This is a genomic window from Streptomyces dangxiongensis, from assembly GCF_003675325.1.
Taxonomy (GTDB): Bacteria; Actinomycetota; Actinomycetes; order Streptomycetales; family Streptomycetaceae; genus Streptomyces; species Streptomyces dangxiongensis.
Genome location: NZ_CP033073.1, coordinates 7,683,112 through 7,913,797, shown reverse-complemented (window position 1 = coordinate 7,913,797; position 230,686 = coordinate 7,683,112). Strand labels below are relative to the sequence as shown.

The 230,686-nt window shown below is 72.7% G+C and carries 141 protein-coding genes and 8 pseudogenes (2 of these 149 running past the window's edge); 63 read left to right on the top strand and 86 right to left on the bottom strand.

Annotation, left to right across the window (positions count from 1 at the left end):
* Both D9753_RS35340 and D9753_RS39560 read right to left on the bottom strand, forming a co-directional pair.
* Positions 1-238, bottom strand: partial view of a class I SAM-dependent methyltransferase gene (locus D9753_RS35340; protein WP_121790704.1) — the beginning only. Its footprint begins 554 nt before the window's first position; 238 of the gene's 792 nt are visible here — the first part of the coding sequence; it begins with the start codon at positions 236-238; the stop codon falls past the left edge of the window.
* Between the two features lie 93 nt (positions 239-331).
* Complete coding sequence (locus tag D9753_RS39560) at positions 332-502, bottom strand: transposase (RefSeq protein WP_394346822.1); 171 nt, start codon at positions 500-502, stop codon at positions 332-334.
* A 41-nt stretch (positions 503-543) separates the two neighbouring features.
* Here D9753_RS39560 and D9753_RS35330 point away from each other — a divergent pair, with 41 nt between their 5' ends.
* Entirely contained in the window at positions 544-813 is a 270-nt protein-coding gene (locus tag D9753_RS35330; RefSeq protein WP_121790703.1) for an SH3 domain-containing protein, read from the top strand.
* 197 nt (positions 814-1,010) lie between these two features.
* On the top strand, positions 1,011-2,123 hold the full coding sequence (locus D9753_RS35325; RefSeq protein WP_163010885.1) for a PD40 domain-containing protein: 1,113 nt from the start codon (positions 1,011-1,013) through the stop codon (positions 2,121-2,123).
* Positions 2,124-2,273: 150 nt separating this feature from the next.
* On the opposite strand, the gene D9753_RS37270 is transcribed toward D9753_RS35325, so the two are convergent.
* On the bottom strand, positions 2,274-2,696 hold the full coding sequence (locus D9753_RS37270; protein ID WP_205614340.1) for a hypothetical protein: 423 nt from the start codon (positions 2,694-2,696) through the stop codon (positions 2,274-2,276).
* Positions 2,697-2,753: 57 nt separating this feature from the next.
* The gene (locus tag D9753_RS35320) at positions 2,754-2,972 is read right to left on the bottom strand and encodes a winged helix domain-containing protein (RefSeq protein ID WP_205614339.1); all 219 of its coding nucleotides are present in this window, start codon (positions 2,970-2,972) and stop codon (positions 2,754-2,756) included.
* Positions 2,973-2,989: 17 nt separating this feature from the next.
* Between D9753_RS35320 and D9753_RS35315 the strand changes: the two genes are divergently transcribed.
* Positions 2,990-3,235, top strand: a complete 246-nt coding sequence (locus D9753_RS35315; RefSeq protein WP_163010884.1) for a hypothetical protein — start codon at positions 2,990-2,992, stop codon at positions 3,233-3,235.
* A gap of 186 nt (positions 3,236-3,421) precedes the next feature.
* On the opposite strand, the gene D9753_RS35310 is transcribed toward D9753_RS35315, so the two are convergent.
* A complete protein-coding gene (locus D9753_RS35310) occupies positions 3,422-4,255 on the bottom strand; it encodes a PIG-L family deacetylase (RefSeq protein ID WP_121790700.1) in 834 nt (277 codons plus the stop codon).
* Positions 4,256-4,826: 571 nt separating this feature from the next.
* Positions 4,827-5,297 (bottom strand): DIP1984 family protein, encoded by a 471-nt coding sequence (locus tag D9753_RS35305; protein WP_121790699.1) that lies wholly within the window; start codon positions 5,295-5,297, stop codon positions 4,827-4,829.
* A 525-nt stretch (positions 5,298-5,822) separates the two neighbouring features.
* Between D9753_RS35305 and D9753_RS35295 the strand changes: the two are divergent.
* The 3 genes and pseudogenes from D9753_RS35295 to D9753_RS35285 form a co-directional block, all read left to right on the top strand.
* Positions 5,823-6,457, top strand: a pseudogene (locus D9753_RS35295) (SDR family NAD(P)-dependent oxidoreductase); the annotation flags it as partial.
* 154 nt (positions 6,458-6,611) lie between these two features.
* Positions 6,612-7,226, top strand: coding sequence for a DUF1326 domain-containing protein (locus D9753_RS35290; protein WP_121790697.1), 615 nt, complete (start codon positions 6,612-6,614; stop codon positions 7,224-7,226).
* Positions 7,223-7,981, top strand: a complete 759-nt coding sequence (locus D9753_RS35285; protein ID WP_121790696.1) for a DUF2182 domain-containing protein — start codon at positions 7,223-7,225, stop codon at positions 7,979-7,981. The genes D9753_RS35290 and D9753_RS35285 overlap by 4 nt, the downstream gene beginning before the upstream one ends.
* Positions 7,982-8,318: 337 nt before the next feature.
* Here D9753_RS35285 and D9753_RS35280 read toward each other — a convergent pair whose 3' ends face one another.
* Entirely contained in the window at positions 8,319-8,513 is a 195-nt protein-coding gene (locus tag D9753_RS35280; protein WP_121790695.1) for a hypothetical protein, read from the bottom strand.
* A gap of 960 nt (positions 8,514-9,473) precedes the next feature.
* On the opposite strand from D9753_RS35280, the gene D9753_RS35275 reads away from it, so the two are divergent.
* The 5 genes from D9753_RS35275 (at position 9,474) to D9753_RS35250 (ending at position 17,876) form a co-directional block, all read left to right on the top strand.
* Positions 9,474-10,292: a maleylpyruvate isomerase family mycothiol-dependent enzyme gene (locus tag D9753_RS35275; RefSeq protein WP_121790694.1), complete on the top strand. Its 819-nt coding sequence runs from the start codon at positions 9,474-9,476 to the stop codon at positions 10,290-10,292.
* A 731-nt stretch (positions 10,293-11,023) separates the two neighbouring features.
* Entirely contained in the window at positions 11,024-11,419 is a 396-nt protein-coding gene (locus D9753_RS35265; RefSeq protein ID WP_121790692.1) for a CU044_2847 family protein, read from the top strand.
* Between the two features lie 3 nt (positions 11,420-11,422).
* On the top strand, positions 11,423-13,573 hold the full coding sequence (locus D9753_RS35260; protein WP_121790691.1) for a VMAP-C domain-containing protein: 2,151 nt from the start codon (positions 11,423-11,425) through the stop codon (positions 13,571-13,573).
* Positions 13,570-14,520: an AAA family ATPase gene (locus tag D9753_RS35255; protein ID WP_121790690.1), complete on the top strand. Its 951-nt coding sequence runs from the start codon at positions 13,570-13,572 to the stop codon at positions 14,518-14,520. The genes D9753_RS35260 and D9753_RS35255 overlap by 4 nt, the downstream gene beginning before the upstream one ends.
* Positions 14,517-17,876 carry an SAV_2336 N-terminal domain-related protein gene (locus tag D9753_RS35250; RefSeq protein WP_121790689.1) on the top strand — a complete coding sequence of 1,120 codons (3,360 nt, stop codon included), beginning with the start codon at positions 14,517-14,519 and terminating at the stop codon, positions 17,874-17,876. The genes D9753_RS35255 and D9753_RS35250 overlap by 4 nt, the downstream gene beginning before the upstream one ends.
* Positions 17,877-18,352: 476 nt before the next feature.
* On the opposite strand, the gene D9753_RS39130 is transcribed toward D9753_RS35250, so the two are convergent.
* Positions 18,353-18,562 carry a hypothetical protein gene (locus tag D9753_RS39130; RefSeq protein WP_121790688.1) on the bottom strand — a complete coding sequence of 70 codons (210 nt, stop codon included), beginning with the start codon at positions 18,560-18,562 and terminating at the stop codon, positions 18,353-18,355.
* A gap of 492 nt (positions 18,563-19,054) precedes the next feature.
* Here D9753_RS39130 and D9753_RS35235 point away from each other — a divergent pair, with 492 nt between their 5' ends.
* Positions 19,055-19,327: a hypothetical protein gene (locus D9753_RS35235; protein WP_240468384.1), complete on the top strand. Its 273-nt coding sequence runs from the start codon at positions 19,055-19,057 to the stop codon at positions 19,325-19,327.
* On the opposite strand, the gene D9753_RS35230 is transcribed toward D9753_RS35235, so the two are convergent.
* The 4 genes and pseudogenes from D9753_RS35230 to D9753_RS36830 all read right to left on the bottom strand — a co-directional run bounded on the left by D9753_RS35230 (position 19,296) and on the right by D9753_RS36830 (position 20,973).
* Complete coding sequence (locus tag D9753_RS35230) at positions 19,296-19,643, bottom strand: STAS domain-containing protein (RefSeq protein WP_163010883.1); 348 nt, start codon at positions 19,641-19,643, stop codon at positions 19,296-19,298. The genes D9753_RS35235 and D9753_RS35230 overlap by 32 nt on opposite strands.
* A 478-nt stretch (positions 19,644-20,121) precedes the next feature.
* A pseudogene (locus tag D9753_RS35225) lies at positions 20,122-20,342 on the bottom strand (YnfA family protein); the annotation flags it as partial.
* Between the two features lie 8 nt (positions 20,343-20,350).
* Positions 20,351-20,722, bottom strand: a complete 372-nt coding sequence (locus D9753_RS38490) for a MerR family DNA-binding transcriptional regulator (protein ID WP_121790685.1) — start codon at positions 20,720-20,722, stop codon at positions 20,351-20,353.
* Complete coding sequence (locus D9753_RS36830; RefSeq protein WP_163010555.1) at positions 20,719-20,973, bottom strand: hypothetical protein; 255 nt, start codon at positions 20,971-20,973, stop codon at positions 20,719-20,721. Before D9753_RS36830 ends, D9753_RS38490 begins: the two co-directional genes overlap by 4 nt.
* A gap of 576 nt (positions 20,974-21,549) precedes the next feature.
* Between D9753_RS36830 and D9753_RS35210 the strand changes: the two are divergent.
* Positions 21,550-22,581 (top strand): annotated as a pseudogene (locus D9753_RS35210) (fatty acid desaturase family protein); the annotation flags it as partial.
* A 190-nt stretch (positions 22,582-22,771) separates the two neighbouring features.
* Here the strand turns inward: D9753_RS35210 and D9753_RS35205 are convergent.
* The gene (locus D9753_RS35205; RefSeq protein WP_121790683.1) at positions 22,772-23,353 is read right to left on the bottom strand and encodes a hypothetical protein; all 582 of its coding nucleotides are present in this window, start codon (positions 23,351-23,353) and stop codon (positions 22,772-22,774) included.
* Positions 23,354-23,819: 466 nt separating this feature from the next.
* The gene (locus D9753_RS35200; protein WP_121790682.1) at positions 23,820-24,698 is read right to left on the bottom strand and encodes a helix-turn-helix transcriptional regulator; all 879 of its coding nucleotides are present in this window, start codon (positions 24,696-24,698) and stop codon (positions 23,820-23,822) included.
* A 159-nt stretch (positions 24,699-24,857) separates the two neighbouring features.
* Here D9753_RS35200 and D9753_RS35195 point away from each other — a divergent pair, with 159 nt between their 5' ends.
* A complete protein-coding gene (locus tag D9753_RS35195) occupies positions 24,858-25,823 on the top strand; it encodes an aldo/keto reductase (protein ID WP_121790681.1) in 966 nt (321 codons plus the stop codon).
* A gap of 82 nt (positions 25,824-25,905) precedes the next feature.
* Here D9753_RS35195 and D9753_RS35190 read toward each other — a convergent pair whose 3' ends face one another.
* Complete coding sequence (locus D9753_RS35190) at positions 25,906-26,805, bottom strand: helix-turn-helix domain-containing protein (RefSeq protein WP_121790680.1); 900 nt, start codon at positions 26,803-26,805, stop codon at positions 25,906-25,908.
* A 293-nt stretch (positions 26,806-27,098) separates the two neighbouring features.
* On the opposite strand from D9753_RS35190, the gene D9753_RS35185 reads away from it, so the two are divergent.
* Together D9753_RS35185 and D9753_RS35180 are read left to right on the top strand one after the other, a co-directional pair.
* Positions 27,099-28,349 (top strand): MFS transporter, encoded by a 1,251-nt coding sequence (locus D9753_RS35185; RefSeq protein ID WP_205614338.1) that lies wholly within the window; start codon positions 27,099-27,101, stop codon positions 28,347-28,349.
* A gap of 70 nt (positions 28,350-28,419) precedes the next feature.
* Positions 28,420-29,178: an NADPH-dependent F420 reductase gene (locus tag D9753_RS35180; protein WP_338058002.1), complete on the top strand. Its 759-nt coding sequence runs from the start codon at positions 28,420-28,422 to the stop codon at positions 29,176-29,178.
* On the opposite strand, the gene D9753_RS35175 is transcribed toward D9753_RS35180, so the two are convergent.
* Positions 29,161-29,289, bottom strand: coding sequence for a ribosomal protein L7/L12 (locus D9753_RS35175; protein ID WP_276209454.1), 129 nt, complete (start codon positions 29,287-29,289; stop codon positions 29,161-29,163). The genes D9753_RS35180 and D9753_RS35175 overlap by 18 nt on opposite strands.
* Before the next feature lie 704 nt (positions 29,290-29,993).
* A complete protein-coding gene (locus tag D9753_RS35170; protein WP_121791458.1) occupies positions 29,994-30,473 on the bottom strand; it encodes an ATP-binding protein in 480 nt (159 codons plus the stop codon).
* 163 nt (positions 30,474-30,636) lie between these two features.
* Here D9753_RS35170 and D9753_RS35165 point away from each other — a divergent pair, with 163 nt between their 5' ends.
* A complete protein-coding gene (locus D9753_RS35165) occupies positions 30,637-31,014 on the top strand; it encodes an STAS domain-containing protein (protein WP_240468382.1) in 378 nt (125 codons plus the stop codon).
* 205 nt (positions 31,015-31,219) lie between these two features.
* Positions 31,220-32,134, top strand: a complete 915-nt coding sequence (locus D9753_RS35160) for a hypothetical protein (RefSeq protein WP_338058001.1) — start codon at positions 31,220-31,222, stop codon at positions 32,132-32,134.
* A gap of 467 nt (positions 32,135-32,601) precedes the next feature.
* Here D9753_RS35160 and D9753_RS35155 read toward each other — a convergent pair whose 3' ends face one another.
* Positions 32,602-33,111 carry a GNAT family N-acetyltransferase gene (locus D9753_RS35155; RefSeq protein WP_121790677.1) on the bottom strand — a complete coding sequence of 170 codons (510 nt, stop codon included), beginning with the start codon at positions 33,109-33,111 and terminating at the stop codon, positions 32,602-32,604.
* Between the two features lie 288 nt (positions 33,112-33,399).
* Positions 33,400-33,741 (bottom strand): annotated as a pseudogene (locus D9753_RS35150) (TetR/AcrR family transcriptional regulator); the annotation flags it as partial.
* A gap of 467 nt (positions 33,742-34,208) precedes the next feature.
* On the opposite strand from D9753_RS35150, the gene D9753_RS35140 reads away from it, so the two are divergent.
* Positions 34,209-34,514 (top strand): hypothetical protein, encoded by a 306-nt coding sequence (locus D9753_RS35140; protein WP_121790676.1) that lies wholly within the window; start codon positions 34,209-34,211, stop codon positions 34,512-34,514.
* Positions 34,515-35,745: 1,231 nt separating this feature from the next.
* Entirely contained in the window at positions 35,746-36,024 is a 279-nt protein-coding gene (locus D9753_RS35130) for a hypothetical protein (protein ID WP_121790675.1), read from the top strand.
* A gap of 37 nt (positions 36,025-36,061) precedes the next feature.
* Here D9753_RS35130 and D9753_RS35125 read toward each other — a convergent pair whose 3' ends face one another.
* Positions 36,062-36,874 carry an inositol monophosphatase family protein gene (locus D9753_RS35125; protein WP_121790674.1) on the bottom strand — a complete coding sequence of 271 codons (813 nt, stop codon included), beginning with the start codon at positions 36,872-36,874 and terminating at the stop codon, positions 36,062-36,064.
* Positions 36,875-37,130: 256 nt separating this feature from the next.
* Complete coding sequence (locus D9753_RS35120) at positions 37,131-37,574, bottom strand: MarR family winged helix-turn-helix transcriptional regulator (RefSeq protein WP_121790673.1); 444 nt, start codon at positions 37,572-37,574, stop codon at positions 37,131-37,133.
* Positions 37,575-37,670: 96 nt separating this feature from the next.
* Between D9753_RS35120 and D9753_RS35115 the strand changes: the two genes are divergently transcribed.
* Together D9753_RS35115 and D9753_RS39760 are read left to right on the top strand one after the other, a co-directional pair.
* Positions 37,671-38,210 (top strand): phenolic acid decarboxylase, encoded by a 540-nt coding sequence (locus D9753_RS35115; protein ID WP_121790672.1) that lies wholly within the window; start codon positions 37,671-37,673, stop codon positions 38,208-38,210.
* 530 nt (positions 38,211-38,740) lie between these two features.
* Positions 38,741-38,869 (top strand): annotated as a pseudogene (locus tag D9753_RS39760) (IS5 family transposase); the annotation flags it as partial.
* Positions 38,870-38,947: 78 nt separating this feature from the next.
* Here D9753_RS39760 and D9753_RS35100 read toward each other — a convergent pair.
* Positions 38,948-40,360: an FAD-dependent monooxygenase gene (locus D9753_RS35100; protein WP_121790671.1), complete on the bottom strand. Its 1,413-nt coding sequence runs from the start codon at positions 40,358-40,360 to the stop codon at positions 38,948-38,950.
* 80 nt (positions 40,361-40,440) lie between these two features.
* On the opposite strand from D9753_RS35100, the gene D9753_RS35095 reads away from it, so the two are divergent.
* From D9753_RS35095 to D9753_RS35055, 8 genes are all read left to right on the top strand, one after another.
* On the top strand, positions 40,441-41,091 hold the full coding sequence (locus tag D9753_RS35095; protein ID WP_121790670.1) for a TetR/AcrR family transcriptional regulator C-terminal domain-containing protein: 651 nt from the start codon (positions 40,441-40,443) through the stop codon (positions 41,089-41,091).
* A gap of 256 nt (positions 41,092-41,347) precedes the next feature.
* A complete protein-coding gene (locus D9753_RS35090) occupies positions 41,348-43,090 on the top strand; it encodes a pyruvate dehydrogenase (RefSeq protein WP_121790669.1) in 1,743 nt (580 codons plus the stop codon).
* Positions 43,091-43,268: 178 nt separating this feature from the next.
* Entirely contained in the window at positions 43,269-43,640 is a 372-nt protein-coding gene (locus D9753_RS38485; RefSeq protein ID WP_240468381.1) for an alpha/beta fold hydrolase, read from the top strand.
* Positions 43,641-43,775: 135 nt separating this feature from the next.
* Positions 43,776-44,501 carry an alpha/beta fold hydrolase gene (locus D9753_RS35080; RefSeq protein ID WP_121790668.1) on the top strand — a complete coding sequence of 242 codons (726 nt, stop codon included), beginning with the start codon at positions 43,776-43,778 and terminating at the stop codon, positions 44,499-44,501.
* Positions 44,502-44,575: 74 nt separating this feature from the next.
* Positions 44,576-45,433: an alpha/beta fold hydrolase gene (locus tag D9753_RS35075; protein ID WP_163010882.1), complete on the top strand. Its 858-nt coding sequence runs from the start codon at positions 44,576-44,578 to the stop codon at positions 45,431-45,433.
* Positions 45,434-45,496: 63 nt separating this feature from the next.
* Entirely contained in the window at positions 45,497-45,715 is a 219-nt protein-coding gene (locus D9753_RS38480) for a fumarylacetoacetate hydrolase family protein (protein WP_240468380.1), read from the top strand.
* Positions 45,716-46,021: 306 nt separating this feature from the next.
* Positions 46,022-46,996 (top strand): SMP-30/gluconolactonase/LRE family protein, encoded by a 975-nt coding sequence (locus tag D9753_RS35060; RefSeq protein WP_121790667.1) that lies wholly within the window; start codon positions 46,022-46,024, stop codon positions 46,994-46,996.
* A 59-nt stretch (positions 46,997-47,055) separates the two neighbouring features.
* Positions 47,056-47,556: a MaoC family dehydratase gene (locus tag D9753_RS35055; protein WP_240468379.1), complete on the top strand. Its 501-nt coding sequence runs from the start codon at positions 47,056-47,058 to the stop codon at positions 47,554-47,556.
* Positions 47,557-47,763: 207 nt separating this feature from the next.
* Here the strand turns inward: D9753_RS35055 and D9753_RS35050 are convergent, their stop codons facing one another.
* Entirely contained in the window at positions 47,764-47,955 is a 192-nt protein-coding gene (locus D9753_RS35050; protein ID WP_121790666.1) for a hypothetical protein, read from the bottom strand.
* A gap of 455 nt (positions 47,956-48,410) precedes the next feature.
* Between D9753_RS35050 and D9753_RS35045 the strand changes: the two genes are divergently transcribed.
* The 4 genes from D9753_RS35045 to D9753_RS35025 all read left to right on the top strand — a co-directional run bounded on the left by D9753_RS35045 (position 48,411) and on the right by D9753_RS35025 (position 55,319).
* Positions 48,411-50,075 carry a glycosyltransferase family 2 protein gene (locus D9753_RS35045; RefSeq protein WP_121790665.1) on the top strand — a complete coding sequence of 555 codons (1,665 nt, stop codon included), beginning with the start codon at positions 48,411-48,413 and terminating at the stop codon, positions 50,073-50,075.
* Positions 50,072-51,067, top strand: a complete 996-nt coding sequence (locus tag D9753_RS35040) for a glycoside hydrolase family 26 protein (protein WP_121790664.1) — start codon at positions 50,072-50,074, stop codon at positions 51,065-51,067. Before D9753_RS35045 ends, D9753_RS35040 begins: the two co-directional genes overlap by 4 nt.
* Positions 51,064-52,821 carry an ArnT family glycosyltransferase gene (locus D9753_RS35035; protein ID WP_121790663.1) on the top strand — a complete coding sequence of 586 codons (1,758 nt, stop codon included), beginning with the start codon at positions 51,064-51,066 and terminating at the stop codon, positions 52,819-52,821. The genes D9753_RS35040 and D9753_RS35035 overlap by 4 nt, the downstream gene beginning before the upstream one ends.
* Positions 52,822-53,123: 302 nt before the next feature.
* Positions 53,124-55,319, top strand: a complete 2,196-nt coding sequence (locus D9753_RS35025; RefSeq protein WP_121790661.1) for a hypothetical protein — start codon at positions 53,124-53,126, stop codon at positions 55,317-55,319.
* Here the strand turns inward: D9753_RS35025 and D9753_RS35020 are convergent.
* Positions 55,300-56,724 (bottom strand): hypothetical protein, encoded by a 1,425-nt coding sequence (locus tag D9753_RS35020; RefSeq protein ID WP_163010881.1) that lies wholly within the window; start codon positions 56,722-56,724, stop codon positions 55,300-55,302. The two genes, D9753_RS35025 and D9753_RS35020, sit on opposite strands and share 20 nt — an antisense overlap.
* Before the next feature lie 58 nt (positions 56,725-56,782).
* Positions 56,783-59,410, bottom strand: a complete 2,628-nt coding sequence (locus D9753_RS35015) for a hypothetical protein (RefSeq protein WP_121790659.1) — start codon at positions 59,408-59,410, stop codon at positions 56,783-56,785.
* 570 nt (positions 59,411-59,980) lie between these two features.
* On the opposite strand from D9753_RS35015, the gene D9753_RS37250 reads away from it, so the two are divergent.
* A complete protein-coding gene (locus D9753_RS37250; RefSeq protein WP_240468378.1) occupies positions 59,981-62,062 on the top strand; it encodes a cysteine/serine endopeptidase inhibitor in 2,082 nt (693 codons plus the stop codon).
* A gap of 77 nt (positions 62,063-62,139) precedes the next feature.
* On the opposite strand, the pseudogene D9753_RS35000 reads toward D9753_RS37250, so the two are convergent.
* The 4 genes and pseudogenes from D9753_RS35000 to D9753_RS34985 form a co-directional block, all read right to left on the bottom strand.
* Positions 62,140-62,851 (bottom strand): annotated as a pseudogene (locus tag D9753_RS35000) (polysaccharide lyase family 7 protein).
* Between the two features lie 271 nt (positions 62,852-63,122).
* Positions 63,123-63,302: a hypothetical protein gene (locus D9753_RS34995; protein ID WP_163010879.1), complete on the bottom strand. Its 180-nt coding sequence runs from the start codon at positions 63,300-63,302 to the stop codon at positions 63,123-63,125.
* 620 nt (positions 63,303-63,922) lie between these two features.
* Positions 63,923-65,056: pseudogene (locus D9753_RS34990) on the bottom strand (alginate lyase family protein); the annotation flags it as partial.
* Between the two features lie 419 nt (positions 65,057-65,475).
* Entirely contained in the window at positions 65,476-67,725 is a 2,250-nt protein-coding gene (locus tag D9753_RS34985; protein ID WP_121790656.1) for a hypothetical protein, read from the bottom strand.
* Positions 67,726-68,020: 295 nt separating this feature from the next.
* On the opposite strand from D9753_RS34985, the gene D9753_RS34980 reads away from it, so the two are divergent.
* Positions 68,021-68,836: a SpcZ gene (locus D9753_RS34980; protein ID WP_121790655.1), complete on the top strand. Its 816-nt coding sequence runs from the start codon at positions 68,021-68,023 to the stop codon at positions 68,834-68,836.
* 55 nt (positions 68,837-68,891) lie between these two features.
* Here D9753_RS34980 and D9753_RS34975 read toward each other — a convergent pair whose 3' ends face one another.
* The 5 genes from D9753_RS34975 to D9753_RS34950 all read right to left on the bottom strand — a co-directional run bounded on the left by D9753_RS34975 (position 68,892) and on the right by D9753_RS34950 (position 84,791).
* Complete coding sequence (locus D9753_RS34975) at positions 68,892-69,767, bottom strand: TauD/TfdA dioxygenase family protein (protein WP_121790654.1); 876 nt, start codon at positions 69,765-69,767, stop codon at positions 68,892-68,894.
* 49 nt (positions 69,768-69,816) lie between these two features.
* Positions 69,817-70,506 carry a hypothetical protein gene (locus D9753_RS34970; protein WP_205614337.1) on the bottom strand — a complete coding sequence of 230 codons (690 nt, stop codon included), beginning with the start codon at positions 70,504-70,506 and terminating at the stop codon, positions 69,817-69,819.
* Positions 70,472-80,776, bottom strand: a complete 10,305-nt coding sequence (locus D9753_RS34960; RefSeq protein WP_338058000.1) for a GSCFA domain-containing protein — start codon at positions 80,774-80,776, stop codon at positions 70,472-70,474. The genes D9753_RS34970 and D9753_RS34960 overlap by 35 nt, the downstream gene beginning before the upstream one ends.
* Positions 80,777-80,883: 107 nt before the next feature.
* A complete protein-coding gene (locus D9753_RS38475; RefSeq protein WP_240468520.1) occupies positions 80,884-81,507 on the bottom strand; it encodes a thioesterase domain-containing protein in 624 nt (207 codons plus the stop codon).
* Positions 81,450-84,791, bottom strand: coding sequence for a non-ribosomal peptide synthetase (locus tag D9753_RS34950; protein ID WP_240468377.1), 3,342 nt, complete (start codon positions 84,789-84,791; stop codon positions 81,450-81,452). Before D9753_RS34950 ends, D9753_RS38475 begins: the two co-directional genes overlap by 58 nt.
* A gap of 409 nt (positions 84,792-85,200) precedes the next feature.
* Here D9753_RS34950 and D9753_RS34945 point away from each other — a divergent pair, with 409 nt between their 5' ends.
* Positions 85,201-87,750, top strand: coding sequence for an AMP-binding protein (locus D9753_RS34945; protein ID WP_338057999.1), 2,550 nt, complete (start codon positions 85,201-85,203; stop codon positions 87,748-87,750).
* Complete coding sequence (locus tag D9753_RS38465) at positions 87,672-88,130, top strand: phosphopantetheine-binding protein (protein ID WP_240468519.1); 459 nt, start codon at positions 87,672-87,674, stop codon at positions 88,128-88,130. The genes D9753_RS34945 and D9753_RS38465 overlap by 79 nt, the downstream gene beginning before the upstream one ends.
* A gap of 57 nt (positions 88,131-88,187) precedes the next feature.
* Here D9753_RS38465 and D9753_RS34940 read toward each other — a convergent pair whose 3' ends face one another.
* The 21 genes from D9753_RS34940 to D9753_RS34840 form a co-directional block, all read right to left on the bottom strand.
* On the bottom strand, positions 88,188-88,400 hold the full coding sequence (locus tag D9753_RS34940; RefSeq protein ID WP_121790652.1) for an MbtH family protein: 213 nt from the start codon (positions 88,398-88,400) through the stop codon (positions 88,188-88,190).
* A gap of 39 nt (positions 88,401-88,439) precedes the next feature.
* Positions 88,440-90,005, bottom strand: a complete 1,566-nt coding sequence (locus D9753_RS34935; RefSeq protein WP_121790651.1) for an ABC transporter substrate-binding protein — start codon at positions 90,003-90,005, stop codon at positions 88,440-88,442.
* A gap of 299 nt (positions 90,006-90,304) precedes the next feature.
* Positions 90,305-91,504, bottom strand: a complete 1,200-nt coding sequence (locus D9753_RS34930; RefSeq protein WP_121790650.1) for a cytochrome P450 family protein — start codon at positions 91,502-91,504, stop codon at positions 90,305-90,307.
* A 43-nt stretch (positions 91,505-91,547) separates the two neighbouring features.
* Complete coding sequence (locus D9753_RS34925; protein ID WP_121790649.1) at positions 91,548-92,750, bottom strand: IS110 family RNA-guided transposase; 1,203 nt, start codon at positions 92,748-92,750, stop codon at positions 91,548-91,550.
* A gap of 488 nt (positions 92,751-93,238) precedes the next feature.
* The gene (locus D9753_RS34920) at positions 93,239-94,723 is read right to left on the bottom strand and encodes an amino acid permease (protein WP_121790648.1); all 1,485 of its coding nucleotides are present in this window, start codon (positions 94,721-94,723) and stop codon (positions 93,239-93,241) included.
* A 367-nt stretch (positions 94,724-95,090) separates the two neighbouring features.
* Positions 95,091-95,732, bottom strand: a complete 642-nt coding sequence (locus tag D9753_RS34915; protein WP_121790647.1) for a type VII secretion system-associated protein — start codon at positions 95,730-95,732, stop codon at positions 95,091-95,093.
* A 5,796-nt stretch (positions 95,733-101,528) separates the two neighbouring features.
* Entirely contained in the window at positions 101,529-137,675 is a 36,147-nt protein-coding gene (locus D9753_RS34910) for a glycosyltransferase (protein WP_163010877.1), read from the bottom strand.
* A gap of 8,574 nt (positions 137,676-146,249) precedes the next feature.
* Positions 146,250-146,630: a hypothetical protein gene (locus tag D9753_RS34905; protein ID WP_121790645.1), complete on the bottom strand. Its 381-nt coding sequence runs from the start codon at positions 146,628-146,630 to the stop codon at positions 146,250-146,252.
* Between the two features lie 124 nt (positions 146,631-146,754).
* The gene (locus tag D9753_RS34900) at positions 146,755-147,210 is read right to left on the bottom strand and encodes a YbaB/EbfC family nucleoid-associated protein (RefSeq protein ID WP_163010876.1); all 456 of its coding nucleotides are present in this window, start codon (positions 147,208-147,210) and stop codon (positions 146,755-146,757) included.
* A gap of 204 nt (positions 147,211-147,414) precedes the next feature.
* Positions 147,415-148,014, bottom strand: a complete 600-nt coding sequence (locus D9753_RS34895) for a type VII secretion system-associated protein (protein WP_121790643.1) — start codon at positions 148,012-148,014, stop codon at positions 147,415-147,417.
* Between the two features lie 117 nt (positions 148,015-148,131).
* Positions 148,132-151,395 carry a WXG100 family type VII secretion target gene (locus tag D9753_RS34890; RefSeq protein WP_121790642.1) on the bottom strand — a complete coding sequence of 1,088 codons (3,264 nt, stop codon included), beginning with the start codon at positions 151,393-151,395 and terminating at the stop codon, positions 148,132-148,134.
* 143 nt (positions 151,396-151,538) lie between these two features.
* Positions 151,539-152,162: a hypothetical protein gene (locus tag D9753_RS34885; RefSeq protein ID WP_121790641.1), complete on the bottom strand. Its 624-nt coding sequence runs from the start codon at positions 152,160-152,162 to the stop codon at positions 151,539-151,541.
* Between the two features lie 2 nt (positions 152,163-152,164).
* Complete coding sequence (locus D9753_RS34880) at positions 152,165-152,458, bottom strand: hypothetical protein (protein ID WP_121790640.1); 294 nt, start codon at positions 152,456-152,458, stop codon at positions 152,165-152,167.
* A 79-nt stretch (positions 152,459-152,537) separates the two neighbouring features.
* On the bottom strand, positions 152,538-152,777 hold the full coding sequence (locus D9753_RS34875) for a hypothetical protein (protein ID WP_163010875.1): 240 nt from the start codon (positions 152,775-152,777) through the stop codon (positions 152,538-152,540).
* A gap of 274 nt (positions 152,778-153,051) precedes the next feature.
* Positions 153,052-156,381: a right-handed parallel beta-helix repeat-containing protein gene (locus D9753_RS34870; RefSeq protein WP_121790638.1), complete on the bottom strand. Its 3,330-nt coding sequence runs from the start codon at positions 156,379-156,381 to the stop codon at positions 153,052-153,054.
* Positions 156,378-159,260 carry a hypothetical protein gene (locus tag D9753_RS38830; RefSeq protein ID WP_121790637.1) on the bottom strand — a complete coding sequence of 961 codons (2,883 nt, stop codon included), beginning with the start codon at positions 159,258-159,260 and terminating at the stop codon, positions 156,378-156,380. Before D9753_RS38830 ends, D9753_RS34870 begins: the two co-directional genes overlap by 4 nt.
* On the bottom strand, positions 159,260-160,663 hold the full coding sequence (eccB, locus tag D9753_RS34860; RefSeq protein ID WP_121790636.1) for a type VII secretion protein EccB: 1,404 nt from the start codon (positions 160,661-160,663) through the stop codon (positions 159,260-159,262). Before eccB ends, D9753_RS38830 begins: the two co-directional genes overlap by 1 nt.
* A gap of 9 nt (positions 160,664-160,672) precedes the next feature.
* A complete protein-coding gene (gene eccD, locus D9753_RS34855) occupies positions 160,673-162,064 on the bottom strand; it encodes a type VII secretion integral membrane protein EccD (RefSeq protein ID WP_121790635.1) in 1,392 nt (463 codons plus the stop codon).
* 72 nt (positions 162,065-162,136) lie between these two features.
* Positions 162,137-166,087, bottom strand: a complete 3,951-nt coding sequence (eccCa, locus tag D9753_RS34850; protein WP_121790634.1) for a type VII secretion protein EccCa — start codon at positions 166,085-166,087, stop codon at positions 162,137-162,139.
* Positions 166,088-166,290: 203 nt separating this feature from the next.
* Positions 166,291-167,328, bottom strand: coding sequence for a hypothetical protein (locus D9753_RS34845; protein WP_163010874.1), 1,038 nt, complete (start codon positions 167,326-167,328; stop codon positions 166,291-166,293).
* A gap of 255 nt (positions 167,329-167,583) precedes the next feature.
* Positions 167,584-168,204 carry a response regulator transcription factor gene (locus D9753_RS34840; RefSeq protein WP_163010873.1) on the bottom strand — a complete coding sequence of 207 codons (621 nt, stop codon included), beginning with the start codon at positions 168,202-168,204 and terminating at the stop codon, positions 167,584-167,586.
* 1,514 nt (positions 168,205-169,718) lie between these two features.
* Between D9753_RS34840 and D9753_RS34835 the strand changes: the two genes are divergently transcribed.
* A complete protein-coding gene (locus tag D9753_RS34835) occupies positions 169,719-170,225 on the top strand; it encodes a carboxymuconolactone decarboxylase family protein (RefSeq protein WP_121790631.1) in 507 nt (168 codons plus the stop codon).
* Positions 170,226-170,362: 137 nt separating this feature from the next.
* Positions 170,363-172,042, top strand: coding sequence for an AMP-binding protein (locus D9753_RS34830; protein WP_121790630.1), 1,680 nt, complete (start codon positions 170,363-170,365; stop codon positions 172,040-172,042).
* 35 nt (positions 172,043-172,077) lie between these two features.
* Here D9753_RS34830 and D9753_RS34825 read toward each other — a convergent pair whose 3' ends face one another.
* Positions 172,078-173,139: an alpha/beta hydrolase gene (locus tag D9753_RS34825; RefSeq protein ID WP_449455865.1), complete on the bottom strand. Its 1,062-nt coding sequence runs from the start codon at positions 173,137-173,139 to the stop codon at positions 172,078-172,080.
* Between the two features lie 109 nt (positions 173,140-173,248).
* On the opposite strand from D9753_RS34825, the gene D9753_RS34820 reads away from it, so the two are divergent.
* The gene (locus tag D9753_RS34820; RefSeq protein WP_121790629.1) at positions 173,249-173,884 is read left to right on the top strand and encodes a TetR/AcrR family transcriptional regulator; all 636 of its coding nucleotides are present in this window, start codon (positions 173,249-173,251) and stop codon (positions 173,882-173,884) included.
* Here D9753_RS34820 and D9753_RS34815 read toward each other — a convergent pair.
* Positions 173,869-174,126, bottom strand: a complete 258-nt coding sequence (locus tag D9753_RS34815) for a hypothetical protein (RefSeq protein ID WP_240468518.1) — start codon at positions 174,124-174,126, stop codon at positions 173,869-173,871. The two genes, D9753_RS34820 and D9753_RS34815, sit on opposite strands and share 16 nt — an antisense overlap.
* 436 nt (positions 174,127-174,562) lie before the next feature.
* Between D9753_RS34815 and D9753_RS34810 the strand changes: the two genes are divergently transcribed.
* The gene (locus D9753_RS34810; RefSeq protein WP_163010872.1) at positions 174,563-175,165 is read left to right on the top strand and encodes a DUF998 domain-containing protein; all 603 of its coding nucleotides are present in this window, start codon (positions 174,563-174,565) and stop codon (positions 175,163-175,165) included.
* Between the two features lie 175 nt (positions 175,166-175,340).
* On the opposite strand, the gene D9753_RS34805 is transcribed toward D9753_RS34810, so the two are convergent.
* The 6 genes from D9753_RS34805 to D9753_RS34780 form a co-directional block, all read right to left on the bottom strand.
* The gene (locus tag D9753_RS34805; protein ID WP_240468376.1) at positions 175,341-176,288 is read right to left on the bottom strand and encodes a PfkB family carbohydrate kinase; all 948 of its coding nucleotides are present in this window, start codon (positions 176,286-176,288) and stop codon (positions 175,341-175,343) included.
* 80 nt (positions 176,289-176,368) lie between these two features.
* Complete coding sequence (locus tag D9753_RS34800) at positions 176,369-177,370, bottom strand: SIS domain-containing protein (protein WP_121790626.1); 1,002 nt, start codon at positions 177,368-177,370, stop codon at positions 176,369-176,371.
* 86 nt (positions 177,371-177,456) lie between these two features.
* The gene (locus D9753_RS34795; protein ID WP_240468375.1) at positions 177,457-178,305 is read right to left on the bottom strand and encodes an ABC transporter permease; all 849 of its coding nucleotides are present in this window, start codon (positions 178,303-178,305) and stop codon (positions 177,457-177,459) included.
* Positions 178,302-179,210 carry an ABC transporter permease gene (locus D9753_RS34790; protein WP_240468374.1) on the bottom strand — a complete coding sequence of 303 codons (909 nt, stop codon included), beginning with the start codon at positions 179,208-179,210 and terminating at the stop codon, positions 178,302-178,304. The genes D9753_RS34795 and D9753_RS34790 overlap by 4 nt, the downstream gene beginning before the upstream one ends.
* Positions 179,174-180,445: a polyamine ABC transporter substrate-binding protein gene (locus D9753_RS34785; protein ID WP_121790624.1), complete on the bottom strand. Its 1,272-nt coding sequence runs from the start codon at positions 180,443-180,445 to the stop codon at positions 179,174-179,176. The genes D9753_RS34790 and D9753_RS34785 overlap by 37 nt, the downstream gene beginning before the upstream one ends.
* Before the next feature lie 16 nt (positions 180,446-180,461).
* Positions 180,462-181,640 carry an ABC transporter ATP-binding protein gene (locus D9753_RS34780; protein WP_163010871.1) on the bottom strand — a complete coding sequence of 393 codons (1,179 nt, stop codon included), beginning with the start codon at positions 181,638-181,640 and terminating at the stop codon, positions 180,462-180,464.
* 235 nt (positions 181,641-181,875) lie between these two features.
* Here D9753_RS34780 and D9753_RS34775 point away from each other — a divergent pair, with 235 nt between their 5' ends.
* The 3 genes from D9753_RS34775 to D9753_RS34765 all read left to right on the top strand — a co-directional run bounded on the left by D9753_RS34775 (position 181,876) and on the right by D9753_RS34765 (position 184,809).
* Positions 181,876-182,973, top strand: a complete 1,098-nt coding sequence (locus tag D9753_RS34775) for a LacI family DNA-binding transcriptional regulator (protein ID WP_121790623.1) — start codon at positions 181,876-181,878, stop codon at positions 182,971-182,973.
* A 1,109-nt stretch (positions 182,974-184,082) separates the two neighbouring features.
* Positions 184,083-184,316: a hypothetical protein gene (locus tag D9753_RS34770; protein ID WP_121790622.1), complete on the top strand. Its 234-nt coding sequence runs from the start codon at positions 184,083-184,085 to the stop codon at positions 184,314-184,316.
* Positions 184,317-184,533: 217 nt separating this feature from the next.
* On the top strand, positions 184,534-184,809 hold the full coding sequence (locus D9753_RS34765) for a hypothetical protein (protein WP_121790621.1): 276 nt from the start codon (positions 184,534-184,536) through the stop codon (positions 184,807-184,809).
* A gap of 341 nt (positions 184,810-185,150) precedes the next feature.
* Here D9753_RS34765 and D9753_RS34760 read toward each other — a convergent pair whose 3' ends face one another.
* On the bottom strand, positions 185,151-185,960 hold the full coding sequence (locus tag D9753_RS34760) for a formate/nitrite transporter family protein (RefSeq protein ID WP_121790620.1): 810 nt from the start codon (positions 185,958-185,960) through the stop codon (positions 185,151-185,153).
* 773 nt (positions 185,961-186,733) lie between these two features.
* On the opposite strand from D9753_RS34760, the gene D9753_RS34755 reads away from it, so the two are divergent.
* Complete coding sequence (locus D9753_RS34755) at positions 186,734-187,816, top strand: protein kinase family protein (protein ID WP_121790619.1); 1,083 nt, start codon at positions 186,734-186,736, stop codon at positions 187,814-187,816.
* 471 nt (positions 187,817-188,287) lie between these two features.
* On the opposite strand, the gene D9753_RS34750 is transcribed toward D9753_RS34755, so the two are convergent.
* Together D9753_RS34750 and D9753_RS38825 are read right to left on the bottom strand one after the other, a co-directional pair.
* Positions 188,288-188,962 carry a hypothetical protein gene (locus D9753_RS34750; protein ID WP_240468373.1) on the bottom strand — a complete coding sequence of 225 codons (675 nt, stop codon included), beginning with the start codon at positions 188,960-188,962 and terminating at the stop codon, positions 188,288-188,290.
* Between the two features lie 117 nt (positions 188,963-189,079).
* Positions 189,080-189,211, bottom strand: a complete 132-nt coding sequence (locus D9753_RS38825) for a hypothetical protein (protein WP_276209453.1) — start codon at positions 189,209-189,211, stop codon at positions 189,080-189,082.
* 507 nt (positions 189,212-189,718) lie between these two features.
* On the opposite strand from D9753_RS38825, the gene D9753_RS34740 reads away from it, so the two are divergent.
* Positions 189,719-190,939: a Cmx/CmrA family chloramphenicol efflux MFS transporter gene (locus tag D9753_RS34740; RefSeq protein WP_163010870.1), complete on the top strand. Its 1,221-nt coding sequence runs from the start codon at positions 189,719-189,721 to the stop codon at positions 190,937-190,939.
* 134 nt (positions 190,940-191,073) lie between these two features.
* Here D9753_RS34740 and D9753_RS34735 read toward each other — a convergent pair whose 3' ends face one another.
* The gene (locus D9753_RS34735) at positions 191,074-191,607 is read right to left on the bottom strand and encodes a 2'-5' RNA ligase family protein (RefSeq protein ID WP_121790616.1); all 534 of its coding nucleotides are present in this window, start codon (positions 191,605-191,607) and stop codon (positions 191,074-191,076) included.
* Between the two features lie 103 nt (positions 191,608-191,710).
* On the opposite strand from D9753_RS34735, the gene D9753_RS36820 reads away from it, so the two are divergent.
* Entirely contained in the window at positions 191,711-191,893 is a 183-nt protein-coding gene (locus D9753_RS36820; protein ID WP_163010869.1) for a hypothetical protein, read from the top strand.
* A gap of 416 nt (positions 191,894-192,309) precedes the next feature.
* Positions 192,310-192,873, top strand: a complete 564-nt coding sequence (locus D9753_RS34730; protein WP_163010868.1) for a hypothetical protein — start codon at positions 192,310-192,312, stop codon at positions 192,871-192,873.
* Between the two features lie 622 nt (positions 192,874-193,495).
* Here D9753_RS34730 and D9753_RS34720 read toward each other — a convergent pair.
* The 4 genes from D9753_RS34720 to D9753_RS34705 are packed head-to-tail and all read right to left on the bottom strand — an operon-like array spanning position 193,496 to position 198,336.
* Positions 193,496-194,638 (bottom strand): XdhC family protein, encoded by a 1,143-nt coding sequence (locus tag D9753_RS34720; RefSeq protein ID WP_121790613.1) that lies wholly within the window; start codon positions 194,636-194,638, stop codon positions 193,496-193,498.
* Positions 194,631-196,769, bottom strand: coding sequence for a xanthine dehydrogenase family protein molybdopterin-binding subunit (locus D9753_RS34715; protein WP_121790612.1), 2,139 nt, complete (start codon positions 196,767-196,769; stop codon positions 194,631-194,633). The genes D9753_RS34720 and D9753_RS34715 overlap by 8 nt, the downstream gene beginning before the upstream one ends.
* Complete coding sequence (locus D9753_RS34710; protein WP_121790611.1) at positions 196,766-197,758, bottom strand: FAD binding domain-containing protein; 993 nt, start codon at positions 197,756-197,758, stop codon at positions 196,766-196,768. The genes D9753_RS34715 and D9753_RS34710 overlap by 4 nt, the downstream gene beginning before the upstream one ends.
* Positions 197,755-198,336 carry a (2Fe-2S)-binding protein gene (locus D9753_RS34705; protein WP_121791450.1) on the bottom strand — a complete coding sequence of 194 codons (582 nt, stop codon included), beginning with the start codon at positions 198,334-198,336 and terminating at the stop codon, positions 197,755-197,757. Before D9753_RS34705 ends, D9753_RS34710 begins: the two co-directional genes overlap by 4 nt.
* Positions 198,337-198,603: 267 nt before the next feature.
* Between D9753_RS34705 and D9753_RS34700 the strand changes: the two genes are divergently transcribed.
* From D9753_RS34700 to D9753_RS34690, 3 genes are all read left to right on the top strand, one after another.
* Positions 198,604-199,182 (top strand): TetR/AcrR family transcriptional regulator, encoded by a 579-nt coding sequence (locus D9753_RS34700; protein WP_121790610.1) that lies wholly within the window; start codon positions 198,604-198,606, stop codon positions 199,180-199,182.
* Positions 199,183-199,606: 424 nt separating this feature from the next.
* On the top strand, positions 199,607-199,912 hold the full coding sequence (locus tag D9753_RS34695) for a hypothetical protein (RefSeq protein ID WP_121790609.1): 306 nt from the start codon (positions 199,607-199,609) through the stop codon (positions 199,910-199,912).
* A gap of 558 nt (positions 199,913-200,470) precedes the next feature.
* A complete protein-coding gene (locus D9753_RS34690; RefSeq protein WP_121790608.1) occupies positions 200,471-200,653 on the top strand; it encodes a hypothetical protein in 183 nt (60 codons plus the stop codon).
* Between the two features lie 7 nt (positions 200,654-200,660).
* On the opposite strand, the gene D9753_RS34685 is transcribed toward D9753_RS34690, so the two are convergent.
* The gene (locus D9753_RS34685) at positions 200,661-201,422 is read right to left on the bottom strand and encodes a DeoR/GlpR family DNA-binding transcription regulator (RefSeq protein WP_121790607.1); all 762 of its coding nucleotides are present in this window, start codon (positions 201,420-201,422) and stop codon (positions 200,661-200,663) included.
* 77 nt (positions 201,423-201,499) lie between these two features.
* Here D9753_RS34685 and D9753_RS34680 point away from each other — a divergent pair, with 77 nt between their 5' ends.
* The 3 genes from D9753_RS34680 to D9753_RS34670 all read left to right on the top strand — a co-directional run bounded on the left by D9753_RS34680 (position 201,500) and on the right by D9753_RS34670 (position 203,640).
* Entirely contained in the window at positions 201,500-202,714 is a 1,215-nt protein-coding gene (locus D9753_RS34680; protein WP_394346788.1) for an MFS transporter, read from the top strand.
* Positions 202,715-202,747: 33 nt separating this feature from the next.
* Complete coding sequence (locus tag D9753_RS34675) at positions 202,748-203,380, top strand: HAD-IA family hydrolase (RefSeq protein ID WP_121790606.1); 633 nt, start codon at positions 202,748-202,750, stop codon at positions 203,378-203,380.
* Between the two features lie 116 nt (positions 203,381-203,496).
* Complete coding sequence (locus D9753_RS34670; protein WP_394346787.1) at positions 203,497-203,640, top strand: hypothetical protein; 144 nt, start codon at positions 203,497-203,499, stop codon at positions 203,638-203,640.
* A 149-nt stretch (positions 203,641-203,789) separates the two neighbouring features.
* Here the strand turns inward: D9753_RS34670 and D9753_RS34665 are convergent, their stop codons facing one another.
* Positions 203,790-204,500: an HAD family hydrolase gene (locus D9753_RS34665; protein ID WP_121790605.1), complete on the bottom strand. Its 711-nt coding sequence runs from the start codon at positions 204,498-204,500 to the stop codon at positions 203,790-203,792.
* A 398-nt stretch (positions 204,501-204,898) separates the two neighbouring features.
* Here D9753_RS34665 and D9753_RS34660 point away from each other — a divergent pair, with 398 nt between their 5' ends.
* Both D9753_RS34660 and D9753_RS34655 read left to right on the top strand, forming a co-directional pair.
* A complete protein-coding gene (locus D9753_RS34660; RefSeq protein WP_121790604.1) occupies positions 204,899-205,510 on the top strand; it encodes a ScbR family autoregulator-binding transcription factor in 612 nt (203 codons plus the stop codon).
* A 582-nt stretch (positions 205,511-206,092) separates the two neighbouring features.
* On the top strand, positions 206,093-208,309 hold the full coding sequence (locus tag D9753_RS34655) for a glycoside hydrolase family 9 protein (protein WP_394346821.1): 2,217 nt from the start codon (positions 206,093-206,095) through the stop codon (positions 208,307-208,309).
* A 381-nt stretch (positions 208,310-208,690) separates the two neighbouring features.
* Here D9753_RS34655 and D9753_RS34650 read toward each other — a convergent pair whose 3' ends face one another.
* On the bottom strand, positions 208,691-209,863 hold the full coding sequence (locus D9753_RS34650; RefSeq protein ID WP_121790602.1) for a S1 family peptidase: 1,173 nt from the start codon (positions 209,861-209,863) through the stop codon (positions 208,691-208,693).
* A 350-nt stretch (positions 209,864-210,213) separates the two neighbouring features.
* Here D9753_RS34650 and D9753_RS34645 point away from each other — a divergent pair, with 350 nt between their 5' ends.
* Positions 210,214-211,023, top strand: a complete 810-nt coding sequence (locus tag D9753_RS34645) for an SGNH/GDSL hydrolase family protein (RefSeq protein ID WP_121790601.1) — start codon at positions 210,214-210,216, stop codon at positions 211,021-211,023.
* A gap of 19 nt (positions 211,024-211,042) precedes the next feature.
* Here the strand turns inward: D9753_RS34645 and D9753_RS34640 are convergent, their stop codons facing one another.
* From D9753_RS34640 to D9753_RS38450, 3 genes and pseudogenes are all read right to left on the bottom strand, one after another.
* Positions 211,043-211,999, bottom strand: a complete 957-nt coding sequence (locus tag D9753_RS34640; RefSeq protein WP_121790600.1) for a hypothetical protein — start codon at positions 211,997-211,999, stop codon at positions 211,043-211,045.
* 244 nt (positions 212,000-212,243) lie between these two features.
* Positions 212,244-212,618, bottom strand: a complete 375-nt coding sequence (locus tag D9753_RS38455) for an alpha/beta fold hydrolase (protein WP_338058017.1) — start codon at positions 212,616-212,618, stop codon at positions 212,244-212,246.
* A 16-nt stretch (positions 212,619-212,634) separates the two neighbouring features.
* A pseudogene (locus tag D9753_RS38450) lies at positions 212,635-212,910 on the bottom strand (alpha/beta fold hydrolase); the annotation flags it as partial.
* Positions 212,911-213,108: 198 nt separating this feature from the next.
* On the opposite strand from D9753_RS38450, the gene D9753_RS34630 reads away from it, so the two are divergent.
* Positions 213,109-213,528, top strand: a complete 420-nt coding sequence (locus tag D9753_RS34630) for a MarR family winged helix-turn-helix transcriptional regulator (protein ID WP_121790599.1) — start codon at positions 213,109-213,111, stop codon at positions 213,526-213,528.
* 685 nt (positions 213,529-214,213) lie between these two features.
* Here D9753_RS34630 and D9753_RS34620 read toward each other — a convergent pair.
* A complete protein-coding gene (locus D9753_RS34620) occupies positions 214,214-215,158 on the bottom strand; it encodes an NADP-dependent oxidoreductase (protein ID WP_240468371.1) in 945 nt (314 codons plus the stop codon).
* 77 nt (positions 215,159-215,235) lie between these two features.
* Here D9753_RS34620 and D9753_RS34615 point away from each other — a divergent pair, with 77 nt between their 5' ends.
* A complete protein-coding gene (locus tag D9753_RS34615) occupies positions 215,236-215,634 on the top strand; it encodes a winged helix-turn-helix transcriptional regulator (RefSeq protein WP_121790598.1) in 399 nt (132 codons plus the stop codon).
* A gap of 107 nt (positions 215,635-215,741) precedes the next feature.
* On the opposite strand, the gene D9753_RS34610 is transcribed toward D9753_RS34615, so the two are convergent.
* From D9753_RS34610 to D9753_RS34595, 4 genes are all read right to left on the bottom strand, one after another.
* Entirely contained in the window at positions 215,742-216,392 is a 651-nt protein-coding gene (locus tag D9753_RS34610) for a response regulator (RefSeq protein WP_121790597.1), read from the bottom strand.
* Positions 216,389-217,255: a sensor histidine kinase gene (locus D9753_RS34605; protein WP_240468370.1), complete on the bottom strand. Its 867-nt coding sequence runs from the start codon at positions 217,253-217,255 to the stop codon at positions 216,389-216,391. Before D9753_RS34605 ends, D9753_RS34610 begins: the two co-directional genes overlap by 4 nt.
* A gap of 272 nt (positions 217,256-217,527) precedes the next feature.
* Positions 217,528-217,722, bottom strand: a complete 195-nt coding sequence (locus D9753_RS34600; RefSeq protein ID WP_121790595.1) for an antitoxin — start codon at positions 217,720-217,722, stop codon at positions 217,528-217,530.
* 174 nt (positions 217,723-217,896) lie between these two features.
* Entirely contained in the window at positions 217,897-218,613 is a 717-nt protein-coding gene (locus D9753_RS34595; RefSeq protein ID WP_240468369.1) for a S1 family peptidase, read from the bottom strand.
* 326 nt (positions 218,614-218,939) lie between these two features.
* Here D9753_RS34595 and D9753_RS34590 point away from each other — a divergent pair, with 326 nt between their 5' ends.
* Genes D9753_RS34590 through D9753_RS34580 form a run of 3 tightly spaced genes read left to right on the top strand, consistent with a single transcriptional unit; the run spans position 218,940 to position 224,099 of the window.
* Complete coding sequence (locus D9753_RS34590) at positions 218,940-219,902, top strand: ABC transporter ATP-binding protein (protein ID WP_121790593.1); 963 nt, start codon at positions 218,940-218,942, stop codon at positions 219,900-219,902.
* Positions 219,899-221,293, top strand: coding sequence for an ABC transporter permease (locus tag D9753_RS34585; RefSeq protein WP_121790592.1), 1,395 nt, complete (start codon positions 219,899-219,901; stop codon positions 221,291-221,293). The genes D9753_RS34590 and D9753_RS34585 overlap by 4 nt, the downstream gene beginning before the upstream one ends.
* 55 nt (positions 221,294-221,348) lie before the next feature.
* Positions 221,349-224,099, top strand: a complete 2,751-nt coding sequence (locus D9753_RS34580) for a bifunctional YncE family protein/alkaline phosphatase family protein (protein WP_121790591.1) — start codon at positions 221,349-221,351, stop codon at positions 224,097-224,099.
* Positions 224,100-224,199: 100 nt separating this feature from the next.
* On the opposite strand, the gene D9753_RS34575 is transcribed toward D9753_RS34580, so the two are convergent.
* The 4 genes from D9753_RS34575 to D9753_RS34560 all read right to left on the bottom strand — a co-directional run.
* Positions 224,200-224,916 carry a hypothetical protein gene (locus D9753_RS34575; RefSeq protein ID WP_121790590.1) on the bottom strand — a complete coding sequence of 239 codons (717 nt, stop codon included), beginning with the start codon at positions 224,914-224,916 and terminating at the stop codon, positions 224,200-224,202.
* Between the two features lie 191 nt (positions 224,917-225,107).
* Complete coding sequence (locus tag D9753_RS34570; RefSeq protein WP_121790589.1) at positions 225,108-228,014, bottom strand: helix-turn-helix transcriptional regulator; 2,907 nt, start codon at positions 228,012-228,014, stop codon at positions 225,108-225,110.
* 72 nt (positions 228,015-228,086) lie between these two features.
* Positions 228,087-228,293: a hypothetical protein gene (locus tag D9753_RS34565; protein ID WP_121790588.1), complete on the bottom strand. Its 207-nt coding sequence runs from the start codon at positions 228,291-228,293 to the stop codon at positions 228,087-228,089.
* A gap of 131 nt (positions 228,294-228,424) precedes the next feature.
* On the bottom strand, positions 228,425-230,686 hold the 3' portion of the coding sequence (locus tag D9753_RS34560) for a type 2 lanthipeptide synthetase LanM family protein (RefSeq protein ID WP_240468368.1). Its footprint extends 888 nt past the window's final position; the window shows 2,262 of its 3,150 coding nt (coding positions 889-3,150); its start codon lies off the right edge, out of view; its stop codon occupies positions 228,425-228,427.

Here is a 230,686-nt window from a genome sequence, read left to right as displayed (position 1 = left end):
TCGGACCCTGCTGGCCACCGCCGGAGGCCAGGCACAACACGTCCTTGCCGGTCAGGTCCGTCGGCAGCCAGGAGCGGTCGACTGGCTCACGCCCGATGAGAACAATCGACCAGTCGCCCATGCGGGCGCGCTCGACATCCTCAGCACTCACCGGCCTCGACCACTCGTTGCCCTCTTGGACACACTTGTCCCAGGCTGCCCGATTGTGGGCAACGGGGTCGACAACAATGTCCTGCACGTTCAACTCCCTGCTACAGCCAAGCGGACACCTGCGGTACTGACGGTTCGGTGCCGCTAGCCAACACGATCACAGGGTGCGGGCTCAACGAAATTAGCGGGCACCGAGGTGTCCACGGGCTCGACGGGTGGTCGCGCAGCGGGTGCGTAAGCGCTGGTTGCCGGGGTTGCGGAAGCCGTAGGCGTCGCGGGCGATGGTCTCGATGACCCGGTTGGTGCCTTCGGAGGCGGCGTTGGTGATCCCAGTGTGCAGGAACGCGAGGATCTCTGGCCACCAGGTCTCGACGGTTGCGGCTAGGCGCTGCAGTGAAGGCCGGAGCGAGCCGGCCGACCACGCGCTCGGGCGCTCCCGCGGCCGTCGTCGGCACTTCGGCCCGCGAGAAGACGTACGTCAAGGGCTACCAGGTTCGGACGGGCCCGGGTACGAAGTACGGTTCCCTCGGCCTCATCCTCAAGTACGACGGTGTAGAGGTGCGGTGCAAGGCCAGGACGGCCGGCTGGATGCGGGTGTACGTACTGAACGGCCAGAGGGAGGGGCGGACGGGCTGGACGGCCGGCAAGTACATCCACGATTGACGCACCGGCAACCCGCTGTGTACTGATCTCTCCTCGAAGCTGGGCCTCCGACCGCCGGTGAGAGGGGCGCTCTGCCCCGTGTGCCCTTCGTGCGCTGTTCGGACCTGATTAAATGATCATCTTTTGCTGAACGAAACGAACGGGGAACCAGGATGAGGCGCCTATTCCATGCCGGAGTCGCGGCAGGGGCTGCGCTGGTGCTTACCGCGTGCGGTGGTGGCGCGGCAGACGGAGGAAGCGGAGCGAGGGCCGAGGGAAGCGGGGACGGCAAGAAGACCGCAGACGTCAAGTCGGCGTCGCTGGCCCAGTCGGGCAGCCTGACGGTGGCCTACTGCCACGAGATACCCAACGGGAACAGCGATCCCGTGTACGGGCTCACGCTGCGCTCGTACTCCGCGAAGAACGGCGCTGTGGTCGGGGAGCGGAGCGTCGTGCTGCCGAGCGATGTCGAGCCGGAGACGGTGTGTGAAGAAGGCAGTTTTCGCAGCCTGGCCACCTTCGCCTTCAACAAGGACATGAGCCTGATCGCCGGCATCACGGATGCGGGCGAGACTGCCCGGGCTGGGGCCTACGACCTCACCACCGGGAAAGAAGTCTCCCCGCCAGACCCGGACGCCTTCACCGAACGGGCGACGAACAAGGGAGTTGCCTTCCACCCCACCACCGGGCTCCTTTGGTACGACGAGAGCGACCACGAGAGTGACGACGAGGGTTTCGGCTCGCGCGACGCGCGAGCCGGTTACTCGACCGAGAAGCACCTGAATGTCTCTCAGGCCGCCGCCGTCGTCACTCAGGACGCCGCCACCACCTCCACGGCTCTTGCGGCGAACGCCTGGCCGCAGGCAGTTACCCCCAGCGGCGATGTCGCCGCCGACCTGTCGGACACCCCGGCCTACGGCCCGATGCTTGCGCTGTACCGCGTGACATCGGACGGCGGGTCCAGCGGCGGCTACAAGCTGACCGATCTCACCACCAAGGGCCTGGACGGTCGGGAGACTTGCGCGCCGACTTTCTGGCGGGATGCCACCACCCTGGTCTGCGGCATGCAGCAGATCACCCTCGCGTCCGACTACTCCAGAGTCGTGAAGAACGAGGACCTGGTCCCCGCCAACGACCGCGACAACCGCACGCCGGTCCCGTCGCCGGACGGCAAGAGCTTTGCCTTCCTCTCCAGTGGCGAGGGCGAGAAGCTCACGCTCTACCGGGGTGACCTCTCCTCCATCGGCGCTCAGCCCGTCAAGGTCGCAGACCTGGAACCGCCCCTGGACGGCTCTGACGACCACCTGGCAACGCTGGTCCGCTGGAACTGACTCCTCGCGCCGACGGGCCGCCCGCCAATCGGTGGGCCGCCCCTTTCTGTTCACATCCCCGTCGGCGCGGCGTCCGGCTGTAGGCGGCGATGAGGACGTCCGTCGCTCCTGGGCATGACGCGACCGCCAGGACGCACGCCTGTGCGGGGGTCAGGCACGGCCGGATGAGGTCGGCGGGCTCCTGGCCGGCCGTGCCAGGGAGCTCGCCGCCGTGCAGCGGCGCGGAGGCCATCCCCCGCAGCTCCACGTCGGCTTCGTCCGGGAGCGGGCCACGGCCGTGAAGGGCACGCGCCCGGCCCCCACTTCCTCCTCCACAAGCGTCCCGGATCGCACAGTGCAGGGCAGGACGGTCGCCGGATGGGCCCGCTCGGGGTTGTGCGGCAGGACCAGGTCCAGCCACTCGCGCGCGAGCTGCTCACGGTTGCGGCGTATCCGCCGGCGCACGTGCTCCGGGACGAGGCTGTGCCCGGCACGGGTCTGGTCCTCGGTGAGGACACCGGCGTTCGCGGCGTCGATGCCGAGGGCCGTAGTCGGGGGCGGTGTCGATCCACCGCACGGCGGAGGCGGCCGCACGGACGGCCGCCTCCGGGATCGCCCAACACCGGTAGGTGCCCAGACCGAGCTCCGCTGTCACAGCAGGCTCCCCACCGTCGGGGCCTGCCCGGCGACGAGCTCCTGGAGCAGCACGGCGACGTCCTCGACATCCAGGCCGGCTGTTTCCGCGAGTCCGGCGAGGTCCACGGTGCGGCCGGCGACCAGCGGGCGCAGCACTGCCTCCGCTGCGAGGGCGAACTCGAACATGCTCGCGGCGGCGGACAGCGTCACCACGTCCTCGCCGACGTCCACCACCGCGCGGGCGGTGGTGAATGTCCGGACGTGACAGGCAAGAGGAACAGCTTCTCGCCGCCGTTGTCGAGCACTTGACCGAGTGGGAGATCAACCCCGCCGGTGTGCCGCGCGCCCGGCACGGGACAGGCCGGCGCTTCCGTCAGCGCACGCTCGCGCTCTCCGAGCACCCGGCGTTCCTGTGCCGGCTCGGCGGCCCCTTCTTCCTCTTCCAGTGCAAGGTCACCGCTCTGGGAGCGCTCCGGGACCCCAACGAGCCCTTGTGAGGGAGCCAGGTGTTTTTGGGGTTGAGCGCGGTGTCGGGTCGGAAGTGCGGGCACGCGTCGACGCCGCCGGCGAGGGCCTGGAAGCGGGCTGCGGAGCGCAACTCGCTTGGACAGGCCTCCGGGTGTGTGACCCGCTCGATCGCGCCGGGCGGTCGATGAGCTTTCCCGGCCGGTCGGACGGGCGGATCAGCGCAGCCCGGCGAAGAGATCGTTCTCGGGTACGGCCGCACCGGTGGCGTCCTGGACGCGTACGAAGGTCTCCATGCCCATCAACTCGCCGAACCTCTCCTTGCCCATCTTGAGGAAGAAGATGTTCTCGCCCTGACTGGCGTGCGCGGCCAACGCGTCGAACTTCTGACCGCTGAACGCGATGGTGTCCACCCACGTGGTGATCTCATCGTCGGGGAGGCCGATCTCGGCCATCGCGGCGGCCTCGGCAGGATCCGGCTCCGGCATGTCCTCATGAAACTCGCGCATGATCTCGCCGAACCGCCGCATCATCGAGCGGGGCATCGTGGTCCAGTACACCTTCGGTGCCAGCGCGGTCATCTCCAGCGCCGCCATCGTGATGCGATGGGCCTGAATGTGGTCGGGGTGACCGTAGAAACCGTTCTCGTCGTAGGTGACGACCACATCAGGTCGGTAGTACCGCATGAGTTCCGCCAGTCGGGTCGCGCCTTCCTGCACGGGGGTCTGCCAGAAGGACCCGGGGGCGTCGTTGCTCGGCCAGCCCACCATCCCGGAGTCGGCATAGTCCAGCATCTCCAGATCGCTGACCTTCAGCACGTCACAGCTCGCCTCGAGTTCTTTACGACGCATCAACGCGACCGCCGCCGGATCGTGCCCGGGATCACCCGGCTTGACACCCCCCGGTCCGTCACCACAACCGCCGTCGGTACACGTCACGAGTACCGTGCGGATGCCTTCCGCCGCGTACCGCGCGAGAACCCCTCCGGTTCCGGTGGCCTCGTCATCGGGGTGGGCGTGTACTGCCATGAGCGTCAAGGGCCGGTCAGCCATGAAAGAGTCCTCCTGCAGAAATACGTGTTGATCCGAGTGTGCGGCGGGCGTGCCGCGATCCTGGGGCCCGGATCCTGGCGGAGCGGGCGGCCACTTGGCCTTCCAGGCGTCGGCGTTTCAACGCGAACGAGATACAGGCGCGACCTGCTGTCCTGTCGCACTGCGTTCGGCGTGTGGTGGGTTGCTGACCAGCGTGGTTGCCAGATCGTTCGACACCACCTGTGGCCAGCGTTCTCATATGACTCGGCTCGCGGAAGTCTCGTTCGACGATAGATGACAGGAGCGCCACCGAATCGCCAACAGTATCCGCCGAAGATCGCCGTTCTCCATGGTGCTGCGATGTGGAAAGCCCCGGACCCGCCCTCGCCGCCTCGGATCTGCACGTGGTGATGTGCTGTGCGATGTGCACCTTTACCTGTACGCGGTGCTGAGCTGCACTGTTGATGGGGAGTCGAACCCCCGCGTTGCTCTTCACGCGCCAGGAGTGGGCTGGAAAACCGCCAGCCCTCGGTGTGTGTGCACGCCTCCGAAGCTGCTACCTGCTCCACATCGTCCCAGCCTACTGGACTGCTCAGTCCAGCAGATCGACCTCCCAGTTCGTACGCTGGATCCGTACATCGACCTCGCGGATCTCTCGGGCAAGTGCATCCGCCTGACCGCGCAGTTCCGCGACCGGAAGCGCGGAAAGCATCATCAACTCGGACCGAAGCTGCCGGCCGTATCCCCGCTCGCCCTGACCGGCCGCCGCGTCCGCCGCTGCGGTGACCACGGAGTGACGCGACCGCAGGACGTCCCGGCGTGCGAGGGCATCGGTGAGCGGGCCGTCCGGACCCATCTCCACGGTGGCATTGGTCCGGTTGATTCGCCGGATCAGCGTTTCCAGAGCGTTCAGCACCTCACCAGCCTCGGCCAATAGCTGAGCTGCATCCTCGGCGGGTGTCTCCCCCTCCTGGTAGCGCGCACTGCTGACGACGCGTGCTCGCAGCTGTTCTACACGGCGTGTCGCCTCCGCGCGTTCTGCCAGTGCCTCAGCAAGCTTCACTGTCCCCACCCCCCCTCCATGAGTTCGCACGAGTATACGAGTGCGAACCAGCTCGTACGCACCCGACTTCCGATCCGCGGGAGCCTTGATCAGCCACTGGAGTGCGAGCGGGCAGCCGTTCAGAGGTCACGAAAGAGCATCGGACAGCACGGACGAGAACGAGTGGGAATCCGACAGTAGCGGCGCCCTGGAAGCTGGCCTCGATCGTGGCGGTGGGGCCGTTGCGGTGCTGGGCCACGATCAGGTCGGCCTCCCCTGCGCGAGGGGGCCTGGCCGTGAGGACGATGAGTTCGGTGGCGCATCACTGATCTACGGCTGGCATGCATCAATTCCGGGACCGCGCTCGGAAGGAATGCCGCCCGGCACGCCCAGGAGGACAGGTCCCCCGAGGCGGCGGCGAAGGACGGAGCGGTCCGGGACCAGTGAAGCGGCACGGCGGGCCTCGGCGCCCCGGTCGAAACAAGGTCGCGCGCCGCGTCGTACTCCGGTGGTCGATCGCGTCATCCCGGAGGGAAGCTCCGCCCCATGGCGACAACCTTGATCACCGGGGCCGACAAGGGCCTCGGTCACGAGACCGCTCGCCGCCTGATCGCCATGGGTCACACCCGTCTACCTGGGTTCGCGCAGCATCGAGCGGGGCTCGGTCGCCGCGCCCGAGCTCGGCGCCCGGTTCGTTCAGGCCGACGGAGGCCTGGACGTCCTCATCGACAACGCCGGTATCGGGGCGCGGTCCCCGGGGGGCGACATCATCGGCGCCGCGGAGTTGACCGCCGACGTGATGCGGAGGTGTTCAAGACCAACGTCTTCGGCCTGGTCCGGGTGACCCACGCCTTCCTGCCGCTGCTGGAACGCTCCGCCGCCCCGGTCATGGTCAATGTCAGCAGCGGCCTGGCCTCGTTCGCCCGGGCCGGCAGCGGGTATCTCGGAGTCGCCCACCCGGCCTCCGAAACCGCGGTGAACATGCTCACCGTGCAGTTCGCCAAGGCGTTCCCGCGGATGCGGATCAACGCCGTGGAGCCCGGCTACACCGCGACGGCCCTGAACCGGCACCAGGGCGTGCCGACCGTCGAGCAGGGCGCCGAGATCATCGTTCGGTGGCTCGACTGGGACCGGACGGCCCGACCGGCGGCCACTTGGACTCGACAGGCCCACTGCCCTGGCAGGCGTCGACGTTCGCCGGCCCACGCCCATCACCGGCAGCCATCTGCGCCCCCGGCGCGTCAGGAATAGCCTGGAGAAGAGCGGATCCGGGACCGAACGGACCCTCCCGATGCATCGGTTTCCCCGAAGGGGTGAAGAGGGAGACGAAGAGCCATGCCCTGGAACATGAACGGCACGTACCTGGAGAGCTGCAACTGCGACGCGGTGTGCCCCTGCACCACCTCGGGCCTGACCGCACCGGCCGACCACGAGCGCTGCCAGGTGACCTTGGCGTTCCACGTGGAGAGCGGGAACGTGGACGGCGTGGACGTCTCCGACCGCAGCGTCGCCGTCTTCATCGACGCGCCCCGGGTGATGGCCGAGGGCGACTGGCAGGTGGCTCTCTACCTCGACGCCTCGGCCGACGACGGCCAGGCGGAGTCCCTGGGCAAGGTCTTCTCCGGCCGAGCCGGCGGGCCGATGGCGGCGCTCACTCCGCTCATCGGCGATGTCCTCGGCGTGGAGCGGGTTCCCATCACCTACCGCGACGACGGCCGCCGTCACGCCGCGCAGGTGGGCGACGCCATCGACATCGAGATCGAAGACCAGGTCGCCCCGCAGTTCGGCGAGGACGGTCCGGTCATGAGCCTCACCGGCATGTTCCACCCGGCGAACAGCACGCTGACCATTGCCCGGTCCACCCGGGCGACGGGCGACGGCGTGTACGGCCGGACCTGGGACTTCTCCGGCGGCAACGGGCACTCCGCGCCTTTTAGCTGGTCCGCGTGACCGGTCGGCTGATCACTGTCCGCCGCAAGGCGGCCCCCGCCGGACTGCTGCTGGTCGCGTCGGCTGCCGCCTGGGTCTGGGTGGTGACGCGTCAAGGCGGTATGCAGATGGTTCCGGGCACCATGGGCCTGGGGCTGCCCGCCTTTCTGGCTGTGTGGACGCTGATGATGGCGGCGATGATGCTGCCCGCCACGGCCCTCGTCGCCGCGCTGTACGCACGCACCATGACCGTGCGCCGGGCGCCGCGCATGGCGGCTTTCACGGTGGCCTATCTGCTCGTCTGGGCTGCGGCCGGGTTGCCGGCGTACGGGCTGGCCGTCGGCCTGGGCCGGGCCGGGCACCTTCCCGCCGGAGCGGGGACCGTGGTGGCCGCGGCCGTGTTCGCGATCAACGGCGCCTACCAACTCACGCCACTCAAAGACCGCTGCCTGGCCCGATGCCGCTCGCCGATCTGGCTGGTGCTGCGCTACACCTCGTATCCGGGGCGCTCGCGTGATGTGCGTGCCGGAGGCCATCACGGAGCCTTCTGCCTGGGCTGCTGCTGGTCGCTGATGGTGCTCCTGGCCGTGTTCGGTGTAATGAACCTGTGGGCCATGGTGGTCCTGACGGGCGTGATCACCACGGAGAAGCTGGCTCCGGGCGGCCGTCTCGTGGCCCGCGCCGTGGGCATCGCCTCGATCGCCCTGGCTGCCGTCGTCTTCTGGGTCCCGGCGGTGGCACCGGGCCTCACCGGTAGCGGTATGACCAGGATGTGAGAACGCGGGCCCGGTGTCCGGGATCCGATCACCGTGACGGCCGCGACGAGGACCACGCCCCTCACTCACCGGAGTCGTCCCGTTCCAACGCCGCGCGCAGCCAGTCGTCCGCCGAGCCGGGGGTCGGCTCCGGCCGGCGGCCCGGCGGGGTGAGCGCCACGGCCGTCAGCTCCGACCGCAAGCTGTGGCGGCCCGGCTATCCGGCGCCCCGGCGATGTGCGCATGAGCCAAAGCGCGATAGTCGTATCCGGAGGGTGAGCCCTCAAGAGGTCCAGACCGGATCAGCCGGAGCAGGCCGCCCGGAGAAGCGCTGAAGCGGATCTCCGGCCAGCGACAGCTAGCGGCGTGCCACGGTGATGAAGTCGTTCTGCGCTGCTACCACGCGCCCGCGCAGAACGAGCCAGTTGTCCTCTGGAGTCAGGCCCCGTCTGACGAGGATGTGGAAGCGCCATATCTGCTCGTCAAGGGCGTGTGCGGCTTCTGCGATGTCCCTATCGGCGACGAGGTTCACCATGCTCAGGGCCTCGTCCAAGGCCGCCAGTCGATGGTCGTTGGGAGTACCACGCTTTGCGGGAGGGGTCGGGGCGACCGACATCCATCTCGCTGAGATCCACGAGGACACCCGAGGACTCCCGCAGGACTCGCGCGCATGTCGCTACCACCTGATCTCGGGCCCAGTGCCTGTCCTGTGTCCTCCTGCTGACCGACCCGCATGCCGCCGGCATGAACCACAGCTCAGAAAGAGTCCTCCCCGCCGACACGGGGGTGTTCCGCCCGTCGCCCGTAGGCGCCCCACGTCACCTGGGCCGCCGAACTCATGGCCCTCCCGGGCGCCGACGTACGCCGCACAACCGCCACAGCCACGACCGCCGCCCGGGACACCTCCCTCAGCCACAGCACCTCAGCACGAGCCGGCGGAGCAGCCCTCGCCGCACCACCGGGCTTCCGCACCGGCGACGCCCTCGCCTTCGCCGTCCTCACCGCAGCCGCACCGGACCGCATGGCCATCTACGACCGACGAGCCCACAGCGCACTGCACACCCTCGGCATCACCCTCACCCACGCGCCCGGTCGCTACAGCCGCTACAGCCGCTACAGCCGCTACAGCCGCTACAGCCGCTACAGCCGCTACAGCCGCTACAGCCGAACGATCGACCAGCTCCTGGCCGCAGCCCCGCCCCGATCCGCGACTGGACCCCACGAGAGATGGACACCGCCCTGTGTACTGGCTCAACACCACCACCTGCCAGCGCTCAACGAGCCTGCCCCACGTCTCAACCTCCCTATCGTTCCAGGGAACCCAGTCGGCCGCCCCGTGACACCGCCAAGGGGAGCCGGTGAGCACGGCAAGCACCGGCACATTCACGGCCGGGCCAACGCACCCAGCCGCGCGCCGGCCGGGGCGCGGCCTGCGCTCGGTGATGCACCCGAGGCCGACTTGCCTTGGAGTGCACTCCAGCCGCCACACTGGTCGTCACCCGAATCCGTACCCGTGACAGAACGGCGGCAGCAGATGGCGACGACGAGCAACGCGGGACATCCCCTGCCGTACGACACCTACCGTGAGGAGATCGAGCGGGAGACCCGCCGGTTCGCCGACGCGGTGCGCGGCGCCGACCCCGCGGGTGCCGTGCCCTCCTGCCCCGACTGGACACTGGCTGAGCTCGCCCGGCACGTGGGCTCGCTGCAGCGCTGGTTCTGCACCCTGCTGTCCCGGCGCGTGCAGGAGTTTCCCCGCAGCCGGGACGTGGAGCTGGGGCTGCCCGACGACCCGCGGGACTACCCCGACTGGGTGACGGCTGGGGTGCCCGACGTGGCGGCCGTGCTGCGGGACACAGCCCCCGACGCGCCGATGTGGACATGGGGCGAGGACCGGCATGCGCGGTTCTGGGCGCGCCGGATGCTGTTCGAGACGCTGGTGCACCGGGTGGACGCGGAGCGTGCCGTCGGCCGGGAGACGGCCGTCGACCCGGTGTTGGCGGCGGACGGAGTGGACGAGTTCTTGGCGAACCTGCCGTACGCGGGGCTTTTCGCGCCTGCGGTGACGAAGCTGCGCGGCGACGGCGAGACGATCGCGTTCCGGTGCACGGGTGCGGCCGGTGAGGAATGGCGGGTGCGGCTGGAGCCGGTCGGTATCCGGCTGCTGTCCGGCGGGGTTGCCGAGTCCGGGCCGGACACGGCGGCGGTGCGGGGGCAGGCGGCGGACCTTCTGCTGCTGCTCTACGGCCGACGGTCGTACCAGGAGACGGTCTTCGACGTCTCGGGGGACGCCACGGTCCTCGACCGCTGGTTCGACCACACGGCCTTCTGATCCGGACGGCCTGCCGGAGCACCGTACGGGTGCCCTGCGCGGTCACCGCCCGGCGGTGCTCATCCGGCCGGTGACGGGGCGGTACCGGCGACACGCAGACGGTGAGCGCCGCGATGTCGTCCTCCAGCCGATCGCCGCTGAAGGTCAGCAGGTCGTCGTCGAGGCGTCCCAGGAAGTCGCAGGGCGGCAGGGAGCACCAGAAGCACACCAGATGAGGCGCGGTACGCGCCGCCCCGGCTGCGCGGGGAGCACTGCAGCCCCGGGAGGGTGAACATGTGGTCGTCCACGCTGAGCTGACGCGACCTGGCCAGTGCGCGAAGCTCGTCCTGACCATGGGGACGCGGCGCCGACTCGGGGCCCGGGCCAGGGCCCCGGGCGTGCCGACGAACCGCGGCGTCGTACCAGGGGGTTGAGGACGGGGGCGGGTGAGCAGGTACCCGGCCAGGAGCAGGGCGCCAGGGCCGCTCGAGTGGCCGGCGGCGCGTCCGGCGACGAGGTGGTCCTCGGCTGCCGGCCGGGTGATCGGCCTGGGGTCGGGCGGGGGCGGCCGGATCGTGGCGGCCGACCCGCCGGAGCGGGTGGCCCGGGCGGCGGGGCAGGGCGGCGGCGCCCTGCTCGGCCCGGGTCGCGCTTTGAGTCGGGCGTGACTCCCGAGGTCCCAAAGCATCGTTTGGGTAACCGAGTCAGGCAAAGCTCGCGTTCCGTGTGAGGTTCGGGCCGATACTGATGACGTGTCGACTTCACCCGATCTCGCGCTCTCCGACGGCACTCCGGTCCGTTTCCTGCTGACGTCTGTCGCGGGTGCGGTGCCTTCCGCCGTGGACGATGACCTTCCCGAAGGGATGGGCCGGGCCGTGCCGGTCGGGGCCGGCAGCCGAGCGGTCGCGAACTTCGCGGCCGACGCGCTGCGCGCCGCCCTGCGCCCCATCGGGCCGCTGTTGCAGGAGGTCCACAACGTGGCGACGGCGGTGCCCGAGCCACCCACCGAGCTGAGCGTCACCTTCGGCGTGCAGGTCGGGCACGACCTCAAGTTCGGGATCGTCGGCGCGGCCGGGCAGGCGCATCTCACCGTCACGGCCAGCTGGAAGCCGGGCGCGGACGCCGGCGCGACGCCCGGCGCGGAGTGACGCGTGGGGTGGTTCCGTAACCGGTGGGACAGCTCCGACGATCCCTCCCGCCATGTCGTGACCGTCCGGCGGACCGAGGACGGCAAGCCCGCCGGGGCGGGCTTCGTCCTGGGCCCCGACACGGTGCTGACCTGCGCGCATGTCGTCAACGTCGCTCTGGGCAGGGACATGTTCGACACACGGCCGCCGGGTGTCGGCGAGGTTCCGGTGGAGGTGCGCGACGACGACATGGTGCGGGGCCGGCGGCTCTCCTCCCGCGTGGCCCACTGGATCCCGCCCCGCGCCCGGGGCGGCGGGCCGGTGACGGCAGGCGCCGACGAGTGGCTCGGCGACCTCGCGGTACTGCGCGTGGATGCCCCGGCCGGCGGGTTACCGCCCCCGCCCCGCCAGGCCGCCATGACGGCCGGCCAGAAGGCGGAGGCCTGGCACGGCGGGGGCCGTGCCTCCACCATCGCCCGGCTCACCGTCTCCGGGCTGCACGGCCGCCTGGCCTACCTGGACGGCGCCTCCACCGGCATGGCGGTCGGCCCCGGTTACAGCGGCAGCCCCTTGTGGTGCCGGGAGGAGCAGGCCGTGGTCGGGCTGGTCGTCGGGCACTTCATGCCCGTGGACGACGCCGGAGCGCCACTCGAACTGGGTTTCCAGGGCGTCATCCGGCGTAGCTGGGCCGTGCCCTGGCAGGCCGTCGAGGCCGAACTGGGCTCTCTCGGGGTGTTGGACGGCATCCGGCCCTCGCCGGTCGAGCCGGACGATCCCGCTTTCGAGGTGCTGCTCGGAGTGATCGAGGACCTGCTGCCCTCGCCGAGCGGACGGGGTGACTGCGCCCGTCGGCTGGCCCGGCTGTGCGGGGTGGAGCCCGGCAGTGACGTCGTGCCACCCACGCCGGAGGAGTTCACCGCCTTCGTGCTGACGCGTCCGCGCGCCATGCCCGCGCTCACCGCCATTCTGCGCCGGGACGATCCACGGGGCGCCGAACGGGTCCTGGCCGCCGGTGCCCTGTCCCGCACACCACGGCTGCTGACCTCGGCCGAGTACAAGGAGTTGTGCGGACACCTGCGCGCTCTCTCCCCGACTGTGCTGGAGCGGTTCCCCGAGGTGGTCCGCGCCGCGTTGCCGCACCTGGCGGCCCGGCCCGGCGGCGAGACCGTGGACGCGCTGCTCGATCATCTGGAGACCCTCCCGGGGGACGGTCACGCGAACGCCGACGAGCGCCGGGTGCCCGCTCTGCTGCGGGTGGTGGAGTACGTCGGTGCCCTGTGCCCCGACACCCGGCGGGCGCAGCTACGGTTGTGGGCGGACGGGGTGGCCCGACGGCTGGGCATCGAGCGGTCGGCCCTCGGTGAACGGCGCTTCGACGCCCAGGAGTGGGCGCGGTCGGCGCGCGTGCGGGCCACACGCGTGCGGGTCCTGGTCCAGGTGGCCAACGCCGGGCGCGACCGGCACCGGCTGCGGATCTGGTGTGACGAGGGGGCCGGGCCCCGGCAGGTCTCCACAGAGAGCGTGAAGCCGTACTCGACCTCGGAGGCGGCACGCCAGGTGCTGGGCGTGCTGGACTCGCTCACCCCTCCGGCCGAGGACGAGCGGCCACCCCTGGTGGAGGTGCTCGTGGACCGCGGCGGCCTCAACCTGCCCGTCGACGAGTGGACGGCCGGGGACCATCCGGCCGAGCTGGTGCCCGGCGTGCTCGGGGTGGAGTTCCCGCTGGTCGTACACTGCCCCGAACTGCTGCGCCGCAATGGGCGCTTCGTCTCCCGCTGGCGCAGCAGATGGAGCCGCCTGGACTCGGGCAGGGCGCTCGTGGTCTCCGAACCCACGGACCGGGACACGCTGTACTCCCGGCTCGTCAACCAACTCGACACGGTACGCGTCTCCGTGGACGTACCACCCGGCCCTCCCCGAGACCGCATCGTGCAGACGTGCCTGGCGCTGGGCATACCTGTGGTGATGTGGGACCGGCGCGAGGACGGCCCGTCGCACAGCGTCCGGCACATGTCCCGGGTTGCCACCCGGGAGTTGCCCGACGGAGTTCACGACTACCGGGCCAACGCCCAGGCCAATCCGCCCGAGTTCCCCGGCCGGCCGGTCCTCGCCTGGGCCGACGCCGACCGCAGCGTCCCCCGCCTGCACCTGTCCGAACCTCAGGAGGGCCCATGACATCCGCCGCCGGCGCCGACTGGCGTCTGTTCCGGGGCGACGGCGTTCCGCGGGCCGTCAGCCTCCCCGCCGCCCCGCCCTGGCGGCGGTTCACCCCGGCGCGCGTGACGTGTCCGAAGCTGCCGTACATCATCGATCCGCGGCACGCCGACATCGTCAACGCGGCCCTGCATCTGCGCCGTCCGCTGCTGGTGACCGGGCCCGCCGGAACCGGCAAGTCATCCCTGGCCCGGGCCATCGCGCACGAACTGTGCCTGGGCGATCTGCTGCGCTGGTCCGTCACCAGCCGCTCCTCCGTGCCGGACGCCCTGTACGTGTACGACGCCATCGGCCGGCTGCGGGAGACCACGCTCAGCCGGAACCGCAGTGAGGGCGAGCCGTCCATCGGCCAGTTCATCCGGCTCGGGCCGCTCGGTACGGCGCTGGTGGCGTCCGCCGCCCCGCGCTGCCTGCTCGTGGACGAGATGGACAAAGGTGACGTCGACCTGCCCAACGACCTGCTCACCGTGTTCGAGGAGGGCTACTTCGAGATCAAGGAGCTGGTCCGGTTGCCGGAGGGCACGGCCGACGTGGAGGTGCAGACCTCCGACCACCGGGGCACCGTGCAGGTGCACCAAGGGCTCGTGCAGTGCGCCGAGTTCCCTGTGGTGATCATCACCAGCAACGGGGAGCGGGAGTTCCCGCCCGCGTTCCTGCGCCGCTGTCTCCGGCTGGAACTGCCGGTGCCCGACGAGGAGCGGCTGCGCACCATCGTCACCGCGCACCTCGGCGAGGAGGCGTTACAGGAGGCGGATGACCTGATCGAAGCCTTCCTGCGCCGCCGTGCGCTGGGTGAACTGGCCACCGACCAGTTGCTGAACGCCGTGTTCCTGCGCACCGGAGGTGTCGACCTGGAAGCGGACGGCCTGCTGGACGCCGTACTGCACCAGCTCACCGGAGCCATGTGACCGTGGCGGGCGGCGGCGAGCGGCTGACCGAGGTGCTGCGGGTCCTGGCGGCCTGCGGCCATGACCTGGACGCGGACCAGGTCCTCGACGTGCTCTGGCTCGCCCGCCGGCTGCCCGCGGGCACGGACGCCCCGCTGCTGCGCGAGCCGCCGCCTCCCGCGGGCCGCCCGGCACCGGACCCCGTCCCGGAGCCCGGCCGGGCCGCCCCGCAGGAGGCGGCACCGCAACCCGACGATCCGGACCTGCCCGACCTCACCGCCCCCTCCCTGTACGCGTCGGCCCGGCAGACACCGGTACCGGAAGTGCGGCTCGCCCCGCCCGCGCCCGAGCCGCGGCGGGCGCTGCCGGTGCGGGTGCCCGAGGGCAAGGCCTTGGCCGACGAGCTGGCAGTGGGGCGCGCCCTCCGGCCGTTGCGGCGCCGGCTCGACAGCCGCCACCGCACGGAGATCGACGAGGAGCGCACCGCGGCCCTGCTCGCCGAGACCGACCTGCCCGACGTGGTGGAGCGGCCGTTGCGGGAGCGCTGGCTGAATCTGGCGCTGCTCGTCGACGACGGTGTGTCGATGCTGCTGTGGCACCGGCTCGGCGTCGAACTGCGCACACTGCTGGAGCGGTTGGGCGCCTTCGCCGGCACCCGCGTGCTCGGCCTCGACACGCGCGGTGCCCGCGATCCCACTCTGCGCGCCAGGCCGTTCCGGCCCGAGAGCGGTGTACTGCCGCTGAGCACCGTGAACGACCCTTCCGGGCGCACCCTCGCCCTCGTCGTCAGTGACGGTATGGGCGCCGCCTGGCGGTCCGGCGCGATGCACCGGCTGCTGGCGGAGTGGGCTTCCCGCGGTCCGGTAGCGGTGGTGCAGACGCTGCCGCCGGACATGTGGGAGGCATCCGGCATCGCCGCGGAGCGCTGGCAGGTCACCACCCGGCGGATCGGCGGCGCCAACGTGGCCTGGGAGGTCAGCGATCCGGTGCTGCCGTGGGAGCTGTCCGCTTTCGAGGGGGTGCCGGTGCCCGTGCTGGAGCCGACGCCCGAGCCGCTGCGAGCGTGGGCTCGGCTGCTGGCCTCGCCCGGCGCCACCGTGGAGCTGCCGCTACTGGCCCGCCCGGACCCCTACGGCAGTGTGACCGCCGCCCGGGACCTGACCAGCGCCCAGCATTTCCGGGACGCGGCCACCCCGGAGGCGTACCGGCTGGCGGCGCATCTGGCGGCGGTCTCCCCGCTGTCGGTGCCGGTGATGCGGCTGGTGCAGTCGGCGGTGCCGTGGCAGGCCACGACTTCGCACCTGGCGGAGGTGTTCCTGGGCGGTCTGGTCCGGCCGCACCCGGCGCCGGTGCCCGGCCCGCTTCCCGCCAAGCACCGGGTGTTCGACTTCACCGAGGAGTCCAAGGCGGCGCTGTTGGACTCGGTCCCACAGGCCGAACTCCTGCACACCGGTCGGCGCATCGGCCGGTACCTGGAGGAACTCGCGGGCAACTCGCCGGACTTCCCGGCCTGGCTGGCCCACCCGGACGGCTCCGCTCACCTGCCGGGCTCACAGCAGCCGTTCACCAGCGTCGAGCGTCGGCTGCTCGCCCGGTTCGGGGTGTCCTTCGAGCGTGTGCCCGGCCTGTCCGGCCCGGAGCCGGAGCGTGCCTCCGTGGCCACCGACGGCTGGGAGCCGCTGACCGACGCGGACCCGGCGCGGCTCGGCGCGTACACCCTGCGCGGCCGGCGCCGGGGCCGTCGTACGGTGCTGTACCGGGGAGTGGACGCGCAGGGCACGGAGGCGGTGCTGCGTACGCCCCGGCCCGATCTGCCCGCGGCCAACGCTCAGTTGATCGCCGTGGAGGCGGAGGTGCTGGGCCGTCTCCAAGGGCAGTACGCGCCCACGCTGCTCGCCACCGGACTGGACGACTCCCCGCCGTGGCTGGCGATGACACCGGTCCGCGACCAGGACACCCCGGACGGGCAGCCGCCGCGGCTGTCGGAGGTGTTCGCCCGGTCCCTTCAGCAACGCACCGCCCCCGTCGACCTGGTACGCGGGCTGCTGGTGTCCTGGCATCTGGCGAACGCGCTCGCCCTGTGCCACGCCAGTGGTCTGGTGCCCGCCGACTTCGGCTTGGACGGCGTGTACGTGCTGCGCCGCACCATCGTGCTCGGCGACCTCTCCGACTTCGCCGTCGACGGCCGGTACCTGGGGGCCGGACCTGCGCCGACCGTCGCGGACAGCATGCGCGCGCTGGGGGCGATGCTCCAGCTCATCAGCAGCAAGTCGGGCGTGGAGCTGCCCAATCTGCCGGAAGGCATGCACCTGTGGCAGGGCGACGGCTGGGAGAAGCTGCGGCGCCTGGTGCTGCGCTGTCTGGACGACGACCCGGCCCGCCGTCCCACCGCCAGTGAGGTCGCTGACGCCCTGGCCAAGTACATCGCGCTGACCCGGCTGCGGTACGACGAGGACACCCGATCGCCGGCCCCGCCGGTGACCGGCCGGTCACCGCAACCCGTGCCGCTCGCCCCGCCGGGCAGGCCCGGTCCGCCCCCCGCGGCCGACCGGCTGCTGCCCGTGCCCCGGTTCGGTCCGGCCCGCGTCGAACTGCACAGGCGCCTGGACCGGCTGCGTACCCCGATACAGCACAGCAGGCGGGTGACGCTCGTCAGCGCCTACCACTACAGCGGCCGGGCCACCACCACGGTCGCCCTGGGCTCGCTGCTGGCCGCCGCCCGGTCCGAGCCCGTGCTCGCGCTCGACGGAGCGGCCACCCAGGGCACACTCGGCTTCTTCCTGCCGCCCGACCGCAACGGGGCCGTCCCCCGGGACCTGGCCGCGCTGCCGCTCGGCCCCTCGTACGAGGAGGTCGCAGCGCACACCACTCGCCTCCCCTCGGGCCTGGAAGTGGTCGCACACCGCCTGGGCCACTACGGGCCCAGCTCCACGCACGCCCAGGAGTACCTGCGGGTACTGGCCCACACCGCGCCGTACTACGCGTTCCTCCTCACCGACTGGGCGCCGGTCACGCTGGACACGTCCACGGACGTGGTCCTGGACCACACCGATCAGTTGGTCGTGTGCTGCGGCACCGCCGACTGGTTCCTCGACGCCGCGGCGCGCATGCTCGACCGGATCCGGGACGGCGGCCGGGGCCACCTGGCGGATCAGGCGGTCGCCGTGGCCACCCGGACCGACGGCCCGCACCGCCGTGGCCTCCCCGGCGACCTGCACCGGACTCTGCGCATCCAGGCCGATCAGGTGATACAGGTGCCGTTCGACCCCGCGTTGCAGTCAGCGCACTGGCAGCTGAGGGACCTCCGAGCGGCCACCGTGGACGCCTATCTGCGGCTGGCAGAGCTGGTCGTACGACCCCTGACCGGACACTCGTGACCAGGACCGCGCGCATCCGCGCGGGCTCGGGGACGACCGGCCGGACCGCGGGGGCGAGGGCGTGACGGTCCGGGTGGGCTCCCGGCCTGAGCCCGGCCGGACCCCGCTGCGGTCTTGTTCGCCGGGGAAGCGCGGATCCGGCCCAGCGCGGCCTCCCGTTCCCGTTCGCCTTCCGGTCGGCCGTGTCCGGCTCGCGCACTGGGTCGCCCCTGGGCGGCAGGAAGGCGGGCAGGTACTGCGCGGACGGGCAGCGACGGACAGAGCCCGGGCACCGGCGTGGTGACGGTGTCGGAGGCGCGGGCGGGCGAAGCGGTCCGGCCGGGGCACGGTGCCGCGCGGGTGCGTCGGCGGACTGCCCTCCGGCTGACAGGCGGCAGCCGCCTGCAATCGGCGGCAGTCCTCGGCAGCGTATGCCGGGCCGCGACTGCGGCCTGCCGCTCGTGCTCCGCCCGCCGGCCTTGCCCGTGAGCCGGGGTCTACGGCTCGGGGATGAGCCGTACGACGGTGACGGTGAGGATGCTGTTGGAGACGATGTAGCGCACGATGGCGTGGCCGACGGTGGCCTCGCGGCGGTCGCGGTCCCCGCCCACGCTCGTTGAGCCGTGGCCGTAGGGATCGGCATAAACGAGACCTGCCAGTGCGAAACGGCAGAACCGAACCGGACCGGCTGAGACAGCCCCCGGCATGCGAGCGCTGGACCAGATCAGCGGTGGTTCCCGGCGGCCGGGCGTTTCAACCGATCTGGTGGCTGCAGGTCAGGGGTCTGCCCGCAGGCCCGAGCGCTGAGATGGGGCACAGGGACCTAAAATCGAACTTGCGGCCGATCCAGTGCTTACCGCATCACACAGCTCCGCTGCAGGACCGGGATCTCACACGCACCCGCAGGTGGATCGCGGACGAAGAGCACCGCCAGGCCGAGTGGCGCCAGGGCGAGCGGCACCGGCCCCCGCCGCCGGACTGGCTGGCGCGGTCACCAGCCCTCTCTTCGAATGGCTCTGCTGGCCCACAGAGCCACTCGCTCGACTGATCTCACACCGAGGTTGGGCGGCAAGCTCAACGCCGCCGGCTCCGCGAGGACACGCGCCAGCATGACTGGATGGGATCGCCCGGACCCTGAAGTCACTGATCGCGATGACTCACCCAGACCGGCGGTGGACCTTCCTGACCAACCACGAAGGGTGCTGCGGATCATCGCGCAGGATCCGGATGCACGGCTGCTCACCATCGCCACCGCCTGGGAGATCACCGAACGCACGGTCCAGGCCATCCTTACCGTCCTGGAACAGGCCGGCTATCTGCGCCGGCGACGGGACGGACGGCGCAACCGTACATCGTCGACCTCGACCAGCCGCTCCGGCACCCTGCGGAAGCCGGCCTCCACGTTCGCGCACTCGTGGAACTCGCCGTCGATGAGGTGTCTCAGCCGCCGAAGTCGGCTTCTGCATCGGTGACGGTGTCATAGACCTTCAATACCTGATCCGCACCGGTCATCTGGAGGATCCGCCGCAACGGTTCGGGCACATGCGCCAGCACCACCACAGTCCCGCCCTCATCCGCCTGTCGCCACACTCCGAGCAGTACGTTCAGCCCGGCGGAGTCGGAGAACGAGACGCCGGACAGGTCCAGCACAATGAAGCGGTCACCCCGCGCGATCAGTTCCGTGAACTGCGCGCGGAACACGGGCTCGGTCACGTAATCCATCTCGCCGACGACCCTCGCGACCAGGCAGCGCCCGGAGGCAATCGCCTCGATCTGCGGATCAGCCACACCGTGCTCCCAACCGTCTCGCCGGGAGACCACGGTGGAATCTCGACAAGAGCCCAACGCTCCCCTGCCCCGCTCTGAGCGTCCTACTCAGCCCTTCACCGACCTTGGTTCCGGGGTGAACCGCGAAGGGGCCATGATCTTGCTCGACTTTAGTGCTCAGCAGCGAACTCGGCGAGTTCGCTGAGCACTACGGTGGTCGTCGGCTGGGCCGTGGGGTGCGGTTTTCGTGGGCAGTGCCGTCCGGGTGGGCGGCCGTGCGTGGGCCGGTGGGCAGGACCAGGGCCCGCAGTAACACGGGGTCCGACGGCCGCAGGGCCGTGGGGAGATCCGGTGGTCGGCGGATCGACCCGGTGTCCTGCCATCCCCACGACAGGAAGGCGTCACAGGCCGCGGTCGGTCTGGGCGATGAGCGTCGCCCGAGCGAGGCATGGTGGTCGGCGACAAGCCGTTCCTGGAGCCTGCGGGTGAGGCCCTGGGCGGACCCGGCCACGAAGATCCCGCCGTACGCGGAGAGATTCGCCCGAAGTCGTCGTCCGACTGCCAGGTGGCCACCACGCCATGGACACCGAGGGCGATGACGCCGGCACCGATCCAGATCCAGCCCTTGTGCTCCCGGATGCCCTGCCAGACCAGCCACGCGCCGCCGATCTCGAAGAGGGCGGCGACGAACAGGGCAGCGGAACGAGCGACAATCGTGATCGGTGAGCCTAGCGACGGCCCGTGCCTCCGATCTCCAGCAGGTCGGCGGACGTCTTGCAGCCGCATCCGCTCTCACCTGCGGCCTTCGGCGCACAGGAGCAGGAGCGGCGGCGCTGGCCGAGCCACCAGGTTCCAGCGGCGAGCCGCGGCCAGGACGACGGCGAGGGCGGGCAGCCAGCCCACCACCGCCCCGGCGCCGGCACCGACGACCCCGGCTTGATCGCTCTCAGCGCGGTGACCGCGTCCTCGCCATAGAGGCGGTGACCGTTGTTGGTGCGTTCCGGCTCGGCCAGCAGGCCGCGCCGCTCGTAGTAGCGCAGGGTCTGGATGTTCACCCCGGCCGCTTCGGCGACCTGCCCGCTGCGCAGGCCCGTACTCACCGCTGCTCCCCGGCAGCGGCCGTCCGGGCGGCCAGGGCGTCCAGGACCGCCTCGTGCGCCTGGTCCAATGAGCTGCCCAGACGGAGCAGGTCCTGGTCGGGGGTGGTGGTGAAGGTGAAGAACGAGCAGCAGCCGCTCTCGCGCTCCACCAGGTCCCGCACCCGGTCTTCCACACCCTCTCCGCCGACCAGGTCAAGGCGCAGACGGAGCGGCTGGGGCCGGAACAGCGAGGTCAGACGCTCGGAGAACAACGCATCCCACTCCGCGACCCATAGGGGGCCGCTCCTCGGTGGGCAACGTGCAGGACTGCGGCACCCACGCCAGGCCGTTCATCGCACTCACTCCCGTCATCACGTCCCCTAGGGGGTGACACCACCGACGGTAGACCTGTACCTAGGTACCGGTTGCAAGCTCGTGAGCACCGCCTGGTCATTCGTGTCGGGCGCGCTTGGCCGCGGATCGAGCGGTGCCTCCAGTGTGGGCGCTGGAGTCCGGACAGGACGAGGGCGTCTGGGAGACGAGCAGGACCACGGCCAGCGCGGTCATGAGGGTCAGGTCTGAGAGCAGACCGAGGAGCAGCCCGCCCAGCAAGCACCGAGGACGATCGTTCGGCTGAAGCCTCGCAGAGCCCTTCGCCGCGTAGGCGACCGCCCTCACGACCGCAGAAGCCCTGCGCTCCGCGACTGTCTGAGACCTGCCTGGCAGGGAACCCGCCTCCATAAGAGGGCCTTTGCCACCGGTCGAGGAAGCGCGCCGCCCAGACCGGTCTCAGCGGCTCCCAGGGCGGCTACAAGTCACCTGCCCACTTAGCAGAGAGCCTTACCTTCATGACGAGTACCACGGTGCGACCCCCGCGCTCGGAAACCTCCGGCAGTGATTTCGCCCGGTTGTCGAGGAAGATCGCGGACGCCGGGCTGCTGGGCCGTCGGCCTGGCTATTACGCGCTTCGGATCACAACGGTGGCCGGGCTCTATGCCGGCGGGTGGGCCGCCTTCGCACTCGTCGGCGACAGTTGGTGGACCCTGGCGGTCGCGGCCTTCCTGGCCGTTGTCTTCGGCCAGGTCGCCCTGGTCGCTCACGATGTGGCCCACCGGCAGGTGTTCCGCCGGCGCCGGGTCAGCGAGGTGTCCGGGCGGATAGCCGCAGCGGGTATCGGTATGGGGTACGGCTGGTGGCAGGACAAGCACACCCGTCACCACGCCAACCCCAACAACGAAGAACTCGACCCCGACCTCGACCCCGACCTGCTGGTCTGGACCCAGGACCAGGCCCGGGCCGCCACCGGACTGCCCCGCCTGATCGGCCGCTGGCAGGCCTTTCTGTTCTTCCCGCTCCTCACACTGGAGGGCTTCAACCTGCACGTGTCGAGCGGGAAGGCGCTGACCAACCGCTCGCTCAAGCACCGGACGCTCGACGGCACCCTGCTGTTCGTGCACTGCGCGGTCTACCTGACCGTCCTTTTCTGGTTCCTGCCGCCCGACATGGCAATCGCCTTTCTCGGCGTTCACCAGTGCCTGTTCGGCCTCTACCTCGGCTCCCTCTTCGCTCCCAACCACAAGGGCATGCCGATTCTGAAGGGCGACAACCGCCCGGACTTCCTCCGCCGCCAGGTACTCACCTCACGCAACGTGAATGGCGGCTGGTTCACCGACATCGCCCTGGGCGGGCTGAACCACCAGATCGAACATCACCTGTTCCCCAGCATGCCCAGCCCCAACCTACGCAAGGCCCGGACCATCGTCCGCCGCTACTGCGGGGAACTGGGCGTGGACTACCTGGAGACCGGACTGATCGCCTCCTACCGGCAGGCACTCACCAGCCTCCACCAGGCCGGGGCACCCCTCAGGCGCGCCCGCGTCCACGCCCAGGGGCTGCGGGGGGGACAAGGCCGGCGACGCGTAGTGGCTACTGCCAGTCCGCCGGCCCCGGGGCTTCAGTCCTCGCCCACCGCCTTCCACAGCACGGGCTTTCCCGCATCGGAGACAGTCGCGGCTCGTGTCCGAGCTGATCGACTGGTCCGCGCCCGGCCCGCGGCCGCGAGCGGATCCCTCAAGAGTGTTGCGGGATGAAGGGGGTGGCGGCGGAGCGAGCCCGCTCCCACATGCCGGGGAGCTGCTCCTCGGGACGCTGCTGCTCACCGTGCAGGGCGTTGAGCACCACCAGGCATCCTGTCAGGGCCGGCACCGCCCACTGCGCGACGGCCAGCTGCCGCTGGGCGCTGTCGAGGTCGATGGGGTGCTGGGCAGCCTTTTCGGCGTCCTGTGGGTCGGAGGAGGAAGCCAGCTCGACTTTCTTGCCCAGGACCCGGGCGTAGGCAGTGACGGCCAGGGCCGCAGCGGTGACGAGGGTCTTGGCCGTGGTGGAGGCCCCCACACCCTTCTGGGCGGCGACCCGGTGAGCGTTCACCGCAAGCAGTCCGCCGCCGCCGAACAGGTGCGCGCCGATGGCCGCGGCGCTGACCGGTGTCCACTTCGCCCACCCTGACGAGGCGATCCGTGCACCGGCCTGGGCCGTCTCACTTTGATCCTTCGCTGCCCCGTTGAGACCGACCGCGCCCATGAGAGAGCCGCCGAACCAGGCTGCCAGCCCCACATCGTGCAGGCTGCGGATGAGGGTATTGCGATCAGACATGACAATGCTCCTTGAACAGGGACAGGGGAGGGTGCCGACAGAAACGTCGGCACCACTCCACCCTCGCCGGAGCCCGGCCCCGCCGCCACCACGACTGACCCGGACGGATGCAAGGCCCAGGGAGAGGCGCCAGGGCAGTCCGTGGCGGTTCCAGGACGCACTTGTGTTCGTGGCCGACGGCGGCCTTTCGCGCCGGACAGCCCCCATGCCTTGCAGTCGTTGCGGTTGCCCGGACACCGACACCGCCCCGAGGCGCTTCTGGAGCATGTGCGCGATCACGTCGAGCGACTCCACGGGCGCCGCGGTCTCCGGGCCATCGGACAGGGCGATGCGGGCCGTGATGCGCTTGACGTCCCCGTACGCGGGTGGTCCTGTCGCGACGATCCGCGACAGGACCACCCGCGTAGCGGCCGGCGAACGCTGCTGGGACGACCGACCGGACCGCCGCCCGCCGAGCGGCAGGGCCTCAGCCGGTGGGAGCCTGGGTGCTCTGTTCGCCCTCGACCGCGGCGGCCCAATCGGCCAGCCGACGAAGGGCCTTCTCGGACGGGGAATCGGGCTCGGCGCTGTAGACGGTGAGAATCAGGCCGGCGTCGGAGTCGACGGTCATCGACTCATAGGACACGGTGAGGTCGCCGACGGCAGGGTGGCGGATGCTCTTCACGCCACCGCGATGGATGCGCACGTTGTGATCGGCCCAGCGCGTACGGAAGAGCTCACTGCCCGCGGACAGCTCGTCCACCAGTTCGGCCAGCGCCTTGTCACGCGGGTTACGGCCGACCTGCCAGCGCAGAGCGGCGACGGTGTCGTGGGCGACGGTGTCCCAGTCGGGGAAGAAATCGACCGCACGCGGGTCCAGGAGGATGAACCGGGCGTTGTTCACAGGCAGCGACCGGCCGTGCATGAACGGTGAGAACAGGGCGCGGCCGAGCTGGTTGGCGGCCAGGGTGTCAAGGCGAGGTGTACGGAGGTATGCGGGGAGGCCGGCCACGGCGTGGAGAATGCGCAGGATGGCAGGCGGAATCTGCGGCGCGCGCGTCTCGCTCGGTGGAACCGCGCCGTCCGCGGAGCGCACCAGATCGAACAGATGTGTGCGCTCGGCCTCGTTGAGCTGAAGCGCACGAGCGAGGTTGTCCAGGACGCCGTCGGAAACACCAAGGGCGTTGCCCCGCTCCAGGCGGGTGTAGTAGTCGACGCTGACACCGGCCAGAGAGGCGACCTCCTCACGGCGCAGTCCGGGTACACGCCGCGCGTCACCGCCGTAGGCGGGCAGCCCTGCCTGCTCCGGGGTGATCTTGGCCCTCCGGGAGCTCAGGAAGTCGCTGACTTCTTGGCGTCTGTCCATATTCCGAGGTTATGTCCATGTCGTCGTGCTGGGGGGAACTGCCAGTACCTGGGTTCTCAGGGTCTCCCTCGCCAGTCGTGCGAGGGGTTGCATGGATCGTGTCCGGCGGTCAGCGACGGGGCCGCCGCCCCCGGATTCGGCAGAGAGGATGAGAACGGTATGCGTACCACCACTATGGGCAGCAAGGGTCCTGAAGTCGGCGTTCTGGGGCTGGGCTGTATGGGCATGAGTTTCGCCTACGACATGGCCGCGCCACGCGACGACGAGACGTCGGTCTCCGTGATCCGCCAGGCGCTCGACCTGGGCATCACCCTGCTCGACACCGCCGACGTCTACGGCCCCTACATCAACGAGGAACTGGTGGGCCGGGCCCTGAGCGGCGGCCATCGCGAGCGCGCGGTTCTGGCGACGAAGGTCGGTCTGGCAAGCGTGGGCGGGCCGGGCGAGGTCCGTACGGTTCCCAACGGGCGCCCCGAACATGTACGTACATCGATCGACGAGAGCCTGCGCCGGCTCGGCACCGACCACGTAGATCTCTACCAGTTGCACCGCGTCGACCCGGACGTGCCCGTCGAGGAGACCTGGGGTGCGATGGCGGAGACCGTCGCGGCGGGCAAGGCCCGGCACATCGGTCTGTCCGAAGCGACCGTCGACCAGATCAAGCGGGCACAGTCGGTGCACCCGGTGACCTCGGTGCAGTCGGAGATGTCGCTGTGGACCAGGGAATGGATGACCGACGTGCTGCCCTACTGCCAGGAGCAGGGCATCGCCTTCCTGCCGTTCTCGCCGCTGGGCAAGGGCTTCCTCACGGGCCGGTTCACTTCCTTCGACGACCTGCCCGAGGACGACTTCCGGCGCCGGCTGTCCCGCTTCCAGCAGGAGGCGCTGCGCGTCAACCTGGCCATCGCGGGCAAGGTGCGGGAGATCGCCGAGCGGACGGGGGCCACTCCGGCCCAGGTGGCGCTGGCCTGGCTGATCGCCCAGGGGCCGTACGTCGTCCCCATTCCCGGCACCAAGACCCCCAAGTACCTCGCCGACAACGCGGGATCGGCCGATATCGAACTCAGCACCGAGGACCTGGCCGAACTGGACGCGCTGCCCACGCCGCAGGGTGGCCGCTACTGACGGCAGTCGAGTTCGACCCGGCTCAGCGGCGACGGGCACCGGCGGCGTTCGTGTGGCTGTCGAGGGACTGGCCCCGGCGGTCTCAGCGCCCTTGCCGCGGGTCGGGTCCCGGGGCTGGCTGGTCGTCTGTCTGCTCGGGATCCGTGGTGGCCGCCCAACTGGCGAGGAAGTCGAGGGCGTCTTCGGAAGGGGAGCCGGGTTCGGCGGTGTAGGCGACGAGGGTCAGGCCGGCGTCGGCGTCGATGGCCATCGACTCGTAGGGCAGGGAGACGGCGCCGACGACAGGGTGCTGAAGCCGTTTGACGCCGGTGCGGTGTATCTGCACGTTGTGGGCCGCCCACCGGGTACCGAAGGACTCGCTTCGTGTGGACAGTTCGCCGATGAGCTCTGTCAGCGTCTTGTCGTAGGGGTTGCGGCCGGCCTGCCAACGCAGGGAGGCGACGGCGTCGTCGGCCGTGGTCTCCCAGTCGCTGAAGAATTCATGGGCCCCTGGGTCGAGGAAGAGGTACCGGGCGTGGTTGACGGGCAGCGGCCGGTCCTTCAGCACCGGTGAGAACAGGGCGCGGCCCAGGCGGTTGACGGCGAGGGTGTCGAAGTATCCGTTCCATACGAGTGCGGGCGTCGACATCGTGTCGAGGATGCGCTGCACGGCCGGGCGCACCTGGTGCCGAGCCTTCCGGCGGGTCCGGGTGGTGGCGTTCGCCGCGCGGACCAGGTCGAAGAGGTGGGTTCGCTCCGCCTCGTTGAGCTGGAGAGCACGCGCGAGGTTGTCCAGGACGCTGTCTGAGACACCTCGGGCGTCACCGCGTTCCAGGCGGGTGTAGTAGTCGACGCTGACGCCGGCCAGGAGTGCGACTTCCTCGCGGCGCAGGCCCGGAACACGGCGGGCGTCTCCGCCGAAGACGGGCAGCCCCGCCTGTTCGGGCGTGATCTTTGCCCGGCGCAATGTCAGGAACTCGCGGATCTCTTTCCTCCTGTCCATTCTCCGAGGCTAGGCCCGGCATGGCGGGACTGGGAGGCCCTGCCAGTACCTGGGTCATCAGGCTCTCCCTCATCAGCCACCGAGGCTGTTGCATGGATGGAGCCCCGGTGGTGGCGGGAGGAACCGCCCGCCGCACGACGGCGCCGGCCACCCCTGCGTCGTGGGGCCGGCGGGGTGCAGTCCCGGTGAAGTGGCATCCGCCCCGCTCTTCGGCATCCGCTCGCTCGACCCGTTGTCCCGTCCCCGGGGCAGCCACTCGAACGCAACCCATTCGATCAAGGAAGCAGCACCACGTGTCCACTCCCGAGAACACCGTGCCGCCTGCCACAGCCCGGCCTGGCGAGGCCGGGCCCCGGCAACGGCAGCAGGGGATCAGCCGCGGGCTGACGCTGCTGTTCGCCATCGCCGGCGGTGCGGCCGTCGCGAACCTCTACTGGGCTCAGCCACTGCTGGACTTCATCGCGCGCGACCTGCACGCGTCCGCCTCCCTGGCAGGATGGCTGGTCACCGCGACCCAGATCGGCTACGCGGTCGGCATCCTGCTCATCGTGCCGCTCGGCGACGTGATGGACCGGCGCCGGCTCATCCCGCTGATGATGCTGATCGGGGCCGTGGCACTGGTGGGATGCGCGTTGGCGCCGTCGATCGGCGTACTCCTCGTGGCCATCGCCGCGCTGGGAGTAGGCACGGTGTCCGGCCAGATCCTCGCCCCACTGGCAGGGGACCTCGCCACCGACGGCGAACGCGGCCGAGTGGTCGGTACGGTCGCCTCCGGAATCCTGATCGGCATCCTCATCTCGCGCACGGTGAGCGGCCTGGTCGCGAGTATCGCTGGATGGCGCGCCGTGTTCGTGGTCGCGGCAGCTACGGCGGTGGTCTTCGCCCTCCTGCTGCACCGCGCGATCCCGTCGATGGAGCCCAAGCTGCGCATGCCGTACCCGGCGCTGATCGCGTCCGTCGGCCGGGTGGTCCGGCAGGAGCGGATGGTGCGCTGGACCCTGGTCCTGGGCGCCATCGGATTCGGCGTCTTCACGATGTTCTGGACGGCGCTGACATTCCTGCTGAGCGCACCGCCGTTCTCCTACCCGGTCTCGATCATCGGCCTGTTCGGGCTGGCCGGGCTGGCCGGCGCCATGGCCGCACAGGGAGCGGGCCGGCTCCAGGATCGCGGCTGGTCGCTGCCCGCCACCGGAGCAGGCTGGGCCCTGGCCCTGGTCGCGTTCGGTACCGCCGCGCTCGCAGGCCACTCCGTCCTCGTGCTCGTGGTGGCCATCGTGCTGCTGGACATCGCCGTCATGGGTCTGACCATCCTCAACCAGACACGGCTGTTCGCCGTGTCGCGGCAGGCCCGAAACAGGATCAACACCGCCCTGGTGACCAGCAACTTCATCGGCGGCGCCATCGGATCGGCCGCCGCTTCCCTGCTGTGGCAGGCCGGAGGCTGGACAGCCGTGACGCTCACCGGTGCCGCCCTGGCATGCCTCGCCCTGACCGTGTGGGCGGTCGGCCGCCGCGGCCCACTCGTAGCAGCGGACGCACCGTGACACAGATCAATCCATCCACCGCCCTAACCCACGCGCCGTCCGGGCGCGTTGATCCTGGAGGTTCGACACCATGACAAAGACCATCGGTTTCATCGGAAGCGGCATGATCGGCAGCTCGCTCGCCCGCCTCGCCGTCGCAGCCGGCCTCGATGTCGTCATGAGCAACTCGCGCGGCCCCGAGACCCTCGCCGACCTGGTCGCCCAACTCGGTGACCGGGCCCACGCGGTCACCACGGAGGAGGCGGCGAAGGCAGGCGACGTGGTGGTGGCAACCGTCCCCATGAGCGCCTACGACAAGCTCCCCGCCGACGCGCTGGCCGGGAAGACCGTGATCGACACGATGAACTACTACCCGGAGCGCGATGGCCGCATCGCAGAACTGGACAGCGCGGAAGTGACCTCCAGCGAGCTGCTCCAGCGGCACCTGGCGAACTCCCGTGTCGTCAAGACGCTCCACAACATGGACCACCGCCGGCTGTTCAGAGCCGGGCTCGTCCCGCCGGCGCCCCGGACCGCAGCGCCCTGCCCGTCGCCGGGGACGACCCGGCCGCCAAGGCCGAGATCGTCCGGCTTCTGGACGTCCTGGGCTACGACGCCGTCGACATCGGCACACTTGCCGACTCCTGGCGCTGCGAGCCCGGCACCCCCCGTCTACGTCTGGCCCTACCTCGGAGACCGCCCCGAGGGGATCACCAAGGAGGAGGCACAGCGCTGGTTCCAGGAAGCCCCGGGCGAGCCGGTGCCCGCCGACGGGGTCAAGGAACTGGTCGACCAGGCTGTCCGGGGCCCCGTGGGCGGCTCCTTCGCCGCCCTACCGTTCTGGGGCTGAGGTTGGCGCGCTGTCGAGCAAGAGGCCGCTGTCCCAGAGACTGAGGCCGGTGATCGTCCGAATGGCACGGACCGCCTCCATCTTCCGGTCTCCTACCTCTGTCAGCAGCACACGAGATCAAGGCTCTTCGACACACCGTCCCCAGTCACCTCGGCTGCCCGGCAAGTGAGCCGTCACCGCAACTACCGAGTGCCGTGGGCTGGCCGGCTCAGGCCGAGCGGACTATCGGCGCGCTGAGCGGAGCGCGGGGCCCGGCGAGCGGGACCGGTCGGGGTGCGTGCCGGGCGCACCCCGGTACGGCGGCCGGGCGGCGGGGCGGCACGCCTGGCGCGGCGGGGCGACACGCGGCAGGGCCTCCGCCCGGCCGTCGGCCCGCGACAGCGTCAGGCGGCGCCGGGAGCGCCCGGCACAGGGACGGGACGGCGGCCGGGGCGAAGCCGACCGCGACGCAGGCTCCGGACCGGAACGCGGCGAACGGCACTGCGGACGGCCACCCGCAGCGGGCAGGAGGCGGACCACACCTCGCCGGACCGGATCCCGCAGCCCATGACGGAACCCGGCATGACGGGCGGCCGACCAGCGCCCCGACAGTGGTTTCGGTGAACGATCACGCGTCTCCCCCTGCACCAGCTGCAGTTGAAAAAGCGCCAGTAGACCCTTGCGAAACCGGCGCGCCGCACCCACGCTCACTCGTACGCGCTGGTTCGCGAGGCTGTGCCGCACGACGCGCCCACGCCGATCTCGCCGAGCACGGCATCGTCGGCCAGCCCCAATGACCCCAACCCGCCGTGTCCGTGGCCTACTGGCGGACGCTCTTAGAGAGGGCTCCGCCCGGCGAGGGCAGCGCCGGGGTCGTCCAGCAAGGCGATGCGAGCGGTGATGCGTTTGCCGACCGGCTCCCGCTGGACCTCGAAGCCCTGAGCAACTGCCAGCACGATCTCCAGCCCGTGCTGCCCCACACGTCCGGCATCCGCGGCCCGGGCCACCGGCATCACCGGCCCGGAGTCCCACACCACCACTTCGACCACGTCTCCGACGATACGCAGATCCATCAGCACCGGGCCGGGGGCGTACTTGCGGGCATTGGTCACCAACTCGCTGACCACCAACTGGGTCAGGTCTACGGCGCGCTGCGAGACGGGCAGACTGTGCTCGGCCCGTGCCCGGGTGAGGAACTGCGCTGCCAGGTGGCGGGCCTGGGCGATGTCCGCGCCGTCGCCTTCCAGGGCCACCGTGGTATGGAGGGTTGGAGTCTCCGGTGCGGTGCCGTCCTCACTCACCAGGGCTGGTTCCATCACGGCCCGCTTTCGCTACCCCGTTCACACCCTCGCGTGTACCCACGCCCGCGCGGTACACGCTCCGCTCTCCTGCACCGGCTTCCACACCGGCACAGCAGCATCGCCCGGACGTGCAGGGCAGCACTTCGGGCCAAAGGTCTAGGTGTGCAAGTATCACCGAATGACTGAAGGACGAATGACGGACACCGGGCAAGCCGAACAGGCCGGCGGGCTGTCGGTCGTGACCACCGCCACGGACGGCATCCGCGTGCTGACCCTGGCCGGGGAGATCGACCACCACACCGGCGACCAGCTCCGGCACGCCCTGGAGGTCACCGGCACCGCCCGGCCCCGCATCGTGATCGATATGCTCCGGGTCACCTTCATGGACTCCAGCGGCATCAACATCCTCGTCAACGCCCACCAGACCGTCACCGAGGCCGACGGCTGGCTCCGCCTGGCCGCACCGACCGACTCCGTCCTGCGGGTCCTGCAGCTCGTCGGCATCGACGACGTCATCCAGTGCCGCCCCACCCTCCGCGAGGCCCTGGCTCTCTGACCGCACGTCGAACATCCGGCAGGTGTCGCTGCTCGGCGAGTGACCCGCACCACCCGGGCCGGCCCACCCCGCACCGACCGGACCCCGCAGCGCCGCGCGGACCGGTGTTGCGTGGCCGGTTCCTTCCGCGCCTTCTTCCCCTACTGCCCTGGGGTCACCGACTCTGACCGGACAGCGGACCTGAACCTGTGTGAGGGGAACCGGCATGAGCGGTATGCGGAACAGGGGACACGGGAACATCGCCGGTGACAGCTCCCAGGCGTCGCAGCTTCCCGTCCCGGAGGGCATGGCGGCGTTCGACGACAGCTACGATCAGCCGGATCCCCGGGCCTATTTCCGTGCACTGGGCCCACTGGAGTACCAGGCACCCCATCACGGACAGGGCGTCTTCCGGCGGGCGGTCGCGGCCCGCACGCGGACGGCCCGCGGGGCGGAGCCGGTGACCGTGCTGGACATCTGCTGCTCGTACGGCATCAACGCCGCCCTCCTCAACCATGCGGTGACACTGGACGACCTCTACGCCCACTACACCTCGCCGGAGGCCACCGCGCTCACTACAGCCGAACTGATCGAATGGGACCGCAGCTACTACGCCGCTCGTCGGCGCCCTGACCCGGCCCGGGTGATCGGACTGGACATGGCCGCGAACGCCATCTCCTACGCATGCGAGGTGGGGCTGCTGGGACAAGGCTTCGCCGAGAACCTCGAAACCGCGCCGCCCTCTGCGTCCCTGCTCCGTGCCGCGCGGCACGCCCGCCTGATCACGATCACCGGAGGGGCGACCTTTCTGTCCCCCCGCACCTTCCAACCGATCCTGGCCTGTGCCCAGGACCCGGTGTGGGTCGCGGCGTTCGTGCTGCGCACCACCTCCTACAAGTCCATCGCCGCATGCCTGGCCTCGAACGGCCTGGTCACCGAGGAGGTCACCACACACACATTCCCGCAACGGCGCTTCACCGACGCGGACGAACAGCGATACGCCGTCCAAGCGGTGACCGGGGCCGGCGGTGACCCGAACGGGAAGGAGGTTGACGGCTACTTCCACGCGATGCTGCACCTGTCACGCCCCCCGGAAGACGCGACGGCATTTCCGCTGGCCGACCTGATACCGAGCCCGTGAACTGAACCCTGCCCACACACACGCGGTCCTTGCTGGCGTCGCGGCCGTCGAGGCGGCCCCGCGCCAGGGGTGGACGGTGACCCGCGCTAGGACGACAGCGGCCGGCAACCTCGGGGTTCACGCTGGGATTTCACCTTCGAAGATCTCGGTGACCTGGCCACTGAAGAACTGAATGCAAGGGCCATGCGCAGCGTGGCTCCGTCGGCATCGTGTGTGATGGCGCCGCTCGCGCAGGTCGTTGGCGAGGCGGCGTTGCCCCGCAGTTATCGCACGCACGCCCAGGTTGCGCGGCCCGGTCAGGGCTCGGGTGCGGTTGTGGGCGTGCAGTTGGGCAGCTCCAACGCGCATGGTGTGGCCGTGGGAGCACGAAGGCCGCTACCGGATGCCGACCGTCTCCAGCAGGAGGTGAAGGTCGTGGGTGGCTTCGCCGGTGGCGAGCCTTGCCCCCGTGCGGCGCGACGAACCTGTCAGGTCAGGTCCATTCGCGGGTCCACGGACCAGTGGTTGGTCTTGAAGATCCGCCCGGCGAAGGTCACGTCGGCCTCTGAGACGAAGCGGAAGCCGACCGAGCGGCAGATGCCGTTCGAGGCGGCGTTGCTCGTTGCCGGGAAGGCGTGCACGACTCCCCAGCGGTCCTCGTCGCGGGCCTGCTCCAGGAGAGCGCGGACGGCACGCTTGCCCAGCCCCTGCCCCTGGAACTGGGGGAGAACCATCCAGCCGATCTCGGAGATCGGGCCGTCATCGGCGTTGTGGGACCAGAGGGTCACCGTTCCCGCCACTACCTCGGGGGCGGCCGGATCGGGGACGATCATCTTGAACCAAGCCAGGTCGGCGGCCGCCTGCTCGGCATCCCGGCGAACTTTGGCCGCCATCTCCTCGCGCGGCTGGGGGCCGCCGAGGTCGGCCATCATGACGGGATCGCATCGCATCCGGACATAGGCATCGACATCGTCCGGTGAGACGTTGCGCAACCTCACTGGCTCCTCCTCGTGTCACCGAGGATCGTCGCACAGCATCGATCATGCGCACTGTCGAACGCCCGTGCTGTCATGGCGAGGTCCGGCTCGACTGGTTCACGGACTTCCTGGTCCGGCAGGGCATCGTGGGCGCTGTGGGGAGTCACGAGCATCGACAGCAGGTCTCCTCTGCCGCCTCCGGGCCGCTTGCCTGCGCAGGTGGTCCTTGGCCGACCGCCGCCGCCCGCCACTGATGGTGTCAGGCATTGATGTCAGCCCCGCAAACGACCTCTGGACCACTGTCATTACCAGCGCGCGATAGCCGTTACGGCCTGGTGGGGGGGGCAGGCCGCATGCGACCAGGCCGTCGACGATCTGCTCGACGAACCAGAGGGCGGATGCGGACATCAGGTCGTCGGCGGTCAGTACCTCCACGATCCAGGGACAGGCAACGAGTGCCTCGTGGATCGCGGCGGCGACGACGATCTGCTCACGGGGCTGGGCAGGCAGTTCGGGTCGGTGCAGCGTCCGCGCAGCGTAGTCGTCCATCAGCAGGACGAGCAGTTCTTCCTTGTTGCGGACGTGGTGGGACAGCACCATCGGCGTACTGCCGATCTTCCCTCGCTGACCGCTTGGGCATGGGTGCGCCATGAAGCACAGCAGGACCTGTCTGGAGCGCTGCGAGCGCGACAGGAGAAGCAGTGGAGATCTAACGCAGGCTCGTGACGGCCATGCCTGCGCAGTTCCTTCCACCACTTCGCTCTTGTGCTGGGCTTGCAGGCGGGCATACTCCTCAGGCTCGGGCGCCAACGGGAGGCGGGAGACGTCCGGGCCTGGCTCGCGGCGAACGACCCCATTCCCAACTCGCACGAACGAGTGCTACTGAGAGACCGCAGCCCCTCACCGGACCGTGTCCGGTCTGCCCCCTTGTGCTTGTGCTTTCCGGACCGCCAGAGGTCCTTGCCGTTGGGGCCGGGGGCGGCGCGCGGGAGAGGCTCATGCGCAGGCAAGCGCGCGGTGTGCGGCCTGCAGAAACGTGGAAAGTCCCCTGCCCGCCGCTGTATGCTCCCAACCCAGCGGCGGCCTACGCAGAGACGTCCGACGTACAAGGGGGCACCATGCTGCAGGTCCAGGACTGGTTACTTGTCGGACTCGGCGGGGTTTTCGTGATCTTCGGCCTTGTCCTCCGCTTGACGTCCCGCGGCAAGGCGGAGCTGGCAAACACGGCTTCCAAGCACCGTTTCGGCGGTGCCATCCGGTGGATGTACCCACTGTTTATTGGGCTCTGTCTACTGTTCGGTAATCTTCCGCGGCTTCTCGGCGCGCCTTACGTGGCGGTCGGAGTCTTCGACGCCATGGGCCTTTCGCTGGCGATCGCCCTGGTCGTCCTCGTGATCCGGCAGCTACGACTCAGGGTGAGGTGACGGCACGGGGACCAGGCGGGAAGTGACCTGCGCTGCCTGCGGACTATTGGACGTGGAAAGCGGTGCAACCGGTTCTTCACCGCTGGGGGAAGCAGGGGCTGACCAGCGAGCTGCCCGACCGGCTCCGCGCGACCCGTGAAACAGCGGGCCGGGATGCGGAGCCGACGGCGGGGTGATCGACTCCCAGTCCGCGAAGGACACCGCGACGGTCGAGGCCGCGACAGCGGCATGAGTTCGACCTCGACCTGTGCGGCGGCGGAGCGGGATGACGTTGCTATCACCGGCCCCGGCGTCGCCGCCGGTGGTCACCGCGCGGGTGTGGCCGTCGGACGGGCCCTCCCAGTGAGCCTCGTCGACAAGGCACTACCCCCGGCCGAGGCCCCGAATGACGCCTGTCCGGACTTGGGGGGCCACACGGACCGCAGCGCCAACCTCGCCATCACAGCGAGCGACGGGCGCTTACCGGGAAGGGCTCAATGCCCATTGCGACAGGTTCTGCGACATGCCAGAGGTCGCCGAACCGGCCGCCGCCGTCGAACAGTTCGACTGCCCCACCTGTGCCGTCCCCCGCGGGAGGCACCTGCCGCACCCGAGGCGGCAAGCCGAAGTACCAGACCCCGCGCTTCATGCTCGTCCCCCAGCTCCGCACCGAACTCGAAGTCCGCACCCCCGCCGACCGCGGGCCCCGGCGGTGCCCCACGGGAGGAGGGCGGCGCCGGGGCCGAGTGCGGACACCGTGACGCGGGCGGTCGGCTGACGGGGATGACGTAGGCGGGCGGAGTGGGTGCGGATGTGCGTGGGCAGAACCAGCACGGTCCTCGGATCAGGGCCCGCCCGGGAGGTCATCCGATGCGCTGTACCCGCGAGTTCGTCACTGCGCTCGCCACCGTCGGTAGCGCAGACAGCCTCGCCCGCGACACCCGAACACTTTCGCACCTACTTCCCGCCGGGCCTTCGTGCGGGTGAGTTCTTCCTCTCGTCAGGGCGCGGCGCGGTCACTTCGGACAGGCTGGGAACGCTGTAGCACCAGCGCGCTGCGAGGGCACGTGCGGGTCGACGTCGGAGACACCTGATTTGTTCTCAGCAGCGCCTTCCGCCGGCCGACGCGTCCGACTGACTTATCTCCCCCGTACCCGGCCGACGCCGGTGTGCTCTGGCGGATGTCGCAGCACCCCCGGAGACCGCACCCGGACCGCGACCGAAGCCCCCCACGCGCCGAAACAGGTATTCCATGCGCTTCTCGATCCGCCGAATGCAGCGCCCGCAGCCCTGGGCCGTCCTCGGTGCCCTGGTGATCCTGCTCGCCCTGGCCGTCGTCCCTGCCCAGCGCGCCCACGCTGTCAACGGGAGCACCTCGCCGTGTGCGCTGCGGGGACAGGGAACCGCGCTCAACGAGGGCCAGAACACCGACTACACCCAGTACCTGAATCCCATCGGCACCAAGAACATCGGCGTGGTGTACGTGGACTTCCCCGACACAACCGGCGCCGGTGATGTCGCGGACTACTAGAGTCGGGCTGGAGGAACGATGCCGGTCGCTTCGACGGTCAGGCGATCGGCGAAAGGACTGCCAGGGCGGCGGTGTGGACGCCGGGGGCGGCGGCCAGGAAGTCCCGGCCGGCCGTGCTCCACGGTTCGCCCGCCAGATCGGTGACGGTGCCCCCGGCCTCGGACACCAGCAGGGCACCGGCGACCAGGCCCGAGCGGACGTCGGAGAACTGCCAGAAGGCGTCCATGCGTCCGGCGGCGACGTGGATGAGCTGCATCGTGGCGGGAACGGACACGCGTACGACCAGTCCGCTCGCGAGCATGGCGGTGACCGACTCGCCGATCCGCCGGAAGGTGCGCATGTCCTCGCCGGGCCTGGCCTGACCGGTGCCGGTGAGTGTCGCGCCCAGGTCGGTCTTGGCGGACACCTTCAGGGGCCGGCCGTCCAGGTGGGCGCCGCCGCCGGCGACGGCGGTGTAGGTTTCGCCGGTCAGCGGCAGGTGGACCACGGTGAGCACCGGCTGGTTGTCGCGGACCAGGGTGGCGGTGACGGCCCAGTCCTCCATGGCGTGGACGTGGTTGATGTTGCCCTCGGCGGGGTCGACGACCCACCACTCCCCGGGCGGGAGCGCGCCGCCGGCCAGCTCGTCCTCGGCCCACCGCGATCCGGGCCGGGTCCGCAGCAGCGGCTCCCGCAGCACATCCAGCACCGCGTCGTCGTTGGCGTGGATCTCGTCGACGATCTCGTCCAGGCTCACACCCCGGGCGTGCGGGGTGCGGCGGTCGAGCAGGGTGCGCCCGGCGGTCCGCACCAGGGACGTCACGTCGGCGAGGAGCGACGTGCCGGCGGCGAAAGGCATGGTGGTGCTCATGGCGGGCTCCTGGGGTTCGGTGACTGCGGGGGGGCTCGTCCCGTGCCCGCACCTCGAAGGTAGGCCGCACGATGATTAACAACAAGTGCATGCTATTCACTCGTAGAGTTACTCTTATGCAACTGGATCAGTCCTGGGCCGCCTCCGCGATGCCACCGGTGACCAGCCGTGGCCGGAGCCGCATGCGGTGCGGGAGCAACAGCCCGGTGCCGGCCGTCGAAGTGCCCCCGAACCACCTCCTGGGGTTGGGCCCCTGTCATGCCCGTTCGCCTTCGCCCTCCAGCGTGGCGAGCAACTCGGCGAGTGCGGGCAGGGCCCTGTCGAGGGCTTCTCGGCTCTGTGGGGTGAGCTGGTCCAGTGCGCCCTGCAGCGCGCCGGTACTCACGCGGTCGTAGCGGTCCAGCAGGTCGAGGGCCCGGGGGGAGGCCGCGAGGTGGACGGTGCGCAGGTCTGTCGACGAGGGCGTGCGCTCGATGAGGCCGGAGGCGGTCATCGTGCGGACCAGGTTGCTGACGGTGGACGGTGCGACCCGCAGCCGGGCGGCGACCTCGCGCGGGGTGAGCGGGCCGGCACCGGAGAGCGCCCGCAGCAGCTCGATCTGGGCCTCGGGGAGATCGGGCAGGTCGTCGGAGCGGCGTGTGCGCAGTACGGCCCGGCGCAGCGGGCCTATGAGTCGGCCGAACTCGGTCGCGGTGTCCATAGCTCTATTATGCCCGAGATTTAGTTTTGACATAAAATAGTTTTGTGGCAAACTGAATGCGTCGACCACCACGACGGCACCACGAGGAGAAGCCACATGACCGGTGACGGAGCTCACGAGACCACCGTCCAGGACCCTGTCCCGCCGCAGGACCTGGCCGGGATCGTCGGCCACCGCTTCATCTACACCTACGCCAACGGCTGGCAGTACGAGATGTACGTGAAGAACGCCACCACCATCGACTACCGCATCCACAGCGGCATGGTCGGCGGTCGCTGGGTCAAGGACCAGCAGGTCGACCTCGTCCAGCTGGACGACGACAGCTACAAGATCGCCTGGAACGAGCCCACCGGCACCTCGGTCGCCGTCAACGTGATGCCCGCCAAGCGGCGCCTGCACGGCGTGATCTTCTTCCCGCACTGGGTGGAGGAGCACGGCGAGCGCACGGTCTGCTACCAGAACGACCACCTGGACGAGATGCGCAAGTACCGCGACCAGGGGCCGACCTACCCGATCTACGTGGTCCCCGAGTTCGCGAAGATCACCCTCTTCGAGTACGTCGGCGCCGACGATGACACCGTCATCTCCATCGCCCCGGGAGACCTTCCGGAGGGCTGGTCCAACCGCACCAACTGACCCCACACGCCGACCCCGCGCCGCACGCCGCCACAGAGTCGGCCGGAGGAGGCGGTGGTCGGCGCGGCACCGGCCCCTTGGCGGGTGCTTGACCGCTCGCGCCTGGTCACTCAGCCGCCGGCGTCGGCTGGGACGTGATGCGATCGGGCAGGCCACGAGCGCCAGGCCCCCGGCCATGGGCCCGACCACGGCAGGTCAGCGCGGGCCCGGCTTCGGCATCCCGCGGCGAGGGGCGAGCGGCCGCCGAGCCGGCCGAGCCGCTTGTGGTTGGCGGCGCCTGGCCGGCGGGCCGAGGCGAGCGCCTCCCGGCTGGCTCGACGCCGTCCGTCAGGACGGCCTGCCCAGCCTCCACACCCTCGCCGCAGGCATCGACCGCGACCGCGACGCCGTCATCGCCGGCCTGACTCTGCCCTGGAGCTCGGGCGTCGTGGAAGGGCACGTCAACCGGACCAAGATGCTCAAGCGCCAGATGTTCGGCCGCGCGGCCCGCGAAGGCGTCCCGGCTGTCGCCGAAGGCGCTGCGTCTGGCCGTAGACGGCAACGGCCGCCCGCTGGCCGTCGTAGTCGGCCCCGGCCAGGTCCACGACGCGCAGGTCCTCCCGCTCCCGCTGGGTGACATCCGGGTCCCGCGACTCGGCCGCGGCAGGCCGCCCGCTACGACGAACGCGCGATCGTCTAGCATTCCGCAGCCGTGCCGGCGGCGGTCATCACCTGGCTACGGAATCGAGAGACACGACCTAGGCCGCCAGGAAGGCTCCTGTCCGTTCCGCGTACTGCCGCAGGCCCTCGGCCGTCTCGCCCGCCCAGCCGACGTACCCGTCCGGCCGGACCAGGAAGACGCCCGGGCCGTACGACGCCGGAGCGGCGGGCAGGGACCGGAGCCCCGGTGCCGAGGCGCCGAGCAGCGTCCAGTGCGGGCCCCGGAACGCGTCGAAGAGGCGTACGCCGGCCACCGTGCCGTCCGGGGCGCGGTCGCCTGCGCGGACCCCGGACGGAGCCGTGCGCGTGTCCACGCTGAGCGACGACTCCCGGTATTCCAGCTCCAGTTGCACCGTCGCCTTCCCGCGCTGTACGTCGCCGCGGTGCACCCCCGTCGACAGGTCCAGCATGGCGGCGGCGTTCGCCCGCCGCTCCTCCTCGTAGCTGTCCAGCAGTGTCTCCGGCGCCCCGCCCCGCAGTACCGCGCCCAGCTTCCAGCCCAGGTTGTAGGCGTCCTGGACGCTGGTGTTCAGGCCCTGCGCCCCGGCCGGCGAGTGCACGTGCGCCGCGTCGCCCGCGAGGAACACCCGGCCCGCCCGGAACCGGTCCGCCAGGGCGGCGCGCGGCCGGAAGTCGGACGCCCAGCGCACCTCGGTCACGTCCTCGGCGTTCAGGTGCGTGTACCGGTCCACGAGCTTGCGGATGCCGTCGGGGGACACGTCCGGTGCCGAGCCCTCCGGCAGGCGCGCCTGGAGCTGGAAGTCCTCCGTGCCGGCCAGCGGGCACAGCCCGAGGGCGCTGCCGTCGTCCTTCGGGAAGGTGTGCCAGTGGTCCCGGTCCAGGCCGTCCAGCCGCAGGTCCGCGACGACGAACGGCGCCGGGTCGACGGCCTCCCCGGTCAAGTCGATGCCCAGGGCACGCCGGCCCGCTGAGCGTCCGCCGTCGCACGCGACCACGTACCGCGCGCGGACCGTCGTACCGTCGGCGAACCGCACGCTCGCGCCGTCCGCGTCCTGTGTCAGGCCCGTCACCTCCCGTCCGAAGGCGACCGGCCCTCCCCCGCGCTCGACTTCGCTTGCGAGGGGGGACCCCCGCCGTCCGGTCAGCCGCCCGTACAGCACCTCCTGCGTCCGCCACTGCGGGATCATCCGCGGCTCGGTGTACGGCGTGCCCTCGCCGGCCTCGACCTTCCCGAACATCGACTGCTCGCCGACCCGTGCGCCGTCCTTCCAGATCATCCGGCTCGGGTAGGGCCCGCTCGCCGCCAGGACGGCGTCCAGCACGCCGAGGTCGTCGAAGACCTCCAGGGTGCGCGGCTGGAGCCCCTTGCCGCGCGATCCGGGGAAGAGCCCCGGGGCGCGCTCCACCACCAGGGCGTCCACCCCGCGCCGGGCGAGGTCGATGCCGAGGGTGAGACCCGTCGGACCCGCACCCACGATCAGGACATCCATCACGAATTCTCCTTAACGTTGTTAAGTTCCGGTGCTCATGAGAGTGCCTTTAACGCCGTTAAGCTGTCAAGCTGTGCAGCGTGAGTACGGAACGACGGGCACCCCTGGACCGCAACCGGGTCGTGGACACCGCGCTGCGATTGCTGAACGAGGCCGGGCTGGAAGGGCTCACCCTGCGCGCCATCGCCAGGGAACTGGACGTCAAGGCGCCCGCGCTCTACTGGCACTTCAAGGACAAGCAGGCCCTGCTGGACGAGATGGCGACGGAGATGTACCGGCGGATGGTCGCCGATACCGCGCTCGACCCCGCCGACACCTGGCGGGAACGGCTGCTGAAGATCAACCGCGGACTGCGGACCGCGCTGCTCGGCTACCGCGACGGCGCCAAGGTCTTCAGCGGCTCACGCTTCACGGGCACGGGCCACGCCCTCGAGCTGGAGGCCAACCTGCGGCTGCTGACGGAGGCCGGACTGACCCTCGCCCAAGCGGTCGACGCGGGGCGGACGGCGCACATGTACACCCTCGGCTTCGTCACCGAGGAACAAGGTGTGCAGCCCCTCCCGGGCGAGCGCCGGGAGGGGTACGACGTCGACGAACGCGCCCGGCGCCTGGCCGGCTCCCCACTCGCGGCGGAGGCCGGGAAGCTCCTCTTCGACGACTACGACCGGCAGTTCGAGGAGGGGCTGGCGCTGCTCGTCGCCGGGGTCGGGGCACGGTACGGAATCAACTGAGCGGACCGGCGCCCGACAGGCAGGGCTGGACGAGGCCGCCGCCCCGCGAGGAACAGGATGAGCAGTCGCGGTGACATGCACTTCCCGGGCGCGTCTTGCGCCAGCTTGTGACCGTCCAGATCGGAAACGGACACGGCTGTCCCGCCAAGCAGGTCGGGGCGCTCCTGGGCTCGGGGCGGTGCACGGGGAAACAACCGGCTCGCCGGGCGTCTTCATAGCCTGGCCGCGACCCCCGAGCAACCACCTGAGGAGCACCATGGCCAGACAGTCCGTGGCCGAGCAGTACGTCGATCTCCTGGCACGCGCCGGCGTGCGTCGCATGTACGGGGTGGTCGGTGACAGCCTGAACCCCGTCGTCGACGCGGTCAGACGGCATGACTCCCTGGAGTGGGTCCAGGTCCGGCACGAGGAGGTCGCGGCCTTCGCCGCCGGTGCCGAAGCCCAGCTGACCGGCAGGCTCGCCGCGTGCGCGGGGTCATGCGGGCCGGGCAACCTGCATCTGATCAACGGTCTGTTCGACGCGCACCGTTCGATGGCACCTGTCCTCGCCCTGGCGGCGCAGATCCCGAGCGGCGAGATCGGCACCGGGTACTTCCAGGAGACCCATCCCGACCGGCTGTTCGAGGAATGCAGTCACTACTCGGAACTGATCTCCTCGCCCCGGCAGATGCCGCGGGTGGTGCAGACGGCGATCCAGCACGCGGTCGGCCGGCGCGGGGTGTCGGTGGTGTCGCTGCCCGGAGACGTGGCCGCCGAGGACTCCCCGGCCGGCGGGGCGGAACTCGCCATGCCGCTGGACCGGCCGGCGGTCCGGCCGGCGGACGAGGAACTGGCCCGGCTGACCGAACTGGTGGACGCTGCCGAGAAGGTGACGGTCTTCTGTGGCCGGGGTGTCGCCGGCGCCCACGCCGAGGTGATGGCGTTCGCCGAGAAGGTCAAGGCTCCCGTGGGCCACGCGCTGCGCGGCAAGGAGCACATCCAGTACGACAACCCGTACGACGTCGGCATGTCCGGCCTGCTCGGCTACGGCGCCGCCTACCAGGCGATGCACGAGTGCGATCTGCTGCTGCTCCTCGGTACGGACTTCCCGTACACGGACTTCCTGCCACGCAACGTGCGGACCGTGCAGGTCGATGTGCAGCCCGAGCGGCTGGGACGGCGCACGCAGCTCGACTTCGCCGTGTGGGGAGATGTCCGCGAGACGCTCCGGGCCCTGACACCCGCCGTGCGGGAGAAGGCGTCCCGCCGGTTCCTCGACCGCATGCTGGACCGGCACGTCCACGCCCTGGAGGGCGCCGTCGGCGCCTACACCCGCAAGGTCGACCAGCACACCCCGATCCACCCCGAGTACGTGGCGTCCGTGCTCGACGAGGAGGCTGCCGATGACGCGGTGTTCACCGTGGACACCGGTATGTGCTGCGTGTGGGCGGCCCGCTACCTGACGCCGAACGGTCGGCGCCGCATTCTCGGCTCCTTCGTGCACGGTTCCATGGCCAACGCGCTGCCGCAGGCCATCGGCGCGCAGTTCCTGGACCGCTCCCGCCAGGTCGTGTCGCTCTCGGGTGACGGTGGCTTCTCGATGCTGATGGGAGATTTCCTGACGCTGGTCCAGCACGGCCTGCCCGTGAAGGTCGTCGTCTTCAACAACTCCTCGCTGGGCATGGTCGACCTGGAGATGATGGTCGACGGACTGCCGCCGCACGGCACCGACTACCAGCACACCGACTTCGCGGCCATCGCCACCGCGGCCGGCGCACGGGGCATCAGGGTCGAGAAGCCCACGGAGGTGCGCGAGGCCCTGCGTGCTGCCTTCGCCCATGACGGGCCGGCGCTGGTCGATGTGGTCACCGACCCCAACGCCCTCGCGGTCCCGCCGAAGATCACCACCGAGCAGGTCACCGGTTTCGCGCTGTCCGCCAGCCGCACCGTCCTCACGGGAGGCGTCGGACGCATGATCCACCTGGCCCGGGCGAACCTCCGCAACGTTCCGCGTCCGTGAGCGGGCGACTGCCTGGTGCCGTTCTCTTCCCGGTCGGCGGCCCCCCGTCTCCCCTTCCACGATCCGAATGGGCATCGTCACCCGCCGGACTACCTGCTGCACGGTTTCCCCGAGACCTGGTACGGCCGGCGTAAGCAGATACCCGTGCTGGCGGAGCGGTTCACCGTGATCGCACCGGATGCGCGGCTACCGTGACACGGACAAGCCCGCCTCCGGCTACGACGAGCGGACCATGGCCAACGACGTCGTGGCGCTGATGGACCACCTCGGGCACGAGCGGATCGCCCTGGTCGGCCACGACCGCGGGGCCCGCGTCGGCACCCGGTTCGCCGAGGACCACCCGGATCGCATCGACCGGTTCGTGGCCCTGGACAGCATCCCCACGCGGATCATCGCCGGCCCGCCCCGCGTCGCGGTCGTGCCCGGACAGCCGCCCCCCGTATGCCACTCGTGGGCACGGACAGGCCGCACCCAGGGCGCGGACAGACACATGCACCCCGCCCGCTTCCTCTACGTTCCTCATGTGCCGGGGGCATCCCGCTCGACGTGACCCACCAACGGCGTCCAGCGGGGCAACCGCCCGACCTGGGCGGGAACTGCCCGGCCCATGCCTGCCGGGCGGTGGACCGGTGCCCCGGCAGGCAGCCCCGCATCCCGACCTCCGAACCAATGAGGGAGTTCCCCCATGTCCAGTTCTGACAAGCCGACCGTCGTCCTCGTCCACGGCGCCTTCGCCGACGCCTCCAGCTACGCGGAGGTCATTCCCCGGCTGCTCGACCGCGGCCTGGACGTCGTCGCCCCGGCCGTCCCGAACCGCAGCCTGATCGGTGACGCCGCGTACGTCGCCTCCGTCGTCCGGCAGATACCCGGCCCGGTCGTCCTGGTGGGCCACTCCTACGGTGGTGCCGTCATCACGGCCGCCGGCACCGAGGACAACGTCAAGGCCCTGGTCTACCTGGCCGGTTACGCCCTGGAGAAGGGCGAGAGCCTCGGCGAACTCCAGGGCCGCTTCCCGGACTCCGACCTTGCCGCCGCACTGGTCTACACCCCCTTCCCCATCGAGGGCACGACCGAGACCGGCACCGACGTGTCGGTCCAGCCCGACAAGTTCCCGGCCATCTTCGCCGCCGACGTCGACCCCCGCCTCGCTTCCGTCCTCGCCGTCTCCCAGCGCCCGCTCGCAGCCCAGGCCTTCGCCGACGCATCCCCCGCCGCCGCCTGGAGGACCAAGCCCTCCTGGGGCCTGGTCTCCTCCTCCGACCACACCATCAACCCCGACGTCGAACGCTACGGCTACCAGCGCGCCGGCATGACCACCATCGAGGTCGACTCCTCCCACCTGGTCATGCTCGCCCACCCCGACCGCGTCGTCGACCTCATCGAGGAAGCCGTCCGGGCCACCTCCGCCTGACTCACCCGCGACCCGCCGACCGGCAGCCCATCCGGCCGTCACGGAACGGCCTCCCCCTCCGCAGAGAGCGAACGATGAACTCACCGATCTCACGCCGTACCGTGACCGCGTCCCTCCTGGCCGGCGCCGCCACGCTGGGTGCCGCGGGCGTCGCGCACCCCGCGCCGGCAGCCGCGCCCGCCCGTCGTCCGGGCAGACCGCACGGGCGCCCGGACACGCCCACCGTCGTCCTGATCCACGGTGCGTTCGCCGACGCCTCCAGTTGGAGCGGTGTGGTCGAGCGCCTGCAGCGGCACGGCCACCGCGTGCTGGCACCGGCCCTGCCCCTGCGCGGGCTGGCGAGCGACGCCGCCTACATCCGCAGCGTCCTGGACAGCGTCACCGGACCGATCGTGCTGGTGGGGCACTCCTACGGTGGTGCCGTCATCAGCCAGGCCGCGGTCGACGCCCCGCAGGTCAGGGCCCTCGTCTACATCGCCGCCTTCGTACCCGAGGTCGGGGAGAGCGCGCTCCAGCTCACCGGCAAGTTCCCCGGCAGCACCCTGGGACAGGCCACCGTCACCCAGTACTACCCGCTGGCCGGCGGCGGGCAGGGCGAGGAACTGGTCATCGAGAAGGACCTCTTCCGCAAGCAGTTCGCGGCCGGGGTCCCCGTGCGGACCGCCCAGGTCATGGCAGCGGGACAGCGACCGATCACGCTCGCCGCGCTCAAGGAACCGGCCACCGCCGCCGCGTGGAAGAAGATCCCGAGCTGGTACCTCGTGGCGACCGAGGACCGCAACATTCCGCCGGCCGCGGAGCGGTGGATGGCCGAGCGCGCCCGGGCTCACACCGTCAGCGTGCGCGCGCCGCACGCGGTGTCCGTGAGCGATCCCGGGCCCGTCACCGACCTGATCCTGCGCGCCTCCCGTTCCGTCCGCTCCGGTCACTGACCCGGGCCCGTCACGCGTTCCCGCCCCCGACGACGTCCCACCGGAGGACAGCACCCCGCGGCCGTGGCCATCGGTCTCGACCACCGGGCCGAGGTGACGCTGCCGCGGGGCGGCCACACCGACTGGGAGGTCGAACTGGTCATCATCGGCCAGGAGGCCCGACACGTGTCCGAGGCCGATGCATGGAGCCATGTCGCGGGGCTGACGGTCGGACAGGACGTCTTCGAGCGCGTCCTTCGGACGGGAGGCCGGGCGCCCCGGGTCAGCCTCGGCAAGTCCTGACCGGCTTCGCTCCGACCGGCCCCTGGCCGGTGACCCCGGACGACCCCGACGACCCCGAGCCGACCTGCCGCCGAGCGTGGCGCACGGTCCACACCGAGCGCCACCCGGCGCCGCCGGCACCCCGGCCGGTGTCGGCACCCCGGCCGGTGTCGGCCTCGGCCGGACGCCACAACGCCGGCTCGCCCCCGGCGACGAACTCACCAGCTCCGTACGCGGTCTCGGCGAGCCGCGGCGGAGGTTCGTCGGCCGACCCCTCGAACCGCCCCGTCCCCCTCTGTGACCGATGACGAAGAAAGCAGAACTGACATGCCCGGATTCCTGACAGGGACGCGCACCGGCCTGCTGGCGTCCGCCTTGGCGGCAGCCCTCGCCGTGACCGCGGCCGGCCCCACGGCCACGGCAGCCGCCAGGTCCCGACCAGACGTGCACTTCATGGCACACCTGGACATCGCCGGCGGACAGCGACCGGAGAACATCACCCTGGAGCCCGGCGGCAGCGCCGTCGTCACCTTCGCCTACAGCCGCCAGGTGGCCCGCGTCCGCCCCGACGGCAAGGTGCGCATCCTGGCCACCCTGCCCGAACCACCGGCCGGCTCCGCCACCCCCGCCCTCTCGTCCCCCTTCCTCGGCGGCATCGTCCGCACCCACGACGGAACCCTGTACTTCCTGTACGCCACCGGCAGCAGCGATCTGACCGGCCTGTGGCGCCTGCGTCCCGGCGGCGCCGCGCGGCGCATCGCCGCGCTCCCGGCCGACGGCCTGCCCAACGGCCTGGCCCTCGACCGGCACGAACGCCGGCTGTACGTCGCCGACTCGGTCCTCGGCACCGTCTGGCGGGTGCCCGTCACCGGGGGCACGCCCACCCGCTGGGCCGTCGCACCGGAACTGGCCGCGGCCGGATTCCTCGGAGCCAACGGCATCAAGGTCCACGACGGCGGGGTATGGGTGTCCAACCTGGACAAGGGAACCGTGCTCCGTATCCCGGTCACCCGGCACGGGAAGGCCGGCCCTGTGGAGACCCGGGCAACCGGCCTGGTCGACATCGACGACTTCGCGTTCGAGGGCCACGGCGACACGCTCCTGGCCGCGATCAACGCGGACAACGAGATCGCACGGGTCGAGCCCGACGGCCGGCACGAGGTCGTGCTCACCGGCGCCGACGGACTGGAGAACCCGACCTCGCTCGCCGTACGGGGCACCACCGCCTACATCGCCAGCGGCGCCTACTTCACCGACAACGATCCCAACCTCCTGACCGCCCGGATCACCCCGGGCGAGTAGGCCGGTCTGTGCCGGCCCACCCGAGAGGCGACGGCACACCCCCACGTGAGGACAGCTCGATGACACAGCCCCGCCCGGACTCGATGACACCGGCGGCGTTCGACCCGGACGCCTTCCAGGTCGTACCGGCCAGGACGTTCGAGGACCTGCGCGTCGGCGAGGTCTTCCGAGCGCCCAGCCGCACCCTGACCGACGCCCACGCCGCGGCCTTCCAGACAGTCTCCGCGGACAACCACCCGGTGCATTACGACGCCGAGTGGGCGCGCAGGCACGGCCACCGCGCACCGGTCGTCCACGGCCTGCAGGTCCTCGCCTTCACCGCCCCCGGCGCCACCCTGTTCCCGCACTTCATCGGCGAGGTGTTCATCAGCTTCCTCGAACTCTCCTGCACCTTCCTGGCCGAAGTGCACTCCGGGGACACCCTGTACCCGGCACTCACCATCACGGCTCTGGAACCGCAGGGTGACAACGGCGTCGTGGTCACGGCCGCGACCATCCACAACCAGCGCGGCGAACTCGTGTTGTCCGGTCGGCACAAGTACCTGCTGCGGCGTCGGTGACCTCGGGAGCGACGTGACGCGCTGAGTCCGGCAGCCCTCCAGTCGGCGACGAGGGGCCGGGCAGAGGTCAACGGCACAGGCGAGGCGGCCTGCACCGGCGGTTCCGTGAACCGGCCACCGCACCGCCCCGCCCCGGCAGGTGCCGGTCTCGTGTTCGTGGACCGGCGGCCCTTCCCTGTCACGGCCACCGGTCCACCAGGGCTCAGCTCACCAGGAGGTGGTGCGGCGGGACCGGCCGGACCGGGCTGCCCGGGTGGCGTTGTTGTACACGCGTCTCAGATGCTTCGCCGCGGGGCAGGGCGAATCGGCGAGCGCGCACTGGCGGCAGTAGCGCCGGTGCGCCTCGTAGTCCTCACGTGACTGGTCGACGGAGGGGGCGGGCTGGTTCGGTGACTGCATGGGGACTCCTGACGGACATGGCGGTGCCCCGTCGCGCCGCGTGAGCGGGTACGGGGGGTGCTTTGCGGAGACGGGGACGCGGGTTGCCTGAGGCTCTCGCATCCGGATGGTGATCTTGTTACCGCGCGTACGGAACGGCCGGATGTCCATGACTGCCCTTATGGGCTGCAGCGGTGCCCTCAAGCACCCGCACCTGCTAGGGCGGTCGGCGAGCGGCGTCCGGGCGTGAGCGACGCCGGCCACGGGAGGGCACCGCGGCGAACGGCGTTCCACTCGACGGGTCCTTGACACTTGGTGCAGGATCCGTGCCCCAACGGCCCATGTCGCGCCGGTGCGGGCGTGCCTCGCCGTGCGGGTCCCTAGCCTTGCCGTCGTGCTGTCGGCCGAGCGGCGTCGGTCGCCGCGTCGGCGCGTCCGGACAGCATCCTCACCAGCCGCCCCTGGAGCCCGACGTCATGGCTGCCCATCCCGTTCTCGTGTCCACCGGGTCCGCACGCCCGTCCAGGGGCCCGTGGCGCCCCGGGGAGGGCCGTGCGCCACGCTCGGCGGCTCCCGAGGGGCTGCTCCCCACGCCCCCCGACGACCGGGAGAAGTACTCCTACGTCGTGCGCCGCACCTGGCTGCTCAGCTTCACGTCGTTCCTCGGGTTCGTGTGCGTCGCCTACAGTCAGATCGACTCGGCCCGCCACGGTCCGTGGATCTGGCTGTTCACCCCGGTCCTGCTGCTGTCCGCGGTGGGCTTCCTGATCTCGCTCAGGCTGGACCTCTTCACTCCCGACTTCGACATCGCGGCCCACCGCCGGCTGGTGGGCTCCTGGTCACCGCGGGAGTACCCGTCGGTCGACGTGTTCCTCCCGGTGTGCGGCGAGCCGATCGCGGTGCTGCACAACACCTGGACACATCTGCAGCGGCTGGCCGACGCCTACCCCGGAAGGGTCACGCCCCTCGTCCTCGACGACTCCGACAGCCCGGACGTCGCCGCCATGGCGGACGACTTCGGTTTCCGCTATCTCGTGCGGCCCAACCGCGGCTGGTTCAAGAAGGCCGGCAACCTGCGCTACGGCTTCGAGCGCTCCGACGGCGAGTTCATCCTCATCCTGGACGCCGACTTCGCCCCCCGGGCCGATCTCCTCGACGAACTGCTGCCGTACATGGACGCCGACCCGGATGCCGGCATCGTGCAGTCTCCGCAGTTCTTCCGCGTCCTGGACCAGCAGAACTGGATCGAGCGCGGGGCCGGTGCCGTCCAGGAGCTGTTCTACCGGTCGGTGCAGGTCTCCCGGCAGCGCAGTGACGGTTCCATCTGTGTGGGCTCCTGCGCCGTCTACCGGCGCACCGCGCTCGCCGAGGTCGGCGGCACCAGTCTGATCGAGCACTCCGAGGACATGCACACCGGGTTCGACCTGCGGGCGCGCGGCTGGGACCTCCGGTACGTCCCCCTCGCGCTCGCCACCGGTCTGTGCCCGGACACCATCGGCGCCTACTACAGCCAGCAGTACCGCTGGTGCATGGCCTCCATGAGCATGCTGGGCAGTCCGGAGCACTTCTGGCGGGTGAGGATGCGCCTGGTCAGCCGCCTGTGCTACGTCTCCGGATTCGTCTACTACATCGAGTCGGCCCTGATGATCTTCACGGGTCCGCTGATCGTGTGCGTGCTGCTGCTGTTCTTCCCCCAGCAGATCAAGTTCACCGACATGTGGCTGCTTCTGCCCGGCATGGTCTACCTCGTCGTCATCTACCCGCTGTGGCACCGCAATCCGTACCGCCTGGAGGCGTGGGCGACCCGGGTCCTCTATAGCTGGTCGCACGTCTTCGCCGTCTGGGACGTGCTGCGCCGCCGCGCCATGGGCTGGCAGCCCACCGGGGCCGGAGGCGCGCGGAGGAACAACGTCCGGCGCCTGTGGATCGGGATCTGGGCCTGGACCGTGCCCGTCACCACACTCTGGATCGGTGCCGCCGTGTGGCGGATGGACACGATGGTGCCGGAGGACTTCGCGCTGCCGCTCGGCTCCGGCCTGTTCTACGCGGCGGCCGTGTTCCGCCTCCTCATCCTGCCCCGCCCCGATGAACCCGCGGGTGCGGCCGGTTCTCCCGTCGTGGCCAAAGGGGGTGCCGCATGACCGCCGTCGGGCGCAGGGGCGCGTTGCTCTGGGCGCTCGCCGCCACGGCCTCCTCGGCGGCGGGCTGCACCCCGAGCCGCACGGCGCCGATCGGTGCGGGCGGACGTGGGCCCTCGGTCAGGACCGCGCCGTATCTGCCGTTCGACGTCACCTGGATGATCCGGCCCAAGCACGGCCGCAAGTACCTCGGAGCCGCCTTCGCCGGGGGACCCACGACAGCGGGCGTCCTCGACGCCTGGGCCGGCAAGGCCGGCAAGGCACCCAACCTGCTCTCCTACCGCCTCTCCTGGGGGGACGGCTTCCCGACGGACGCCACCCTGGCGGTCTGGAGACGCAGGATGCTGCCGTACCTCGTCTGGGAACCCTGGACCTCGACGCTCCGTGACATCTCCGGGGGCCGTGACGACGCCTACGTCCGGCGCACCGCGCAGACCGTCCGCGACCTCAACGTGCCGGTCGCCATCGGGTTCGCCCCGCAGATGAACGGCGACCGGTACCCGTGGGGAACTCGCAAGGCCGCCCCCGCGGAGTTCGTCGGCGCGTGGCGGCACCTCCACGACCTCTTCCAGGACGTGGGGGTGTCCAACGTCATCTGGGTCTGGAGCCCCACGGTGGCCGGCCCGTCGGCGCGGTTGCGGTCGTACCACCCGGGTGACGCCTACGTGGACTGGCTGGGCCTCGTCGGGTACTACACCAGGACCGGACCGCACACGTTCGACACCCTCTTCGCCCCCGCCATCGAGGAGGTCAGGGCCTTCACCCGCAGTCCGGTGCTCATCGCCGAGACCGCCGCGGGGCCCGGTGCCCGCAAGCCCGCGGACATCGCGGACCTGATACGCGCGGTGACCGCCCACCGGGATGTGGTCGGCCTCGTCTGGTTCGACACGGACAAGGGGACCGACCGGCGGATCGACAGCAGCCCCGAGGCGCTGGCAGCGTTCCGCCGGGGTGTGGCCGACCCGCACTTCGGCTTCGATGTGAGGCGCCCGTGACCACCGCAGAGGACCCGGTGGTCGCCTTCACCGGTCACGCCGCGGAAACGTCCGCCACGAGCCCCGCCGGCCTCGGGGACCCCGCGCGCCCCGGGCCGTACGACTCCGAGTCGACCCTGCGGCTGCGGGTGCTGCCCGCCCGGGGCCCCGAGCCCGCGCCCGGCTACACCATCGACGAGATCACGCGGGCGGACTGGGTTCCCGGGGCGGTTCCCGACCGGGGCTGGTCCGCCGAACCGGGTCCCCGCCGGACCTGGGTCAGCCGCGCCCTGCTGGCCTGCCTGCTGCTGGTCCAGGCGGTCCTGTCGCTGCGCCTGCACAACACGGCCTTCGAGGACGAGGCGCTGTACGTCTACGCCGGGCACGCCATGATCGACCACCTGTTCCACGGCGTTCCCGACTACGGCGGCTTCAGCGCCTACTTCTCCGGCTCGCCCGCCCTCTACCCCGTGCTCGCCGCATGGGTGGACTCCCTCGGGGGACTGACCGCGGTGCGGCTGATGAGCCTGGCCTTCATGCTGGGCACCACCGGCCTGCTCTACTCCTTCACCCGCATGGTCTTCAACGAGCGGACCGCGCTCTGCGCGGCGGGCGTCTTCGCCGTCTGCCAGTCGACGCTGTTCCTCGGCTACTTCGCGACCTACGACGCGCCGGCGATCCTCCTGCTCGCGCTGAGCGCCTGGATCCTCGTCCGGATCGCCCCGGGCCACTGGGCGCTGCCGCTGGCCGCGGCACCGGTGGCGGCCCTCGCCGTGGGGGTGAAGTACGCGTCCGCGCTGTTCCTCCCGACCCTCGCGGCCGTACTGGTACTGGCCGCCTACCGGCGCCACGGCGGGCGTCAGGCACTCCTGCGCGGTGCGGTGCTCACCGCCGGCGTGGCCGTCCTGCTCGGCATCGGCCTGGCCACCACCGACTATCTTCAGGCGATCCGGAGCACCACCACCGACCGCGCGCACGGCAGCACGTCGATCACGACCATGGCCTGGGACTGCTTCCGGTGGGGTGGCGTGATCTTCGTCCTGGCCTGCCTCGGCACCGGGCTGTACACGCGCCGCGACCGCCTCGGCGAGGTGCCGGGCGGGCCCCGGACGGGACCGGGGCCCGGATGGCGCCTGGCCCTGGGGGTCGTTCTCACCGGCACCGCGCTGCTCGCTCCCGCGTACCAGATCCACCTCCAGACCAGCGTCTCGCTCCACAAGCACGTCGGGTACGGCCTGTTGTTCGCCGCCCCGATGGCGGGCGTGGGCGTCAGCCGTCTGATGGGGGCGCACTTCCGGTTCCCGCAGGCGGCCATCGCCGTGGGAGTGCTGGCCCTGACCCTCGGCATGTCGCAGTCGGCCCTGAACTACGGCGTCTGGCCCGACACCACCTATCTGATGCCCGAACTGGCGAAGAGCGTGCGGCCGGGGCAGAAGTGGCTGGGCCAGCCGCACGAGGCGCCGGTGTACTACCTCAGCCGCGAGGGCCTCACCGACTACACCCTGTGGACCTCGATCTACTACATCGACTACACCGGACGCCGGGGCCGCCATCTCATGGGGCCGGACGGCTACCGGGCCGCGATCGACGACGGCTGGTTCGACGGCGTCGTGCTGGACTGGTCCGACCAGCCGGGGGACGTCCAGACCCTGATCCGCGGCGAGATGCGTACCAGCGGCAGGTATCGGCTGGCCAGTGCTCTGACGTACCGCACCTCCGTGGGCACGGGCCACTTCGAGATCTGGCTGAGCCTTCGCTCCGCGCACACGCGCTGACGCGCGGCGGTCCGCCGTCATCCGTGCCCGTCCGGGCGGAATTCCCGCCCGGAGGGACACGGCGGCCCCGCGGGGCGGGCTCGGGCCGTGTCGGCCCTGTCCGGCGTCTATATCATCGGCCCGGACGTCACGCCGGAGGCCGAGGGCTGCGGCGGGGACGAGCGGGACCCCAGCACGACGACGGAGATGCCGCGCATGAATCGCAGTCAGGCGACCGGACCGACCGAGGCCCGGCCAGCGTCTCCCGCTGCCGCCGACGGCGCGCTCCCCCGCGGCGGTTCCGCGCTGTGGCGGAGAGGGACTTGATCCCCGGAGGCAGGGAGGGCACCGGTACGGCCGGCAGGAAGCGACCGTGGCTGGCGCCGAGGACCCGGTCCGCACCCCCCGCCGAGCGCCACCCGGCGCCGCCGGCCGAGCTGGCGGCGCGACGCGTCGGCGGCGCCTGGCTGATCCACCCGGCCACCGGCCCCGACCGGCGGTCCCTGCTGTTCGCCGCCGGCCTGGCGGCCGACCCCGAACACTCGGTCGTCGTGGTGGACCTCCCGCCGGAGACGGCGCTGGACGCGGTGGAGAAGGCCGTGGCGCGTGCGGTGCCCGCCGGTCCGCGCGGCCTGCGGCTGGTGTTCGGCAGGCCCCCGGCGCAGGGACCCGCCGCCGCGGGACGCTGGCTGGCCGGGCGCCTGGGCCAGGACGTGGTCGTCCCGGACGGTGTGCTGCTCCCGTCCGCCGGGGGCGCCCTGTTCATCGGCGCGGACCGGGGCCGCGGCTGGGTGCTCTGTACGCCGGAGGGCCGGGAACGGTACGTGTCCCGCCGCTTCCCCCGGCCCGCGTGGGACGAGGCCCTGCCCGACCGGCCCTGGCCGGTGGGGGCGTCCGCCGTGGCCGAACCGGTGAACACCGGGGTGTGGCTCCGGCCGGCGCGCGAGGACGCGGCCCAGCACCGTCACCGCCGCTACCTGGCCGCGCGGCTGCGCGGCCGCAGCGACGCGGCCACCGTCGTGATCGGCACGCCCGACGCTCCCGAACCATCGCCGGAGGACGTCGCCCGCTTCTGGCAGGACCTCCCGGAGGACGCCAGAACGACGATGCGCGTCGTGCTGTTCGGCCAGGCGCGGACGCCCGGCGGCCGTCCCTTCGGCGAGACACTCGCCGCCCTGACCGGCGAGCCGGTGCACGCCTACAACGGTTTCCCCACCAGCGACCCCGTCGTCGGCCGGGCGCCGCTGGACGAGGTGCTGTTCCTGGAGCGGGACGGGACGCCGGGACGCCCCGTCTTCGCCCGTGAGTACCTCCATCTGCCCCCGGAGCCGGGAGGACCGTCCGACCCGCTGCTCGCGGTCGACCACCGCTGGCCCCTCGACCACCTGCCGATGCTCCGCCGGGGCCTGTACCGCGGCAGCTCGGGTGTGATGCTGGAGGTGCTCCCCTGGGGTCTGTGGATACGGCCCTCCGTCGAACCGTCGTACGCCGATGAGGTGCGCGCCGCTCCCCCCGACCCCCATCACGAACTGATCCTGTGCGACGACAGCGTGCCCGAGGCGCTGCCCCGGTCGCAGCAGTTGGCGGAGGACGTCGTCCGGCGTCTGCCGCCGGAGAGCGGTCTTCTGGTACGGGTGCTGACCGCGGGCCGGCCGTGGGGTGTGCCGGCCGCCCGCCCCGGGGCGGCGGCCCCGCCCCGGGTTCCGGACGAACCGTCGCCGGCCGCGGGCGAGTCGTCCTCCGAGGAGGCCGGGACGCGGCCGGAGCGGCCGGCGGGCGGTCCGTTCAGCGGAGCGGGTTCGCCCAAGGACACCGCCGTCGTCGCCCTCGCGCTCCGGCGGAACCCGGAGCTGGGCCGGGACCAGACAGCCGAGGCCGTCCTGACGGGACTCGTCGCGGTGCGTGTCCAGCTGACCGTTCACGGGCGGCGGACGGACCACGAACACGGGGATCCGGGCGGTGAGCTGCCGCCGCCGACCGCGCCGGCCCTGGCGGGACTGGCCCTGCTGCCCCCGCACGACGGTGTGGTGGCGCTGCGCGCCGACCTCACCGAGGCCGAGACGCGGTGGTACGACGCACACCGTCAGGTCATCGAGCACGGCGCGTGCTCGGCGTCCCTCGCCGGACATCCCGGGCGGGCGGGCAACACCGACATCGTCATCCGCTCGGTCACCGGGCGCCGTACCGCCCTGCTGGAACCGGAAGTGCCGGACCGGGTGCTGTTCGCGCCGGGGGCGCGGTTCGAGGTCCTGGAGGTCCGGGTCCGGCGGGGCGAGCGTACGGTCGTGCTGATGCGGGAACTTCCCGCGTGGTACCCGGAGAGCACTCCCGTCCGGACGGTCGTGAAGGAACTCGAAGTGGCTCTGCGCGTCTGGCGCGCGGACGAGGAGAGCGGTCTCGTGCGGGGCGGCACGCCGGATCCGTTCGCCCGTCCGCCCGGTCTGGGGAGCCCGGCCCCGGCGCCGGAGGGATCCGGCGCCGCGGACCGCCCGGCCGGCCTCAGTGAGCGGTTCCGCTGACCCACAGGGTCGTGCCGTCCTGCTGGATCACCACGTTGCCGTCGTCCTGGAGCACCAGTTCGGCACCGTCGTGCCCGGCGGTCCCGGACGACCAGGCCGTCCGGCCGTCGCGGGTGTAGACCACGAGGTGGCCGTCGGCCTGGAAGACCGTCTTGCAACCCCGGCCCTCGGTGTGGGAGGACCAGCGGACCGTACCGTTCTCGTCGGTGATGACCAGGTTGCCGTCGTCCTGCATGGACAGGCGGGCCCGGTCCGACTCGATCGAGGTGCCGATCTCCAGGACCCGGGTGGCCTGGACGACCAGGCCGTCCGCCGCCGAGTCCGTGGCGGTCTGCCCGGCGGGGGCCGCCGCGGCCCGAGCCGCCGGCGCAGCCTGGGCGGCCGGGGCGCCCTGCGGAGTCGACGGGGTGTGACCGGCCGGTGTTCCCTGGCCGCTCACGCTCCCGGCCACGACGGTCCGGGGCGGCCCCGAAGGTGTGGACGTGGACGGGGCGGTGGTGGCGGAGGCCCCCGAAGGAGCGGGCGCCGACGGAGTGACGGCGTGTGCCGCGGCCGCTGCGGGAGTGGTGTGCGAGGAGGTGCTGCCGCCCTCGGTGGGGGTCCGGGCGCTCTGGGCCGGCGTGGTCGAGGCCGCCCGGTGTCCCTCGCCGCCGGCCACGGGGTGGCTCTGCCGGCGCGGCGGAGCACCGCCGGCGAGGGCCGCGGGGGCGTGCGTCGAGGAGGTGTGCGTGGGCGACACCTGGGGGTGAGGGGCGCGTATGCCGGGCCCCTGGTAGGGCTTGCGCGGGGACACGCGGACACCGGAAGCCGACGGGGCGGGTGACGGAGCGGAGGGCGTGGGGGACGAGGCGGACGGCAGGGAGCGCGCGGTGGTCGCGGGGGCGGGGTGGGTCGGTACGTCGATGGTGAAGTCGGGGCCGGCCGCCTCCGGTGACGGGGACTTCTGACCGGACGACTCGAAGTCGGTCTCGTTGTCCTGGTCGTTGTGGTTCAGCGCCAGCGGCAACGCGACCAGGACCGCGCCGGCGACCGCCGCCGCGGCCAGCAACGGCCGTTGGCTGGGCTTGGCGTTGCCGGCCGGCGCGGCGCCGTCCGCCGTGCCGCCCTCCGCGCCGGACCCCCCTCCGGCGGGCCCGCGCCGCTCGCGTCCCTCCGGCCGGTCGCCGGGCTGCGGCCCCTCCCCCGAGCGGCGCGCGCCCGCGTTCCGGCGTCCGGTGGCCGCCGCCCCGTCACGAGCCGTCCGCGCGGCCGTCCCCGCCGCCTTCCGCCGCTGCTCCTCGGTTTCGGGCGCGGTGGTGGGGGCGGAGGCGGGTGGGGCGGACAGGACCACGGCCCGCCGCATCCTCAACTGATCGGTGGTTTCCGGCTGTGTACCGCGCCGCGGCGTCCTGCGCTCAGCGGACATGTTCTTCTCCTCTGCTGTGGGGTGGGTGCGTCCGGCACGGCGGGGCCGGTCGGCGTGGTCAGGCGCGGCCGTCCCCGTCCTCCCGGGGCCGCTCTGCCAGCGGTCCGGCGAGCCGGGGCGGCCACGACGCGGCGGCGCCGGTTCCCGGGGCCCGGTCCACTGCCTGTGTGAGCGCTGCCAGGGCGCCCCTGTCCTGGGCCTCGTGCCGGCCGGCACGGGCGTCGGGGTCACCCTCGGCCACCTCGCGCAGCAGGACCGTCGTGGCTCCGGGCGGCCCGTGCGTACCCAGGACCCTGAAGCGCGTACCGGGAGCGAAGACGACCTCCTCGCCCTTCCCCGCCACGGGGGCCGAGGCGAACAGGCCGCGCACGCGCCGCCCGGTCACCGACCAGATGAGGTAGCGATCGGCTACCGGCGCGGGGGCCCCGGCCAGGGCGAGCGTGCCCACCGGCCCCGCCTCGCGCAGTTCGCTCCCCGGGGGCAGGATCCTGGCTTCCGCCGGAAGGACTCCCGCGTCGCGGACGACGACCCCTCGGTACGACGGGAGCCGTCGGAGACCGGAGGCCAGGCAGGACAGGTAGGGCAGCGCGTCGTCCGCCCCCACCGCCAGGCGCCGTTCCAGCCACGTCCAGCTCAACGGGCCGCCGTCGAGGGTGAGGAAACAGCGCACCGCGATCAGGTCGGCGTGCGCCTCCTCGTTCCGGCTGTCCGGGCGCAGCCCCGGTACCACCATCAACGTGCGGGTGACCGAGGCCTGTTGCTGCCACCACTGCTCACCGGCCAGGGCCTGGATCGCCTGCCGGTCGGAAGGGCTGCTTCGGTGCAGCGGGGTGACGCGGACGGGAAGTGCTGCCCGGCGTGCCGGAGCGGTGGGTGCGGGCGGGTCCTCCTCGGCGGTGATCCGCAGGGGCGCGGGTGGCGGCGGGGGTGCCACGGGCGACACCGGGGGAACCGGAGCGGCGGCCGTGCGCCGGGCGGGAGCGGGGGCGGGGGCGGCGATGCCGGCCGGGTCCGGCGCCGGGCCCTCACGCGAGACCTGCCAAGGAACCGGTACGGAACGGCCCGCCGGCCCGCCCACCGAACGGCTCGCGGTGAGTGCCTGGGCGAAGCCCGGCGGCACCGGGGCCTTCCTCGTGGCGGAAGCGGGTACGGCCGGGGCGTCGGGGGCCGGCGCGGGCGGGGCGGCCACGCGCCGGATCCGTACGCTCATCGGCGAAGCGTGCCAGGGCGCCTCGGTGGCCGTGGCCTCCGCGTGCGGCGCTGCCTGGGCCGCGGTACGCGGCTGCTCCGGCTCGGTACCCTCCTCCGCCGGCTCCTCCGCGGCAAAGCCGGCGGACGTCTCGCGCCGGTACTCCAGGGCGAGTCCCCGTCGTTCGGTGATGCCTCGCAGCAGTTGCCGTCCCTGGGCGCTGCAACTCCCCAGCACGTGCAGCGTCGTCCGCGCCTGCACGGACGGCTCCAGTCGCTCCATCAGCGTGTCGAGCACGGGCCACAGGCCGTCGTCGAGCCGCCGCCCCGGCAGACCGACATGGACCATCATCGTCTCGCGGGCGAGTGCCCGTCCGGACGCCTCCGCGGGCACGCCGCCCTGGGGACCCACCCACAGTCCGGCACGGGTGACGGCGACCTGCCACCGGGCGTCCAGCGCCAGCACGCCGTCCTGGGAGGCGACGGCCGGTCCGGCGACGGGCGGTCGCCAGCGAAGGACGCGCGGTGCCGAAGCGGTCCCGTCGTGCGCCGGGCGACAGGCGACGGCTTCCACGTAGGGCCGCCACGACGGTTCGCCGTCCGCTCCGATCAGCACGACGGCCCCCTCGGTGCCGGTGCCGTCCGCCCGCTCCAGCAGGGCGGGAACGCCGCTCACGACCTCCACCTCGGTGCCGAGCAGATCGGCGGTCTCCTGGCCGGTGCCCAGGAGGTCACCCCCATCGCCGGGAACGAGGCGAGCCGTGGCACGAGCCCGTGCGGGCAGGAGGGCCAGCAGCTCGGCCAGCGCCTGTGCGGGGACCGGGGGCGTGCCGGGGCTGCCGACCACGACGGCGAGCCGGTGTTCGTCCACGGGGATCGAGGCGCCGACGGCCCGTTCGGCGTCCGGCACCGGTCCGGCCGTCCGGATCAGCACCCCCGCGGGCACGGGCTCGACCACGTGCCCGCCGACGGCGTCGGGCGTGAGGCGGGCCACCGCGTCCTCCCAGCTCGGCACGGGGTGGCGCAGCCCGAGCGGCCGGGGGCCCAGGCCGGGGCTGAAGTGCCACCAGCCGTCCGGTCCGGTGGGGGTGAAGAGTGACCCGTCGGGGGCGACGACCACCGGACCGGCGGGGGCGATGACCTCCATGCCCCAGGTGTCGCAGATACGCCTCGCGGGAGCGGGCCGCCCCGGCAGATCGGCTCCCCCGCCCGCCCACAGCAGCCGTACGCCGGTGATGCCCGACCGGCGGCACTCGTCGAGCACCGGCGTGAGCCACTTCCACACGGACGGGGAGTCGGAGAGGCCGGCGGCGACCACCACGGTCGCCTGGTCACGCTCCCCGTCGCTCAGCGCGTCGACCGTCTCGGCGAGCCGCGCCGACTCGTCGGCGTCGGGCGCGAGCAGATGGACGGGTCCGGACCGTGCGGACCGGGCCGTGCCGCCGAGTCGGGGAACGAGCGTCCACAGAGGCCCGAGGCCGGTCGTCCATCGCCTCACAGGTCGTCGCCCGGGGCGGTGGTACGCCTGCCGGCTACCGGGTCCCCGGCCGCCGCACGGATCGTTACGGCACCGGCGCTCCGGCGGCCGGCTCCGGCGGTCCGCTCCGGTCGGGTGGGCCGGTCAGGGGTCTCGCTCATGCCCTTCTCACTGGTCGCCGTGTCGTCGGTCCCGTGCTGCGCTTCCCCGGGGAAAGGCTGCCGTCCGGCACCGTTCATCCCAACAGGCGCGTACGCCGGGCCGCAAGACGACCGGTTCGTCCGTGCCCTTTCGGACGGTGGCTCGTGCACGAGCTGACATCGCCTCCCCGCCGGTGACGGGCGTGGTGGCGGGCCGTCCCTCGCCGGCGCCGCCCCGGCAATGACCGAAGAGGCGGAGTCAGTGGCTCGCGGGGCAGACGGCCCGGGGATCGCTGCCATGACCCGTCCGCTTCTCCAATGATCGGCCCGGCGCGGCGTCCGTCCTGGACCGTCCCGGGCGCGCCGGGCGGGTCCGGCTTGCCCGCCCGCCGGGCCGCGGGTTCCGAGCCGAGAACCGATCCACATCACATGAGACCGACCAGGAGAGTGCGTGTCCATCCGGAACCGGATCATCGCGGGCGGTGCCGTCGCCCTGGTGACCGTCACCTTGGGAGGTGTGTCCCTGGCACTGGCCGACAACTCGGTCAGTACCCGGACCATCTCCGGTCAGATGACGTACTACAACGACAGCGGGTACGGCGCATGCGGCAGCGTGGTCGACGCGGCCACCGAGGATCTCGTCGCCGTCTCCCACGAGTGGTGGACGTCCGCCGACCCCAACCAGGACCGGCTGTGCCGGGGGGTCGACGTCCAGGTGACGTACGGCGGCAAGACGATCACCGTGCCCGTCAAGGACATGTGTCCCTCGTGCACCGCCGACCACATAGACCTCAGCCAGACCGCTTTCCAGAAACTCGCCCCGCTGGAGAAGGGCCTCGTCAAGGGCATCACCTGGAAGTTCGTCACCGATGGCGGCGAGGCCATCGAACTCCCGTCCGCCGGTCCGGAACCGGAGGGCAGCGGGACGCCGACGTCGGGCACGTCGGGTTTCCCGTCGCGGTATGCGGCTCCGTATGTGGAGACGTGGGGGGCGCCCGCGGATCTGGAGAAGGCCCGTCAGGCGGGTCTGCGGTACGCGACGCTCGCGTTCGTCCTGGGCGGTGGTGGCTGCAGGGCCACGTTCAACGGCAACACGCCGGTGACCGACGAGGGCTGGAAGGCCGCGGTGCGGAATCTGCGGTCGTCGGGGGGTGATGTGATCGCGTCGTTCGGCGGGGCCTCGGGTACCGAGCTGGGTCAGGCGTGTGACTCGGTCACGGCGTTGCAGGAGCAGTACCGCACGGTGGTCGACGCGCTGGAACTGTCCCGGCTGGACTTCGACATCGAGGGTGCGGCGCTGGCGGACAGCGCGTCCGTGCACCGTCGTAACCAGGCGCTGGCGGCGTTGCAGCAGCAGTCCGAGGCGGCGGGGCAACGGTTGGACGTGCAGTTCACGTTGCCGTCCGGGGCGCATGGTCTGGAAGCGGATGGTGTGGCGTTGCTGCGGGACGCGCAGAGCACCGGGTTGCGGGTGTCGTTGGTGAACATCATGACGATGGACTACGGCTCCGCGGTGGACGACATGGGGCAGGCCGCGATCGACGCGGCCACGGGTCTGCACGACCAGCTAGGGCAGATCTGGACGTCGAAGTCGCCCGAGGAGTTGTGGGCGATGGAGGGCAACACGCCGATGATCGGGGTGAACGACACCCCGGGTGAGGTGTTCACCACGGCCGATGCGGAGCGTCTGGCGAAGTTCGCCGTGGACAAGGGGATCCAGCAGCTATCGTTCTGGCCGGTGGGCCGTGACAAGGCCTGCCCCGAGGCCGGGAAGCTCTCCGAGACCTGCAGCGGTACCGAACAGAGCGACCACCAGTTCCTGACGACCTTCAACACCGTCACCACCACAAGCCCCGACACGAGCCCGATGCCCACGCAGAGCGCGGCTCCCGTGCCCACGGAGAGCGGTACGCCGGCGCCCTCCGCCAGCGCCACCGCCCGCGTACCGGACAGCGGCAGCCGTGGCGGATCGGCGGGTTCCACCGGTTCCACGGGTTCCGCCGGTTCCACCGGTTCCACGGGGACGGGCGGGTCCGGCCACACCATCGACACCACGTTCACCACGGGGTACACCTGGTTCGACAACACCCCGCGGGGCAGCGCCCGGATCTCCGACCCCGTCCTGCACCAGCAGGCCGGCGGTACCGGTACTTACGCCGATCCGATCACGCTGGCGGTCGGTCACAGCACGGCGGGCGGCAAGGACACCCTGGACTATCCCGCCGGCACCCGTTTCTACATGCCGCGAGTACGCCGGTACTTCATCGTCGAGGACGCCTGTGGCGACGGGGGCAGCCCGCAGAACGGCCCCTGTCACAGCCTGAAGACGGCTCCCGCGGGTGCCACCACCTGGCTCGACATGTACGTCGGCGGGGCGAGCGGGGACAGCGAGTCCGCGGTGCAGGCCTGCGCCGACAAGGTCACCGCCGGCGCGCACGGAGGACTCAACACCGCGGTACAGGACCCCGGCTCCGGTCTCCCGGTCGTCGAAGGGCCCCTGTTCCAGAACGGCAGGTGCACCGAGCTGTACTGAGGTTCCTCCCGGCGGGAAGACGGCAGGGCCCGACGCCATCCAGGCGTCGGGCCCTGCCGTCCGGTGTGTGCGGTGGATCAGCCGTGGGAGACGGTGAGCTCGTAGAAAGCGACCTTGGCGCCGTTGGTGGTGCTGTCCGACGAGGACTGGTTGTAGGCCCCGGCCTTGAAGTACTGCTTGTACGACTTGAAGGAGTCGGCGATCGGGTAGTGGGTGGTGCTTGCGTCCACCGTCAGGTCGATGGTGTCGCCGCCGGAGACGCCGATGGTGTAGCTCCATTTCTGGCCGACCGGGACGTGTCCCACCGTGTGCCGGGTCTGGCCGCCGGAGGGGGAGTTCTCGGTGCCCAGGACGATGTCGCCGTTCGACTGGTAGTACAGCTCCAGGAGCGGCTTGGTGGACGAGCCGCCGGACCCCAGGTGGATCTGTCCCACGCACACGCTGGACGTCACGGACACCACGCGCAGGGTCGCGCTCATGCGGTGGGTTCCGGCGAGCGGCCAGTCGGCGCTGCTGCCGTCCGGGTTCACCTCCCGGAGCTCCGAGCGGGCGTACTTGGAGTTGGGCGTGGTGACGCCCTTCTCCGGTGACCAGGAAGGTCAGGGCTCCGTCGCTGTCGGTGGAGAAGTAGGAGTCCTGGTAACCCCCCTGGAGATGGGCTGCGGAGACGGTGGTCGGGGATCCGGGCGAGCCGACCGGTTCCTGGAGCTGCCAGACCGACAGGTCGATGCCGCCGCCGGGAGCGGCCTTCGGTTTCGCGGTGCTCGTGCCGCTGCCGCTGCCCGGGATGTCAGGAGTGGCGCTGGCGGAGGGCGCCGGCGTGCCGCTGCCGGGCGTCACCGGTCTCGTGACGGGTTCCGCGCCGGGGCTTGTGGTGGTGACGGTGTTGAAGGTCGTCAGGAACTGGTGGTCGCTCTGTTCGGTACCGCTGCAGGTCTCGGAGAGCTTCCCGGCCTCGGGGCAGGCCTTGTCACGGCCCACCGCCCAGAACGATAGCTGCTGGATCCCCTTGTCCACGGCGAACTTCGCCAGACGCTCCGCATCGGCCGTGGTGAACACCTCACCCGGGGGTGTCGTTCACCCCGATCATCGGCGTGTTGCCCTCCATCGCCCACAACTCCTCGGGCGACTTCGACGTCCAGATCTGCCCTAGCTGGTCGTGCAGACCCGTGGCCGCGTCGATCGCGGCCTGCCCCATGTCGTCCACCGCGGAGCCGTAGTCCATCGTCATGATGTTCACCAACGACACCCGCAACCCGGTGCTCTGCGCGTCCCGCAGCAACGCCACACCGTCCGCTTCCAGACCATGCGCCCCCGGCAACGTGACTGCACGTCCAACCGTTGCCCCGCCGCCTCGGACTGCTGCTGCAACGCCGCCAGCGCCTGGTTACGACGGTGCACGGACGCGCTGTCCGCCAGCGCCGCACCCTCGATGTCGAAGTCCAGCCGGGACAGTTCCAGCGCGTCGACCACCGTGCGGTACTGCTCCTGCAACGCCGTGACCGAGTCACACGCCTGACCCAGCTCGGTACCCGAGGCCCCGCCGAACGACGCGATCACATCACCCCCCGACGACCGCAGATTCCGCACCGCGGCCTTCCAGCCCTCGTCGGTCACCGGCGTGTTGCCGTTGAACGTGGCCCTGCAGCCACCACCGCCCAGGACGAACGCGAGCGTCGCGTACCGCAGACCCGCCTGACGGGCCTTCTCCAGATCCGCGGGCGCCCCCCACGTCTCCACATACGGAGCCGCATACCGCGACGGGAAACCCGTGACTCCCTTGCCGGAACCGGGCACCGCGCCCACGACGGGGGACGCGGACGAAGAGGGGGACGGCTGCTGCGCGGTCGCCGGGCCGCCCGGGTTGTCGGCGTGGGTGAGGGTCTCCCACGCGACGAACAGGTCGTTGGTCCCGGAGGGGCGGTTGCGCTCGGTGAGCTTGCCGGTCTCGGGCAGGTCCAGGCCCAGCCTGGTGTGCAGGGCGTTGTACCCGACCTCCGTGACGGGCCCCAGGTCCTGCTTCAGGCTGCCGCCGCAGAGGGAGGACGGCACCTGGGCACCGAGCGAGTACGTCGACTGGAACTCCAGTGCCTGCCGCAGACGCTCCCCGACCTGGGAGTACAGGTCCTGGCCCTGGATCCAGGCCGTTTCGGCGACGTGCGAGATCGCGGAGATGCCGTACCCGGTGTGCGTGAGGTCGCGGCAGGTCTCCTGGGTCAGGCCGGAGACGAAGGCGGACTGTCCCTGCCAGAGGCCGACCGCCGCCGATCTGTCACCCTCGGCTCCCGACGTCGTCTTGGGCAGGGAGCCGTCGGAGTCCAGATAGACGTAGGCGGCGACCCGCTTCAGATAGCGGGCCACCGCCTGGTCGTAGTCGGCTCGGTCGTCCAGGAAGACGGAGATCCCGACCGCGGCCTCCATCATGCTCAGTTCCCAGTTGCCGTTGCTGTCCGAGCCCTTGATGACCTCGGGCAGATAGACGTCGCGCAGCATCGTCGCGAAGCGGTCCGCCTGGGGCCAGCGGGTGTAGGTGGAGCGGATGATCTCCGCGGCGCGCGGCCAGACGGAACCCGCCCAGCCGGTCTGCAGCGGCGCGTTGCTGTTGGTGTGCGAGGTGATCGCCGACGACCAGGCATCCATGATCTGGATGGCCTTCTGGGCGTACTTCTCGTCGCGGGTCAGGTACCAGGCGAGGGCGTCGGTGTACGCCGCGATCGCGTCCTGCCGCTCGGCGGTGCACCCGTTGTCGGGCTGGGAGTGCGAACCGCACTCCACCGTCTGCCGGGGGCTCGGGGTGCGGGACAGGGACGCGTAGGGGCTCGCCGTCATCTGGTCGAACGCGCCCTTCCAGGGCTGGCTTCCCGCCTGCACCTTCGCGCGTACGAAGTCCAGTTGTGAGGTGCTCTCCAGCACCCCCGGGTGGGCGAACGCCGTGGGCGGGGAGGGGTCCCCGTCCTGTCCGGCGAGTGCCGGGACCGCGACGACCGCCGTCATGAGCATGGCGATCAGGACGCCGAGGGCGACTCGTTTCTGCTTCTCCGTGCAGCGCCCGATTGATCGGCGGAGAAGTGGGTTGAACATGGGGGACGCCTTCCAGGAGCCGTGGCCAGTTCCATCGGGGTTCGGCAGCCTGCGTGACGCGCCCTCGGCCGGCGACGCGGTGCGTCCCGGCATGTCGCACGGAGGGGCGGTTCGCCCGGCTGGGAACGGGGAGAGCGGCCCTGCCGGGTCGGACCCGGTGGTCGGTGCGGGGAGCCGCCCTCGCGCGTCATCCTTCTGGCCGCGGGCCTGTGTTCGCCAGCGTGGAGCCGTCACCGTGCCCCTTGGGCCAGGGGTTCTGTCCGAACAACCCGTCAGGTCTCGCGGTTCCGGCCGGGCGAGGGCCGCGGGGCGTGGAAGCCCCGCGTACGGCGTCAGGCTCCGCCGTCGCCGCGCCGGCCCCTCCACGCCCGGGTCAGTTCCCGTACTGCCGCGCGGTCGCGTCCCGGATCCTCCGGCGTCTCTCCGGGCCCGACCTCACGCATCATGACGACGCCCGGGATGCCGGGTTCGGCGCCGAGTACCCGAAACCGGGAGCCGGGCAGGAACAGCACCCGGTCCGGACACAGCGGGTCGAGGAGGTCCGTGCGGCGGCCGTCCACCGACCAGATGAGGAAGTCGGTGTTGCCCGGTTCGTCGCGGGGCCCCAGGGCCGACGCCTCGCACACCTGGGGGTCGACCACCAGCCGCTGCCCGGCGTACCACTGGCGCATCGCCTCGTCGAGCGTCGCCCGCAGGCCCGTCGCCCCGCGGTGCACGGGAAGCATCCGCAGTCCCGTGCGCAGCAGTTCGCCGTCGCCCGGCACCGGCCGGCCGGCCGCCGCTTCCGCCCCGGTGCCGCCCGGTTCCTCCGTCTCCGCCAGCCGGCGGAGCACGGCCGCGAGACCGGCGACGGCGTCCGGGTGCGGTCGGTCCGCGGTGAGTTCGGGATGCCTGCGGAGTATCTCGGCCGCGACGGACAGGGATCCCTCGTGTCCGCTGTCCGGGGCGGTGAGCCGCGGTGCCCCGTCGACCCGCCCGCCGCCCGGCTCGGGGCAGGAGCCGCCAGCGTCCGGGGAAGAGGGGCGGTCACCGGCGCGCGGGGCAGGCCGCTCCTGGGGCCGGCCGCGGGCCGGAACGGTGGGGCGGCAGACGCCGAGGCGTACTGCTCGGCGCACTTCGGTCGGGAAACCGCGCACCAGGTCCGCCGCGAGCCGCTTGAGCCGTGGCAGTTCCGCCTCGGAGTCGGCGTCGCACAGGACCCGGTCCCGGCCGGGGTGCGGATCGGCGGACCGCACCTCGGCCGCGTACGGAGGGTCGTGCGGCAGACGCACCCACAGGCCGCTGCGCACCACCTCGACGACCGCGTCGTCCGCCAGGAGGTGCGTGCCGGGGCCGAGCTCGGGGAGGTCGCCGAGCGGCCAGCGGTGCGCCGCCGCGAAGGGGGGCGACGGAGGTCCGGCGGAACCGGTCGGCGGCAGGTGGACGAACTCTTGCGCCAGCAGCGGACGGCCCGGCGAGCCGTCCTGTCGCACCAGCAGCACCTCACCGGAGTCGTCGGCCCCGTCGGGCAGCCCGTTGTACAGACGTACCGGTTCGCCGACCACCTGGGCGAGGACGTCCCCGAAGTGCCTGCCCCCGCTCAGGCGGGTGGGTCCGTAACAGACGAACCGCACCGCCGGTCGCACGTGCGGGGGCAGGCTCTGCCACAGTCGGGCGACGTCGGCCACCGGCAGCGGCGCCGCTCCGGGGACGCCGACCACCACGGTGAGCAGCTCGGAGGACACCTTGAGCCGGCCGGACAGACGCGTCCGGTGGTCGTCGTGGGACGTGCCCTCCGCCACCGGACGCAGCCAGACGCCGGCGGGGACGGGGTCCGCCACGGCGGTGCCCGGTGACCTGGGCCGGTCCGGCAGGACGGACTCCCACGACGGCTTCGGGAAGCGCCTGGAGTCCCGTACGTCCGGCGCGCCGGGTGCGCAGCGCACCCAGCCCGCTCCGCGGTCGGCGTCGATGAACAGGCCACCGCCGGGGGTCGGCAGCGGCAATCCGTCCGCCGCGGTCACCGTCCTGCCCAGCCGCTCGGCGAGCCGCCGGGCCACGACCAGGGCCGCGGGGCGGGGAGGCCGGCCGAACACCAGCCTGAGGCCCGTCTCTCCCGGCGGCACCGCCTGCGCCAGCCGGTCCAGCGTCCCGCCGTCCGCTTCATCGGGCAGGTCGACCACCAGGACGGTGCACTCGGGATCCGGGGCGAGGCCGGCCGCGAAGGCCAGGGCGCGGGGATCCGCGGTGCCGGCCCGGGAGATCAGCCATGCCCCGCCTGCGCGGTGCGCCGTGAAGGCCGGGCCGCCGCCGTCCGCGCGGCCGGTGGGGCGAGGGGACGCCGGCTGGCGGGACGCCGCCGTTTCGGCCGGTGGCCTGGTCCCGCGGCGGGCGTCGGGTGAGGAAGGCGCCGCGAGCCCGCCGCCGCGTGGCGAGGAAGGGCGGGGTGCCGCCGGGGCCTGCTGTCGCCGGCCGTGCCAGGGGGACGTACGGGCCGCTTCCGGACGCGGGGCGCCGTGCCGGCCCCCGTCCCTCGCCGTGCCCGCGCGAGTGGCCGCCGTCGGCTGCGGGTCGGCTTCCGCTCCTGTCTGGTTGCCGCTCATGCGCTTGCTTCTCCCTGGGAGGGCGGGTCCCGCTGCCGTGGGGCGGGGTGCGGCCGGCCGCACCCGGGGACCGGTGATCAACTCTAGGAACGTTCCGGCCCGCCGGTCCACCGCGGCCGTCGCCGTCGCCCGGCGTGGCCTGGTGCTTCTTGGCGTGCGGGCACAGACCGTGCCCTTTCGGGCAGCATGCGCCCCGTTCGCGGTCCCGCCGTGCTCCTCTTCGAGGCGCCGTTGTCGCCGGCGGCCCCGCCACGGGGTCCGGGCCGGCGTGCGCCGTCCGAGACAGGAGAACCGTATGAGCCGTCCCCCGGCAGCCGCCGCGTCCTTCGACGCCTTGCTCGCGCGGCTCGAAGCCGGCATGGCCGCCCCCGCTCCCCACGCCGACCCCTGCTCCGCGTCCGGCCCCGGCCTGCCGGACTGGCTGTGGCAGGTGATCGCCGTGCTGTACGACGGCCAGGACGCCGCCGCCGCCGCGAAGGACTGGGCGCTGCGCCTGCACGACGAACTGGGGCGCCTGGGCGGTCGGGTGCCGTTCGCCGTGGTGCACGACTGGCACGCCCGCGCCGTCGCGCCGATGCTGGCGGAGGCGTGCGCCCGGCGGGGCCTGCCCCGGGGGCCGCAGGAGGCGGTACGGGACATGCACGTGCGGGCCCTGGCGGGCGAGCGACCGGGTGAGGCCGAGTGGGAGGCGGTGCTCGAACCGGCGTTGCGGGAGGCGTACCGCCTCGCCTACGCCTACGCCGAAGCCTTCGCCCAGGCGTACGCCGGGGCCCACGCCTACGCCGTCGCGAACGCCTACGGTGAGGGCCGGGCCGCCGAGTTCGCGAGCGGCTACGCCGAGCTGAACACCGGCGCCAACGCCGCGTCCTTCGCCGTCGGTAACGCTCTGGCGAACGCCGGGGCGTCGGCGGCGGCCTGGGCCGCCGCCGACGCACACGCCTACGCGGAGGCCTGGCCCTTCGCCCATGTGCGGGTCTACGCGCACGCCTGGGCCGGCCGGGACGGGACGGCGGCCCCGGACGAGGCGGACGCTCAGGCCCGGTGGCTGCGTGCGGCGTACCGGCGGCTGGCCGACGGGCTCGTGGAATGCCTGGCCCGGGCGGCGGCCTGAGCCGCTCGGACGGCTCGCGGGAGCCGGTGGGCGCGCTCCGGCTCCCCGGCGGCCCTCATGCCTCGGGCCGCCGGCCCTTGATGGCCACCCGCCGGCCGTGACGCGCGTGCGGGTAGTAGTCCCAGACGGCGTGGTGCTGGACGGAGCGGTTGTCCCAGAACACCAGCGTGTGGGGGGTCCAGCGGACCCGGCAGCTCAGCATCGGCTTGCGGGCGACCAGGTCGAACAGCAGGCCGAGGAGCGCCTTGCTCTCGTCGCCGGAAAGCTGCACGATGTGCGACGTGTAGGCGGGGTTGACGAACAGCAGCTTGCGGCCGGTCTCGGGGTGGCGCACCACCACCGGGTGTTCGTTCCTGGGCAGGACGTATCCCGCCGGCGGGATGTGGCCCTGCCAGGCGACGGCGTCGTCGTGGACCGCGGTCAGGCCGTCCAGGAAGGCCCGCATCGGCGGGGAGAGCATTTCGTAGGCGAGGTGCATGTTGGCGAACATGGTGTCGCCGCCGCTGCCGACGTCCGGGGTGCGGGTGACGTACAGCATCGAGCCGAGCGCCAGTTCGGCGTTGGACGTCCCGTCGGCGTGCCAGCCGTGACCGTCGACGTCGGTGGAGTCCTTGTCGGCGCTGATCTCCAGGATGACCGGGTCGCGGCCCTCCGGGACGGCCACCGGCAGCGGGCGGAGTTCACCGAAGCGGGCGGCGAAACGCTTGTGGTCCTCGGCCGTCAGCACCTGGTCCCGGAAGACGAGCACGTGGTGTTCGAGGAAGGCGTGTCCGATGTCCTCGAACTGCTGGTCCGACAGCTCCCGGGACAGGTCGACGCCGGTGATCTCGGCGCCGATGACCGGGGTCAGCGGGTCGGCCGTGATCGTCTGGTAGACCTTCCTGGGCCTGGTGGTGAGGTGCTCGACGGCTTCCAGTACGAACTTCTCCATGGCTTCCTTCCGCGTCGTCGTGTCGTGGGTGTCCGGCAGCGGCGCGGTGTCACAGCCCGCGTGCCAGCAGGTCGGCCAGGATCATCCGGCCGAAGGCGAGATTCCCGTGGATGGTGTCGTCGGGCTCGCACAGTTCGGGGCGCTGGAAGCCCGTGGCGTCGGTGGCGCGCTCACGCAGGTCGACGATCTCGACGCCGAGCGGGACGAGGGCGCGGCGGACGGTGTCCTGCGCGGCCCTGAAGACCGCGGCGTCGGCGTGGCCCGGCACCCGTTGCGGCGGCATCACCGCGAGGGTGCGCAGGCCGAGTCGTCCTGTCTTGCGGTAGAAGGCCAGTGCTCCGCGGCACATGGCGAGGACGATGTCGTCGAACATCCGGCTCGCGAGGAAGCCCGGCGGGAAGTCGCCGCGTACCCGGTAGACCTTCCAGTTCTCCGCGGTGGCGACGAAGTGGGCGCTGAAACCGAGGGTCGACACCAGGGGGACGGTCAGCGCGCCGAGGCCCGCGACGCCCAGCTCGGCCAGGAAGCGGCGGTAGTACCGGTCGGCCTCGGTCTTGTGGAACACGATGTCGTCCTGCCGGTCGTCGAAGAACTCGGCGGTGAACTCGCGTCCGGCCCCGATCGGCCCCCCGTGGAAGGGGATGCCCGCCTCCCGCGCCGCCCGGCCGATCGGGCCGGCGTGCGAGTCGCCCAGCAGCAGGAACCTAGCGGGGGTTGTAGTAGTCGAGTACGGCGTCATCGCACCAGACGTCCTCTCCGTGGTGGGACCCGGCGCCGGGTCCCGGGCGCGGTTCGCCGGGGCGCCGGACGACTGCGCCGAAGAAGTGGCGCATGGCGAAGGCGATGCCGTCCGGTGTGACGGTCCGCAGGTTCGGCTCGAAGAACGCCGCCTTGAAGGGGAAGCCGGTGATGATCTCGTACGCGGGGAAGTAGTCGATGTGGTCGTGTTCCTGGGCCAGTTGTCCGGCGACGGCCCGCAGCACGGACTTGGAGTACGTGGTGGCGGTGAGCGCGTGACCGCCGGTGGCGGTGGCGGTCAGCGGTACGGGCGAGACGGTGAGCACGACGCGCAGAGCCGGGTTGGCGGCGCGGGCGAGCGCGAGCGCGGCCGACAGGTCGCGGTACACCTCGCTGAAGGTGAAGTTGCGGAAGACGTGGTGCGCGGGGTCGAAGGTGCCGCGGACGGTGCCGGGGCAGACCGGGTAGACGGCGCCGGTGGACCGGTTCTCCCACGCCTCGGTCAGACCCAGCGTGAAGATCAGGCAGCCGGCTGCGGCGAGGGCGCCGCTGATGGCGTCCAGGGTCGTCCGGCGCGCGGCCAGCATCGCCTCCGCCGAGTCGTACCCCTCGGGTTCGACCGACGGGCGGAACGGGTCGAAGAAGCCTCCGTCCGCACACCAGACCTCGTCGGGCGGGGCGGACTCGCCCTGCGCCCAGGACAGCCACTGCCGGAGCGTGGCGGCGGTGTAGATGTTGCCGGTGCGGAACGAGAACACGCCGTACTGGCGGGAACGGCGCTCGGCCTGGGTGAGTCCCGGCGGCGCGGGCTCGGTGTCACGCCAGTTCATGCCGCGGCCGAGCAGCGCGGGACCGATGTGGCGCGCGAAGCAGGAGCCGGCGGTGAGGACGGGCTCGTCCTGTCCGAGGGAGGACGTGGGGGTCCACAGGTCCGCGATGGCGGAGGGATCCGGCTCGGCCACGGCGGAGCGCCAGAAGGAGCGGGGCGGCAGGGACTGGTACGGCGTGTCTTTCGGCTGCACGGCGGTGGTCTCGGGTTTCTTCCGGGGGGGATGCGTCAACGATTTCCGGGGACGGACGACGAGGCCTCGTTGATCTCCTCGGCCACCGTCCCCACCTGGGGCGGCCGGACGATGCCGTAGTGGTCGGTGTCCAGCACCCGGCAGTGCGCCGGCCGGGGCAGGTGTGCCCGCCACAGGCGTAGCTGCTCCTCGGGGGGAGCCCGGCGTGCTCAGTCCGGCCACGGGGCGGGCCGCCAGCCAGAGCCGGCTGGGCGTGCCGGACAGGCGCGGCGGTTCGTACCGGGCCATGCCGGCGAGGTTGGCCCGGCAGCGGCGCGCCAGCCGTTCGGCGTAGTCCTTCGCTCCACCCGCCGCCGCGTCCGCGGTCGTGCCCAGCTCGTGGGCGAAGACCGCCTCGATGTGGGCCTCGTCGTAGTCCCGCAAGCGCCGCCCGGATCCGGGTGGAGGCGGGTCGATGAGGAAGAGGCCGTCGGCCGGCCGGCCGACCGCCTCCGCCTCGGCGGCCATCGCGAGCGCCACCCAGGCGCCGAAGGACCAGCCCGCCAGGTGCAGACGCCACTCGCCGTGCGGGAAGCGCTGCCGCAGCGCGGCGTGGTAGTGCCGGGCCCGTTCCTCCACCGGCCATTCGGGGCCGGGCCGTCGCAGGGCGGGGTCGGCGATCAGGCAGACGGTGAGCCGTGGATCGAGCGACGACACCAGTGCGCGGTACGCCTGGATGTCACCGCCGACCGGGTGGACCAGGCACAGCAGGTCGCGTCCCTCGCCCTCCTGCCACACCTCCACAGGCACCTGTTCCCCGCTCTCCGGACCGGGGTGTGCCGACGCGCCGAGCCGCGTCAGCACCTCCGTCAGGCTCACCCGATGGCTCAGTCGGGACAGTTCGAGATCGATGCCGAAGAGCCGTTTCACCTCGCTGATCAGGTCGAGCAGGGTCAGCGAGTCCGCGCCCAGGTCGTACAGGGACGCGTCCGGGTCCAGCTCCTCCACGCCCAGCCAGCGGCACAGGTGCTCGGCGAGCCGTTCGGCGGGCCGGGCGGTCTCCGCGTGGCGGGCCACGGCCTCCTCCGGTGCGGGGACGGATGCTCCGGCGGGGGCCTCGTAGAAACAGCGGGTCTGCGCCGGCGCGGTCGTGGACACGAGCAGGTGCGGCAGTTGCAGCCGCAGGGCCCGTTCGAACACGCGGCGGCCCTCGGCGACTCCGAGGCCCGTCGCCAGGTGCGCCTGGTGGCGGGCGTCCGACCGCAGGGCCTCGCGGGCCATGCCGACCTCCTTCCAGATGTCCCAGTCGATGCCGAGCCGCAGCGTGGTCTCCGCCGGGGTGGCCCGGTGGCGGGCGAAGCCGTCCAGCAGACCGCCCGCCGCGGCGTAGTCGAGCTGCCCGACGCCGCCGTACAGGGCCGCCATGGACGAGCAGTACACGGCGAACGCCGGCCGGTGGCGCTGGATCAGCGATTCGACCAGCAGGGCGCCGTTCAGCTTGGCCGCGGTGACCCGTCGCATCTCGGCGGCGTCGCGCCGGACGATCAGGCTCCCGGCCGCCACGCCGGCGGCGTGGACCACGCCGTCCAGCCGGTCGGCGTACCGCTCGATCAGAGCCAGCACCGCTTGGGGCGGTTGCTCGGCCAGGTCGGCCTCCACCATCTGGACGCGGTCCGCCCAGGGCGCCAGGCCGGCCGGCAGGGACGGCCGGCGGGCCACCAGGATCACCCGGCAGTCGGTCCGCTCCAGCAGCCAGGCCGCGATGGTGCCGCCGATGCCGCCCGTGCCGCCCAGGATCAGGTGGACGCCGTGGTCGGCGATCAGGGCCGCGGGTGCGTCCGCGGGGGCCGCGGTGACCGGCAGCAGCGTCGGCTGCCACCAGTAGCCCTGCCGGAGCGCCAGCCGGCGCTGCTCCGGGGCGGAGGGCTGCGGCTCCGCCAGCACCGGTGCCAGCAGCGGTGCCCAGTCGGCGAGGCCGGCTCCGGGCAGGTCGAGCCAGCGGCCGGCGACGGCGCTCTCCTGGGGTGCCACCTCGCAGGCGCCGGCCAGGAGGCCGAGTTCCGGCCGGTCCACGTCGCCCTCGACGGGCTGGGCCCGGTGCGAGAGCCACAGGGTGCGCAGCGGTCCCGTATCCGTCCTGCCGGCCAGCGCCCGGATCAGTGCGGCAGGGGTGTCGAGGCAGGCCCAGCGGGCGCGGGTGAGCGACTCCTCGCCCACCGGTCCGTCGACCGACAGCGGCAGGGCGTGCAGCCAGTCGACGCCCGTCCGGGCTTCGTCGGCCAGCGCGTCGAGGAGCCGGTCCAGCGAGTCGGGGTCGGCCGGGTCGACCTGGTAGAGGTCGTCCGCGAGCTGGGCGAAGGCGTCCGCCGCGCCGACCCGTACCACCCTGCTGTAGGCCGCCCGCAGGGGCCGTACCGCGGCCTCGGGCAGCGGCTCGGCCGTCATCACGACCAGCAGGCCGCGGGTGGGCGTGTCGGGGCCGGCGGGCAGGGCCCGGCGCAGCCGTACCCAGTGCGGCTGGTGGAGCCACTCGGCTTCGGGCAGCCGCTGCGGCCACCCGTCCGGGGCCGCCGGTCCGGATGCGGACGCGGCGCGCTCGAAGTCGTGGTCGGTCAGCCGGAACGCGGGCGGCGGGAAGTCCCAGGGCGCCTGCGCCGGCCCGGCCGGCCAGTGGATCGTCCGCCCGGCCAGCCAGGCGTCGGCCAGCTCCTGGGCGGTACGGTCCGCGGCGGCGAGGCTCCCCTCGCCCGGGGCCGCCTCCACGCCGGCCGCCGTACGCAGCCAGGCGACCGCGGCGGCGGCGTCGGGGCAGACGGCCGCCGTCCGCCACCGGTGCGGGGGCCGGCCGGCCTGGAGATGCCGCAGCACCTGGTCATAGGCCTCGGGCCGGGCCTGGAGGTAGTCGGCGATGCGGGAGGCGTCGGTGCGCAGGCTCTCCGCACTGCTGGCGGACAGCATCAGGCAGGGCGGGGCGGTGGGCGGTGTGGCCGGCGTCTGCCCCTGCTCCAGCAGCAGGTGGGCGTTGGTGCCGCCGATGCCGAAGCTGCTCACGGCCGCCACCCGCGGCCGGTCCGCCGGCCACGGCCGGGCATCGGCGGGGATGTGGAACGGCGTCACGTCGCCGATGCGGGGATTGACGCGCCGGAAGCCGACGTTGGGCGGGATCACGCCGTGCCGGACCGCGAGGGCGGCCCGCACCAGTCCGACCACTCCCGCGGCGGCGCCCAGATGGCCGATCTGGCTCTTCACCGACGTCAGCGCGCAACTGTCCGTCGCGCCCAGGTCCAGAGCCTGGCGCAGCGCGCCCACCTCGACCGGGTCGCCGAGCTGGGTTCCGGTGCCGTGCGCCTCGACATAGCCGACGTCGGCACCGCTCCGGCCGGCGCGGCGCAGGGCGGCGCGGATCACCTCGCGCTGTCCGGCCAGCGAGGGGGCGCTGTAACCGAGTTTGCCGGCACCGTCGTTGTTGACGGCCGAGCCGGTGATCACCGCGTGGACGGTGTCGCCGTCGCGCTGCGCGAGCCGCAGGGGTTTCAGCACCACCACGCCGACGCCGCTGGCACCGATGGTGCCGTCGGCGTCGTCGCTGAACGGCCGGCAGTGTCCGTCCCGGGAGAAGATGTGCTGGGGCTGGTAGGTGTAGCCGTCGGTCAGCCGCGGGTCGGCGAGCACTCCGCCGGCGAGCATCACCTCGGCGTCGCCCTGGCGCAGCAGGCCGGCCGCGAGGTGCACGGCCACCAGCGAGCTGGCACACGCGGCCTGCACGGTGAACGCCGGTCCGGTCAGGCCCAGGTGGTAGGCCGCCTTGGTGGCGAGGAAGTCCTTGTCGTGGTGCAGGGCGAGCTGGAAGTCGTCGGGCAGGTCGGCCGGGTCGGCCTCGCGGAGCATGGACTGGAAGTAGGTGTTCTCACCGCAGGACGCGACCAGTCCGATGTGCCGCCCGGCCGGGTCGGCGACACCGGCGTGGGCCAGCGCCTGGACACAGGCCATCAGCAGGTGGCGCTGTTGCGGGTCCATGAGGCGCGCGTCGCGTCGGCTGATGCCGAAGTGCTCCGGGTCGAAGGCGAGCAGACCGGCCATCTGGCTGCGGGCGCCGACCAGGCCGTCCGCCGCGTCGAAGTGCTCGGTGCCGCGACGGCCGCTGCGCACCATCTCCCAGAAGGAGGCCAGGTCGTCGGCGCCGGGGAGCCGTACCGCCATGCCGACGACGGCGACGGGCTCGTCGGCCGCCGGGGTCCCGGGCACGGTCGCGGGGGCGGCGGTGGGCAGGCCCGCCGTGGCCGGCCGTCCTTCCAGGAAGCGGGCCAGGCGGCGGATGGTGACATGCTCGAACAGGTCGGGGATGGTCAGCGGCAGCCGGTGTTCCGTGGTGCAGCGCAGGTGGAAGCGCATCAGGTCGAGGCTGGAGGCTCCCGCGTCGAAGAAGCGCTGGTCGGGCTGGACCGGTGTGCCGGTCACCGCCTCGAACAGGGCGGTGAGCCGGACCTCCAGCGGGGACAGGCGGGGCGCGGGGGCGGGGCGCGGGTTCAGCTCCTTGCCGGGGGCGGCCAGCGCCCGGCGGCGGTCCAGCTTGCCGCTGGGGGTGCGCGGCAGCGTCTCCAGCAGGCGGAAGCGGTGGATCCGTGCGTGGGGCGGCAGCAGGGGTGCCAGGTGGCTCGCCAGTTCCTCCGGTGAGGGGCACTCGTCGCGGCACTGCAGACAGGCCGCCAACTGGTCGCCGTCCAGCACGACGACGGCGTTGACGATCGCGGGGTGCCGCAGCAGCGCGGCCTCGACCTGGCCGAGTTCCAGCCGGTGGCCGCTCAGTTTGATCTGCTGGTCGTCGCGGCCGAGGTAGTGCAGCAGCCCCTCGTGGTCGAAGCGGGCCTGGTCGCCCGTGCGGTAGAACAGCCCGGCGCCGGGCAGTTCCACGAAGCGGCTCCGGTTGAGTTCCGCGTCGCCCAGGTAGCAGCGGGCGACCATCGGCCCGCCGATCAGCAGCCGGCCGGGGCAGCCCGGCGGGACGACCTGGTCGGCCTCGTCGACCACACGCAGCCGGGCGTTGGCCACGGGGAGGCCGATGGCCGGGCGTTCCGGCCAGTGCGCGGGGTCGCCGTCGAGGCGGAGCGCGCTGACGACATGGGTCTCGGTCGGGCCGTAGTGGTTGAACAGGCGTGCGCCGGGCATCCCGGCGAACCACCGGCGGATGGCGTCCGTGCACAGCAACTGCTCGCCCGCGGTGATCACCTCGCGCAGCCGCGAGGGGTAGCGGCCGAGGTGGACGGCGTGTTCCGCGAGGAGTTGCAGCGCGACGTAGGGCATGAAGACGCGTTCCACGCCGGCCGACTCGAGCTGGGCGAGCAGCGCCGGGGCGTCCTGCCGCCAGCCGGGCCGGGCCAGGTGCAGACAGCCGCCGCCGCACAGGGTGCCGAAGATCTCCTGGAAGGACACGTCGAAGGACAGCATGGAGAACTGCTGGGTGACGGCGGGCGCGGACAGTCCCCCGGATTCGCTCTGCCACTGCAGGAGGTTGCACAAGGTGCGGTCGGACACCTGCACGCCTTTGGGGGTGCCGGTGGAGCCGGAGGTGAAAAGGGTGTACAGCGGCCGTCGGCCCTCGTGCGGCGGCAGCGCGGGCGCGGGGGCGGTCGACAGGGTGACCGGACTACGGTGCAGGTCCGGCGGGGCGATCGCGTCGAGTGCGGCCTCGCCGCCCGGTGGGACGAGGACGCACAGCGGCTCCGCCTGGTCCAGTATCTGACGCAGTACGGCCGGTGGATAAGCGGGGTCGAGCGGCACGACGGTGATGTTGAGGCGGGCCAGCGCGAGCAGCGCCACCACATGTTCGACCGACGGTTCGAGGTGGAGTGCGATGCTGCGCGGACGGTCGTCTTCCGGCGGCACGGGGAACCGCTCCAGGAGTTCCGCGGCCAGCGCCGCGGCATGGACGTCGAGCAGGGCGTAGCTGAGGGTACGGTCACCGGCCGCGAGCGCGGGCGCGGTGGGTGTCCGGCGGACCTGACGGGCGAAGGCCTCGGCCACCGTGGCGCAGGCCGGCTCCGCCGGGGTGCCGCGCCCGGGGTCGGGAAGGCTCTGGCGGTAGGGGGCCACCAGGTGCGCGACGGTGGTGTCCCGGTCCTCGGCCAGCCGGTCCAGCCCGCTGCGGAAGAGGTCGGCCGTCGCCTGCACCTCGGGAGCGGTGAAGTGGCCCTCCGCGTACTCCCAGAGGCAGTCGAAACCGTCCTCGTGCTCGACCACGGACAGCGTCAGCGGGCACTTGGCGTGGGCCGGGGCGGACCATTCGGGGCGGGTGTCGCAGCCCGGCAGCGCCAGCGCGGAGAAGTCGGTGTTCTCCAGGACGAACAGGAAGTCGAACGGCGTGCCGCCGGCGCCGGCGTCCCGGTCGGCCAGTACGTCAGCCAGGGCCACGTCCTGCCGGTCCAGTACGGCCTGTGCGGCGGTGCCGTGACGCAGCAGCTCGGCGCGCAGGGACCGGCGGGGCTCGACCCGCGTGGGCAGCAGCACGGTGTTGGCGAACATGCCGACGCTGGCTTCGAACGCCTGCACGGGACGGTTGGCGACGGGGCTCGCGACCCGCAGCCGGGAGCGGCCGGTGACGCCGTACAGGCTCCATGCGAAGACGCCCAGCAGGAGCTGGAAGCGGGTCAGTCCGAGTTCGGAGCAGAGCCTGTCCAGGGTGGTGCGGCGTACCGCGTCGAGGGACGTGCGCAGCAGGCGGCCCTCGCGGGCCGCGCGGCGGACCGGTTCCGGCGGTGCCGCCATCGCCGCGTGTTCCTTCTCCTGCTCCGCCGCGTCGTAGTGGGCCCGGAGTTCGGCGCGCTGCGTCAGGTATCCCGGCCGGCTGAACCAGTCGGTCTGCCAGGCGGCGAAGTCGAGCGGCGTCGGCGCGGCCGGCGGGGCTGCCCCGTCCCCGTGCGACACGGCCGCGTACTCCTGTGACAGCTCCCGGAGAAGCACGTTGAGCGACCAGCCGTCGACCGCGATGTGGTGCAGGTGCAGCAGCAGTGCGCCGCCGTCGTCCTCCGCCAGCCAGCTCGCCCGCAGCAGTCGTGGCCGGGTCAGGTCGAACGGCGTGGCGAAGAAGCGGTCGGCGTGGTCGCGCCGGCTCTTCTCGTCGCCGCCCAGGTCCGCGGGCGGCTCCGTCCACGGGTCGTACGGCTCCCCCACCACCTGGCGCAGTCCCCCGGCGGTGGCTTCGAACGCGGTGCGCGGCGCCGGATGGCGCGCCACCAGCCGCTGCAGCGCACGGCGCAGTGCCGCGCTGTCGACGGTGCCGCGTATCCGGAAGGACAGCCCTACGTTGTAGGCGGACGACCGGGGGTCCTGCTGGTGCAGCAGCCACAGCCGCTGCTGCTCGGAGGTGGCCGGCGCGGAGCGGGCGTCCCCCGGGGCGGGGGCCGCCGGATAGGGCGAGTGGTCCGTGGCGCGTCCGGCCCGGACGGCTGCGGCCAGTTCCGCGAGGTCCGCCCGCAGGACCAGGCGCTGCGGCAGTTCGCAGCCCCAGCGCCGCCGCACCTCGAAGCGCAGGCGCAGGGCCTTGAGCGAGTCGCCGCCGCTGGCGATCCAGCGGTCGTCCAGGCGCAGCCCCGGCACCCCCAGTACCTGGCCCGCCAGTTCGAGGATCCCGCGCTGCCACTCGGTGGCGGCGGCTTCCGGCGCCGTGGCCTCGGCGCGGCGCCAGGGCTCGTCGTCGTCGCGCCGCAGCAGGGCGGCCTGATCGACCTTCCCGTTGGCGTTGAGCGGCAGTTCGCCGACCAGGTGGATCCGGTGCGGGCGCATGTACGGCGGCAGGCCGGCGGCCAGGTGACGGTCGAAGTCGTCGAACGTGAGGCCGGCCCCGGGCACCAGGAAGGCCAGCAGTTCGTTGACGCCCTGGGTCTCGTCACGGCGCGTGCAGACGTACGTCTGCCGGACCGCCGGATGGGACAGGATGTGCCGCTCCAGCTCACCCGGTTCGATGCGGAAGCCGCGCACCTTCACCTGGCGGTCGGCGCGTCCCACGTACTCGATGAGGCCGTCGGCGCCGCGCCTCACCAGGTCGCCGGTGCGGTGGTACCGGGCGCGCCCTCCGTCGTGCCAGGGGAGCCGGACGAAGCGGCGTGCGGTCTCGTCCGGCAGGTTGCGGTAGCCGGCCGCCAGCGCCTCTCCGGCGAGGAGGAGTTCGCCCAGCTCGCCGGTCCCGGCCGGTCGTGCGCCGTCGGCCACCACGAGCGCCTCGGTACCCGGCAGGGTCCGGCCGATGGGCACGACGTCCCGGCCGGCGTCGCGGGGGATCGGGTGGCACAGGGCGAAGGTGGTGGCCTCGGTGGGGCCGTACACGTTGTGGAGCCGGGTGGGGGCGGCCGGGTTGTCCCGGTACCAGCGGCGGATCAGCGGGGCGTTGAGCTGCTCCCCGCCGACCAGTACCCGGCGGACTCCGGTGAAGCAGTCGGGAGCCCTGTCGACCACCGTGTTGAACAGCGCCACGGTCATGAAGAGCGTGTCGATGCGCCGGCGCAGCAGCTCGGCCGCCAGCACGTCGGGGGTCTGTACCACCTCGTCGTCGAGGATCACGCAGCAGCCGCCGGTCAGCAGGGGCACCCACACCTCGAAGCTGAGGGCGTCGAACGCGGGGTTGGACAGGCAGGCGTAGCGGGCGCCCTCGGGCAGTTCGATCCAGCCGGGCCGTGCCAGGCGCAGGATTCCGGCGTCCCGCACTTCGACGCCCTTGGGCCGGCCGGTGGTGCCCGACGTGTAGAAGACGAAGGAGACCGGTGCGGCGGCGGTGGCGGCCCGCGGGGGTACGTCCGCGGTGGCCGGAGCGGTTTCGAGGAGGGCCGCGACCGCCAGCGGCGCCACGCGGCCCGGCAGGTCCTCGGGTGCCGTCTCGCCGTGGATCAGTGCCACGGTGGCCGCGTCGGTGAGGATGTGACCGCGCCGTTCGGGCGGGCTCTGCGCGTCGAGCGGGACCACCACGGCGCCCAGACGCAGGACGCCGAGCATGGCGCAGACGAGCTGCCACGACCGTGGCAGGCAGACCGCCACCGCCTGGCCGGGCCGTATGCCACGGCGGCGCAGGGCGTCGGCGACGGTGGCACTGGCGGAGTCGAGCGCGGCGTAGTCGAGGTGCCGTTCGCCGTCGATGACGGCGACGGCGCCCGGGGTGCGGCGGGCCTGGGCGAGTACGCTCTCGGCCAGGCCGGCCGCCCCGGAAGCGACCGGTGCGGTCGGTGCGGTCCGGGCCGGCTGCGCTGTCGGTGCGGTCTCTGCGGTCGGTGTGGCTTCCATCATGTCCTCTGTGCCTTGCCCGGCTGTGCCTCGGCCGGTTGCGCCTCGCCCGGCCGGACGGGCCGTGGTTCGTCCGGTACCGGACGGGTCTCCGGTCGACGGGACGCCGGTCATCGGGCCAGCTCGGAGGCGAGCAGCGCGGCCACGCGCGAAACGCCGGCGGGCTCCAGGATCTCCCAGTGGTCGCAGGCCAGTCGTTCCACCCGGAGGCCGTTGCCGGCACGCCGGCGCCAGAAGTCCCCGGCCGCGCGCGACGCTGGGGCGTCGAGTCCCCGGGTGGCCTGCAGCAGGACCAGCCGGGCCGGCGTGGACGGTGCCCGGTAGGCGCGCGCGGCCAGCCGGTTGTGGTTGTAGACCCGGAAGTACCGCTCGATCTGCTCGTCCTCGATCCCGGGGTACATACCGTTGAACTTGACCAGCTTCTGGCGGAACTCGGCCATCCCCACCGGTTCGATCTCGGCGCGCCGGGCGTCCTCGTCACTGCCGTGGGTGTCGAGGAGGACCACGCTCGGCCCGGTGTGCCCGGCCAGCGCCAGACGGCGTCCCATCTCGTGGGCGACCAGGCCGCCGAAGGAGAGTCCGGTGAGGACCAGCGGCCCGTCGAGCAGTGGCTCGATGAGCCGCAGGTAGTCGTCCGCCATGGCCTCGACCGTGGGCAGGAAGGTTTCTCCGGGGTTCAGCCCCGGGGACTGGATGCCGTAGACACCGCAGTCCTCCGGCAGAGCCCTGGCCAGCGGCAGGTAGCAGAAGGCCGTACCACCGCCGGGGTGGACACAGACGACGCGGCCGGAACCGTCGCCGTCGCGGAACGCGATGAGGTTGCCGGGGGGACTGGGCCGCGGCTCGCCGCCGCAGCCGTCCGCCCAGCGCCTCGATGGTCGGGTGCAGCATGATGTCGCGGACGGGCAGCGGCTCGCCGAACGCCTCCTGCACGGCGTGGGCCCAGCTTGATGGCGGAGATCGACGTCCCGCCGATGTCGAAGAAGTTGTCCTGGATGCCGATGTCGGCGTGGAGCAGCAGCCGCCGCCAGAGGTGATAGAGGGTCAGCTCGGTGTGGTCGCGCGGGGTCGAGGTGTTGACCTGGGCGGGCCCGGCCGTCCGTGCCCGCTTCAGCAGTGCCTCGCGGTCGGTCTTGCCGTGGGCGGTCCACGGCAGCCGGGGCACCTCGACGAACAGTTCGGGGAGCATGTAGGCGGGAAGGCCGCGCGCGAGAGCGGCGCGCCATTCGCCCGCCGGCCGCGGTGCGGCCTCGCCCCGGGCGATCACGGCCACCAGGCGCGTCTCGCCCGTCTCGTCGCGCTCCGCCAGTACCGCGGCCTCCAGGACTCCCGGCTGCCGCAGCAGCGCCGCCTCGATCTCGCCGGGTTCGACGCGGAAGCCGCGCACCTTCACCTGGTGGTCGGCGCGTCCGAGGAACTCCAGCCGTCCGTCGGCGCGCCACCGTGCCAGGTCCCCGGTGCGGTACATACGGGTGCCGGGCGGGCCGTAGGGGTCGGCGACGAACCGCTGCGCCGTCAGTCCCGGACGGCCGAGGTAGCCGCGGGCCAGGCCCGGACCGGCGACGTACAGCTCTCCGCGGACTCCCGGCGGGACGGGTTGCAGGCGGGCGTCGAGCACATACACGCGGGTGTTGGCGACGGGCGTACCGATGGGCGGGGTCACGGCTTCGGACAGCGGGGCGCTCATCGTGGCACAGACCGTGGTCTCGGTCGGGCCGTACGCGTTGATCATGCGGCGGCCGGCCGACCACTTCCCCACCAGGGCCGGCGGGCAGGCCTCACCCGCCACGACCAGGGTGATCCCGGCCGGCAGGGCGTCCTCCGGCAGTACCGACAATGCCGCGGGGGGCAGCGTGGCATGGGTCACGGCGTGCCGGCGCACCACCCCGGCCAGGCCCTCGCCCGGCAGCAGTTCCTCGGCCGGGGCCATCACCAGCCGCGCGCCGGCGAGCAACGCCATGCACACCTCCCAGGTGGCGGCGTCGAAGCTCGGTGAGGCGAACTGGAGCACGCGGCTGTCCGGGGTGACGTCCAGGCGCTCGATCTGGCTCGCCGAGAGGCCGGCGATGCCCGCATGGGTGACGACGACGCCCTTGGGCCGGCCGGTCGACCCGGAGGTGTGGATGACGTACGCCGGGGAGTCCGGCCGCAGCGGGGCACCGCGCTCGGCGTCGGTCAGGTCGGCCGTCCCCGCCGGCCCGGCCGGGGCGGCCCCGGTGTCGTCCAGCAGCAGCGGGGCGATCGTGCCGGGCAGGGTGTGCGCGGTGGCCACGTCGGTGAGGACGCACGCCGGTTCGGCGTCGTCGAGCATGTACGCGATCCGCTCGGCCGGGTAAGCGGGGTCCACCGGCAGATAAGCGCCGCCCGCCTTCATCACCGCCAGGATCGCCACCAGCCACCGCACCGAGCGGGGCAACACCACCGCCACCACCCGCTCGGGCCCCACGCCGAGCCGGGCAAGCTGCCGGGCCAGCCGGTTCGCCCGCGCGTTCAGCTCCCCGTACGACAGCGACAGCGGACCGAACTCCACCGCCACCGCCTCCGGGGACCTGCGCACCCGCTCCTCGAACAGCGCGGGGAAGGGCATCGCGGAGACCTCGCGCGCCGAGTCGTTCCACCCGTCCAGCAGTTGTGCGCGCTCCTGCCGGGACAGCAGCTCCAGCGAGGTCACCGGCCGTTCCGGCGCGGCGGCCATCTGGACCAGCACCCGCCGTAGCTGCCGGCAGTGGCGTTCGACCGTCTCGGTGTCGAACAGCGCACCGGCGTAGTCCAGGGTGCCGACGACACGGCCGTCCTCCTCCCCCAGCGACAGGGCCAGGTCGAACTTGGCCGCGGCATGCGGCGGTCCCAGCGGCGTCACGTCGAGGCCCGGCAGGGTCAGCTCGCCGCCCTCGGTGTTCTGCCAGGCGAACATGACCTGGAACAGCGGCGTGTGGGCCGGGCTGCGGGGCGGGTTGACCAGCTCCACCACCCGCTCGAACGGCAGGTCCTGATGCGCCAGCGCCGACAGCGTCACACCGCGCACCCGCTTCAGCAGCTCGGCCACCGACGGGTCGCCGGAGAGGTCGACGCGCAGTGCCAGGCTGTTGACGAAGAAGCCGATGAGGCCTTCGAGTTCCGTACGGCGGCGGTTGGCCGTGGGCGTGCCGATCACCACGTCCGTCTGCCCGGACGTCCGGGAGAGCACCAGCGCCCACCCGGCCAGCACGGTCATGAACAGGGTGGTGCCGGTGCGCCGGCTCAGCGCCTTCAGGGCGGTGGTGAGTTCCGCGTCGAACTCCAGGCGCAGCCGCGCGCCCCGGTGGTCCTGGTGGGCCGGGCGCGGCCGATCGGCCGGCAGGTCGATCAGGGCGGGCGCGTCCGCCAGGGCGTCGCTCCAGTACGCGGACTGACGGGCCGCCACGTCCTCGGGCAGCTTCCGGTGCCAGGCCGCGAAGTCGGCGTACTGCACGGGCAGCGGCGGCAGCGGATCGTCCGCGCCCTCGTGGAACGCCGTGTACAGCTCCCCCAGCTCCCGGTTGAACACGCCGGTCGACCAGCCGTCCGACATGATGTGGTGGGCGGTGATCAGCAGCACGTGCCGTTCCGGCTCCAGGGTCACCAGCCGGCCGCGGAACAGCGGGCCCCGGGCGAGGTCGAACGGCGCGGTGGCCTCCTCCTGGTGCAGGACGGCCAGCTCGGCTTCCGGATCGGAACGGCCGGCCAGGTCGTGCGTCTGCAGTGCGAAGCCCTGTCCGGCCGGGGCGACGTGCTGGAAGACCTCACCGGCCGTGGCGACCAGGCGGGTGCGCAGCGCTTCGTGCCGGTCGACCAGCCGGTCGAGCGCACGGGTCAGCGCGCCGCGGTCCAGCGGTCCCCGCAACTCGAACGCCAGCGGCATGTGGTAGGCCTCGCTCACGCCGTGCATCTGGGCCAGGAACCAGAGCCGCTGCTGTGCGAAGGAGGACACCAGCAGCCCTGTCCTGCTCGTCCGCGGCACCGCGGCGGTGAGCTGCCGAGGTGCCGCTCCCGCGGGCACGCGGGCAGGATCGTGGAATGTCTGGTTCGCGGGCACGGTTGGCTCTTCCCCTCGGCAGGACACCTGTGTCCAGGGTGATCGGAAAGGAGTTTCCGGGTGATGGGCAGGGGGCCAGGCCACGCCTGTCCGCTCCGCGCGGTGCCACATGTCAGGACCGCGGAAACAACTCGGGCCTCCGTTTACGGGGCCCGTCGACACACCGATCATTGATGCACCCCGAGATACTGTCAATTGCTCTTCGGGGCACGGTGAATGTGCGATGGGGCAGAGTGTTTCCGACTGGTGGGATATTGCTTGAGGCGATGAAGTCCAGCCAGATTGAGTTCTCCGGTCGGCGCGGGGCGGTCCCCGGCCGCAGTCCCCGGGAACGCCCCGCCGGGATTCACATGACGGTGAACGGATCTGTTCCATGCGCGACCTTCCGGCCAGCCCCCCTGTCGTCCCGTCCGAAGGGGTGCCCGACGACGGTGGTGCCGTGCACCACCTGTCGTTCTCCGTGGCCTTCCACGGTGATCTCGATCTCGCCGCGCTGGACCGCGCCTGTGGCGCCGTACTGGACAGGCATCCTGTCCTCACCCGCGCCGTCGGGCAGCGGGACGGCGCGCCCGCCGCGGCCCGGCCGGGGCTGAGGGTCGAGCGGCCCGGGCCGGAGGCCGTGAGGAAGCACCTCACCGTCCCGTTCGACCCCGCCTGCGGTCCGCTGTGCCGCCTGGTGGTGCAGACGGACGGAACACGCGAGCACCGGCTGCTGGTCGTCGCCCACCGGCTGGTCTTCGACCGGGAGTCGGTGGAGGTGTTCGTGACCGATCTCGCCGCGTTCTACCGCGCGGAGGTCCTGGGTGGCGATCCCGGACTGCCGGAACCCGCATCCGTCGGAAGCGCGGAGCAGCGGATCACCGCCGCGCTGCCGCTCGCCGAGCGGTACTGGGCGGACCACCCGGTCGACGGCGACCTGCTGCTCCCCGGCCTGGACGGCGCCGTCGGGGGCGTACGGCACGGCGCGGCGGTGGAGTTGCGGATACCGGCGACGCTGCGGGACAGGCTCCATGACGTGGCGGAGCGCATCGGCGTCACCCCTCATGTGCTGATGGTGGCATCCGTGCACGCCGTTCTGTTCCGCTACGGCAACACCGCACCGGTCACGGCTCTCGGCTTCGACACGCGTACACCGGGCGAGCACTCACGCATCGGCGCCCATGTCAACGAGCTGCCCTTCTCCTCCGCCCCGCGGGGCGACACCCCGTTCGCGGACTTCGCCCGCGGGGTCAGCTCCGGGCTGCGGGAACTCCACCGGGTGCGCGACGTCCCGCTCTCACGCGTCGGAGCGGGGACGGCGCCGGCCCCGGTCCACCTGGCCTACAGCCGGTGGTCCCCGGCGCCGCGCTTCCCCGGTGTCGTCGCCACGGTGGACCGGACACCCCGGGACGCCACGGTCCGCCACACCCTCGACATCACCCTGCTGGACGGGCCGGACGGCATCGACGCGGTCCTCCGGTACCCGCGGGAGTCGCTGACGGACGACGACGTCCGCGGCATCGGCCGGCACTGGCTGTCCGCGCTGACCCACATCGCCACCGCCCCGGACACCGGGCCGGCCCGGCTCGACCTGCTGGACCCGGAGGAGCGGGACCGTCTGCTCGCCGGTCACCACGGGCCGGCCGTGGGCCGTCCGGCGACGACCGTCCCGGGGCTGTTCGCGGAGCAGGTCGCGCGCACGCCCGATGCCGTCGCCGTCATCCACGGGGATCGGCGGCTCACCTACGCCGAGCTGGACGCCGCCGCCACCAGGGTCGCCGGCCGGCTGCGCGCCGAGGGCATCTGTCCGGGAGACCTCGTCGTGGTGGCGGCGAGCCGGACCGAGCTGCTGCCGGCCGGCCTGCTCGGTGTCCTGCAAGCCGGGGCGGCCTACGTCCCGCTCGACACGACGTACCCGGCGGAACGGCTCGCGTTCGTCGTCGCGGACTCCCGCGCCGCCCACCGGCTGGGGGACGGCGACCTCGCGGCCGCCGCCGAGGACCCCGTCGCGCCCGGCCCCGGGGCCGTCCCGTCGCCGGCCCCCGACGACCTGGCCTATGTCATCTACACCTCCGGCTCGACCGGCCGCCCCAAGGGCGTGCGGATCGAGCACCGGTCGCTGGTCAACCTGCTGCTGTCGATGCGGGACCTGCTGGGGTCCCGGCCGGGCGACCGCTGGCTGGCGTCGGCGTCGGCCGCGTTCGACATGTCCGTCCCGGAGTTCTTCCTGCCCCTGGTCACCGGTGGCGCGGTGGTCATGGCGAGCGAGACCCAGTCGCGTGACGGCTCGGCGCTGCGCGACCTGGCCGAGCGGCAGCGGGTCACCCACATGCAGGCGACCCCGACCGGATGGGCGATGCTCCTGGACGCCGGCTTCGCCGCGCCCGGGATCACCGCGATCACCGGAGGCGAGGCACTCCCCCTGCCGCTGGCCCGGCGGTTGCGCCCGGCGGTGGGCAGACTCGTCAACCTGTACGGGCCGACCGAGGTGACCGTCTGGGCGACGGCGGACGAGATCGGTCCCGAGCCGGAGCGGGTGACGATCGGCCGTCCGCTGGCGAACACCCGGGCCTACGTGCTCGACGAACGCCTGACGCCCGTCCCGGGGGCGTCCCCGGTGACCTCCACCTCGCCGGCGCCGGACTCGCCCGTGGCTACCTCGGCCGGCCGGAGCTGGACCGGGAGCGGTTCCTGCCCGACCCGTTCGGGCCGCCGGGCAGCCGTATGTACCGCACCGGAGACCGGGTGCGCCGGCGCGGCGACGGGCGGCTGGAGTTCCTCGGCAGGTCCGACGACCAGATCAAGCTCAGGGGCTACCGGATCGAGCTGGGCGAGATCGAGTCCCGGCTGCTCGCCGTACCCGGGGTGGACCACGCCGCCGCCGCCGTGCGGGAGGGCGGGCTGGTGGGGTACGTCGTCGGCGAGGCGGACGAGGGCGCACTGAGGCGCGCGCTGGCGGCGTCGCTGCCGGCGTACATGGTGCCCGAGGCGTTCGTCGCCCTCGGCGCCCTCCCGACCACCCCGAACGGCAAGCTCGACCGCGCGGCGCTCCCGTCCCCGCCGGACGCGGCCCCCGCGCCGGAGGCGGACCCGGAGGACCCGCTCGACGCGGTACGGCGGATCTGGTGCGAGGTGCTGCGGGTCCCGGATCTGGGCGACACCGACGATCTCTTCGACCTCGGCGGCCACTCGATCACGATGTCCCGGATCTCGGCGAGGATCCTGGAACGGCTGGGCGTCGAGGTGCCGCTGCACGCGTTCTTCGACGCACCGACCGTCCGGGGCCTGGCCGCGGTGGTGACCGACCTGCGCCAACCCGGCTAACGACCATGCCGGGGCCCGCCGCCGGTGACGCGGGCCCCGGCGGTACGGTGCTCCGTCTCAGCCGGTGTGCGCGGCCCCGTCCACGCTCCTGGGGCGGGGGTCCGGCCGGTGTGCCTCGACATGATCGAGGCAGGCCTGCCGGCTCGCGGCCGCCAGGGCCACGGACCATCCCGCCGGTACGGCGGCACGGCTCGGCCACAGCGAGTACTGCGCTGCGTCGTTCACCAGGACGAGGTACCGCGCGTCGGGCTGCTCGAACGGGTTGTCCATCGGTCTTCTTCTCTCCGTGGGGCGGGATGTGTGTCGGGCTCAGTCCTTGCTGAGTTCCCAGAACCGGAACACCGTGGACGCGTCCAGGCAGTAGTCGACGCCGTGGACGCCGTCGCGGACGACCGCGTACTGCTTGGCCTGCCACACCGGCAGGACGGGCACCTGCCGGGCCACGATGTCCTGGATCTGGGCGAACTCCCCCTCGGCGGCCATGCGGTCGCTGACTGCGGCGGTGCGCGGGATCAGCTCGTCGGTGAGGGTGCTGTTCTCGTAGTGGTTGCCCAGCACGTTGCCCCGGCCGAAGAGGGGGGCCGTGAAGTTGTCGGCGTCGGGGTAGTCCGGCACCCAGCCTTTGACGTAGACGCCGTAGGTGCCCGCGGCGATGTCCCGCTCGTAGCGGTCGAACGGCACGGACTTCACGTCGGTGTCGAACAGCCCGCTGGCGTTGAGCTGATCGGCGATCGCGTGCATTTCCTGGTCCGTGGCCGGGCCGTAGCGGACGGGGGTGGACCAGAGGGTCAGCCTCACCCTGTCGGTGATGCCGTCGGCGCGCAGCAGGGCGGTGGCCTCGGCTGTGGACGGGCGGCCACCGTACCTGTCGAAGAAGGCCGTGGTGTGGCCGCCGATACCGGCCGGGACGATCGAGTACAGCGGGATCGCCGTGTCCCGGTAGACCTCTCTGACGAGGGCGTCCCGGTCGAGCACATGGGCGATGGCCTCGCGCACGGAGGATCTCCCGGCCACGGGGTCGTGCATGTTGAAGACCAGATGCTGGACCTCCGCGCTGCCGCCCTCGACGACGTCGACGTCCTTGCGGCCGATCTGCTGGTCGATGCCGGAGATGTCCTGCGCGGTCAGGCCGCGGTAGGCGACGTCGACCTTGTCGTCGAGTACGGCTTCCTTGAGGGCGTCCTGGTGTCCGTGGAAGAACTTCAGTGTCACACCGGAGTTCTTCACCCGGGCGTTCCCCTTGTACCGCTCGTTGACCGAGAAGACCGCCTCGCCCTTGCCGAAGGACTCCAGCCGGTAAGGGCCGGACCCGACCGCCCCGCCGTCCGTGCGCAGCTCGTCCCCGCGGTATTGGCGGTGGTCCACGATGGAACCGGCGCCGGAGGCGATCTTGCTGGGGAAGGTGGCGTCGGGGACCTTCAGTCTGAAGACGACCGTCTTGTCGTTCGGCGTCTGGATGCTGTCGAGCGTGCCGAACATGACCGCCGGGCCGGCCGCGTTGTCGATCCGCAGGGTGCGGTCGAAGGAGAACTTGACGTCCTCCGCGGTGAGGGGGTCGCCGTTGCTGAACCGGAGACCGTCCTTGAGGCGGCACTTGTACACCCGGGCCCGGCCGTCCGTGAAGCTGCATACCTCGGCGGCGTCCGGCTCCGGCTCCGTGCCCCCGCTGGGGAAGCTGAGCAGCGACTGGAAGACGTTGTTGAACAACAGCCATGAGCCGGGGTCGTAGCCGGAAGCGGGGTCCGTGGCCAGCACGTCGTCGGACATTCCGACCACCACGGGGGTGCTTTCGCCGAGGCTGGTACACCCCGTCAACAGAGCGAAGGCCAGCCCCGCGGGGACGAGCCGGGCCGGCCACTGGTTGAGCATGTTCACCGCATGTGCCTCGTTTTTGGTTGCCGATACATCTCTGAACCCGGCCGGGCGCTTTCACGCGAGGCCGGTCCAGCACCGCATGGAGAAATCCCCGGACCCGATAAGGGATTCCGGCCGTAGGAGGCTGTGGCGGGTCACGGGGGAGGAAGGATCAATCGTCACAAGGGCGCGTCGAAATCCCCGATCAGAGCCGATCGAGGGCACTCTACGTCCGTGATGTCACGGGGAATCGCGTCCCGGAATTCACTGTCCGGAAAGACAGCGGCTCTGCACTTATCCGCACGTGCGCGGCAGCCCGGTCACACCCATCGCACCGGAAGCCGCCGCGGGCCGTGCACGAGCATGCCCGGACGCCAGGTCACGGCCGCCGGGTGGACGTCCAGGCCGAGGCCGGGGCAGCGCCGCAGCAGGGCCCGGACGGCGATGCGTGCCTCCATCCGCGCGAGCGGGGCGCCGAGGCAGTGGTGAATGCCGTGGCCGAAGGCGATGTGGCCGTGCGCGGGGCGGCGGATGTCGAAGCGGTCGGGGTCGGGGAAGCGCGCAGGGTCGCGGTTGGCGTCGGCCACGACGACGAGGACGAGCTCGCCGCCGCCGGGGATCACCGTGCCGCCGATGCCGACGGGTTCGGTGGTGAAGCGGAAGGTCGCCGCCTCCACCGGTCCGTCGTAGCGCAGCATCTCCTCCACCGCCGCGTCGATCAGCGTCATGTCCTCGCGCAGTACCGCGAGTTGATCGGGGTGGGTCAGCAGCGCCAGCACGCCGTTGGCGATCAGGTTGGCGGTGGTCTCGTGACCCGCCACCAGCAACAGCCAGGCGGTGCCGATCAGTTCCTCGGGGCTGAGCCGGTCGCCGTCGTCGTCGCTGGTGCGGACCAGGGCGCTCATCAGGTCGTCGCCCGGGGCGCGGCGCTTGTCGTCCAGCAGCCGGGCCAGGTAGCCGCCCATCTCCTGGCTCGCCGTCTTGCGCACCACCGGATCGGGGTGCGAGAACACGTCGGTGCTCCACGTCCGGAAGGCGGTGCGGTCGAGCGACGGCACGCCGAGGAGTTCGCAGATCACGGACATGGACAGCGGGAACGACAGGGCCTCGACGAGATCGGCGCGTCCGTCCGGGTGCGCCAGCATCGCGTCGAGCAGCGCCTCGGTGATCTCCTCGACGCGCGGGGCGAGTCCCTCGACGCGGCGCGGGGTGAACTCGCGGACGACGAGCTTGCGCAGCCGCCCGTGATCCGGCGGGTCGGAGTTGAGCATGTTGGGTCCGGAGGCCGGTCGTACCAGGGAGAGCGTCGGCGCGGCCCGCTCCCACGACTTGGCGAGCCGGGGATCGGCGAGCGCGGCCCGGGCGGCCTCGTACCCGACGACGAGCCACCCCTCGACCCCCTCGGGCAGCCGTACCCGGTGCACCGGGCCCCGCTCGCCCAGGGCCGCGTACACCGGATAGGGGTCCCTGACGAAGTGCTCGCCCAGCGCGGCGAGATCGAGGATGCCGGGCGTCGTCATGGCACTCCTTGGGCTGTGCGGGGGGGTGCCTCTATGTCTTTCGTCAAGCGAGGCGTGGGGTTCTGGGTTCGTAGAAGGTGCCGTCGCGGAGCATTGCGAACAACACGTTGATCCGTTGTCGGGCGAGGCGGAGGAGGGCCTGTGTGTGGGTCTTTCCTCTGCTGCGGCACTTGTCGTAGTAGGTGCGGGAGGCGGGATCGTGCAGGGAGGCGAACGCGGACAGGAACATCGCGCGTTTGAGCTGCCGGTTGCCGCCGCGTGGGGCATGTTCGCCGTGGATCGAGGTGCCCGATGACTTCGTGGTCGGGGCGAGGCCGGCGTAGGAGGCCAGGTGGGCGGCGGTGGGGAAGCTGGTGCCGTCGCCGACGGTGACCAGCAGTGTGGCGGCGGTCCTGACGCCGACGCCGGGCAGCGACGTCAGGACCTTCGAAAGAGGGTGGTCCTCCAGCAGGGCTGTGATCTGGGCTTCTGTCGCCCGGCGTTGTTCGTGGACGGCGCCGAGCGAGCGGGCCAGCGAGGGGATCACGATGTCGAGCGTGCCTGTTCCCGGAACGACGACGGTCTGCTCATCGAGCGCGTCGAAGACATCGTCGATCAGCCGCTTCGCCATCCGGGGTGCCTTGGGCCGGATCAGCTCGACGAGCCGTCGGCGGCCGGCCTTTCGCAGCGCGGCCGGGGATCCGTAGCGTTCCAGCAGCCAGGTGACGGCCTGATGGTCGAGCCGGGGGCCGAGGACGCGTTCCAGCGACGGGTGGAACTGGGTGAGCAGGCCGCGGATGCGGTTGCTGGTGCGGGTGGCCTCGGCCGCGAGGTCCTGGTCGAATCCGACGAGCACGGTCAGTTCGGCGGTGATCTCGTCGGTCAGTTCCAGTGAGCGCAGGGTGTGCGGCATGGTGCGGGCCGCGTCGGCGATGACCGCGGCGTCCTTCGCGTCGGTCTTCGCCTCGCCGGGGTAGAGGTCAGCGATCCGCCGCATGGCGAGTCCGGGCAGGTAGGCGACCTTGCAGCCGGCATCGCGAGCGACCGTGAGCGGCAGGGCCCCGATGGAGGCGGGCTGGTCCACGATGACCAGGACGGTGCCGAACTTGGCCTTCAACTTGTCGAAGACGGCCCGTAACCTGGGTTCGGTGTTGGGCAGCTGCTTGTCGAAGACCCTCTTCCCGGCCGGGGTGAGCCCGAGCCCGTGATGGGCACTCTTGCCGACATCCAGGCCCAGGAAGACGCCTATCTCGTCGCTGTCGTACAAGCCATCCTCCGAGGCGGGTTCGTGCGGTGCTGGCCGGGGCGTCGGCGTCGTGCGCGCATCCACGTTATGCAGACCTGCCGCCCACCAGGTGCCGTGCATTGCGCACGGCCGGGCGGTGGTCGGGCCTCTCATCAGCGTCTCCGACGGCGCCTCTCGGGCCCGGTGGCACCACCCCCCAGGTCATCGGTTCGACAGGGGGGAACAGCCATGCCGGGCCCGGAGGCCAGCGGCCCTCTTGCAGGACCGCAAAGAAGATAACGGGGGAGGGACGCGGGCGTGGCGAGTGCCCGGGCCGGGATGCGGCGCCGGGCACTCCGGGACGTCCGCCGGCCCGTCGGTGGAGGGGTTCGCGTCACGAGGGAGGATGCGTGCCGCGAACCCCTCCACCACCGGTGCGGCAGCATCGGACGCGTGAGGAAGCTATCCGACCGGACGTGACCGCCGACGTGCCCCACCGTCCCTTTGCCCCTTCGGACAGCGGGCCGTCCCTATCGCCCCGCCGCGTCCGTCTCCCCGTCGGCCGCCGCCCGCGCGGGACCGTTCCCGCGCACCACGAACCAGCCACCGACCAGGGCGCCGACGACGAGCGGCAGACATTCGACGGTGGTGCGCGAGACACCGCCGTCCTGCCACATGAGCAGCACGATGGAGGCGAGGAAGACCAGGGTGACCACCTGGGTGTACGGGGCCCAGGGCAGCCGGTAGGCGGGACGGGTGACGGTGCCGTTCTGCGACCGCTTCCAGAACAGCAGCGAACAGATCATGATCATGCCCCAGGTGCCGATGATGCCGAACGAGGCGAAGTTGATGACGATCTCGAACGCCTTGCCCGGCATCGCGTAGTTGAGGACGACGCCGAACACCCCGAAGCCCGCCGTCAGCAGGATGCCGCCGTAGGGCACCCCTCCCCGGTTCATCACGCCCGTGAACCTGGGCGCGGAACCGGACAGGGACATGGACCGCAGGATGCGTCCGGTGGAGTAGAGACCGGAGTTCAGGCTCGACAGCGCGGCGGTCAGGACGATCAGGTTCATCACGTCGGCCGCGCCCGGGATGCCGAGCTTGGTGAAGACCGTGACGAACGGGCTCTCACCGGCGGCGTAGACCGAGGACGGCAGCAGCAGGGAGAGCAGGACGACGGAGCCGACGTAGAAGAGACCGACACGCCACATGATGGAGTTGACGGCCTTCGGAATGATCTTCTCGGGGTGCTCGGTCTCCCCGGCCGCGATACCGCACAGCTCGACGCCCGCGTACGCGAAGACGACTCCCTGGATCAGCAGCAGCATCGGTGTCCACCCGTGGGGGAACAGACCGCCGTGGTCGGTGACGGTGCCGAGCCCGGGGGTGTGGCCGTCGACGTGGTGCCGGGTGACCACCAGGTAGACACCGACGAGCAGGAAGACGACCAGGGCCGAGACCTTGATGATGGCGAACCAGAACTCCGTCTCCCCGAAGTACTTCACGGAGATCAGGTTGGCCGTCAGCACGGCGGCCAGGGCGACCAGGGCGAGCACCCACTGCGGGATGTCCGAGAAGGTGGACCAGAAGTGGGCGTAGGTGGCCACCGCCGTGATGTCGGCGATGGCGGTGGTCGCCCAGTTGACGAAGTAGAGCCAGCCGGCCGTGTACGCGCCCTCCTCCCCCATGAACTCGCGCGAGTAGGACACGAACGCGCCGGAGGAGGGCCGGTGCAGCACGAGTTCGCCCAGTGCCCGCACGACGAGGAAGGCGAAGAGACCGCACACGGCGTAGGCGATGAAGAGGGACGGGCCCGCGTCGTGCAGTCGGCCGCCCGCCCCGAGGAAGAGGCCCGTTCCTATCGCGCCGCCCACGGCGATCATGTTGACGTGCCGTGACTTCAGGTCCTTGTGGTAGCCGGCGTCACCCGCGTCGACGTGGGTGGGGCCGCCGGGTGTCGCCGCGGCATCGGATCGGGGATGATCCGTCGCGGTCGTGAGGGGTTCGTTCATGTTGGTCGCTCACCTTCAAAAGTGTCGGCGCTGTGCGGGAGCCAGGGGCCGCACGGGACGGAACCGGCGGACGTCACGGACGGTCGACATGTCCTGCTCATGACAGGCGTGCCGGTGCCACGGCGCGGCGTCGGCGGCGCGCCGTCCGCGGGCAACGGAGAGGGCCCGGGTCGCACCGCCCGGAGCAGTCTGGGGGCGGACGGCCCCCGGCCGCCTCGTCCGGCACCGCGAGATGTCCGATGGGACAGCGGGCGTACCCGAAGGGGACGGATGGTTACCACGAGGTGTCGTGCTGTGATCCCGTCCGTCCGGAACGGTGCCGCCGGACGGGCGGACCGGCCGGGGTCGGCCGCCGGCCTGTGCGAGGTCAGGCCGGCGGCTGTTCCCCCGCCACCGCCCGTCTCAGCGCGTCCGTCTCCAGCAGCAGACTGGCCGCGCCGCCGGGGTTGACGAGCAGGCGCTGCTCCGGCTCCAGGAAGTCCAGCAGCAGGGTGACCGGCACGGCGTCGTACGCCAGCCGCCCCAGGGCGTGGAGTTGCGCGGCCGAGGTGTGGACGGGGACGACAGGGACGCCGTCCGGGGTGGCGGCCAGCAGCGGCCGTCCGTCGGGACCGACCGGCACGGCCACCTCGGCCTCCGCCAGGCGCCGTGTCACCTCCTCGGCCGGGCCGTATCCGGTGACCGCGAGCTGGACGGCCTCGTCCACCTCGTCGGTCGGCGGCGGCCAGCCGCGCGCCGACGGAGAGGGGCGGTAGCCCTCGTTCTCCCGCCACTGCACGATCTCGCCCGCCGCGTCCGAACGCCACTCCCCCCGCACCGCCCAGGACGGCGGAGGCCCGTCGCCGGTCCACTCGGGGTCCACCATGCCCAGCCAGTGGTCGGGCGCCCGCCTGGCAGCCGCCCGCAGCTCGGCCGGTATCTCGGGCGCGTCGCGCAGGTCACCGGCCTCCGGGACCACATCCCGTGCCGCCGTGCCGGACGTGGTCGGGGTGGCGTCAGCGTTCGTCATCGGTCTCCTCGGTGTCGGTGGCCCCGGTGACGGCTCCGGGACCGGTGCCCGGTTCCGGTGCGGGGCCGCTCGGACGGGAGCTGTTCCGGCCGCCGGGGAGGCACCGCGGCGGACGAGTCGGGCTCCGGCCGTCCGGGCTGGAAGGTCAGCCATTCGGCGTGGTCTTGGGGGCTCGGGGGCATCAACTGCAGTGCCGTTTCGACGGGGGCCGTGGGCGCGTGGACGACACGTCCGGTCTCGTCCGCCACCAGTTGTGCCACGTTCCGGCCCGGCTCCGCCGCTCCGGCACCGGTGAAACAGGCGGCCAGCACGATCGGGACGTGTGCGGGCAGCCGGTTCAGGCTGGGCCGGCGCTTCAGGAACCTGCCGAGGTTCGTCCCGTCCACCTGGATGTCCCCGGTCTCGGTGTGCAGCATCACGAAGTTCGCCCTGCCGTGGGACATGAAGAAGTACGGGGTCACCGTCTCCCGGTCGCTCGTCCACGGCAGCGGCCGGCGCGAGTCCGGCCGCGGTACGTGCTCGCCGTCGACCGTGTCCCATGCCCGGGACGTGCTTCTGGTGCCGAGCTTGCGGGCCCGTTCTCCGTAACCCGGCCGGGCCCACTGCGCAGGCGCCAGCGAGGCGCGGCCGAGCGGCCTGTGCTGGTCGTCCTGGATCGTCTGGTGGACGATGTCCGCACCGGCGATCGGCCGGCCGTCCAGTGAGGTCAGCCGTGCGGCCCGCGGCGGCACCACCCGCGCGCGCTCCTCGGCCGAGACGGCGCCGAGGTCGTCGGGCAGGCTGCGCAGCCACCGCCCGGACGACTCCCCCGCGTCCTCGCCCACCACGGTGATCCGCGTGGCGGTGCCGTCGGGCGAGGGCAGCAGTCGCAGCTCACCGGTGTGCGACCAGACGGTCCGGCCCGTGCGCGCCGCCACCAGACGCGGCAGGTCCAGACCGCCCGTGCCACCGTGCGGCATCACCAGCACGACCGGCGCGTCGGCGGGCAGCGCCCGCACCCGCGGGAGCGACGCCAGGTGGTCCGCGAACTCGGCCGGACGCATCGCGTCACCGCCCTCCGCCGTCCGCACCAGGACGGCTCCGTACGCGGTGTCGGCCACCACGAGGTACGGCACCGGAGCCGACGCCGCGAGCGAGAACCACGGGGGCCGTTCCGGCCGGTAGGTCCCGGCGCGTTCGGGGCCGGCCGGTCCCGGGACGTAGGTCCTCCAGACCTCGGGCGGCGCCGTCTCGCCCGGGCGGTGGACTGCGCCGGGCCGGAAGTCCAGGCCGAGGTCCCCGCGGGTGTGCCCGCGGGAGACGATCGGCGCCGCGTCCGGCACCGGGACGATCCGCTCGGACGCCGTCGGCTCCGGCCCGGCGGACCGCTCCTCGGGCACGCCCCGGCCGGTCCGCGCGTCGGGCAGGAGGAGGGCGGGTCCCTCCCCGAGCGGGGGACCGAGCGTGTCGGCCTGCGGCTCGGACCGCACCACCGTCACCACGGCCTGCCGACGCAGGTTCTCACGGCTCTCACCCGAGTTCTGCGGGGCGTCATGTCCCGCCGCACGCCCGAGAGGCACCACGGAGAACAAGGAGTCGTCCATGACCGCCGCGGCAGCGCTCCCGGGCTGAAGCTCCTTCAGCGCCTCCCGCACCGCCTGCCGCAGCTCGGCCACCACCGCCTCACCGCGCCGCAGGCTCGTCCGCATCGCCGCGTCGGCCCGTCCCGGCGACATCAGCACACCGCCGTTGCCACCGGCCTCGACCCGCAGCCGTGGCCAGGGCAGCCCGGCCCGGTGATCGTCCAGGGCCAGGCGCGCCACCTCCTCGGCGAACCGGCGCACCCCTTGCCGCTGCTCCGCCGACAGGGTCTCCGTGCGCTCGGCGAACCGCACCACGTGCCGTGTCACACCGGCCGGGGGACGCACCGGCGGCGGTGCCGTCCGGACGGGCGCAGTCCCGGGCCGCGCCGGCCGGGTTTCCGGGACGTCGGCCGCCGCCTGCGTCACCGGTGCCGTCGTGCCCGGCGCCTCCGGCCCCTCCGGTGCGGGCGCCGGGCCGTCCGTGTCCGGTCGCCCGGGCCGGAAGGTGAGCCACTGCGGGAGCTCATCGGGGCTCTCGGCCACCAGGTTCAGGCTGATGAGCGACCTGCTGGTGGGTGCGTACACCACGCGGCCGGTTTCGTCGGCCACCCGTTGCGCCACATTCCGGTCCGACCGGCCCGCTTCGCCGCCGGTGAGGCAGGAGACCAGCACGATGGGGACTTCCGACGGCAGCCGGCTGAAACTCGGCCGGCGCTTGAGGAACCTCCCGATGTTCGTCCCGTCCACCCTGGCGGTCCCGGCCGTGGTGGGCAGGGACACGTGATCGGTGGCGCCGTGGGCGAGCAGGAAAAAGGGGGTGACTTCCGGCAGGTCCCGTTTCCATGGAAGCGGCCGGGCCGAGCCGGGCCGGAGAACTCGATTGCCGTCGACGCGGTCCCGCACGCGGAAGGATTTCCTGAGCCCCAGCCTGACGCTCTGGGCCGCGTACTCATCGGCCCAGTCCTGCGGCGTCATCCACGCCCGCCCCAGCGGCCTGTGCTGTTCGTCCTGGACCGTGTGCTGGACGATGTCCGCGTAGGCGACCGGCCGGCCGTACACGGTCTTCAGCGGCACGGCCTCCGGCGGGACGACACTCGCGCGCTCCTCCCCGGTCAGGGTCCCGAGGTCGTCGGGCAGGCTCCGCAGCCACCGTGCGACGGGCCCGCCTTCGTCGCCGGCCACCACGGTCGGCCTGCCCGCGCTGTCCGTCGAGAGCCGGGGCCGCACCTTCCCGGTGTACGACCACACGGTGCGGCCTGTGCGGGCGGCGACGAGACGCGGCAGTTCCAGACCGCCCGCGCCGCTGTGGGACATGACCAGCACGACAGGCACGTCGGCGGGCAGCGCCCGGATCTCCGGCCGTGCCCCCAGATGGTCCGCGAACTCCACCGGGCGCATGGACTCGGGCTCCGTCGCGGTCCGCACCAGGACGGACCGGTGCGTACCGCCGGCGAGGACGAAGCAGGGCACCGGCGCGGAGGCCGAGTCCCACGGTGCCCGGCTCTCCGCGGAGGTCGTGGTTCCCGCGTCGCCGCTCGGCGCCGCCGTGTCAAGGGCGCGGGCGCCGGCGGGCCGGAAGTCCAGCCCAAGGGCGCCGTGGACGCTCGGGATGGCCAGCGGATCGGGCACCGGAATCCTCCGCTGCCACGGCACCTGAGCCGGTCGCCCGGCCATGGCCGGGCCGGCGGGTCGTGTCTCCGGCGGTTCCTGGCCGGCGCGCACATCGGAGGACAGGACGCCGGACTCGTCCCCGGGCGGGTCGAGCGGTCCGTGGGTCCGGCTGTCGCCGACGGGGTCACGGTCGTCGGGCCGGCCCGGGGAGTAGTCCACCGCCGGTGCCGCGTCCGCGTTCTGCTCGTCGCCCGCCGGACCGGCGTCGCGGTTCAGGTGAGGCGCCAGGGTCTCCGTGATCTGCCGCAGGTGTTCCTCCGTCAGTGCGTTCAGCCCGCTCGCGTCGTCGAACACCCCCAGACCACGCACGATCTCGGCCACGAACGCACGGATCGAGGGGTCGGCCTCGGGCCGCACCGTGAGGCGGCCATGCGCCGTCGCCGGGTCGTCGGTGAACTCGACTCGCACACGAAGTCGCGGTCCCGGCGTCACCGCCCCGGTCTCCGGGGCGTGCCGCACCTCGGGCAGCCGGTACCCCGGAGCGTTGATCAGCTCGTCCAGCTCTTCCAGGATCAGCGAGCGGATGGCGTCCAGGTACTCCGCCGACGTCCCGTTCGGCTCCAGATGCAGTCGGCGCGTCAACCGCAGCTCGTCCGCGCCCACGGGGCCCGTGCGGTACCAGACCCACTCGTACCCGACCTCGGCCTCGACCGGAGGCGCCCACCGGTTGGTGCGGACCTCGCCCGACCCGACGGGCGCCGCGAAGTTCTCCCCGGGCGCCCAGAGCACCTGCTGGGTCCGGCTGTCCCAGGACCCGGTCCGGCGTTCCTGACGGTCGTGGACCAGGACGATCGCCCCCGGGCTGATCCTCCCGGTGAACGCGACCTCCTGCTCCCTGGGGAAGTCATGGTGCCGCTGCATACTCGCGAGGGAGGGCGCGACGTCCACGCCGGTCCGGTCGGCGTTGAGCAGCGACACGATCTCGTAGCGGTAGCGGCGCCCCCGGTACATGAGTTCGCGGTCACGGGTCGTGGACACGTACTGGGCGTTCAGCGGGTTCCAGTTCGCATAGCGTTCCAGCCGCACCAGGCCGTTCGGGTCCTCCGCCCGGAAACCGGCGGTGAACACCTCCTCCGGCCGCGTGTCCGAGAAGCGCCACACGATCTCGTGGGGGCGGCTCTCCACGATGTACTCACGGTCGGCGGGATGGACCATGGAGTAGTCCACCTCGGGCGCCGTGTCCGTGTCCGGTTCCTCCGCCGGGCCGGCGGACGGGTCCGTGCGCACCGGCGGTTCCTCGACGTCGTCCACACGTCCGCCGGGGTTCCAGTCGACCGTCCGCCGCTCCTCGTCCCAGGCGCCGGTGCGGTCGAGCGTCCTGTCGTACACGCCCAGCACCGCCGGCGCCTGGATTCCTCCGGTGGAGGCGGACGTCTCGGCGGAGTCGCCCCGGGTGTCCTCGATCCGTGTCGCGTCGAGGCGGTAACGGTAGCGGCCGGCCCCCTCCCGCAGCGGGTCCCCGGTCGTGGCGTCGGACCGCAGACCGTCGCGGAACACCTGCTCCGGCGGGTGGTCCGAGAAGTGCCAGCGGATCTCGGGGGCGTGGGAGGGGCCGTTCCCGCGGTGCGCGTAGGGCGCGAAGACGTCGGCGATCTGGCGCAGATGGTCCTGCGTGAGGATCTGAGGGGGCGCGGAGACGCCTTCCCTGATGGTCCCCATCAGACTCGTCCGGCCGTCGGGCAGGCCCTGCGCCGCGCGCCCGCCCGGCGTGAGCAGCACCCGCGGATCGGCGGTGTCGTCGAGGACGCCGAGGCCATGGACGACCTCGTGCGCATAGGTCGCGGGATCCACCTCGGTGAACCACACTCCCTGCAGCATGGCCCGGTACCCCGGTACCCCGCGCCGGACGGTGACGACGGTGTGCGCGGCCCCGGGGGTGGCGGTGAACGCCACCTCGACCCGCAGCCGGGGCCCCGGGCGCACGGGTCCGGCCCCCTGGTCCGGCTGAAGGCCGGGCAAACGGTACGCGGGGGCGTTGACCAGCCGTTCCACGGTCCGTGTCACGGTCCGTCGCAGACCGGCCAGTTCCTGATCCGTCGTCCCGTCGGCCGGAACCAGGTGCAGTCGCCGCGTCAGCACCAGCAGATCGTCGGCGGCGGTGTCCCCGCCGTACCGGATCCAGTCGTACGCGACCTCCGTGCGCTCACCCGACCTGGCGGGCCTCGCCACCACGGGCCGCTCCCCCGGCCGGCCGGTCGTGAACCGGAACGCCCCCGCCGCTTCCTGCTCGCCCTGGTCCGGCCGGGACCGGAAGGGCAGCCACCTGTCGGTACGCACCTCACCCCGGCCCACGACCGGACCGGCCGTGGCGCCGGGCGGGGACGCGTTCGCCGGCAGCCCCGGGGCCACGTCGGCGGACCGCTGGGCATGGGTCGCGGAGTAGTCCACCGCCGGTGCGGCGTCCGTGCTCCCCTGCCCGGCCGGTGCGGCGTCGTCGTCCGAGGAGTCGTCCGCCTCGGCGTTGACGACCGTGAGCCTGGCGGGCCGCGCGGCCTCGCTCACCATGCCGGGGGTCCAGACGACCTGCTGTGTGCCGGGGTCCCATGTCCCGCTGCGGTCGAGATCACCGTCGTAGACGACCGTGATCGCCTCCGGGCTGATGCCACCGGTGAAGGCGATCTCCTGCTCCTGCGGGCGCGCCTCCCAGCCCTGCCTTTCCAGGGTGGCGTTGACATCGACTCCGACGGGGTCGTGGTTGGCCTCGGCGCGGATCTCGTACCGGTATCGCCTCTCCTCGAACCACAGGTCGGGGTTGCGCGTCGTCGAGACGTACGGGGAGGGCGTGTTGAGCTCGGCCCATTCGTCCAGCGCGACGGAGGATTCCGGGGCACCCGGCGCGAAGCCGTGGGTGAACACGTCCTCCGGCTCCATGTCGGAGAAGTGCCACAGGACCTCGTGGGGTCCGCTCTCCACGACGTGTCCGAGGTCGCCGGGATGGACGGCGGAGTAGTCCACCGCCGGAGCCACGTCCGGGTCCTGCGTCGCCGGCCGCACGGCGGCGGGCGGGGCCGGGTGTTGGGCGGGCCCCAGCAGCAGGCGGGTCAGGTCGGCGCCGAGGGCGGGCGAGTCGCGGGAAGTGGGCGGCCTGCGGGCCGAGGTCCAGCAGTTCCCGGGGCGGGTCGAGCAGGCGTCCCTCGGCGTCGAGGTCGATCGACGCGACCACGCCGGTCAGCCGTGGCGGCCGCGGGAGCGCGCGGCCGTCCACGCCGTGGTCGAACCAGGCCACCCGGCCGCCCTCGTTGACCGCGTACACCGGGCCGCCGGTGCCCTCGGCGGGGTGCTCCGGCACCACCAGGGACCGGGCGCCGGGTCCGGCGGTGCGCAGGAGGTCCTCCAGGGCCGCCACCGCCGTGTGGCCGGGCCGGAGCCGGAAGGCGAGGCCGATGCGTTCCCGGTCCTCTTCGGTCAGCGCCGGGGCGGGCGCGGTACGGCCTTCCGGGGGTGCCGGGGCGTCGGCGGCCAGGTGCGGTGCGAGGAGTGCTTCGGTGCGCGCGAGGATCCCGCTGAGCTGCCCGGCCGCGCCGTCCTCGACGCCGGCGGCCACGGCCCGCAGCGCTTGCAGGGCCCGCCGGGCGTCACGGACCGCGCCGGCCGTGTGCTCGGCCGCCGGCCGTTCCGACACCGCCCAGGCCCGGTACAGCAGGTCGGGCAGGTCGGGGTGGACGGGCCGCATACGGCGTTCGGTCTCGCTGCGGACCGCCCGGTCGAGGGTCAGGCCGGGCTGCCAGGACATGCGGTGGAGCGCGCCCAGTTCCGCCTCGTCGAGCCCTAGCTGGTCCACGGCCGTGCGGGACACCGCGGTGAGCAGTCCGGCGGCCTCCGCCTGCTCGGTGGTCAGCCCGGTCGTGCCGGGGGCCTGCGGGTCGAAGGGGTGGACCCGGCCGAAGGGTTCGGCCCAGCGGCTGGCGGTCCGGCCGTCCGGTCCGGTGACGTCGATGCGGACCGGCAGGTCCAGCTCGTGGGCGACGTCGCGGACCAGGTGGTCCACGGACAGGGCGGGGAACGTCAGCAGCAGCGGCAGTTGGGCCGGCCGCGGGAGGAATCCCTCGCGGGCGGTGAGCTCCGTGCGTACCCGGTTCACCTCCCTGATGACGGCGTCGACCGAGTCGTCGGCGCCGCCGGTGCGCCGCCGCCCCGCCTGGTCCTCGTCCAGCAGGCGGGCGTACCGCGTCAGGCTCTCGGGCTCCTCGATGCCGGGATCCAGCGACCGGGCGGCGGCCAGGTCGGCACGGAGGGTGTGCACCGCCCAGCGCAGGGCGGTGCGGTGGGCGCGGGTGTGCAGCTCCGTACGGTCCAGGCGGAGCACCACCGCGTCGAGCGGGTCGGCGGACGCGGCCCGGACCCGGCGGGCCACCGTCTGGTGCAGCCGGGCCGCGGCCATGCCCGGCTCGTCCGCGGCCTCCTCCATGAGCGCACCGAGGTCGAAGGCGGGGGCGTCGTCCAGGTCCGCCCAGCGCGCGGTGTCGAAGGCCGACGGGACAGGGGTCTGCCTCAGGCGGGCCAGCAGTTCCTCGGCCTCGGACCGGAAGAGCTGCACGTACACGTCGCCGCTGAACGGGTCGCTGTGCACGGTGCCGTGCTCGGAGGGCGACGGCCGGCGCAGGTGCCGGGTGTACTGCTCGGCCACCAGCCGGTAGCGGCCTCGCACCCGCACCAGGTAGAGCGGGCCCTGCTGCTTGATGTGCTGTTCGCGCCGGTAGTTCTCGGTGCCGGCGCCGGCCAGGCCGCTGCCGGTGTTCCAGGACGCGGACGCACCGCCCGACCCGGTGTACGGCGGGTAGGCGTGGCCGTCCGGGGTCTGTGCCGGGTCGTGCGGTTGCAGGACGCCCGACGCGGAGGTGCCCACGCCGGCGGAGGGGCGCCAGCGGTCGTTGCTCGCGCTGACCGTCGTACCGCTCTGGTGCTTGGTGTAGTGGCCGGTACCGGTGCCGTGGACCGGGCCGAGGATCTCCAGGTCGAACAGGTCGCCCTGGAGGTACAGCCTGGCCCGCCGCGAGGAGTGGCCCGGCACGAACAGCGTGTCGGTGAGCAGGTGGCGCCCGCCGGCCGACGCCTGGAGGAGGTGGTTGGTCAGGTGGCCGCGGCTCATGAGCTGCCGGACGGTGAGGCTGGTGCGCACCCGCGCGCCGTCCGCGCCGGGGCCGAAGAGCCTGGTCATCAGCTTGAGGGCGGCCGGGAGCGCGTCGTCCAGCAGGACGCCGGTGACGTACGCGTCGCCGGGCAGCGCGGGCAACGGCCGCAGGTCGCGGTCGGCCCGCGGTCCGTACGACGGGTGGAACTCGGCCAGGCCGCGCGGGACCTGCAGGTCGAGCACGCCGGAGACGCTGGTGGTGCTGGTGGCGGAGCGGGCGGTGGACAGGCCGCGGTACAGCCCGGCCAGCCAGTTGTTCAGCGGCCGGCCGGCCATGTCGAGGCGGCGGACCCTGACGGTGAGGGTGTGGTCGAAGCGGGCCACGTAGATGTCTTTCCACCCGTACACGGTGTTCTCCAGGGTCCCCGTCTCGGCCCACGTGACGCCCCGGTGGGCTCCCTGGCCGACACCGATCCCGCCACTGTGGGACGTGTGCGCCTCACCGGCGCCGAGCCGGCCGGCGGTGAAGCTCTGGGAGTCGTCCCGGGAGGTGGTGGCCGCACTGCTCACGTAGCCGTGCTGGTAGTTCTCCAGGCCGGTCCCGGGCCGGAAGTCGCGCACCTGCGGGTCGGAGTCCAAGGTGGCGGTCAGGTTGATCTCGACGATGTCGGACAGCAGCCAGCCGATGGGGTTGACCAGGTAGAACGTGTGGCCGTGGGGGGAGAGCAGGTCTTCCAGCATCGCGGAGTCGCGGCCTTCGGCCAGCAGGGACTGGAGGATGTTCACCGCGCCCTGGAGCCGGCCGACCCTGCGCCCGTCGCCGGTCCACAGCGCGGGCCGCGAGGCCAGCAGTCCGGGCGCGACCTGGTCCACCTGCCGGCGCACGATGTCGTAGGTCGACCGGCCGTCCCGGTAGCCGAACGCGTGCACCCCGCTGTGGCCCAGGATCCGGCCGCCGCGGTCCTGCCGGGTGAGGTACTCCGGGAACCCGACCTGGGTGAAGGGGTTCGCCGGCTCCTTCAGGGCCCGCCCGAAACGGATGGTGAACACGGTCCTGGCCGTCCGGTCCAGCACCGGCAGGACGTCGTCCTCGTGGAGCCGGGCCAGCAGGTCCGCGAGGTCGGTGCGGCTCGCGGCGGGTTCGAGGGCCGGATCCAGCTCGGGGGTGTCCAGCACCCAGCGTGACAGCAGGCCCGCCACCGTGTTGCCGCTGAGCCTGACCTCGCCGCGGTACCAGCGGTTCATGACGTCGACGAGCTGCTCGTCGGAGACCGGGAGGACGTCGCCGGCGTACTGCTCCAGCGCCTCCGGCTCCGACAGCACGTACAGAGCGGTACGGCCGGTGACCTGCTGCCGGTCCGACCGGTAGGTGCCCGGCAGCAGTTTCGCGGTCTTCTCCAGGCGGCTGGAGACCTCGAAGGTCACTTCGGTGCGGTACGCGTACGCGCGGTTGAAGTCGAGCTGGATCAGCTCCTTGGCACCGGTGCGCCCCTGGCTGGACGAGGTGTTCCACTGCCGGCTCCGGGAGGCTCCCGCCTCACCCTGGACGGACGCGTCACCCACCGCCCCGCCGACGGTGACGCCGGCCTGCGTCCACGCCACGCCGGCGGACGACGAGTCGGTGCCGTTGGTCTGGCTCATCCAGAGCCTGATCACGCCCAGGACGAACTTGTCCTTGGTGGCCCCGGCGAACGCGGAGGGTCCCATGCGGCCCCGGACGTCGACCGCGCCGAAGGTGTTGCGGAAGCCGGTGTCGAAGAACTGGTCGCTGGTGTAGTGCCCGTTGAGGATCTCCTTCAGGTGCGCCCGCACCTGGATGGTGCTGGTGAAGGAGTGCAGTTCCTGGTCGGCCGGGCCCTGCGGGCCGGTCAGCTCGCCCAGCACCGTCGTGGCCGCGTCGCGCAGGCCGGTGGCGTCGACGTGGTAGATCACCGCCCGGTCGAGCACCGAGGCCGGCGTGCGGCGCTGCGACGTCTTGCCGGGGTGTTTCAGGTCGCCGAGCGGCGGCAGGTAGGCCACGGCCCGCTTCTGGTACAGCGTGATCGGCCACGGGTCGCGTGCCTCGGGCCGGATCCGGCCCTGCAGGCCGCTGTGCTGGAGTTCCAGGGTGGCCGTGAGGTCGATGTACAGGGCGTGCTTGTGGACGGTGCCGGGGTACTCCAGCAGTTCGGGGCGGTTGTTGAGGAAGGAGACGCTGTCGGTGGCGCCCACCGCGCGCCGTACGTCGAAGCCGGTGACCGCGCCCCGGAGCTGGTCGGTCAGGGCCTTGAGCCGGAAGCTGAGCGCGATGGACCTGCCGCCGCCGCTGGTCTGGCCGGCGGTGTCCATGCCCATCGCGAGGTTGACCACGGCCATCTCGTCGGTGGAGCCGAGGTATTCCGGTTCCCTGCCCTCAGAGGGGGTCGCCCTGATGGTGATCTTCACGGCGTCCAGGTCGAGGTCGACACCGAGGGCGCCGCGGCGCCGGTACAGGGTGAAGACGAGGCCGGACTGGTGCAACTGGTCGTAGTGCGACTCCAGTCCGCGCCGGGACGCCCACTTGTCCAGCTTCTCGACGTTCTCCTGCAGGCTGTCCAGCTCGTTGCCGTGCGTCCACCAGCGGTCGGCGGCCAGCGGCGACGCCTCGTCCGTGGGCAGGAAGCCGAGCTCGACGAGCTTCTTGGTCAGCCGGTTCCTCAGCACACGGACCGTGTCGTCGTCGAACTCGACGATGCCCATGCCGATGCCGGTCCCCTCGGCGACATGCGGCGGCACCTCGACGTGCTCGTCCGGGCGGTGGACGGTGCCGCGGATCCGCTCGGGGTCGTACGGCACGGTCCGCGACGGCGCGGGAGTGACCGCCGTCGCCTCACCGGGCTCCGCGACCGGGCCGGCCGGGACGGCCGCGTCGTCCGTCGACAGCGTCTCCTCGTCCACCGGGAAGCCGTACCGGAACGCCTCGGGTTCCGGCATCCGCACCAGGCCCTGGCCGGACACCGCCGGCGTCCTGACGGGCCCTGCCCCGCGCACCGACACCACGGCGCTGTGCGTGAACTCCAGCCGGTAGGCGGCCGTGTGTCCGGTGAAGCGCGGCACCACGACCCACAGACCGGTACGGCCGGCACTGATCCCGTCGGAGTTGGACCACGTCATCGCCAGTGACGCACTGACACCTGCGCCCAGGTCGGGGTCCTGGAACGGCACCGGTGCCAGGTTCAGTTCTGCCGACGGCAGGCTGACCGTGGTGGAGTTGCCGACCGTGTGACCGCCGCTGGTGCCGTCGATCGCCGTTCTGACGTTCTCGATCGGGGCCTTGTCGCTGGTGGCGCCGACCCGGGTGACACGCGAGGACCGCACCGTGTGCACCCGGATCGTCGCGACCGGCCTGCCGTACCGGTCGTGCAGGGCGAAGGCGTAGCCGCCCGCGTCACCGACGGCAGCGTCCAGGTGGGAGTCCAGGTTCCACAGCTTCTGGAGCAGCTCGTTGCGGGGCACGCTGCCGACCGGAAGCTCCAGCCCCTGTCCGCGAGCGGCGGTGACGATCCGGTCGAACAGGGCGGGCAGGCCGGTCAGGCCGGACGCGTGGTACACGGCCGGCAGCCGGTGCTCCAGCCCTCCGGTTCCGGACGCGACGACCTGCTCCGGCGCCTGCTGGAGGTAGTGCTCCGGCACGTAGAGCAGCAGCCGGCGGTCGCCCTCGGTCGTGACCTCCACCGGGGGGACGTCCTCCCAGTGGCGCTTCGCGTCCGTGCGCACGCGCACCGACCAGTGGGGCCGGTAGGCGACCATCGTGGAGTCGGCGTCGGCGATCTCCACATGGCCGCCCTCCGCGTCACCGACCCGACTCGTTGACCGGCTGGAGGCGTTGGCCGTACCGGAGACGCCCGCGCCGACCCTCGCGACCTCCAGCACGCCGGGGCCGAGACCGATGCCGTACGACATCGAGATCCCGCCGCGCGTGGCGCTGGTCGGGCCCGAGCGGGTCTCCACGTGGGCGCCGGTCAGGAACGAGGCGTTGATCGCCTGGTTGGCGTGGAACCGCTCGGGAGCGGTATCGCGTCCGGGTATCAGAGCCAGGGGCCCGGGCGCCGGACCGGACGCGGATTCGGCCGTGGGCTCGCCGGACGCGGCGGGCTCCGGCTCCTCGGGAATGGTCTCCAGCGCCGAGGGGCCGTCGTACGACGCGGCCGGGTGGCGCACCGTCCTCGGGTCCCGCGGGTCGAGCGTGATCAGCGCCTCGGCACCGCCCAGCGGCACGAGCAGGCCCGCGTTCGCGAACTCGCCCTCGCCCGGCACCAGGTAGCGGTAGTTGCTGAGCAGACGTTGCGGCAACTGGTCCCAGACGTCCCCGGACACGCGCTGTCCCGTCTGCTCGACCATGGTCCGCAGGGTCCGGACGACCTCGGGCAGGTACGGCAGTCCGGCACGCGGGATGCCGATCGTCCGGGCCGCGGGGTGCACCTCGATCGGCTCGCCGAGCGGCGCGCCCTGGAGCACGCCGGTGGGCCGGGGCGGCGGGAAGAGGTGGGGCAGGGCCTGCTCCAGCCCGCCGGCCAGGTGGCCGTCGCGGTCCAGCGGGAGCATCGCGAACAGACCGCCGGGCACCTTGATGTTCAGCGCCCGGCGGGCACCGTTCTCCCGCTGGGCGACCACCGTCACGTCGAACCGGTAGTGGCGGTACCTGCGGGTGGCCTCCCGGTTCGACTCCCGGGTCTCCCCCGCCTCGAAGCCTTCCCTGTGGCCCGTGCGCACGCCGTACACGTCGAAGGTCAGCCGGTCGAAGACGCGGTGCCCGTCCGCGGTGCCTCCCGCCTCGGGGCCCAGGGAGAGCACACCTCCGCGGGAGCTGCTCCGCTCGCTCTTGGGGCTGGTGTGGTCCTGCTGGTACCGGCGGGCCTTGAACTCGACGCCCTCGACCGGGCCGACGACCTCGGCCCTGGTCAGTTCCATACCGACCGTGAGGGTGCGCCCGCCGACCGGCACCTGGTAGCGGTGTTGCAGCAGCCGGGCGATGTTGGCCCGCCACATCGTGGTCGAGGTGTGGTGGTCGTAGCTCATGCCGGCCGCGGTGAGGGGGTCGAGCCCGGGCACCTGCCACGCGCCCTCGCGGGTCAGGTCGGGGGCGTGCACCGACATGTGCGCCGCGGCCTTGACCCACCGCTGCGCGGCGTACGCGGCCGGCACGCCCCAGGGGTGGATGTAGTCGGTCAGGCCCTCGGGCGGCGCCGTGGGCCGGTCCGCGACCGGGGGCGTCCACATCGGCGTCCCCTGCGGCCGTTCCCGTGCCTCGACCGGCGCCACCGGCTGTTCGACGGGGACCGTCAGGTGGGTCGGGACGAGCAGCCGTACGTCCCCGGTGACCGTCGCGCCGTCGCCGTGGCCGTCGTCCTGCCAGGTCCACATCCGCACCGGATCGACCCGGCGGGCCGCGTCCCGCCGGCGCACCAGCGCCGCCACGCGCAGGGCCGCGTCCCGCACGGCCTGCGCCGGCACGGACAGCGCGGCGGGCGGTTCGGTCGTCGCGCCCATCCGGATCCGGAAGGTCAGCTCGTGTTCGAACTCCTCCGATCCCTCGCGGGTGTTGGCCCGCGCGATGTCGACGATCTGACGGGCTTCCTGGTGCGACCGTTTCCGGCTCATCCCGTAGGAGGCCTCGATCTCGGTGCCGCCGTGGCCGTCGTGGTCACCGATACGGGTGCGGGCGCTGAGGCCGGCGCCGGCGTGGAAGGAGCGCTCACCGCCGCTCTTCTCCTCGGTGACCCCTTCGGAGCGCAGGGTGAGCTTGACCTTCGGGCGCGACTGGTGAGCGTGTGCCGGTTCCAGGTCGGCGGTCACCATGACCCACACGTACCGGGTGCTGCCGAAGGGGCCGCTGAGCGGGAACCAGCGTGCGACGCCGGTGCCGGTCAGGGCCGTGTACTGGGTCTGGAGGGCGTCGGAGGAGAAGGTGGCGCGCAGTGCCCGCAGCAGGTGGTCGCGCGCCGACCCGCTCCTGCTCAGCGCGCCGCGTCCCTCCAGCCGTCGCACGATCGTCTCCAGCACGGCGTCGGCACGCAGCCGCTCCACGTGCACGGCGCCGGGCAGGGGAAGGCCGAGCAGGTGGCTGCGGGCCAGCGCGGCGGCCCTGGGCGGGACGGAGGTGGACGGGCCGACGACCTGCGCAAGGCCGGCCTCCGACGGACCGGCTTCTGACGGGCCGGACGTCGACGGGCCGGGCCGGGCGGGGGCGGAGTCCCTCTGTCCGGAGTGCGAAGGCCCGGCCTGGGCCACGCCGCTCGGCGGGGTCTGCGCGCCGTCCTCGGCTGTTCCGGCGGGGGCGGAGACGGGGGCGGGGGCCGGCGTGGTGCGGGGCGGCAGCAGGTCCGGCACGCGGCGGGCGGGCACCAGCATCTCCAGCCCGTGCTCGACGCGCAGGTAGCGGACGGATTCCTCGCGTCTACCGCCCTTGGAGCGCACCACCGTCACCTCGAAGACCGGGGAGGCCTCGATGACGTGCGTCTTCTCCCGGTAGGTGGCGCGGCTGATCTCCACCATGCCCCGCAGCCGTTCCCGGCCGCGTCCCCACGCCCACTGGACCCCGGTCTGGGCCAGCGCGACGGCCCGCAGGCCCGCTCCGCCCTGCCGGTGGTGTTCCTGGGCGGGGCCCTCCTCCTCTTCCTGCCGGGCCAGGACCGACGCGTCCCCGTGGTGCGAGCCGCCGCCCGCCAGGGCGCCGACGCCGATCTGCGGTCCGGCGTTCGCGTTCAGGCCCGCGTGCCACCCGGTCTTCTCCGCGCGGGCGTACCGGTCGGTCGCCTGCGAGTACTGCTCGATCTCCGTGTCACCGGCGGTCTCGCCCAGGTCCTGCGCCGCGACGGCACGCATCCTCAACCGGGCCTCGTACCGCCAGCCGTCCCGCTTGGGCAGCGCGGTGACGAGCCCGTCCGGTCCGGTCAGGGCACCGAGGCGCGCGGCGAGCGCGGCGGCATCGGTCAGTTCCGCCAGTTGCTGCGGCCAGCGTGCGGGGTCGGCCAGCCAGCGCTCGGGCAGTCCGGTTAGCTGCCGGTAGCCCGTTGCCGCCAGGAGCGTCAGTTGCGGCATGACGAGGAAGGCGGGGTACACGCCGCCGGTACCGCCCTGCGTGAAGTCGACCTCGCTGTGGGCAGGATGGGGCCAGGCGCGCAGGTACGTGGTCCGGCCCACCTCGGCGAGCGGGACGGGCTCGCGCGGCTGGGCGGGCACGTTCTGCCGGGGCACCACGATCGTGGTCGTGAGGTACGGCCGCTCGATCCACCACCGCTCGGCGCGCCGGCGCCGGTCCGGGCGCTCCGGGCTCAACGACAGTTCGTAGACCGTGTCGTAGACGTGCTCGTCGACCTCGCCCTCGGTCTCGGTACGGCGGTAGACGGTGTTGGCCGCGGTGAACTGCTCCTCCCGGGACCGTTCGACACCGCCGCGGACCGTCAGGCCGCCGATCCGCAGCCGGGTGGAGCCGCCGAGCGGCACCAGTACGCCACCGCCCGCGCCGGCCACGGCGCTCCACTCGGCGCCCCGCTGACCGGTCACCGTCTCGGTCCGGGCGGCCCGCGCGTTGACCGTCATCGCGTAGCTGTCACCGGGCTTCCGGTCCCGCAGGATGGCCTTGACCGACGCCCGGTAGCGCTCCCCGCCCACGGTCACCATGTGCACGGTCTCTTCGAGCGGCAGCCTGCCCTCCAGCGCGGGCCGGCCGAAGTGCAGGCCGAGTTGGGCCTCCACCGCCGTCCAGTCGGCGAAGCGCCGGACCGCGGGCGGGACCATCTGCTTCAGCGCCCAGCTCAACTGGTCCTGTACGACCTCCGCGCCCGCCATGTCCATGGCCATGGCGAAGCCGAGGCCGCGCCGCGCGGCCAGCGCCAACGGCTCGACGGCGTCCGATTCGTCCGCCGCTTTCCCGTCCGGCGCTTCCTCGTCCGCCGCTTCCTGACCCTGCCGGACGACCGGGTCCAGTCCCCGCGGGGGTTCCATGGACCGTACCGGCGCGGTGCCGGACAGCCGCAGCAGCTCCCGCACGGGGGCGGAGGTCTCCACCGGGTCGGACCGGTCCGTGGACGCCTCGGGTGCGACCGTGGAGGGGAGGACGGCGCCGAGCACGCTCCGCTCCAGGTCGGCCACGCCCTGACCGTCGCGCCACGGCACCCCGATCTCCGCCTCGGTCACCTCGGACACCGCACCGATGCGCGGGTGGGTCGGGGATTCGACGGAGACCGTGATCCGCAGCTTGGCCCGGTACCGGGCCTGGGTCTCGCGGACGTTGAGGACGGTGTGGCCCAGGGTCTGCGAGGTGACCGACAGACCGCTGCTCGTGCCGCGGTCGAACCCGACGCCGAACATCGGCAGCAGGCCCTTGGCCGCCGGGTCGGCGTTGCCGTCGGTGACCGGCATCGAGAAGCCGTACGCGTTGTAGCCGAAGGAGATGCCTGCGCTGCCGCCGGCCGCCCGGCCGAGTCCGCGTGCCGCGCCGCCCCCCAGGTCCTCGCGGATCTGGACGTTCTCGGTGAGCCCGGCGTACTCCAGGCCCTCGATCCGGGCCCGCACCCTGAGACGGCCGCGGAACGACCGCCGACCGGCGGCGCCCGGTACGTGGATCTCCCCGGAGATGTCGCCATTGGTCAGCCACCACCGGCCGCGCGTGCGGGCGGTCCGCTCGTTGAGCAGGTCCCGTGCGTGGGTCATGACCCGTTCGGCCGTGGCGGCGTTCAGCCCGGCTCCGCGCAGGGTGCGGTGCAGGGCCGCCACCAGCGGGCTCAGGTCGGCGGCGTTCAGCACGACCCGGTTCCGTCCCGGCCGAGCCTCGCCGGGCGGCAGGGCCGGGGCGGGGTCGCCCATGGGGGGACGCGGTGCGTCGGCGCCGGTGTACTCGTTCGGGAACTCCACCCGCAGGCCGCGGTCGTGGACGGCGCCGGACCGGTGCGCGACACCGTCGACGAAGACGTCCACCCGGAGCCCCGCCAGGAACGGCCTGTTGCCGCCGATGAACAGCGTCCGCCCGGAAATGACGTTGCGCCGCTGGGTCTCGGAGCGCTCGGCGGCCGAATCGACCCGGAACTGCGGCATGCCGAGGATCATCGACGAGGCCACCGCGGAGGCGGTGCTGAAGCCGAGCAGCAGGGCCGAGTCCGCGCCGAGGGTGCGCTCGCGGGTGCGTTCCGTGCTTCCGGCGGTCGTCGCGAACCGGACGTCGTACTCGCGCACGGCCGCCTCCCTCTCCTCGGCCGGCCGCAGGTCGGCGAGCAGCGGGCGCACCCACACCAGCCGGCCGTGGGAGACCAGCATGACGCCGTGGGCCAGGAGGTCGTCCCAGGTGTGCCGGTCGGTGGTGGCCAGCATGGAGTGCAGCGCGTTCTCGACGTCACCGGCGACCTTCCGGTCCGGCAGTTCGGCGGCGACCTGCCGGGCCCAGGTGCGGGCGCCGTCGTCGTGGAAGGTGCCGGTGTCGCTCACGGAGGCGTGACCGAGCGAGCCGTGGTCCAGGTACCAGGGGTGTTCCGGACGCGGCTGGGGGGTTTCGGCGACCGCGCCGGGCTGGACGGGGGGCGCCTCGGCCCGGGGGGCGGCCGGCTCCGCCGGCTTCTCGGCGAGAGGGCGGAAGGATCGCGGGAAGCCGCCGGAGGAGTCCTCGTCGGAACTGTCGGCGCGGTCGTCGCCGCCCGACGGACCGAACGTCATCTCGCCCAGGTCCTCGTCGTCGTCGAAGGTCTCGCCGAGGTCCGGCACCCGGGGGACGTGGACGGTGACCGTGGCGCGTTGCAGCAGGGCCGCCCGGTCCTGCCCGGTGGCCGGGTCGTCCTCGGACAGCTCCTGGCCCCGCGAGAGGGCGACGACCACGACGGGCTGCGCTTCCCCCGTGTTCTCGTGCCCGAGCGCGGCGAGGTGCCGGGCGAGGGACGCGCGCAGCAACGCGGCGACCGTCTCGGCACGGCGGCGGCCGGTGTCCGGGCCGAGTCCGTCGGCATCCGTTCCCGCCGCGTAGCCGGTCACGGTGACCACCGGTCGCAGCAGCGGCTGCGAGAGCCCCGGTACGGCATCCGGCGCGACACGGGCGGCCAGCCCCTCGATGACCGGCAGTTGGTCCGCCGGCACCTCGCTGGACTCTCCCGCGAAAACCACGGTGGCGGCCACGGCGGACCGGGGCCGGAACGTGCGGTAGTCGCCCGGGGCCGAGCCGTAGGCGCTCGCCACGTAGGGCCGGGCCGAACCGTGCTCGGCGATTCCGCTGAGGTCCACCTCTCCGGTGGGTGCGTACACCGTCGTCCCGAGGTGGTCGGCCATCTGCTGGGCGAGGCCGTCGTCGGCGGCGCCCGCCTCGCAGGCGACCATCACCACGCCCGCCTCGGGGTGCCGCGCCCTCAGCTCCCGCAGGCTGAGCCGCCGCCGCAGCATGGCGGCCACCTCGGGGCCGTACAGGGGCCGCCGTCGGCCCGTCGCGTCCTCGACGGCGATGTGGGCCTCGTTGGCGTGCGCCGACACGAAGTACTGGCCGGCCCCGGACCACGGCACGGGCTGCTGGACGAACGCGTCGTACGCCTGCCGCTGCCGCATGAAGACGTCGGTCGTGGCCGGGTCGTACTGCGCCCAGACACGCGAGCGGTCCGCCCATTCGGCCTCACCGAAGTAGGCCCGGCCGACGACGGTGCCCGCGTCGGAGACGATCCGGTGGGAAGGAGGCGCGTCGGTGTCCGGGGGGAGCGTGTTGAGCAGTCCGGGGTCGACGCCGCGGTATCCGTCCTCGAGGTCCCTGTCGTAGCCGCCGAACTCGTCGTCCTCGTCCGCCGCGGGCTGCGGCGGTTGGACGGGGGGGCGGGGCACGTGGACGGTGACCGTGGCACGCCGCAGCAGGGCGGCCGGGTCCTGGGCACCGGTCAGGTCGTCGTCCGGGACGTCCCGGCCCCGGGAGAGGGCGAGCACCACGACGGCCGCCGCGCGCTCCGCCCCGTCCTGGCCGAGGGCGGTGAAGTGGCCGGCCAGAGCGCTGCGGAAGGCCGCGGCGACGTTTTCGGCCCGCTCCTGGCCGATGCCGTGCCCGTGGATGTCCGTGCCGGTGCCGGCCGCGTAGCCGGTGACCGTGACGACGGGCTTCAGCTTGGGGGTGCCGACGCCGGACAGCACGGTCCGGACGGTGTCGGCGGCCAGGTCCTCGACGACGGCCAGCTCATCGGGGGTCAGCTCGCTGGAACCGTCGGCGAACGACACGGTGGTCGCGGCCTCGGGCCGGGGGCGGAAGGTGCGGTACTCGGCGACGCCGTCCTCGGTGTCCAGCCAGGGGCGGGCGGCCGACGCCCCGGGGGAGCGCATGACGGCGACCGACGCGGTCGGCCCGTAGACGGTGACGCCGAGGTGGTCCGCCAGTTGCTGGGCGAGGCCGTCGTCGAAGGCGCCTGCCTCGCAGGCGATCATGACGACGCCGGCCTGCGGGTGCTGCGCCCTCAGCTCCCGCAGGCTGGGGCGCCGCCGCAGCATCGCCGCCGCCTGCGCGCCGTGCAGGTACCGCGCGCCGCCTGTGGTGTCCTCGACGGCGAGGATGCCGCCGTGGCCGTGGGCCGACAGGAAGTAGTGCCTGTTCCCCTCCCAGGGGGCCGGACGCTCGACGACCTCCCACCGCCCGGCCTGGGAGTACGTGGTGTCGGACGCCGGGTCGTAGGCGGCCCAGTGCTTCGCTCGGGCATCCCAGTCCCGCGCGTTGTGGAAGGCGCGCCCGACGATCGTGCCCGCGTCGGAGACGATCCGGTAGCTGCTGACGTCCTCCTCCGGGGCGTGGAAGCGGTCCAGCGGGTCGGCGTCACCGCTGTGGAGTTCCGGCCGGGGGGCGGAGAAGCCCCTCCGGTGCGGGGCCGCGGCCCTCCCGGGGTCCTGCTCCGGCCCGGGCACCCGGGGCCGGGGCACATGCACGGTGATCGTCGCGCGGCTGAGCTGGTCGGACCGGTCCTGGCCGGCGGCGACGTCCTCCGCCGGGAGGTCCTGGCCCCGGGAGAGCGTGAGCACGACGACCGCTTCGGTGCCGATCGGCTCCGCCTGGCCGTGCTGCCGCGCGGCGAGGTGGCGGGCCAGGCTCTCGCGGAAGAGCCCGGCGACCCTCTCGGCGCGCTGCCGGCCGGTGTTGACGCCCTTGCCGTCCGGGAAGCGTCCCTTGGCGTAACCGGTGACCGTGACCACCGGCTTCTGCCGCGGATTCCCCCGGGCCGCCAGCGCGGCGGGCGCGGTCTCGGCGGCCAGGCGGTCGATGACCGGCAGATCGGCGGCGGCCACCTTGGTGCCGCTCGTGAACATGATGCCGACCGCGGCGTGCGGGCGCGGCCGGAACACACGGTAGCGGCCGTCCGGACCGCTCGCGTACGGACGGGCGGGCAGCTCCCGAGCGGGGCGCTCCGGCTCCTCGGCCGGCGCTGTGGGGCGGTACATCCCCGCCACGGTGGTCGGGGCGTAGACGGTGGCGCCGAGGTGGTCCGCGGTCTGCTGGGCGAGACCGTCGTCGAGGGCCCCGGCGTCGCAGGCGACCATCACCACGCCGGCCCCCGGGTTCTGCGCCCGCAGTTCCCGCAGGCTCGGACGCCGGCGCAGCACGGCGGCCAGCTCCGCGCCGAACAGGCGCCTTCGGTTGCCCGCCGCGTCCTCCGTGGCGAGCTGGGCCTCGTTGGAGTGCGAGGTGAGGAAGTACTGGCCCGGGTCGCGCCACGGCACCGGCTCCGCGACCTGGTCGAGCCGGTTCGGCTGTCGTTGGCGCATGTAGACACCGGTGGTGGCCGGGTCGTACTGGGCCCAGTCCCCGGCGCGCCCCGCCCAGTCGGCCGGTCCGAAGTAGGCGCGGCCGACGGTGGTGCCGGCGCCGGAGACGATCGGATGGGAGACGTGGTCGTCGGCCGGCTCGCGGAAGCGGTCCAGGGGGCTGCCGCCGGGCAACCGGGGATGCGCTCTCAGTTCGTCCTCAGTGGGCGGCACCAGGGTGGACTCGCGTCGCAGGGTCTCCGTGAGCGCCGCCGCCTCCGCCAGTCGCCGGCGGGCGGCCGTCACGCGCTCGACGGCCGCCGCGTGCCCGCCCGTGCTGGTGTGGGCGGCCAGGGTGGCCAGCGCCGACTCCGCGCGGGACAGTTCGAGGGCCGCGTCGGTGTCCTCCTGCCAGGCCAGGGCCTCCTCCTCCGGGGTGAGGCGCACGGTGGCGGCCGGCTCCCCCGGGTCCTGCTCCGCCGGTTCCTGCCGCGCCTTGCCCTTGTCCACGGCGGGCGGCGCCTGAGCCACGTCGCCGGCCCCGGTGAGCAGAGCCTCCAGCTTCTCGGTGGGCACGTAGAAGACGGCCGCCTCGTCGCTGACGGTGACGTCGACCGCTCGGGTCGTGCCGCCCACCGGGCGGTGGACGACGTGCCAGGTGATCGACGTCGCCTCCACCCGGGAGAACGGGCGGTTGTCCTGCTGGAGCGGTTCCCCGCCGGTGACGGTGGCGCCGAGCGCGCTCGCCGTCCGGGTTCCCGCACCGACGGTGCCCGAGGACCCCGTGAGGGAGTGCTGCTCTTCCCGGACGCTCGTGTCGGGCAGCGTGCTGCCGCCGTCCGGGCGCGGCGCCGACGCGCGCAGCCCGCGGATGTCGGCGGTGATCTCCAGGTGGCCGCGCTGGTCGCTGCTCGTGCCCGGCAGGGTGATGGGCTCGCGGAGGGTGCCCTGCGCGGCGAGATCGAGGAACCAGTGGCCCATGTAGGGCGGGCTGAAGATCGCCGCGATCTTGGACCGCAGCACGAACAGACCGCCCTGCCAGGAGTTGGCGGCCAGGGACGCTCCGGTGGCCGGCCCGCGGCTGGTGGCCGGCCCGCGGCCGGTGAACAGGTCCTCGGCCGCCGCCCGCAGTGCCCCCAGGCCGCCGACGGTGCCCACGAAGGCCTCGCGGAGCAGGTCCGGGGTCAGTCGCGCTCCGTGGCGTTCGTACGCGGCCCGGGCCTTCTCCACCAGGGCCGGCGGACGCGGGGCCGGTCGCGGATGGGGCTGGGTGAGTTCCCGCCGGTAGGCGAGGCGCAGCGCGCCGGGCAGCATCCGGGTGCCGAGCAGGTGGTGCTGGTGCCGACCGATCAGCGGCAGGGCCATGCCGACGCCGGGCGAGGCCGCGCTCAGGGCCCAGTGCACGTCCAGCCGGGCGGTGACCTCCACGTCGAACGCGGTCGTCCAGGGCCGGGTGGCGTGCAGAAGCGCGGCGCCCGTCCGCTGACCGGTCCTCGCCTGCCCGCCCGGGGAGAAGGCGTGGCCCACCGTGGGGGCGAAGCCCGACGCGGCATGCTGCGGTGCGTCGGAGTCGACCAGGGAGCGGTCCTCGGTGTACGCGGTCTGCCGGCCGCCGTCGGCCGGGGTACCGGCGCGCTCGACGGTGCGCAGGTTCCTGCCCTCCACGACGTGCCCGCCGGGCTCCTGGCCCAGCGCCCGCGGGTCGGTGAGCCTGGCCGTGAGGGTGACCCGGGCCATCGTCGTCCACAACTGGTGCCGGTGCGGCACCAGGATCGGCAGGCCGACCAGCATGGTCTCCAGCAGCGCCTTGGTGCCCTGCTGGGCCGCCGCCTTCCACAGTTCGGCCTCCACCGCGGCGGCGTGCTCCCGGGAGAGCACCTGGCGGAGTGCGGGCAGCAGGTCGCGCACGAACGGCCGCAGGTCGGGCACTTCGAGCAGCGCCGTGTGGTCGAAGCCGTCGCCGCGCAGCACGTTGGCGGGCGCCAGCGCCGCCGGCGCGTCCGGTGCCGTCGCCTGCGTCACCGCGGCGTCCGGGGCCGAGGCCGTCCCCGCCTGCGCCTCTCCCCCGGCGTCTGACTCCGGTGCCGCCACGAGACCGCGCTCCCGTGCCGGTTCCCGCTGCATCAGCGCCAGTCCGGGCGCCGTCACCGGCTCGCCGGTGGTCTCCTCCTGGGAGTTGCGCCGGGAGCTGAAGCGGCCGAGGAAGCCGGCCGACTGCTCCGACCAGCGGCGCACCGTGACGCGGAACGTGGCGGGCGCGTCGGCCCACACGTGCGCGCCGGACGTGATGTCGACCCGGTCGCTCTGCCCGCTCGCCGCGCGGTTCCCGGACACCTGGGCGCGGCGTCCGTAGCTGTGTTCCAGCCCCGTGCGGTTGGTGTCCGAGACGTGCACGTCGACGGGGTCTCCCTCCGCCGCCGCACCGGGGGTGAAGACGAGGGACGTTCCGAGGGCCGCGTACAGGGACAGGCTGTCGTCGGTCTCCGTGTGCCGGACCAGGGCGGTGCCCAGGGTGTGGTCGTAGAGGTAGGCGTTGTCGCTCTCCCCGATCGCGGTCAGCGGGCCGGCCGTGGCCTGCACCGACACCTCCGCCCACTGCCGGAGACCGAGCGAGCTGCGGCCGATCGGCCGGGTCCACAGCGGGTACGGGGCTCCGGTGAAGTCCCGTACCCGGGGGCCCAGTCCGGTCACTGCGGCGCGCAGCGCGGTCTCGTCGAGCGGGTCGAGGGCGGGCACGCCGGTCCGCCGCAGCAGGTCGGTGATGTGCGGCAGGAGGTGGTCGGTGCGGACCATGTGCAGGGTGTCCTGTGGCAGGCGTCCGTCCTCGGGAGTCCAGGTCGGGGCCGGACGGTCGCCGGTGGAGCGCGGTGCCCGGAACGCCGTGCCGTCGTCGTCGAGCCTGCTCTCCAGGTGCAGGGTGGGGACGGGACGGCCGCTGCCGTCGTCCTCCAGGACCAGGTCCTCGGTGACGAGCAGGTCGGCCTCGACCGGCAGCGGGCCGGACACCACCGGAGCGGGTGCCGGCCGCCCCGGGCCGGCGACCAGCTCGACGGTGACGTCGAGACGTACCGGTCCGCTGAACTCGGACAGCCACAGCGATCCGCCGCCGGAGGCGCCGCCCGCCAGGAACCCGCCGGCCTCGGTGACGGAGCGGCTCCAACTGACCCCGGGGGCGAGGCGGCCACCGGCGGCCTCGCCGGACCCGTCCGCGTCCGGGAGCAGGCCGGTGACCGGCAGCTCGACACCCGCGGCCAGCTTCCACCGGCGGGTCGCCGAACTGGTCAGGTCGAAGTACGACCCGTAGTAGACGTCCGTCTGCCCCCGCTGGGAGCGGACGTAGGTGAAGCCGTCCGGGTCGAGGGCGGCGCGGACGGTGACCCTGATGCGGTCCACTCCGCCCGGACCGGTCCGGGTCAGCACCACTGTGTGGCCCGGGCCGGCCATCAGGTGCAGGCGGCGGGTCAGGCCGGTCTCGCTCAGGGCCTCGTCCAGGGCAAGCTGGTTGCGGACGTGGTGCTCCAGCGGCACGTCACCGACCGGCCGAGCCGGCAGCTCGGCGGCATCGGGAACGGGGACGTCCCGCCACGGGTCGCGGCCGGCCAGGAAACCGGGGAAGTGGTCGTGGACGAGCCGCAGCGTCCGCAGCCGCACCCGCTCGACGGCAGTCCCGTCCAGGCGGCTGACGCGACTGGTGGGCGGCAGCCAGTCGCGGAACAGCGCGGGCAGCCGCAGGGTGCGGCCGGGGGCCGTCCTGGCCAGGACGTCGGGATCCGCGGCGGGCCGGCCCGCGGCCGACACGGCCGGGCCCAGGGGCCGCAGTCCGAGGCGGTCCGCGTCGGCCGTGAGCATGCGCACCCGGGCGGTGAGCCAGGTCTCCGGGCCGCCGCGCCCGCCGAGCCCCCGGGTCTCCACCCGGACGTCGAACTCGACGACGGTGGTGGGCTCGTCGGTGTACTTCAGCTTGTGCAGTTCCACGCTGCCGGCCTGCTGGCCGGGGCGGGAGAACCCGACGGACCGTACGAAGGACAGGGAGGGCAGCGGCAGCGGGACCCCGACGGCGGTCGCCATCAGCGAGAGGGCGTCGGAGATGCCGGTGGTGGAGGCGTCCCACTGGGTGGACTGCGCGCCCACCTCGCCGACGCGGACGTCCTCGGCGTCCATCCGGGTCGGCTCGTCGAGGTCGTCGACGACCCTCGGGTTGTGGAAGGAGGCGCGCACACGCACCGCGTCGGGCCGGCCGGTGGCAGAGTACACCGGCGCCGACCGGTATCCGCCGGCGGCGGCCTGATGCAGACCGGCCATCAGGGTCCGTACCCGGGCGAAGGCGTCCAACGACGCGAAGGCCGGGGAGAACGGGTCGGCCAGGGCGGGGCCCACCGCGGCGAACACCGCGGCCCGGTAGTCGGCCGCGCCGGTGACCGAGTCCAGCCACGAAGCGCGGGGAAGGGCGACCGGTTCGCCGACGACGGCGGGGCGGGGCACCCGGCCGGCCGCGTCCGCGCGATGGTGCGCGTCGGCCGTCGGGTCACGGCCGTCCCGGGCGGCCTCCAGGGCGCGGCGCAGCCCGGCGGTGCCGGCCTCCGTGGCGCCGGACCACTGCGGCCACAGCGCGGAGGTGGCGTGCCGCACTCCGTCCGGGCGCGGCAGCTCCCGTACGGCCGCACGGGGGTAGCGGCCGGTCAGAGAGCGCTCGACCACCGTCTGCCACCGCTGGGGGGCCTGGCCGCGACGCTGCACCACGAGGTCGACACCCACGTCGTGCCGGAACTCCACGGCCCGGTCGGCGGACGGCGTGAGGGTCCGCGTGGTGCCGAAGGTGGACGAGACGGTGAAGTCCGAGGTCCTGCCGGACCCGGTGAGCATCGTCCGCAGCGCGGTGCCGGCCTGTGCCAGGTGCGGTACGAGCGCGAGTGCCTGCGAGAAGGGCAGGGTGGCGGCCGCGTCGAGACCGTGGTTGACCGCGCGGTTGGCCGACGTCGTCTCCCGCCAGTCCAGCACCTGGCGGGTGCTCCGGTCGAGGCTGTCCCGCTGCGCGGTGCCGGCGTCCTCGGCGAGCGGTTCGCCGCCCGGGGCGGTGAGCTGGGTCCAGTCGCCCAGCCGCAGCCGCACGGTGACGGCGACCGGGCCGCCGGGCAGCCCGAGCACCAGGGTGACCCGGTCGCCGATGGCCTGGCGCAGGACGTCGTCGGGGCCGGCGGTGTCGAAGTATTCGGCCAGGGCGTCCCCGGCCCGCTCGCGCAACCGGTCCGGCAGCAGCGCCCGGACGCCCTCGCGGACCGCCGCCGGCAGCCGGTCGCCGGCGAACGCGTACGTCTCGGCGCCGATGCCGTGCCGGAAGTCCGGGGACGCGGTAGAGGCGGGCGGCGCGAAGACCAGGTCCGCGTCGCGGTGGCCGGGGGTCTGTCCGGGGGTTTCGGCGGGCCGGGTGACGGCGGCGTCGGCGGCCGGCTCCTGCTGCGGTGCCCGGGGGGCATCAGTCACGGATGCGGTGTCGTCGGTGGGCCGGAGCGCGCCCAGGGTGGGCACGGCCTCCGGGCGCGGCTCCATCATGGCGCCGTCGAGCTGTTCCGCCCCCGGGGTGCCGGGTTCGGCGGCCAGCCGCAGCACGTCCTCACCGGCGGCCACGGAAGCCGTGCCGGCGCCGTCGGTGGCGTCGGTGACGTCGACCATCTCCTCGCCCCGGAACGTGGTGCCCGTGATGCCGGGCAGCGCGGTCAGCCAGCCCGCCCGGTTCCGGAACGGCTCGATGTGGACCCGGCCGGAGGAGCGGATGCCGAGGGCTCCGGTCGGGCCGGTCACCGCCATCCGCAGGCTGTCCGCCAGACCCTGGATGTACGGCGTCTCGGTGAGCGGGCCCGGCCGTCCCGCGTAGCAGATGACGGTCACCACGGCGCTGTCCACGCGGTGCACCGCGCCACGCCGGAACGCCTCGAAGCCGGTCTGGCGGCGCAGCAGGGCGCCCGTCTGCTCGCCGGTGAACTCCACCGAGCGGCCGTCCCGGGTGTGCAGGCGGACGGTCGCCGCTCCGGCGGGGCCGTGGGCGACGAGGTAGTGCCTCGGGGCGCCGTCCCCCCACGGATTGGCGCCGGTGACGACCGTGTCGTCGTCCGTGACCCGCCCGGCGCGGAAGGTGGTGGTGTCCGGAAGAGCACGGAAGGCGGACTCGGCCCGGACCAGCTCGCGGGGGCTCAGCGACATGTGGCCGATGACCCGGCCGGTGCGCGGGTCGGCGAACGGCGTCATCAGCAGCGAACGGAAGTGGAACCGTTCGCCGGTCACGGAGCGGACGTGGCCGTCCGCTCCGGCGCCCTCGTCGGCGTCGGACGGCAGTGCCTGGCCGGGGTCGACACGCATCCAGTGCCCCTCGGGCACGGTGCCGTCCGGGTCCCGGACGGTCCGCAGCTCCAGGGCCCCGAAGGCGTTGCCGACCAGGTCCACCCGGCCGCTGTGCGTCCACACCGTGACGCCCGCCCGGTCGGCCACCGTCCTGGCCAGGTCCAGACCGTACCGGGCGCCGTCGTCGGTCACCAGCCACAACGGGCGGTCGCCGATCCGGTTCTGGGCGGCCAGCTCCGCGAACGCGTCCAGCGACAGACGTGTCCGCTCGCCGCCCCGGCGGCCCACGACGGCGGGGGCGGCGGGCGGCACGCCCGGGTCAAACGTGAACCTCAGCACGAAGCCGTCCGGTGCCGTCGACAGCCGTGCCTGGTCCAGGCGGCCCTCGTACGGGTCGCCCAGGTCGAGTCCCACGACGGTGCCGGCGCCGTCGTACAGCGGCCGCATGTCGAGGGCCGGCAGCCGGTGACCGGCGACCGCGGGGAAGGAGGCGAACGCCCCGTGGCCGTCCTGACCGCCGCCCGGCACCGTGGACACCCCTCGGCCGGCCGCCTGTCCGGTCGCGTCCAGCGTGATGACGGGCTCGCTCTCCCCGTACGCCCGGAGGTCCAGGCCCAGGTCCCGCAGTGCCCGGGTCTCCTCCAGCCGGGCCTGTGTCTGAGCCGGCTCCTCCTCCGCCGTATCCGGACGCACCGAGCCCGGCACCCGAACGGACGACGAGACCGACGACGGGCCCGGTGCCGTCGCCGTCTCCGCGCCCCCGGCGGACTCCCCGACCCGGGCCGGCTCCACCTCCGCCGCTTCCGGACGCACCCGCGCCGGCTCAGGGTGCGTGTCGGGCGCCTGTCCGGGTTCCGGCTGTGCGCCCTGTTCCGCGTCCGCCCGTGTCGGCTGCTCGGTGCTCTCGGGCGGGCGGGCCGCCGTCAGGCCCGGCGGAAGGTCCACGGTGCGCAGCACCGTGGTGCCCACCACCCAGCGGGTGCCGGCCGGTCCCTCGACCCGCAGTACGGCCAGCGAGCGGATCAGGTGGCCGGGCGTGGGACCGTCCGCCCCGGCCGGGGCCGAGACGCCGAACTTGAGGTAGTCGCGCCGATAGGCGTTGGCCGCGGAGGACTGGCCCTGACTCGCGCGGTTCTGCGCGTTCGGCAGCGTGAGGCGGACGCGGTCGGTCTGGTCCGCCGTCAGCGGTGTGGTGAACCGGGTGCTGACCGCCGGGGTGACCGTGGTGGAGGCGCTCGCGGCGGACGTGTCGGAGGCCACCCGGACGTCGTCCAGGGCGGTGGGCCCCTCGGCCAGGACCTCCTGCGGGTACAGCCTGAGCCGTACGGACGTCGCGTCACTGGTGCCCGCGCGTCCCATGAGACGGCCCACGGCGCTGGAATCGAGCAGTTCACCCGCGTCGTCGCCGCCCGGCCGCACCAGCCGGGCGAGCCGGATCATCAGGGCCTCGTACGACAGCGAGGTGTGCATCCGGTCCACGCCGGCGAGTGCCGGGTCGACCGACCGCAGGGCCTGTGCCAGTTGCTGCGCGGCGTCGAAGGCGTAGACGGCGAACGGCCGGACGGGGATCCAGTGTTCGCCGGTCAGGGCGGGGCGTACGGCGAGCGGCAGGCCGTCCACGTCGACCGCGACCGCGTCCTCGGGCGCCACCCGCCACTCGGCGGGGTCGTGGGTGAGGACGGTGGGTTCGGGCCTGGTCAACGGTGCCGCGGTGTCCGGCGCGGCAGGCAGGTCGGTGCGGTCGAAGCGGAGGGTCACCCGCGCGTCGACGGAGGCGTGGAGGTCCGCGACGGCGACACCGCCGGCCACCGCGTCGGCGAGCCGGGTGGCGCGGGCCCCGGTCAGCGGGATGCTGCGCACGGAGGCCAGGAACCGGTACGGAACCTGGAACTCCGCCAGCCGGCCCGACCGCTGCCAGGAACGCGCCTCGCGGGAGGAGGACACCGAGGCGCCCACCGCGCGTTCGGCGGACAGCCCGAGCGTGGTCTGCACCCGCCGGCCCTGGTACTGGAGAACGGGGATGGCGTCCAGCTCGTGGCCCCGGGAGTGGGAGACGCTCTGTCCCACGGCGCCGGGCACCGGCAGGTTGCCGTCGCGCCCGCTGCCGTGGGCCGAGGAGCGGGTCAGCTCCGAGGTGTCCGGGGCGGAACGCCCACGCAGCGCGTCGAGCTCGGCGCCCGGCGCCGGAATCGCCGCCAGCGCCACCTCCACCAGCCACGGTCCGAGCCAGCCACGGTGCACGAAGTGGACGCTCACGCGTCCCTCGGGACCCGCGGCGACCAGTGCGCGCAGCGCCACCGGCGAGGTGCGGTCGGCGATCCAGGTGGCCACACCGGGCAGGTAGGCGGCGTCCCCCGGAACGGTCGTCCCCGGTGCCGCCTGCTCCACGGCGCGCGAGATCTGTTGCCGGAAGCCGCCGCGCGGGCCCTCCAGGACGGTCTCCATGACGGCCCCCTGCCCGATCTGGCCGGTCGCCCGGTACCACGACGGCAGGACCAGGTCGGCCGCCGGCACGGGCGCGGCGAGGCCGAGCACGGCCGTGAGCGGGAAATGCCGTGCCAGCTCGCTGTTCGGCAGCAGGAACTCCACGGCGTCCGGCACGCGGATGCCGATGGTCCGCTCCGTGCGGGGTCCGGCGGCCAGCGTCCCGGACACCACGTTCCGGCGCCCCGTACGGACCGTCACCTCGAACGTGGCGGTGGCCGTGAACCGGTTCAGCCGGGCGTTGTTGTCGGCGGTGACCCGAGCGTTCGCGGCATTGTCCGCGACCGTCACACCGGCCGAGGTGCCCGAGGAGTACGCGTACCGCCCGCTGGGGAAGAGCCCGACCGTCGGCCCGTAGGCACCGCTGACGGTCATGCCCGTCTGCCGCCCGCTGCCCACCGACCGGGTGACCGAGGAGGTGTCCGCCGAGTACAGCCAGGTCTCCAGGCTCATCGGGGGCGGTGCGTCGCGCAGATGCGCGTCGGTCAGGTAGCCCCTCACCGTGACCGACACGTCGGTGCCCGAGGCCAGTCCGAAGCTGCCGACACCTTCCAGGACGAACCCGTCGCCGAACACCGCGAGGGCGTTGCCGGTGAGCTGCTGCGAGGAGAGCGCGGAGCGCAGCACCTGCTGCGCCATGCTGTCCAGGTCGGTGAGCGAACCGCCCACCGCGGAGCGCGCCGTCCACCGCCAGGCTCCGTCCGCGGCGCGGACGGCACGCCCCAGCGGCCCAGGCGCACCGTCCGACGCCCAGGACCGGACGAGGCGTTCGGTCGCCTCCTGGTCGTCGGGAAGGCCCGTCGACAGGTCGAGCGGGTCCTCGGTGCGCGGCGCGGGCCGCACCGTTCCCAGCAGCCGGCTCACCGCCTCGGCCAGGGCGCCGCCGCCCGACACCCGGTCCACGAAGGCCGTCTCGGGGAGCCGGGGCAGCTCGCCGGAGTCGGCGGCGGCCCGCAGCCGCTCCAGCTCCTCGTCCGTCACCAGGACGGGGTCCGCGGCGTCGGACCGGGGCGTGGGCGCGACCGTCTCGGGTGCCGTCCCGGTCGTCCCGGGCGCGGCCGTCTCGGGAAGCTCGGGTGCCGCCCCCGTCGCCTCGGGTGCCGCCTCTGTGCGGTACGTCGGCACCGCGACGCCCAGGGTGCCGTCCGTGACGACCGGCCGGGGCGCCGGGCCGTGGCTCCAGGTCAGTTCCAGCCGCAGGCGCACCGGGACGTCGAAGAGCTGGAGGCCCTCGTCCGCCGAGGACACCACGTACTTCTCCTGGCCCACCAGGGAACCGGTGCCGGTGGTGGTGGCGGTCTGCCGGCTGTAGGAGTAGTCGGGCCCGAGGCCCTGCAGGGGCAGGTCGCCGTGGCGCTCCAGGGGGTTGCTGACCTGGCCGGACCCGGTCACCGACCAGGCCAAGGGGGCCACCGTGCGCTGTTCCTGGCCGGGACGGGCGAACCCGGACCAGTTGTTCACCTGGACGCCGGGCAACGCCCGGACGGCCTCCACCGGCCCGTCGCCCCGGCGTTCGGCGGACAGCCGGAGCGCGACCCGCTGGGTGTCGGCCAGGGTCGGCAGCTCGAACCAGACCGTGTGGCCGCCGTCGACGAGTTCGTCCGCGACGGCGCGCAGCGCCTCGCCGGAGCGGGCGTGGTCCAGGGCTCGGGCGTTGGCCAGTCGGCGGGCCCCCCGGGCGGCCTCGCCGGTCCAGCCGCCGCGGGTCGCCGAGGGCAGGAAGCCGTGTTCGCGCAGCCAGCGCTCGGCCAGGGCGAACAGCGGCTCGGTGCCGTCGACGCGCAGGGTCGTGGTCGAGATGCCCAGCGAGCGCAACTCCGCCACCTCGGGCGGGAGCCGGCGCGGGGCGGCGTCCGTGATGCCCTCCAGCGCGGCGCGGGACGGCACCTGGAACACCACCGGGTACGCGCCCAGCCCGACGCGGGTGTCCAGCGGGCCGCCACGATCCGGCGCCCGGAACGCACGGTCTCCGCCGGGGCGGACCAGCTCCACCACGAGGCCCACCTGGCCCCGTACCCGGAAGAGCGGTCCGCCCCACTCCAGCGCCTGGGACCTGGTGACCTCGCCGCCGGCGCCCAGGCCGTACGCCACCTGGTGGCGTGCTCCGGCGTTCAGCGACACCGAGCCGCCGACCGGATCGGTCACGCCGCCGGGCTGCGGGGCGGAGAAGCCGAGCGAGACACTGAGGTCGGCGCCCGCCGCGTTGGTGACGGTCGACTGTCCGGTGACGCGTACCGTGCGGACCACCATCTGCAGGAGGTCCGCCTCCGGAGCCGCCGGGCCGACGGTCTCCTCGTGCTCGGTGAGGTGCGCGTGCACCCGGAAGTGGCCCAGCACGGAGCCGTCACCGGTCAGCAGCACCGGTGAGCTGTGCCATCCGCTGAGCATCCTGGGCAGCACGTCGCGCAGGTTGCGGGCGCCGAAGAACCGCCGCAGGTCCTCCCGGGACGCCTCGGTCGCCCCGCCGAGGTGCGCCGCGAAGGACTCCTCGACCGCGTGCAGCACGCGGTCCGGGGCGAGCACCGTCTCGACGGCGTACAGCGGGGTCTCGTGCACCGCCGCCCGCAGCGTGGCCGCCGTGCGCTCGGCCACGCCCGGCCGGACCCCGACGGTGCCGTCGGAGGCGTCCGAGGCGTCGGCCGTGTCCGGCGGCACCGGACCCCGGTCGGCGTCCGACGGTTCGGGCCGCGCAAGGTATTCCGGGAACCAGACCGTGATCCGGCCGTTCTCCTGCTCGGCCGTCCAGTCACCGGCCGCCTGCGCGGCGTCGGTCCGCACCTGCCAGCGCATCCGGTACGCGAACGGCACCGTCCCGCCGAGCAGGGTGGTGATGGACAGCGACTGCGCGCCGCCCGCGGCGCTCACGGCCGTCGACAACTGGTTGCGGACCACGTTGACCTGCGGCTGCACCACGATCTGGCGGAGCGGGCCGGCGGTCGGCACGTCCCACACATGGCTGTAGTTGAACTGGAAGGTCCGCAGATCGGCCGTACCGGAGCTGTTCCCCGCCTCCGAGTGACCCGCGCCCCAGCGCTGCACCCGGTTGGGCACGCCCTCGGCCAGCCCGTCCAGCAGCTCGGGCGCGGACCGGGGATCGTCCAGCCGCAGCCGTACGAAGACGGTCCGGCGCATGCCACGGTGTTCCAGCGGCAGGCGCAGCCCGGTCTCGCTGCGGACGTCGGCCCACTCGTGGACCAGGTAGGAGGAGGTCAGCCTCGCGTCGATCCGCCGGCGGAGATCCTCGTCGGGCCCGGTGGCCCCCTCCAGTTGCCGGGCCACCTGGTCGCGCAGCCACTGAACGGTCTCCTGCGGCACCAGGCCGAGGTGGGTGGTGCCCTGGGCTCCGTCGAAGGCCGAGCCGAACCTGCGGACATGGTCGCTCGGTTCCCGGGTGACGGCTCCCGGTCCCACGGCTGCCGGTCCCACGGCTGCCGGTCCCACGGCTGCCGGTTCCGCTTCGGCCCGGGGAGCCGGCTGCCGCTCGGGCCGCGGGTCCGCCGACCGGTCGTCGGAGAGCTGGTCCAGGGCGGCGTCCAGGCTCTGCCGCTGCCTCGGCCGGGGGCCCAGGACCACCGAGTCCAGCTCCGCCGCCGCCGTGTCGTCCACCGGCACGATGACGGGCTCGGCCACGACCGTGCTCGGCCCGGCCTGGTTCGTCACATCCTCGTCGGTGGTGTCCGCCGCCTCCGCGAGCGGGCCGGCACCCGCCGGGAAGGGACGTGTGTTCGGTCCGGTCAGTTGCGAGGCCAGCCGCTGGGCCGCCGCCTCGCCCTCCGTGTGCAGGGCACGGGCGACCTCGGCCAGCCGCCCGTAGTGCTCCTCCCGCGCCGCCTCGGAGTCCATCACCATCGGCGCGCGCACGTACCCGCTCGCCCTGCTCAACAAGTCGGTGGCGGTGGGGACGGGTACGTCCAGCCGCGCCGCGAGCCCGGCCGCGACGTCCGTCGCGGCGTCCGTCCGCGTCTCGGGATCCAGCCCCAGCTCCCGCAGCGTCTCCCGGGCGGCCCGCAGCGCGCCGAGCATCTTCGCCTGCTCACGCGACTGGGCCCGCCGGTCCCGCACCTGCCGCACCGCGTCCTGCCCGGCCACGGCCGCGTGGTACGCCGACAGCGCGTCCGCGAGCCGTGCCAGCCCGGCATCGACCGGCACCGCGGACACCTCGCCGGCGGGCCGGGTCCCCCTCGTGTCCTCGGCCCTGGCCTTGCCCTTGCTCCCGCGTTCCTCGGCCGCCCGCGTCGCGGCCCGCTCCGCCTCCTGTTCCACCCGTGCCTTCGAGGACACCAGCGCGGGCTCGTTGCGCACCGCGCCTATCTCCAGCGGGCCGTCGACGTACCTCGTTCCATGCCCGTCCCACAGGTAACTGTTGCCCTGCCGCCCCGGGCTGACGGCGTACACCAGCGTGTCGACCCGGCCGTCGTCGGCGAGGACGTGCGCGAACGACGCGCCGCCGTTGCCGCCGTCCAGGTGGACGTGCAGCGCCTGGTGGGCCCGCACCTCGCTCTCCCGCGGCAGGAGCTGCCCGGCGGCGACCCTGCCCAGGTCCCGCAACTGTGCCGGCGACAGCCGCTCCTCGCGGACGTGCCGGGCGTAGACGAGCCGGCCGCTGTAGTGCCAGGTGTCGGGCCGGTGGGGCTGGAAGGCGGCCAGCCGATCCGCGACGCGGGCGGCCTCCTGCGCCCGCAGTCCGTCCCGACGTGCCCGTTCCCGGTCCCACACCGCCCGCGCCATGCCGCGGACCCGGCCGTGCAGGTCACCCTCCACGACCGCGCCCAGACGGTCCAGCCAGGCGTGGAAGTCGGCCTCGAAGTCGCCGGACGGGCCCTCGCCGGTGGCCAGGAACGCGTCGAAGACGTAGTCCCGCCAGGCGGCGGGGTCCCGGGCCAGGTCTTCGAGCACGGCGGGCGCGCCGAGCAGCAGGGGCAGCAGCTCCGGATGCCGGCCGAGCTCGCCGGCGACCTCCGTGGCCGCCCGGCTCAGCAGCAGTTCCGCCGCCTCGGGCACGGAGGCCAGCGCCTCGGCCCACACCGAGCCCGGCTTCGGCTCCGCCGTCCTGGCCGCGCCCTCGTCGGGACGGGCCGGGGTGACGGTGTCCCGCACCCGAGGTGCCCGCGCGACCGCCGTGTCCCGGCCGGGGGCGGTGGTGGGGGCCAGGGCGGTGAGCAGGTGCTCTCCGGTGGTGTCCGCGACGAGTCGCCCGAAGCCCTCGGGGTCCCGTGCCAGCCTGCGCAGTTCGTCGGCGAAGTGCGGGACCTGGAGTGCGCGGGTGCGCCACGCCGGCGTGCGGAAGAACCGTTCGGCGAACGCGGCGTCGTCGTCCAGGAACTGCGTCAGTCCGGTGTCGGTCAGCAGCCGCCGGAGGTCCAGCGGGTCGATGCCCGTCAGGTCACCGGGTCGTTCGGTGAACCGGCTCAGCAGCGCCTCGCGGTGGGCGACTCGGCGCACCGCCTGGGGCGTCAGGGCGTCGGCGAGCGGCCCCGACGTCCGTGCCGCCCGCCACAGCGCGCTGTCCCGTACCGCGTGCTCGACCAGGCGGTGGCTGCGCAGCAGCGCCCCGCCCAGCCACGGCGCGTCGCGCACATCCTGCCCGATGCGAGGGTCGGCGACCATGGCCTCGGCCAGGCCGCGTACCGCGCCGAGCGCCGTGCGGAGCGCGCGACCGCCCCCGTCCGGGGCCGTCGCGAGGTGCGTCGCCAGGTCCGGCTGCTCGCGCAGCAGACGGTGCACCGCCTCGCCCAGGGGGCGGCGTTCGAGCAGCGGCGCCAGGCCGTCGTCGGCCGCCAGGGCGGACACCACGGCAGGGGTCCGGATCGCCGTCTCCACCAGTTCGGGGGAGCTCAGCACCCGGTCCGCCTGCGCCGGATGCCGGTCGAACGCCCGCAGCAGGTCTCCACGGGACATGAACCGGCTGAAGTGGGCCGCGTCGGTGAACGCCTCCGCACGGTCGGCGACCGCCCGGGTCAGGGCGGGGAACCGGCGCAGCATCTCCGTCACCTTCGGGAACTGCGCGGCGGTCTCGGCGGCCGGGAGGCCGCTCACCACGGCCCGGATGACCACGGTGTCCTCGGTCCGGCCCGTGAGGTGGCGGGCCAGTTGGGCGGTCAGGTCCGGAGTCCTCAGCAGCAGATCCGCGACCGGCCCGCCGTCCGCGAGGACGCGTGTGACGTCCGGCGCCTTCCCCATCAGGTTGTCGAGGTTGATGTCCCTCCGCACCTGGTTGTACCGCCGGTGCTCCAGGACGAAGAAGCGGGCCAGGTCGGGGTTGTCGGTCAGCCGGCGGGTGAATTCCGGGAAGGAGGTCAGGACGCTGGCGGCGGTCGGGTCCTGCATGACGTACCGGTAGAGGTAGTCGTTGGTCCGCAGTGCCGCGGTGAGGTCGGGGTTCTCGTGGAGCGCGACCAGGATCGAGGAGGTGGTGTCCTCGATGCGTTCGAGAAGGCGGGGCCTCGCCTGGAGCGTCTCGGCCAGCTCGTTGTTGAGGAACAGGCGGGAACCTATGGCGAGGCTGCGCCGGGCGGCGGCCAGCAGGTGGTCGTTCCGGCGGATCCTGTCGTCGACGGCCAGGAGCCGCTCCCGGTACTCCGGGCCCCGGCCCGACATGACGTCCGTGATCAGGTTCCTGGCCTCGTCCCGCGACCGGTCCCACAGGCCGCCCCAGAAGACGTGGTCCGCCGTCAGACGAACGCCTTCGGGTGACAGCACGGCGTCCCCGCCGTACGTCGTCACGACCCGTTCGAGGTCCTTCACCCAGGCCTTGTTCTTCTTCTTCTTCGCGTTCTGCGCCTTCCGTTGCGCGGCGACGGCCGACAACTCGCCCTGGAACGCGGGGTCGTCCAGAGCCGCGACGAGGCCGGGACGCGCGATCGCCTCGCGGAGCACCTCCGGCGCCGAGGCCAGCAGACTCAGCAGGTTCGGGTTGCGGCTCAGCCCCGCGAGCAGCTCCGGGGAGCGGAAGAACTCGTTCCAGTGGGCGGTGGTGAGCTGGAGGAGCGGCCGGGAGGCCAGCTCCGTCACCACTGCCGGGTGGGCGTGGAGGTTCGCCACCGCTTCGGAGTCGATGGCGTCCAGTACGCGCCGGTCATGGCCGGCCAGCCGGAGCAGGGCGCTGTCGTTGCGGAACAACACGTCCAACAGCCGCGCGATGTCCCCCGGGCGCCTCAGCATGTCCTCGAATCCCGCCACCCCGAGGTGGGTGAAGGGCCGTTCGTCGGTGCGTCGTACCGCCCAGGCGTCGAGAAGGTCACCGAAGGGGGGAGCAACAGCCCTGCTGGCGATGAGCTCGGCCGCCCCGGGGTTGGAGAAGGCCATCTCCCCCACGCGCGGATCGGCCTCGGCGGCCCTCGCGAGTCCCCGGCGCGGATTGTCCGGCTCGGCCCGGAGGAGGTTCGAGTCGTGGAGGAACCATTCCCGCAGAGACCTGTGGCGCAGGGCGGCCCGCAGCAGGTGCGGGGCGACCAACGGGGATCCCTCCCGCACCAGCGGACGCAGTTCCGCGGCTCCGGGGTCCAGCAGCCGCCGGTACTCGTGCGGGTCCGACAGCAGGCCGGGATGGTCCAGCAGTGCCCACATGAGGTCGGTGTCCTGCCGCAGGACCGCCGACAGGCCCGGTTCGACGGTCAGGGCGACGTCCAGGCCGGGATGGGCGGCCCGGACGCGCGCGAGCATGCGTCCTTGGGTGTCCTGCGACCGCTGGCCCGCCGCGGCGGCCGGTGCGGGCGCGGACGCGTCCCGCAGGGTCTCCAGCAGGCGGGCGTCCGGCACGGCGTCGAAACGCGCCGGATCACGGGACAGCCAGTCGGCGACCGCCGGATTGTCCACCGCCTCCGTCAGCAACCTCGGCTCGGCGGCCAGGCGGTCCGCGAAGCCGGGGATGTCCGTGAGGATGTCGACCAGCCGCGGGCTGCGTGCGAGGACGTCCAGCAGGTCGAGGTTCCGCGTGACAGCCGACAGCAGCTTCGGAGCGCGGATCAGAAGAGATGTCTGGTCGGCGTGGGCCTGCAGCCGGGTGCGCAGCCTCCGGTTGTCGATCAGGGCCGGATAGTCGATGGCGACCGGTTCGTCGCGCCGGGCGTTGTCGAAGAGGGACCGGACCAGGGTCCACTCGCTGGAGAGCGCCCGCGCGCTCTCCACGGAGACGGCCGACACCGCCGCGGCGAGGTCGGGAAGGTACGTGACGACCTCGCCCACCGGCCCGGCGCCCGAGAAGGCGAGGATGTGGGCGATGCGGCCCTTGAGTCGCGTGGCCAGTCCGACCGCACCCAGGAGCTTGTTGGCGGCCGGTGAGAGGCTCTCGATCGCCTCCACCAGTTCCCGCCGGCCGTCGGCGGAGGGCGCCAGCAGGTCGTCCAGGAACTCGGGATTCCGCTCGTACCTCCTGAGGGTGAAGGGCTGCAGTCCGCTCATTCTGGCCAGCAGCGTGCCGGCCTGGGACAGCACCTCCAGATGCTGCGGGCGTACACGGAGCAGCGCGCCGAGCGCCGGCTGCCGGACGATCGTCCTGACCACGTGGAGATGAGCCGGTTGCGCCAGTGCGTCGAGCAGCCGGGCGTGCTGGGGTTCCGTCCACCGCTGGTCGGCCGCGACCATGCGGGCGAGGTCGGCGGCCGGCCAGTCCTCGTGCCAGCTCCGGGAGGCCGCCTTGGTCAGGGCGGCGGTCAGGGCGTCGGGCCCGATCTCCGCGGCAGCACGGCCCTGCAGCGCCTGGCCGGCGGCCTCGGCGAGCAGCCGGCGCGTGCGCGCCGGGAGCTGGGCGGCGCGGGACGCGGCGCCCGACGTCGCCGGCGGGGCGCCGCCCGGCGTCCCCTGCGTGAGGGGCCTGATGCCACGCGTCTGCCCGGCCAGTTCGTCGGCCAGGGTCTGGGCCCACACGTGGTTGCCCGTCCGGCCGTACTCCTCGATGATCCGCAGCGTCGCCCGGTGCTGTGCGTTCCTCAACTGCTCGGTCCCGGGGCCGCCCTCCATCAGCGTGGCCGACGGCAGCATGCCGGACGCGTCGACCGCCAACTGCTCGAAGCGCACGTCGCCGAACTCCCGGCGAAGCCGCAGTTCCATCTCCTCCACCGGCTCGGCGGCGGCGTCGGTCTCCGTCCGCTCCGCCGCCGGCGGGTCCTGCGACAGCCCGGCGGTACCCGCTCCGTAGGTGCCGTTCGCGAACGAGGCCAGCCACTCCTCCAGTGCCACGGAGTCGTCCGCCTGCCCCGGCCACAGCCAGGACGAGTCGGCCGTCGCGAGGAAGTCCGCGATCGGGTCGACGGCCGTCGGCCACTCTTCCGCGAAGGGGTCGGCCTCCGTCTGGCCGGTGTCCGGTCCGGCCGCGCCCGGGCCGGCACTCGTGTACCGCGCGGTGTCCGGTCCGGGCACGTCCGGGCCGGCGGCGGCCTTCAGCGCGTCAGCCGTCGACCACCGCATACCGACCGACTCCCAGCGGTCGACCATCTCCTGGGACAGCGTCCGCCGGCCGCGTAGACGGAGGTTCGCGATGTGCTTCCCGAGCGCGATCTCACCAGCCCGTGTGGTGACCTTCAGCTCGCTCGGCACTTCCAGATGACCGTGCCGCCGGAAGAAGTCGCCGGCCGCGGCCAGGTACTCCGCTTCCGGCACCTGTGGGTGTGCGGCCGAGGTGCGGCGCGGGGACAACGCGGCGGCCTGCTGGTGCTCCCATTGCAGCCGTTCCATCTGCTCGCGGTCCAGCCGCAGCCCCAGGGTGTCGTGCACATGGTCGGCGACCGTCCCGAACGTGACCCTCTCCGACCCCGCGCCGGCGCCGAGCCGCCCGAGATACTCGAAAAGCTCGTCCCGCTGGTCGCGCGTCGGCCACTGCCTCCCGAAGGGGTGCGCGAAAGGCTGGGGCCGTGCCTCGGACGCCCAGGGCCTGGCCCGCCACTCCTGGGGCTGTACGGCTTCACCGGCTTCACCGGCGTCCACGTCGATCGGTGCGGCGGCGCTGTCCGTCGCAGTCCGCTGTCGCTCCGGCCCCGGAGTACGGCCGAACAACTCCTTCAGCAGAGCGTCGGCGGACGCCGGCACACGTCCCTCGAGGCGCGGCATGAACGACGCGCGTGACGACGAACCGGCTTCGGCCGTGCGCCCGGTCGACCGCAGCCCCGACGGCCCCGCCATCGGTGACATGTCCGGCAGCGGTCCCCGCGCACGGCGCGACGGCGCGCCGCCCGGCAGCGCGGTGCCGTCCTTCCGCCCGTCGAGCAGGGCGCCGCCGACCTCGGCCGGGTCGAGGAGCCGGGCCGGCAGCACATGGCTGCGGAGGCCGTCCCGGGGCGCGCCCGGCATGGTCTGCACCAGGCGCCGCGACCACTCGGGAAGGACGACCGTGTCGACCGGCTGGAGCGGGTTCCCGCCCAGCGTGCTGAAGGTGACGGACCGTACCAGGTCGCGGATCTCCGGGCGGGAGGCCACGAAGCCGACGACCGCGTCCCACAGCTCGTCGGGACGGGGGCTGCTGCGGACGACCGGCGCGACCTGGGCCAGGTTGAGGTTGCCGGGCTGCCGGTGCAGGCCCTGGATCAGGGTGACCACCACATCACGGGCGACCCCGAGTTCCGCGACGGGGTCGTACGCCGGCGCGGTGACCGGAGTCGCCGCCGGGCCCTCGGTGGGATGGGGCGGAAGCCACGACTGTGCGGACGCGAGGGTGAACACCTCGGACGAGACGGTGACCAGCCCGTCCAGCATGTCCGGCAGCCCGATACGGCGGGCCAGTGTCCGCCAGACCGTGGGGCTGGGGCCGGTGCGCATCAGCACCTCGTCCCGCACCGTCTGCCGCGTGTGGTTCAGGACGTCGGGGGCGAGCGGGCGCCGGGCGGACCGGTCGTCCGGAAGTGTCTCCTCGTTCTGCAACCGCATGGACCGCAGGACGTTCTCGGCCGGGGTCCGCGTGTAGTTCCCCCGGATCACGTCCCGATAGGGGTCCAGGAAGGCGTGCCCGGCGGGTGCGATCAGGACCGCGTTGGACGACCGACCTCCGTGGCGCGCCATGCCGAAGCCGTGAGTGGAGTCGACGACTCTCCTGACCTCACCGGTCAGGTCACCGGAGACCGCGTCGTCCGGGTCGTTGTACACACCGCCGAACCGGGCGAGGATCTCGACGCGCAGTATGTCGCTCGCGGCCGCGTAGGCGGCGCCCATCGCCCGGGCGGTCTCCGCCTTGTAGACGCCCTCCAGCATCATGGGTGACGTCGCGGTGAAGACCTCGTCGACGTCGACCAGTCGCACCCGCGCGGCCCGGGCCCAGTGGAGCATGTCGAGCGCGTCGGCCAGCCGGCGGCCCGCCCGCCCCGTGCCGGCCGGCGTCTTCGCGGCGGCCTCGGCGGCGTCGAACTCGGCGCGGGACACGTCGGTCCACAGGATGACGGTGAAGTCCAACTGGGAGGACGCCAGTCTTTCGAGGTTCCAGCGGAAGCCGCTCGTGGCCCCTTCGTCCCGCAGCGGTCCGCCGAGCCAGATGGCGTGGACGAGCTTGGCGATCCGGGTGGCCTTCGACAGACCGGGCACCGTTGCACGGCTCATCGACCGCCGGCCCGACTCGACCACGGTGTGCGGCTGGCGGGGCAGCGTGGAGGGTCGCAGCTCCTCCGCGCGCGGGGCGGGCCGGGTCAGATCCACGGCGGCGAAGAACGCGGCGCGCTGGGCCGCCTTAAGCTGGGAGAAGTCGTAGCCGCGCAGGAACTCCGGGGCCGGGGGCGCCTGCCGCTGCCCGTAGACGTCCGGCCCGAGGATCCTGGCCATGGCCGCCGCCGAGGGGTCGCTGCCCAGTCCGGCACCACGGCGGACGTCGAACCCGCGCTCCAGCGCCTGCTGGAGCGCGAGCACCGAGGGAGCCGGCTCCGCGTCGCCGAAGGCAGCGCCGGCAGGCAGCCCCGGGGACTTGGACCTGATGCCGGCCGTCTCCCCGGCCAGGTGACCGGCGAGGGCCATCGCCTGCGCCACGTTCCCGGTCCGCCCCAGCGTCTGCGTGATCCGTAGCACGGCACGGTGTTGCGCGTCCCGCAACGGCTCCGGGTCGTCCCCGGTCAGCGGGACCGGCCCGAGCATCCCGGACGCCTCGGTGAACAGGGCCCGGAACCGCCCGCCGAACTCCCGCTCCAGCCGCAGCCGGAGCTGGGCCACCGGCTCCGCATACGTGCTCGTCCCCGGCCTCCTCGGACTCCTCCGGCTCCTGCCCGGCGGGGCTGTCGCCGAAGAGGTCCGCCATCAGGTCGTCCGCCTGCTCCTGCGGCGCGCCGCCCGGTTGCTGCTCGTCGCGTCCGACACGCGGCATGAAGAGACCGGAGAGACCCCGCGAGGACGACGAAGAGCCGGCCCCCTGCTCCGTCGTGCCCGCGAGCGGAGCACCCGCGCGGATCCCCGTCGGCGCGGGATCGGCGCCCAGTTCGGCGGCCCGGCGCCGGGCCGCCTGCGCGTCCTGGGTGTGCAGGACGACGGCGACCTCCAGCACGCGTCGGCGGTGGGCCTCACGCAGCGCCTCGGTCCCGGCCTCCCCGCTGATGGCCGGCTTCGGCGGCACGAGCCGGCCTGCCCTGCCGATCAGTGCGGCCAGCCGGCCGTGGTCCAGTCCGCGCAGCTCCGGCGGCAGCGACTCGGCCGGCCTCTCCCCGTCGGCCCGCCCCTTGCCCTTGTCGTCGCCGCGGGTGGCGCGCAGGTGCGCGGCCTCCAGACCCGCGCCGAACGCGTCGGTGGAAGCCGCCTCGTGGTCGGCCCAGGACGCGGACAGCGCCTGGGGCGCCCACAGCAGTTCGTACGCGGCCAGGAAGTCGGCGCGGAAGTCCTCGGCGCGTTCCTCCCACCGCTGCCGGGCGGTGTCGTCGTCCGGGCGCAGGGTGTGGAAGGACCGCGCGGCGTCGTGCAGTGCGGCGTCGGCCCAGGACTCGAAGGCGAGGTGCGCGGGCAGTGCACGGGCCTGCTCGGCGAGCAGGGCGTCCCACTGCCGGACCGCGCCGGCCGGCTCGTCCGGAGCGACCGGGCGGCCGGTGAACAGCGCGTCGAAGGCGGAGAGCAGCCGCTCGTCCAGGCCGGCCCGGGCGCGGGCGATGTCGGCCTCGGTGAGCGTCCGGTGGCCGTGAGCCGCGCGCCACCGGTCGAGCTGTTCCTCGAAGAGCCGTCCGGAGGTGGTGACCACGGTGTCCCGGGCGTGTTGCACGGTGAGCCAGGTGTGCAGCCGGTCCCGGCCGGTCAGCTCGCCGTACGCGGTGCGCCAGCGCTCCAGCCGGTCCCGGACGTCCGTCAGGCCGGTGGTGACGCCCTCGTGTCCGAAGACCTGCTCGAAGTGGTCGTCGACCGCGGCGGCCACGGAGACGTCCAGGGTGCGGTAGAGCGTGGGACGCATCTGGTCGAAGGAGACCGGGAAACGGTCGAGGAATGCCCGGCCCGCCCCGGGTCCGGATTCGGCCCATGAGTCCACGGCGTCGGTCACGTCCTGCCGGGCGCGGAGGATCTGCGCCTCGCGGGCCGCCTGGAGGGCCAGCCTGCCGGGCAGCTCGTCGAGGACCGCACTCACCTGGTCCTGCCAGACGCCCGGCAGCGCCCCGCCGCCGGCGGTCAGCCCGGCCACGGACGCCGCGGTGGGGAAGATCCGGTCGAACGCCTCCCTCAGCATCCGGCGGGTGTCTTCGAGGATCCGGGTCCGGCCTGCCTCGGACAGCTCTGTGTGCTCGGCTTCGAAGGCGGCGAGCAGGTCGCGCCCGCCCCGGTCGAGCCGGTCGCGGAAGGCTCCTCCCGCCAGTTGCTCGAAGACCGTGTCGAGCCGGGTGAGCTGTCCGAAGAGCAGCGCGTACCGGTCGAACTCCCCGTCCAGGCCGGCGACGAGCGCGCGCAGCTGCCTGGCCGACTGCCGCACCGCGTCGCCGTCGCCGGTGCGGACGTCGGTGCCGGAGACGAGGGTGTCCTGGAGCTGCGTCTCCCACCGGTCGCGGAAGTCGCCGGCGGCCAGCTCGCGCACCGACTCGGCCATGTCCAGGACCAGCTCGAACGGCGCCGGCGTGTCGGCGGTCAGCCGGTTGCGCCAGGCATCGGTCAGCCGCAGGCCCCAGCGCCGGAAGGCACGGTCGAACGCCTCCTCGCCACGGACCACGGCCAGCTCGCGGGCCGCCCGCAGGGAGAAGGCGTCCCGCAGCCGGTCCTCCGCCGTTCGATCGACGGGCAGCTCGCTGAACCGGCCCGGGTTCTCCCGGACCCGCTCCCTGACCGCGGCCAGCCGGTCCTCGGACACTCCCGGGGCCTCGTCCCGCGCCCACCGGCGGAACGCCTCGTCGAAGGCGCTCTCCTCCTCCGCCGCCGTCGCGGCCCCGGCGGATTCCCCGCCGCCGGCGGCGGACGCGGTCGCGGAGTCCCCGGTACGGTCCTGTGCCAGCAGGCCGGCGTACTGGCGGTGCAGCTCCCGCTGCGCTTCGTGCCACGCCGGGACCCGCCAGTCGTCCCCGGTGGCGGCCGGCGGGTGCGGTGCGAGGAACTCCGCCGGCAGGGCGGCGTCCCGGGCGGCCTGGGCGGTCTCGAGGTACGCGTCGCGCAGTGCGGCGATGTGGCGCCGGGTCCAGTCGACCGTGGCGGGGTGGGACAGCGTCACCGTGTCCTGGGTTCGGCCGTCGAGCTGCCGGGCGAAGTGCTGGTACGTCTCGTGCCGGGCCTGGGCGACCTCGCGCAGCGCGGTCGCCTGCGCGTCGAACCGTGCCAGAGCCTGCTCGCGCGTCCGCGGGGTGTACAGGTGGAGCCGGTCGGTCAGCGGTGCGGCGAGTGCCCGGCGCCGCTCGTCGTACCAGGCCGTCAGCTCGCGGTCCCAGGCGGCATCGGCGGTGAAGCGGGCCGTGTGGTCGGCGAAGCGGCGGTTGTGGGCCACCACCGTCTGCGCCCGCCGCTGCTCGTACAGCGCGGCCTGGCGCACGTCCTCGTCGAGCCGCCGCAGCCGCTCCCGACGTTCGGCCTCGTCCACGACGGCCAGTGCCTCGGCGCGGTCGGCGACGTACTGCTGCCGGAGCTGAGCCAGTTGTCCGGAGTACCAGCGGCGTGCAGGGCCGTTCCACTGCGCCCGGCCGTCGGTCAGGTCGGCGCGCCCGCCCGCGCCGCCGAGGGCGGTGTCGAAGGCGGCGCGGGCCTGCTGGTCGGCGGCCCAGACGGCGTGGGCCTCGGCGTACCGCTGCCCGAACTCCTGGACCAGGCTCGCCAGGCGGCCCGGCGGTTGCCCGGCGGCCTCCTGCTGGAACTCCTCCGCCAGCGCGACCGCCGGCTGCGCGTGCGCGAAGGCCTCGCCGTGCCGCACGCCGTGCCGCGCGTCGGACACGATCGAGGCGATGTCACGGTGGAAGACCTCCGCCGCGTCCGCGTGAGCGGTCAGTTGCTCGCGGACGGAGGCCAGCCGCGTGGTCAGGTCCGCGAGGGCCGCGCCGCGCGCGGGAGTCAGCTCGGCGGGGCCCGTGGCCGCACGGTCCCCGGTCCAGGCGTCGGCGAACGCCTCCCGGGCCGCGGCGACCTGACCCATCGCCCGGGAGGTGCGCAGCTCGGGGAACCCCGTCAGCCGTGTCTCGAACTCCCCGTACGCCCGGTCGCGGGCCTCGACGGTGTCGCGCAGCCCCGCCACGGCCTCGGGGGCGGGTGCCGGGGCCGGGGGTGCGTCGGTCCGGGAGGCCGCCGGACGGGGCGGAGCGGCGGCGCGCAACTGCGGTGCCGCCGGCCGTTCCTCGCGGGCGACGAGTTCCTGGGTCTGGAGCTGCCCGTCCCCGTCGCCGCCCCGGGCCGTCCGGGCCGTGCCGTCGCCGGCCGCCGGCTCGTCGAACGGCGAACGGGTGACCCGGGTGATCTCCATCCGTGCCAGATCCAGCGACCACCGCGGGTCGCGCTGCCACTCCTGGACCGCTTCGTCCTGTGCCCGGGTCCGCTCGCTCAGCTCCTGCCAGCGCTGGCGTGCCTGGTCCGCCAGGGCGGCGCGGTCCGCTTTCCCACCCTCGGGCGAGGGCGTACGGGCGGCGGCGTCCCACTCCTGGGAGAACCACGACTTCAGCTCCGACAGGCCTCGCTCGTACTCGGTGGTCGCCCGGGCCGAGCGTATCTCGCCCCTCGGGATCTCCACCTGGCGGGCCAGGTCCTCCAGGACCGCGCCCTTGCCCAGCATGCCCTGGAAGTTGTCGGCCACCTGCTGCCGCCAGCGCAAGTTCTCCGCCTGGGCGCGCTCGCGCGCGGCGGCGTCCGCCTGCGCCCGCGCGCGCTCGCGCGCGGCGTCCCCCGGCGCCCGGAGTGCGGCACTGTCCGCCTCCCACTGCTCGCGCACCGTGGTGCCGAACGCGTCGCCGCGCTCCTTCTCGCGCTCCAGCCAGCCGCGCAGATCGCGTCCGGAGGACCCGTAGATGTCCTGGTAGCGGCCGGCCCAGTCACCCCTGAAGTCCTCCGCCAGCCGGTCGAAGGTCTCCTCGGTGACGGTGTGGCTGCGGGCCGGGCGCTCGGTCAGCTCGTCGAGCCTCGGCTCGGACAGCCGGTGGAAGACCGCACCGCCGTCCCGCAGCGCGCGCTCCATGCCCCACTCGAACCGCAGCCGGTCCGGCAGGGACCGTTCCACCGTCGGCAGGTACTCGCCGAAGAAGAGGTTCTCACCCTCCGCGACCCGGTCCAGCCCCCAGGCGCCGTCCTCACCGCGGCCCGCGAGTTCACGGAAGACCCGGGTGACGTCCTCCCGCAGCCCTTCGTGGGCGCGCTGGGCGACGGGCCCCTCCGCCCCCAGACGCTCGAACAGCAGGTCGGCCTCGGACAGGGCCCGGTCCAGGCCGACCTGGTAGTCCAGGCGCGTCGGCAGCTCGCCGACCAGCCTGTCCTGCGCGGCGCGCAGCCGGGTGGCGTAGTCGTCCCACTGCGCGCGGGTCAGTGCGCCTGGGTGCCTGCCATCGAGGAACCGTTCGCCCTCGGCCGTCAGATCCGCGCGGTGGGAGGCGATCACCGCTTCGGTGTCGACCCCGGCGGCCTCCGTCGGGTCGTGCCGCGTGGACCGCTGCCACTCCGCGCGCCGCGACTCGACCTCTCGCCCGGTCCGTGCCTTCAGTTCCTCCTCGGTGACCCGGGCACGCAGCCGCGCCTCCCACCGGTCGCGGAAGGTCTCCAGTCGGCCGCTCAGGGTGTGGCGCTGTGCCCGCCACTGCTCGTGGTCCATCCAGCGGGTCGGTGTGCCGTCCCCGCCGGGCAGTGTCCGGGTCGTCACCTCGAACTCGGTACGGAAGTCCGTACGGGCCTCACGCACCCACGACGCCTCCGTGTCGACGCCCACCCGCCTGCTGAGGGAGTCGAACGTGCCGGCGGCCTCGGCCGCCAGCTCCATCCGGGTACGCAGGCCCCGGGTGAGGTCCCGCAGCGCGCTGTCGTGGGCGCGGTAGAGCTGGGACCAGTCGAAGGAGTCGACGCGCTCGCCGTCACGCCACATGCCCTCGGCCGCGCGGTACACCTCGCCGGCGGCGGCATCGGCGAAGTCCTCGCGGACCAGCAGCAGTTCCTCCTGCGACAGGGCCTGCCGCCCTGGGCCGGAGTCGTTGTCGAAGACCTCGTTCGCCGCCCGCCGGGCGAGGTGGGCCGCGGCGGACAGCTCGAACTCGTCGTGCAGGTGGGCGGACAGCCGGTCGAACGTCTCGTTGAACTCGTAGCGGGTGATCTCGCCCCGCAGGTACTCGCCGAAGGACTCCTGCCACTGCTCGTCGAACCGGGACTTCACCTCCTGCATCCAGTGGTCACGCACCTGCTCGACGAGTTCCCGCGTGATCTCACCGCGCTCGGGACCGGCCTCCTGGGCGGCGGGGTCCTGCTCCGTCGTGAGCCGGTCGGCGCCCTCGGTGAGCGTCTCGCGCTCCTCCAGGACACGCCGGCGTTCCATGTCGGCGATCCGGAGGCGGATCGCGTCGACGTCGTCGGGTCCCCGGAAGACGGGGTTCGGGTCCGTCAGGCGTCCGCCGAACGCTTCCTCCACCCGGCGGTCGGCCTCAAGCTGCTGCTGGAACCGCTCCTGCTCCTCCCCGAACCGGCGCCGGTGCACGTCGGCCAGGCGCTCCTGCTCCTGGCTCCACCGCTGGGCGCGCACCTGGTCGTCGCCGTGGAACACGTACGACTCGTGGCGCCCCGTGTCACCGCCCGGCACGATGTTCGCGTCGTGCTCGCCGGTGCCGGAGTAGGGCGACGGGTCACCGCCGCCACCGTCGCCGTCGCGAGCCGGCGACGACGGGTTCTCGGCGTCCGCCGTCCGCTGCTCCGCCGCGCGGTCGGCGGACGCCGGGCCCTGACCGCCGGGTTCGCCGTCGCGGCCGGCCGTCGCGGACAGCGGCGCCCGCGCCTCGGTCCGCTCACCCCCCGGCCGCCCGGCCCCGTCACCGGCCGCGCTCTCGGTACGAACGTCCGGCGCGGCCGGCTCCGCCACACCACCGGACCGCGTGTCCCCACCACGGACCACAGCACCCGGCCGCGCACTCCCGCCCTCACGGACCACGGCATCCGGCCGCGGGCCGGTGCCCTGGGACGTCACCGCCGGTTCGCCGGCTGCGCGTACGCCGGGGGCGGGCCCGTCGCCCGCCGTACCCGGTCGCGCTCCCGCACCGGCACCCGGCGCCGCCTCTGTGCGGACAGCGGGACCCCCGACACCCTCGTCACCGGCACCGGCCCGCGCACCCGTGCCGCCGGCTCCCGGCACCTCACGAACCGACCCCGGCTCGGCACCGGCACGGACGTCCGGCCCCTCACCCGGCCGCACCCCGGCACCGGCACCCGGCGCCGCCTCGGTGCGGACAGCGGGAGCCCCGGCGCCGTCATCACCGGCGCGGGTCGTACCGGTGGGGCCGGGCTGTTCGGTGGCGGACGGCCTGGCGGGTGCGGCGTCTCCGGCGGCGGACGCTGGCGGCTCGGCGCCGCGCGTCATGACCTCCGGCCGGCCGGCAGCCGCCGACGCCGCATCGGTGGCACCGGGTCGCAGGCCGGACGTCGCTCCCGCACCGCTCCCGGCGGTCTCCCCTCCGGTACCCCGCGCCTCCCCAGGGACGCCGGCGGTGGCACGCCCCGGGAGTCCCCCGGCCTGACCGGCACCCGCACCCCGCCCCTGCGCCACGGTCCCGCCGGCGGCCCCAGGATCCTCGGACCGCACCACACCCGCGCCCGGAGCGGCTTCCGCACCACGAACCCCGGCAGCCTCCCCACCGGAGCCCACAACCACGCGCCCAGGCAGTTCCCCGGCCCCGCCGGCCTCCGCACCCCGGTCCGGGACCGCGCCGTCGGCGATGGCCGCAGGGCTCTCCGTGGTGCGGGCCGCGGACGGAGCCGTCGTCGGGGCTTCGGTCAGGCTCGTCGCCGACGGCGCCCGATCACCGACCTCCCGCACCTGCCCGGGAGTCGCCGGATCCGTCAGCCCCGCGCGGGGTCCGGTGCCGCCCGCGGCCGTGGCCGGCTCGTTCTCGAAGCCGGGCAGGCCCGCGACTTCCCGGGTGGCCGGCGGTACGGCACCGGTCACGGTGGGGTCCGTGACGCCGCCGGACGCCGCCGGACGCCCCGTCCGCGTGATGTCCGGCGCCTCGGTGCCGGTGGCGCGAGCCGTCCCCGCACCCGCAGGGACGGCGGTCGGGGGCGCGGGGACGGCGGTCTCGGGGGCCGACGGCACGGACTCGGCCGGCGGTCGGCCGGGGGTGTGCTCGCCGGTGCCGGGGGACGGCGTGACGGTCCGTACGGCACCGGGCGTGCCGGTGACCGTGTCCGGGCCCGGCGTCACCGTGTTCCGGGTGACGGGGCCCGGGTTCGCCGTCGCGAGGTCCTTCGTGCCGCCCAGCCCGTCGGCGCCGCCGAACGCGGGCGGCTTGGAGCTGTTCACGCCGTCGGGCGGGCTGAACGGCGCCTTGGTGGACAGCGACTTGACCGCGTCGGCGAGCCCCTCCGTCGGCGTGGCGTCCGGCCGGCGGCCCCCCGTGCCCGGGGCGCCGAGCATGGCACCGGCCGCGCCGGCCAGGAAGGCGAGTCCCAGGTCCTGCTCGGCACCGAGCGCCGCGTTGACGGCCGCACCGCCGACCACGCCGGACGCACCGCCGATCGCGGTGCGCCCGATGAGCGAGTTGGCGAACTTGGGCACGAAGTGGGAGGCCACGCCGGAGATCGCGCCGAAGGCCGCGCCGCCGATCGCCCCGCCGAGGGCCATGTTCTTGATGGCGTTGGGGTCCAGGTGCTTGCGGGTGCCCTTGAGGATCTCGATGCCCTGGAGGAGGGTCTCCAGGCCCGTCATGGTGCCCGCGCCGATGGCCGCCGACATGACCAGCCGCCGCAGGATGGCCTGGATCACCTGCCGTACGCCGGTGATCAACGCGGGTACGGCCGCCAGCCCGAACAACGTGTTGGCCAGGAAGGCCAGTTCGACGAGCATCCAGGCGAGCATCGCCTCGACCATGTAGGTGGCGTGCTCGACCTCGAGGGCGAAGTCGTCGGCCTTGAGGCGCAGTCCGTCGGCCGCCTTCGCCAGCTCGGGCAGTGTCGTGCCCAGCGCCCGCATGTACCCGTCGAACGCCTCGGCCGGCTGGCCGTTGACGTTGGACAGCACCGTGGTGCGGACGGCGTTGACCTCGCTCATCATGCCCTCGACCTGGCGGGCCAGGTCGCCCCAGACCTCGCCCTGCTGCCGCAGCAGGGCGGGGTCGGCCTCCGGCAGTTGCGTACCGGTGATGAGCGCGGCCCACCTAAGGGGCTCGGGGACGGGACTCACGCCCGGCCGCCGCGCCCGCCGCCGCTGCCGCCCCGGCCCTGACCGCCGCCGCCGATCTGCCCGTTGAGCCGGCCCGTGGTGGTCTTCGCCGCCTCGTTGGCGTCCGTGAGGACCTTGGCCATGGCCCGCAGGTTCTCGGCGGAGGTGCCGAGCACCTCGCCCACGCCGCTGCCGGCCTTGATGATGTCCTCGGCGGTCGGGACGTATCCGCTGGCGAACCGCTGGCCGGGCTTGTCGTTCCCCCAGGCTCGGGAGCCGTCCGCGGACAGGCGTGCCGCGGCCTCCTTGAAGGCTCCGCCCAGGCGCTCGGCCAGTGCCACCAGCGGCACGCTCGCCCGCTGGATTCCCTCGGGGTTGACGACGAACTTCTCGGGCACGGCGGGGCTCCTTTCCTGGCAGCGGACGGGTCAGGGATTCGGTCGGGGGGATCGGCCGGGGGCCGGAGTGCGGGCGCGGCCCCCGGGGACGGGGTCGCGGGCGGGAGCCGGTCGGCGGAACGGATCAGTCGTGTGCGATCCGGGGCCCTTCACCGGCCCGCCGCCCCACGCGCCCCTGGTCCACGTACTCCCGCACCCCGTCCGGCATGGCCGGCTCCGACGGCATCAGCCGCGCCACATCGGCCGTGCCGCGCAGCAGTCGTGCCGCGTCGAGGCCTTCGGGCAGGTGCGGGGTCATGATTTCGGCGAGGGCGGCGGTGGCCTTCCCCCTGGCCTCCTGGACGGTGGCGACGATCAGGTCCGACAGCTCCTTGGGGGCCATGCTGCGGTAGGCGCCGGTGGGGAACTCCACGGACAGCAGCTCGCCCTGCGGGCCCACCGTGACCTTCATGGCCTGCGCCTTGGCCGTGGCGGTGCCCGTCACCTCGCTCATACGGCGCTGCAGTTCACCGATCTGCGCCAGCCGGGCCTGGTAGCCCGTCCGCAGTTCCTCGATCTGCTCGTCGAACGGCGTGGACACGTGCTCGCTCCTCATGCGGTCGGACGCTTGGACGGTCGTACCCGGCGCGGACCGGGGACGCGTGAGGCTGTCGGAGCCTCTGTCCGAACACGAGAACACGATCGCGGGCGGGAAAGAACCGCAGCCCGGGAGGCGTGCCCGCACGAACACCGACGTTGTCCGAACAGACGCGGCCTGCCCCGGCCGCCCGGGGCAGGCCGCGGGTCAGACCGTGTCCTCGGCCATCGACAGGGCGTCGAGGAGCGGTTGGGTCTCCACGGTGAGGGAGACGGCTCCGGCCGGGTTGAGGTAGAGCAGATGGCCGGGCGGGAGCAGTCCGAGGACGTCCCGGCACGGCATGACCTGGTACGCCAGCCGCCCGGCAGCGTCCACCTGGGGCTGGGCGGTGAAGGCGGGCACCACCGCGGTGCCCTCCGGTGTCACGGCGGTGGCGACCTGGCCGTCCGGGCGGACGTGCACCGCGAGTTCACCGCCGACGAGGGCGCGTACGACGTCCTCGGGGCGGCCGTAGCCGGTGGCGGCCCGTTGCACCGCGTGGTCCGCCGGGTCGGTGGGCGGAGCCCAGCCCAGCGCGGCGGGCGAGGGGCGGTAGGTGTCGTTCTCCTGCCACTCGACGATCTCTCCGGTCGCGTCCGAGCGCCACCGGCCGATGACGGCCCAGTCCGGCGGTGGCCCCTCCGCCTCGTCCCAGGCCGGGTCGACCATCCCGAACCAGTGGTCGGGGGCCTGGCGTGCGGCCTCCCGGATGTCCTCGGGCGGTTCCGGCACGGCCGGTGTGGCGGGCGTGCCGCTGTCGTCGTTCATGGGTGCGTTCTCCTGGACGGCCGAGGCGGCCGGTGTGCGGGTGACGTGGGTGGTCCGCCCGTGCCGGACGGCGGCGGGCCGTCCGGCACGGGCGCGGGGTAGGCGGGTGGGCGGCGCCTAACCGATGGAGTCCGGTACGACGGGACGGGTGCCCCAGGTGGAGGCGTCCTGCGTCAGCAGGTCGACCATGCCCTTGTCGTCGGCGTCGTCGTCCTCCTGCTCGCCGTCCGCTCCGGACCCGCTCGCCGTGGGCTCCGGCTCCTCCGGTGGCTCGCCGTCCCCGTTCCCGCAGCGGATCTCGACGTCGGAGGCGATGTCCGGGGCCGTGCCGCTCCGGGCCGTGGTGGCGGCCCGCGCGGCCGGCCGCCACGTGGTCAGCTCGGGCTCGGCGCCCGGGTCCACCGTGCGCTCGGCCGCACGGACGGCGCTCGTCCCCTCCGCCTCCCAGACGGCCGGCGGGGCGACCGCGTACCGGGAGGTGCTCTCCTGGTGGTCGCCGTCGGCCGCGCCCTGGCCGGCGAACGCGAGCATCAGCATGCCGAAGCCGGCCGCCGCCACGTCCCAGGTGGAGGTGTCGTCCGCTGCCTCGGGCTGTGCCAGCACGGGGACCCGGTCGTCGGGCAGGTCGGGCAGCGGGGCGGCCTCCGCCGTCGGTTCCGTGGTGGTCTCCGCGGGTCCCTGCGCGGCCGATGGAGCCGGAACACCGGTGGGGACGACGGCGGGCCGCCCCTGTGCCGGTGCGGCGGTGGCCGGCGGCGTCACCGTCTCCGCGTCCTCGTCGGGTGACCACGCAACCGCCGGGCCACTCAGCAGCGCGGACGACTCGGTGCTGTGCCCCACATCCTCATCGCCTTCAGAGCGCGCGCCGTCCGTGCCCCTGCGTGCCGGCGGGGCCGCCGGCAGGGGCAGCACCGGTACGGCCGCGGCCGACGTGGCGGAGGCGGTACCCGACAGTGCGGAACCGCCGGCCGGCGCCCCGGCCACCGGGTCCGTTCCCGCCTCCGCGCCCGCTTCGCCGTCGCCGGTCCAGGGAGCGGTCGCCGCCTCCAGCCATCCCGAGGAGTCGGGCCGTTCGCCTCCCGACGCACTCGCGGCCCCGGCGCCCGCCGCCCCCATGCCCGGCATCATCGGCATGTACGGCATCCCGGCAGCCGCAGCGGCGGTCCCGCCCGCACCCGGCACCCCGGACGATGCCGCCTCCGGGGCCCGAGCGGCCTCGTCGCCCGCGTCCAGCCCGGACAGACCGGCACCACCGGCCACCGCACCCGCCACGGGCTCCGCTTCCGGTACCCCGGCCGACCCGGCTCCACCGGACCACGGCTTCACCTCACCACCCAACAGACCCGACGCATCCGGCCGCTCAGCACCCGCAGCCCCCTGCCCCCCGGCACCCGACGCCCCCATACCCGGCATCATCGGCATCATCGGCATCCCCGCCCCACCGGCCGAACCCGCCGCCTCACCCCCACCCGGCACCGAGGACGACGCCACCTGCGGAGCCTCGGCGAGACCCGTGACCGGCTCCACCGCCGGACCACCACCCAACCCCGACAGACCCGCACCACCGGCCACCGCACCCCCCACCGGCTCCGCCTCCGGCAACGCACCCAATTCCGCACCACCGGACCACGGCTTCACCTCACCACCCAACAGACCCGACGCATCCGGCCGCTCAGCACCCGCAACCCCCTGCCCCCCGGCACCCGACGCCCCCATACCCGGCATCATCGGCATCATCGGCATCCCCGCCCCAACGGCCGAACCCGCCGCCGACGTCTCGGGCAGGGCCGGTGCGGAGACGAGGTCGGAGGACGGCATCGCGGAGGGCGTGCCGAGACCGGGGGCGCCGCTCACGAGGTCGCTCGGCAGCGCCGCCGCACCGGTACCGCCGACGGTGCCCACATCCGGCGTGCCGATCGTTCCGACGTCGGGAACACCCGTGCCGCCGGTTCCCGGCTCCGGCGTCGGGGCACCGCCGGTCCAGGCCGTGACGGGTTCGGCCAGGCCCTGGCCCGCCGTCGAGGAAGCGGTGCCGCCCGTCGTCGGCGTGGCCACGGAGCCGAACCCGGGCAGGGGGACGGCACTGGCCGGAACGGTGCCGGCGCCCGTCCCGGAGCCGGTGGACGGATCGAGGATGTCGTTCAGGCCGGTGCCGGTCGAGCCGGGGAACGGCTCGACCGTTCCGGTACCGCCACCCGTGCCCGTGCCACCGGTCCCGGTGGGCAGGCCGGGCATCGCGGCACCGCCGGTGAACGGGTCCACGGCACCGGCCGTACCACCCGTACCGCCCGTGCCCGTGCCGGTGCCGGTGCCGGTGCCGGTGCCGGTGCCGGGGAGGGTCAGGTCGGGCACGCCCGCCCCGCCGCTTCCGGTTCCGGGGTCGCCGAGCGAGGTGCCGCCGGGGAAGGGCGAGATCGTACCCGCGCTGCCTCCGGGGTCCCCGGCCCCTCCCCCGCCGGTCGTCGCCAGGTCGGGCAGGGCGGCGCCGCCGGTGAACGGCACCGGCGAGCCCGTACCGCCTTCTCCACCGCCACCCGTGTTCAGCGAGCTCAGGTCGGGTGCGGACGCGCCACCGCCCGGACCGCCTCCCGCGGTGCTCAGGTCGGGGCCGCCGCTGCCGCCCCCCGTACCCGTGTCGGGATTGAAGGTGTTGGGGATGTGGGTGCCGTTGCCGCCGTTGCCACCGCCGGTGCTGCCGGGGTCCTTGATCGGTGAGGCGACCGGCTTGGGCTGCACGCGGCCGAGGTTCTGGCTCACCTGGGCGTAGTTCGAGGCGAGTTTCTTCAGCTCGGCCCGCATGTCGTCCGTCATCATCTGCACCAGCTCGGGCTTCTGGCTGATCGGCATGAGGCCGTTGGCCATGGGCTTGACGCCGAGCCGTGCGGCCTGGTTGGCGTACCAGGCGTCGATGGCGTGGATGTTGACCTGGGCGACGGTGAGCGCGTTGGCGCTCCAGACGAGGTTCTGGGCGACGGAACTGCCGGTGGAACCGCCGCCCAGCGCCTCGGCGTTCGAGGCGACCTGTTTGGAGAACGTGGTCATCGCGTCCATGAAGGCGTCCGCCGCACCACCCTGCCAGGGCGCGCCCTTGCCGCCGGCCAGGGCTTTGGCCTGGTCGGCCAGGCTCTTGGCGACCATCGCCATGACTTCCTGGACGAACTGGAAGTCGTTCGCCGCCTTCACCAGGGTCTGCGGGGAGGACACGGACGACGCGCGGGCTTCCCCACCCTGGCCGGGCACCAGGGCGGAACCGCCCGTGATGGCGGCCATGATCTGCTTCCAGTCCCAGCTTTCGTAGTCGGACGGGGAGCCCTGGACCGTGGGGTCGACATAGATACCGCTGTCGTCCTGGTGGAATCCGCCCTGGTTGTAGTCCGGCATAAGCCTGCGCTCTCGTCTGGGGCCTCGGCCTCCGGCACGCGAGCACGACGGCGGCGGAAGGACCGAGCGCTGATTACGTCCATGCCTGAGCCGCTGTGGGCGGCACCGGTGTCCGGTGCCGCCCACAGCGGCGGGTACCACGGTTACGTGGTCTTGCCGGTTCCGGAACCGCTGCCGGTTCCGGAACCCGAGGTGCCGGTGGAACCGGCGGTCGCGCCGCTGTCGGTTCCCAGGCGCTGGAAGTCCGCCTGCGCGTCGCTCAGCGCCTGCTGGAGGTCGCTGGTCTTCAACTTGGCGAGCTGGGCGGCCGTCGTGTACTTGTTGCTGACCGACCGCATCCCGTCGCTGATGTCCTGCAGGCCCTCGGCGAGGTCGGCGAGGACGTTGTAGTAGCGCTGCTGGAGGCCGCCGCCACCGTTGGCGCCCGAGGTGTTGGACCGCAACTGGTAGGCGTCGTAGAAGGCGCCCGGGTGCACGACCGAGGCCGAGCCGGACGACATCCGGTTGCGTGCCTCGATGACGTGAGGCACCAGTTCGGCGATGTTCTTGGCGAACTGGTCCATGGACGCCGTGTTCACGGCTTCCTTGCCCGAGCCGCCCCCACCGTTCTTGGGCACGGGCGGCGGGCCCGGGACGCCGCCGCTGTCGGGGTTGTTGACCGTGTCCGGCTTGTGGACCGTCGTGGGGTCCCACGCCTGGGGCGGTCCGGGGTCCGGAGCGGGGTCCTTCCCGCCGGGGGTGTCGGGGCGGACCGGTATGGCCGCCACGATCAGCCGCCCCAGGTCTTGACGCCGTAGTTGTGGGCCTGCAGGTACTCCTCCCGGCACTGTGCCGCCGCCTGCTGGGCCTTCGCCGCCTGGTCCTGCATCTCGGCGACGGTCTGGTTCCAGTTGACCTTGTGCTGGTCGAACAGTTCCTTGACGTCACTGATCCAGCCGGTGAGCGCCTTGGTGTTGCCGCTGGCGAACTGCTGGTTGAGCTCGTTGATCTCCGACTGTACAGTGCTCAACTGAGTCAGCGTCTCGTTGAAGGCCTGCCAGTCGACCTCGTAGGTCTCGGCCATGTGTATCTCCTCGATGAGTGGCGCACAGTGTCCCTGTGGGCGTGTTCCCGGCACTGCGCGAAAGCCGGTGCGACGTGCGTCAGAAGCCCATGAGCTTGACGGGCTCGACGGTCGCGTTGGCCAGCGTGCCGGCCGTCTGCGTGGTCGCCTGGTGCGCCTGGGTCTGGGCGTTCCCCGTCCCGATGATGCGCTGGTGCATCTCGTCGAGGACCGAACCGATCTTGTTGTAGTTCGCCATCCACCCTTCGAGGGCCCTCTGGAACGCGGCGCCGGCGTCGCCCTTCCACCCCTGCTCCGCCCTGGTGGCCAGCTCCCTCATACGCTGGTAGGACACCCTGTGGCTTTCCAAAGTCTGCAGGTGGACCTGTGCAGACTGCTGCATTCCGAGTAGGTCTACGGCCTCGGTGGACGATGCCATACCGATCCCTCCAGTCACCTCGAAAGTGTCGCGAACCTCGTTGCCCGCGTGTTTCCATCCTGTTCGCCAACCGGGCCGAAGCACAGCGGCAGGTGCCTGTCCTGCCCGGTGTGACAGGCTCTCTGCCCGTGCGCTCCGGCGCAGCGGCGCCTGGTACGGAGGGCCTGCCCGGCCGCTAGGTGAGGACCGTCGTCGTCTCCGGCACGTTGTCCAGGGCGTCCTCGTCGAGCGAGTCGAGCAGGTCGGACACGTCGGCGCCGCCCAGTACGCGCGACACCGCCAGATCGGCCAGCCGGTCTGCGAAGGCGTGCGCGTCGAGGGCGCCCCGCGCGGCGGGAGTGCGGGTGAAGTGCTCGGTCAGAGCCTCGAGCATCCCGTCCCCGGCCTCCAGCCCGGTCGCCGTCAGCCGTCGTACGGCCAGCAGCGCCAGTTCCCCGGGCGAGTACGGCGCGAAGTCTAGCCGCCCCGCGAAGGAGCCGGCCAGGTCGGTTCCCGGTGCCGTGGCCAGGAAACCGGCCAGCGGCCGGGGCTCGCCGCAGAGGACCAGCACCACGTCGTCCTGGACAGCGGCCGCCTCCCGCACCGCGGCGACCAGCGCGGTGCGCTCGGGGAGCGCGCGGGTTCCGAAGAACTCGTCGAGTTCCAGCACCAGTACGCCGCCCGCCGCCTCGCCGAACGCGGTCAGCACATTGGCCTCCGCCTGGCCGGGCCAGCGGGCCGGCCATGCGGACATCAGCACCCGGTGCACCGTACCGGTGGGCAGCAGGCCGAGTTCGGCGAGCGCGCGGGCGTACAGGACCGCCACCGCGTCACGGCCGCTGCCCTCAGGGCCGGCGAACACCAGGTTGGCCCGGCCGGCCGGTGGCTCGCCGGCGTGGCGCAGCGCCACGAGCGCGGCGAGACGGTCCTGCAGCGCACGGCGTACGTCACCGAGGCCGACGAGCCCGGCGATACGGGCGACGCCCCGGCCGGCCGGGGCGTCGGGCGGTGCCTGGCCCGACGGTGCACCCCTCGCCGCGGCGTTCTCGTCCGGGCGCGCGGGGGCCTCGGGCACCGTCTCGACGTCGGCCTCGGTCAGGCGGCTCAGCTCGGAGTCGCTGCCCGGCGCGGAGACGGCGAGCCGCGACGCCTGTCTGTTGATCATCGACTCGAAGACCTGGCGGGCCACCCGGCCGTTGCCGAACGTGGGCCCCTTCGGGACGTGTTCGAAGTAGCGGCTCACCGCGTCCCGGGCGCCGTCGGTGAGTTCGTAGTAGTGCTTGGCGCACAGGCCCCGCACGATGGTGACCAGTTCCTCGACCGTGTAGTTGGGGAACTCCACCGTGCGGGAGAAGCGCGAGGCCATGCCGGGGTTGGAGGCCAGGAACTGGTCCATGTGCTCCGAGTAGCCGGCGGCGATGACCACCACCTCGTCGCGGTGGTCCTCCATCAGCTTCATGAGGGTCTCGACGGCCTCCTGACCGAAGTCCGGGCCGGTGCCCTTGGACTGGTTGGTCAGGGTGTACGCCTCGTCGATGAAGAGCACACCGCCCAGGGCCCTGTTGAAGACCTCAGTGGTCTTGATGGCCGTACCGCCGATGATCTGGGCGACCAGGTCGGCGCGGGACACCTCCACCATGTGTCCCTGGGTCAGGATGCCGAGTTCGGCGAGGACGGCGCCGTAGAGGCGGGCCACCGTGGTCTTGCCGGTGCCGGGCGGGCCGGCGAACACCAGGTGCCGGCTCATCGGCGGCATGGGCAGGCCCATCTCCTCGCGGCGCCGGGCCATCTTGTTGAGGTTGATGAGGGCGGTGACCTCCTGTTTCACGCTCTCCAGGCCGACGAGCGCGTCCATCTCGGTCAGCGGGCCGGTGCCGGTGTGGCGCGCGGTGGACCGCCCGTCCTGGCCGGAGGGGGTGTTCCCGGTGTCCGACCACCGGTGTCCGCCCTCCGGTACCGCGGCCCCGCCGCCCTCCGCCCCGGTCACGTTCGCGGCGTCGAACCGGGAGCTGGAGCGCAGCCGGTGGAGCGCCTGGCCGCCGTTGTCCCGTATCTCGCAGTCCTGGATGCGCACCGGCTCCTCGGTGTTGGTGCGGATGCCGTCCCCGGTGTTGTCGAAGACCACGCAGTGGGTGAGATCGGCGCGACCGCCGGCCTGGATGTGCACCCCGTGCCCGTGGGCGCCGTGGACGCGGCAGCCGACGGCCGTGAGGTCGCCGCCGCCCGCGACCCGGACGCCGTCCGCGTCCGACGAGACCAGCTCGGTGTCCTTCAGCTCCACCCGCGCGTCGGCTCCGACGAGCACTCCGCAGTCCCGCAGGACACACGCCTCGGCGACGGCGGTGGCCCCGGCGACGGCCAGGCCCGGCGCGCCCGCGGCGCCGAGGCGCACGCCGGTGAGCCGGGCGGTCGCGCCCTCGCGGACGTCGACGGCCGGCCCGGACCCGGCCGCCACCTCCGTGTCGCGCAGCGCCAGCTCGGCTCCGCCGGCCAGGCGTACGCCGGTCCCGCCGGAGACCGACAGCCGCTCGCCCTCGACGGCGGCGCCGTCGGCGACCAGCAGCCCGTCACCGCTCGCGTCGCTCACCCGGACCGACCGCAGCACGGCGCGGCTGCCGCCGTCCACCCGGATGCCGACGGGTGAACCGGCCACCTGGCAGTCCTCCAGGTACGGCTTCGCCGACTCGGTGATCCGCACGCCGGTGCGGGCGGCTCCCGTCATCGAGCAGCCGCACAGTGCCGGGGCGGAGCTCCCGCCGACGAGGACGGACTCGGCGCCGGAGCCGGTGAACACGCAGTCGGTGAGGACGACCTCGCCACGGCTGGTGAGGTAGGCGTCGAGTCCCGCGCTGGCGGTCACGGTGACCCCGCGTAGCTCGGCGCTGCCGTTCTGCTCGGCGACCAGGGCGGGCTGGGCGCTGGCGGTGATCTCGGTGGTCTCCACGACGGCACGGGCGTTTCCGTTGACGCAGACGCCGTTGCCGCCGGACTCCGCCAGGCGGCAGTCACGCACGGTCAGCCGTCCGCGTTCGGCGACCACGATCGCGGAGGACAAGGTCTGGGCCACCGTGGTCTGTTCCACCACGTTGGCACCGGGAGACGTCACCACGATGCCCGCCCCGCCGGCTCCCGTCACCCGGCACCCGCGGGCGATGAGGGTTCCCCGCTGCCAGGCGAGGATCCCGGCCCAGGCGTCTCCGGAGACCGTGCACTGCTGGAGGGACGCCTCGCCGTGGCGCACTTCGACCACCGGTGTCTGTTCGCCGCCGCCCTCCAGGGTGAGCCCGTTGAGCTGGGCCGCCTCGGCGGCGATCACCACCGCGCTGGCGGTGCCGCCGTCGACGCGGACCCCGCCCGGCTCGGAGCCGGCCGCCAGGGTGACGACCCGGTCGATGACGAGGGCCTCGCGGTAGGTGCCCGCGGAGATCGTGATGAGGGCGCCGTCGGAGGCGTCCGCCAGGGCCTGACCGATGGTGCGGTAGGGCGCGGAGCCGTCCTGGGAGACCAGCAGCATCTGCCGGCTCATGGTGTTGTCCTCTTTCCGGGTGGGGCGGGGGTCTCGGTGGGGTTCGGTGGTGCGGGGAGGATGAGTCCCGGCGGGGCGGTGAACCGGGCGGCCTGCTCGGGCGACAGGTTCGGGGCCGCCCCGGGTTCGGCGGCCTGCCAGGTCCGGTCCGCCTGCTGGAGCCCGGACAGGGCCATGTCGTCCAGTGCCGTGCGTGCGGTGTCGACCCGGCCGTCTGCGGAGATCTCCGACGCGGACAGTTCGCGCAGCAGCACGGACCGCCGGTCGCCGTCGCGGACCGCCAGCACCTTGAAGGTCGTGCCGGGCAGGAAGAGCACGCGGGCCGGCTGGTCCGGGTCGAGCAGGGCGGTACGGCGTGCGGTCATCGACCAGATCAGGACGTCGGCGTCGCCGGGCAGCTCGGGCGCGGCGGCGGTCAGCGCCCAGCAGAACGCCCATTCGGTGACGAGGGTGCGGCGCCGGTACCAGTCCCACTCGGCGCCGCCGAGGGCGGCGCGCAGGACGGTGGCGCCCCGGTAGGAGGGCAGCCTGCGCAGTCCCGCGGCGACGCAGCGGGCGAGCGGGACGTGCGGCCCCACGGTGGCCCCGCGGACCTGACGGTCGAGCAGGGCGCTGTCGCCCCGCAGGTAGAGGCGGGCCGCCACCAGGTCGGTGAGGACGTCCTCGGTGGAGGTCTGGACGGTTCCGCGCAGGCCCGGCGACTCGGAGAGGAGCCGGGCGACGGCTCCGGCACCGTCGTTGTACTGCTGCCGGAAGGCGTTGCGCATCCACTCGCGTTCCCGGGCGATGTCCTTGCGGGGCGGTACCGCGCAGGCGGCCGGGCTGGGTACGGCCTGGACGCGGGCGCCGGGTGCGGCGGACGCCGTGTCCGGCGCCCGCGCGGGGGCCTCACCGGTCCCGGCGGGCGGGGCCGGGGGGACGGCTTCGGCGCGGGCGGGGCCGTCGGCGGGCGGCGCGGACGCCATCGGCGGGTGCGCCGCCGCGCCCTCGTCCGGCCGACCGGGGACGGGGGCGTCGGGTGCCCCGTCGTCCGCGGGGGCGGAGGGGAGTCCGGGTGCCGAGACCAGCCTGAGCGACGGGAGCGGCGGCCGGGAGGGCAGGGAACGGGCGGGCTGTCCGGGCGGCGACACGCCGCCCGGGGCCTGACCGGCGGGCTCCTCCGGCCGGGGCGGCAGGGGAAGGTCGGGCCCCGTGGGAGCGGCGGTCGTGGGGGCGAGGCGTTCGGGGGCGGAGGGGTCCGGGAGGCGAGGCGCGGTGGTGTCCGCCGCGTGGGCGGGTGCGCCCGGCGCGGGCCCGGCCGCACCGGCGGGCGGAGCGGGTGCCCACTCCCCCGTCGCGGCCGGGCCGGCGGCGGCCGCCGTCGTGCCGTTCGGCGCGACACCGGCCGGTGCCGCCTGCGCTGACGTCGTCCCGGCCGTGGCCGTCCCGAAGTCCGGTGCGGCGGTCGCGAGCCGGACCCGCGGGCCGGGGGCCTCGGGACCCGTAGCCGTCGCCGCAGGAGGCGCCGTGCCGGCCGCGGCAGCGGGCGTGAGTGCTCCGTACCCGTCGGCGGCCCCCTCCGTGCCCGCGCCGGGGCCGGCCTCCACGGCGCGGCGCGCGGTCGGTTCGTGCGGCGCCGCCTGGCGGACCAGCTCCACGGCGGGTACCAGTCTGGCCAGGGCGCGCAGGGCGGGGTCGAACCGTTGCAGCAGACGCTCGGCGAGTTCGCGCATCCGGCCGCCGCCGTGCGCGGCGCTGCCGAAGACGACGTTGACGTGCCGGGCGGACGGCGCGGCCGAGCGGATGACGGCGGCCTCCTCCGGTTCCTCGGACGGACGCAGCCACAGGCCGCTGGGCACCACCTCCAGCACGGCCTCGTCGTACCGGTAGCGGCCCGGGGCTATCTCCGGCAGGTCGCCGAACGCGGGCCGGTGGCCGACCACCGCGGGCTCGGTGGGCCGCCCGCCGGTCAACCGGGCCGGGGTGAAACGCAGTTGCCGGGCGAAGGCCGCCCAGCCGGGCGAGCCGTCGGCGTCCAGGGCGTGGACCTCGGGGATGTCCCCCGGGGTGTGGCTCACCGGCAGGCCGTTGTCGAAGGTCACGGGGACGTCGAGCCGGTCGGCCAGGGCCTGGCCGGGGCCGGGTCCGTCCGGCACCGCCAGGGGCCCGTAGGCCACGAACCGCACCAGATCACGGACGCCGGGCAGCAGCGAGTGCCAGAACCGGGAGACGTCGTCCAGCGACAGGGCGTCCCCGCCCGGGCAGCCGAGGACCACGGTCAGCAGGTCGGGCCGGTACGCCAGCCGGGACACCAGCAGGCCCCGGTGGGGGGAGAGCGCGCCGTCGTGACCGTCGCCGTGCAGCCACACCCCGCTGGGCAGCGGATCGACCACTGCCTGGTCGCTGGTCCGCCAGGCCCGGTCGGAGAGGGTGAACTCCCAGGCGGGTTTCGGGAAACGGCGTGAGACGGGGGTGGGCGGCCGGCGCGGCAGCAGGCGTACCCATCCCGGTCCGCGGTCGGCGGGGATGTAGAGCACACCGCCGGCCGCCGGGACCACCGCGCCGTCGGCCACGACGACCGCGCGGTCGAGCCGGTCGGCGAGCCATTGCCCGACCGGCACGGTCCCGCCGGGCAGCGTGCGGCCCGGGACCAGGCGGTAGCCGCCGGGGTGGCCGCGGCCCAGCAGCCGGGCGACGACCGTCCAGGCGGCGTCGCCGGGGTCGGTGGGCAGGTCGAGGACGACGACCCGGTGCTCGGGGTCGTCGGGCAGCCCCTCGGCGAAGGCGACGGCCTGCGCGCTCAGTTCGCCCCTGGGGTGGATCAGCAGCGCGTGGCCGACCCGGCGGGTGTCCAGGTCGGGTGCCTCCGCGTCCCGGCGCAGCCTGACTCCGAGTGCCATCAGCGGCCCTTCGAGGCGGTCGCGGACGGCGCGGGAGTGGCGGGCGCGTATACGGGTGCGGCCGCCAGGGCGCCGGTGCGGGACAGCGCCGGGCCGGTGGGCAGGAGGTCGAGGACGTCCCGGGGCACGGCACGCGCCTGCCCGCCGCCGAAGCCGAGGGCGGACAGCGTGTCCTGGTCCGCCAGCGGGTACTTCACGCCCAGTTCCGTGACCAGGTACACCTGCGGGGTGACGCCGCGCGGCGGCAGCGGGAGGGCCTGGACCAGGAGTCCCTGTCCGACGGGGACGTCGACGGGCGGCGCCGTGGCGGCGGGACGCTTCTCGAGGGTCACCGCGGTGTGCACCCGGGTGGCGCCGGTGACGTGCTGGCGCAGGCACACGGCCGAGGCGCCCGGGCGCAGGACGGGGCCCGCCAGGAAGTCGGGCAGCCGGTGCAGCAGGGAACGGTCGGCCGAACCGCCGACGGCGGCGACGTCCCGGGGAGTCACCTCGCGGGGTTCGGCCGCGCCCTTGCTGGTCGCGAGCAGCTCGTACTCGGTACGGGTCAGCGGGGCCAGGCCGTCGGAGCGCAGTACGTAGAACTGGGCGACGCCCTTGCCGTCCGCACCGGACGTGAACACGTCGCCGACACGGGCCGGCCGGTCACCGACACGGGGGCCCTCTTTGCCGCGGCCGGGCACGTCGGCGGCGTCCACGGTGGGGCCGGCGGGCAGCGCCGCCAGCCAGCTACCGGGGGCGGGCAGGGGGTCCTGTCCGTCCAGTTGCAGCGCGATGGTGGAACGGTCGCCGAGCCGGTACCGGACGCCGTTCCACAGCAGGTACTCGGTGCCGTCGGCGGCGCGCAGCAGGGCGCGCCGGCCGGTCACCGGGGCGCGGGGCGCGGACGGGGCACCGGCCGGCGCGAAGTCCAGAGTCTCCCCCTTGTTCCGGCCCGGCGTCAGACACCGGGTCCAGTCGCCGGTCAGCAGCGCCGCGGATTGGGGTACGGAGTCCGGGGCGGCGGGAATGCCGATCTCCGTTCCGCGCCGCACACCGGACAGCGAGTTGCTGGAGACCGTGTGCACGGCGGTGCCGCCGCCCCCGCCGGCGGCGCCCAGCAGCGCGGAGGCGTAATTGGCCACCGGGTGCAGGACGCCGTCGACATAGAGGAAGCGGGTTCCGGTCTCCTTCTCCACGACGATGGCGTTCGGCCGGGCCCAGGCCGTGTTGCCGCCCGGTTTGATCAGCCCGTAGACGGCGAACCCGGCACAGGCGAGGACGGCGAGGAGCAGCCCGAGCACCACACCCAGGACGCTCCGGCGGGCCGGCGGCTCTCCCGTGGCGGGTTCTCCCGTCACCAGCGCTGCCGCGAGTCTTCCGGTGGCGAACTGGTAGGCGTGGACATGGTCACGACGGCTTTGCACGAGGTCCTCTCAACCGGCCAGGGTGCGGAAGTACCAGTAGACGTGCAGCACTTGGAGGAGCAGCGGGATCAGAGCGATGGCGGTGACCGTCTCCAGGATGTCGGCGACGTGACCCCAGATCGGCAGGAGGCGCAGGGTGCGCAGGCGCCGGGCGGCCAGCAGCGCCGCCACCGCCGCGAGCAGGAGCACAGCCAGCGCTGCCCGGGCCTGGGGACCGCCGGGCACCAGCAGCCAGGCGACGGCCAGGATCAGCCCGAGCGTCCCGGCGAGGGCCAGCGAGACGCGCTGCCAGATCTCGGTGACGCTGCGGGAGCGCAGGGTCACGGCGGCGGCGAGCGTCAGGGCGAGCAGCCAGTCGGACCATCCGGAGCGGCGGGTCAGGAGCACGAGGTCCAGGGCGTAGACCACGGAGGCACCGACGGTGAACAGCGTGAGGTGGGCGTCGGCGGCGGCGACCCGGCGCGCGACGGCCGGTTCCGTGGCGGGCTCGATGTCCTCCTGCAGTTCGTCCGCGTTACGCGGAAGCTGGGGCACCCGCAGGCCGGCCAGGCGAAGGAAGAGCCGGGGCGCGACGGTGCTGAGCACGAACATGGTGACGGCGACCACCGAACAGGCCGTGGTCGCGGACCAGCCCAGGTCGAGGGAGAGCAGGGAGCCGGCCTCGGCGGTGACCGCCACCGTCAGCAGGGCGCCGAAGACCTGAACGGGCACCTTGCCGGAGAGCAGCAGCACGGTGGCGGCCACGGCCGCGCACGTGGCGCCGACGAGGAGTTCGTGTCCCGTGGGTGCCAGGAGCGCGGTCGCACCGCGCCAGGGGATCAGGCCGGCCGCCGCGGCGAACGCCCAGCCCGCCACCCCGGTCACCAGCACCGTGGCCGCGTCGGCGTCGGCCCTGACCGCCAGGAGGCATCCGGTGAGCAGGGCCACGGCCACGACGCCCGACTGGGCCGCCGCGGCTCCGTCGGGCTCGACGGCCAGGGTGAACAGGGCGAGCGCCGCCAGCGCGAGACAGGCGAGCGCGAGGAAGAGACGGCGGGTCAGCTCGGGCCGCCAGCGGTCGGAGCGGGAGCCGACGACCGTGGCGACGCCGTCGGCGATGTCGTCGAAGACGAGCGGTGGCAGGACTTCCTCCACCGGGCGCAGGTGGAGGAGGTCGCCGTCGCGCAGGCCTGCGGATTCGGGGGTGTCGTCGGGGTCCAGCGGCTCCTCGCCCAGACGCTGCAGGACGTACCCGCCGGCGGGCGCGCCGTCGGGTGCCAGCCGTGCGGCGAGTACGGGCAGCAGCGTGCCCAGGGTGAGGGCGGTGGGCACGCCCAGGTCGGCACGGCGCTCGGGTCCGACGACGGTGATCCGGCAGACGGCCGTACCGTCGAGGTCCGGCATGATGCTGGAGAGGGACATGGGGTGGGGGCTCCTGTGGGGCGGCCTGCGTGGTGGCGGTGCGGCGGGGTCCGTGTCCGCCGGAGGGAGCGGTCAGGCGTCGTCCACCAGACCGGTCTGGACGAGCCGGACATCGCGCCGGGTGACCAACTGGGCGCGGCCGGGGAGGAGGGTGCGCGGCCTGGCCTCGCCGATGAACTTGCCCTCCTCCTTCGGGTAGGAGAGCACCAGGGCCGGATTGCCGAGTTCCCAGACCCGGCGCAGCAGCGGTTCCATCATGGCGCGCATGGCACTCGACGTGGAACGCGCGATGACCAGGTGCATGCCGATGTGGGCTCCCTGGGCCAGCAGCGGAACGAGCGGGGTGGTGGGGCTGTCCAGGCTGCTGGCGACGAACAGGTCGTAGTCGTCGATCAGGATGAACAGTCGTGGCCCCTGCCACCAGTCACGTTCGGCGAGCTGTTCGGGCGAGACGTCGGCACCGGGCAGCCGCTTCGTCATGGTCACCACGACGCTCTGGGCGAGCTGCCGCAGCCCGTCGGCGTCGACGGTGTACCCGGCACGGTATTCCTCGGGCACGTCGGCGAGGAGTCCGCGCTCGGGGTCGCCGAGCAGGATGCGGGCCTCGGCGGGTGAGAAGCGGGTGGTGATCGCCCTGGCCATCAGACGCAGGGCGTTCGTCTTGCCGGTCTCGGCGTCGCCGAAGACGAGCAGGCTCGCGTGGGCGGAGAAGTCGTGCCAGACCGGCTGCAGACGCTGTTCGTCCCAGCCCAGGCAGACCCGCAGGTCCCCCTCCGGCGGGGGGAGCTGCCCGGCGGGCAGGGTGCTGGGCAGCAGCCGTACGCCCGGAGCGGTGCGCCCGGTCCAGAAGGTGCCCATCTCGGCGGCGGCGATCTTGGTGGCCGCGGTGAGGTCGTCGGTGGCGGACGAGCTGTCCAGCCGGGGCAGCGCGGACAGGAAGTGGTGGCCGGAGGAGGTCAGTCCGCGGCCGGGCTGCTGCGGGACACCCGCGGCCTGGCGGGAGCCGACCTCGGACTCGATCGTGTCTCCGAGCCGCAGCTCGAACTTGGTGCCGAGCAGGTCGCGCAGCTTGTTGCGGATCTCCGACCAGCGGACCGCGGACACCACGACGTGGATGCCGAAGGAAAGGCCGCGCGAGGCGATGGCCGTGATGCGCTCGTCGAGGTCCTCGTACTCCTGGCGCAGCGTGCCCCAGCCGTCCACGACCAGGAAGACGTCCCCGTGGGGGTCGTCCACGCCGGCGGCGCGCCGCAGTTCGCGGTAGGCCGCCATCGACTCGACGCCGCGGGCGGTGAAGACCTGCTCGCGGCGTTCCAGGAGCTGGGCGATCTCCTCGACACTGCGCAGCACCTTGTCGCGCTCCAGCCGGGTGGCGACCGAGCCGACGTGCGGGAGGCCGGCGGTGGAGACGAGGCCGCCGCCGCTGAGGTCGAGGCAGTAGAACTGGACCTCTTCGGGGGTGTGGGTGAGCGCCAGCGACAGCATCAGGGTGCGCAGCAGGGCGGACTTGCCGGTCTGCGGGGCGCCGACCAGGCCCAGGTGTCCGCCCGCCGCGGAAAGGTCGGCGACGAGGAGCTCGCGGACCTGCTCGTGCGGTCGGTCGACCATGCCGAGGGGCACCCGCAGGCTGCCCAGGTCGGGGGACTCGGCGGTCATGCCGCGCACCGGGTCGGGGACGATGCCGGGCAGTAGCTGGTCGAGGCTGGGCGACTCGGCGAGCGGCGGCAGCCAGACCTGCCGGGCGGGGGGACCGGCGTTTGTGAGCCGTTCGATGAGGATGTCCAGGAGGGTCTCGTCGCTGTCCGAGTGGGCGGCGGGCTCGGGCTCCGGGCGGGTCTCGGCCGGCTCGTCCGCGCCGGGCACCGGCCGTTGCTGGTCGAGGCCGAAGTCCACGGGTTCGCCGGGCCCCGCCCCCGTGGGCTCATGGACCGGCCCCGTGGCGGGCGGCTCCGGGCAGGGGCCGGAGACGTAGGCGGCCTTGAAGCGCACCAGGTTGGTGGTGTCCACCCGCAGGTAGCCGTTGCCGGGCGTGGACGGCAGCTCGTACGCCCCGGCGACACCGATGACGCTGCGGGACTCCATGGAGGAGAAGGTGCGCAGCGCGATGCGGTAGGACAGGTGTCCTTCGACGCGGTGGATGCGTCCCTCGTCCAGGCGCTGCGACGCCAGCAGCAGATGCACGCCGAGGCTGCGTCCCACGCGGCCGATGGTGACGAACAGTTCGACGAACTCCGGCTTGCTGGCCAGCAGTTCGGAGAACTCGTCGACGATGACCAGCAGCGAGGGCAGCGGGGCGAGGGAGGCGCCGGCCAGCCGGGCCTTCTCGTACTCGTACAACGAGGCGTATCCGCTGCTCCTGAGGAGTTCCTGACGGCGTATCAGCTCGCCGTTGATGGAGTCCTGCATGCGGTCCACCAGCGGCAGTTCGTCGGCGAGGTTGGTGATGACGGCCGAGGTGTGCGGCAGCCGTTCCATGTTGAGGAAGGTGGCGCCGCCCTTGAAGTCGACCAGGACGAAGTTCAGGATCTCCGAGGAGTGGGTGGCGGCCAGACCGATGACGAGGGTGCGCAGCAGTTCGCTCTTGCCGGAGCCGGTGGCACCGATCAGCATGCCGTGCGGGCCCATGCCGGCCTGGGCGGACTCCTTCAGGTCGAGTTCTACGACCTCACCGTTCTCGGTGACCCCGATGGGCACGCGCAGCCGCGCCGCCTGGTCGGTGCGGCGCCGCCACTGGGCGGCCACGTCGAAGGCGCGCACGTCGCGGATGCCGAGCAGGGCGGTGAGTTCGAAGTTCGACTCGAACGGGTTGTCCGTCAGGTCGATGGTGCCGCCGGTGCGCAGGGGGGCCAGCAGCCGGGCCAGGTTCTCGGCTCCGTCCAGGCTGAGGGCGTCCGCCTCGGCCTGGGCCCGCGCGTCGTCACCGACCGGGAAGGAGACGGTGCCGTTCTCGGCGGTCAGCCTCAGGACGGAAGGGCCGCCCGGCATGGCACCCGTGAGGTCCAGCAGGACGGTGTTGCGCAGCCCGTTGCCCAGCATGCGCGAGTCGGGCGGGACCTGCGTCCGGTGGGGGACGACCACCACGAAGGGTTCGGCGGCGCTGGGAGTGGCCTGCGGGTCGTGGTCTCCCCGGTCGAGGATTTCCGGGCCGAGCAGGTCGAGCAGTTCACCGTGGTCGGTCGCCACCAGGCGCAGCGGACCGGCCTGGTCGCGTTCCCGGGGGTGGGCGTTGTGGGGCAGCCACTTCACCCACTCCCAGGCGTCCCGGTCCTGCCGGTCGCACAGGACGGCGACGCGCAGTTCGTCGGGCGAGTGCAGGACGGCCAGCTGTCCGAGCATGGCCCGCACCAGGTCCAGGGCGTCGTCGATGTCCCCGGCGAACTCCACGCTGGTGAAGCTGCGCAGGGCGACCGGGATCGGCATGCCCGGCACGGTCTGGAACGCCTCGCCGAAGCGGCGCAGCGAGATGGCGGCGAGAGGGTCGAGGTCCTCTACGGGCTTGGTCTGCGGCGGGACGAGCTCCAGGGCGGCACGCCGGGTGCCGAGTCCGATCCGGACCTTGGCGAAGTCGTCGTGCGCGGCCCGGCGTTCCCACACCCGGGAGCCCCGGGCCAGCGACCATAGCTGCCGGGGCGAGGGGTTGTCGTACACGGCGGCGGTGACCTGTGCGGCGGCGGCCTCCCGGACCTGGCCGCGTAGCTGGGCCAGGTAGCGCATGTAGTCCCGCCGTTCGGCCCGCATCCGGCGTTTGCGGTCGAGGCCGGACCGGCCGAGCTGGCCGAGCCCCATGGACATCATCGCGATGCCCATCATCCCCGACATCATGTACGTCGTCGCGGAGCCGCCGACGAAGAACATCATGCCCATCGCCCCGGCGCCGATGCCCATGGGCAGCATGACGACGACGGATCCCAGGTCGGCCATGGCCGGTTCGCCGAGCACCGGAGGCTGGGCCAGCTCTATCTGGCCTTCCGGTGCCGGGGGTCCCGATGCTCGCGGTGGGCGCTTGACAACGACGGTGTTCATCAGGTGGATCTCCAGCCGGCGAGACCTCTGGCGGGGGGCGAAAAAACGGGGGGGCGCCCACCGGGGGCGACCGGGGAGAGCCCTGCCGTGCCGCCCGCCTCTCGGACGGGAGGGGCGGGCGGCACGGAGGGAGTCCGTCCCGACCTCGGGGGAGGCGGTCGGGACGGACGGTCAGGAGGGGCGGCCCCTTGGGATACGGGGTGTCACATGGTGGTCCCCGTCGACCAGAGCACCGCGCCGCCCGAGCGGATGGTGACGTTCCCGTTGGACCCGAGGACCAGTTGGGCGCCGTCGTGGCCGTCCGTTCTGCTGGACCAGGCGGTCTCACCGCTCTGGGTGTACACCGCGAAGTTGCCGTCGGCCTGGAAGACCGCCTTGGCGCCCTGTCCCACGGTGCCCGACCACCACAGCGGGGTGCCCTTCGTGTCGTAGAGCACCAGGTTGCCGTCGCCCTGGAAGGCCAGCACGATCCGGTCGGTGCTCCAGCTCTGCCCGGGCTCCAGCACGCTGGTGCCGTTCACCACGGTCGTCGTCCAGTGCTGCTGCGACGGCTGCTGCCGCGGTGTGCTGCTGTTCCGCGGTGTCCTGCTCGGGGCCGGGGCGTGGCTCTGCGACATCGGTTCCACGCTCCGCGTTCCCTGCGTGGGCGAGGCCGCCGCCACCTCCGCGATGCGGTGCGGTCCGCCGTCGCCGGCGCCGCCCTTCCCGGTGGTGGCGCCGGACGCGCTCGGCCGGGGGGAAGCGCTGCCGCCGGATTCCGGGTAGTGCCTCTCGGAGGCGTAGTCCTCGCCGGAGTCCCCCGCTCCCGCCTTGAACGTGTGGGTGCTCGCGTCCTGGCCGAACACGGTCGGCGCCAGCAGGAACAGGGCGCCGAGCATGCCCGCTCCGGCCAGGACCGGCTTGGCGAGAGCGAGGCGCAGGCTGGCGCGCCCGTCCCCCGCGGCCTCCGGCACGGCGGAGTCCGGCCGGTGACCCCGGTCCCGTCGACGCCGGGCGTCGGGGGCCGCGGAGTCGGTGTCGGCCCCGGGCGTCGGGACGGATGCGGCGGGGAGGACGGCCGTCTCGGTGTTCGGCGCGGCGGTGCCGTGGCCCGGTACGTCCCCGGCGGATATCGGTCCGCCCTGCCCCGTCTCGCCCAGGTGAGCCAGTTGCCAGGGGAGTTCGTTCTCCCACACCGCTTCACCGGCCGACCCCCCGGTGGTTCGGTCGGGGCCGCCGGTGTCCGGCTCACGGTGACTCATCTGCATGCCTTTCCCGGTCGACGGGTGGGGTGATCGATCAGCGGGCGACCGATGGGTGTCGCTCCGCCCACGCGCCGTCCCTGTCGACCGGTGCGGGAAGACGGGCTGCGGAGGACGGCTGCGCACCTCAGGGGAGGATGATCACGGCGGAACGCCTCACGCACCTGACCCTAGGGAGGGCGAGGGGCCGGTTACACCGGCGGAGCCGGATCGTGCACGATCGCACAACCGACGTACCCTTTTCGTCATCTGTGGTCACAGGATGCCCATGCGGATGGCGTAGGCGACGGCGTGGGTCCGGTTGCGCAGTTCCAGCCGCTTGACCACGGCCTGTATGACGCTCTTGATCAGGCGCTCGGAGTAGCTGAGCTTGCTGGCGATCTCCACCGTGTCCAGTCCCTCGGCCAGGAGCCTGAGCACGTCGATCTCGCGCTGCGCGAGCTCCACCGGCAGCAGCCCGGTGGCCGTTTCGCTCTTCTGCATGGTGCGCATCCGGTCGAGCAGCATGCTCATCAGTACCGGGGGCACGACCGATCGCCCCTGGTGCGCCTCGACGGCCGCCACGACGATCTGGCTGAAGCTGGTGAACGGCCGCACCAGGAAGCTGGCCAGGCCGTGATTGACCGCGAGCGCCAGTTGCTGCTCCGAGATGTGGTCGGCGACCAACACGATGCGTATCCGTCCGCCGGTGGCCTGACTGGCGCGGCTCATCATGGAGAGCGTCTTGCCGGTGACCACCGCGGTGAGCATCACCAGGATGTCGGCCTGGGCCGAATCGCCGTCCGACAGCAGCTCGATGCGCTCGTCCGCGGCCAGGAAGGCGGCCGTGCCATCACGTGTGAGGGGATCGTCGGCCTCCACGACGACGCGCGGCACCGGGCGTGCTTCATCTGCGTAATCAGGCATGGGTCTCCTTCTCGAGAACACGGCACCGCACCCGGCAAGAGCAGAACCCGGGCATCGTCAGCGCCGGGTGCCGTGCCGATCGACGGATCGGCCCGGACCCGTGTACTGCGGGGTGCGTCCTCACTTGCTCGGAACCGATCCTGGCAGGGGTCCCACCGGCTCCCGCGACTTCCCGGGTGATCAGTGCACTGTGAAACAGGAGCAGTGCCCTGGCGTGCAAAGCCGCCGTCCATCGGGGCGCACGACACGGCGCCGCACCAGGGGGGTTCCTCCCGGCGCGGGACAGTGGCGGCCGCGTTCCCGCCAGGCCGCGGCGTGCCGCCCGCTCGCCCGCTCGCCCGCCGGCCGCGCGGCGGTGCCCGCGGGGCGCCTCGGCGGGCACCGGTCCGGCCGGGGCGGACGCCCCGCGCCGGTGCCACGCTCGTCGTCCGTCCGCGCCTCTGGACGCGCCCGGCAAGGATCGGCCGGGTGAGACGGCATGCCCGTGAAAGGGCCCGGGGGACGACCGGGCCGGTGCGGCGGTGGCCGCCGTCGGCTGTCACGGCCGTGCGGCCGACACTGTGACGGTCGTGCGGCCGGCGGCTGCGTCGGCGCCGGAAAGTCGCCGAGCCCAGCGGTCGTTGCGGTTGCCGGAAACCGGTCCGCCGACGGTGACGACGAGAGGGGTGTCGGCTCGGTGACGCGCCGGTGGCCGGTGAGGTGACGGCGGCCACGCGGTCGCCGCGCCGGGCAGCGGCCCCCGAGGTGTTCGGTGATCCGGGTTCCCCTCCGAGCTGTCGACAGGAACTGGAGCTGCCGGGGAGCCCGGCCGGCGCGCCGAGGGACAGGACGTGTTCCGTGGCGGAGGATTCCCGTGGGCGCCCGGAGGGCGAGCGTGGCGGCTCCCGTTCTCTCCGCGGCTGGAGCCGGCCCGCCCCTACCCCGGATGTGAGGGCGCCGGAGGGCGGTGCCGTCGGCGCGCTGCCCGGCTCCTTCGTCACCGGCTGGTTCACCGGGCGTCCCGGCGTCGGGCCGGCGTTCGCGCTCGGCTCGGTCCTCTTCCCGGGGCGCCGGCCCTGGTTCCCTTCGCGGCCCCGGACAAGTGGGAGGCTCCGAGGCGGCGAACACCGAGTCCGTCCCGCCACCGGCGGACCCGACCGGCGGTTATCGAGTGCCGGGCGGCCTGTCGCTGCCGGGCCGAGGCGGCCGGCGGCACGCGGAAGCTCCGCCGGGCCGTCCCGGCGGAGCTTCGTCGTCCCACGCCCCGTGCGCTCCGGCACGCCGCGGGCCCGCTCGTGCCGGGGCCGCGGCCTACAGGCGCAGGCCGTGGACGCCGCCGTCGACGTAGGAGACCGCACAGGTGGGACACACGGGCTTCGGCCATGGCCATTCCGTGCGGTCCCTCCGGTCCGCTTCCTGAAAAAAACTCGTCGAGGTGTCACATCCGTCCCCGGTGGTCCGTCAAAGCGGTGACAGCGACAACCACGATGCAGGAGTTGCTCACCATGGAGACACGATCGATCACAGCCGAAGTCCCGATGGCCCCGAGAATGTTCGAGGATCCCGCCGGGCTCGTTCCGGAACTGGCAGAGGTGTCGGCAGCACTGTTCAAGGCCGTGGGCAATGGTTCGGTGCCACGCACCACGATCAGCCTGGTCCAGATGCGCGCCGGTCAACTCGCGGGCAGCACCTACCTGACGGTGCTGCACACCGGGTTCCTGCGCCAGGCCGGGACGTCGGAGGAACGGATCACGTCGGTGGCGTCCTGGCAGGACTCGCCGTACTTCACCAGCGCCGAACGTGCGGCGCTGGCTCTGGCGGAAGCGGTACTCACCCCGAGTCCGCGTGCGGAGCGGGTGTCCGACGCGCTGTACGCCGAGGTCAGTGAGCACTACGACCCCAGAGCACTTGCCACGCTGATGCTCGCGATAGGACAGGTCAACTTCTTCACCGCTGTGGCACTGATCGCCAAGCCGGTGCCCGGCCGCTCCTTCACCGACCCCTGGAACTGACACCCCGTCCCACCTGTGCCCGGTGCGGGCCCCGCAGGCCCGCACCGGGCGTTTCCTACCCACGTGCGGACACACAACGTCGATGCTTCAACGCCGCACCGAGCCTCGGCCGTGCCGCACTGAAAGAAGGACCCGCGATGCCCAGCGCCCCCTTCCCGCTCCCCGACGACCACAAGCAGTCCGCCGCTCCTTCCCACGCGCCGTACGAGAGCTACGTCGAGCACCTGCTGGCCGTACTCGGCCGGCACCCTGAACGTCCGGCAGTTGCCACGCAGGACGGAACTTCGGTCCTGGCAGGCAGGCTGCGCGACAGCATCCTCCAGGTCGCGGCCGGACTGACCGCTCTCGGAATCCGCCGCGGACAGACCGTCACACTCCTCACGGGCAACCGTCCCGAAGCACTCGCCGTGCGGTACGCGGCGAACCTCCTCGGTGCCCGGGTGGTCTTCCTCAGTCACGGGCAGGCCACCGCAGTGCACGCGGCGATCCTGGACAGCACCGGGACCGCGCTCCTGGTGCTCGACCCCGAGCTGCGGACAGCCGCTGCGGCCCTGCTCCGGACGACCGGAGTGCCGCTCGTCCGCACGCTGGGGCCCACGGGCGACAACGAGGACGCCTTCGGCGGTAACCTGATGAAGGACGCGGCACATCATCGGCCGCGGCCCCTCAGGGGGAGGGCACACCCGAAGGACGACTGGTGCATCCGGCACACCGGAGGCACCACCGGCATCCCCAAAGGGATCCGGATGGCCCACGGGCCCTACCGGGATCTGCTCATTCGGAGCGCCGCCGCCCTGAGCCCGGACGAACGGCCTCGTCTCCTGGCCTGCACGCCGCTCGCGCACATGGCGGGCATCCTCACCGACATCGCCCTCCTGGCAGGGGGAAGCGTCGTCATGCACGACAGCTTCGATCCCGCGCGTGTCCTCGCCGCGCTCTCTGAAGAACGCATCACCGATCTGTGGCTGCTGCCTGCGCTGCTGTACGACCTGCTGGACCACCCCCACCTCGCCGAGACCGACACGTCGACGCTGCGCCGGATCGTCTACGGGGGCACGCCAGTGGCCAGCAGCAGACTCGCCCAGGCGCAGGCGGCATTCGGACCGGTGCTCCACGGCTCCTACGGCCAGACCGAGGCCGGCTGTATCACCGAGCTGCTGCCCGGGGAACACGGCCGGGTGCGGGACGCCGCGGAAGCGGCGCCGCACGGAAGCAGCCGCGTGAGCGTCGGCCGGCCGGCCGCCGGCGTCCGCATCGAGATCCGGGACCCCGCGGGACACGTGCTGCCGACCGGGGCGACCGGTGAGATCCACGTCCGGACCCCCATGATGATGAGCGGCTACTGGCGAAGGCCCGAACTGACCGCCGAGGTGCTCAACGACGGCTGGATACGCACCGGCGACATCGGGCATCAGGACGCCGAGGACTACCTGTACCTGGTCGGCCGGGTCCAGGAGACGGTGATCGTCGTCGGCGGACACATCTACCCGGCGGATGTGGAAGACGTCCTGTTCACCCACCCCGGCATCGCACAGTGCGCGGTCTTCGGCGTACCCGACGGGCAAGGAACCGAGCAACTGCACGTCGCTGTCGTACCCGCGAGTGCCGGACAGCCGGTGTCCTTGCCGCACGACGTCCGCGAGTTCATCATCCAGCGCAGAGGCGCCATGTACACCCCTACAGCCGTACACCTTGTGGACCACATCCCACTCACCGGTGTGGGCAAGCCGGACAAGAACCGGCTGCGCGAAGTACTGGGCCTCACGGGTGAGGCGGCGGGGTCCGGTGTTCGTGGGACGGGCGTCACCTCGCCGTAGAGGCCGGGAGAATCCCGGCGAACACCACCCTCAGGTCACCCGACAGCGAGCCATCGCCTGCGCGCTGAGCGATGTGCTGGCAGGTCGGCACGCTGCCAGGCCCCCGCCGCGCGTACGCGTGGTGCGGACCGGGCAAGCGGCAACGCTGGGCGGGTCAGTCGTTGAACGCCGTGGCCACGGCGTTTCCGAGCTGATCCAAGACGTCCCGTGAGAGCTGCACCGACCCGGTGAACGAGAAGAACGCGTGGGTGGCGCCCTTGACCGGGAGGTGCTCGACCGGCACGCCGGCGTCGGCGAGCTGCTGCGCGTAGCGGTCGCCCTGGTCCCGCAGCGGGTCGTGTTCTGCGGTGACGATGACGGCGGGAGGAAGCCCGGTCAGGTCGTCGGAGCGGGCCGGCGAGACGCGCGGGTCGGCCCCCTTCGTCGGGCGTGTTGAGGTAGAGGCCCCAGAACCACTCGAGCCAGCCGCGGCTCAGCAGCGGTCCGGCCATGTTCTCGTACATGGAGGGGCTGTCGTCGAACCGGTCGACCGCCGGGTACGCCAGTACCTGCAGTGCGATCCGGGGTCCCCCGCGCCGCTGCGCTTCCTGCACGAGGGCCGCGGTGAGGTTGCCGCCGGCGCTCTCGCCGAACACCGCGATGTTCTGCCCGTCGCCGCCGAAACCTCCGGCGTTGGCCGCGACCCATGTCAGCGCGGCATAGGCGTCTTCGAACCCCGCCGGGAAGCGGTGCTCGGGCGCGAGCCTGTAGTCGACGGAGACCACGATCGTGCCGGAGCGGTTGGCCATGATGCGGGCGATGTGGTCCTGGCTGTCCAGGTCTCCGAGGACCCATCCGCCGCCGTGGAAGAAGACCGTCACGGGCAGCGGCCCGGAGCGCGGGACGGTGGCGGGGGTGTAGATGCGGACGGGGACCTCGAGGCCTTCGGCGGCGGCCACGGCGTCGTGCACGCTGCCGACCGGCTCGACGTCACCCGCGAGGGCGGAGAGGCTGCTCGCGAGGTCGCGGTTCTCCTTGACCGTTCGGCTCTCCGGTGCCGGCTGGCCTCCTTCGGCCAACTCCTTGAGCAGGGCATCGATCTGGGGGTCGAGGGACATGGTGAGGACCTTCCTGGAGCTGCCGGAACGGCACAGATTGGAATGACTGCTCCAAGTTCTACGACCCACAAGATTGGAATGTCAATTCCAATCTTGGTACGGTGCGCGCATGAACTCGCCAGTGGACGCCAAAGGGCCGGAAGGGCGCCGACTCACCAAGCCCGGCCGGAAGACCCGTGAACGCATCATCGAGGCCGCCGCGGAACTGATGTTCCACCGCGGCGTCGGGGGTACGAGCATCCCGGACGTCCAGTCGGCCGCCGGGGTCAGCGCGTCGCAGATCTACCACTACTTCCGCGACAAGCAGGGCTTGGTCCTGGCCGTGGTCGATTTCCAGACGGACACCAAGCTCGACCAGCAGCGTCCCCTGCTGGACAACCTGGACAGCATCGACGCGCTGCGGGCCTGGTGCGACAGGGCGGCGGACCGACAGGACGCCATGGGATGGGTAGGCGGCTGCGAGATCGGCTCGCTCGCCAGCGAACTCGCCGAGACCGACCCCCTGGCCCGCACCGACCTTGCCGCTTCCTTCGAACGGTGGGAAGCACCCATCAGGTCAGGGCTCGCCCGCATGCAGGCCCGCGGCGAGCTGAGCGAGTCCGCCGACGTCACCGCACTGGCCACCGCCCTGCTGGCCGCCGTCCAGGGCGGCATGCTGCTGTCCCAGATCCGCCGGTCGAGCACCGCATACCGACATGCCGTATCGGCCGTGATCGACCACATCGAGAGCTACGTCCCTCGGTAACCGCTCAGGCCCCGCCGCTGCTCCCGGCCTCCGGACCGCGGAGCCGACGGCGACCCGGCGTCCAACGACCACGCCACCCACTGGTCCAGCGCTGCCACCGACCGGTTCCACGTCCCCACCGACACCGCATCCGGCCCCGTCGGCCACAACCGCACCCGCGTGTAGGCCCTCAGATCATCGCCATCGCACGCCCAGATCGACTTGCCGTACCGCGAGGCCTCCAGGAACCGGAGCAAGAGCATCACATCCCGCGCGTAGCCCAGCACGCTGTTCTCGGCCCGCACCCCCAGCTCGGCAACTCACGCAGAAAGCGGTTGAGTTGCAGGTCGGACCTGAGCACCATCCCGGAACAGGAATACCGGCACTGTCCGTCCCGTCCGAGGCCACCCGGAGCGGTGAGGGCTGGCGTTCGAGCGGCTCCAGGGCCGCCTGCGAGTCCCCGGGACAACCACGGCCCGGCTCGTCGACGAATGGCCCGCTCACTTCGTCACCTTCGACCGGGCCGGACCGTCACGCGGAATTCGGCTGGCTGACAGGGGCGGCTCTTGCCCGACGGCCCGCCACAGGCCGACACGTAGGGTCTCCCCCACCTCGCGTTCGGGGGCTTGCCGGCGTGTCTGAGGCCGGCCGTGCGTGATCCGCTGTTCGCACGTGAATCGTGCGAGAAAGGACGGCCAGTTGAAGGCTCGGATCGGATACGCCGCGTGGGTCGCAGGCGTGGTGCAGTTCCTTGTGGTCCACGGGATCGTCGAGTCGGCCTGGACAAATCCTTACAGTTGGGCGCGGAACAATATCAGTGACTTGGGAAATGCTCACTGCGCCATGCAGTCGGACCCCGAGCCACGCTACATCTGCTCGCCCGAGCACGTCCTGATGAATGCCTCATTCACCGCCCTGGGAGCCCTTATCGTCGTCGGCGTCGCCTTCACCGGTGTTCTGTGGCGCACAGGTGCGATCTCGACCGCGGCCCGGTGCCTGCTGGCCTGTGCCGGCGTGGGATTTGCGTTGGCCGGGCTGGCACCTGCGGACGTGCACGAGAACCAGCACCTCCTGGGGGCCCTGTTCATCATGGCCATGGGCAACATCGTTCCCCTCCCGACCGGCCACGGCAGGCTGACGATCCAGCATCGTGAGATGTCTGTCTGGACGCATCGACCGCGACCCCTGTCTCGCGGTCACCCGAGGCGACCGGTCAACGGAATCCGAGCCAGAACCGGACCTCGTGAACAGAGCCACCGGGGCGAGGCCTGGTCGCCGGGGCGGGGGCTTCGAGGCCGATGAGCCGGGCCGGAGCCGGGGGCGCCGCCACGCCGCGGCCGAGCTGCCGTGCGCGTTGCGAAGAGAATTCGGCGGGCTGTCGGCTGCCACGCACTGCCATCGAGTGATCGGGGCCCGACCGGGCGGTGTCAGTTGACCGGCATGGCGTCAGAAGCCCGTCGGAGCCCGCAGAGGTCTGTCAGCAGGGCATGGGCTCACTGGCGTTCCCTCCACCGGTCCGCGCCGCCGGTGCCGGCCAGCCGCAGCCGAAGGCGGCCTCTACGAAGCACTGGTGGTACGCAGCCTGCGCGCCCTGGTACAGGGCGTGTTCCAGGGCTTCGGCGGTCAGGGAGACGTGCCGGGACCATCCGCTGCGGAGCAGTGCCACGGCGAACCCGGCGAGGAAGGCGTCCCCGCAGCCCATGGTGTCGGACATGGAGTCGGGGTCCGCGGCACGGGCCGGCGTGGCGGCAGTGGTCCGGCCGTCGTACGCGATCGCCCCGTCGAGGCCGCGGGTGGCCAGTGCCATCCCGGCCCCCCGCCGCACCACCTCGACGAGGACCGCACGTGTGGCGGTCTCGTCCAGGTGTGAGCACGACAGCAGTGCCAGGTCCACATGGGGGCAGACGCGGTCGAGGTAGGCGGGTGCGCGGAATTCCTCTTCGTCGGAGAAGTCGAAGCTGACCAGTGGACCGGCCGTGGCGAGCTGGGGCAGCTCGGCCTCGGTGCGGGAGTAGACGCTGGAGTGCACGAGGGCGAACGACGAGACGTAGGCGAGCAGGGCGGGGGTGAGAGGGAGAGCTTCGTGGACGGCGTCGCCGCCTGGTTCGTAGCCGAGGAAAACACGGTCGCCGTCCCGTACGTGCAGGACGGAGACCGAGGTGTCGCCGTGGCGCACGACGCTGTGGTTCGTGGTGACGCCCTGCGCCGTCACGGCGGTGCGCAGGGCGGTGCCGAGGTCGTCGTCGCCGAATACGCCCAGGTAGGAGGCGTCCAGACCGAGTCGGTGGGCGTAGACGGCGACGTTGACGCAGTTGCCGCCGGGGTAGTCGGTGCCGCGGTCCACGAAGCGGTCGACGGTGTTGTCGCCGAAGCCGAGGACGTTCATCAGGGTCTCCCGGGGTGCGGGCGAGGCGCGCGGGGACACGACGCCCGCCGTGGGCGCGCCGGTGCCGGGGCACCGGCGCGCGGGGCGGATGGACGGTGGACGAGAGGGAACCGGTCGGCTCAGTAGTCCATGACGCGGTAGTAGCGACGCAGGTCGAGCGAGTGGTCACGCACCCGCTCGAGGTGCTTGCTGACCCGGTCCATCACCGTGTCGAGCACCAGTGGGGCGAGCAGTCCGCGGAACTCCGGGCTGATGCCCTCCAGGAGGTAGTCGCGGGTGTCGAAGACGGTGACGTCCTTGGAGACGCGCTTGGCGAAGGCTTCGGCCCGGTCGGTCAGGGCCCGGGTCTCGTCCTCCCCCTGGAAGACGAGGACGCTGGTGTTCTCCTCCAGGAGTTCCAGCGAGCCGTGGAAGAACTCCGCGCTGTGCACCCGGGTGGTGCGCAGCCACTGCATCTCCTCGAGGATGCACATGGAGTACAGATAGGTGAATCCCCACAGATTTCCGCCACCGATGAGGAAGTGGTAGTCGGTGTCCTTGTGGGCCTCGGCGAAGGCCGCCGCCACCGGCTCGGCCTGCCGGGCGGTGTCCACCAGGATGCGGGGCAGGCCCGCGAGTTCGTCGGCGAGGCGTTCGTAGCCCTCGAACTCGCCCCGGCGGGAGAGCAGCCGGCCCATGAACAGCAGTAGTTGGACGTCGAAGGGCCAGGCCTTGGGCTCGGAGATCAGCGCGGTGTCGACGTTACGGGCGACGGGGGAATCGGGGTAGCCGGTGAAGCCGATCGTGTGGGCGCCTCGGGACTTGCAGTAGTCGATGGCGCGGAGGCTGTCGTCGGTGGTTCCGGAGACGGAGGTGAAGACGGCGATGGTGCGTTCGCCGAGGCGGGCGTCGCCGGAGACGACGAGTTCGGCGGCGACGGCGGCCCGGACCGGCAGCAGCGAGGTACGCCGGGCGAGGTGCTCGTAGGGCCACATCTGGGCGTAGGTGCCGCCGGCGCCCACGAGGAGGACGTTGTCGTAGCCGTCGTCGGCCAGCCGGTCGACGGCCTTCTCGATCTGGGGGCGCAGCGCCAGGAGGCTCTCCGTCTGGGAGACGAACTCGGCTTCGTTGAACTTGAGCACGGTGATGACTTCCTCAATGGTTGTTCCGCACCGGCCCGGCGTGTGCCGGTGAGCCGGTGTTCCGAGGGGCGCGGGGACCGGATCGGTCAGGCCACGCGGCGCCGGGAGAACAGCACGTTCGCCCCGGCGATGATCAGGCCGCCGGTGAAGATCAGCGTTCCCATGACGTTGACCTGCGGGGGTACGCCGGTACGGCTGGCGCTGTAGACCCACAGCGGGAAGGTGACCGTACGGCCGGCGTTGAAGCTGGTGATGACGTAGTCGTCGACGGACAGGGCGAAGCAGAGCAGGGCGCCGGAGGCCACGCCGGGCAGCAGCAGCGGCAGGGTGACCAGCCGGAACGCCGCCCACGGGCCTGCGCCCAGGTCGCGTGCGGCCTCTTCCAGCGTGGGATCGTGTCCGGCCATGCGCGCTCGTACGGTGATGGCGACATAGGGGATGCAGAAGGCCACGTGGGCGATGACGATCGTCCAGTAGCCACGGGGCACGCCCATCACGATGAACAGCGACAGCAGTGCGGCACCGAGGGCGATTTCGGGGGCCGCGATGGCGGCGAACATCAGCAGGTCCACGGAGCCTCGGCCGCGGAAGCGGTGGCGGCCGAGCGCGAGCCCGATCGGGGTGCCCAGCAGGGTGGCGACCACGGCGACGACCAGAGCGATGGTGAGGCTGTTGACCAGGGCGGAGGTCAGGTTGGGGATGGCGAACAGGTGCCGGTACCAGTTGACGGTGAAGCCCTGCCAGGTGAAGTTCACCTTGCTGCCGGTGTCGTTGAACCCGAACAGGATCATGACGGCGATCGGCAGCAGCAGCCAGGCGAGCACCAGCACGGTGTACATGGTCAGCGTGGGGCGGCGGCGCCCGCTCCCGGCACGGCGTGGCCGCGGTGCGGCGGGTGAGTCGGCCGCGGCGGCGGCGGTTGTGGTGGTGGTCATCTCGCGGCCGCCTCCAGGACCTCGTCGGTGCCCAGGGTCCGGGCGTAGGTGAACACGGCCAGCAGCAGAGCGCCCATGAGGACGAAGGACAGGGCGGAGGCGCCGGGGTAGTCGAGGTTGGTGAAGTACTCGGTCTGGATGATGTTGCCGATCATCGTCGTGGAGGGGCCGCCGAGGATGCCGGCGTTGACGTAGTCCGCACAGGCGGGCACGAACGTCAGCAGAACTCCGGCGAAGACGCCCGGCAGCGACAGCGGCAGCACCACGCGCAGGAAGGTCTGCGTCCGGGAGGCGTACAGGTCGGTGGAGGCCTCGATCACCTTGGGATCCACCCGTTCCAGGGCGACGTACACGGGCAGCACCATGAACGGCAGGAAGTTGTAGGTCAGGCCGCCGATCACCGCGTAGGGCGTGGCCAGCAGGTGGAAGTCGGCGGGGAGTACACCGATGTCCTTCAGCGGCCCGAGCAGGACGCCGTTGTCGGCGAGCACCACGTTCCAGGACTGGGTGCGGATGACGAAGGAGACGAAGAAGGGCAGCAGGAGCAGGAAGAGGAACACCGACTTGTGCCGACCGGCCCGGAAGGCGATCCAGTAGGCCACCGGGTAACCGACGACGGCGCAGGCGACGGTGGCCGCCGCACCGTAGACCAGGGACCGGACCAGCTGCACGTGGTAGGTGCGGACCACATCGGCGTAGGTGCCGAAGTGGAATGTCTGGCGGAAGCCGTCGATGAAGTTGCCGGTCTGCAACGACAGCGACACCATGACGATCACGGGGGTGACGAAGAAGGCGGCCAGCCACAGCCAGCCCGGCAGGATCATCAGATAGGGGGCCAGCGCGTCCCCGGGGCGGCGGCGCCGCCGGGTCAGGCCTGGTAGATCGGTTCGAACAGTGCGTTCCACTGCCGCTCCTCCTCTTCGTCGAGCACCCGCAGACGGCGCAACTTCGACTGGTCGGCCTCGGTCGGGAAGACCAGGGGGCTGGTGCTCAGGGCGTTCAGCACGGTGCGTCGCTTGCCGGTGGCGGCGGTCGCGTCGCGTGCGACGGCCTGCTGCGCGGCGGGAACAGGGCAGACGAACTGCACGGTCTCGCTGATCCTCGCGGCGATCTCGGGCCGGTAGGCGTAGTCCATGTAGGCCAGCGCGTCGACGGGGTGGGCGGCCGTCGAGGGGATGCAGAGGTTGTCGGTCCACAGCAGACCGCCCTCGTCGGGGATGACGAACTCCAGTTGTGAGCCGCTCTGGTTGGCCTGGAACACGTCGCCCGAGTACACGAGCGAGGCGGCCAGGTCACCGCGCTGGAGGGAGGACTGGTAGGTCGCGGTGGAGTAGGAGCGGACCATGCCGGCGTCGCGCTGCTTGCGCAGCCAGGCCGCCGCCCTGCGCCAGTCGGAGTGGGTGGAGGTCTCCGGGTCCGCGCCTACGGCCAGCAGCGCGACGTTGCCCATCTGCACCGCGTCGTTCCACATGCCGACCTTGCCGTGCAGCCTGGGGTCGAGCAGATCCTGCCAGCTGGTGATTTCTCGGCCGACCCGGGCCGGGTCATAGCCGATGCCGGTCATGCCGGACTGCCAGGGGACGGTGTAGACGTTGCCGTGGTCGTAGGAGGAGTTCTTGAACGCGGCTCCGCCGTGTTCCGCGAAGTGGGGCAGGCGGGTGTGGTCGAGCGGGGCGAGGTAGCCGAGCTCGATGTACTTGCCGAGGTAGCTGTCGCCGCCGACGACCATCAGGTCGTAGCCGATGCCCTGGCCGGACGCGAATTCGGGCTGGATCTTGCCGAACCAGGAGGCGCTGTCGTCGATCAGCTCGCTGTAGGTGACCTTGATGCCGCTCTCGCGGGTGAAGGCGTCGAGGGTGGGATGCTTGCTCTGATCGGCGGGGTCGACGTCGATGTACTGGGTGTAGTTGACGAAATCCAGCTTTCCGGACCTCTTCTTCCCCGTCCAGAAGTCGGTGACGGCAGCGGCGATCTCCGCCTCACCGGCGGGGACGTGTACGCGGGCGCCGGGGACGCTGCAGGCGGCGAGCGGGCCCAGCGCGGCGGCGCCGAGCGCGGCGCGCAGCAGGCCTCGCCGGGTACAGCTGCGCGGGGTCAGTCCGGGCGGCGGTGGCGCGGGGGGTGTGGAGTGCTCGGGCATGGTGGTCCGCCTGTCGTCAGCGCGAGGTGAGGGAGAGCGGGCCCGCGGCGCTCGCCGCGGTGGCGGGGGCGGTGGTGAGCAGGTAGGAGTGGTCGGTGGCCCAGGAGAGCCAGACGGTGTCGCCGCGGGACGGGGACGCGCAGGCGGTGCCGTCGTTGGGCTGGAAGACCGTCATCTCCGCGCCCGTGCTGGTGTCCACGGTGTAGCTGGTGGAGGTGCCGAGGTAGACCAGCTCGCGGACGGTGCCGCGGATGCGGCTGGCGGTGTCGGCCGGCTCGGTGGTCAGGGTGATCTTCTCGGGCCGTACGGTGAGTTCGACGGTCTCTCCGGCGGCTCGGGAGCCGCGCAGTGGGACCGCGATGCGCTGGCCGTCGCCGAGGTCGAGCGTTCCGGTCCCCGCTGCCACGGAGGTCAGGCGTCCGCCGATCAGGTTGGAGGTGCCGATGAATCCGGCGACGAACGCGGTGGAGGGCCGTTCGTAGACGTCCTGCGGCGGGCCGACCTGCTCGACCAGGCCGTTGTTCATCACCGCGATCCGGTCGGACATGGTCAGAGCTTCGGCCTGGTCGTGCGTGACGTAGATGAAGGTGATGCCGACCTCGCGCTGGATGCGCTTCAGTTCCAGTTGCATGGTCTGACGGAGCTTCAGGTCGAGCGCGCCGAGGGGTTCGTCGAGGAGCAGCGCACGGGGGCGGTTGACCAGGGCGCGGGCCAGGGCGACGCGTTGCTGCTGGCCGCCGGAGAGCTGGCGGGGGCGGCGGTCGGCCTTGTCGGTGAGTTCGACGGTGTGCAGTATTTTTTCGACCCGGTCACGGATCTCGTCCTTGGGTACGCGCTTGCGGAGCAGTCCGAACGCCACGTTGTCGGCGACGCTCAGGTGCGGGAAGAGGGCGTAGGACTGGAAGACCATGTTGATGTCGCGCTTGTTCGCGGGCACACCGACCATGTCGCGGCCGTGCAGGAGGATCTGCCCGGCGGTCGGTTCCTCGAAGCCGGCGATCATCCGCAGGGTGGTGGTCTTGCCGCAGCCCGAGGGGCCGAGGAGCGAGAAGAACTCCCCCTCTCCGATGGCGAGGCTGACGCCGCGGACGACCGCCGCGCCCCGGGCGCCGGCGCCGCCGAAGCCCTTGACCACGTCGACGAGCGTGATGGCGGGGCCAGCGGCCGGTGGCGGCGAGAGGGTGTCGGTTGCCATCCGTGATACCTCCGGTGTTCGGGACGCGTGGGGCCGGGGCGGACGCGGGCAGGGGCGCGCCGTGGTCGGCCTGGGAAAGGGCAGGCGGTGGGGGCGTCGGCCAGAATTGATAACGTTACCAACGAGACCGACCTTACCCACGGGCAGGCGTCGTCCGTCAATGGTTGAATGGCCTCGAATTTCATCGGCCGGTTCCCCGGCCTCCGCATAGCCGTCACCTACGAAGAGATCGCCCATGCCGAACACCCCACGGCCGCCGCGTCGCGTCACCATCCCCGACGTCGCCCGGCACGCCGGCGTGGGACAGGCCACCGCCGCCCGGGTCCTGGGCGGATACGGCTCGTCCAGCGCGGCCACCCGGGAACGGGTGCTGGCCGCCGCCGCAGAACTGGGCTACAGCACCAACGCGGTGGCCCGGAGCATGATCAGCGGACGCACCCACACCCTGGGCGTGGTCGTCGCCGACGTGGAGAACGCCTACTTCGCCCGCGCGGTGCGCGGCGTCACCGACGTCGCGGCCAAGGCCGGCCTGCAGGTCGTCCTCGCCAACAGTGACGAGAAGGGCGAGACCGAGCGGTCCGCGGTCCAGATGTTCATCGAACGGCGTGTGGACGGCCTGGTCGTGGCACCTGCCGCGACCGATCACGAGCACCTGGACAAGGCTGTCGCCGCGGGCATCCCCGTCGTCCTCCTGGACCGTGCGCTCAGCGGCGCCACCCTGGACACCGTCGTGGTGGACAACCGCGGAGCCGCCAAGGCAGCGGTGACCCGGTTCACCGAAACGGGGCACACCCGCATCGCGGTGGTCACCTCGGCGTCCCCCGACGAGAACACCGCACAGCTCGCCCCCGGTGCGGACATCTGGACCACGACCGAGCGTCTCACCGGCTACCGACAAGCCCTGCGAGCCGCCGGCATCCCGAGCGGGGCAGAGCTGATCCGGCACACCGGATACGACCGGACCTGGGCACGTTCAGCCGTACTGGAGCTGATGAGCTCCCACCAGAGGCCCACCGCACTGTTCACCACCGACAACGTGGCCACGCTCGGGACCCTCGACGCCCTGCTCGATCTCGACGCCCGCATCCCCGGCGACGTCTCGGTCATCGGCTTCGACGACGCCGAGTGGGCCACACTCGTCCGGCCGAGACTGAGCGTGGTCAGCCAGCCGGTGCAGGAACTGGGCGGGCTGGCCGCCGACATCCTGGTACGCCGTATCAACGGCTCCACCGCCCGTCCCCGCAGGCACACCCTGCGTGCCGCCTATGTCCCGCGCGAGTCCACCGGCCCCGTGCCGGCACGAGTACGGCGACTGCGGGCGCCACGGGAGTGAAGCCCGGTCCGGGTACCCGCCCTGGGCGTGTCGCCCCGCCGGACCCGGCACCGCCGGTGGGGCCTGCCGGTCGTGGGGTCGCGCAGGGCGGCGAGCAACTGGTCCAGCAGTTCACGGGTGAAGGCGGTGCCGCTGTGGTCGATGTCGCTGCCAGTGACAACGCCGCGTAGCGGGGGCAGGGCCAGCCTCGTTCAGACGGGCCGGGCAGGCGGTGCGGCCACGACGGCGGGGTACTGGATGGCGGTTCGGGTGCGGCAGACGTCATGCCGGGCAGTTCTCCTCACTATCGACTCTGGCGAGTGACCTGGTGCGCGGCCGCCGATCCCGGCGCGGCACGTCGTGGTTGGCTCGGCCTCATGCCAATGTCTCGCACGATCCATCGGCTCACCCGGCTCGCGATCGGCCTGCCGCTGATCGTTGTCCCGCTGGTTCTCACCGTCCCGAGCCCCGCGTACGCGACCTTCGAGCCCCCCGTCGGCCCCTGCGCGGGCGTCACTGCGCCCGAGGGCTACACATGCGTGCCCGAACCCAAGCAGTGCTTCACCACCCCCTGCCCCCAGTACGCGTTCGTTCGGCTCACGCCCGGCCCCGTCCTCCACGATCCGCCCGTGTCGCGCCCTGACGAGGTCCGGGAGCGAGCCGGGTCGGCGGGCCACGACCCTGCTGCCGGACGGCGTGCGGCGGCTGGTCAGCTCTCCCTTCCAGCCCCTGGGCGGCGGCCACGGGACTCACCAGGCAGCAAGCCGGTCGCGCTTCCAACGGCGGCGGGCGTGCGAGCGGCTTCGATCCCTTCGGAGGATGGCAGGTCAGGCATGCCGGACAACGACACGCAAAACAGGGGCACCCACCAGGCACCCCGGTGGCCCACTGGAACTGAAAGTCCATGAATGCCCGCGCCCACCCACTGCGGCCTTTTCGACCACAGGAAACGGCCGTAACGCTTAAGCCGCTGCGGCCCTTTTCCGGTCCTATCTGGGCGGAATTTTACATTCCGTACCCCACCGCGAAACCACTGGGACAGACGTGCACAGATCTGGAAAACGATGCGGGCGCTCCCCACGCCTATGCAGAGCGCACCGCCTGATTCTGCATACCTCATGGAGTCATACATGGCGCAGTCTTCCCTGCGTGCACGGGCCCTGTCCCGTCTCGTCACCCCGGCGATCGCCGTCGCCCTGGTCGGCGGCACCGCCGGCACCGCCCTGGCCGACGCCCCTGCCACGACCGGTCCCGCGAAGAACGCCGCCCGGAGCGCCGCCGCGGCCGGGCGGCACAAGCCCACCCCCGCCGCGCCCTTCTTCTTCCTCTCCGGGATCATGCGGTCGGGCCAGATGTACGTCTAAATGCCCGATGGGAAGGGCCGCTTCGACGACCGGTCGGGTGCCTACGTCTGGCCGCACTTCAGGTACGGGGTGTCGATCGACCCCGACCTGACCGGTTACCAGGACGGTGCGTACCACGTCATGGACGACGGCACGCTGAATCTCTGGCGCAACGGGCGCCTCAAGAAGGTGGCCACCGGCTGGGATCGGTACAACGCCGTCTTCTCCCCCCGGCACCATGGGCGGTGCCAAGCACCCAGACCTGCTGGCCCGCGACAAGCAGGGCGTCCTCTGGCTGCACAAGGGCACGGGTGACGTCGACGGCGACGGACACAGCGACCTGCTCGCCCGCGACCCCAAAGGCAACCTGTGGCTGTACGAAGGGACGGGCAAGGCTGCCGCACCCTTCAAGTCCCGAGCCAAGATCGGCACAGGCTTCAACCAGTACCGCGACCTCTTCTCACCCGCCCTCCAGGTACCCGGCACGGGACCCTGCGTGGATCCGCCGGCGTGATCGACCGACCCGCGTCGGGGCCGGGCGGGACGGCCCGCCCCCGACGCCTCTCGGCTGTCAGGCTGCGTCGAGCTGGTGGCGGAACCGCCGTGCCCCCTCACCCGCTGCGGATCGTGCGAGACGGCCTCGGCGCCGGCGAGGCCGGCACCTTCGAGGACACCACCAGGTCGTGGTCGCTGTAGCGCTACCGAGAATCTCGTCCCGGCCGCTGCTGTGCACGGTGGCTCCCCGGCCACCCGAGACGGAGGGCCGGTGCACGACGATCGGCGCGCCGGTCACGCCCCCGGCCTGCCCCGACCCGCTCGCGGGGCGAGTCGGCAGCGGCGGTGAGGCAGCCGGGTTCAGGAACCGACCTCCGTCGCCGGGCCGTCCTCGTTCAGCAACGGGGAGCTGCGGACGAGGCGTAGTGCCGTCGTCAGGAGGAGGCCGCCGATGATGTTGCCCAGAACCGCCCAGCCCAGCCACCCCAGCCAGTCGGCGTAACCGTAGGACGTATGACCGGCGTGCAGGCCGGCGAACGCGATCAACGAGTCCAGGACCGAGTGCCACAGCCCGAGTCCGGCCAGCACGAACGCGGCGGCGACCGAGGCGACGATCTTCCCGGTCATGGAGTCGGTGCCGTGGTGCATGCGGGTCATGAGCGTGATGACGCCACCGGCCAGCACGGTGAGACAGAAGGTGTGCAGGGAGTAGCCGCCCTCGACGAAGTGCGCACCCAGCGTGGCGGCGGTCCGGTGCAGTTCCGGGTAGGCCTGCATGACCAGCCAGGTGAACACCCATCCCCCGACCAGGTTCATCACCAGGACCGTCGCCCACATCCGCACCAGGTCGAGCCAGCTCGCCCCGCCCGCGACGACGGTGGCGACGGGCACCAGGAAACCCTCCGTGAACAGCTCGCTGTGGCCGAGCAGCAGGGCGATGAAGCCTACGGAGAATGCCAGTCCGGCCAGCAGTTGGCTGCCGGTCTCCTGGCGTACGAACAGCAGCGTCATGATGCCGACGCCGACATCGATGCCCCCGAGCAGCGAGGTGGCCACCAGCGACGTCCAGGTGCGGTGCAGCCGGGGCCGGCCCTCAGCGATGATCCGTTCCGTGGCCTCGGCGACGCGCCGCTCCCCCGGTCCCTGCATGATCTGCTCGTGCGGTTCCATGTCGGTCCTTCCGTCCCGCGTCACCGCGGAAGTGGTACCCCTGCCTCGTGCTCGTGGCGGGGCGTCTCGGGACAGGTCCGCGGCGACGCCGTCCCAGGACCGGGCCACCCCTGCCGCCCCGGCGTGGCGCAGCCAGCGGACCCGCTCGTCGCGGCGATCCGGGGGCGACCGCGGACCGGGGGCCGCTCACCGGGCCTCTGGAGTCATGTAGTGGGATCGTCGCGGGGAGACCTCGCGTCAGCGGTCGCAGACCGCCGCGGCTCCAGGGGCGCGGTCGGCGTCTGCCTCACCGACCGGCCGGGCACGCGCGTCGGCACACCCGGTTCGGCGTACGCGAAGGCCACCGCCACGCTCCACCGGGGTACCGCTCCCAGCGGCCGTGAAACACCCCACCGCGTACGCTCCGACCGCCCCTGCTCGCCGCGCGCTGCACCCCGCCCCGGCCTGACCGGTGTGACGCGATGACGACGACGCTCCCCACGACTGTTGCGAGAGGGAGCGCCGTCGTCTCCGGCGGGAATTGTCAGTGCCTCATGGCCTGCGTCCGCTGCGACTCCCGCACCGGAAGACATCAACAAGGGTGGGTCAACTCCTCCGAGCGAAGGACAACCGGGACGGCATCCCGGGAGATCGCCATCCCAGCCAGCGCCACGCTCCTGCCGATCGTCACCATGGATCGAGAGAAACGGTGACCCTCCCGGTCAGGTTCCACCGCGTGCCCACTCCTGGCATGATCAACGGAAGCCAGATCACTTGCCAGTCCGGGGACGCCGATGGATGTGACCGAGTCAGGACATGCCGCGCGAATTTCCGCCTGCGCAACCGCAGGAACACGACTGTCCCTGTTGAGCGACCGCCAGCTTGAGAAGGCGGTCGCCTCCGCACCTGGCCTCGGTTCCGGCATCGGCGGCAGGTCTGCGGAGATGGAAGTCGAAGAGATACCCGTCTTCGTCAAACGCGTGCCCCTGACGGACATCGAGTTGCAGCCGGAGCACGTGCGGTCGACCGCCAACCTTTTCGAGCTTCCCCTCTTCTACCAGTACGGGGTGGGATCAGCGGGATTCGGTGCCTGGCGTGAGCTGGCTGCGCACATCATGACCACAAGCTGGGTACTGAAGAACGATTACGCAGGCTTCCCGCTGCTCTATCACTGGCGGATTCTTTCTGATAGCCCCCCGGCCGGCTTCGTGGACGAGTTCGGGGGCGTGGAAAAGGCCGTCGCGCATTGGGATGGGTCACCAGCCGTGCGCCATCGGCTGGAGGCCATCGGACGGTCTTCTTGCAGTCTGGTTCTCTTTTTGGAGCATGTGCCCCAGACGCTCGCTGCGTGGCTCGGCGATAACCGTGATGCGGCCTGGCCCGTGCCAGGAGACGAGTCGGCTTATCGGTGGGTCGAGGACGGGCTGCTCCAGGGGACGCAGTTCATGAGCGCGCGCGGACTGGTCCACTTCGACACGCACTTCGCCAATGTGCTCACCGACGGCCAGCACATCTTTTTCGCGGACTTCGGGCTCGCGCTGAGCTGCGACTTCGAACTCTCGGCGGAGGAGGACACCTTCCTGGCCGATCACCTCGTGTACGACCGCTCCTACGCACCCACCCACCTGCTCCGCCATCACCTGCCCGACGATGTACGCGGTGGCACCGAACCCGGCACCTTCCTGCGCGAATGGGTCAACGGCCACCGACCCGATCGAATATCACCCGACATCCGCGCGATCATCGACCGGCACGCCCCGCACGCCATCGTCCTGGACGACTTCCACCATCGGCTTCTCACGCAGAGCAAGCGCACTCCCTTCCCCGCGGCCGAGATCAAGCGAGCCCTGGCCAGCACCTCAGCGCCAGGCGCGTGAGAGGGCAGGCCGGGCAGGACCACGACCGCCGTACGACGAGGCCTGAAGCAAGGAATTGCCCCCGCACCACCTGGCTCAGGGACATTGAAGGCAGGCCCTGGTGCCGAAGCGGGCGCCCTCGACGTCCTCGGTGCCGACGGTGTCATCACCGTATTCAGCACCCCGCTGCTGACGAGCACGGCGATGTTCAACCAGCTCACCAACAACACGGTCCGTGACCTGGCCCGACCCGACTCCACCGGATACGAGCAGGCGCTCGGAACCCCTCGGCCGGCTCCCAGGCGCCCACTTGTTCAGGCCCACGGGCAAGGGCGTACCGATGCTCCCGCAGCAGCCCGCTGTCGGTGCCGGCCTGACCGCCGCGACAGCCCAGGGGCCGCCACGGGCCAGGCCAGCCGTGGGGCTGGAACTTCTCGACCGGCAGAGGCCCCGAAGCCGGGGCCGGCGGTGCCTCCGGGACCTCACGCGTGTCTACGGGCAGGTCTCGCCGTACTTCACCGCGGTCAGCTCGACCGGCTGCCCCATCACCTTCGCGCCAGCGGCAGGCTGTTGCGAGCAGACCTGCCAGTTCGACTCGATCAGGATCATGCGGTCGGCGCTACTCGCGTCGTCGACGGTGATCGACGTGCCACTGTCGAGCGCAGCCCGGGCGGCCTTGACGCTCTTGCCGTGGAAGTTGGGCATCGTGCCGCCCGCGACCGACGGCTCGGCCTGGTCCTTGGCCGGGCAGGTTTCGGACAGCTTGACCGCGCCGAAGTTCAGTTCGGTGCTGGTCGAGGCGACGCTGCCGGCTTTCACGTTCTGGCTGCAGACCTTCCAGTCGCGGTCGAGGATCTGCATGCGGGCGCGGCCGGAGGAGTCGTGAGAGTCGAGGCTGTAGAACACTCCGGCCTGCGCCTTGTCCTGAGCGGACTGGAGGCCCATGCCTACGAAGTTCGGGACGGTCTTCTTCTCGTCCTCGGCCGGTGCCGCGTCGGCCTTGCTGTCGGCGTCGGCAGGTGTCGGCGTGGCGGCAGCGCTTGAGGCGGCGCTCGACGGCGTCGGTGTGGCGGCGGTGTTGTCCTTGTCGCCGTTGACGGCGTTACTGATTGCGCCGAGCACGATGACACCGCCTGCGATGCCGCCGATGAGCTTCCAGTTGGCCATGGATCCCCTCCCTGGGTGGTGCATGAGGTACGGGAGGAGCGTAAGGGCAAGGTAAGTGGTGCGGAATTGGGGAGGGAGCTGCGACCGGGATCAGGAGGAAGGCCTCAAGCGGCACATTCACGACCACGAGTTCACCCAACTGTCAGCCACCCTGCCGGAGATGGCCACCTGGTCGAGGATGGTCGCGATGTGGCCGGAGAAGGCGAACGTGACGGCCTTCGTGGTGTCCGGCGGGCGGGACGGCGTCACCGTACGGCACGGCAGGCGGCGGAGAACAAGCCGCGGCGGGGGCCCTGCCCGGCTCCTGGTCGTGGTGGTCAGACTCGGGAGGCGTGGCGGCCGGGCGGCGCCTCGGTATCTGCACCGAGCCGGCCTCCAGCCCGCCACGGTGGTGAGCGCCGGGCCCTGGATGGCGGTGGTGCGGACCACCGCCGCTGTTCGAGCCGCCTTCGGCCCGCTCGGGGTCCGAGGAGCACCCGCATCAGCTCGTGCGCTGAGCCTCCTCCCGGCTGATCGACGCTTCGACCTGGAGTGATCGGGCGGCGGAGCCGCGGTGTCGGTGACATCGGGGGCTGTCGGTCCGATGTCGGCGGCTTGTCGACAGGGTCTGGACCTTCGCGGACATGCTGCCGGGTGCCCATCCGGCAGGCGTGCGAAGGCAAGGAATCACCGCACAACCTGGCCCTGCCCGGGGGAATTTGATCGTGTCGACGTGGGTTGCTGAGTGTCATGCCCGCAGATGCCGCACGACCCAGCATGCCCGTAGCCGTCTACATCCTCGGACTGTCCGTCTTCGCGCTCGGCACCAGCGAGTTCATGCTCTCCGGACTGCTGAGGCCCATCGCGGAGGACATGGACGTCAGCATCCCCCAGGCGGGCCTGCTCATATCCGCCTTCGCGATCGGCATGGTCGTCGGGGCGCCGCTGCTGGCCGTGGGCACCCTGCGGCTGCCCCGCCGCACCACCCTGATCGCCTTGATCGGCCTCTTCGGTCTCGGGCAGGTCGCGGGCGCGCTCGCTCCCTCCTACGAGCTCCTGTTCGCCTCGCGCGTCGTCTCGGCCCTGGCCTGTGCCGGCTTCTGGGCGGTCGGCGCGGCCGTCGCCATCGCCATGGTCGACAGGAACCAGCGGGCCCGCGCGATGGGAGTCATGATCGGCGGCCTGTCCATCGCCAACGTCCTCGGCGTCCCGGCCGGCGCGTTCCTCGGCGAGCACCTGGGCTGGCGTTCCGCGTTCTGGTCGGTCGGTGCGGCCTCCGCTGTCGCTCTCGTCGGCATTCTGACGCTGATCCCCCGGATCCCGCTGGCTGCCGAGCGGCCGACGCTCGGCCGCGAGCTGCGCATCTACCGCGACCTTCAGGTGTGGCTCGCCATCGGCATTACGGCGCTGGGCGCCGGCGGCGTCTTCTGCGCCTTCAGCTACCTGTCGCCGCTGCTCACGGATGTGGCCGGACTGGACTCGAAGTGGGTCCCGTGGATCCTCGGCCTCTTCGGCATCGGCGCGCTCATCGGTACCACCATCGGCGGCCGGGTCGCCGACGCGCATCTGTTCGGCGTGATGATGTGGGGCATCACCGCCTCGACGGTCTTCCTGGCCGCCCTCGCCCTGTTGGCCGGGGTGGCGGCCGTCGCCACAGCGCTGTCCTTCCTTCTCGGCGTCTCGGCCTTCTTCACCGCCCCGGCCCTCAACGCCCGCATGTTCAACGTGGCCGGCGCCGCCCCGACCTTGGCCGGAGCCACCACCACGGCCGCCTTCAACCTCGGCAACACCGGCGGCCCGTGGCTGGGCGGCACCGTCATCGACGCGGGCCTGGGCTTCTCCGCCACCGCCTGGGCGGGCGCCGCCATGACCGTCACGGCAATCGCCCTCGCCGCGGTCGCACTGCGCCTGCACCGCCGCACGCCGCCCCGCCCGACCCGGGTGATCGCCTCCGCGGCCTCGGCCGCCGACTCCGCAGCGGAGCCCGCCCGCGCGTGACCGCACCATCAGGTGCTTCCCCGCACACGGTGCCCGACCCTGCGGGCAGCGCGGGCACCTGTCAGACGGACGACTTCGGTACGCGCAACGTACGCCCCATCGTGACTGATCCGTACGGCGCGGACGGTTCCGTCTCAGGGGTGTGGCTCCAGCACCTCCAGGGCGCCGGTCCGGGTGTCGTAGCTGCGCAGGGTGGTGAGCCGGACCGACAGCGGCGGCGCCGGCAGCAGCAGGGGGATCCGCCGGTCGGCGAAGGCACCGGCCCGCCGGGTCCGGCCGAGGGTGATGTGCGGGCTCCAGCGCCCGGGTTCGTGGAAGGGGTTGAGGGTCTCGGGCGGGCTGTCCGAGGCCACCGCCTCCCACACCCGGCGGTGCAAGCCGGCCAGCGCGGAGTCGAGGTCCAGCGCCCAGGCCAGCACCGAGGTGGGCCGCTCGAAGCGGACCATGCCGGTGCACCGCACCGGTAGCGGCAGGGCGGCGGCCACCTCGGCGAGTTCCCAGCGGATCGGGGCGGTCAGCTCCGGGCAGGCGGCCAGGGTGAGGTGGGGGCTGTTGGTCGGTGAGCGGTGGCGCGCCTGACTGGGCAGCCCCGCGTCCGCGAGCCGCCGCCAGGCCTCCCGGACCGCTCGCTCTGCCGCCTCGTCCAACAGGAGCTCGACCGTGCGCACCGCCGCAGCCTACCGGCGATCGCCTGCGGTTCCGCCGCCCCGCCGAGGACGACACCAGCACGAGCCGGCCGCACGGCACCGACGAGTCAGAGCACGGGATGAGGTGCAGGGCGCTCTGACCGAGTTCGCCCACGAGGGCACCACCAATACCGAGTGGGCGACGCACAGCGAAGTGATGAACGGCCAGGAAGCAGCGGCATGGATCACGGTGCGCATCGGCCCGCGCGGCGGTGCCCGCCACCGCCTGTGCCGTACCTGCCTGCCGGCATTGCCCGCGGGCGCATGACGTCGTCCGGTGCGTACAGGCCGGGCACGTCGGTCGGCCGCCAGGTAGGGGGCTATATGTGCGCGAGGGGCGCTCCGCCGCCGAGCGCAGCGAAGCCGGGGCCCAAGCACCGCCCGGAGGTACACGCCCGCGTGAACAGCGCGGCGGGCGGTGGCCGCGAGTACGCCCGCTCGACGCAACCGCCAGAGGCCTGGGTGGCGCGGCCCAAGCGGGGGGCACATCGACCTCCGCCTGCGCGTGAACCGGCAGGCGTCCCGTGCCGAGGTACTTACCTGAGCGGCTGCTCACAGCCATGGGACAAAACGGTTGCAACCGCGCGCCGTTCGGTCCATGTGCCGCTGATTGCTGGCAACCTACTCGGTGCAGCCGGCGGCATGTGACGGACGGCTGCGACAGTCGACCAGAGGGGAACTTCTATGGCGAAGCGAGGGCGTACGGCACGGGGGCAGCGCGCGGCGGGCGAGGCTGCCCGACGGGCCGCGGCCGCTCGTCGCCTCGCCCGGACCACACCGCCCCAGCGCACGCAGGCGGACACGGCGGCGGGCCTTGCGGCACCGGCCCGGCAGACCTGGCGGGAAGGGTCCGGTGAGGTCCCGGTGTCGGTGTGCGAGGCCGGTTGCGGGATCTGCGCCGAGGCCCGGGGCCGGTTCGATGCCCTGCGTGCCGAGTCGCTCGTGCAGCGGCGCCGGTTCGAACAGATCGGCCGGTACCCCTACGCCGCCGGAAGGCACACACTTCACCGCACCGGCTGCCGCGCGGTGTCGGTCGGTGACGTGGAGAGCGACGCCGGCCCTTGGCTGCACGGTGCGCTGACCCGATTCGCCCATGACGGCTCGACCAGCAGCGGGTGGACGACGCACATGCGGGTGATGACACGCTGCGAGGCGGAGGCCTGGGTCACCGAACGCATCGGCCCGCGCGGCGGCCTTCGCTACCGCCTGTGCGGCATCTGCACGCCCGAACTGCCGGTGGCCGATTGATCAGGACCTCCCGGCCGAAGCTTCCGCCGACCTGGCCGGTTGTGCGGCTTCGGGCCTGGCGTGTGCGCGGCGGCCGCGCGCGTCAGGCTCTGTACCGCGCGTTCTCCGCAGGGTGGCCCTGTCAGCAGCGGCGAGCTGACGGCTCGAGGTCGCTGGTCAGATTGCGCTCTGCCGTCGCCCCGCGCGTCCGGCCGGGACCGGAATCGGTGGCGCCCTTTCCGATCGACGGCCTCCACGTCTGCGCGGGGCTCCTTCAGGGCGCGCAGCGCCGTCAGATCGATCGCCTCCCCAGGCTCCGCCTCAGCCTCCTGGTCGCCGTGCTCGAGGTCGGCGGCGGGGGCGCGAGAGCTGCTCGGGCATCATCGCCTGCTGGTGCGCGACGACGTCGTAAGTCCGGCTCCGCGCCGCGCCGGTCCGTACGGCGGGGACGGGGGCGAGGAGACCGGCACTGTCGCCTCGCCTCGGAAGGCGTCTGCACCCGCGAGATCGAACAGCCAATGATGGGGTCGAAGTCCGCGGGTACGCCGGCTCAAGGACGCGCCGGCTATCGAGAGTTCCGCCGCGTCCCAACTGTTCGCAACGGGGCAGGCAGGCCGAGTTTCCTTCAGGCGGCCCATGACGGTCAGGCGACCGCCGGCCGTCCGCCCTCCCCGTTCTCATGGTGGATCGGCATCTTCGCCCCGGTCAGCGGGACCCCCGTCCCGCCCCGTCGCGCGGCGACGATCTCCGCCGTGATGGACAGGGCGGTCTCCTGCGGTGTGCGGGCGCCGAGGTCGAGGCCGATCGGTGAGTGGAGCCGCGACAGCTCCCGTTCGGTGACGCCTTCCGACCGCAGACGCCGGTTGCGGTCCTCGTGCGTGCGGCGCGAGCCCATCGCCCCGACGAACGCGACCGGCATCCGCAGGGCCGCCTTCAGCAACGGTACGTCGAACTTCGCGTCGTGGGTGAGCACGCACAGGACCGTACGGGCATCGGTCGCGGTGCGTCGCAGGTAGCGGTGCGGCCAGTCGACGACGACCTCGTCGGCGTCCGGGAACCGGTCCGGCGTGGCGAACACGGGCCGGGCGTCGCAGACGGTGACGTGGTAGCCGAGGAACTGGCCGGCCCGGGCCAGCGCCGCCGCGAAGTCCACCGCACCGAAGACGATCATACGCGGGGGCGGCGTGTTCGACTCGACCAGCAGTGTCAGACCGCCGGGGCAGTGCGAGCCGTCCGCCGACAGGTCCACCGTGCCGGTGCGGCCCGCCTCCAGCAGGGCGCGGGCTTCGGCCGCCGCCACCCGGTCCAGCCCGGGGTGGCCGCCGAGAGCGCCCTCGGACGTGCCGTCGGAGCGGACCAGCAAGGCCCGGCCGAGGAGTTCGGCGGGGCCCCGGGCGACCCGGGCGAGGGCCGCCGGTTCGCCCTGCGCGGCGGCCGACAGCGCCGACTGCAGGACGGTGCGCACGCGGGCCTCGCCGGCCACCGGCGTGACCAGCACGTCGATCGTCCCGCCGCAGGTCAGGCCTACGGCGAAGGCGTCGTCGTCGCTGTAGCCGAACCGTTCGAGCGCACTCTGCCCGGTCCGCAGCGCCTCACGGCACAGGTCGTACACCGCGCTCTCCACGCACCCGCCGGAGACCGAGCCGATGACCGTGCCCGCGCTGTCGACGGCGAGGGCTGCGCCGGGACCGCGCGGCGCGCTGCCGGCGACCGCCACCACGGTGGCGATGGCGAACTCCCGGCCCTCCTCGATCCAGTGGCGCAGTTCCTCGGCCAGATCAAGCATCCGGGGCCCCCGTGGCGGCCGACAGGACGCGGTCGGGCCGGATGGGCAGGTCGCGGTGGCGTACGCCGGTCGCGTGCCAGACCGCGTTGGCGACCGCCGCCGCGGCGCCGACGATGCCGACCTCTCCGATGCCCTTGATGCCGACGGGGTCGTCCGGGTCGGTGTCGTCGAGCCAGTCCGCCTCGATACGGGGTACGTCGGCGTGGGTGGCGACGTGATAGCCCGCCAGGTCGGCGCCGACATGGCCGCCCGAGGCGCGGTCCCGGACGGCCTCTTCGTGCAGGGCCATGGAGATGCCCCAGATCATGCCGCCCAGCAGTTGGTTGCGGGCGGTGAGCGGGTTGACGATCCGGCCCGCCGTGAAGATGCCGAGCATGCGCCGCACCCGCACCTCGCCGGTGCCGACGTCCACGCCGACCTCCGCGAACTGCGCGCCGAAGGAGTGGCGTTCGGCGGGCGGCAGCGCCGCGATGGCCGCGGTGGTGTCGGAGCGTACGGTGATGCCCTCCGGCGGGATGTCGGCGCCGAACGCCAGCCGTTCGCGCAGGTCGCCGGCGGCGGCCTGGACAGCCCAGGACCAGGAGCGGGTGCCCATGGAGCCGCCGGCGATCATCGCGGGGCCGAAGGCGCTGTCCCCGATGCGCACCCGGATGCGCTCCGGCGGCACCTGGAGCGCGTCCGCGGCGACCAGAGTGAGCGCGGTACGGGCGCCGGTGCCGATGTCGGCCGCGGAGATCCGCACGGTGAAGGTGCCGTCCGGGTGCGCGGTCGCTGCGGCGGTGGACGGCGCGGCGCCCGCCGGGAACGAGGCAGCGGCCGTACCGGTGCCGAGCAGCCAGCGGCCCTCCCGGCGTACCCCGGGACGCGGGTCCCGGTCCGCCCAGCCGAACCGGTGGGCGCCCTCCCGGAAGCAGGCGGTCAGATGGCGGCCGGTGAACGGCAGGCCCGACACCGGGCCCTTGTCCGGTTCGTTGCGCAGACGCAGCTCGACCGGGTCGAGCCCGCACTTCTCGGCGAGTTCGTCCAGCGCCGCCTCCAGCGCGAACGAGCCGGGTGCCTCGCCCGGGGCGCGCATGAACGTCGGGGTCGGTACGTCGAGCCGTACGAGACGGTTGGCGGTGTGGTGGGCGTCGGCGTCGTACATCACCCGCGCCACCCCGGCGCTCGGTTCGATGAACTCGTACACCGTGGAGGTGGCGCTGACGGAACGGTGGTCCAGGGCGCGCAGGCGTCCGGTGGTGTCGGCGCCGAGCCGGACGCGCTGGGTGGTGGGGCTGCGGTAACCGGCCAGTGAGAACATCTGGCGCCGGGTCAACACGACCCTTACGGGCCGGTGCAGGACGGTCGCGGCCATCACGGCGGCGACCTGGTGGGCGCGGACCCCCTTGCTGCCGAAGCCGCCGCCGACGTGTTCGGAGCGCACGCGCACGGAGGCCGGGTCGAGGGAGAAGAGGTTCGCGAGTTCGCCGGCGACCCAGGTGACGCCCTGGTTGGAGTCGATCACCTGGAGCTGTCCGCCGTCCCAGCGGGCTGTCGCCGCATGGGGCTCCATCGGGTTGTGGTGCTCTTCGGGGGTGGTGTACTCGGCGTCCACGACGACGGGCGAGGAGGTGAGCGCGGCGTCGAGGTCCCCCTTCTGCGTCACCGCCGGCATATGGCCGTCCAGCGGGTACGCGTCCGGCCGCTCGCCGGTGAACTCGACGTCGTGCGGTTGCTGTTCGTAGTGCACGACGAGCGCCTCGGCGGCCTCCCGCGCCTGCTCGGACGTCTCCGCGACGACCAGCGCCACCGGCCAGCCCCGGTGCGGCACCCGGTCGTGCTGGAAGACCGCGCAGGTCGGATCGGGGCGCATGCCCATCAGACCGGTGTAGTCGGTCTCCAGGCGCAGGGCGTTGCGGTGGTCCAGCACGGCGAGGACGCCCGGCATGGCGAGGACGGGGTCGGTGTCCAGGGCGCGGACGCGGCCACGGGCGACCGTGGACAGCACCAGCCAGCCGTGGGCGAGGTCGGCGAAGGGCACCTCGCCCGCGTAGCGGGCCGCTCCGGTGACTTTGGCCCTGCCCTCGACACGGGTGTGGGCGGTGCCGACGGAGGGCGCCTGGGCGGGTGTTCCGGTGGTGACGGCGCTCATCGTGCGCTCTCCTCGGCGAGTTCGGTCAGGACGGCCACCACCAGATTGCGGACGAGGTGCACCTTGTATCCGTTGTGCGGCAGCGGCCGTGCCACCGCCAGCTCGGCGTCGGCAGCGGCGGCGTAGGTCTCGGCGGTGGCCGGTGCGCCGGTCAGGACCCGCTCGGCCGCGACGGCCCGCCACGGACGGCAGGCCACGGCGCCGAGGGCCAGGCGCGCGTCCTGGACGACGCCGTCACGGACATCGAGCGCGGCGGCGAGGGAGCCGATGGCGAAGGCGTAGGAGGCGCGCTCGCGGACCTTGCGGTAGCGGGAGCGGGTGGCGACCGGGGCGGGCGGCAGCGTCACACCGGTGATCAGCGCGCCCGGCGGCAGGGTGGTCTCCCGGTGCGGGGTTTCCCCGACGGGCAGGTAGAAGTCGGCGAGCGGCACCTCCCCGGGCCCGTCCGCCGTCTCGAACCGGACCACGGCGTCGAAGGCGGTCAGGGCCACGGCCATGTCCGAGGGGTGTACGGCCACACAGTGGTCGGAAGCGCCCAGGATCGCGTGGTTGCGGTGCTCGCCCTCGATGGCGGGGCAGCCGCTGCCGGGGACCCGCTTGTTGCAGGGCTGGGTGACGTCGGTGAAGTAGCCGCAGCGGGTGCGCTGGAGCAGGTTCCCGCCGACCGTGGCCATGTTGCGGAGCTGGCCGGACGCACCGGCCAGCACCGCCTGGGCGAGCGCCGGGTAGCGGCGCCGGACCTCGGGGTGGGCGGCCAGGTCGCCGTTGGTGACGGTGGCGCCGATGCGCAGAGCGCCCTGTGGGGTGGTCTCGATCTCGTCCAGCGGGAGTCCGCGGATGTCGACGAGGTGCGCGGGCCGCTCCACACCGGTCTTCATCAGGTCGACCAAGTTGGTACCGCCACCGAGATAGCGGGCGTCCGGATCGGTGCCGAGCAGGGCGACGGCCCCGGCGACGTCGTGCGCCCGCTGATAGTCGAACTCCCTCATGCCACGACCTCCTCGGCACCCGTCGCGGGGTGCACGCGTTCCTCGTCCGGCCGGGCCTCGGCGGCGCGGGCCACCGCGTCGACGATCGCGACGTACGCGGCGCACCGGCACAGGTTTCCGCTCATCCGTTCACGGATCTCGCGGGTGGTCAGGGGTGGGGGCCCCGCTTCGGGGTGGACGTCCTCGGTGACGGCGCTCGGCCAGCCCGCCGCGTGCTCCTCGATCATCCCGATCGCCGAACAGATCTGGCCCGGTGTGCAGTAGCCGCACTGGAAGCCGTCCAGGTCGAGGAAGGCCTGCTGCACGGGATGCAGCCGATCGCCGTCGGCCACGCCTTCGATGGTGGTGATCTCCCGGCCCTCGGCCGCCACGGCCAGTTGCAGGCAGGCGACGGACCGGCGTCCGTCCAGCAGGACCGTGCAGGCCCCGCACTGCCCCTGGTCGCAACCCTTCTTGGTGCCGGTGAGATCGAGGCGCTCGCGCAGGGCGTCGAGCAGGGTGGTGCGGTGGTCGACGGGCAGTGTGTACTTCTCGCCGTTGATCCTCAAGGTGATGACACTGGACGTCGATGAGGCCATGAGCTGCTTCTTTCGCATTTCCAGGACAGACGGGGAGCCGGCGGCCCAGGGGGCGGCGCGGGGAGTACGTCGTGCGGCAGGGGCCGCGAGGGCGGGGGCGAAACGAAGGTGCGGGGCGCAGGGCCCATGGGGGCGGCCGGCGACTGCCGTAGGGCCGCCTGCGCCGCTATGGTGAACGTAACCGGATCGCTGTCCGTTCATGGAAAACGTAACGGACAGTTGTCCGCTTAGCAAGGGCGGGGTTCGGCCACGCCTTGAGGAGGACGAGTGCCGCAGCACAAGGACGCAACCCGGCGCTCGGACGCACAGCGCAACCGCGAGCGCATCCTGGAAGTGGCACTCACCGAACTGTCGCGCTGCGCCGACACCCCGCTGAGCCAGATCGCCAAGAAGGCCGGTGTCGGGCAAGGCACGTTCTACCGCAACTTCCCCAACCGCGAATCACTCGTCCTGGAGATCTACCGCCACGAGATGCGGCAGGTCGCGGACAGCGCGGAACACCTGCTCGCCACCCGCGCGCCCGACGAGGCCCTGCGCGCCTGGATGGACCGGCTCGCCGAGTTCGCCATGGCCAAGGCCGGACTGGCCGACGCGATACGGCAGGTCACCGGCGCGCCCGGCGGCCCCGCCAAGCCCTCCCCGACACCGGTGGCCCACGCGGCGGAACTGCTGCTCCGCGCCAACGAGGAGGCCGGCATCATCCGCCCGGCGGTCACCGCCGACGACTTCCTCCTCGCCATAGCGGGCCTGTGGCAACTCGACCCCCACGACGACTGGCGCCCCCGCGCCGCCAGACTCCTCGACCTGATCATGTCCGGCCTGCGCAGCGGGGCACCCCGGGGGTGAGGTGCGGGCGGAAGCGGGCGGGGCGTTCTGTGGGTGAGGTGCCACCGGGATGCGGCGCGGCGGTGCCTCACCTACAGAACGCCAACGCCCCCGTTCGCTCCCTCACGCTGTTTCATCCGCGGCTGTCTGGATTCGCATGGGCTCGCCTTTGGCCAGCCGGCCATCCTGCCGGAGCCAGTGCGTACCGTCGCGGTCCTGGAAGTCGGCGGTGGGCCCGAGGTGCGCTTGCCGCCCGGACGGGTGTGGACGCCGTCAGAACTCCCGCATCTGAGACAGCATCACCCGTGCGATTGTCGTGACCATGACCTGACGCGATGTTTAACGCGCTGCTGACGGGCACTCGTTGGATGCAGCGTCGATCTTGGCGCGATTCGTACCCCCCGAGGGCTTCTGATGCTCTCCATCACGAGGAAGGCGCCTTCTCATGAGCGCTGTGAACCCGGTCGGCAACGCAGGCCACCACGCGGGCGATGAAGTAAGCGCTCACCGGCCGCGCCGACTCTCCACCGAGACGAAGGCCGCCTTCAAGACCACCGAATTCTTCGCCTACATCGCCGCGGTCGTCGCGGTGCTGATCGCCTCCATGGTCGTGGGAGACGACGACGGCCACGTCGACTACTTCCGTGCCGACAAGGCGTGGCTGTACATCGTGACCCTGACCGTCGGCTACATGATCAGCCGAGGCCTGGCCAAGTCCGGCAGCCGCGACCCCTACGACGAGTCCCGCTGAACGCCCTTCAGTACGCGCTCTCGCAGGTCGACGGGCGGATGACCCCGCTTCAGGCGGAGCCGGCGAACCGGCGGCGGGCCGTCCCGCCGCCGGCGCCATGCCCGTGCAGTACGAGCGGCGCCCGGCTCCCCCGTGGTCTCCCCCGCTTACCGTGGGGCCCGTGACGACGTCTCCCGACGATGCACCACGGGCCCGGCCCTCCGATGGGAGGGCTGGGCCCGGCTGTCAACCAGGACCGCAGCACGTCCCGGTCAGCACGTGGCGGCGAACTCCCCGAACTGATCGGCCAGCCGCTGGTCGGGGTGAAGGAACTCCCGTACGTCCCATCGACTTTCAGGCGCTCCACGGCTTCAGGCGGGGCTTGTGCCTGGAAGGTCCACCTCGCCGCTCCCCACGTCGGTTGAGGATGACGCGACCGCCTGACACGCCCGACCCTCCTACCGACTCGCCACCACCCGGGCCAGCACCGAACAGGCTGCTGCAGACTGAGCAAGAACCCGCTGGTCACATGCACGGACCAGTGCCACAGCTTTCGGCCAGCCTTGGGACGTCGGAACGATGAGCCGGCGTCGGCAGTGGCCCCGGCTCTTCGCCTACGGCGACCTCGAACTCAGCGTCTGCCGCTGCCGCAAGATCGTCCTCATCTGCATCCAGGCATGGCGGGACGTCATCGAACTGCCGACCGAGCGCTCGTCGGCTGTCCGGGGGCACCACGAGAAAACTCCACTCGGCGAGTGGTGAAGCCTCGTCAGACAGCCTTGACGAGGGTGCCGGTGCGCTCCAGCGCGGTTACCTCCTCGGCTGGAGCTGTGGTGTCGGTGACGAGGGTGTGCAGGAGTGTGGAGGGGCCGACGTGGGCGTAGGCGGTGTGGCCGAGTTTGCTGCCGTCGGCTGCGACGATGATGCGGCGCGCGGAGGCGATGCCGGCCTTCTTCACGGCTGCGTCATCGAGGTCGTAGGCGGTCAGACCCTCGGCTGAGCTCAGGCCGCAGCAGCCCATGATGGCGGTGTCGAAGCGCAGTGCCGCCAGCGAGGCGAGGGCGAGGGGGCCGGTGAGGGCTCCCTCCGCGGCCCGGGGCTGCCCGCCGGGCACCATCAGCCCTGCCAGGCCGGGACCCTGGCCGAGTACGTGGATGGCCTGCAATGACAGGGGCATCACAGTGATCGGTCGTCGGCGCAGCAGGTGGGCGATTTCCAGGCAGGTGGTGCCGCTGTCGAGGAGAACGGTCTCGCCGTCGGCGATGAGCGAGCACACTTCGGCCGCGATGCGGCGCTTGGCATCGACGGCCTCGCGAGCACGCAGCGCGAAGGGCGGCTCATCGCCCCGGAGCAGCAGGGTGCGCGCCCCGCCGCGGACTCGCTCAAGGACGCCTTGCGCGGCCAGCGCGTCGAGGTCGCGCCGGATGGTCATCTCGGAGGCGCCGGTCAGCCGGACGAGGTCTTGGACGGTGATCCTTCCCGACTCTCTGACAGCCTGCGCGATCATCCCCTGTCGGTCTGCGTTGCTCATACCGCGATTGAACACCGCCTGGAACGAACAATCAATGTGTGCGAACTGACAGTATTCAACCACGATGTCTGTTCGTTATGGTGGCGGCCATGAGTCATACGCTTCGATCCGCCCGAACAGCAACCTTTGTCTACTTCATCCTTTGCGGCACCGCGATGGGCACCTGGGTGGTGCACATCCCCGCCATCGAGGAGCGCGTCGGCGTCAGCCACGCGACGCTCGGCGGACTCCTGGTGCTGCTGGGCGTGGGGGCGTTCATCGGCATGCAGGCGGCCGGGCGTCTGACCGACCGACTCGGAGCGCGCATCGTCGTCCCCGCCACCGGCGTGCTGTGCAGTGCGGCCTTGGCGCTGCCCGGCCTTTCCCGGGACCCCTGGACGCTGGCAGGTGCCCTGCTGGCCTTCGGGTTCTGCAACGGCTGCCTGGACGTGAGCATGAATGCCCACGCCGTACACGTGGAGAAGGCGTACGGCCGCCCCGTCATGTCGGCCTTCCACGCCACGTTCTCGGTCGGCGGTGTCCTCGCCTCGCTCGCCGGAGCGGCCACGGCGAGCGCCGGTCTGAGCCCGGCCGCAGGCATGGCCGTCATGGGAGTCCTTGGCGTCGTGATCGCCCTGGTGTCGGCGGGCGCCCTGCTGCCAGCCGCACCCACCGCTGCCGACACGGACTCGGTGGAGGCGGCCGGGCAGGCTCAGCCCGCAGACTGCCGCAGAGCCAGCCGGCGCATCTGGCTCCTCGCCGCCCTGGCTCTGATGGTCATGCTGTGCGAGGGAGCCGCCAACGACTGGAGCGCGCTCCACCTGAAGGACGTCCTCGGTGCCCCCGCGAGCACTGCCGCCTTCGCGTATGGCACCTTCGCGGCGACCATGACGATCGGCCGGCTGCTCGCCGACCGCCTCGTCGCCCGGTTCGGGTCCATGGCAATCCTGCGCCACGGCGCGGCCACGGCCGCTGTCGGCATCACCATCGTGGCCGTCTCCCCGTGGATATGGGCGGCGTTCGCGGGCTGGGCGCTGTTCGGTCTCGGACTGTCCGGCTGTGTCCCGCAGTTGTTCAGCGCAGCCGGGCACGCCGACCCCTCGGCTGCCGGGGCCAACGTCTCCCGCGTCGCCGGGCTCGGCTACGTCGGCATGCTCGCCGGCCCCGCGATCATCGGCTGGCTGACCCACCTCGTCGTGCTGAATCACGCGTTCGTACTGCTGACCCTGCTGTGCGCGATCACCGCGATGGCCGCCGGGATCCTGCGCACGGGATCCGACCGCATGCGCGAGATGGCAGCAAGCAGGCACTGAACGCCCCTCGGGAACCGGAAGGAATCCACCAGCGTGTCCACCGACCGGAACATCGTGCTGTTCGACCTCTTCGGGGTCATCGCCCGCCACCAACGCCCGGGCGCCCTGGAAGAAATGGCCGCCCGCTGCCACGCCCCCACCGACGCCTTCGCCACGGCCTACTGGGCCTGCCGCCCGCCCTACGACGCCGGCCGGCAGTCCGCGCCCGAGTACTGGACCGCCGTACTGCGACGGCTGTCCCTGTCCGCCGACGCCGACTCGATCGAGGAACTGCGCCTCACCGACATCGAGAGCTGGTCACGCGTCGACGACCGGATGGTCGCCTACGTCCGGTCCCTGCGCGACGTCGCCGAGGTCGCCTTGCTGTCCAACATCCCCTCAGACCACGCGGACGCCTTCCTCATCGCGCAGCCCTGGCTGCGCGATCTGGACCACGTTGCCTTCTCCGGGAAGATCGAAGCGGCGAAGCCGGCCCCAGCAGCCTTCCATCACTGCGTCGTCGCCATGCGGGCCGCCCCGACCGACTTCCTCTTCGTCGACGATCGCGCGGAGAACGTGCGCGCCGCGCGGGCCGCCGGCATGAACGGACACGTCTTCACCGACCGCGACGAGCTGGCCTCCGTCATCGACCACTGGTTGCCGACTCGGCCCTCCATGCGGAAATAACACCTGATGAAACATCAGAAAAGACGCGGGCCGGGGAGGTTCCATACCCAATTCACGACGGAAGGCGTAACCGACGTGCCCCGAAGGCTTCGTCCCAGCCTGCCGACCGGGTCCAGGTGAATGACTACGACAGCTTGGCCGAGGCGTACTCGGCGGCAACCGGGAGCAACGTCGTGAACGCGTACTACGCGCGGCCCGCGATGCCGGCCCTCGCCGGAGATGTCACCGGCCACCGGATCCTGGGCGCCGGCTGCGGCTGAGGTCCTCGGCATCGCTTCGACACCCCGGCCGTCAGCGGAACCGGCACCGAGCAGCGGTCGGTGCGGACGCTGATAGGCGTTGGGCCCATCGCCGGGGCGCAGGTCCAGGTGCTGAGAGCCGGCGCTCAGCGTGCCTTCGTGACGCGGCCCTAGGGCTCCGGCGCCTGCCTCGGGGGGCCGCAGGAGCGGGCCCAGTTCAGCAGTTCGGGGGCGTGCAGCGCCGGTAACCACAGGTCGGCTCCGGTGGCGCCGTCGCCCTGCGGTCGGGGGCCGACGCCCAGGACCCGCAGTCCGGCGCGGCGGGCCGCCTCCACACCGGTCAGGGAGTCCTCGACGGCCAGCGCCCGGTGCGGGCGGACACCGCAGAGCCGGGCCGCCACGGCGTAGACGTCCGGGTGCGGCTTGGGACGCACGCGGTCCCCGGTGTCGGGGACGACGATGTGCTGGAAGTGCGCGCGCAGTCCGGCCCGTTCCAGGCTGCCTTCCACCACTACCCTCGGGCAGTTGCTCGCCACCGCCAGCGGCAGCCGGCCGGAGAGCAGCCGGACGAGCTGGATCGCGCCCGGCATCGTCGCCGGCTCGTCGGTGACGAGTGCCAGGAAGTGGTCGAGAAGCGCGGCCGTCAGACCTTCCGCCAGTTCGGGCTTGTGCACCGATCGCGCCATCAGCCGGCCACAGTCCTCGTAGTGCAGGCCCGTGGCCCGCACCGCGAACCCGGGCGGTGGCTGGAGCCCATACTCATGGAAGGCCCGGTTGCGGGCTTCCTGCCAGTGGCGTTCGCTGTCCATCAGGGTGCCGTCACAGTCGAAGACGACGGCTTCGGGCGACCAGCCGAGCAGGTCGTGGGCCGTGGTGGTCACAGGGGCCTCCTATGCGTTCGTACGCATGGCATGCGGCATTTCCGACTATCCAGAGGAACCGGAAAGATAGTGACGGTTACGTTATTTCTGTCCCGGCGAATCGGGCAATGACTCTTTTCAGTGACTCGACTGCGCCGGGATCCGGGCGTATGGCCGTGCGGCGGCGACAGCGGCGGTCGGCCGTCAGGGCCGTCAACAGCGCTGCTGAGGCCCCCAGTCGGCACATATACGTGGGCTGCGCGGCAACCGGGGCCAACCGCGCCCCCTACCACTCACCCGTGTTCCCTTTCGAAGGAATGCGTAATTACCGCACGCGTGCGACCCTCTTTAGCTCCAGGCGTACGCTGGCGCACTAAATTGATGGCCGGCGGAAGAACCGAGCGAGGGCGGACGGGACGTTGCAGGAACGGGCGAAGGCAACCCGCAGATCACTGCTGGAAGCGGCGGCCCAGCTCTTCGCCGAACAGGGTTACGCGGCCACCAGCGTCAACGACATGAGCGCCCGGTCCGGCCGGACCAGCGGCGCCGTCTATTTCCACTACGCCGGCAAGGAGGGCATCGCCGTCGCCGTCGTCCAGGACCGGTTCGCCACCTGGTCACAGCTCGCCGCACGCTACGCGGACGAGGCGGTTCCCCCGGTCGAGCGGCTCATCGCCCTCAGCTACGACATCGCCCATGCCCTCGCCGAGGATCCTGTGACGCGTGCCGGCGCGCGCCTGTGGGCCGAGCGCGCCACCATCAACGCTCCCCTTCCCGACCCCTTCGCGCTGTGGACCGCCGCCGCCACGCGACTGCTCGCGCAGGCCCGGCTCGCCGGCCATCTGTACGCGCATGTACGCCCCGCCCGAACAGCCCGGACCCTGGTGCGTGCGTTCTTCGGCCTCTGCGCCCTCACCGAGGCGCTCGAAGGTACGGCCGTCGTCACCAGCCGTCTGACCGACTGGTGGCAACTGACCCTGCCATCCCTCCGGCCGCAGCCGGTGTGCGACGACCTGCCGACGGATCGGTGACGCCCGGCGACCCCGGCCCCCGGCCCAGCAGGCCGGATCCGGTGCAGGACGTTGCCCAGCTCCCGCGGGTCATCGACCACCTCGACGGAGCCACCGACCGATGCCGGGAGGCCCCCTGAACGGGCCCACCGCGATCCGCTCGGAGCCCGCCTCCGCCACCGGCAGACCCAACCTCCTCGCTGTCCCTCCTCTCGCACAGCGGCAGCTATCTTCCCGTCGAGAACAGGGCTTCACCGGGAGACAACCGGCTCTGCCGTCACTGGATGCGCGTCGGCGCCGCGTCCGTCGGCCGACCCGACCCGCAAGCCGTCCGCATCCCCTCCATCGCCTTCCGGTCCGGTCCGCCGGGCGGCTCCCGTACGCACGGACGCGGGCCCGAGCACGTAGCCGCCGTTACCGCCGTACTCGTTGACAGCGTGCGCACAGGCCACAACACTGGCCTCCGGCCGGCCGATTGGGAGCGCTCCCATTCTCATGGTGAGGCGTTCCGCTCAGGCCGGACACGGATTCACCGCCTGCTCGTCCGCCATTCCGCGAGGAGCTCCAGACGTGATCAGACGCCGACTGTCCGCACTGGCCGTGATGGCTCTCGCCGCGGCCACGCTGACCGCCGTACCGGTGGGCAAGGCCACCGCGGACGAGGTCGAACAGGTCAGGAACGGGTCGTTCGCCACGGGCATGGACCCGTGGTGGACGACCACCAACGTCACCGGGGAGCTGTCCGACGGGATGCTGTGCGCGAACGTGCCCGGTGGCACGACCAACCGCTGGGACGCGGCTGTCGGGCAGAACGACATCGCCCTCGTGAAAGGAGATTCGTACAGGCTCAGCTTCAAGGCCTCTGGTTCACCGGAGGGGCACGTCCCGCGGGTGATCGTCGGCCTGTCGGTGTCGCCGTACGACACCTACTACGAGGTGAGCCCGCAGGTGAGCGTCTCGGGCAACACCTATTCGTACACCTTCACTTCGCCCGTCGACACCGTGCAGGGCCAGGTCGGGTTCCAGGTCGGCGGGAGTGCCGATCCCTGGCGTTTCTGCATGGATGACGTGTCGCTGGTCGGCGGCGTACCGCCCGAGGTGTACGAACCGGACACCGGCCCGCGGATGCGCGTCAACCAGGTCGCCTACCTGCCTGCGGGCCCCAAGAACGCGACTCTGGTCACCACCGCCACCGAGCGGCTGCCCTGGCAGTTGAAGGACGCCGCGGGGACGACCGTCGCCCACGGGCGCACGGTGCCGCGCGGGGAGGACGCCTCCTCCGGCCAGCACGTCCAGTCGATCGATTTCAGCTCCTACCGCAAGCGGGGAAGGGGCTTCACGCTGGTCGCCGACGGCGAGACCAGCCGTCCGTTCGACATCAGCCCGGTCCCGTACGGGCAGTTGCGGGCCGACGCGCTGAAGTACTACTACACCCAGCGCAGCGGCATCGAGATCAGCGATGCGCTGCGCCCGGGGTACGCGCGGCCCGCGGGCCACGTCGGCACCGCCCCGAACAAGGGCGACGTCGATGTGCCGTGCCAGCCGGGCGTGTGCGACTACCGGCTCGACGTCAGCGGCGGCTGGTACGACGCAGGCGACCACGGCAAGTACGTCGTCAACGGCGGTGTCGCCACCTGGCAGTTGCTGAACGAGTACGAGCGCTCGCGGTGGGCCCGCACCGGGCAGCCGGCGAAGCTCGGCGACGGCACGCTGGCCATTCCGGAGAGCGGCAACAAGGTCCCGGACATCCTGGACGAGGCGCGCTGGGAGCTGGAGTTCCTGCTCAAGATGCAGGTGCCGCAGGGCGAGCCGCTCGCGGGCATGGCCCACCACAAGATCCACGACGTGAACTGGACCGGGCTGCCGCTGCTGCCCAGCGACGACCCGCAGCAGCGGGAGCTGCACCCGCCGTCCACCCAGGCGACCCTCAACCTGGCCGCCACGGCCGCACAGGCCGCACGGCTGTACCGCCCCTACGACCGCGCGTTCGCGTCCCGGGCGCTCAAGGCCGCCGAGTCGGCCTGGGCCGCCGCGGAGGCCCACCCCGAGATGTACCCGTCCGAGAGCGACGGGATCGGCGGCGGCGCCTACTCCGACAGTGACGCGAAGGACGAGTTCTACTGGGCGGCCGCCGAGCTGTACCTCACGACCGGCGGGAAGCAGTTCGCCGACTACCTCCTGGCCTCCCCGCTGCACACCGCGGACGTCTTCGGCGCCACCGGCTTCGACTGGGGCCGGACGGCCGCGTTGGGCCGGCTCGACCTCGCGACCGTCCCCAACCGGCTGCCCGGCCGCGACCGGGTGCGCCGGTCCGTGGTCAAGGCCGCCGACACCTACCTGGCGACCCTCGACGCGCACCCCTACGGCCTGCCGTACGCGCCCGCCGGCAACTCGTACGACTGGGGTTCCAACAGCCAGATCCTCAACAACGCGCTGGTGATCGCCGAAGCGTACGACATCACGGGGCGCACCGCCTACCGTGACGGCGCGGTGCAGAGCATGGACTACATCCTGGGCCGCAACGCGCTCAACCAGTCGTACGTGACCGGTTACGGCGAGGTCGCCTCGCACAACGAGCACAGCCGCTGGTACGCCCACGAGCTGGACCAGGCTCTCCCGAACCCGCCGAAGGGGACGCTCGCGGGAGGCGCGAACTCCAGCATCCAAGACCCCTATGCCCAGGGGAAGCTGCAGGGCTGCGTAGGGCAGTTCTGCTACATCGACGACATCCAGTCCTGGTCCACGAACGAGACGGCCATCAACTGGAACGCGGCACTCGCCTGGATGGCGGCCTTCGTCGCGGACCAGGGAGACAGCTAACCTCCCCGAACCGACCGGTGCGGGTCGACCACCGCTCGGCCCGCACCGACTCGGGGACCGGTTCACCGCTTCGGTCGCGTCGGTCACGCCGCGGCCTGCGCTTCCGTCCCGCCACCGGCTGCGGCATCCGTTTCAACCACGGCACCTACGACCAGGCGGTGCTCGACGCACACCACGCCCGCCCCTGCCCCACCGCCGGGTCGGGGGCGGCGCCGTCGGCCGCGCCGAGTCGGTGCAGGTGCCGCGCATGGTGGATGGGGGTCCGTTGCGTGCTGGTGTCGGCACGAGGACGGTCCTGCCGGCCCGGGCACCGGGGGCCCGGGGGCCATGGGTGGGGGGTCCGCGCCGGGCGCGCGGAACCCCCTGGGCTGCCGCGTGCGGTCAGTAGGTGTGCAGGGTCAGACCGTACCGGCCCAGGATCTCGTTGATCGGCTGGAACCAGGTCTCGCCGCCGCTGGAGCAGTTGCCCCAGCCGCCGGAGGTGACGCCCTGTGCCTGGTCCCCGGTGATGAAGGAGCCGCCCGAGTCACCGGGTTCGGCGCAGGCGTTGGTCTTGGTCAACTGGTGCACCGCGCCCTGGCTGTAGTTGACGGTCTCGTCCAGCGCCAGAACCGTGCCGCAGTGCCAGTGCGAGGTGGAACCCGAACGGCAGACCGAGGAGCCGACGGGCGCCACGGCGGAGCCGCGTACGAGCTGGTCGGACACCGTTCCCCAGCCGAGCACCACCGGCACCGTCCACCAGCCGCTGCCCACGCTGACCCAGGCGTAGTCGTTGTCCGGGAACGAGGAGCCCTGGAAGGTGCCGATGTAGGAGTGGTCCCAGCCGCTGACCCCGGCGCCGGGCTGCCCGCAGTGCCCGGCCGTGACGAAGCCGCCGTACACCGAGAAGCCGATGGAGCAGCGGACGTTGCCGGTGTAGTACGGGTCGCCGCCCACGGTGCCGGCGGCAAGGGTTCTCGGGGCGGCGGAGGCCTCCACGGTGACGGGTCCGGTCCGGCGGGCCAGGGACAGGAAGCGCTGGACATCGTTGTCGGCCCGCTTGCCGCGTACGACCTCGACGACGACCGTGCCGGCCTTCGGATCGACATGCCAGCCGCCGACCCCCGGGGGTGCGGTCAGCCGGTCGATGCGCGCCTTGGCCGCGTCCAGTTGCCGGGCGCTGTGCTCGGCGGTGCGGACGGCGGCCCCGGATCGCTCGATCGCCCGGCGTGCGGCGGCCGGGGCTTCCTGGGTGAGCGCCACGGTCAGACGCCCGCTCGGGGCGTCGAACCAGGAGCCCGCGTAAGCGGCGCCCGCCGTGCGGCGTGCCTCGGGGGCGAGGGTCGCGGCGGCCTTCTCCGCCGCCAGCCGGGCCACCGCCTGGGTACGGGTCAGGCCGAGGTCCCGCTGCATGGCGGTGACGATGCCGTCGGCGGCGGGCTCGGCGGATCGTGCGGAGGTGGCGGGTTCGGTGGTGGAGCCGGTCGCCGAAGCGGGGAAGGTACCGGCCGCGCTCAGTCCGCCGAGGACGAGGAGTGCGGCCAGTGCGGCATGCGCGAGTCTGGTGCGTCTCATGGGGGTTGCCCTTCGTCGTTCCAGGGGTGGGGGTGGAACCGTCGATGTCTGAGAGCGCTCTCATGCGTGGCGGGCAGAGCCTAGCCCCGTCCGCACGTCAGGTCCATGCCAATACCGGGTTCGCTTCGACGATGTAAGCGGCGGCCGCTGCACCGCCGACCGGGTGACGGCTCATCGGGTGAAGTCCGCCGGGTGGCCGGCACCTCACCACGTGTCCGCCTCCCGCCCGCTTGCCCGGCGTCACGGGGGTGTCGCCGCCCGAGCCATGGGCGGCGGCATCCGTCAACCCGGTCGGGTCGCACGGAGGTACAGGGCGGGCGGAGCCGGCCGGGCCGGGATAGAGGAGAGTCATGAGAAAGTCCCGAATAGCCCCCTGGGCGGCCTCCCTCCTCCTCGCGGCCGCCTGCACCCTCGCCGGTCCCGCGGCCACCGCGGCGGCACCCGGCATCGCGGCCGCGGGCTACGTGGCCCTCGGCGACTCCTACTCGGCGGGGGTCGGAGCCGGCAGCTACCTCACCGCCACTCCGCGCTGCCTGCGCAGCAGCCTGTCCTTCCCCGCCCTGTGGGCCGCGGCCCACTCGGTCTCGTCGTTCAGCTTCGCCGCCTGCGACGGCGCCAAGACCGGCGACGTGCTCAAGAACCAGCTCGGCCCGCTCGGCCCGCGCACCGGCCTGGTCACCATCACGGCAGGCGGCCGGGACGCGGGATTCACCAAGGTGATGGCGGCCTGCGTACTGGGCGGCAGCGGCACGTGTCTGTCCGCTGTGGCCAAGGCCCGCTCGGCCACGGACGGGACGCTGCCGGGCGACCTCGACCGCCTCTACTCGGCCATCCGCGGCAAAGCGCCCGCCGCGCGTGTCGTGGTGCTCGGCTATCCGCGCCTGTATCAGTTGCACGGCGGCTGTTCGGGCGGCCTGCGGGATATCGAGCGTTCCGCGCTCAACGACGCCTCGGACCACCTCGACGAGGTGCTCGCCGCGCGCGCCGCCGCCCACGGTTTCACCTTCGTCGATGTGCGGAGCGCGTTCGGCGGGCACGAGATCTGCTCGCCCGAGCCCTGGCTGCACAGCGCCGACTGGCTGGATCTCGGCGAGTCCTACCACCCGACGGCGACCGGGCACTCCCTCGGCTATCTCCCCCTGCTCACCGACGCGCTCTGAAACGGGGCGCGCGTGCCGGTCACATACCGGCCGTCGCTCTGCGCCGGGCCTGCTCGAACTCCTGGACCGGGTCGCCGCCGGCCTGCCAGGGCCAGGCGGTCACGGTGCCGTCGAGCGCGTCGAAGACCGCACGGGCCTCCACCCGCCGGTCGGCGGCCAGCAACGCGTAGGCGAGGGTGTTGAGATCGGCCAGGGCCGCGGCATGGTGCAGGAACCCCGGCCGTACCCAGGTGAGGGCGACACGGTCGAGGGCCTGGGCCGCCATCGCCTGGGACCAGTGGTTGCGCGCCACCAGCGCCTCGAACCCGCCCCGCTCGAGCACGGCGTGGTACTGCTGGACCTGAGCGGTGAGTTCCGTCGCCGCGCAGGGGGCGTTCGCGGGCATGCGGGCCCGCAGGGTGTCCACGAACTCCAGGACCTGGATGCGCGATCCGGCCTCCTCAGGGCTCAGATAGCCCAGCATGCCCAGATAGGCATCACGGTTCCAGCGGTCACGCGCGAGCACCTCGTTCCACACCCCGAACACCCGGGGCTGCGCCCAGCGTTCCACGCGTGCCACCGCCAGGAGAGCGACCCAGGGGGTGGGATCCTCCGGGGCGAGTTCGGCGGCCCGCAGACAGCTTTCCACGGTGCCGGCCGCGTCCTGCAGGCCCCCTTGCCTGCGGGCGTGGGCGACCTCGGTCCAGGCGTGCAGGACGAGTGCGTTCGCGTCACGCGGCTCGCGCGTGGCCCAGGACCGCGCCAGATGCGATCCGGCGAGGAACCCGGCCAGCACGCCAAGGCGGTGCGTCCGACGGTCCCAGTCGCCCGGCTCCTGGCCCAGCAGCCGGGACAGTTGCGCGGCGCACAGGTCCGTCGTCGCGAATGTTCCGGTCCTCGTGGTCGCCAGCAGGGACTTCAGCAGCATGCCCAGGTCCTGGTCGCCGAGTTCCGGCGCCAGGCGTGCACCTCGGCGGCGACGCGATAGAAAAGCCATGGTCGGAGGCTAGAGGGGCATGGGGATTACGCAAGGTGCGCGCCGAGATCGTTATCTGTCACCGACCGTCGAGTCCGTACGCGTACCACCACCCGTCTTGAGGAAGCCGCTCCCCGACGGGACGGCGAGCCAGGAGGTCCCGTCCGGGGCCGGGGCCAACCCGGCAGCAGGGGATCGGCGAGCCGCGCCGGCAGGTACCGCCCCGCACTCGCTGCCGGCCCGACACGGCCCTCGACATCCTCGATCAGGTCGTGGTGAACTCCGCGACGGCTGCGAGCACCGTCTCCGGCGTCTCCAGTTGCGGGAGGTGTCCGGTGCCGGCCAGCGGTCGGAAGACGGCGCCGGGTACGGCGGCGGCGTACGCCTCGCCGTAGCCCAGCGGGGCGATCCGGTCGGCGGTGCCCCACGCCACCAGGGTGGGCACGCGGGTCGCCGCCAGCCGCCCGGCCAGCGTCGGGTCGGCCATCTCCCGGCCCGCGTACGCCGACAGCGTCTCCCGGTTGGCGGCCATCGTGGCGCGCTGGGCCTCGGTGAGCCGGTCGGCGGCGGCGAGCGGGGGAGCGGGCCGGGTCGTGGAAGGAGAGCGCGGCCACCTCGTCCGGGCGGAGCGCGAAGAAATCGGCGAGCGGGTGGCCGGGCACGGTGATCCCGACGCCGTTGAGGATGACGGAGGCGGCGATCCGCCCCTCGTCCAGCAGGCCCATCTCGGCGGCGATCCAGCCGCCGATCGAGTTGCCCACCACGGTGACGCCGGTCAGCCCGCGCTCGGCCAGCAGCGCGGTGTACGCGGCGGCCAGCGCGCGGATGCCGTCCAGGGCGGTGGGGCGCGGAGTGCCGTCGAAGCCGGGATGGGTGGGGAGCAGCACCCGGGCGGCGTGGCGCTCGGCCAGCAGCGCGGCGAACGGCCGCATGGAGGCGGGCCCGGCGCCGCCGTGCAGCAGCAGGACGGGACGGCCGGAGCCGGTCTCCTCGACGGTGAACGGGACGGGGGGCGGTGGCGTTCATGGGGTCTCCCGGGGGCAGGTGCGGCCACGTCTCGGCTCGCTCATCAACTCGCTTATATAAGCAACCTTAGATCAACATGCTGGGTTTGCGCTAGCCTGAATGCCGTGACCCGGACCCCGCAGCAGGTCGCGCTCGCCGTGAAGCGCCTCCAGAACCGCCACCACCGCGCGCTGACCACCGCCCTCGCCCCGCTCGGCGTCTCCCTCGCGCAGTGGGACACCCTCCGCCATCTGCACGCACACCCGGACGCCTCGCTGCACGACCTGGCCCAGCTCACCTTCCAGACCGACCAGGCCTTCGGCACCCTCGCCGCCCGGATGGCGGCCCGGGGCCTCATCGAACGCGTCCCGGGCCCCGGCCGGGCGGTCCGGCACGCCCTCACCCCGCACGGCGAAGAGGTACGGCGGGAGGGCGAGCGCCGGGTCGCCGCCGAGGTGGAGCGCTCACTCGCACCCCTCACCGAGGCCCAGCTCGACCAGCTCGGCGCGCTGCTGGAGCAGGCACTCGCGGCTGGGGAGGGCTAGAACCCGGGCCGGCGTCGGCGTCCGTCGGAACGGCGATAGCGCACCGTCACCAGGGGCGGGATCACCGAGACCGCTCCAGCTCGGCGCGAACACCTGGTTGTCGACGCTGAGCTGAGCCGGCCGCGGCGGCTCGAACTTTCCCGGTTGGGCCTGGCGCCTCGTTCCCGCATCGCGTCGGGCGCCGCGTACGACTCGACGGTGCGGGGAACGTCGGCACTGGGCGGACGCGTGCTGCCGGGTGAGCGCCGGCCCCACCACTCCCCCATCACCCGGGCCCCCAGTGCCGCGTACGGTCTGCGCATCGCCGATCGGTGGTGGGGTCTGCGGGGCCTGGGGGCGGCACGGGGTTCGGGGCAGCGGGGCACAAGTGGGTCGTGGAGGAGCCGCTCCGCCGGGGCGGGCTTGCCGACCCGAGGCCCGTACGGGCGTGCGGCTGCTCCACGTCGGCGCGGGTTGCGCCGGTCCCGCGTACGGTCTGTTCCCGGTTCGGCGCGTGCGGGGCCGCTGGCGTCGGTAGGGCGACGGAGCGGACCTGGCCGACCTCATCGAGGCTCGCCGGGCCGCTCCCCGACCGGGGCCCGGACCCGAAGCGGCTCGACGGCCTGCAGTTGGGTCGAGCGGGCCGAGCAGGGCCCTCGGCCGCGGTGGGGCCGGTGCGGGCGCGGTTCGCCGCGGCCGGGTCGAATCAGGGAACCAGCACCAGTCGACCGCGTATCCCGCCCGCCGCTAGCCGGTCGTGCGCCTCCGCGGCGCGCTCGAGTGGGAGGGTCTCGGCGACCCGCAGAGTCAGATCCATGGCGGCCAGCTCGGCCAGGGCGACCCCGTCGGCGCTGATCCACTGCTGGTGGACCCGGATGCCGCGCAACGGGAGCGGCGCCGAACCGCCGACCACCGTGGCGTAGGCGCCTGCGCTGCGGACAGCGGCCAGGGCTCGGATTCCCAGTCCCGCCGTGTCGAGCGCGCCGTCGACGCCGCCCGGTACCAGACGGCGGACATCGGCCGCGAGGTCGGATGCGTCACGGCCGACGACCCATTCGGCGCCGAGGCTTCGGGCTAGTTCCTCGTCGGCGGCGCCGGCCTGGGCGACGACGCGCAGACCGCGCCGTGCCGCCAGTTCGACGGCGAAGCCGCCGACCGCTCCGGTGGCGCCGGTCACCAGCACGGTGTCGCCCGCAGCGAGGTCGAGCAGGTCGAGGGACTGAAGGGCGGTAAGTCCGTTCAACGGCAGTGTCGCCGCGGCTGCGGCGGAGGCGCCGGGCGGTGCGGGCGCTACCGCTGTGGCGTCCAGGACGAGGTATTCGGCGTAGGCGCCCAGCGAGACGTCGAGCAGGTCACGCAGCCCGATCACCCGCTGCCCCGGCGCGAACGCCGTCACGCCCGCACCGACCCGGTCGACGACGCCCGCGACGTCCCATCCGATGCCTGTGTACTCGCGGGCGGCCATCAGTCCGGCTTCGACGAGCGTGCCGGAACGGGTGACCAGGTCCACCGGGTTGACGGTCGCGGCCTCGACGCGGATCCGCACCTGCCCGGGGCCGGGCTCCGGCAGCGCAACCGTCACCGACTCGAGCACCTCGGGTCCGCCATAACCGCGGGCGACCACCGCCCGCATCTTCTCTCCAGCGATCATGTCGCACACCGTAGGAAGCGCTACTCTCCCTCGGGAAGTACGCACTTCGTGGTGCGTTCGGCACCGGAAGGAGAGCCATGCCCACCCGTACGGCCGCACAGCGCCGGGCCGAGGCGAGCATCGTCTACGACGCCTACCTCGCCGAATGCCCCGCCCGGCAACTGCTGGACCGCATCTCCGACAAGTGGGTCAGCCTGGCCGTCAACGCGCTCGCCGACGGGCCACAGCGGTACACCGGACTGCAACGCCGGCTGGCGAGCGTGAGCCAGAAAATGCTCACGCAGACTCTGCGTCACCTGGAACGCGACGGGTTGGTGTCGCGGACCGTGACTCCTGCCGTCCCGGTCCGCGTCGAATACGCCCTGACGCCGCTCGGCCGCTCGCTGCTGCCCCTCATGCGTGCGATCAAAGACTGGGCGGAGGAGCACATGGACGAGGTCCGCGCCGCCCGCACCGCCTACGACGCCCCGGGCTGACCGCCCGGTGACCGCCCGGTGATACGGGCCGCACGGTGTCAGGCGGACGCAGGGTGGCGTACGGCTTCCCGTGTTCGGCGCAGTGGCCGAGGCTTCACCCGGCCCGGTCAGACGGTTGGTCCCGCATCGCGTGCCAGGAGCGCCGCCTGCACTCGGTTGCTGACTTCCAGCGCGGTCAGGATGCGGCTGACGTGTGCCTTGACGGTGCTCTCCCGCATGCCGAGCCGGCCGGCGATCTCCGCGTTCGTGTCGCCGCGGGCGAGCAGGGTGAGCACGTCGCGTTCGCGCTGGGTGAGGCGGTCCAGGTGGGCCCGGGCCGTGGTGGCCCGGGGTTGGCCGGTCGCGTGGTAGCGGTCGATGAGGCGGCGTGCCGCGGTGGGGTGGAGCATCGCCGAGCCGGCGGCCACGAGGTGGACGGCGCGCAGGATCTCGGCCGGGTCGGTGTCCTTGAGGAGGAAGCCGTCGGCTCCGGCGGCGAGGGCGTTGTAGACGTACTCGTCGAGGTCGAAGGTGGTCAGCGTGATCACCTTCGGTGGGTGGGGCAGGGCGCGTAGCCGGGTGGTGGCGGTGATGCCGTCCATGCGGGGCATGCGCACGTCGACAAGGGCGACGTCGATGCGGTGGGCGGTGGCCTGTTCGACGGCCTGGAGGCCGTCGGCGGCCTGGGCGGCCACGTCGATGCCCGGGTCGCCTTCGAGCAGGTCGGCCAGGCCGAGGCGGACCAGGGCATCATCGTCGACGATCATGGCGCGGATCATGTGCGAGTGCCGTTCTGCGGGGTGCCGGCGGGATGGGGGATGCGGGCAGCCAGGCGCCAGGAGCCCGCGCCGGCGGGTCCGGCGTGGAGGTGGCCGCCGAGCGCGGTGACGCGTTCGCGCAGGCCGATGAGGCCGTAGCCGGAATCGACGGGGACGGTCCGAGGGGTGCCGGCGGTGTTGACGGCCTCGACCAGTGTGGCCGGCGGCCGGTAATCGACGCGTACGGTCACCGGCGCTCCCCCGGCATGTTTGCGGGCGTTGGTCAGTGCCTCCTGGACGATGCGGTACGTCGCCAGCCGGTGCGTGGTGGGGGCCTGGTCCGGCCGCCCCTCGGTCGTCATCGTGACGCGTTGGCCGGCGGCACGGGCCTCGTCGACCAACTCCTCCACATCCCGCACGACCGGGGTGGGCGCGGCGGATGCCGGTGGGGCGTCAGGCTCCCTCAGCGCGCCAAGGACGTCGCGGAGGTCGGTGAGGGCCTCGGTGGACGCGGTGCGCAGTAGGCCCAGCCGTTCGGCGACCGGGGCGGGCACCGTGGCGCTTCTGGTGGCCAGCACACCGGTGTGCAGAGCGATGAGACTGAGCCGGTGGGCGAGGACGTCATGCATCTCCGCGGCGATGCGGGACCGCTCCACGATGCGGGCGGCCTCTTCGCGCAGGTGGGCCTCGACGCGCATGTGCTCCACATCGGAGGCCAGAGCCTGGACCAGACGCCGGCGGTTACCCAGCCAGAGGCCGACGACGACGGCGAAGAGCCACACGAACAGCGCGGACACGTACCGCTGTTCGACCCACAGCCGGGTCGCCGGACAGCCCAGCACGTTGGCGGCCAGCGCGCCGGTGGCGCAACAGGGCCCTACCACCGCATCGCCCCCTACGGCATCGCCGCCGCCTGCCTGTGGGCCACCGCGGAAGCGGGTACGGGATACACCGCCGCGGCCTCCCTTCAGCGCGTCCTCACGCTGGGCGGCCCCGCGGTAGCCGTGCTCGTCCTGCTCGCCGCCGGGGCCGCGCTCAACCGGCGCCGCTCCGCTCGTCCCGCGACTCGACCGGGCGATGGCGTGCGGTAGGTCGTGGACAGAGCGGGTCCCCGGCGCGTGGCGCCGGGGACCCGGGTCGAACGATCAGCTCGGGACTACCGCTCCGTCGTCCCGCCGCCTTCGTAGGAACGGCGCACCGCGTCGGCAGCCTTGTCGGTCTGGGCGTCGTACTTGTTGCCCGTACCCTCGTCGACCATGCGCTCAGCGCCCGTGACGCCCTTGTCGGCCTGGTCCGGGTGGCTCTTCGCCATCTCCTTGGCCTTGTTCGCCATGTCGCCCAGCTTGCCCATGGGTACCTCCTGAGAGCTTGCGTGCGTTGTGCCAAGGCGACGGGTACCCGCAGTGTCCCGCCTCTCACCACCTTTGTCCGCCCGAACCACTCAGTGCCGACAAGCTCCGAACGACTGGGGCATCGCATCGCCCTCAACTTCATCCGGTCCAGGGGGTGATCCGGACGAACCGGCCTAGTGGCCCCCGCCGCGGATGACCCACTTGATCCACGAACGCAGGCGCGTGGCGTCTGCGAAGGACGCGACGTCCGTCCTGTCCGATGCGGACAGGACGCCCACGAGCACCTCTTTGCCCGTCTTGTCGAACACCGTCGCCGGGCCCCCCGAGTCACCGCCCGCCGGAAGACCGCTGCCGCGCTGGGCGCAGAAGTCCCCGGTGCCCACGAGCAGATCACACCGCCGGTCCGCGTGCGCGACGATCCTCACCTGTGCCTGCTTGAGGACGTTCGACTGGCACGAGGCCTCGTTCTTCGGCGGCGCGCAGGTGGCCCCCCAGCCGTAGGACCGCACGCTGCGACCGACCTTCACGCTCGTGCCGGTTCCCCGTTCGATGGGCTCGATGTCCAGGCGGGGCACCCGCACGAGGGCCACGTCGGCTCCGGGGGCGAACACCGTGCCGTTCTCGACGCGACGCACGACCTTCCCGTGCCGTCGGTCGAGACTGCCTACGCGGAACGTGACGTCCCAGTTGTCGTAGCGGACGCAGTGACCGGCGGTGATCACCCACTCGGGGGCGACTACGGTGCCCGTGCAGGACGGCTCACCGTCGATGTACACCCGCACCGCCCAGGGCCCGTGCTTGCTGACGGTGCCTCCCTGGATGGCCGAGGCCGGTCCTGCCGTCGCCAGGAAGAAGGCGATGAGGGCGCATATCACGCCGTATACACGCATCTTGCTCAACATGTCTGTTCCTCGGGCCCGGTAGGTGCAGACGAGGGCGGCCCACCCGCCCGTCACTGCTTGCCAGTCGTACGCATCCGGCAAGAGCGAGGGCCCCTTCGAACGGTTCCGCCACCGCACGATCCGTGCACCGCGGGACCAGAGCTGTTCCCTCCGCCCTGTCGTCCCGTCAGGTTGCCGGAACATGACACCGTCGGCGCGGCGGACGCCGGTTGACTCCCGTTTGGGGTTCCGTTCGCTGAGCGTTCAACCGGTGATCCCTGTCAGAGTCGTGTGTGCTTCCTAGGGTCCAGAAGGCCTTCCGAAAGAAGGGGCTCATGGGCTCACCGCTCGCGATCCGGGCTCGCGGCATCACCAAGTGCTTCGGTGATGTCGTCGCGCTCGACGGCGTCGACCTGGATGTGGCGCAGGGACAGCTCCACGGCCTGGTCGGTCCGAACGGCGCCGGCAAGACGACGCTGCTCGGCCTCCTGCTCGGCCTGGCCGTGGCCGACAGCGGAAGTCTGGAGATCCTCGGCACGCCGGTGGGCCGGGCGTTCGAAGCGCCCGGCGGTGTCGCCGGGTTCGTGGACGGGCCGGGGCTGTACCCCTCGCTCACCGCCCGGCAGAACCTCGCCGCGCTCGCCGCTCTGCGCGGCGAGGACACCCGGTCGGCCGGGATCGACGACGCACTCCGGCAGGTGGGGCTCACGGACGTCGCCGACGACCGTACCCGCGGCTTCTCCCTGGGCATGCGCCAACGGCTCGGCCTCGCCGCGGCCCTGCTCACCGAGCCGCGGCTGCTCGTCCTGGACGAACCCTCCAACGGCCTGGACCCGGCCGGGAAGAAGCACGTCCACGGCGTTCTCACCCGGCTCGCGCGGCAGGGAACGAGCGTCGTGCTCTCCAGCCACCGCATGGACGACCTGGAGGCCCTGTGTTCCGAGGTCACCATCCTCGCGACCGGGCGGACCGTCTTCTCCGGGCCGCTGGGCGAGCTGGCCGCCGAGAACCGTGAACTCGACTACCGGCTGATCACGTCCGACCCGCCGCGCGCACGCCGGCTGGCCGCCGACGCGCCGGGAATCCGCCCGGCCGAGGACAGCGCGGGACGCCAGGGCGGGGAGGTCCTCGTGGTGCGCGCGTCGGTGCCCGCCCTCGACGACCTGGTGGTGCGGCTCGTCCGCGAGGGCATCGCGCTGCGCGAACTCGCCCCTCTCGTCTCCCCGTTGGAGACGGCCTTCCTGGCTCTGACCGAGCAACGGCAGACCGACGCCCAGCAGCAGGAGACCGGTCGATGACCGCAACCGCAAGCCCCACCCCTACCGCCGTGCCCCCTGCCCGAGTGCGCACATCCGCACCGGGCCGCGTCACAGCCGCCCGCAGCTATCGCTTCGAGGTCGTCAAGCTCCTCTCCCAATGGCGGATCCGCCTCCTGCTCCTCGCCTGCTGGCTCGCGCCGGCGCTCTTCGTGGCCGGGGTGAGCGCGCAGAGCACGCTGCCCACGGACACCCTCTTCGGCCGCTGGATGCACGCCACCGGGTGGGCCGGGCCGCTGGTGACGCTCGGTTTCGCCGGCGCCTGGGCGCTTCCGCTGCTCACCGCCATCGTCGCCGGCGACGTGTTCGCCTGCGAGGACCGGCTCGGCACCTGGCGCCACCTTCTCGTCGCCGTCCGCTCGCCCCGGCGGATCTTCGTGGCGAAGGTGCTGGCCGGCCTCACCGTCATCCTGCTCCTCGTGGCCGGGCTGGCCGTCTCCAGCACGGTCGGCGGCCTGCTGGCCGTCGGCAACCGGCCGCTGGTCGGCCTCGACGGCCATCTGCTCGCGCCCGGGGACGCCGCCGGCACGGTCCTGCTCGCCTGGGTCTGCGTGCTCGCCCCGACCCTGGCCCTCGCCGGAATCGGGCTCCTCGGTTCGGTGGCACTCGGGCGCTCCCCGATGGGCCTGCTGCTGCCCGCGATCGTCGCGCCGGCGATGCAGCTCGCCCAGATGCTGCCGCTCCCCGTCGCCGTACGCCTCGCCCTGCCCGGCGACGCCTTCCTGACCTGGAACGGCCTGTTCACCAGCCCGGCGCAGCTCACCCCGCTCCTCATCGGCATCGCTGTCAGTCTCCTGTGGGCCGTGACGGCGACGGCGCTGGCCCATGTCCTCTTCGTACGGCGCGACTTCACCAACCCCACCGACGACGGCTCGGCGCGCCGCGCGTTCACCACGGCCGCCCTGCCGCTCGCGGGGCTGCTCGGCGTGACGGTCGCGGTCGTGGCGGCGACGACCACGGCCCCCGGCTCCGGGATCGAGCAGGCCAAGGTGCAGCAGTCGCTCGCCACCGAGTTCGCCCATCTGTACCGCATACAGACCGAACAGCTCCACCGGCCCGCTGTCACCGAGGCGCGGTTGAGGACCGCGGCGGCGTGCGCGAAGGCCGGTGTCCAGGACGGCGCCCGGGGCCCGGGCAACGACTGGCGGTGCGTCGTCTCCTGGCATCTGCCGGGCGTGGCGGCCACCGGGTCGGCCGTCTACCAGCTCGACATCACCGCGGACGGGCGGTTCGTCGCCGACGGCGACGGGCCGAAGGAGGTGAACGGCTACTTCCTGGTGCGGACTTCGACGGGAGACGCACCGAACCCGCTGTGGCAGTTCGACGGCGACGTCGACCTGCTCGCCACCTCCCCGCACTCCCCCGCTCCCTGAACTCTTCCTCTCCGGCCACCCCCCAACTCCCCGAATTCCCGAAGGGAATGACGTCATGCAGATAGCACGCCGCCGCCGGCAGGCCGAGAAGACGCACTACGACCTGCTGGGCAGACGTGTCAGCCGCCGGGCCACGCTGGTCACGGCATGTATCACCACGGCCGCCCTGGCCACCGGCACCGCCGTCGCCGAGACCCGCCAGTTCGGCACCGACCAGGTCGGCCAGGTCACCGACAGGGGCCAGGTCGTCTCCGCCGACCAGTACATCGCCCCCTACGGCGACCGCCTCGTCATCAACGACGGCAAGATCATGTCGTCGGCGGTCAGCCCGGACGGCAGCCACCTCGCCGCCGCGGTCACCGACGGCGACGCCACGCTGGTCGTCGTGGACCTCGCGAGCGGGCGGATCAAGCAGCGTGTGGGCACCAGTGCCGCAGACGACCTGCGCATCAGCAGCGGCTCCGTCGGCCAGGAAGGTCCGACGTACTCACCCGACGGCAAGCAGCTCTGGCTGGGCCAGGCCGACGGCTGCACCAGGTTCACCGTGAACGCGGACGGCACCCTCGCCGACCCGGTGACCGTCAAGGTCCCGGCCGACGGCGGCAAGCAGGCCCTGGTCGCCGCGGCGGTGTTCTCCGCCGACGGCTCCACCGTGTACGCCGCGGTCAACGGCCAGAACCGGGTGGTGGCGATCGACGCGGCGACCGGGGCCGTCAAGCGGAGCTGGGCGGTGGGCAACGCCCCGCGCGGCATGGCCCGGGTCGGCGACAAGCTCTACGTCAGCAACGAGGGCGGACGGCCCGCGAAGGCCGGGGACTCCACGCTCAACTCCTACGGCACCCAGGTGCCGGCCGACCCCGAGACCGGCGCGACCACCAGCGGCACGGTCAGCGTCATCGACCTGGCCGACCCGTCCGCCGCCGTCGCCACCGTCGACGTCGGCCTGCACCCGACCGCCGTGTACGCCCGGCGCGGCGCGGTGTTCGTCACCAACACCGCCGACAACAACGTGTCGGTCATCGACACCGCCAACGGCAAGGTCGTACAGACCATCTCCACCCAGCCGTGGCCGGAGGCCTCGGTCGGTTACGAGCCCGACGCCGTGACCCTCACCGACGACGGCCACCTGCTGGTGACGCTCGGCCGCGCCAACGCCGTCGCCGTCTACCGCTACACCTCCCCGCAGGAGCCGGTCAGCTACATCGGCCTGCTCCCGACGGACTACTTCCCCGCCGAGATCGCCACCGTGGGCAAGAAGGTCGTCGTCTCCCACACCCGCGGCATCGACGCGCGCCGCCCCGACAGCGCCGGCCACGCCACGCACGACACGACCTCCAGCCTGACGCAGTTCACCCTGCCCAGCGACCGTGTCATCCGCTCCCGGACCGCCGACGTCTTCCGGCAGAACGGCTGGAGCGCCGGCTCCGTCCCGCTGGCCGAGGGCCACCGCCGCGCCAGGCCGCAGCCGGTGCCGGCGCGGATCGGCGACCCGTCGACGATCAAGCACGTCTTCCTGATCGTCAAGGAGAACCGCACCTACGACCAGGTCCTCGGTGACATCCCCGAGGGCGACGGCGACCCGTCGCTGACGCAGTTCGGCGAGAACGTGACGCCGAACCAGCACGCGCTGGCCGAGCAGTTCGGGCTGTACGACAACACGTACGACATCGGCACCAACTCCGCCGAGGGCCACAACTGGCTGATGCAGGCCGACAACCCCGAGTACACCGAGTCCTCGGCCGGCGAGTACAAGCGCAGCTACGACACCGAGGACGACGCCCTCGGCCACCAGAAGACCGGTTTTCTGTGGACGGGCGCGCAGGCGGCGGGCAAGAGCGTGCGGGACTTCGGCGAGTTCCAGCAGTTCCTGACCAAGCCGTCCGGCGCGAGCTGGCAGAACCTGTACTGCGACGCCAAGGACATGGACGCGACCGGCCGGGCCACCGCCTACCCGCTGAACTCCTCCTCGCCGATCCCGTCGCTCAACAGCGTGTCGGTGCCCGGCTTCCCCAAGTTCGACACCAGCGTCCCGGACCTGTACCGGTACGAGATCTGGAAGCAGGACTTCGAGAAGAACGGCCCGGCGAACCTGAACATGTTCTGGCTCTCCAGCGACCACACCGGTGGCCCGGCGAGTCCGGCCGCCCAGGTCGCCGACAACGACCTCGCCACCGGCAAGATCATCGACAGGATCTCGCACAGCAAGTACTGGAAGGACTCGGCGATCTTCGTCGTCGAGGACGACTCCCAGGCCGGCCTGGACCACGTCGACGGCCACCGCGCCCCGGTGCAGATCATCAGCCCGTGGGCCCGGCACCACACCGTCGACAGCCGCTACTACTCGCAGATCACGATGGTCCGCACCATCGAGCAGATCCTCGGGATCCACCCGATGAACCAGAAGGACAGCGCGGCCACCCCCATGCGGGGCGCGTTCACCCGGCACCCCGACGACACGCCGTTCACCGCCCTGCCCAACCGCACCTCACTGACCGACGGCCTGAAGACCCCGCCGTCCTGCGGCGTGGACACGCCCGCCGCGCAGGACCCCGAGGCAGCGGCCGTACCGGCGACGAGGACGCCGGCGGACAAGAAGTCCCTCGCCGCCGCGTGGGACGCCTGGAAGTCCAAGCAGCACCTGACCGGCCCCCATGCCGTCCCCGACTACGCCAACCCGGCTCAGATGAACCACCTCACCTGGTACCAGACCCACAACTGGACGCGCCCGTACCCCGGCGAGAAGAAGATCCACACCCCCGACGACGTGCCCGGCGCCTACCTCCCGTCGCCGGAGTCCGACAACTGACACACACCGCACCGGCAACGACCCCGGCCGGGCCTGCCCCGCCGCTCCCACAGGCGCCGGGGCAGGTGACGGGCCGGGATCGCCGCTCCGGGAACGGCGGTCAGTGCAGGATGCTGACGGCTCGTGCGATCACGAGGAGTGAGGTCATGAGGGCGGAGATGCTCTGCACGCTCATCATGACTTTCGCGCGGGTCGACAGCGGCATCGTGTCGGTCGGACTGAAGGCCGTGGAGTTGGTGACGGACACATACAGGTAGTCCACCAGAGTGGGGACCCAGTCCGACGCGCCGCTCGCGCCGTCGGCGACTTCCTGGACGGCGTCGTCGTTCTCGTCCTGCGAGAAACGGAAGTCCGCCAGGGGCAGAGCGGAGCGGGGCGCCTGGGTGCGGCTGACAGGGCCGCCCCGGTCCAGTTCCCAGTAGGCCAGACCGAAGACGATGATGTTGGTGAGCCAGACCTGCAGCGCCGCCACCAGCAGGGAGCGGCCGTCCTTCACCCCTGCGTACACCAGCTCATGGATCAGGATGGTCAGTGCCACGAGATTGCTGACCGCGATGACGGCCACGAGCGTCAGCGAGCACACCCGGAAGGCCTTGGTCTGCCGGGTCAGACGCTTCGGGTTGATCGCGATGAGCGGGATGAGCAGCAGACACTCCAGGGCGGGCAGCACGTAACGGGGAGCGACCAACAGCCGTTGCGGCAGGACCAGGTACAGAGCGATGGCGGCGAGCGTCGCCACAACGGCCGGCAGCCGTGCCTCGCCCCTGCGCTCATGTCGAGGATGCCTGACGCTCGCATCCGCACGCGTACGCGCCATACCGCCTGGCCCTTCCGGTCGCTGCCACGGGACCCGCGCATCCCTCGGCGACGCGGGTCGCCGGGCATCCCCGGCATTCACCCCCTTATACAGTGTCGATCAGCCCGAGGGACCCGAGGCGGCACGCGACGGGCGGCCCGTGTCCGGCCGTTCCGGGCGGGCGTCGCACCGGGGCGGGGGCCTGTCCGGGGTCAGGACTGCTCCGCCGCCAGGGCGCAGAGCTGGGAGCGGTTGGGCAGCCCGGTCTTGGCGATCAGGCTGGCGACGTGTTTCTCGACGGTGCGCGGCGATATGAAGAGCCGGGCGGCGATGTCCTTGTTGCTGGGGCGGTCGGCCAGCAGCCGGAAGATCTCGTACTCGCGGACCGTCATGCCCCTGAGGCGCAGCTCCGGCGGGATCTGATCGCTGCCGGTGCGGTGCTGGCGTACCGGCGCGCCGATCGCGCGGAGGAGGGTCCGGCAAGCGCCGACCACCGCGGTGGCGGAGGTCTCGCGGAAGTGGTGCTCGGCTTCCCGCAGCCATCTTTCCGGATCGCCCCAGCTCAGCGCGTGGGCCTCCTCCGCGACCAGCCGCTGCCCGAGGTGGCGGGCGGTGGGGTAGAGCGCGCCCGCCTTCTGGGCGAGAAGTGCCGTGCGTCCGGCCGGCTCCGGCCGGCCCTCCCGGCCGAGCAGGACGGCCTCGGCGAGCAGGACGAAGTGGCGGTTCCACCGCATCCGTCCCGCGGCACTGGCGGCCACCCGGTCGAGGTGGTCGCGGTCGGCCCGGCCGTCCAGGGTGTCGAGCAGCAGGCCGAGGCCGTGCCGTCCACTCAGGTGGAAGGTGGTCGGGTTCTCGGCCTCCAGCGCCTGGAGGTCGGCCATGTTCCGGGCCGCCCGGTCCCGGTCCTCCTCCAGGAGGGCGCAGAAGACCTGGGCCAGGCCGAGGGCCAGCGGCTCCTCGGGTGAGCAGTTCCCGCCCCAGCGTCTGAAGTCGGTCAAGGCCTCCTCCATGGCGGTCCGGTCGCCCTGGTGGGCCGCCAGCACCGAGCGGGTCATCAGCAGGTAGCGGGCCACGGGTGTCAGCTTCAGGCGGGCTGCCATGGTCAGCGTCTCGTCGCCCAGCGCCCGGGCCTCGGTGAACCGGCCGCACAGCACATCGTGCAGGGTGAGGATTCCGTCGATGTCGTAGACGACGGTGACCGCGCCCAGCCGGCGTGCCTCCGTGCGGGCCTCGTCCAGGGTGGCGGTGCTGCCGTCGTCCAGCCAGCGGATGCCGCCGAGGCGGGTGAGCGCGTACATCCGCTGGAGCGGCAGGCTGTGCCGCTCGGCGGTGCTCATCGCCCGTTCCAGGTAGGTGCTGGCCTCCGACAGGTCGCGTTCGCGGGCGACCACGCCCAGCAGCTCCCACGCCTGGCAGGCGACCAGGGGCAGGCCGTGCCGCTCGGCGGTGCCGAGCGCGGCCCGGGCCAGCCGCTCGGCCCGCTGGGTGCGGTCCTGTCCGGGCGTGTCGAGGCACAGGTACGCCTCCACCACGTCGGTGAGCGCGGTGTGGGCCTCGTCCGGCGCCGTCCCCAGCAGGGCGCGGGCCCGTTCGATCTGGTTGTTGCCGTCGGCCCAGCGACCCGCCCGGTACGCCACGTGCGCGAGGCGGGTGTGCAGGGCCGCCAGCCGGGCCGCGCCCAGGCCGGCTCCGACGAGTTCGCGCAGGCTGCCGGAGAGGCTGAGGGCGCGGGTCAGGTCGCCGGTCTCCGCGAGCGCGGGCAGGAGTGCCTCCAGGGCTTCGGCGCGGGCGGCGAAGTCGCCGCCCCCCGCCAGCAACCGCTCGGCGCGGTCGAGCAGGGCGACCGCGGATCCGACCGAGCCGTCGGCGAGGGCACGGCGCCCGGCCTCGGTGAACAGCCGGCCGGCCCGGACGGGGTCGCCGGCGTCGGCGCGCAGGGTCGCCGCCAGTGGGCACCAGTCGCCCGGCAGGCCGGGGTTGAGGGCCTCGATCGCGTTCGCGGCCTGGTGGGACAGGGCGGCCCGGGCGGTCGGGGTGAGCTGCGCGAGCAGCGCCTCGGCGGTCAGCGGATGCTGGAACGCGTACCAGTCGGGGGCGGGTTCGTCGGCCGCGACCAGCCGGGCGGCCACGCTCGCGTGCAGGTGGGTGAGCAGGCTCCGGTCGTCGACGCCGGTCATCAACTGGAGCACCGACAGGGGGAACCGCCGGCCCAGCACGGCGGCGGCGGAGAGGAGGGTCCGCCCTTGCGGGCCGAGCTGGTCGATGCGGTGGATGGCGCCCTCCAGCAGCGCCCTGGGCATGTTGCGGCGCAGGTCGCCGACCACCCGCCAGGCGGCGCCCTCGCGGACGAGCGAGCCGCCGGCGACCGCGCCCTGGAGGAGCTCCTCGACCAGTAACGGGATGCCCGCGCTGTCCTCCCACATCTGGAGGAGCACCTCGGCGGGCATCAGGCCGGGGTCGGTGTCCAGGCAGGAGGCGATCATCCGGCCGACCTGGTCGGCGTCCAGCGGTGCCAGCCGGAACACCGTCGCGCTGCCACGGCGCCCGGCGGACTCGGCGAGGCGCAGCGCCTCGCCGGGCTCCGACCGGATGGTCGCCACCAGCATCAGCGGCTGCTGTTCCAGGTTGTCCACCAGGTACTCGACGACGGCGAGGGTCTCGGTGTCGGCGTCGTGCAGGTCCTCCAGCACGAGCAGGCAGCCCTTCTCGCGGCCGGCGGAGGCGAGCAGCCGCAGGACCGCCTCGGCGAGCACCACCGTCGATCCCTGGTCGGGGGCGCCGGTGCTCCAGCCCGGGATGAGCCGCCCGAGCACCGGGCGGTACGGCCCGAGGCTCGCCTCGTCGGGTGTCACCCCGCCGCGGGAGAGCGGCATCAGGGCCTCGGTGAGCGGCCGGAGCGGCACCATCGGTCCGATGGTGCTGCTCCGGCCCCTCAGGACCCGGACGCCGGCGTCCAGTGCCGATCCGATCAACTCGGCGACCAGCCGCGACTTACCGATTCCCCCCTCTCCGACCAGAAACGCCGTGCCTCCGCGTGACCGGTCCAGATCCTGCAACGATTCGCCGAGCTCGGTGACTTCGGCCTCACGGCCAATGAGATGAGCTGCCCGCAGACGCATACCTCCGGATAGTAGTCACTTGTCTCACGAAGGTCGCACACCTGCTCGGACGGGATCGTGGGTGACGGCAGGTCAGAACGGCACCGACACGGTGGTCATGCTGGCGGAGCCGAGGCCGATCACCACACCGCTGCCGAGGTTCATTCCGGCCAGCGCCCGGGTCCTGGCGCACGCCCCGTTCCAGCGGACCAGTCGGATCTCGCCGGCCGGGTCGGTGCCCGTCGCGGACGCGCTTGTGGCCTCGCCGCGGACGGTACCGTTCTGCAGGAAGTGGGACATGGGTCTTCCTTTCCATGGAAAGCGATCCGACCTGGGATCGTTCTGTTGTCAACTGTTGCACTGTCCGAGAAGGTCGTCGTGGTGTCCGCGCCGCGGGCACCGGACGGACGGCGGTACCAGGGCGCTCGGCCCTACCCGCCGCCCGGGGCGGGGTCGAGCAGCAGGACCGAGGGCACGGTGTCGGCGAAGCCCAGCCGGAGGAGCTGGTAGCCGATGCCCGACAGCCCGGTGAGCAGGCCGGGCGTCGGTACGTGCCCGGGCGTCCCGCAGCGCGGCCCCCAGTCGTGGAGCACTCCGAGGACCGGGCCGATCCGGCCGGTCAGGCTGGTCCGCGCCTCGGCGTGGCCGCGCCCGGCGAGGGCGGCCACCGCCTCCGCGATGCCCAGCTCGCCGTGGCACAGGCTGAGGTCGGCCACGGGTGGGTGCTCGGTGAGCCGGCGGCTCGCGTCCCGGGCCGGGCCGTCCGCCGGCTGCGGACAGAGTCCGGCGTCGGCCGCCGCCAGCACGACGCCGGTCGCGCCGGAACACCAGCCCACGTCGAGCCGGTCCGCCGCCGCGAGTGCGGCGGTCAGCCTGGCCCGGCCCGCCGCGCCGGCCCGTGCGCCCAGCGGGCCGCCGGCGAACCGGGCGTGCCGGGTGAGGGCCCAGCCGATCCCGGCCTCGCCGAAGGCGAAGCCGAAGCGCTCCGGCAGCCCGTCGCCGGGCCGGCCGGCCGGCCCGAGCCGCAGCAGCCGTTCGGCGATCCGGTCGGCGAGTTCGGCGGCCTGCGGCAGTCCGCGCTCGCGGTGCACCGCGTGCAGGGCGGCGAGCGCTCCGGCCAGGCCGGCCGACACGTCCGGTGGGGTGTCGTCGCCGAGCGCCGCCAGCGCCAGGGCGTCCAGCGCCGTCGGCAGGCACGCGGCGAGGTCGTCGCCGACCAGGGTGGCCACCCGTGCGAGGGCGTAACAGACGCCGCCCAGGCCTTCGAAGCCGCCCGGGCCCACGGCCCGGCTCAGCGCCGGGTCGGCGGCGATCGCGGCGACGAGTTCGGGCACCGGGGCGAGTGCCGCCCGGGCCAGCTCGGTGTGCCGGGCGGAGCCGGTGAGCGCGCCGAACTGGGCCAGGAACAGGGCCACCCCGGTGTACCCCTGGGCCAGTCCGGCGCCCATGGGCAGTACCGTCCAGCGGTCGTCGACCGCCTCCAGGCCGATCCAGTTGACCCGCCCGTGCCCGCGGACGGACCGGCCGGCGATCTCGTCGGCGATCCCGGTGGCGGCGGCCAGCAGCGCGGAGGGTTCCGACAGGGCGGCGGGAGCCGGGCGGGCCCGGCGACCCACCCGGTGGCGGGGTCCGGCGGCGCCCGGTTCCGTGGACGCCAGGGTGGCCGAGATGATCCACTCCTGGGCGTGGCGGTCGACGGTGCTCATGGTGGCGAGCTTCGCCCGTGCCGAGGCGAGGCCGGAGGTGTCCAGGACGCCGTCCACCGGGCTGCCGTCCGAGGCGAAGACCTCCGGTGAGCCGGGCCGGTGGAAGAAGACGGGGACGTCGCCGTCCCACAGGTCGGCGATCTCGTACTCGATGAGGGCCTGGCGGGCCGGGTCGCCGTCCGACTCGGCCCACAGCACCGCGAACATGGCGTCCCGGTCGAGCCCGTCGCGCAGCACCTGCGGATGGGTCGCCTCCTCCAGCAGGGTGGCGTACAGCACGGTGGGACGGGCCACGAGCCGGCCGACCGCGTCCGCGCCGGCGGCCAGCGGCGCGGCCGGGCCGGACAGTTCGTCGCGGTGCCGGACGACGGCGTCGTACCCGGTGCGGAATCCGGCCAGGACCGCGGCCAGCCGGTCGGCACTCCTGGGTGCCGTCGCGGCGCTGTACGGCCGGTTGAGCGCGCCGGTGAACGGCGCCGGGCGGCGGACCAGGCGCATCCGGTCCGTGCCGGCGTCCTCCCAGATCATCCGGGTGTTGGGGAACTCCCCGCCGGGTGCGCCGCCCAGCGCGGAAATGTCGACGGCGCCCAGCTCGCCCAGCATGAGCTGCGGCAGCAGGCAGGTACGGTGCACCGAGGAGGCGTGCGCCCCGGCGGCCGGATCCGGCCGGGTGGTTCCCCCTTCCCGCAGGACGGGGTGCAGCAGTGTCTCTACGTCGACGAGCACGGGCTGGTCGCCGTGGGCGAGGAGGTTCTCGCAGTGCAGGTCCACCCCTTCGAGGGTGTAGGCCAGCGCGATCAGCGCGCCCTGCCGACGGTGGAACCGGTCGATCTCGGTCAGCGAACGGCACGTCCGGTGGTCGATGTACTCCAGCCATCCGTAGCCGTCCCCGGCCACCCAGCGCGGGGTGCGCAGTCCCAGGCCGGGCACCTTGGCGTCCAGCCAGCCGGCCATGTGGTCGAGCAGGGCGTGCTGGTCGACCGGCCG

What these genes read in the sequence shown, in the direction of transcription:
- D9753_RS34795 (WP_240468375.1), bottom strand. Translation starts at nt 178,305, where the DNA reads ATGACCACCACCACAACCGCCGCCGCCGCGGCCGACTCACCCGCCGCA.
- D9753_RS34595 (WP_240468369.1), bottom strand. Translation starts at nt 218,613, where the DNA reads ATGCGTGTATACGGCGTGATATGCGCCCTCATCGCCTTCTTCCTGGCG.
- D9753_RS34765 (WP_121790621.1), top strand. Translation starts at nt 184,534, where the DNA reads ATGGGCGGTGCCAAGCACCCAGACCTGCTGGCCCGCGACAAGCAGGGC.
- D9753_RS35310 (WP_121790700.1), bottom strand. Translation starts at nt 4,255, where the DNA reads ATGGCTGACCGGCCCTTGACGCTCATGGCAGTACACGCCCACCCCGAT.
- D9753_RS35130 (WP_121790675.1), top strand. Translation starts at nt 35,746, where the DNA reads ATGCGCTTCTCGATCCGCCGAATGCAGCGCCCGCAGCCCTGGGCCGTC.
- D9753_RS34940 (WP_121790652.1), bottom strand. Translation starts at nt 88,400, where the DNA reads ATGGACAACCCGTTCGAGCAGCCCGACGCGCGGTACCTCGTCCTGGTG.
- D9753_RS35125 (WP_121790674.1), bottom strand. Translation starts at nt 36,874, where the DNA reads ATGAGCACCACCATGCCTTTCGCCGCCGGCACGTCGCTCCTCGCCGAC.
- D9753_RS35045 (WP_121790665.1), top strand. Translation starts at nt 48,411, where the DNA reads ATGGCTGCCCATCCCGTTCTCGTGTCCACCGGGTCCGCACGCCCGTCC.
- D9753_RS34845 (WP_163010874.1), bottom strand. Translation starts at nt 167,328, where the DNA reads ATGAGTCACCGTGAGCCGGACACCGGCGGCCCCGACCGAACCACCGGG.
- D9753_RS34785 (WP_121790624.1), bottom strand. Translation starts at nt 180,445, where the DNA reads ATGCCCGAGCACTCCACACCCCCCGCGCCACCGCCGCCCGGACTGACC.
- D9753_RS35040 (WP_121790664.1), top strand. Translation starts at nt 50,072, where the DNA reads ATGACCGCCGTCGGGCGCAGGGGCGCGTTGCTCTGGGCGCTCGCCGCC.
- D9753_RS35090 (WP_121790669.1), top strand. Translation starts at nt 41,348, where the DNA reads ATGGCCAGACAGTCCGTGGCCGAGCAGTACGTCGATCTCCTGGCACGC.
- D9753_RS34710 (WP_121790611.1), bottom strand. Translation starts at nt 197,758, where the DNA reads ATGAGGGAGTTCGACTATCAGCGGGCGCACGACGTCGCCGGGGCCGTC.
- D9753_RS34680 (WP_394346788.1), top strand. Translation starts at nt 201,500, where the DNA reads ATGGTGGCGGCCATGAGTCATACGCTTCGATCCGCCCGAACAGCAACC.
- D9753_RS34895 (WP_121790643.1), bottom strand. Translation starts at nt 148,014, where the DNA reads ATGAACGACGACAGCGGCACGCCCGCCACACCGGCCGTGCCGGAACCG.
- D9753_RS34915 (WP_121790647.1), bottom strand. Translation starts at nt 95,732, where the DNA reads ATGACGAACGCTGACGCCACCCCGACCACGTCCGGCACGGCGGCACGG.
- D9753_RS35020 (WP_163010881.1), bottom strand. Translation starts at nt 56,724, where the DNA reads ATGTCCGCTGAGCGCAGGACGCCGCGGCGCGGTACACAGCCGGAAACC.
- D9753_RS34695 (WP_121790609.1), top strand. Translation starts at nt 199,607, where the DNA reads ATGAGCGCTGTGAACCCGGTCGGCAACGCAGGCCACCACGCGGGCGAT.
- D9753_RS34730 (WP_163010868.1), top strand. Translation starts at nt 192,310, where the DNA reads ATGGCGAAGCGAGGGCGTACGGCACGGGGGCAGCGCGCGGCGGGCGAG.
- D9753_RS35080 (WP_121790668.1), top strand. Translation starts at nt 43,776, where the DNA reads ATGTCCAGTTCTGACAAGCCGACCGTCGTCCTCGTCCACGGCGCCTTC.
- D9753_RS35195 (WP_121790681.1), top strand. Translation starts at nt 24,858, where the DNA reads ATGCGTACCACCACTATGGGCAGCAAGGGTCCTGAAGTCGGCGTTCTG.
- D9753_RS34975 (WP_121790654.1), bottom strand. Translation starts at nt 69,767, where the DNA reads ATGGAGAAGTTCGTACTGGAAGCCGTCGAGCACCTCACCACCAGGCCC.
- D9753_RS34600 (WP_121790595.1), bottom strand. Translation starts at nt 217,722, where the DNA reads ATGGGCAAGCTGGGCGACATGGCGAACAAGGCCAAGGAGATGGCGAAG.
- eccCa (WP_121790634.1), bottom strand. Translation starts at nt 166,087, where the DNA reads ATGAACACCGTCGTTGTCAAGCGCCCACCGCGAGCATCGGGACCCCCG.
- D9753_RS34690 (WP_121790608.1), top strand. Translation starts at nt 200,471, where the DNA reads ATGAGCCGGCGTCGGCAGTGGCCCCGGCTCTTCGCCTACGGCGACCTC.
- D9753_RS35180 (WP_338058002.1), top strand. Translation starts at nt 28,420, where the DNA reads ATGACAAAGACCATCGGTTTCATCGGAAGCGGCATGATCGGCAGCTCG.
- D9753_RS34890 (WP_121790642.1), bottom strand. Translation starts at nt 151,395, where the DNA reads ATGCCGGACTACAACCAGGGCGGATTCCACCAGGACGACAGCGGTATC.
- D9753_RS34655 (WP_394346821.1), top strand. Translation starts at nt 206,093, where the DNA reads ATGGCTCTCGCCGCGGCCACGCTGACCGCCGTACCGGTGGGCAAGGCC.
- D9753_RS34590 (WP_121790593.1), top strand. Translation starts at nt 218,940, where the DNA reads ATGGGCTCACCGCTCGCGATCCGGGCTCGCGGCATCACCAAGTGCTTC.
- D9753_RS34970 (WP_205614337.1), bottom strand. Translation starts at nt 70,506, where the DNA reads ATGACGCCGTACTCGACTACTACAACCCCCGCTAGGTTCCTGCTGCTG.
- D9753_RS34760 (WP_121790620.1), bottom strand. Translation starts at nt 185,960, where the DNA reads ATGGAACCGCACGAGCAGATCATGCAGGGACCGGGGGAGCGGCGCGTC.
- D9753_RS34610 (WP_121790597.1), bottom strand. Translation starts at nt 216,392, where the DNA reads ATGATCCGCGCCATGATCGTCGACGATGATGCCCTGGTCCGCCTCGGC.
- D9753_RS34980 (WP_121790655.1), top strand. Translation starts at nt 68,021, where the DNA reads ATGAGCCGTCCCCCGGCAGCCGCCGCGTCCTTCGACGCCTTGCTCGCG.
- D9753_RS34775 (WP_121790623.1), top strand. Translation starts at nt 181,876, where the DNA reads ATGCCGAACACCCCACGGCCGCCGCGTCGCGTCACCATCCCCGACGTC.
- D9753_RS34565 (WP_121790588.1), bottom strand. Translation starts at nt 228,293, where the DNA reads ATGTCCCACTTCCTGCAGAACGGTACCGTCCGCGGCGAGGCCACAAGC.
- D9753_RS34705 (WP_121791450.1), bottom strand. Translation starts at nt 198,336, where the DNA reads ATGGCCTCATCGACGTCCAGTGTCATCACCTTGAGGATCAACGGCGAG.
- D9753_RS35315 (WP_163010884.1), top strand. Translation starts at nt 2,990, where the DNA reads ATGTCCGGACGTGACAGGCAAGAGGAACAGCTTCTCGCCGCCGTTGTC.
- D9753_RS34960 (WP_338058000.1), bottom strand. Translation starts at nt 80,776, where the DNA reads ATGATGGAAGCCACACCGACCGCAGAGACCGCACCGACAGCGCAGCCG.
- D9753_RS34830 (WP_121790630.1), top strand. Translation starts at nt 170,363, where the DNA reads ATGCCCAGCGCCCCCTTCCCGCTCCCCGACGACCACAAGCAGTCCGCC.
- D9753_RS35050 (WP_121790666.1), bottom strand. Translation starts at nt 47,955, where the DNA reads ATGCAGTCACCGAACCAGCCCGCCCCCTCCGTCGACCAGTCACGTGAG.
- D9753_RS34650 (WP_121790602.1), bottom strand. Translation starts at nt 209,863, where the DNA reads ATGAGACGCACCAGACTCGCGCATGCCGCACTGGCCGCACTCCTCGTC.
- D9753_RS34615 (WP_121790598.1), top strand. Translation starts at nt 215,236, where the DNA reads ATGCCCACCCGTACGGCCGCACAGCGCCGGGCCGAGGCGAGCATCGTC.
- D9753_RS34835 (WP_121790631.1), top strand. Translation starts at nt 169,719, where the DNA reads ATGGAGACACGATCGATCACAGCCGAAGTCCCGATGGCCCCGAGAATG.
- D9753_RS35100 (WP_121790671.1), bottom strand. Translation starts at nt 40,360, where the DNA reads ATGGATGTCCTGATCGTGGGTGCGGGTCCGACGGGTCTCACCCTCGGC.
- D9753_RS35055 (WP_240468379.1), top strand. Translation starts at nt 47,056, where the DNA reads ATGACACAGCCCCGCCCGGACTCGATGACACCGGCGGCGTTCGACCCG.
- D9753_RS34920 (WP_121790648.1), bottom strand. Translation starts at nt 94,723, where the DNA reads ATGAACGAACCCCTCACGACCGCGACGGATCATCCCCGATCCGATGCC.
- D9753_RS34820 (WP_121790629.1), top strand. Translation starts at nt 173,249, where the DNA reads ATGAACTCGCCAGTGGACGCCAAAGGGCCGGAAGGGCGCCGACTCACC.
- D9753_RS34640 (WP_121790600.1), bottom strand. Translation starts at nt 211,999, where the DNA reads ATGGCTTTTCTATCGCGTCGCCGCCGAGGTGCACGCCTGGCGCCGGAA.
- D9753_RS34740 (WP_163010870.1), top strand. Translation starts at nt 189,719, where the DNA reads ATGCCCGTAGCCGTCTACATCCTCGGACTGTCCGTCTTCGCGCTCGGC.
- D9753_RS35290 (WP_121790697.1), top strand. Translation starts at nt 6,612, where the DNA reads ATGCCCTGGAACATGAACGGCACGTACCTGGAGAGCTGCAACTGCGAC.
- D9753_RS35160 (WP_338058001.1), top strand. Translation starts at nt 31,220, where the DNA reads ATGAGCGGTATGCGGAACAGGGGACACGGGAACATCGCCGGTGACAGC.
- D9753_RS35190 (WP_121790680.1), bottom strand. Translation starts at nt 26,805, where the DNA reads ATGGACAGGAGGAAAGAGATCCGCGAGTTCCTGACATTGCGCCGGGCA.
- D9753_RS35200 (WP_121790682.1), bottom strand. Translation starts at nt 24,698, where the DNA reads ATGGACAGACGCCAAGAAGTCAGCGACTTCCTGAGCTCCCGGAGGGCC.
- D9753_RS34755 (WP_121790619.1), top strand. Translation starts at nt 186,734, where the DNA reads ATGGATGTGACCGAGTCAGGACATGCCGCGCGAATTTCCGCCTGCGCA.
- D9753_RS38485 (WP_240468381.1), top strand. Translation starts at nt 43,269, where the DNA reads ATGCGCGGCTACCGTGACACGGACAAGCCCGCCTCCGGCTACGACGAG.
- D9753_RS34870 (WP_121790638.1), bottom strand. Translation starts at nt 156,381, where the DNA reads ATGAGCCGGCAGATGCTGCTGGTCTCCCAGGACGGCTCCGCGCCCTAC.
- eccD (WP_121790635.1), bottom strand. Translation starts at nt 162,064, where the DNA reads ATGTCCCTCTCCAGCATCATGCCGGACCTCGACGGTACGGCCGTCTGC.
- D9753_RS34985 (WP_121790656.1), bottom strand. Translation starts at nt 67,725, where the DNA reads ATGAGCGGCAACCAGACAGGAGCGGAAGCCGACCCGCAGCCGACGGCG.
- D9753_RS34825 (WP_449455865.1), bottom strand. Translation starts at nt 173,139, where the DNA reads ATGTCCCTCGACCCCCAGATCGATGCCCTGCTCAAGGAGTTGGCCGAA.
- D9753_RS35255 (WP_121790690.1), top strand. Translation starts at nt 13,570, where the DNA reads ATGACATCCGCCGCCGGCGCCGACTGGCGTCTGTTCCGGGGCGACGGC.
- D9753_RS34875 (WP_163010875.1), bottom strand. Translation starts at nt 152,777, where the DNA reads ATGAGGGAGCTGGCCACCAGGGCGGAGCAGGGGTGGAAGGGCGACGCC.
- D9753_RS35165 (WP_240468382.1), top strand. Translation starts at nt 30,637, where the DNA reads ATGACTGAAGGACGAATGACGGACACCGGGCAAGCCGAACAGGCCGGC.
- D9753_RS35170 (WP_121791458.1), bottom strand. Translation starts at nt 30,473, where the DNA reads ATGGAACCAGCCCTGGTGAGTGAGGACGGCACCGCACCGGAGACTCCA.
- D9753_RS35140 (WP_121790676.1), top strand. Translation starts at nt 34,209, where the DNA reads ATGCTGCAGGTCCAGGACTGGTTACTTGTCGGACTCGGCGGGGTTTTC.
- D9753_RS38830 (WP_121790637.1), bottom strand. Translation starts at nt 159,260, where the DNA reads ATGGCACTCGGAGTCAGGCTGCGCCGGGACGCGGAGGCACCCGACCTG.
- D9753_RS34815 (WP_240468518.1), bottom strand. Translation starts at nt 174,126, where the DNA reads ATGCTCTTGCTCCGGTTCCTGGAGGCCTCGCGGTACGGCAAGTCGATC.
- D9753_RS34750 (WP_240468373.1), bottom strand. Translation starts at nt 188,962, where the DNA reads ATGGCCAACTGGAAGCTCATCGGCGGCATCGCAGGCGGTGTCATCGTG.
- D9753_RS34880 (WP_121790640.1), bottom strand. Translation starts at nt 152,458, where the DNA reads ATGGCCGAGACCTACGAGGTCGACTGGCAGGCCTTCAACGAGACGCTG.
- D9753_RS34945 (WP_338057999.1), top strand. Translation starts at nt 85,201, where the DNA reads ATGCGCGACCTTCCGGCCAGCCCCCCTGTCGTCCCGTCCGAAGGGGTG.
- D9753_RS35075 (WP_163010882.1), top strand. Translation starts at nt 44,576, where the DNA reads ATGAACTCACCGATCTCACGCCGTACCGTGACCGCGTCCCTCCTGGCC.
- D9753_RS34930 (WP_121790650.1), bottom strand. Translation starts at nt 91,504, where the DNA reads ATGACGACGCCCGGCATCCTCGATCTCGCCGCGCTGGGCGAGCACTTC.
- D9753_RS39130 (WP_121790688.1), bottom strand. Translation starts at nt 18,562, where the DNA reads ATGCCGGGGGCTGTCTCAGCCGGTCCGGTTCGGTTCTGCCGTTTCGCA.
- D9753_RS34570 (WP_121790589.1), bottom strand. Translation starts at nt 228,014, where the DNA reads ATGCGTCTGCGGGCAGCTCATCTCATTGGCCGTGAGGCCGAAGTCACC.
- D9753_RS35120 (WP_121790673.1), bottom strand. Translation starts at nt 37,574, where the DNA reads ATGGACACCGCGACCGAGTTCGGCCGACTCATAGGCCCGCTGCGCCGG.
- D9753_RS34645 (WP_121790601.1), top strand. Translation starts at nt 210,214, where the DNA reads ATGAGAAAGTCCCGAATAGCCCCCTGGGCGGCCTCCCTCCTCCTCGCG.
- D9753_RS35115 (WP_121790672.1), top strand. Translation starts at nt 37,671, where the DNA reads ATGACCGGTGACGGAGCTCACGAGACCACCGTCCAGGACCCTGTCCCG.
- D9753_RS34580 (WP_121790591.1), top strand. Translation starts at nt 221,349, where the DNA reads ATGCAGATAGCACGCCGCCGCCGGCAGGCCGAGAAGACGCACTACGAC.
- D9753_RS35205 (WP_121790683.1), bottom strand. Translation starts at nt 23,353, where the DNA reads ATGTCTGATCGCAATACCCTCATCCGCAGCCTGCACGATGTGGGGCTG.
- D9753_RS34715 (WP_121790612.1), bottom strand. Translation starts at nt 196,769, where the DNA reads ATGAGCGCCGTCACCACCGGAACACCCGCCCAGGCGCCCTCCGTCGGC.
- D9753_RS34620 (WP_240468371.1), bottom strand. Translation starts at nt 215,158, where the DNA reads ATGATCGCTGGAGAGAAGATGCGGGCGGTGGTCGCCCGCGGTTATGGC.
- D9753_RS34770 (WP_121790622.1), top strand. Translation starts at nt 184,083, where the DNA reads ATGGCGCAGTCTTCCCTGCGTGCACGGGCCCTGTCCCGTCTCGTCACC.
- D9753_RS34585 (WP_121790592.1), top strand. Translation starts at nt 219,899, where the DNA reads ATGACCGCAACCGCAAGCCCCACCCCTACCGCCGTGCCCCCTGCCCGA.
- D9753_RS34780 (WP_163010871.1), bottom strand. Translation starts at nt 181,640, where the DNA reads ATGGCAACCGACACCCTCTCGCCGCCACCGGCCGCTGGCCCCGCCATC.
- D9753_RS34575 (WP_121790590.1), bottom strand. Translation starts at nt 224,916, where the DNA reads ATGGCGCGTACGCGTGCGGATGCGAGCGTCAGGCATCCTCGACATGAG.
- D9753_RS34720 (WP_121790613.1), bottom strand. Translation starts at nt 194,638, where the DNA reads ATGCTTGATCTGGCCGAGGAACTGCGCCACTGGATCGAGGAGGGCCGG.
- D9753_RS34685 (WP_121790607.1), bottom strand. Translation starts at nt 201,422, where the DNA reads ATGAGCAACGCAGACCGACAGGGGATGATCGCGCAGGCTGTCAGAGAG.
- D9753_RS35060 (WP_121790667.1), top strand. Translation starts at nt 46,022, where the DNA reads ATGCCCGGATTCCTGACAGGGACGCGCACCGGCCTGCTGGCGTCCGCC.